Origin of the sequence: Sphingomonas sp. Leaf257 (genome assembly GCF_001422185.1) — a bacterium.
Taxonomy (GTDB): domain Bacteria; phylum Pseudomonadota; class Alphaproteobacteria; order Sphingomonadales; family Sphingomonadaceae; genus Sphingomonas; species Sphingomonas yabuuchiae.
On record NZ_LMMH01000036.1, the window covers coordinates 1 to 211207 of the forward strand.

The window sequence follows — 211207 nt, forward strand, 5'->3', positions numbered from 1 at the left end:
CGTAAGCGTCCGGTCTTCTCCGCCTTGCCGACGAGGTGATGCGCAAGCCACAGGTGCGGCACTGTGGCAGACACCGGTGCGGCATCATGGCGACGCGAATTATCGAGATGGTTGGGCCTGAACCGCGCCGGCGGTTCAGCGAAGATGACAAGGCACGGATCGTGTCGGAGGCGATGATGCCGGGTGCCAGCGTGTTGGAGGTGGCGCGGCGACACCGGGTGTGCACGTCGCTGGTGTATCGCTGGCGACGCACGCTGCTGCGCGATGGGGTGGCGAGCGAAGCATTGCCGTTGCCGGGGCCGGCATTCATTCCGGTCGAGGTGGCGGGCGCGCCCATGGTGCCGCATTCGGAGCCGCTCGGACCGGGTGTGGTGGAAGTGGTCGGCCCGGCCGGGCAACGCATCCGCCTGGCACCTCCCATCGACGCGCGGGTGCTCAAGACCGTGCTGGCGGGGTTTGCTTGATCGGGCCGCCGGGCGGTGTCCGGGTGTATCTGGCGGCCGGGGTCACGGACATGCGCAAGGGCTTCGACGGGCTGGCCGCGCTGGTACAGCAGCGGCTGCGCCAGGATCCGTTTGGCGGTGCGGTGTACGCCTTCCGGGGCAAGCGTGGCGATCTGGTCAAGCTGCTGTGGTGGGATGGTCAGGGTCTCGTGCTCCATGCCAAGCGCCTGGAGCGGGGCCGGTTCACCTGGCCGGCGACCGCGGACGGCGTCGCGGTGCTGACCCCGGCGCAGCTGTCGATGCTGCTCGAAGGGGTGGACTGGCGGCATCCGATCCGGTCCTCGCAGCCGACCTTGGCCTGGTAAAAAGTACGGTTTCCTGCGGCTTTCGCGTGTATCGGCACGGGGGTTCTGGTATAAGCGGGCGTGTCGCCCGATGCCGCCTCGCTGCCCGACGATATCGCCCTTCTGAAGGCCATGCTCATTGCTGCCGGCGCCGAGCTGGAGCAGTTGCGGATGCAGGTCGCGCGGCTGCGGCGCATGGCCTTCGGCCGTTCGTCGGAGAAGCTGACGCACCAGGCTGACCAGCTGGAACTCGGGCTGGAAGAGCGCGAGGCGGAAGCCGCCACTGCGGCGATGCCGGTGGTCACCCGGACACGGGAGACCGCCAGGCCGTATCGACAGCCGCTGCCCGACCATCTGCCCCGCACCGAGGTCGTGCATGAGGCACTGTGCGTCTGCCCCGACTGCGGTGGTGCCATGCGGCGCATGGGCGAGGACGTTACGGAACAGCTCGACTATGTGCCCGCCTCGTTCCGGGTCGTGCGCCACGTCCGGCCGCGGCTCAGCTGCCGGTCATGCGAGCGCATAGTGCAGGCGCCGTTGCCGTCCATGCCCATCGAGCGCGGTCGACCCGGTGCGGGGCTGCTCGCCCATGTGCTGGTGTCCAAATACGCCGACCATCTGCCGCTCTACCGCCAGTCGGGCATCTATGCTCGCCAGGGCGTCGACCTTGCCCGCTCCACGCTCGCCGACTGGGTCGGGCGCTCGGCCGCGCTCCTCGGCCCCTTGGTCGACGCGCTCGAGCGCCACGTCATGGGCGGCGCGACCCTCCATGCCGACGACACGCCGGTGCCGGTACTGGCCCCTGGCGCCGGTCGCACCAGGACGGGCAGGCTGTGGACCTATGTACGCGACGAGCGCGGGGCTGGCGGCGAGGCTCCGCCCGCCGTGCTGTTCCACTACGCGCCCGACCGCAAGGGCGAACGACCCGCCGGACATCTTGCCCGGTTCCGGGGCGATCTGCACGCCGATGGCTATGCCGGGTTCGACCGCCTGTATGGCGACCGCATCGCAGAGGTGGCCTGCTGGGCGCATGTCAGGCGCAAGTTCTTCGACGTCCACGCCGCAACCGGCTCCGCCACGGCCCGCGAGGCACTGGACCATATCGCCGGCCTCTATGCCGTCGAACAGGATGTGCGTGGTCGGCCCCCGGACGAGCGACGGCACGCGCGCCAGGCCAGGGCCGGACCGCTGCTCGATGCATTCCGTCAGTGGCTCGATGCAACGGGACCGAAACTGTCCCGGCGCTCCGACCTTGCGGTCGCTATCCGCTATGCGCTCACCCGCTGGACGGCGCTGACCCGCTATGCCGACGATGGTCGCCTGGAGATCGACAACAATGCCGCCGAGCGCTCGCTGCGCGGTATCGCCGTCGGGCGCAAAAACTGGCTATTCGCGGGCTCCGACCAGGGCGGGCACCGCGCCGCCAGCATCTACAGCCTGGTGGAAACCGCCAGGCTCAACGGCGTCGACCCCGAGGCCTGGCTGGCCGACACCATCAGACGCATCGCAGACCATCCGGCCCGCCGGGTCGCTGAACTGCTGCCGTGGAACTACCGGCCCGTTTGAGGTGACGCCGTCACCGGACGCTTACGCTGGCCGACACCATCAGACGCATCGCAGACCATCCGGCCCGCCGGGTCGCTGAACTGCTGCCGTGGAACTACCGGCCCGTTTGAGGTGACGCCGTCACCGGACGCTTACTGAGGAACATCATTGGTGTTGTGCCAGCGGCTTGATGCTCGGTGAGGCTTTTTGCGAATGCGCCAGGAGCGATAACATCGCCATAACTGTCGACGTTACCGAAGACAGCGCCGTAGCCACTGAACACCATCTTGCCGTCGGTGTCGCTTACGCTGTCGAATTTACATTCGAGGCGGGCGACCGCCTTCTGTTCGATAGAGTTCACTTCGTCACCTCGTTATCGTTATTGTTTTGGGAGGTTCGGCTCGGGGCCTTGTCGTCGCCTCCGAAGACGTTGGCCGCTGGTGCCAGTTGGTCAGCAGCAGGATCGTCACTGCGTGGCATGTCTTCCTTTGCGCGGACCTCATTTGCGGTCATCGCGCCAATAGTGCGCATGGTCTGGTAATACTTGGCGCGCTCTGAGTGGCTGGCGCGGAGAAGCGCATTGGCATTCAATTTTATCGTGTAGCCCGCGAGAAGTTCGTCGCGTGTGAGTAGAGCTATCTCCGCGCTTTGTTCGAAACGCTCGTACCAGGGCATGAGCGTATGCGTGAGGTGAGCAAGGAATAGCTGCTCAACCGAGTTGTAGGATGTGCTGTCCTCGCCTTCCATGACCATGATGGGCAGGACACGGAAGAAGCGACAAACCTCTTTGATGAGGAACCTGCGGCTCTCGGTCCACTGGGCCTCATCTGCAGTCGTCGTGACCGGAGTGAATTCCAGATCAAACGGCAGCATGACGGTCTTATGAGCGTTGCCGGTGCCCTGGTACTGCGCCGCCCAAAGCGTTTTTATCTCGTTACGCTGTTCCTGGGTGAGGGGTGATGTACCGGGGCGAGTAGTAAGCAGTCCGCTTGGACGGCCCACATTCTCAAAATACTTCGCGCCGAAGTTTTCTGTCGCCTGTGAAAGACCGATTGCCTTGCTCGCAAGGCGCACGGCATCCATGCCTTTCACGCCGTCCCAAGAGGGGCCGCGAATGTGCCAGATGTCGTCAGTAGGAACGTTCAGTGTCCTGCCGTCCTGGAATGTCACATCGTATGAAAGCGAGAGGTCGGAGGCCTGTCTAACTGATACGCTACCTGGCAGGAGGGCGTACAGTTCCGCGACGCGACCGCCGACCTTGTTCTTGTAAACGAAGGCGTTGTTGGTCAGCGCAAGGTGGAAACCGATCTGCTCGCGCAGTTCAAAGCTGGTCTGCCAATCATTGGGGCGGCGATTGAGCAGAAAGAAAAGGGGATGATCTTTGGCTTCGACCGGCGATCCCGCACTATCTTGGCGAAATACCTTTAGCGGAACCTGTGCCAGTCCCTCCGCGATGACGCGGGCGCAGCAGAGTACCGCACTTGTTTGGATTGCCGTTGCGACGCTGACGTCCTCACCGGCAACGCGGGCTTCGCCAATTGCGCGAAGCAGGTCGATAGTCTGAGTGATAGCCTGACCGCTCTTGCGCTCTAAGCCAAAAAATTGAAGTAGTTTCCCCATCCGTTACTTAGCACGGACGAAATCAGTCTAGGACGTCGATCCAAACTTCGATGGGGGCAGGGGCGGCTATTGACGCCAAACCAAGTGCCATCATGAGCGATACGAAGCCGTCGATCTTCGCATGGAGCATCCGGGGTGGTTTGACTGGCTTAATGAACTCGCCGTGATGCTTGGCCACGACATTGCCTGCCATCCAGCGCAGCATGGGATTTCCATTGTGCTTGAGCTGGCCGAGCGCGATCAGCTTTTCAAAGCGCGACATGGGCGGGTGCATGTTCTGCACGTTTTGAGGATAGGTGATGATCGGCACCTCGTGATGCTCGCGCAGACGTTGGCTCAGGCTTGCGGCCTGCCACTGATCGACGGCGACGCCTTGAACCTTAAACTGCCCGCACAAATCGATCAGCTTGGCCTCGACAGCGGCGAAGTCGGTTTCATCATCTGGGCTGAGGATCAGATGGCTTTTCGCTGCCCATTCGCGATATGCCGTCGCGTTCTTCGGCTCCCTCTGGATCGCCATTTCTGGGAGCATAAGGTGCGGATAGGCATGGTAGGTGGGTTCCCCGCCCTTGTGGTTGGGCACTTCCACAAGTGTGACGATCGCGGTCGTGTCCATTAGGCGGGACAAGTCGGTACCAACCCACGCACGGTAGCCACGATTGACAACCTCGTCCCATGGCAGGGCGTCGGAATTGGCGTCCCAATCCTTCATATTGACCCAAGCTGCACTGCTCGATTGCCAGACGTTCAGGTGCTTGGTCAGTAGGCCGGGCTTTTCGCTCGGCACGTTGAGCGCCTTATTGAATAGCTCGCGCAGGCGATCTTCTGTGAAGCTGACACCCACGTTGGGGTTGGCCTTCTTCCAAACCTCGAAATCCCGCCAATCATCCTCGGGATCGATGGTATAGATCGCGCTGAACCGGCGAATGTCCGTGAGTTCACCGGCAAGGACTTGCTCGCACTGCGCCTGGAGCGTGCGGCAATCGCCAGCTTCGTTGAAACCTGCGGTGGTGATGGTGACAAGGAGCGGCTGTGTACGCGCGCCCATGCCGGTGTTCATCGTCTCGCGCTGCTTCGCGAAGTTGTTGTTTTCGTGCGCCTCGTCAAGAATGGCGAGGTGTGGGTTCGATCCGTCGGGTGGATCGCCGATCATGCGTTCCAGGAAGGAGCCGTTGCGCGTCTCGATCTTCTTTTTGGTAACGCGGGCGCCCCAATGGGTGACGAAACCGGGGCCGCGCAGCGCCATGTCGCGACACGGCTGGAAGCAAAAGTCAGCCTGGTTGAGCGCGGTTGCGCCGATATAGACCTGGGCGCGCTCCTCGTAATCCGCCACTAGCATGTAGAGCGCGATTACGGCGGCGAACGTGCTTTTGCCGTTCTTCCTGGGAATCTCGATAAAGGCTTCGCGATGCTTGCGGTAGCCGTGCTTGTCGACCACGCCGAAAAGCGCAGCCAAAATCCATATCTGCCAAGGCTCCAGCTTGAGGGTGAGCTTCTTCGCTGCCAGCGGGCCTTCGAGGTATGGGAAGGTCTCGGCAAAGCGGCAGACGCGCTCCACCTTGGCCGCATTGAACGTCCATTCGTTGCCCTGAACGTTAGCGAGGAAGCCTTCGCATGACTTGGTGATCTGCCAGCAGGCCGCGATGTCGCCCGCGACGATCTGTTCCGCATAGCGGATCGCTACGTCAGCGAATGCGCCTTTGCCGACGAGCATGATTAGGCGTCTGGCAGAGCGCCGTAGGGGTTAGCTTCTGCCGATAGAGGATTGGCGTTGGTGCCGTTTGTGGTGCGACCGCGCAGGCCACCAATGCCCAGCAGCTCAGCCAGTTTGCGCTTCTCGCTTAGGAAGGCTGCGCGGGGCACTTCGCCGGTTGCGAAGATGGCACGGCAAGCGGCCTCGATTGAGCAGTAGGTTGCAAAAAGCGTGGAATGGCTGTTGTCGATGCCGTTGGCTACGACATGCTCGATTTCATCGAACCATACGTCTTTGGCCGCTGCCGTGAGGTAATCCGGCATAACGGGCTTGCTGGCGGGGCCAGTATCATGGGCTATCTTGGGTTTGGGGCCGCGTTTCACCCATTACTTAGCTGGGCGAGTAGCATTCAGCGAACAGATAACTTTATCGCGGGAGACAGAACCGGGAATTATATCCCCAAAGCGCAAGGCCAATGACAGCCGCGACTATCAGCACGATCGCGGTTAGGCGCGCCGTCACCGGCCATTTGTCCCTCCAAGTGAAATGCAGTTGTTCATCCATCCAGTCGTACTGGCTTTCAGCAAAGAGTTTATAGTGCGCGTACCAGCCACTCAAGAAAACCTGTTTACCAACAGTTACCGAATAGTAGGCTGTTTCGATGGCATCGTACTCTGTCTTTGCGGTTCCTAGGTCCATGCCAGACTGAACGCTAAGGTAGAGATTTTTTAACTTGTTGTATAGGGCGAGCTGGGCGTTAGCGGCCTTCTCGTATTCGTCCGCTCGGTAGAAGGAAAGATAGAGGCTCGCGATGCCCGCAATGACTAGTATGGCAGATGGGAGTTTGGCAGATAGAGGATCGAAGATGAGTGCGAGCACGCCTACCGCGCTGGATATAAACCCGATCCAACCCGGCCCCTTGTTTGCAATATCATACGTCGCGAACGTCTTTTTCACGCCAAAGACGACATCATATCCCTTCTGGGCGATGGCCTTAAGAAGGCGGTCCTTGTCCATCACTTCTCACTCTCGTCTACGATAGGAACGTGAATTCGATCCTTAGCGACCACCACGCCATCCTGCACTGCATAACAGTCAACAACGTGTTCACCCCGGAAGTCCGACGTTTCTCGCTTCGTTTTGTTACCGCTGTCGGGGACAATCTGACCACGGATGATATCGCGGCGGATCGCCTCTGGCCCTCGGTTCAGTACCTTCCAGTAGACGTGGTAGATGCCCTTAATGTTTTCCTTCTCGATATAAAAACGAAGCGATTTTGATTTGTAGACGTTTGGACGTCTTGCGCCCACGCCGCGCATCGCGCGGAGCAGCACTGTACGGAAGCCGCTCTGCTTGATTTCACATTCCAGGCGCAGGGAATACCGGATATCGACGGGAAACAGGTCCTCGATAAACTCTTCTGTATTATCGGCCGTGTAGCCCGCTTCAGTAAGCTGAGCCTTCTTGACCTCGGTCGCCGCTGACGCCGGATATGTGCGGCCGAACAGTTTCCGCCACCTGTTATTCGCCTTCGCATCCTCACCGGCTTCAAGCGCCTTATCCGCGAGGGCTAATCCTTTCTTGGCCTTGCTCTGGAATGCTTTGTGAACCTTGACGTGCTGACCGCTGCCCAGAGCAGCGTAGCGATCCTTTTTCGGCTCTTCCGAAAGGAACGAGAGAAAGTCACGCATCATCTGACCACACGAGTTCAACGCCGTCTTGTCGTACTCAGTTCGCGATACCAGGAAATTGTGGGCGAGAGTGTCGATGAGCAAGCCACCCATGCCGACACCATGCTTGTTTTTCCATGCGCGCGTCATCTTGGCCAACCGACGTAGGTTGCCATTTTTGTCAGTGTTGACCTGCTGGGTGGTTGCCAATTCGGGGCGCGGCTTTGTTACGCGGTAGCAGCCTTGCCCTTTAGTGTACGGATACCAAAAGCCTTCCTCATCTTCGAAAACAGGCTGAACCTCGATCTTAAAGTTCTGATACTGACAAACCACGACGAGCGTGTCCACGTAGACGGTCGTGCTGGTGTAACGAGCCTGGATTGCGTCGGCTGTGTCGCGTAGCAGCTGATAGGGCTTATCTTTATATTTCTCCCATTTTCCGCTGGGCATAATGTAAAGCATGTCCAGATCGGAAATGCCCCGGATGCCAGTCCAACGACCATAGGAGCCTACCTGCAAGCTATTGGCCGTGCGACTGTCCGTCTCACGGAACTGTAGATTGCACGCCCTCGTCACTTCGCCGTAGCGAGATGAGATCGTTGCCTCGTTATCGATTGCGATGTTCGAGAACAGCGTCTTGAAATCGTCCGCCCTGCTGATGATAGCCTCCCGTTGCTGCGCCGGTTCGGTGCCCCCACCATGGCGCTGTCATAGCAGGGGGAGATGGGTTGTGGTCATGATTTGTTCAACCCCATAACGATTGGCTAATTGTATCCATTTTGGCGGTTATTTCGCAGAGATAGCCGGGCTGCGGCGGGATAGGTGAGGTTGTCCATCTCTTGTTTACACCTGCCGTTCACAGCTGGCAGGACAATCACAGGGGCTTAAAATGAACGATATTGGACCGGCAACTTATAACGTCGCTCAGTTTTACCACTCAGAAATTCTGCTTGGCATATTCTTCCTGCTCGCTGTCAGTCAGTTCCTTGAGGCTTTAGGCCAGTGGAGAGCGGACAAGGAGAAGCGTAAGGCTAAGGCATCAATGGCTGGAACCAGCCTCACCGCTTGGGGCAAGCTGCTCAAATTGGCTGGTTTCGGAACATTGTTTCTTGCGCTCCTGAAAGCCAAGTACGGCTGACCACCCCAGGTATTTTAATTCAGGGAGGCGCCTTCCGAGGGGGCGGGTTGTCACGGAAAGCGAGGCAGCCTGAGAATTTGGGCGCCCCTATCGCGGACCTAACCTGATTGCGCCACCAAGACGCATTGCGGTAATCGTATACTGCCGCGTGTGGATCGTGCGATCAATCTTTATAGATCGCAAAGCTTTCAGAAAAATTAGATGAAATGAAAGCCGGAATATTAGCTTCCGTTTCCACAGCAACAATATGTTACAAAAAGTATAGATATAGCCGTTGCGCATTCAGGGCATTTTTGACAGCATTAAAGGTGCAGATTTAGAGGCTGGAATATGTCGTGGCTGTAGCCTCAATGTTGATCCATGGTGGCTTTGTTGTAAGACCGGATCATAGATCGGCAGATGAGGCCGAATATCGAGCAAATGCCATTGATGGCGTCTTGACGAAAGCTACTGCTATTTTGCGTGGTGGTGGCCTAGCCAAGGATGCGTGTGTCCTGGCGTTGAAGTTGCTAGAGGATGACCCCGTGTTCAATGCGGGGAGGGGGGCCTCTCTCACGCAAGACGGGTTTGTCGAGCTTGATGCGATGATTGTCGACGGTGGGACGCGGCGATTTTCATCAGTCGCTGCTGTGCGCAATTTTGCCAATCCAATACTGATAGCTGATGCCCTTTTGAATGGCCCAACGTCTTCGCTTGTCGGGGACGGGGCCGAGCGGTTTGCTCGTAGCATCGGATTGGAGCCATGTAGCGCAGAGTCCATGGTGACGGCCCGCGCGAAAGCCATTTCAAATGAATCTGCGCTTCTAGGCCCTTCCGAGGAGGGCACCATCGGCGCAGTGGCGCTCGACCAGCATGGCAACCTTGTAGCTGCATCCTCATCCGGTGGTCTTCCAAATAAACCACCGGGGAGGATATCTGATAGCTGCATGCCCGGACTTGGTGCCTTCGCAAGAAATGAAACGGCTGCTCTGACTTGTACGGGCCAAAGCGAAATCATAACGCGCTTGACGGTTTCCAGAGATGTGGTCGCCCTGATGGAGTTTCGCCAGATGCCCTTCATAAATGCTTCCGAGGCAGTTGGCGCTCGCATTAATCGCTTGGGCGGAGGTGCCGGTTATATTGGAATATCCCGTCTCGGTGAAATGGTTGTATTTGGGAGTTCCCCTAATATGTCATGGGCCGGCTGGAATGATGCGGGTTTTCATTTAGCATCATCGTATATACCCCATGTTTCTACTGGTTTTGGGGTAATGAATATATTTTCGTATTCAAGTAAGGGAGAGTAGGATGGAAGGCGGTCCAGGTTGGGATATTGTTGTCAACGGCTATACATGGAGCCAGGCAGATAAATGGGACTTTTCTGACTTTGGCGATCTAACGTCATTTCAAGAATATGTTCTGAACATGGAAGGATTAATGCAGGCAGGTACGGGAACCTTTACTGCCCAAACTGCTTATAATAAGGAGTATATGGACACAGTCGCGGACGGCGTAGAGGGATTGGATATTATTGTTAAGGGGATTGTGCAGACCCTTAAAACAATACCAGGAGTGCCGGCGCACGAGATTCGGCGATTCGAATTGCTGGATGAGACCCTCGAGAAGGGCGTCAAGCTTATCAAAGTTGGCGCGATGGATGATACTAGCGCCAAAAAGTTCGTCAAGGATGGCATGGAGCTGGCTTTTGGCGAACTTAGCGACGCGGCTCTTGCAATTGCTGTGGGCTATCTTGCAAATCATGTCACCCAGTTATTGCCGGGTTGGGGTAAGGCTGTTCCATTCGCGGCAATCATTGCCACCTATGCTGCCTCTAAAGCGACTGGCGATGTAGGCGAGGTAATCGCGGACGCTGTAACGGAAGCACTATTTGCTGGGATCGATGTTGTAAAACAATTTAATTACTTTTTTCAATCTGGCGTGACGGAGGTGCCAGAAAACCTATCAACCTTATCGGATGATTTGGTGCTTCGGCAAAATGATATGCCCTATGACTCGCGAGGATTTACACCGGCAGGTTATAGTAATGGCGAATACTTTGAATACGGCCAATTATGGTTCTGGGAGCTCGGGGATACTGGAAATCCGGCACTCGGTCGTCTAAACGCCGATTTAGATTATTATACAATCTAGAGAAAAAATATGGTAAAATCCAAACTTATCACTGCTTTTGGCATAGTAGGATGCACGATCGCGCTGCGGTTTGTTCCGTTTAGCGCAAATCCACCTAAGCCACTTATTGTTGGCGTATTGGCCGTATTGAGCGCAGTGGTATCGTTCATGGGTTATAGGTATTTCAGGCCTGAAGGCCCTGAGAAAAAAAGAGAGGATAGAAACTTCGCGATTATAATATCGCTTGTTCTATTTTTTTTACTTATGAATATATCAGTTCATATCGCAAAAATGTAAAGTGTATATAATTCCAGCATCAGTCATAATAGGCCGTGACCTGGAAAGGGTTGCGGCCTTTTTGTGGTAATATTTGTTCACATATCATGGAGGGTGCGCCATTTTGCCATAGTTTGCTATCGATTTAGTTGATTATTTGAGCGAATTGTACGCATATCGTTTCGTGTTTTAGCCTGGTGGCACCCTTTGCATAATGATTGGGTGTTGCTCCAGTTGTCCTGGCCACCGAGTGCCTTCGGAACAATATGGTCTACCTCAACTGCTGGTGTAAGTATTCCGATTTTATCGCAGTGTCTGCAGAGGGATTCCTCAGTAATCCTTTTGTCTCTTAGTTTGCGCCACTTGCTCCCGTAGCCAACCTTGAAATTTATACGTTTGACAGTGGCAACTGGGGCGGCGGAAAAGCGGGGGGTCTTTGTAGGCATGCATTAATTAGCAGAGGCCCATGGTTCGAGGCTGCATCCGTGTCATCGGAGAGAATTTTGTGTTCTGGCGTCGTCCTTCGGGTTTCCACGTTCATCGCAAGCCTAATGTCCATCGAACCGCACAACGAAGCACTTGACGTCATAGTCTATGATGTTGCCAACGTGCCGATCAGCGATCTGGCTAAGCAGATCGAGTTCAGCATCCTTGCTGACCAGGGGAACAGCCTCGCGCAGCGCATTTCCTACCAGCGCGAGCCGTACTTTATCGAATGGCTTAGTTGGTAATGTATGAACCTGCGCTGTCATACGGTATGCCCTGTGAGTTCGTTGTGCGGACGGAACTATAGCCTTGCTGCCATCCAATCTACCAAAGACACTAGTGATCTGCGGTATTCTTGTTTTTCTTGCCGTCAACATCAATAATTTGGAAAAAGCCAAAATCTCCGGCTCGCTTTCCTATCAACGTGGCAGCATACGATTGGAGTAGGGCAGTTAGGCGCTACAGAGATCGGAGTTACACAACATGGCACGTTTCGACCCCAAGCTGCTCATTCCCGCCGCGCAGGTCGCGGAGTTCAGCAAGCAGGGTAACGCCCGCACTGTCCAGCAGGTCGCGTTGGACAACATCGCGAAGATGAAGGAGCAGTATGCGGCCGGTGAGGGCGCAGAAGGCAAGCTGAACTTCAAGGTCGTCGGGGACCGGGTGGCGTTCACGATCCGGGTCAGCAACACGGCCCTCGTGCTGGAGCGCGTCAAGGTCCAGGACACCGACGTTGATGTGAAGGAAATGACTGTCCCCAAGGCCAATTTCAACGACGCGCTCGACTATTACGCGGATCGGATCAAGACCGGTGAATATGATGCGCAGCTTGCGGCGATGGGCGAGAAGAAGGCGCAGCGTAACGACAAGATGCGCAGCACCCGCGCAGCGAAGAAGGCGGCCTAAGCGCTACTCGCCTGTGAATGCTCGGCCCCTGCTACGGCGGGGGCCTTTTTCTTCGCCTCAAGCGTAGCACGCCGCTTTGCCAAGATGGCTGCCCGATAGTCGGGGTCAGCCCACTTCGCCTTGTAGGAGGCGCTACGCGCTTCACGCGCTGCCGCGTCCGACCATTGCGCTTTAGCGTTTGCACTTCGCAACTGCCGCTGCTCGGGGCGGTTGGCAGTGGCGCGGTTTCGCTCAGCATGGAGTGCGGCTTGCTCAGGATCAGCCAGCAGCGCCTTGCGTTTCTCGCTAAGCCGCTGTCTGTATTCGGGATTAGCGCCGACATTGCGCATAGTCAGTGAGCGGCGCTCGTTCGCCGTCAATGTCTTGCTGTCAATCAATTCGCCTGCGTCAGATACCATGATTTCTTCGTATTTGGGGTGGGGCTTTGTTGCCCAGACTTCCCACCACTGTAAAGCATGATCACGGAAAAAGAGCCGATGGATATAACCCCACCGGCTCAAACCGTTTGAATTACGCTTTGATGTAGCCGGTTTGTCTGCTCTCCGTCGCGTATTCACTCAGGGGCTTTGTCGCTTGCCAGTGAACGGCGCGCTCAACGCGCAATCCTGCCGGACCCCTGACCTCGCAAATTTCATCGATCGAAATGTAACCAATCTCTGGGCAACCCATGCCTAAGTCGGCAAGCCCAAATGCCAGCCCATCGTCATCGATCTCAGTGAGAAGCCATGTGCCGCTCGTCCAGGGCAGAAACAGCTTACAGACGGGATAAAAATCTCGCTCCTGTCTTGTGCCTTTAAGCGGTGCTTGTTCTGCGCCGTTTACGTGAAGCTGTTCAAGGGCCTCTGCGCCAAGCAATCCTATCAAATCCATGTGGCGTACTCCTTATTGCCACCAGAACATCAAGCGCCTTCTTGAGCGCAGGGCAACCGAAGATGTAGAAGAATAGAAGAGCGGCGAAGCGTGTCTACTTTTGGTCGCAACGCTGGATGAAGATGCCAGTGTTGAGGTACGGAAAAGGAGGCACAAAATGCCCAACATGCAGATCGACCTTGCAGCGCTCGCCAGCTTTGTTGACACAACGCTGGACTACAATGCAGACTATGAGGAGGATTGCTTCTGCTTTTCGTTCGGTGGACAGCGCGTGTACTGCGAACGGCATCGCAATTTCTTCAAGCTAGAGGTGGCTGGCAAAGCGTACCAGCTGCCCCGCTAAGCTCCGTACAGGGCCAAACAAGAAGAGGGCGCTACGCAGGCACCCTCTTCTTGTTTGGCTTTTCCTGAGGGTTCTCAGGCGGTCACTTCCTCGGGAGAAAGCGTCCATGCTCCTTCGATCATCCTTCCGTCGGCGTCAAACAGCCACCAGCTATAGTCGTCGGGTTCTATACGGAAGCAGTCTGTCTCGGTCAGCACAATGCGTTTGATGAGGCGGCGTAGCGCCATATTGGCGCGGCCGCGCGCGTAGGTCCGAATGTCGTCATCCTCGTCGATTAGATCGTCGCGCAGCTTCTGGACTAGCGCACCATCTTCAAGAGGGGAGGGGCGGGACAACTGGATCGCTAGAAATTTTTCTGATCCCTCAATGTCCCGGTCTAGCTGTTCAATCTCGCGCTCCAGCACCCTAATGCGTTCGGTGATCGCTTTGGAGCTGCCGTCAGCCAGGGCATCAATGAGGTTATCCAGCTTGTGTTGTGTTCCTGCGCGAAGGCGGTGGCTTTCTGCGACGCTCTCTCGCGCTTGCTTGATGCCCGTGTCTTCGAGCCTCTTGTCGACAAGCTGAGGAACCATCTCCTGGAGGACCGTAGCCTCGATGACGTCGTAATTTAGGATCGAGCCGTTATCACAGTTGTGCTTTCGGCGTGCTCGATCGCACCGCAACTTTCGATAGGTCTTTCGGCGATAATTCACCACCTCGCCGCTCTTCTTGATGTATTTTTGGACGGTATCTGTCGTATGGCCGAAATGCGCCCCGCCACCACACTTCTCGCAGACGACTAAGCCCTGTAGCAGGTTTCGGTTGGTGAACTTCTTTTCTGTGCTCTGATTGCCCTTCCTCATGGCGAGAGCAGCTTGCGCGCGGTTCCACTTCTCCGCCGTTATCGCCTGGGGGAAGAAGTCAGTCGAAATGGTTTTACCGTCATGCGTGACGTATTCGCCCAGGACTGCGCGCTTATTCAGTAGCCTGTAGATATAGCTGTAGAACCAGCCGTTGTTTCCCCGGCGCTGATCCTCAGGTGTCCAGCTTTCTTCCCCGCGATTGTGGAGAACCGACAAGATGCGATGAATGCCCATTCCGTCGATGTAAAGGTCGAAGATGTCGTTTAGCACCTTCATTCGATGCTCGTTCAGAACCATCTGACCGTCCACACGGTCTATCCAATTCGGTAGGTTAGGGACCATCACCGATTTGTCGCCAGCGGCTATTCGATCCAACCGGCTTGCCCAGCTCGCCGCCGTGCGCTTGCTCTTTTTGTGGCTTTCCTGGTGGGCATTTTGCGCGTGGATAATGACCTTAAAGACGTCGAGCAGATCATCGCTTTCGCCTGCGCGGTAAACGTGCTGGTCGTGATAGGTCGCAACATCAACACCATGTTCATTGAGGCCCCAAACGAGGGTGGCGGCGGCCTTCGCGCCCTGGCGGCTTAATCGGTCGATGTTCTCGACCACCAGCACCTTGCCACGATGGAGGCCATTCCGCGCTTCCAGCTCGAATTGATGAAGCGCCGCCCCCTCAAGCCGGTTTGCTCCGTGAAAGGCACTGCGCCCTTCGTCGCTTATCGTGCGCTCTACCGTCCATTCTTGTTCGGCCGCGAACTGTGCGCCTAAAGTTTGTTGACGTTCTAAGGAATATCCCTTGCCCTGCTCTGCCGATGAGAACCGGGAATAGATGATGGCAGTCTGAGGCATTGTCCGACCCTTGCATACATAGCGTTGCCGTTCAGTTTACGTGCCTCGCAAGTTGCGTGCAGCTGATCGCGGCGATGAACCCGTGCCGCTGCGGCCATCTGGGTGACGCGGCGCTGGCCTGCGCCCGCGCGCCGCGCTGTGCGGCGGATTATCAGGCCAAGATTTCCGGACCTTTGCTCGACCGAATCGATCTGTCCGTCGAGGTCCAGCCGGTTCGCGCCATCGACCTGTTCGCTCCCGCTGCCGCCGAATCATCCGCGACGGTCGCCGCGCGGGTAGCGGCGGCACGTGCGCTCCAGACCGAACGCTACCGCGATGCCGCCGTGACGATCCGGACCAATGCCGAAGCGGACGGGCAATGGCTGGAACGCTTTGCGACCCCGGACGATGCAGGCCGCGCCCTGCTGGTCGAGGCGGCCGAGCGAATGCGCCTGACCGCACGCGGCTATACCCGCGTCCTGCGCGTCGCCCGCACCATCGCCGACCTGGCGGGGGCGGAGCAGGTCGGGCGTATCCATGTCGCCGAAGCGCTAAGCTATCGCCAACGGCCGCCGGTGAACTGATGGCGGGCAAGGCCGGGCGCTGGATCGCCGCTATATTGCTGATGGCCTTCGGGCCACCGCTGACGTGGCTGGCCATCATCTGGTCCGATCCCGTAGGGTCTGGAATTGGCGCGCCTGCGCTCCTCTATGCTCTTGCGGCGTTGGCATCCGTACCTGGGCTTATCGGCCTTTGGATGCTGCCTTGGCGTACCCGAACCAAGGCCCTGATCCTACCGCTTTACCTGGCCGCGATTGTCCTGGTCCTGCTCTACACGCTCGTAGTCTTCGTATGCGTGGCGCTTCACGATTGCCCCTGATCCCGACAATCGGCGCTTGCACCGCGCATCACCCTCGTCTAGCAGCGCCTCTTCGCTGCCCCTGTGGCGAAATTGGTAGACGCATTCGACTCAAAATCGAACGCCGCAAGGCATGCTGGTTCGAGTCCGGCCAGGGGCACCATCTTACCGAGCGTAAGATGTCGATATTGCGATGAGCTTATATGTTCGACTGGCAAGCGAACCATCTTTCGATCCCTCACTGACCCAGGCCGCGTCGGAAAGCGGCGAATGACGGCGGTCGTCAGTTCGCTGACGGCCATTCGTGATTTACGGTCGCTTGATCTTTCAGGACGGCGTTAAAGAAGCATTCGGCAAGTGGACGTTGATTTGCTGCCTGATCCTGTTCGAATCGACGACCTCATGGCTCGTTGCGAAGAGCTGTTGGCGCATTCACGCGGCGAAATAGATGGGCGGGGTCAAGCAGACCCGTTGCGACCTTTGGTCCCATAGAATCTTTGCAAGCGCAGCAGTTTAATCCGAAGATAGTCGAACGGAGATGGGCTCCTTCGAGCCTTTACATGTTATCCTGAAGCGGCAACGTGGCACGTGCATAGTCGTTTGAAAACACAGCCATAATGTCAGTCCATCGGACGAACGATGGGCAACATTGACAATTCGCTATCTGTTCTATATATGTTCCGCAAAAGGGTGGGGTGATATGGCAGAGGCGTCTAAGAATAGGGAGACACGTGCTTTTTCATGGTGGCTGCGAACAGGTAGGCTGCCGCAAGCGCTGGGGCCTGACGGTCTTGAGCTCAAATTCAACCCATGGCACGATCCGGCGAACGGCCGGTTTACCTCTGCGGGGGCAGGGCGCCAGGAAGCCGCAGGTGCTGGCGATGCGATCCCCAAAGCAGGTGGCCGCCCCTTGGGCCGAACGGGACACGTGGCTCGGGGCCCTGGAAGAGAAAGCGGCAATTCGCAGCGTATAGCCCTGCCGAAGGTGGGACTGTCGCGGCAAGGATCGGCGACGGGAGAAGCCAAAAAGCCCGAACGGCTTGGTTTGTCGAGTGCGAAGACGAAACCTGTCGGAAGCGCGCGATCCGCTAAGCATCCGAATCCCGTTGCCGAGTTTGTCGGTGGCGTCGGTGAAGGGCTGTATGACGTCGGGAGGGGAGCGGTCGCGGATATCCAGGGCGTACTGACGACGAACCCCGTGGTGACCGTTCGCGACGCTGCCAGCGGCATTGCGAATAGGATCGATGCTGCGATCACTGCGGAGGATATTCCTGCTCGAATCCAGATTTCGCGGGCGGCCGCCGCTGTCTCTCATGCCTCTGCACGGGATATTGGCCGTGCCTCAGCGACGGTTGCGGGAAATGTCGCACTTGCGGTGGCGCCTGGGGCTGGGCTCTCCAAAGTTGCGGCGGTCCGCCGTCTTCGCGTGATGAGGCCGCGTCCGACATTTGAGCCTCCCCAGATCGGCTGGGTGAAAGAAACGATCAAGTCGGACAAGCCTTGGAAATCATATAATGATTCTGCCGCTGGCGCGCGATCCGGTCATGCGCCGACATTGACGCGAACCATGCCAGACGGGTCGCGGCGGCTTGTAAAATTCGATGGCGTCCAAGGCGATTACGTGATTGATCGCAAGTGGAGCGTAAGAAACATGGCGAATGCACGCGCTCAGGTCCTGCGGCAGTCCGAGGTATTGGCGCAGAATCGTCTGATCGGGCTTTGGGAGGTTCCGACGCCGGTTCAGAAGGTCAAGGCGCTCAAATTGCTCCGAAGGATGAACGTTACCAACATTCATGTAAAGGTCGTCAAGCCATGATCGCTCAACAAGTCGCGTATATCATAGCGGAATATGTCCTCTTCGTCGAACTCACTCCCGAAGACGATCTTGATCCTCATACCGGGGAGAAGATGATGGGAATGCTTGGATGGCAGCTTGAGAATATGGACAAAGGCTTTCTCCGCGAGTTGGTCGATGCATTTCCTGTCATTGCGGAAGGATATGGCGAGGAAGCGCGGCAGTTGGTGCGCGACATACCTTATGGCTTCTACCTCGAAGAGGCGCTGGCGGCGGACGATCCGGTGCGGTTGGCAGAACTCGATGCCCTGCGCGAAGCGAGGGATTGAGGCACGGTATCAGGGAATGAAATACGAGCGGCGAGGCGGGCTCGCATCTTGTACAGCCTCGGACCGTGCGAAGCCGACGACGGCAATCAATGAAGATGGTCCAGCACTCAGGGGCCCAAAGTCGTTTGGAGGACTCCAGCAATCTTCGGGGTAACCGGAGAATAGTCTTACGCTTCGGTGCGCAACTTGCGTTGATTTATGTCCGACTATAATTTGGTTATATCAGGACGCCGGGCGAGTTCATGATCCGGCCGAGGAACGGGGGTTTCGTCATGCGCCAATTGGGCCGATCGCGCAGTCTGTATCTGTTGCGGGCCATGGTGCTCGTCGGCGCGGTGGCATTGGGCAGCAAGGCGCTGATCTCGGCGCCGCGCGAAACGGCTCTGTCGGGCGATATCGTGCCGGCGCATGATCCGGTGCTGATCCGCGAGGGCGATCGTTATTACGTCTATTCGACGGGTCAGCGTGACCGGCGGCCGTTGGTGGCCCGGACTTCGCGCGACCTGCGGCACTGGGCTTCGTTGCCGTCGCCTTTGCCCGATCTGCCGGACTGGGCCAGGGCAGCGGTGCCCGGCGCGCGGGAGATGTGGGCTCCCGACATCGCGCGGGTCGGGGCGCGGGTCGGGAATGGGTATCGGCTATATTACTCGGTTTCCCGCTTCGGCACGCAGCATTCGGCGATCGGCTTGGCGACCGCCACGACGTTGGATCCGGACGCGCCCGGCTATGGCTGGCGGGACGAGGGGCTGGTCATCGCCTCGCGGGAGGGCGATCCGTATAATGCAATCGATCCGGCATTTGTGCGTGATCGCCAGGGCGGCGAATGGCTGAGCTTTGGGAGTTTCTGGGACGGAATCCAACTGGTCCGGCTCGATCCGCGGAGCGGCAAGCCTGCCGCCGGGGCCAAGCCACGAATGATCGCCCGGCGCGATTTGGGCGACAAGACCAATGCGATCGAGGCCCCCTTTATCATCGATCATGACGGCTGGTACTGGCTGATCGTGTCGTTCGACTTTTGCTGTCGCGGGACCGGAAGCAGCTACCATCTGCGCATCGGGCGCGCGCGCTCGATTGAGGGCCCCTATGTGGACCGCTCGGGCCGGGCGATGCGTGAGGGTGGCGGAACGGTGCTTCTTCAGGCCGATGCGGCAGGGCGCGATCGCTTTCGCGGGCCGGGTCATGCCGGCGTGATGCGTGACCGCGATGGGCGCCACTATCTGGTCCACCACGCCTATGACGCGGCCGCCGGGGGTGTGGCGACGTTACGGATCGCCCGGCTTCACTGGGACGAGGCGGGATGGCCGGTCGTGGAGAAGGCGGCGTCCTGACCATGCCGTCGATTCGGCGGCGGGTGCTCCAATGCCCAATTTTGATACATCGGGTTGCGCTCGTCATCGGTGGTCGAGGGTCGGCACGCGGACAAGCCTCGTGCTTCAGCCTAAAAGACGGACAAGTAAAGGCTAACGGAACGGGCGTGGGGGCTCGATCCTACTGCACTGAATTGTAATCAAAATAGCATTTTGGCAGCGCTAACATCTTCATGCCCTTGCGCCAGGGCATGTGGCCAAAAATCCACTATCTGAAGAGCGTATAAAATTTTTGTAACCTTCGGCTTGACGCGGTTCGGCGTTAGTCAGACAAATCATTCCGTCACCGGCACCGAAAATTCGGGCCAATATGAGGGGAAGTCTGATGAAGCGTCACGTCCTTTTGCTGTCCGTCACGCCATGGGCGTTGCTGGCGGCGCCCGCCATGGCCCAGACGTCGACCGACGCGCAGACGACCCAAGCCGCCGATCCGAACGCCCCGATCGAGACGCAGACCGCCGTCGGCATCCGCCAGGACGTCGCCGAAGTGCCGGACCGCAGCCCGGTCCAGGCCTCGACCACCGGCCTGTCCGAAACACCGGCCGATCCGCGCGACATCGTCGTCACCGGCTTCCGCGCCAGTCTGGGTTCGGCGCAGGCGATCAAGCGTAATTCCGACGCGATCCTCGACGCGATCGTCGCGCAGGACATCGGCAAGCTGCCCGACAATACGGCGGCCGAGTCGCTGGCGCGCGTGACCGGCATCCAGGTCAGCCGCTACAGCGACGAAGTGACCCAGGTGCTGGTCCGCGGTCTGCCCGACGTGGCGACGACCTTCAACGGCCGCGACATCTTCACCGCCGAAGGCCGGGGCGTCGCGCTTCAGGATTTCCCGGCGGGTGCGCTGGCGGGTCTCGAAGTCTACAAGTCGGGCACCGCCGATCTGCTGGAACCGGGTCTGGCAGGCCTCATCAATGTGCGTTCGCGTCGGCCGTTCGACTTCGAAAAGGGCTTTACGATCGCGGGCGGCTTTCGCGGCACCTATAACGACCAGTCGAAAAAGTTTGATCCGTTGGGCAACCTGCTCCTCAGCCAGCGTGCCGAAACCCCCATCGGTGAGATCGGCTGGCTGATCAACGCCGTCTATACCCAGGCGCAGTACCGCAACGCGGTCCGTTGGGGCGAGGGCAATACGAACAAGCCGACGGCCGGGACGACCATCCTTCCGAGCTCGGTCGGCCGCGACTTCCAGATTCCGACCGCAGTCGGCGTCTATAATGACAGCGGCAAGCGCTGGCGCCCGGCGATGAATGCCAGTGTCCAGTGGCGTCCGGCGCACAATCTCGAACTCTATTACGACTTCCTCTATCAGAGCTATCGCGGCGAAGTCGCGAACGACTGGTTCCGTGTCCCGCTGCTCGACAGCAATCCGACGCTGAGCGATGTCGTGCTGCGTCCCGGCGAGCCGCTGCAGGTGCAAAGCCTGACCAAGACCGGCGGCTATCGTCCCGAAGCGTTCCGGAGCACGGTCAAGGGTTACACGGACACGTATCAGGCGGCGGGCGGCGCCAAATGGGATATCGGTCGTGCGCATCTGTCGACCGACTTGGCCTATACCTTCTCGCAATATGGCTCGGACGAGTGGAGCTTCGACACGGCCTTCTCCAGGGCGCCGGTCGCGAACGTCAATTTCTTCGTCAACGATGGCGTGTCGTTCGACCTGCCGGGCTTCGACAACACCAACCCGGCCAACTATATCTGGCGCGGTTATTTCGAGGCGACCTACCGCGTGCAGGGCAAGGGGTGGCAGTGGCGCACCGACGTGGACTTGGAAACCGATCTGTCGCTGCTCCCGAAGCTGCAATTCGGTATCCGCTGGACCGATCGCGATGCGTCGCTGAAGCGCGGCAATCGCTATGCCTATACCGAGCAGCTGGCGATCCCGCTGGCGCAGGTGCCGGTGGGCGATCTGGCGCTGACCCAGAATGCGTTCCGCGGCAACCAGGGCTTCACCAGCTGGCTGATGCCGTCGCGTGACGGCATTGCGGGCAATGCGCCGCAGCTTCGCCAATATGCCTTTGACGCGCTGCAGCGGCTGGTCGCGGGGAACCCCGCCGATCAGGGCTATCGCGACGCGCTGAACCGTTTCTCAACGCCCGAGGTTCAGCTGGACCCGTTGGCTGCCTTCTATGCCACCGAACAGACCTATGCCTTTTATGGACAGGCGAAATACGAGTTCAACATCGGCTCGATCCGGTTCGACGGCATGATCGGCACCCGCGTCGTCAACACGGTGGGCGAATATAGCGGTATCTCGACGGTGCTGTTCGACGGCGTTCGCCGCAGCGAGGTGCGCCGCACCCGCGCCAATTATGTCGACATCCTGCCCAACATCTCGCTGCGGATTCGGCCGAGCGACAAGCTGCAGATTCGCTTCGGCGTAACAAAGACGCGGACCAAACCGCAGTTCAACCAGCTGAACCCAGCCCTGAACATCACCCAGAATACACAGCAGGTCGTTCCCGACCAGCCGCTCGACCCGCGCTTCCCGGCGGGGCTGAACACCCGGCCCAACGCCTATGGCGGCGGCGGCAATCCGGATCTGCGCCCGCTGATCTCCAACAATTATGACGCGACGGTCGAATATTATTTCTCGCCGACCGCCTCGCTGACGGCGGCCGTGTTCTACCGCGATCTCGACGGGTTCATCGACAATTACATCAACCGCACCATCGACCCCGTTTACGGCCTGATCGAAATCAGCCGTCCGGAAAATGCGGGCAAGGGTCGCATCAAGGGCATCGAAGTGGGTGGTCAGACCTTCTTCGACTTCCTGCCGGGGCTGTGGAGCGGTATCGGCGTCCAGGCGAACGTCACCTATCTGGAAGGGAAGCAGCAATACCCGGCCAATCTGTTCGCCTCGACCGGCGGCACCACCGCGCCGCCGTTCGTGCCGATCCCCGGCCTGTCGAAGTGGACCTATAATATCGCTCTGTTCTATGAGAAGGGCGATGTCTCGACCCGCCTGTCATTCAACAACCGCGATGCGTATCTGAACGGCAATTTCATCAACGGCGACGGTTTCTATAACGGTGAGGGCACGACCCGCATCCAGCGGCTTGATTTCGGTTTCAACTACAACATCACCAAGGAAATCACGGTGGCCTTCGATGTGGCCAATATTCTGGCCAAGCCGTTCAACAATTATCGCAGCTATGGCAACGGCCTGTCCTATCCGCGCGACGTGCGTGACGAGGGCCGTTATTACGGCGCGGGCCTGCGCTTCCGCTTCTGACCGGATCGGGGTGGGTTGCGGCCCACCCCGCGATATCCCCCAATGGAGCCTTACAGGGCAGGGATGGCATCACGCCGTCTCTGCCCTTTTTTATGGGCGCCGGATGACGCGCACGGAAAACCCCGCCGGTCCTGCAACCGGCGGGGTTTCCTGTTCGTCCGGCTTCGGATCAGACCAGCGCGTTGCGCCGGATCAGTTCCTTATACCACTGCGCGCTCAGCTTGGGGGTGCGCTTCTGGGTCGCATAGTCGACATGGTGCAGGCCGAAGCGCAGGCCATAGCCATCGGCCCATTCGAAATTGTCCATCAGGCTCCACAGGAAATAACCCTTGAGCGGATAGCCTTCGGCCGCCGCACGGCGGAACTGGCCCAGATAGTTGCGCAGATACATGATCCGGTCGCCGTCATCGACCAGGCCCTTGTCGTTCAGCTTGTCGTCGGCCGAGGTGCCGTTCTCCGAGATGTAGATCGCCTTCGGGTTCCACATCTCGCTGACCGCGCGCACGCCCCAATAGGCGGCCTCGGGGCCGACATAGAGCCAGGGCGAGGCCATGCGCGGCGAGTTGGGCAGATGCGGCAACGGGGTATAGCCGCGCGCATCCTCCGGGTTCGCCTTGACGAAGGTCGGCGTGTAGATGTTCAGCGCCACGAAATCGAGCGGGCTGGCGATCGCGGCCATGTCGCCCGCCTGCACCTTGGGCGCATCGGCCCCGGCGCTCTTCAGATAGGCGTCGGTATATTTGCCCTCCATCACGGCGGTCAGGAACATCGCGTTTTCTTCGCGCATCGCCTTCTTGGTCGCCTCGATATGCTCGGGCGTCTCGATGACGGGGACGAAGATGCTGGCATTGTCGGCAATGCCGACCTCCGTGCCCGCCTTGGCATTGGCGCGGATCGCCTGGACGCCCAGGCCGTGCGCCAGACAGCCATGGTGTCGGACCTGGTTCACCTGACCCTGGGGCAGCTTCAGGCCCGGCGCATGGATGCCGACCATGTGGCCGAGGTCGGTGAAGCAGCGCAGCTCGTTGACCGTCATGAAGCGGTGGACGCGATCGGACAGCTTGCCCGCCATGAAGCCCGCATAGTCGGCGAACGCCTTGGCCGTGTCGCGATTCTGCCAGCCGCCGGGCAGCGCCTGGGGCAGGTCCCAGTGGAACATGGTGACGTTGGGCTGGATGCCCGCCGCCAGCAGCGCGTCGATCACGCGGTTATAATAGTCGAGGCCCTTCTGGTTGAACTTGCCGCGACCCTCGGGGAAGATGCGCGACCAGGCGATCGACATGCGATACGCCTTCACGCCCAGGTTCTTCAGGAGCGCGATGTCCTCGTTATAGCGGTGATAGCTGTCGCAGGCGACGTCGCCCGTATCGTTGTTCGCGACCTTGCCGGGGGTGTGCGAGAACACGTCCCAGTTGGTCAGGCCGCGTCCGTCTTCCTTGACCGCACCTTCGATCTGGTAGGAGGCGGTGGCGCAACCCCAGAGGAAATCCTTGGGAAAGCTCAGGTCCGACGCCGTGGCGGCCGCCGCGCGGGTGGCGGCCAATGTGCCGCTGCCGGTGGCAAGAGCGGCACCGCCCATCGCCATGCCGGTCTTCATGAAATTACGACGGTCCATATTCTGTCCTCTTCTGCAGCTCTTTGTGACGATGTTCGGGTGAATGAAGCCTGTCGCCGCCGTCAGGGGCGGGCGGGCAGGGGTCGGGTCAGATCGGTCGCCAGCCAGACGAGCGGCGCGTTCCAGTTGATCGCGACCTCGTTGTGCGCATAGGCGCGGGCGTCGTCGATCCAGCATCGCTGGCCGATGCACTTGCCCTTCAGCGGTGCGGAGGCCGGTTCGGGAAAGACGGTGCTGTTCGCCCCGCCGCTCAGCACGCCCGGCGGCGGGCCGGGCAGCCGGGCGTCGAACTGATGCGCCCAGAAACGGTGATGCGGATTCTGCATCGGCTTCCACCCGAAACCGCTGACATAGCTCTGGTCGAGCGGATTGCGTCCCAGCACATAGTCCATCGCATCGACCGCGCCGTCGCGGTAGCGGGCTTCGCCGGTGAAACGCGCCGCCAGCGCCAAGACCTGCCCGCGCCCGAGCAGCACGCTGTTCGATCCCCAGCGATAGGCGGTCGACGCATAAGGGATGCGATAGCCCGACCGGGCTTCCTCGGTGAGGAAATGGTCGGCCAGCGCGATCAGCTTGGCGCGGGCCGCGGCGCGCTCGGCGGGCTGGACACCCGTCGCGGTCGCCAGCGTGATCGTGCCCAGCGCGGCGACGCTGCCCCAGCTCGCCTCGCCGGTCAGCGGGGCGGCGTGGAGCGGCATCTTGTGCAGCGATTCCGCCAGTTCGGGCATGCCGGTGGCGGCGTAAAGCTCGGCGGTCGCCCAATAGAGCTCGTCGGACAACTCGCCATCGCCATAGCCGCCACTGCCGTCGAACGCTTGCGCGGCATAGACATCCGGGTTGCGCAGCGCCGCCCGGTACGCCTTGCCCGCCGCCACCAGGCAGCGCCGGGCGAAGTCGTCGTCGATCCCCCGCCAGATGCGCGAACATTGCGCGGCGGTGGCCGCGAGGTTCAGCGTGGCCGCCGTGCTGGGCGGGAACAGCAGCCGTTCCTCATGATCGTCGGCGGGCGGGGTGGGAATCCTCGTCCAGTGGCGGTCGGCGATCTTGTGATGCGCCATGCCGCCCGCATCCACCGGCGTCAGCCGCAACGGGCCGCGCCCCTGCCGCCCGAGCGGCAGCTTCATCGTCTGGCCGTCGGGCACCTGCATCGCCAACAGGAAGCGCATTTCGAAGCGCGTCTCGTCGAGTAGGTCGTTAATGCCGTTCCCCGCCTCGGGCAGTGCGGCGCTGCCATCGGGGAAGGGGGGCGCGGCGGCATCCACCTCATAGAGATTTTGCAGCATCCACAACGCAACGCCGCCATTGACGACATATTTGCCCTGATCGCCCGCATCATACCAGCCGCCGGTCACGTCCAGCTTATAGGGACAGCCTGGCCAGTCGGTGCCCGCCTGATCGAGCCCCTTGAAGCAGGTGACGACCTCATGGGTGTGGCCCGCCGCGCGGGCCCATGCGGTGCCACCGGCGAACCGCGCATCGATCGCCACCCCGGCACGCTGTTGGTAGAAGAAATTGAGCGAGGCGCGTGCCAGCGGGCGATAGACATCGGCTGCGATAGTGAAGGCATGGCTGGTGCGGCCATCGACCTTCAGCCGATAGGTGCCGGGCGTGCGGAACGCGCCGAAGTCGATCTGCTGCACCGTATCGCCCGAGGCGGCGTCGGGGCCGAAGACCGTCGCCTGCCCGCGCGCGACCGTGCGGCCCTTTTCGTCGAGCAACTCCCAGGGCAGGGGTGCGCCCTCCTTCGCGACGATCGCATGCTTGGCGGTGTCGGGGCGGAAGCCGATCTGGTTGAGATGCGGCCCCGGCGCTTCTCCCGCGCCGGTCGCCGCCAGCGCCAGCAGCGGAAGGATCACGCGCGTCACAACAGCGGGCCCTTGGCCTGCACCGTGCTGCTCGTCCGTGCGAAATCGAACCCGTCCTGCCCGCCACGCACTGCCGTCATGGCGGGGGCCAGCGGGGAGGGGGCGGTCATGCGCAGGAAATCGCCATGGCTCGGCATCCGTGCGGCGGTATCGGCATAACCCGCGCGCATCTGCTCCAGCGCCTGGGCGACCAGATCCTCATCCAGCGCATCGGCGGCGGGTTCCCAGCTTTGAGGCACCAACCCCTGGCCCAGGCAGACTGCGACCCAGCTGGGGTTGCTGAACAGGTCATAGCCTTCGCGGAACAGCCGCCCCTTGCCCGACCACAGCGCCATCTTGCGCGCGAGACTCTCGGGCACCTCCATGGTGCGCACCCGGTTCCAGAAAGGCGTGTCGTCGCGCCGCGTCGCCTTGTAATGCAGGATGATGAAGTCGCGCACATCCTCATACAGGTCGTGCATCTGGCGGTTGAACTCGTCGCGCTCGGCGGGGTCGAAACGCGTGTCGGGGAACAGCGCCACCAAGCGCTGGATCGCGGCCTGGACCAGATGGATGCTGGTCGATTCCAGCGGCTCCAGGAACCCGCTCGACAGGCCCAGCGCCACGACGTTGCGATTCCAGCTCTGCCGCCGCCGCCCGGCGGTGAAGCGCAGATGGCGGTGATCGCCCAGCAACTCGCCCTCCAGGCTGCCCAGCAACTGCGCCTCGGCGGCTTCGGAGTCGAGATAGTCGCTGCAATAGACCAGGCCATTGCCCATCCGGTGCTGGAGCGGGATGCGCCATTGCCACCCGGCATCGCGCGCGGTGGCGCGGGTGAAGGGATCGGGCTCGGCCGGGTTGGGCAGCGCGCAGGGCGCCGCGACCGCGCGGTCGCAGGGCAGCCACTGAGCATAGCTCTCATAGCCGGTGCCCAGCGCCTCCTCGATCAACAGGCCGCGAAAGCCCGAACAGTCGATAAACAGGTCGCCCTCGATCCGCCGCCCATCGGCCAGCGTCACCGCCTCGACATAACCGTCCTCGGGCCGCAGGTTGACCGCGTCGATCCGCCCCTCGATCCGCGTCACCCCGCCGCGTTCGGCATAGCCGCGCAGATAGCGCGCATAGAGCGAGGCGTCGAAATGAAAGGCGTAGAACAGTTCGCGGATCGGCGAGCGGGCATCGGGCTTGGCGCGGCCGAACTTGCCCGCCTTCGCCGCGACCGCGCTCATCGACCATTCGGCAATGTCGGGCAGGGCGCGACGGCTGCGTTCGCGCAAATAGAGCTGGTGGAAATGCACGCCCTGCAGATCCTGCGCATGGCGGCCGAACGGGTGGATATAGCGTTCGCCCTTTTCGCCCCAGTCGACGAACTCGATGCCCAGCTTGAACGTGCCCGCCGTCTTGGCGAGGAAGTCGTTCTCGTCCAGGCCGAGCATCTGGTTGAAGGTGATGATCGGCGGGATCGTCGCCTCGCCGACGCCGACCGTGCCGATCTCCTCGGACTCGATCAGCGTGACATGGGTATAGCCGTTGTTCAGCAGCCGGGCGAAGGCGGCGGCGGCCATCCATCCGGCGGTGCCGCCGCCGACGATGACGACCCGGCGGATCAAATGGTCGGAATGGGGAGTCATCGGGCAAGGCGCCTCATCTGGGCCGCGCGCCACTGCGCATGGGCCGGAACATGGGGAAGGGCGGCGGCGATCGCGTCGGTCATCCGCGCCATGGCGGCATCGACTTGCGGCGCAGGGACGCCGTGGACCAGCGGGTCGATGCGACGGGGAAGATATCCTTGCCCGAGCAGGATTGCGGCCCAGCTGTCGCGGGTGAAGGTTTCTTCCTCGTAAAAGGGCAGGCGGCCGCGTTCGCCGAACTGGCCGAGCGTATGCGCCAGCGACGCAGGGAGTTCGGCCTGCGCCACCGCCTGCCACATCGGCTCGGGGCGGCGGGCGGTGCGGTAATGCACGGCCAGGAAATCGCGCACCCGCTCCGCCTCGGCCAGGGTCTGGCGGTTGAAGTCGGCGGCCTCGACCTCGGCCATGGCGGTATCGGGCAGCATGGTGACGAGCCGGTCGATCGCGCTCAGCGCCAGATGCAGATTGCACCATTCCAGCGGCTCGACCTGCGTCGCCGCGTCGCCGATCGCGATGCAGTTGCCGCGCCAGGCCCGGGCCCGCGTGCCGGAGCGGATGACGATGGGGGCGTCGGCCACCGCCCCGTCACGTGCCAGCATCGCGGCGGCCTCGGCATCGGACAGATGCGCGCTGCCATAGGCCATACCGACCTGCTCGCCGCTCGACCAGCGCCAGCCTGCGGCATGGGCAGTCGCGGGCGTCAGCACCGGCGCCCCTTCGCCCGACACCTGCGTACCCAGCAGCACGCGGTCGCAGGGCAGCCAGTCGCGCCAATCCTGCCACGCATCGTCGATGCTGCCACGCAGCAGCGCTGCGGGGCCGGTCGCATCGATATAGAGATGCGCGGTCAGAGGCGCACCATGCTGCACTGCGATAGCGGTCACATGGCCGGTCGCATCGACCTGCACCTGAGTGATCGAATCCGTGACCTCGCGGACCCCGACATGCAGGGCGAAGGCACGCATCATCGCGACCTGGCGGGGGAGGTCGAGCGTCAGGCCATAGTCATGCCCGGCAAAGGGCGTGCCCGGCGACGGCGGCACGAAGCCGCCCGCTCGCGCCAGTTGCGCCGCCGGGCAATAGGCGTCGAACGGGGCTGCGCGGCCGTCGCGCGTCGCGCGGACCCAATGGAGGTGAAACGCCGCCGGACCGATGGCGTGGCCATAGCTGCCATAGGCATGGACATAGTCGGGCAGTCCCTCCGCCCAGCCGAAAAAGCGCGTGCCCAGCCGATAGCCCGCGCCGGTGCGCGTCACCCCGTCATCCTCGCTGATGCCCAGATCGGCATGGAAACCGGGCAGCGAAGGCAGGGTGCAGGCGATCCGGTCGGCGAGTGCGTCATGGGCGGCCGGGGTGGCGAGCAGCGTGACGTCCAGGAACGGTGCGCGGCGCTTCAGCGCGGCGGCGGCGCTCCAGGCGGTCAGGCCACTGCCCGCGACCAGCACATGGCGGATCGGCGCGCTCATGCCGCCACCATCGGGCAATAGCGTTCCAGAAAGGCGCGGTGATCGGGCCGCTTGGCGACTTCGGCAGCGATCTCGCTGCGAAGCGATCGAACAGCCTGAACCAGATCGCTGGTCCGCGCCACATCGGCACGCGGGTCCCAGCCTTCGGGGACGATGCCCTGGCCCAGATACACCGCGATCCAGCTGGCATCCAGGAACACGCCCTCGCGATACTTCACCACCCGGCCGCGACGGCGCCATAGCTCCAGCTTTTCGCCCAGGCTGTCGGGGATCGCCATGGTGCGGACATAGGTCCAGAAGGGCGAACCGTCGCGCGACGTGGCGTGGTAATGCAGGATCAGGAAGTCCCGAATCCGGTCATATTCCAGATCGATGACCCGGTTGAATTCGTCGCGGTCGGACGCGTCCATCTGGCGGCCGGGGAACAGCTCGATCAGTGCGGTGATCGCCTGTTGCACCAGATAGATGCTGGTCGATTCGAGCGGTTCCAGGAAACCGCTGGCCAGCCCGATGGCGACGCAATTGCCGACCCAGCTTCGCCGCCGCCGCCCCGCCTTGAAGCGCAGCAGGCGTGGCTCGGCCAGCTTCTCGCCCTCCACCGCTTCTTCCAGCGCGCGGGCGGCATCGCTATCGCTGATAAAGTCGCTGGCATAGACATAGCCATTGCCGGTGCGGTGCTGGAGCGGGATGCGCCAGCGCCAGCCCGCAGGCATGGCGATCGCGCTGGTATAGGGGGTGACGGCCGTTTCGGTCCGGCACGGCATGGCGACGGCGCGGTCGGTCGGCAGCCATTTCGACCAGTCCTCGAACGGCTCGTCCAGCGTCTGGCCCAGCAGCAGCGAGCGGAAGCCCGAGCAGTCGATGAACAGGTCGCCCTCGACCCGCTCGCCATCGGCCAGCGTGACCGAACGGATCAGCCCGCTCTCGCCGTCGCGCTCGACATCGACGACCATGCCCTCGGTGCGCACCGCGCCCGCTTCCTCGGCCAGGCTGCGCAGATAGGGGGCGAACAACAGCGCATCGAACTGATAGGCATAGCCGAAAGTGGAAGTCAGGCCGCCCCGGCCCTGATCGGGATGCTCGAACCGCGCCTCGCGCGCCAGGGTACAGGCATAGGATAGCTGGTCCAGCGGCGGCAGATCCTGTCGCTCGCGTGCCAACCGCGACCAGTAATGGTGGAAATCGATCGCTCCTGCGCCGCGTCCGAACGTGCCGAAGGGGTGGATATAGCTGTCGCCGATCCGGCCCCAATCGCGAAACTCGATGCCCAGTTTGAAGGTGGCCCGGGTGCGCGCCATGAACTCCGCCTCGGGGATTCCCAGGCGTTCGTTGAAGGAGCGGATATGGGGCAGAGTCGCCTCGCCGACGCCGACGACACCGATCGCCTCGGACTCGATCAGGCGGACCGTGCATTGTCCCGAAAGAAGACGAGTCAGGGCCGCGCCGGCCATCCAGCCCGCCGTACCGCCGCCCACAATGACGACCCGCACCACGTCGTTTGTCACTTTCGTCATCCACCCCCGACCCGGTGATTCCCGGGCCAATTTCTCATTTCATGCCGTGCGTTGGGTCCTGCCGCAATCCACCGACAGGGGGAGCGTGGCAGGAATGTCGCACCTTGTCCCGGATCGGACATTCTTTAAGTTAAACATCTTGTCGAAATGTTGCTGGTAGCGCAATCATGAGTCTGTGAAACGTGTCGAAAGGCACGATCGCGACCGAACCAAGCGACGCCATGGGGCGCGCGACAAGGGGGGGATGACCATCATGCGCAGCGCTGCGCCGCTCACTGCCAATGCCAATCGTTTTAATCGGCTCCTGCTCGGCGCTTCGGCCGGTGCTTTGTGCATCGCCGCGCTGACCACGCCCGCCTTCGCGCAGACGACCACCGATCCCGACCAGAGCGCCAGCTCGCCGACCGGCGCGGTCGCGGGCCAGGGTACGGCCGGGTCGGCCACGCCGCGCACGAGTGCCAGCGTCGAGGCCCCCGGCGCGCAGCCGCCCGCGGGCGATGACATCGACAGCGGCAAGGAAGTCGTCGTCACCGGTATCCGCCAGAGCCTGGCGAATGCGCAGTCGATCAAGCGCAACTCCGACACCGTCGTCGACGCGATCACCGCGTCCGACATCGGCGCGCTGCCCGACCGTTCGGTCACCGAAGCGCTCCAGCGCGTGCCCGGCGTGTCGATCAGCCGCTTCGCCGCCGCCAACGATCCCGACCACTTCTCGGTCGAAGGCTCGGGCGTCGCGGTGCGCGGCCTGACCTTCGTCCGCTCCGAGTTCAACGGGCGCGACACCTTCTCGGCCGGTATCGGCGGCCAGGCGATCAACTTCTCGGACGTCCCCGCCGAACTGCTCGGCTCGGTCGAGGTGTACAAGAACGCCACCGCTGAACTGATCGAGGGCGGCCTGGCCGGTACGGTCAACCTGAACACCCGCAAGCCCTTCGACAACAAGGGCTTCCACCTGGGCTTTACCGCCGAGGGCAATTATGGCGACTTCAAGAAGAAGTGGTCGCCGACCGGCTCGCTGTTCGTCAGCGATACCTGGGACACGGGCATCGGCCGTTTCGGCTTGCTCGGCAACGTGTCGTACTCGCGCGTGCAGAGCCGCGCGGACAGCATCCGCATCACCAACATCCAGACCCGCGACAATACGCTGGCGCTGGCGGCCAACTCGACCACGGCGCAGAACTGCCGCAACCCGCTGCCCGGCACGGTCGACCAGACCACGCTGCCGGTCGGCGGCGCGACCGGCTTTGCGTGCGGCGCGGCCAGCACGGCTGGCGCGGACGGCTTCCTCGACCCTGCCTCGCTGCGTTACGCCCCGATCGGTGGCCAGTTCGCGACGCAGGAATTCGACCGCAAGCGTGACGGCGTCGCGCTGGCCGGCCAGTGGCAGAGCACCGACGAGCGCACTGTCCTGACCGCGCAGTTCCTGCGCACCCACACGGTCAACAACACCTCGGAGCGTACTTTCGAAACCGCGCCCGATCTGGCCGAATACAACACCTATCCGGTCGGCTGTCTCCAGAACAATTTGGGGCCTGCCAACTCGACGATCGCGCAGTGCCCGACCGGCTCGACGAAGAACTACAGCTATGACGCGGGTGGCCTGTTCCAGTCGGGCTACATCACCGCGCCGGGCAACGGCTATCGTGCATCGTGCAGCGGCCAGGCGACCTGCTGGGTCCCCACCGGCGGCACGCAGCAGTCGCTGGCGCGTGGCATGACGCGTGACGAGAACACCGTCACCGACTTCGGCCTGAACCTGAAGACCGAGCTGAACGACCATCTGTCGATCAACCTGGACGGCGACTATACCCGCGCCAAGAAGACCAGCACCGACTTCCGTGTGTTCGGTTCGACCTTTGCCGACTCCGAGCTCGACCTGACGGGCAACCTGCCGGTCGTGATCCCGCACAAGCCCTCGACGCTCCAGGCGAGCTGGGCGACGCCGAACCCGACGCTGAACCAGCAGAACGACGCGCAGTATTTCGCCAACCGCAACGTCCAGTTCTGGCGTGCGGCGATGGATCACCTCGAAGAGAGCGTGGGTCGTGAATATGCGTTCAAGGCGGACGCCGATTACAAGTTCGACGATGGCAGCTTCTTCACGCACGTGAAGTTCGGTGCGCGTTATGCCGACCGTTCGTCCGAAGTGCGCTACACCACCTATAACTGGGGTGCGCTGTCGGAAGTCTGGTCGGGCACGAACCCGGTGTCGTTCGCCCAGGCCCCCGGCCAGACCGAGCTCTACACCTTCCCGAACTTCTTCCGCGGCGCGACGAACGGCTCGCCCTCTGCCTATTATTATACCGGCGACTTGACCGGCAATTATCAGCAGTCGGCCGCCTATCTGCAGTCGATCGGCAATCTGTGGAAGACCGCCAACGGCTCGACCGCGACGACCTGGTCGCCGCTGGCGCAGCGTGCGGGCGTCGTTGCGGGTACGCCGTACCTGCCGTCCGAAATCCAGCTGGTGAAGCAGCAGGACAAGAACGCCTATGCGCAGCTGAACTTCGCCACGCCGGGCAATCTGTTCGGCAACGTGCGGATGAGCGGCAATGTCGGCGTGCGTTATGTCCTGACCGACGTCACCTCGGCCGGTTCGATCGGTGCGCCGACGCAGCAGCAGACGGGTACGACGGACGCCTTCGCCACCCGCTGTGCGATCACGACCACGACCCGTCCGGACGGCACGGTCGTCACGGGCCGTCCGGCTGGTATCTGTCAGCTGGGTGAGGCCGCCTACAACAACATCGCCGCCTTCTCGACCGGCGTGACCTTGCCCGATACGGCGCGCAGCCAGTATCATTACTTCCTGCCCAGCGCGAACCTGAAGTTCGGCATCGGGCGCGACGTGGTGCTGCGTCTGGCGGCGTCGAAGGTCATGACTCGTCCGGACTTTGCGAACATCCGCAACTTCCTGCAGCTGGGCTTCGACGCCAATAGCGGTCAGATCACGGCGACGGCGGGCAATCCGTACCTCAAGCCCGCGACCGCGTGGCAGTTCGACGCCACCGTCGAGTGGTATTTCGCCCGCGTCGGTCAGCTGTCGGTCGACGTCTTCTACAAGTCGGTGAAGAACTTCTTCTACCAGTCGGTCACCAATCGGAACATCACCAGCAACGGCATCACCCAGTCGGTGCTGGTCCGCGGGCCCTCCAACTTTGACGGCACCGGCAAGATCAAGGGCGTCGAGGTTGCGTATCAGCAGACCTTCGACTTCCTGCCGGGTCTGCTCAGCGGGTTCGGTGCCAGCGGCAGCTACACCTATATCGACAGCTCGGGCCTGCCCAACTCGTTCCTGAACGGTGGCGCGCCTGCCAGCACGTCGAACATCAAGCCGGGCAACATCCCGCTTGAAGGTCTGTCGAAGCACACGGTCAACGCCGCGCTGTTCTACGAAAAGGGCCCGATCTCGCTGCGTGCGGCGTATAACTGGCGTTCGAAGTATCTGCTGACCCCGGCGGACGTGATCTTCCCGTACACCTCCATCTATCAGGATGCGGGCGGGCAGCTGGACGCTTCGGCGTTCATCAACCTGAACAAGTATCTGAAGATCGGCGTGCAGGGCGTGAACCTGGCCAATCAGGTCGTCCGAACCGAGCAGGCCTATATCAGCGGCTCGACCGCCACTGCGCCGCGCTCGTACATCGTCAACGACCGCCGCTTCTCGTTCGCGCTTCGCGGCACCTTCTGATCGGGTTTGCCGGCCGGACTCTTCGGGGTTCGGCCGGGATGGCCGACCAAAAAACCGCCCGCTTCCGTTTTGGAGGCGGGCGGTTTTTTTGATCGGGAAACCCCATCATCCGTTCAGCCTGAGCGAAGTCGAAGGCCAAGGGAGCACATCCGCCAAGAGGCGCGTCCGGGACGTGCACTTCGACTTCGCTCAGTGCGAACGGAGTGAGGAGCGGGAGCGGGTGGGGACGTACGCGCGCCGCCCCGACCACCCGATCAGTTATGCGGCAGCTTCGACCGGTCGAACCCCGGCCCCAGGTCGATCAGGAACGCCGGTCCTACCTCGATCACCTGCTTGGCCCCGGCGAGCTGCACCGAGATGTTCGCCTTGCCCGCCGCATAGGCCTGGGTCGCCACGCCCGAGACATAATAACGCTTCCAGCTCGGCCCGACCTGCACCGGCTCGGTCGCGATCGGAGTATAGGGCGCCTCGGAGCCGCCCGCGCCGACGGGGATCGTCACCGGCGCGGCGTCGGTGGCACCCGGCGCGCGCAGGAAGACCATGACCAGCATCGTGTCGCCCGCCGCGATCGGCTTGATCGTGGGATAGGCCGCACCGCTGTCCCAGGGATTGGCGCCCGCCTTGCTGACCTTGATCTGCACGGCATTGCCGCCGGGAACCTCGGGGGCGGGGACCTGCCTGGCGGTCTGGTTGGGGCCATAGGGGGCCCAGCCGATGCCCGGTGCGTTGACCGCCTTGTCGAAGATACTGGGCTGAGCCGCCGCGCTGGGGGCCGCCTGGGCGCCCGCTCCCGCTGGCAGGGCCGCGATCAGCAGCGCCACACATCCGATCATGATCCTTCTCCTCCTCTTTCGGCCGTTTTGTCCGGTCCGTCCACAAAAACGATTGTATCTGATAGGTCAGGAAAAGCCCGGCCCCCCTGGGGGGAGCCGGGCCCGATCTTACTGTCCGACGATCTTGACCAGGGGGTCGAGCGACTGGCCCGTGGGCAGTCGACCGCTGGCGGTCAGGCGGCGGGCGCTATCGTCCCAGCGCAATGTCGCGCTGCGTCCGCCCGTCTTGCGCCAGGCGTTGGTCGTGCCGTCATCGTCATAGAGCGTAAAGCTGGCATCGCGGCCCGGATAGATGCGGATGCTCTCCAGGTTCTGCGCGGTCGCGGTGCTTGGCACGGACACGCCCATCGGCACGATCGAGCCTGCTCGCACGAACAGCGGAATATGGTCGATCGGGGCCGCCGCCTCGATCCACTGGCCGCCGGTGTAACGCTTGTCGGTCCACCAGTCATACCAGTCCGTGCCCGAGGGCAGATACACCCGACGCGACGTCTGGCCCTGTTCGGTGACGGGCGCGACCAGGAAGGCGGGGCCGAACATATATTCGTCGCCCAGATCCTTCACCGCCGGATCGTTGGGGAAGTCCATGAACAGCGCGCGCATGAAGGGCGCGCCGGTCTGGCTGGTCTGCCGCCCCAGTGCGTAGAGATAGGGCATCAGTGCGTAACGCAGCCGCAGGGTGTTCGCGAGAATGGGCTCGGCGGCGGTGCCATAGTCCCATAGCGCGGTGCCTGGCCGCTGGCCATGAATGCGCAGCGTGGGTGTGAAGGCGTTATACTGGAACCAGCGGACGAACAGTTCCGGATAGTCGCGGTAGGACGGCGCCATCGCGGTTGCGCCCGCCGGGTTGACTAGCACCGGGTGTTGCGCGTCCGGCCCATTGGGCCATTGCCAGCCGCCCGTATCGCTCGACCAGTATGCGATGCCGCTGGCCGTCATGCCCAGGCCTGCGGGTACCTGCCGACGCAGCGCTTCCCAGTTGGACTGCACGTCCGACGACCAGAACAGGCAGCCATTGGCCTGCGTGCCCAGATAGGCGGCGCGGCACAGGATCATGTTGCGTTTGTCCGGCCGATCACGCGCCGATCCTTCGGCGACGCTGGACGTATGGAGCAGCGGATAGACGTTGCGATACCGATCGCCCGACCCGATGGCATAGAAATGCCCCTCGGGCACCAGGTCCGGCTCGGTCTCGTCCAGCCAGGCATAGTCGAAGCCCTGGGAAAAGATGTTGTCGCGGATCTTGCCCCAGAACCAGGCGCGTGCCTCCGGATTCGTGCTGTCGATCAGCGCGCCCGCGCGGTCGGAGCGGATCGGCAGGCCGTCGACCGGATTGCCGTCCTTGTCCTTCATCAGCCAGCCCTTGGCGGCCAGCGTGTCGAACCACCGGCTCTCCCGCTCGAAACGCGGCCAGATGCTGATGATGCTCTGCATCCCCATCGACTTGAGATGCGCGTTCATGCCGCTGGGATCGGGGAAGGCGGTGCGGTCGATGTCCAACTGGCCCATCCGCGTCCAGTAGAACCAGTCGAGCACCATGATATCGAGCGGCAGGCCGCGTTTGCGATAGCCATCGGCGATCTCGGTCAGCTGGCCTTGCGTCTCGTAGCGCGCCTTGCTCTGGATCAGGCCGAAAGCGGCCTTGGGCGGCAGCGGCGTCGCGCCGGTCAGGCGGGCGTAACCGGCATACAACTCGTCGGCGGTCTTGCCCACGATCACGAAGAAGGACACCCGCTCGCCGACATTCGAGGCGAATTTGGTCGCGTTCAGTAGCCCCGGCGAGACGGTGGTCGCCGACGGATTGTCCCACAGGATCGCATAGCCCTTGTCCGTCACCATGAACGGCACGCAGACCGACTCGCCGCCGGGGCGGTCATAGTCATGGCGGCAATCGATGGTCCGGCCGCGAAGGTCGAGCACGCCGTCCTGATATTGGCCCAGGCCGTAATAATGGGTGTCGGGCGTGTCGGAAAAGCTGGCACCGACGCGGAAGGTCTTCTCGTCCGAGACGGTGTGCGGCGCCTTCTCCCAGCCGTTCATCCGGGTCAGTATCTTGCCGTCTGCACCGGCAAAGCTGATCGAGACGGGGGGCAGCGAGGGCGCGAAATAGCGCTCCATCTGGCTGGGCGGCTTGGGCCAGGGCTGGGCGGCGACGGTGACGGTCATGCCGGGCGCAGAGAAGACGTCGCCGCTGGCATCGGCGCGGTGCGACCAGCCGTTCGCATCGCTTTTGGCGACCAGGCCATAGCCGGGCTTGGCCTCTGCTTCGGCGCGGTCGGTGGCGATGGTGACGCGGACGATACCGGGGGCATAGGGCTCGACCGAGACGAGCGCGCCGTTACGCTCGACGGTGGCAATCGGATCGGCCGCCAGGGCGACAGGCGCGACGCCCGCGAGCAGCGCGGATGCGGCGCAGGCCCACCGCCAACGACCGCCGGACACCGTGGCGCGCGCTTTGCCCCGCATGTAACATCCCCCCAATAACGCAAATCATTTGTGTGATCGCTACCCTATCGCTGCACCGACTGGCGGGGAAGAGGAAATATCCCGCTCCTTGTGGGTGGAAGCTTTGGGCCGCATCGCCGATGCGATGGTGCGAAAGGCGCGCTTCTTCGGCNGAGGCCGAAGGCGGCATGGCCAAGGCGGTCGCTTTCATGCTGCCCCCAAACGAACGGGTCGTATTCTACGCGGTCAAGATATGTTCTAAGACGGTCTTCCCAATCGGGGTAACGGACGATGCAGGGGAGGGGCGGGGGGTGGGGCGTTGCCGCAAGCGTGGCGTTCGTGGCGAGGCCCCACCCCAACCCCTCCCCTGAAGGGGAGGGGCTCAGCACAATTTGATTTAATGACGTCTTGCTCGAAGGTCAGGCGCGGAACGGATCGCTGACCGTCGCACGGCCGGGGCGGTCATGGCGTCCGGCCAGCCGCAGGCGATAATGCGGGTCGCCGGCGCGGGTCAGCGTCACATCGTACCAGCCAAGATCGGCGTCGAGCGACCAGCGGTGGCGACCGGGCCTCAGCGGGCGGGGTAAGGGCGGCGCCTTGCCGGGTTCGAGGCGGAGGATCGACAGGTCGTCCAGGCCGGGCGGGACGGTCAGGATCAGGCCATCGTCGCCGATGACGTGCTGCACATCGGCGGTTTCATCACGTCCGGCAAAATGACGGTGGAAGCCGTTCGGGCCGAGCACCCACAGGTCATGGGCGGTCGGCCACACATCCTCGATCTGCGTGCCTGCGGCCAGCACATAGCGGCGCGGCACCCGGTCGAGCGCGTGCCGGTCATAGACATGGAAGACCGCCCCCGCGCCCTCCGCCCGGAAGCGCAGCCGAGCGCCCGCCGGATCGACGATCCGTCGCACCTCAAGGCGATAGGGCAGGGGACGGGCGCGGCGGATGCCGGGTTCCTGGGCAGGCGCACCGGGCGAGGCGGGGGCCTGCGGACTGACCTGCCCCTTGATCGCGGCGGCGCGGACCGCCTGCTCGCGCAGATCGGGCAGGCTGGGCGTCGCGGTATCGCTCCCGGCAAAGTCGAACGCGCTGGTCAGGTCGCCGCACACCGCGCGCCGCCAGGGCGCGATATTGGGTTCGTGAAAGCCGAAGCGTGTCTCCAAGAAACGGATAACGCTGCTGTGGTCGAACGCTTCCGAATTGACCCAGCCGCCCCGGCTCCAGGGCGAGACGACATACATGGGCACGCGCGGGCCCAGGCCATAGGGGCGGCCGCGATAGGCGGGCTTGTCGACATCCGCGTCTCCGGTCGAGGCCATGTCATGATAGGCCCCCGCCAGATCGACCGTCGACCCGCCCAGCGCTTTGCCATCGGGCCCGCGCGACGGCGGGGCGGGCGGCGGGACATGGTCGAAAAAGCCGTCATTCTCGTCGAACATCACGAACAGCGCGGTGCGCGCCCACACCTTCGGATCGGCGGTCAGCGCGTCGAGCAGTTCGGCGGTATAGGCCGCGCCCTGGGCCGGACTGGAGGGGTTGGGATGCTCCGACCCGGCGGCGGTGGCGATGACATAGGACACCTGCGGCAAGCGCCCGGCCAGCACATCGGCCTTCAACGCGTCCAGCCCGCGCGTGGTCAGCGCCCGGTCCTTCAGCGCCGGATCGCCGCGCCCGTGATACGCCTCGCGATAGGTGTGGAAGCCGACCAGCGGGTTGTCGGTGAAATTGTCGGCCATGTCCTGATAGATGCGCCAGTCGATCCCCGCCGCCTGCATCCGTTCCGGCACGGTGGTCCAGCGATAGGGATCGGCCGCACCGCCATTCTCGGCGAAGCTGTCATGCGAATTGCCGATCGCCGGGCCGCCCGCCTGGCCGCCAGGGTCGTTGGTGCCGGTCCACAGGAACAGCCGGTTGGTATTGGTCCCCGTCTGCACCGCGCAGTGATAGGCGTCGCAGAGGGTGAAGGCCTCGGCCAGCGCGAACTGGAAGGGCAGGTCGGCGCGGGCATAATGACCCATGGCGCGCTGGTGCTTGGCTTCGGGCCAGTGCGCCATGCGGCCCTCGTCCCAGGCGGCCTGCGCATCGGGCCAGGTATGCGGCGTGCCTTCCATGCGCATCAGGGCGAATTCTTTGTCGGTGTCGAGGTGGAAGGGCGAGACGAGGCGGGGGCCGCCTTCGGCCTTGCGGTCCAGTTGCTGCCAGACGCTGCGGGGTTCGCCGTCCGATGACGCCACCGGGATGGGAAAGCGGTCCCCGAACCCGCGCACGCCGCGCATTGTGCCGAAATAATGATCGAAGCCGCGATTTTCCTGCATCAGGATGACGACATGCTCGACGTCGCGGATCGTGCCGGTCCGCCGGTCGGGCGCGATGGCGGCGGCGCGGGCGATCGCCGGGGGCAGGGCGGCGGCACCGGTCAGGGCGGCACCGGCGGAGAGGAGGGAGCGGCGGGAGAAGGTGACCATGTCCCGCCATGGCCGAGATCGTTGACGTTTTGGTGACGCCGTTCTCTTCCTCCCCTGCAAGGGGAGGTGGCGCGCGCAGCGCGTCGGAGGGGTGTCCCGCTTGGTGAAGTTTCGCCACCCTCGCGACCGGTGACACCCCTCCACCAGCTTCGCTGGTCCCCCTCCCCTTGCAGGGGAGGAATGTGAGAAGTCACTATACGCCGTCTATATGCGAAACCGGGGGATCGCCCTCGAATTGCTACGCCCCTCGGGCCTAATTGCTCGGCCCTGGAGGTCGCCCACTCATCCCGGCGACCTGTCCATAGGGGCATATATGAAGACCATCACCTTTTGCGCCGCCACGGCGCTGTTCGCGCTTCCGGCCGCCGCATCGGCGCAGACCGCCGAGACCGCACCGCCGTCGCCCGTCACCGTCAGCGGATCGGCCTCGATCGTCTCCGACTATCGCCTGCGCGGCATTTCGCAGTCGGACGAGCATATGGCGGTGCAGGCGGGCATCACGGCGACCCATGAGAGCGGCGTCTATGTCGGCACCTGGGCGTCGAACCTGGCGGGGTGGGGCACGTTCGGCGGCGCGAACATGGAGCTGGACCTGATCGGCGGGTACAAGACCAAGATCAGCCCGACCGGCACGCTGGACGTCGGGTTGACCTGGTACATGTATCCGGGCGGCGCGAACAAGACCGACTATGCCGAGCCCTTCGCCAAGCTGTCGGGCACGACCGGTCCGGTCTCGCTGACCGCCGGTGTCGCCTATGCGCCCAAGCAGCAGGCGATCGGCAAATGGTACAACAACGGCGCCAGCGCGGCGGCGGGCGTCTATGACCGTCCCGGCGCGAAGAGCGACAATCTCTATGTCTGGGGCGACGGCGCGGCGGCGATCACCGGCACGCCGTTCACCGCCAAGGCGCATATCGGCCATAGCTGGGGCATGGATGGCCTCGGCCCCAACGCCACCGCCCCGACGCCGACCGGCGACTATTGGGACTGGTCGCTGGGCGCGGACACGAGCTGGCATAACCTGACGCTGGGTCTGGCCTGGGTCGACACCAGCATTTCCGATCGCAAAGCCGCCTATCTGCGGCCGAGCTTCAGCAAGGGCCAGGACGGCACCGGCAATATCGCGGGCAGCACCTTCCTCGCCACCCTCACCGCCGGTTTCTGAGGAGCATCGCACATGGACGATCTGATCTGGTTGCTGGTCATGGCGGGGCTGGTCGCGGCGACGCTCGCCTATGCCCGCCTGTGCGACCATGCGTGAGGAGGGCTGAGCCATGACCCTCGACCTATGGCTGGCGGCGCTGACCGCGCTCGGCCTTCTCGTCTATCTGGTGGCGGTGCTGATCCGCCCCGAACGCTTCTGAAGGAGGCGGCACCATGACGCTTCAAGGATGGGCCCTGATCCTGGGCTTCGTCGCGATCCTGCTCGCACTGACCAAGCCGGTCGGCGCGTGGCTGTTCGCGCTCTATGAGGGGCGGCGCACGCCCCTGCATGTCGCACTCGGTCCGGTCGAGCGCGGTTTCTACAAGATGGCGGGCATCGACCCGAACGCGCAGCAGGGCTGGCGCCGCTATGCGCTGCACATGCTGATCTTCAACGTTGCGTTGATGGTCTTCACCTATGCGGTGCTGCGCCTGCAATTCTACCTGCCCGGCAATCCGCAGGGGCTGGCCGGACTGACCCCGCATCTGGCGTTCAACACCGCGATCAGCTTCACCACCAACACCAACTGGCAAAGCTATGGCGGCGAGTCGACCATGTCGAACCTGTCCCAGATGCTCGGCCTGACCATCCACAACTTCCTGTCGGCGGCGACCGGCATCGCGCTGGCCTTTGCGTTGTTCCGGGGTTTTGCGGGGCGCGAGACGAAGCATCTCGGCAACTTCTGGGCCGATGTCACGCGCATCACCCTGTACCTGCTGCTGCCGCTTTGCGTCGTCTACACCCTGTTCCTGATCGCCAGCGGCGTGCCGCAGACCATGGCCGGTGTCGTCAATATCGACACGCTGGAGGGCGTGCGCCAGTCGATCCTGCTCGGCCCCGTCGCCAGCCAGGAAGCGATCAAGATGCTCGGCACCAATGGTGGCGGCTTCTACAATGCCAACAGCGCGCATCCGTTCGAGAACCCGACCGCGCTGGTCAATTTCGTCCAGATGCTGTCGATCTTCGTCATCGGCTTCGGCCTGACCTGGTGCTTCGGCAAGGCGGTTGGCAATACGCGGCAGGGCTGGGCGATCCTGTCGGCGATGATCCTGCTGTTCCTGGGCGGCGCGGCCGTCTGTTACTGGGCGGAAGCGGCGGGCAACCCCGTGCTGCACCAGCTGGGCGTCGCGGGCGGCAACATGGAGGGCAAGGAGGTCCGCTTCGGCGTCGCCGCCTCGGCCCTGTTCGCGGCCGTCACCACGGCGGCGTCGTGCGGCGCGGTCAATGCGATGCATGACAGCTTCACCGCGCTGGGCGGCATGATCCCGCTGTTCAACATGCAGCTGGGCGAGGTCGTCATCGGCGGCGTCGGCGCTGGCATCTACGGCTTTCTGCTGTTCGCCATCCTGGCCGTGTTCGTCGCAGGCCTGATGGTCGGTCGTACGCCGGAATATGTCGGCAAGAAGATCGAAAGCCGCGAGGTGAAACTCGCCGTCCTCGCCATCGCCGTCCTGCCGCTGTTCATCCTCGGCCTGACCGCCTTGTCGTGCGTCACGGGGCAGGGGCTGGCGGGGCCGCTCAACAAGGGGCCGCATGGTTTCGGCGAAATCCTGTACGCCTTCACCAGCGCGGTCGCGAACAACGGTTCGGCCTTTGGTGGCCTGACCGCCGCGACCCCCTGGTATGATGGCCTGTTGGGCGTCGCCATGTGGGTGGGCCGCTTCTTCATCATCGTGCCGATGCTCGCCATTGCCGGAAGCCTCGCCGCGAAGAAGCATGTCCCCGCCTCGGCCGGGTCCTTCCCGACCACGGGTGTGCTGTGGGTCGGTCTGCTCGTCGGCATCGTGCTGGTGCTGGGCGGCCTGACCTTCCTGCCGAGCCTCGCCCTTGGTCCCATCGCCGATCATCTCGCGATGATCCGCGGTCAACTCTTCTGATCGGGAGCGCCATTCATGGCCAATTCCCCTACCAAGAGCCTGTTCACCGCCGAGCTGGTGCTCCCGGCGATCAAGGCCTCGTTCGTCAAACTCAATCCGCGCGAGCTGATCCGCAACCCGGTGATGTTCGTGACCGCCGTGGTCGCCGCCCTTCTGACCGTCCTGCTCGTCGTCGGACATGACGGGCTGACCACCGGCTTCAAGCTGCAACTGGTCGTCTGGCTGTGGCTGACCGTGTTGTTCGGCACTTTTGCCGAGGCCCTGGCGGAAGGGCGCGGCAAGGCGCAGGCGGCCTCGCTTCGCGCTGCCAAGGCCGAACTCACCGCCAAGCGGTTGAAGGGCGCTGGCCATGAGTGGGAGAATGTTCCCGCCAGCGCGCTGAAGATCGGCGACGTGGTGCTGGTCGAGACCGGCGACCTGATCCCCTCGGACGGCGAAGTCGTGGCGGGTGTGGCGAGCGTCAACGAAGCTGCGATCACCGGCGAGAGCGCGCCCGTCATCCGCGAGGCGGGTGGCGACCGTTCGGCGGTGACGGCGGGCACCCGCGTCATATCGGACGAAATCCGAGTGCGCGTCACCGTCAATCCGGGCCAGGGTTTCCTCGACCGCATGATCGCCCTAGTCGAGGGGGCCGAGCGGCAGAAGACGCCGAACGAGGTGGCGCTGACCATATTGCTCGTCGGGCTGACCATCATCTTCCTGATCGCGGTCGGCACCATTCCGGGCTTCGCGTCCTTCGCGGGCGGCAGCATCCCGGTGGCGATCCTGGCGGCGCTGCTGATCACGCTGATTCCGACGACCATCGCCGCGCTGCTGTCGGCGATCGGTATCGCGGGCATGGACCGTCTGGTCCGCTTCAACGTGCTCGCCAAGTCGGGCCGTGCGGTCGAGGCGGCGGGCGACGTCGACGTGCTGCTGCTTGACAAGACGGGCACCATCACCATCGGCGACCGTCAGGCGAGCGAGTTCCGCGCCGTCGGCGGCTCGGATGTCGATGCGCTGGCCGAGGCGGCGCTGATGGCCAGCCTCGCCGACGAAACGCCCGAAGGCCGCTCGATCGTCGTCCTGGCGCGCGAGCAGTTCAAGGTGTCGGTCGCCAGCCTGCCCGCCAATGCCGAGATCATCCCCTTCACCGCCCAGACCCGCATCTCGGGCGTGAGGATCGGTGATCGGCTGATCCAGAAGGGCGCGGTCGACTCGATCCTGCGCGCCCATCCGGGCGCGGGTGAGACGGCGGCCGCGACCCAGCTGCGTCGCATCACCGACGAGATCGCGCGGGCGGGCGGCACCCCGCTGGCGGTGGCGGAAAATGGCCGGTTGCTCGGCGCCATCTTCCTGAAGGATGTGGTCAAGGCGGGCATCCGCGAGCGCTTCGGCGAACTGCGTCGCATGGGCATCCGCACGGTGATGATCACCGGCGACAACCCCCTGACCGCCGCCGCCATCGCCGCCGAGGCGGGCGTGGACGACTTCCTCGCCCAGGCGACGCCGGAGGACAAGCTGGCGCTGATCCGTCAGGAGCAGCAGGGCGGCAAGCTGGTCGCGATGTGCGGCGACGGCACCAACGATGCGCCGGCACTGGCGCAGGCGGATGTCGGCGTCGCGATGAACACCGGCACCCAGGCCGCGCGCGAGGCAGGCAACATGGTCGATCTGGACAGCGATCCGACCAAGCTGATCGAGGTCGTCGGCCTCGGCAAACAGTTGCTGATGACGCGCGGGGCGCTGACGACCTTCTCGGTCGCAAATGACGTGGCGAAGTATTTCGCGATCATCCCGGCGATGTTCGTGGCGCTCTATCCGGGGCTCGGCGTGCTGAACGTCATGGGTCTGGCGACGCCGCAATCGGCAATCCTGAGCGCGATCATCTTCAACGCGCTGATTATCCCGCTGCTCGTGCCGCTGGCGCTGAAGGGCGTCGCCTACAAGCCGATGGGGGCGGGGCCGCTGCTGGCCCGCAACCTCGCCGTCTATGGCCTGGGCGGCCTGATCGCGCCGTTCGTCGGCATCAAGATCATCGACCTTGTGGTCGGTGGCCTCGGCCTCGCGTGAATTGAGGGCAAAAGCCCCTCCCCTTCAGGGGAGGGGTTGGGGTGGGGCGTCGCCGCGAACGAAGCGCTTGTGGGAACGCCCCACCCCCTACCCCTCCCCTGAAGGGGAGGGGCTTGAGGAAGGAAATATCATGAACACGGACATTACCTCCGCATTTCGGCCCGCGATCGTCATGACGATCCTGTTCGCGATCCTGCTCGGCTTGGTCTATCCTCTGGCGATGACCGGCATCGGACAGGCGATCTTCCCGCATCAGGCGAATGGCAGTTTGGTCGAGGCGAATGGCCGGGTGATCGGCTCCGAGATCGTCGGACAGGCGTTCGTCAGCGACCGTTACTTCCAGACGCGCCCGTCGGCGGCGGGCAAGGGCTATGACGGGCTGGCCTCGTCGGGTTCCAACCTGGGGCCGACCTCGCAGGCACTGGCCGACCGGGTGAAGGCCGATGTCGCCAAGCGTCGTGCCGAGGGCGTGATGGGCGGGATACCTGCCGACCTCGTCACCACCAGCGGTTCGGGCCTCGACCCCGATCTGTCGCCCGAAGCCGCGCTGGCGCAAGTCTCGCGTGTCGCCCGCGTCCGGGGGCTGGGTGTCGAGCAGGTTCGTGCGCTGGTCGTCGCCAAGACCGAGGACTCGGTGCTGGGTGACCCGCATGTCAACGTCCTCGCCCTCAATCGCGCACTGGACGCCGCTTCCAAGCGATGACGGCAGGCGAGCCGCGCCCCGATCCCGACGCCTTGCTGCGCGCCGTCGAGCGCGAGGGGCGCGGCCGCCTGAAAATCTTCCTCGGGGCGGCACCCGGCGTCGGCAAGACGTTCGAGATGCTGTCCGAGGGCGCCGCCCGCCGCCGTGACGGCGTCGATGTCGTCGTCGCGGTGGTCGAAACCCATGGCCGGATCGAGACCGAGGCGCTGGTCCGGGGGCAGGAGGTCATGCCGCGCCGTGCCGTACCCTATGAGGGGCGGACGCTGCACGAGATGGACATCGATGCGGTCCTGGCCCGCGCGCCCCGCCTCGCGCTGGTCGACGAACTGGCGCACACCAATGCGCCGGGCAGCCGCCATCCCAAACGCTATCAGGATGTCGAGGAGCTGCTGGCGGCGGGGATCGACGTCTATTCCACCGTCAACATTCAGCACGTCGAGAGCCTGAACGACGTCGTCGCCAGCTTCACCCGTGTCCGCGTGCGCGAGACGGTGCCCGACCGCATCCTGGAGGCCGCCGAGATCGAGGTGGTCGACATCCCACCCGACGAACTGATTGAGCGGTTGAAGGCGGGCAAGGTCTATCTGCCGCAGGAAGCGACGCGCGCGCTGTCGCATTTCTTTTCCAAGTCCAACCTGTCGGCGTTGCGGGAACTGGCGCTCCGGCGGGCGGCGCAGGCGGTCGATGCGCAGATGCTCGACCATGTGCGGTCGCTGGGCGTCGGCGGACAATGGGCGGCGGGCGAGCGGCTGGTCGTCGCGGTCAGCGAACTGCCCGGTGCCGACGAACTGGTCCGCGCCGCCAAGCGCGCGGCGGATGCGCTCCGCGCGCCATGGACCGCCTTGTTTATCGACACGCCGCGCACCGCGACCCTGGGCGAGGCGCAGCATCGGCGGCTGGCCGCGACGATGACGCTGGCGACGCAGCTGGGTGCGGCGGTCGCGACCGTGCCCGCGCCCAGCGTCGTCGAGGGTATCCGCGCCTTCCTTGCCGACGCCCGCGCCACGCAGCTGGTCGTCGGCAAGGCCAAGCGCTCGCGCTGGTTCGAGCTGAGGCACGGCTCGGTTGTCGACCGGCTGGTGCGCGAGACGCCGGGCGTCACCGTCCATGTTCTGCCCGTCGGCGAAGCGCCGGTCGAGCGCGAGCGGACCCGCCGGCGCGGGCAATGGGGCTTACCCATCGGCTATGGGCTGACGCTGCTCGGTGTGGCGGCGGTGACGGCGCTGGCGAGCGCGCTGTTCCACATCCTGAACCTCGGCAATGTCGCTTTGCTCTATCTGTTGCCGGTCATGGCGGCGGCGAGCCTCTATGGCCTGCGCACGGGCTTGTTTGCGGGACTGGCGTCGAGCCTGGCCTATAACTTCTTCTTCCTGCCCCCCGTAGGCACGCTGAGCGTCAGCAATCCCGAAAACGTCATCTCGATCTTCGTCCTGTTGGGTGTCGCGGTCGCGACCAGCCAGTTGACCTCGCGCGTGCGGGCGCAGGCCGATCTCGCAGCGGCAAGTGCGCGAGACAATGCGACGCTGGCTGGCTTCCTCCACCGCCTGAGTGGTCTGGCCGACCCGGCCGAGGCGTCGCGTGTCATTTGCGAAGACATCGCCAGGCTGTTCGACGTGCAGGCGGTGTTGCTCACCCCGTCGCCCGCCGGGCTGGCGGTACAGGCGGCGACCAAACCCGATTACCGGCTGGAGACGATGGAGATGGCGGCCGCCCACTGGGCATTCGACACCGGCACGCCCGCGGGCAAGGGTTCGGCGACGCTGGCCGCGTCCGAATGGCTGTTCCAGCCGTTAAAGGCGGGCAACCGGACGCTCGCCGTGTTGGGGCTGGCGCGGGAGGCCGGGGGCGAGCCGGTGCGTGCCGACCGCCTGCCTTTGTTGACCGGATTGATCGACCAGGCCGCGCTAATCCTCGAACGGCTGCGGCTGGAGGCGGAGGTGCGCGACGTCGATGCGGTGCGTACTCGCGACCGGCTCCGGGCGGCACTGTTGTCTTCGGTCAGCCATGATCTGCGCACGCCGCTGACTGCCGTGATGGCCGCCGCCGCGCAACTGCGGCAGGGCGCGACGCCCGAGCTGATTTCGACCATCGAGGGGGAGGCGGCGCGGCTCAATCGCTTCGTCGCCAATCTGCTCGACATGGCGCGGGTCGAGGCGGGGGCGCTCAAGCTGAAGATCGAGGCGATCGACCTGAGCGATGCCGTGACCGGCGCGGCGCATGATGCCCGCCGCGCGCTGGAGGGGCATTCGGTACGCCTCGACGTGCCGCCCGACCTGCCTTTGGTCCGCGCCGATCCGCAGCTGCTGCATCATTGCCTGCTCAACCTGCTCGACAATGCCGGGCGCTATGGCGATCCGGGGACCGAGATCGTGATCGAGGGGCGGCACCGCCACGGCACCTTGCGCCTGTCAGTGCTCGACCATGGCCCCGGCCTGCCGCCCGGCCGTGAAGCGGAAGTGTTCGAGACGTTCCGGCGGCTGGAAGGCTCGGACCGGGTGGCGGGCGGCACGGGTCTCGGCCTCGCCATCGTCAAGGCCTTTGCCGAGGCCATGGGTCTGGGCGTAGAGGCGGGCAACCGCGAGGATGGCGAGGGCGCGGCCTTCGCGCTCTGTTTCCCGCGCGACCATATTATGCGCGACCTTGTCATGTGTGATGGGGTGCCGGAGGGAATGGCCTGATGCCCGCGACAATCCTGGTGGTGGACGATGAGGTCGCGATCCGTCGCCTGCTGCGCAACACGCTGGAGCAAGCAGGGCATCTGGTGGTCGAGGCGCGCGACGGACGCGATGCGCTGGCGCGCGCGGCGGCGGACCATCCCGATGCGGTGCTGCTCGACCTGGGGCTGCCCGACCGCGACGGGCTGAGCCTGATCCCGCTGTTGCGCGGGGCGGAGCGGGTGATCCTGGTCGTCTCGGCGCGCGAGGCGACTGAGGAGAAGGTCGCCGCGCTCGATCTGGGCGCGGACGATTATGTCACCAAGCCGTTCGACACGGACGAATTGCTGGCGCGGCTGCGCGTGGCGTTACGGCACCGGCGCGCGGCGGAGGCGGCGCCGAGCGTGGTGAAGACCGGCGATCTGGCGATCGACCTCGACCGGCGGGTGGTGACGCGGGGTGGTGAGGAACAGCATCTGACGCGCAAGGAATATGACGTGCTGGCGGTGCTGGCGCGCCATCCTGGCCGGGTGGTGACGCATGACAAGATCATCGATGCCGCCTGGGGCGGGGACGAGGACCCGCGTATCGATTATCTGCGCATCGTGGTGCGCAACCTGCGCCAGAAGCTGGAAGCGCCACAGCCGGTCGGGAGTGTCATCGCGAACGAGCTGGGGGTGGGGTATCGGTTGCGGGTGGAGGGGTAAGAGCGCCTTGTTCCCCGGCGAAGGCCGGGGCCCAGTCGCCACGAAAGTCGAAGCGCGCGAGACAATGCGGGGGAGGCCATAGCGAGCGCTCGGCATAGGCCTCCCACGCATCGCCCCGCGCGCCTCATGCGTCACCGAAACTGGGCCCCGGCCTTCGCCGGGGAGCGGATTCAGCCTATTTTCTCCCCCGTCCGCAGGGTCAGCACCTCGACCCCGGTCTTCGTCACCGCGACCGTATGCTCGAATTGGGCGGACAGTTTTCCGTCATCGGTCACGACCGTCCAGCCGTCATCGCTGGTCGACACCTTGCGCGTGCCCTGGTTGATCATCGGCTCGATGGTGAAGGTCATGCCCTCGCGCAGCGGCACGCCCGTGCCCGGACGCCCGAAATGCATCACGTCCGGGGCCTCGTGCATCTCGCGCCCGATGCCGTGGCCGCAATAGTCGCGGACCACCGAATAGCCGTTCGCCTTGGCATGTTTCTCGATCGCCGCGCCGACATCGCCCAGTCGCGCGCCGGGGCGCACCTGGCGGATGCCTTTCCACATCGCTTCCTGCGTCACGCGGACCAGCCGCCTCGCGCCCGGCGACACCTCGCCGACCAAATAGGTCTTGCTTGAATCCGCGATGAAGCCGTTCTTTTCCAGCGTGATGTCCAGGTTGACGATATCGCCGTCCGTGATCACGTCCTCCGCGCTCGGCACGCCGTGGCAGACGACCTGGTTGATCGAGCTGTTGAGCACATAGGCAAAGCCGTACTGCCCCTTGCTCGCGGGCCGCGCGGACAGGTCGTGGGTGATATAACGCTCGACCAGATCGTTGATCGCCAGCGTCGACATGCCGGACAGGCTTACGCCGTCGAGCATCTCGAACACCTGCGCCAGCAAGCGCCCGGAGACGCGCATCAGCGCCAGTTCCTCTGCCGTCTTCACCATGTCAGGCGACCAGCGGTTGCGGCAGGGGGAAATCGGCGGCGGCCATCTGCGCCTTTACGATCTCGTGGAAGGTCAGCGTCGGATTGGCCTCGGCCAGCATGCCCATCTTCATCCAGAATTCCGCCTGCGCGTTGATCGAGCGGCACATGACCGTGCTGGCGCGGCGAATTTCTTCGTGAAGCTGGTCGTCGATTTTTACTATACCCATATATGAAGCGTATATGGTCCGTATATTGATTGTGCAAGCGGGATCAGGCGGTCGGGCGGGTCAGGACAAAGGCTGCGCAGCCCGCCATGACGGCGGCGACCAGCAGCGCCAATGGCCAATGCGGGCGTGCCCCCAGCAGGAACAGGCCATAGCCCAGCGTCATTCCGCCGCACGCCATGGCCTTGCCCCGGCGACCGATCGCGCCGTCCTGCCGCCATGCGCGCAGGGTCGGGCCGAAGCGGGGATGGTCGAGTAACCACGCCTCCAGCCGGGGCGAAGAGCGCGCGAAACAGCCTGCCGCCAAGATCAGGAAGATCGTCGTCGGCATCAGCGGAAGGATCGCCCCGATCACGCCGAGCGCGACGAACAGGCACCCCAGGATGAGCCAGCCGAGCCGTATCATATGTGATGCGTAGCGGGGTGTGGGGGTGGGGGGAAGGGTTCTATCCTTGACCGGTATCGCTTAGGGCTATTCCCTCCCCCAGCCCAGTTTCAGGTAAACGATGCCCCGCATCGTTTAGGTCATGCCGGGGGCATGACCGACTTGAAACTCGCCTGCGGGAGGGGAGTAAGAAGAGCATTTGCTCGCCACGCGTACCTTACGAACTCCCCTCCCGCAGGCGGGAGGGGCTGGGGGAGGGCAGGCCGCAAGGGCTGAAACCTCGGAAATTACGAACCAGCCACCCCCAGCTGCGACAGCATGAACGCCTGCCACTCCGCATTCTGCCGTATCCGCTCGAACCGCCCCGACTTGCCGCCATGCCCGGCCTCCATGTTGACCCGGAACAGCAGCGGATTGGCGTCGGTCTTTTTGGCGCGCAGCCGGGCGACCCATTTGGCGGGCTCGTAATATTGCACCTGGCTGTCCCACAGGCCGGTGCCGACATAGAGCGCCGGATAGGCTTTGCCTGCGACATTGTCGTAGGGCGAGTAGCTGAGCATATAATCGTAATAGGGCTTGTTCGCGGGATTGCCCCATTCGTCATATTCGAAGGTCGTCAGCGGGATCGAGGCGTCGAGCATCGTCGTGACCACATCGACGAACGGCACCTGCGCGATGATCAGCTTGTAATCCTGCGGCGCCATGTTCGCGACACCGCCCATCAGCAGTCCGCCCGCACTGCCGCCCATCGCCGCCACTCGGCCGGGCGCGGCATATTTCTGCGCGACCAGATAGCGGGTGACGTCGATAAAGTCGGTGAAGCTATTCTTCTTGTTGAGCAGATGGCCGTCATCATACCAGCCGCGCCCCATTTCTTGCCCGCCGCGGATATGCGCAATGGCATAGACCACGCCCCGGTCGAGCAACCCGATCCGCCCCGCATCGACCGAGGGGTCGGTCGAGATGCCGTAACTGCCATAGGCATATTGGAAGAGCGGCGCGGTGCCGTCGCGCCTTACGCCCTTGCGATAGACGATCGACACCGGGATGCGCGTCCCGTCGCGGGCGGGTGCCCAGACCCGTTCGGTGACATAGAGCGCCGGGTCGTAGCCGGGGACCGGCGTCACCTTCAGCGTCCGGCGCTCGCCGGTGCGAGCGTTGATCTCATAGGTCGTGGTCGGCGTCACCAGCGAGCCATAGGTATAGCGGACCCAAAGCGTGTCCGGCTCTTCGTTGGTGGACAGGCCCATGCGATAGGCGGGCTCGTCCGCCTTAACGGGCACGGACTTGCCCGCATCGGTCAGCAGGCGGATCATCCGGTTGCCGCCCTCGCGCTGGTCGATCGCGACGAAGCCGTTGAACGGCTTGAACGCCTCGATGAACACGGCGTCGCTACCGGGCACCAGGTCGCGCCAGGCGGCGGTCCTCCTGGCCATGTCGGCATCGGCCAGCGTCACCAGCTTGTAGTTCTTTGCGCCGCGATTGGTGCGGATGATCCAGCGATGACCCAGATGGTCGGCGCTGTAACGGAACTCGCGTTCACGCGGCGCGATGACGGTGAAGGCGGTCGGCCGGGCGGCGGGGGCACAGCGTTGCTCGTCGCTGACCGTGCTCTGGACGCCGATACAGATATAGCGGTCGTCGGTCGTCCGGCCGACGCCGATGCTGAAGGTGTCGTCCTTCTCCTCGTACAGCATCCGGTCGGCGCTGACCGGCGTGCCCAACACATGTGCCATCGCACGATAGCCGCGCAGCGTCGTGGGGTCCTTGGCGATGTAGAGGATGGTGCGATTGTCCGCCGCCCAGACGATGTTCGGCTCGATATTCGTGATCGTGTCTTCGTAAATGCGCCCGGTCGCGATATCCTTGACCTTCAGCACATATTGCCGCCGCCCGACCGTGTCCTCGGCCCAGGCGACCAGCCTGTTGTCGGGGCTGACCGCCCAGTCGGACAGCGCGAAGAAATTGTGGCCCTTCGCCATGGCGGGCTGGTCGAACAACATGGTGGCGGGCGCGGTGGCGCTGCCCCGGCGGCGTTCGATCAGCGGATAGTCGGCACCGGTCGCGAAGCGCGACGAATACCAATATCCGTTCTTGCGGTACGGAACGCTGCTGTCATCCTGTTTGATATGGGCGACCGTCTCTGCATAGAGTTTCGCCTCGAGCGGTTTCAGCGCGGCCAGTTGCGCATCGGCATAGGCATTCTCGGCATTCAGATAGGCGAGCATCTCCGGGTTCTTCCGGGTATCGTCGCGCAGCCAGTAATATTCATCCTCCCGCGCGCCATGGGGCGAGGGGACCTGATAGGGTTTTTTCGCCGCGACCGGCGGCGTCATCTGTTGCGCCATCGCCGGGCTTGCCAGCGCCATCAAACCCGTTGCCGCCAGCCACCGCATCGCCGTCCCCCCCTCGTTCCGAAGTCGGCAGGATGGCGGTCCGGCTCGGCTCACGCAAGCGTCATCGGGCGGCCCGGCGCAGAAGCCCGTAACCGAGCAGCCCCGCCACCAGCGACCCCGCCAGCACACCCAGCTTGGCCTCCGCCTGGAGCAGCGGATCGCCGGGAAAGGCGAGCAGCGTGATGAAGATGCTCATCGTAAAGCCGATGCCGCAGAGGAGCGCGGTGCCCAGTATCTGGGTCGTCGTGGCATGGGCGGGGGCGTCGGCGACTCCGACGCGCACCGCCAGCATCGTCATGCCGAACACGCCGACGACCTTGCCGAGCAACAGCCCCAGCCCGACGCCCAGCGTGACCGGCGCGGCAAAGGCGCTCACCGGCAATCCCAGCACCGGCACTCCGGCATTGGCCAGCCCGAAGATCGGCACGATCAGGAAACCGACCGGCTTGTGCAGTGCATGTTCCAGCCGGTGGAGCGGACTGTCGCGCGTATCGTCCTCGCAATCGGGCCGGGCCGGGGTACGGGTCATCGGGATGGTGAAGGCCAGCAGGACACCCGCAATGGTGGCATGGATGCCCGACCGGATCATGAAGATCCACAGGACCAGCCCAATGAGCAGATAGGGCGACAGCCGCTTCACGCCCATCCGGTTGAACGCCACCAGCAACGCCAGCATCGTGGCCGCGCCGCCCAGATCGACCAGCGACAGCGACGAGGAGTAAAAGGCCGCGATCACCGCGACCGCGCCCAGATCGTCGATGATCGCCAGCGCCGCCAGAAAGACGCGCAGCGACGCCGGAACCCGGTCGCCGACCAGCCGGATGACGGCCAGCGCAAAGGCGATGTCGGTCGCCGCCGGGATCGCCCAGCCGGACGCGGTGCCACCGCGATTGAAGGCGAGATAGATCAGCGCGGGCACCACCATGCCCCCCAGCGCGGCCAGCCCCGGCAGGATCCGGCGCGGCCAGGTGGACAGCTGCCCGTCTAGCACCTCGCGCTTGATCTCCAGCCCGACCAGCAGGAAGAACACCGCCATCAGGCCGTCATTGATCCAATGCTCGACCGAAAGTGGCCCCCAATGCCGGTGAAGCAGTCCGGCATATCCGGCGGATAGCGGCGAATTGGCGAGGACCAGCGCGACGGCGGCGGCGGCCATCAGCACCATTCCGGCCGAGGTCTGGGAGTCGAGGAAACGACGGATCGCGCTGATGCGCATCGGGTGTGACATGGCCATGGCTCCGGCAGGACTGATCCTCGCTGGCGGCCCGACCAACGATCATCCTGTCCGTGACTTGTCCACGAACACCCTGGGGAGCGATGTCGCATGACGCAGGGAGTGGGGCAAGATTAATCCTCCCCGGTACGGGGAGGGGGACCAGCGAAGCTGGTGGAGGGGGCGTGCCGCTAGGGGCGGCCCATGGGGAAGCCCCCCTCCGTCAGCGCTCCGCGCTGCCACCTCGCCGTTCCGGGGAGGATTGTTCGTCCTCCCCGCGCCGTGTGCAGGCAAAGCCAATCGCCGCCGCCAACAGCCCTGCTGCCGCGACCCCGGCGGCGATCTTCCAATGGCTCTGATCCTCCTCGGTATCGACGAACAGCTCGATCAGGTGCCGCGTCACCGCCTCGGGATTCTCGCGCTGCGGGAAATGGCCGACGCTGGGCAGTTCGACCATCGTGAACGGCCCGCTGAACTTGCCCGGCACATCGCGCGCCGTGGAGGGCGGGTTCACCCCGTCAACCTCTCCGTGCAGATAGAGCGTCGGCAGCGCCAGCGTCTTCGTCGCCTTTACCCGGTCGGCCAGCCATGTTCCGCGCGGGTCGGGCTGCGCCTCGTCCCAGCGGGCTCGATAGCTGTGGATCGTCACGGCAGGCCAGTCGGGATTGTCGAAGGACTTGGCGACGCGGTTGAACGTCGCCTCGTCGAACCAGCCGGGCGGCGACCAGTTGAGCCAGTGGATATGGGCAAAGCCGCGCCGGTCGTCGCGCACTGCCTGTGCGCCGCGCCGGGTGGCCATGAACCAGTGATACCATTGCCGCTGCGCCTGATCGAAGGACGGGGTCGGCATGCCCCCCAGGCGCGGCGGCGTGCTGAGCATCGCCAGCCTGCGTACTCGTTCGGGCCAGCCCACGGCCAGCGCCTCGGCGATGTTGCTGCCCCAGTCATGGCCGGCGACCATGAACCGGTCGATGCCCAGCGCATCCATCAGCGCGATCGCATCCAATGCCAGGATCGCGCTGTCGCCGGTGCGGGGCGCGTGGTCATGGCGGAACCGCGTCGCCCCGAACCCGCGCAGGGTGGGCATGACGACGCGCAGGCCCGCTTGTGCCAGACGCGGCGCGACCCGGTCCCAGGTGGTCGCATCGTCCGGCCAGCCATGGAGCAGCAGGACGACGGGCGATTCCTCCGATCCGTACAGGTCGCAAGCGATGGAAAGATGGTCGGTGGTGATCGTCGGCATCGGCGGACAGGACCCTTTGCGTGGACCGTTTCCAAACTCGGGTGATTTGGCGCCGTTCCGTTCCTGTCCTGGCGATCGAGGCAATCCGGGCGGCGGGCGGGGCAGGTGGCGTATGAGAATGGCAGAAGGGTTCATTCCTCCCCTGCAAGGCGAGGAATGCGAAAATATTGGCCAGCATGGGCAAAACTTCGTCACGGGCCTTGATCGCAGGGGGCGCTATCGCGTTTTAGGACATTGGGGGTGCGCGATTGACGAATGGAATGACATGCGGTGGCGACGGCGTAACCTGGCTTCGATGAGTGCGGATGTGAATGATGGGCTGGCCCCCGGTGTCGAGGCGGTGACCAGCGGCGCCCCCCGTTCGGAAGAGCCGGTGCAGACCCGTGGCTACCGCGTCATCGCGCTCGTCGTCGCCTCCGCGCTGTTCATGCAGCAACTCGACGGCACCGTCCTGACCGTCGCGCTTCCCACCATGGCGCGCGATCTGGTGACCCCCGCCACCAGCCTCAGCCTGGCGCTGACCAGCTATCTGCTCGCGCTGGCGCTGTTCATTCCCGCCAGCGGGACGCTGGCCGACAAGTTCGGGTCGCGCACCATCTTCTGCTCGGCGATCGGGGTGTTCCTGCTCGGATCGATCCTGTGCGCGCAGTCGGGGTCGCTGCCCACATTGGTCGCCGCGCGTTTCCTGCAAGGCATTGGCGGCGCGATGATGGTGCCGGTCGGGCGGCTGGTCCTGCTGCGCAGCGTCGCCAAGGCGGACATGGTGCAGGCGCTGTCCTGGCTGGTCATGCCCGCGCTGATCGGGCCGATCCTGGGGCCGCCGCTGGGCGGGTTCATCGTGACGTGGCTCGACTGGCGCTGGATCTTCTATCTCAACATTCCGATCGGCATCATCGGCATGATCGGCGCGTGGATGCTGGTGCCCGAGGTGCGCGGCGATGCGCGGTTGCGGTTCGACGTGTCGGGCTTCTTCCTGTCGGGTATTTCGCTCGGCTGTCTGTTGTTCGGGTTCGAACTGGCGAGCCGACCCGGCACCGGCCTGGTCGCGATTGGCTTGTTGGTGATCGGCGTGGTCTTCGGATGGCTCTATATCCGCCATGCGCGGCATACGACCGACCCGATCCTCGACCCCACGCTGATGCGGGTGCCGACCTTTCGCCTGTCGGTGATCGGCGGTTCGCTGACCCGGATCACGCAGGGGGCGCAGCCCTTTCTGCTGCCGCTGATGTTCCAGCTCGGCTTCGGCCTCAGTGCCGCCAAGACGGGCACGATCACCATGGCGGGCGCGGTCGGTGCGCTGGCGATGAAGGCGCTCGCGCCGCGCGTCCTGCGCCGCTGGGGCTTTCGCCGCAGCCTGATCGTATCGGGTCTGGCGAGTAGTGCGGGTTATGCGACCTGTGCGTTCTTCAGCCCCGACTGGTCGATCCCGCTCATCACCTTCATCCTGGCGCTGTCGGGCTTCTTCACCTCGTTCCAGTTCACGGGCTTCAACGCGATCGCCTATGCCGATGTGGACAAGGACCGGATGAGTGCCGCGACCAGCTTCTATGCGACCTTCCAGCAACTGACCCTGTCGCTGGGCATCTGCACCGCCGCGACCGTGCTGGAGCTGGGTTCGCTGGTCGAGGGGAAGGGCGGGCCGACGCTGAACAGCTTCTCGGCGGCGTTCATCGTGGTGGCGATCATCTCGGCCTCGGCGGTCATCTGGAACCGGCGCTTCGCCCCCGATGCGGGCGCGGCGATGAGCGGACATCATGGACATGGAGATAGCGATGAATGACGGATTTTTAATGTCATTCCCGTTCAGCAACGATCCAGCATAGAAATCGTTACCGGCGTTCATCCCATATAGGAGAAGGCCGGTGGCAGCGCAGACGGTAATCGTGACGGGAGCCGAGTCCGGGATCGGCGCGGCCTGTGCCGAGGCGTTCGGCGCGACCGGAGCCAGGGTCGCGATCCTGTTCCACAGCGATCAGGGCGCCGCCGATATTTCCGCCGAGGCGGTGCGCAAGGCAGGCGGCGAGGCGATGACGGTGCAGGTCGGCGTCGATGACGAAGCCTCGGTCGACCAAGCCTTTGCCACCGTCGAGAAGGCGTGGGGCGCGGCCGACGTGCTGGTCAATTCCGCCGGGGTCAACATGGCGGGCGTTGCCGTCCGCAACATGACGCTGGCGCATTGGCAGCGGATGATCGACACCGACCTGACCGGTGCCTTCCTGACCTCGCGCCGCTTCCTGACCGGGCGGGGCGAGGCGAAGGGGGATGCGACGATCCTTCAGATTTCGTCGATCCACGCCTATGCGGTGCGCGCGGGCGGTGCGGATTATTGCGCGGCCAAGGGCGGGCTGACCACGCTGGTCGAGACGCTGGCCATCGAGGAGGCACCGCGCGGGGTCCGGGTGAACGCGATCGAGCCGGGCATGATCCTGACCCCGATGAACGCCAAGGCACAGGCCGATCCCGCCTATCGCGCCAGTCTGGAGAAGAACATCCCGATGGGCCGCGCGGGCAAGGCGTCGGAGGTCGCGGACCTGGCCGTCTTCCTCGCCTCCGACAAGGCACGCTACATCACCGGCGCGCGCATCGTCATCGACGGCGGCCTGTCGCTGATGCAGGCGCTCGGCGCATGACGGGGGCCGATGTGAACAGCTCGGTCGCCGATCCGCATCGCAAGGACCAGGTGGCCGATGCGCCGCTCGATTTGGACTTCAACGTCAAGCGGATCGAGGAGGTGACGCTCGACGGCCCGCCCGCGCTGATGGCCCGCGACCTGATGAGCCCCTATGTCTGGCGCGAGGCCGATGGCCGCTGGGGCATGATGGTCCGCGCCGTCGTGCCGCAGGGCGAGACGCTGACCGATACCGGCGTGATCTGGGCCGGGTGGAGCGAGGACGGGCGGCATTTCACGATGCTCGACACGCCGTCCATCGCGCCGGGGCCGGGCGAGCATGACGCGGGCGGGGTCGAGGACCCGACGGTCGTGCGTACCGACGATGGTTATATCGTCTATTATTCCGGCGTGTTGGCCGATCACGCGCATGGCGAGCTGTCCTATGCCGCCGGGCCGTCGATCGACCGGCTGGAGAAGAGCGGCGTCGCGCTCGCCTCCTCCAAGTCGGAGGGCAATACCAAGGAGGCGACGGTCGACCGGACGGCGGACGGGCGCTGGCGGCTGTTCTACGAATATGCCGCCGACGAGGCCTCGCGCATCGGCCTGGCCATCGGCGAGGATGTGGCGGGGCCATGGACCGAGCAGCCGACGCCCTTCATGCCGCGCGAGAAGAGCTGGGACGACTGGCATTTGTCGACCGGCCCGCTGCTGACCGACGACAAGAGCTGCCCGGTGATGTTCTACAATGGCGCGACCCGCGATGCGCGCTGGCGGATCGGCTGGGTCGCCTTCGACGAGCATTATACCCGCGTCGTCGCGCGCGGGATCGAGCCGCTGATCCTGCCGCCGCCCGCCGATGATCGCGGCGCGACCGACATCGCCTTCGCCGCCTCGGTCGTGGTCGCGGAGGATGGTATCTGGCTCTATTATTCGCTGGAGGACCGGCGACTGTCGCGAGCGCTGATCCGGCGCAGCTGAGCCGTCCCGTAAATGTCCTTGCGCAAGAAAGTCCGCTGATGCTCGGAGATACCGAAGCCCCCGCCGTCCCGAGCATCCACGCCGCGATCGCCCCGGCCCCGGCGCTGCGTCCCGACCGGCCCTATGCCCGTGACGAGCTGCTGCACGAGCTGTTCGACGCGACCTGCCGGACGCGCGGCTGGACGACCGCGCTGAAGCTGATCGGCGCGGACGAGGAGTTCGGCCGCTCGACCGAATGGACCTATGACATGCTGGCACAGCGCAGCCTGTCGCTGGCGCACCGGCTGCGGGCGCAAGGCGTGGGGAAGGGCGACCGCGTCGTCCTGTGCCTGCCGCGGGGGCTCGACCAGTATATGGCGATCCTGGGCGTGTTGCGGACGGGGGCGGCCTATGTGCCCGTAGACTGGGGTTATCCGCAGGACCGCATCGCCTTCATCATCGAGGATAGCGGCGCCGCGCTGACCATCACCACCGGCGCACGGGCGGCGGAGATACCGGGCGCGACGCTGGCGCTGGATGCCGAGCTGGGCGACCTGGCTGCCGAGCCGCCGGTGCCGATGGGGCGCGAGGTGACGGGATCGGACCGCCACGATCTGGCCTATATCATCTATACCTCGGGCACGACCGGGCGGCCCAAGGGGGTGATGATCACCCATGCCAATGCCTGTCACCTGGTCCGCTCCGAAAGCGCGATCCTGGCGCTGGAGCCCGACGACATCGTGTTCGGCGGATTCAGCCTGGCCTTCGACATGTCGGTCGAGACGATGTGGAGCGCGTTCTTCGTCGGCGCCAAGCTGCTCGTCGCGACCGAGCCGCTGGCCGCGAGCGGCCCCGACGTCGCCGTCGCGCTGGCGGCGGAAAAGACGACGATCTGGCATGTCGTTCCCTCGCTGATCGCGCTGGTCGAGCATCCGGTGCCGACGCTTCGCCTGATCAACATGGGCGGTGAGGCATGCCCCGCCGACCTGCCGCGCCGTCTGGCGCGGCCCGGCCTGCGGTTGCTCAACACCTATGGCCCGACCGAAACCTCGGTGACGGCGACCTGGACCGAGGTGCAGCCGGGCAAGCGCATCACCATCGGCAAGCCGTTGCCCGGCTATACCGCCTGGATCGTCGATGAGGCGTTGCAGCCGGTCGAGGCGGGGCAGGAGGGCGAACTGGTCATCGGCGGCCCCGGCGTCGGCGTCGGTTACGTCAACCGCCCAGACCTGACGGCCGAGAAGTTCACCATGACCCCGTTCGACACCGTGTCGGGCGGGCCGGAGCGTATCTATCGCTCCGGCGACCTGGTTCGGCTCGACGCGGCGGGCGACATCGATTTCGTCGGGCGCATCGACACCCAGGTGAAGATTCGCGGCTTCCGCGTCGAACTCTCCGAGATCGAGGCGGTGATCGGCGAGGCACCGGGCGTCGCGCAGGCGGTCGTCCATCTGTTCACCGATGCCGATGGTTCGGAGTTTCTCGCCGCCTTCCTGGTGGCGCGCAGTGGCGAGACGATCGACATCGCCGACATCAAGGCACGCGTCACCGAACGCCTGCCCAATTATATGCGGCCCGCCGCCTATCAGGTGATGGCGGCGCTGCCGACCTTGCCCGCCTCAGGCAAAGTCGATCGCAAGGCGCTGGTAAAGCCGGAAATTACCGTCGACACCGGCCGCACGCTCGAAGCGCCCGCCACACCGATGGAGGAAAAGCTCCACGCCATCTGGGCCGAAGCCTTCGCGCCGCAGCCGGTGTCCGTCACCGACGATCTGTTCGAGGATCTGGGCGGTCACTCGCTAAAGGCCGCGCGCCTCGTCTCGGCGGCGCGCAAGGTCGCGGGGCTCGAGGGGTTGTCGCTGGAGGACCTTTATGCCGCGCCGACCATCCGGGCGTTGGCGACCCGGATCGGCGGCGCGGCGGCGGTCGCGGTTCAGACCGAGGAGAGCTTCCACCGCGTGCCCGAATGGAAGCGCTGGCTGTGCGTCGCGGCACAGACGGTCGCGCTGCTGCCCGTCTATACCATTGCCGGGCTGCAATGGTTCTTCCCCTACGTGGCCTATACCCATCTGGCCGGGCGGATGCCGCGCATCGACGCGCTGATCCTGAGTGCGCTGTTCTTCACCATCGTGCCGGTCGCCTCGATGCTGTTCTCAATCGCCGCCAAGTGGCTGATCGCCGGGCGGTTCAAGGCGGGAGACTATCCGCTGTGGGGCGGCACCTATTTCCGTTGGTGGCTGGTGCGGCGGATCATCGCGGTGACGGCGACGCCCTATCTGGCGGGCACCCCAATGATCCGGGGCTATTACCGCATGCTGGGCGCGAAGATCGGCAAGCGCGCCTATATCGGCAACGGCGTCATCGACACCGCCGACCTGTTCGCCTGCGGCGACGATGCGATCGTCAGCGATCAGGCGGTGATGGCGACCAGCTCGGTCGAGCGCGGCTTGCTGCGCCTCGGCACGGTGACGTTGGGCGACCGCGCGTTCGTCGGCGGCCAGTCGGTGGTCGGCCGTAATTCGGCGCTGGAGGATGACGCGATCCTCGACGACATGGCCGCGCTTCCCGCCGAGACGGTGATCCCGGCCGGGCAACGCTGGACCGGTTCGCCCGCCGCCTTCGACCGGATGGTCGAGCCGGGCGAGGTCGTCACGATGGGCAAGCGGGCCGGGCCGTCGCTGGCGATCTTCATCGGCGCGCTGCTGCTGCCGATCATCGCCATCCTGCCGATCGCGCCGGGCCTGATCGCGTTGATCGAGCTGGATTGGGCGACGACCGGTTACGGGTATATGCTCGTCTCGCCGCTGCTGGCCGCGACCTATATCGTCATGATGTGCGTGCTGACGGTGCTCGCCAAGCGGCTGATCCTGGGCCAGGTGAAGCCGGGCGTCTATCGCCTCGATAGCTGGTTCTATGTCCGCTACTGGATGGTCCGGCAGATCAACGACCTGGCGCTGCGGCTGCTCCACCCGATCTTCGCCACGCTCTATGTCGTCCCCTGGTACCGGGCGCTGGGCGTGAAGGTCGGGCGGCGGGCGGAGATTTCGACCGCCAGCGCCATCGTTCCCGATCTGGTCGAGATCGGGCCGGAGAGCTTCATTGCGGATTCGGTCATCTTCGGCGCGGCCAAGATCGGCCATGGCACCATCGAACTGGCGCATACCAAGATCGGCCGTCGCAGCTTCATCGGCAATTCCGCGCTGCTGCCCACCGGCGCGCAGATCGGTGACGAGGTGCTGATCGGCGTCCTCTCCAAGCCGCCCGAGGACCCCAGCCTGGCGACCGAGGCGGGCAGCACCTGGTTCGGCTCGCCCGCCATCAAGCTGCCGGTGCGGCAGGTGGCGACGATGTTCGACGAGGGCGCGCGCTTCAACCCGTCGCGCGGCTTGATCGCGACACGCCTGTCGATCGAGGCGATCCGCACCACCCTGTCGCTCACCGCCTTCCTGGTGTTCTTCAGCGCGCTCTTGTCGGTGGTCGGCGATCTCGACGATCTGGAGCGCGGCGGGCTGGTCATCATCTCGGCCTTCCCGTTCCTCTATGTCGGCTTCTGCCTGGCCTGCGGTGCGTTCGTGCTGGCGCTGAAGTGGCTGGTGGTCGGGCGCTACCGGGCCCGGACCGCACCCTTGTGGAGCACCTTTGTCTGGCGCACCGAGCTGGTTACCGCGACCTATGAGAATCTCGCGGTCGCCAACCTGCTGGAGCCGTTGCGCGGCACGCCCTGGATCGGCCTCTACCTCCGGCTGATGGGCGCCAAGGTCGGCAAGCGCTGCTATATCGACACCACCGACCTGACTGAGCATGACCTCGTCACGATCGGCGACGATGTCGCGCTGAACGATTATGCCGGGCTCCAGACCCATCTGTTCGAGGACCGGGTGATGAAGGTCGGTGCGATCAAGGTCGGCGACCGTGCCACCATCGGCTCGCTGGCGATCGTGCTGTACGATGCCGAAGTGGGTGCGGATGCGCAGTTGGGCGACCTGTCGGTTGTCATGAAGGGCGAGACGCTGCCCGATGGTACCAATTGGGAGGGCAGCCCGGCCCGGATCGTCACCGAGCCATGATCCCGCTGCGCCATGACGGGCCGCTCGACCGGCTGGAGTGGGATGGCCAAGCCCCCGTCATCTGGCGCACGGCCGATCCGGGGCGGGGGAAGCGCGCGCCGCTGGTTGAAGCGTTGCTTTCTCGGCTGGCGGGCGGACCGGTCCGGCTGGCGCGGAGTGCGACCGGGCAGCCGCAGGTCGCGGCTCCGCGAGGCTGGTATATCGGCCTTGCCGGACGGGGGGAGGCCTGCCTGATCGCGGCGGCGCGACAGCCGATAGCGGTGGACCGCGAGATCATCGACGGTGCCCCGCCGCTCTGGGACATGCTGGCCCCGGCGGAAGCCCGTGCCGTGCGTGACGCGACCGATCCGTCGCGCCAATGGCTGCGCCGTTGGACGATCAAGGAGGCCTATGCCAAGCTGCTCGGCGACCCCCGGCATATCGCCGCCGAGACGATCGAGACGCGACTGATCGACGACCGGCAGGCGACCGCCCACCGGCAGGGAGAGCGAGACGCGCATTGCTGGACCCGCGATGACGGCGGCGCGATCGAGACGGTGGCGCTATGGGCATGAGGGACGTCGTCGTCCGCTCCTATGCGGAGACCGACCGCGACGACGTTCTGACGATCTTCGACGCCAACCGCGCCGACTATTTCGGGGCAGGGGACCGCGACTGGCTGATCGAGACGCTGGACGAGCCCGATGGCCCCGCCTTTGTCGTTGCGATTGACGGACGCGCGGTGGCGTTCGGCGGTTATGAGGTCTGGGCGCATTACAACAAGGCGCTGCTCTATTGGGGCATGGCGTCGCCAGCCCGGCATGGTGGCGGCCTGGGGCGGCTGTTGCTGCTGGCGCGATTGCACCATGTCTCGGTCCATGCGCGGCCGGTGACGCGCTATGTCACGGTCGACACCTCGCCTGGGGTGGCGCCCTTCTTCCTGCGCTGCGGCTTCGAGCAGACCGCCGTCTGGCCCGAAGGTTATCGCTCCGGCATGACCATGCACGAGCTGCGCTTCGACCTGGCGAAGGTGTCGGCGGACGAACTGGCGGCCCGCCGCGACGACGCGCTGGCGGCGGTTGTTCGCACCCTTTCTTCGCCCGACCGGGAAGGTGGCAGGCCTTAGGGCCGACCGAGCGCATTGCGACGAGCGATTCGCTCGCTGCGCCGTCTGCATCGATAAGGAGCAGGAGGGCCCGCAACGCCGCCGGAACCCGCCTTATCCATTCCCTTACGTTATCCGCCATTGTTGCGGAGTCGAAACAGGAAAACTTTACAAACCTTTGTAATTCATCCGTTATCGGAGTTGACAGGCCTGTGGCACCATGAAAACCGTGTAATCGATAAGTCGATGTTATTAATCGGAATTAAGGGGAATAGCGTGGGGGTGGGCGTTTCTCGTGTATCGCTGTTGGCGATCGCGTCCTTTTGCCTGGTTCAGGCGGGCTCGGCGTCAGCGCAGAGCCAATATGTGCCGCCTGCACCGACCGGCGGCTATGTGATGGCCAATGGCCAGCGAACGGCGGACTATAACGCGGCGCTGGCGTCGTGGCGGCAGGACAAGCAATTCTCGGTCGATTACACCAAGGGCTATCTGGGCCTGGAATATGCTTATGTCCTGGGCCTGTCGGGCAAGGGACAGACGATCGGGATCAATGACGCGGGCGTGGTGATGAGCCATCCGTCCTTTGCGGGATCGGGCAAGATTTCGGGGCTGCGCACGCCCGTCCCCGCGACCTATGGCAATGACGGCATGGTCAATCCGCGACGGCCCTGGGAAATCCATGGTACCCATGTCGCGGGCACGGCGGCGGGCGACCGGCTGGCGAACGGGGTGATGTTCGGCAACGCGTTCGGCGCGAACATCCTGTCGGCGACGACCAATTTCGCGGCGGGCGATTTCCTGTGGTGGCGCGACCAGATCCTCGACAACGTCATGGTCGCCACCGCGCAGGAGAATATCCCGGCGCTCGCCAATACCGGGCGGGTTCGGATCATCAACAACAGCTGGGGCTCGACCTCAACCCAGCCCTATACGCTGACCCCGTCCCAGGCACGCGGTGCGTTTCAGCAGACGCTGAACGGCCTCTATGATCCGGTCCTGAAGAATGACGTGCTGGTCGTCTTCTCGGCGGGCAATGGCGGCGGCGTCCATGCCAGTGTCGATGCGGTCACGCCACTCAATGACCTGCGGCTGCGTTCCAACTGGTTGTCGGTCACCAACTATCTGGCGAACGGCACGGCGGCGTCCAGCACCAGCCTGTGCGGCCAGACCGCGACCTGGTGCGTGTCAGGGCCGGGCAGTTCGGTCGTGTCCGCGGCGCAGACCTATCTAGTCGACGGCACCGCGATCCGCGCGAAATATACTCGCGCCATGTACCCGACCATCTATGCCGCGACGACGCTGGCCCAGTTGCAGACGGCGGCGGTCAATGCGTGGCTGGGCGTGCTGACTGACTATCTCGTCCGGCGCGACATCGCCCAGACACTCGGCCGCCCCTTCGACGAGGAGGCCGAGCGGACCAAGGCGGCACAACAGGCGGTCGGCATCTCGCTGGCTTACGGCGCGCGGTTCATGACGCCCGATCCCGATGGCTATACCAGCCGTCTGGCGCAGATCCTGACCATTCCCGGCAACGTCACTTTGCTGGGGCGGGACTTTTCCACCTCGGTGCTGACCCAGGCCAATACGCTGATCACCGCCGAACTTCAGAAATACATCAGCTTCACCGGGCCGGGCTATGCCGCGCTGACCGGCACGTCGATGGCGGCGCCCAATGTCTCGGGCTTCGCCGCGCTGCTGATGGAGTATTTCCCCGAATATAAGACCGGGTTGATCTCCGACATCCTCGTGTCCAGTTCCAGGGACCTCGACACGCCGGGCGTCGACCTGCGCTCGGGCTGGGGCGCGCCGCAGATGGCGGTGGCGCTGCGCGGGCCGACCGCACTGCGCGACACGCGCGAAGTCACGGTCGCATCGGGCACGACCGATATCTGGAGCAACCCGATCACCGACGCGCGCGACCGTTACTCGGCCGAAGTGCTGGCGGGCTTCCCCAACGATATCGGCGGCCTGGTCAAGCGCGGCGGCGGCGAGCTGATCCTGACCGCCGCCAACAGCTATAGCGGCCCGACCCGTGTCGAGCAGGGGCAGCTGACCGTGGACGGCAGCCTGACCCGATCGGCGGTGACGGCGGTGTCGGGCGGCATCGTCGCAGGCAATGGCAGTGTCGCATCGCTGAGCGCCGGGTCGGGCGGCATCGTCTCGCCGGGCAGCACCGGCGCGTTCGGGACGCTGACCGTGGCAGGCACCGCCAGCCTGGGATCGGGCAGCCAGTTCGTCGCGGATATCGGCCCCGCCGGCACCTCCGACCAGCTGGCGGCGCGCAGCATCGTGCTGGGCGGCGGCAACCTGACCCTGCGCCCCGTCAACTATGTGCCGCGCTATGGCGACAGCTATACGCTCCTCACCGCGTCGAACGGCATCACCGGCAGCTTCGGCGGCGCCACCGCCTTCAGCGCGATCCTCTATCCTGAACTCAGCTATGGCGCGGGAAGGGTGACGGCGGCGGTGGGTGCGCGGCCCTATGCCAGTGTCGTCGCGGCGACCCCGGTGCAGGCCGCCTATGCGCGTCTGCTCGACGCCAACCGCTCCGCCTATGCGGGCTTGCGCGGGACCTACGACCTGCTCGACCTGCAGGATGTCGGGACGATCCGCGGCAGCCTGGAGGCGATCGCGCCGCGCAGCCAGACGACCCGCCGGGCGATCGGCACCACCGCGACCGACAATATCGCGCGCTTCTATCGCGATCGCCTGACCGCGATGACGCCGGACGGCTTTGCGGGCGGCACGGTCGCGATGATCGGCAAGCCGCTGGAGTTCGCCGCCAACGCCATCGCCGCACCCGGTCGTCCCCAGACGGTCAGCGACACGCCGACCAGCATGGTCCGCGAAAACATGCTGCCCGACAATGTCTCGGCCTATCTGGCGGGCGGCTATATCGACGGCTCGGGCGCGGCGATGCCCGGCACGGTCGGCGGTCGCGATCCGTTCGACGGCTTCTACATCGCGGGCGGTGTCGAAGCGCGGGTGTCGGACGCAGGCGCACTGGGCTTCGGCCTGTCCTATTCGGATATCGATGGCGAGCAGCGTTTCGGCCAGTCGGCCAGGGGCGAGCTGATCCAGGGCACGCTCTACGGACGGCTCGGCGGTACGCTCGGCCCGGCGCTGGATGCGCAGTTCGGCGCGGGCGTGTACCAGTCCTCGACCCGGCGGCAGGGCAGCTTTGTCGGCACGCCCTTCGACCTGCGCTCGCGCGACAATGCGCTGGCGCTGTCGAGCGAAGTGGGGGCGAGCTATATGAAGGGCAGCGGGGCGCTGCGTTTCGGCCCGCGCGTGGCGATCCGTACCAGCAGCATCGACTTCACCCCCACGGGTGAGACGGGCAGCGGCCCGGCGCTGACCTATGGCCGCGACCGATTCCTGAGCGTGCAGGGCCGTGCGGGGCTTCAGATCGACGCGACACAAGGCGGCTTCCGCCCCTTCGCCTCGGCCTATTACGTCCATGATTTCGAGGGGCGGCCGGGCTATTTCAACGCCGGATTCGTCGGCGGCACGCGGGCGCAGGCCCGCTTCCTGACCGCACGGCAGGACCGCGACTGGGGCGAGATCAGCGCGGGGGTGGCCTATCGTTCGGGCCGTGCGACCGTCTCGCTGGCGGCGGACTCGACGGTCGGGCGCGACGATGTGCGCAACCAGTCCTATCGCGCCGGGCTGAAGTTGTCCTTCTGATGCAGCGGGCGGGGTCGTCATGGTGGTGATGGCGGCCCTGCTGGCGATGGTCGATCCGGTGCCGCTGGTCGTTTATCGCCGGCCGGGTGCGACACCGGCGCAGGTCGAAGCCGATCTCCGGCGGTGCCGCATCATCACCACCGGCCCAGCGGCGGGTGGTGAGCGCCCGGATGGGGCGGCGCTGCTCGACAATGGAACGCCGGGCCGGGTGCCCGGAGATACGATCGAGGGGTGCATGGCGGACTATGGCTGGCAGGCGCGCAGCTTGTCGAACCGCGAGCGACGCATGTTGTCCCGCCTCGATCCCGCCGCCCGTCGGAAAGCCTTGGAGCGGCTGGCAGGGCAGTCCTGGAAACCGTAAGCCGCGATCAACTTCCCCGAGAACGCGTGGTCTTTGGCGATATCTGATGAGACGAAAGATGCTTCGGTGATCTTGCGGTCCTTCAAGCCAAAGACGGCCATTTCCCGCCCCCGATGGTCGGGCTTAGGACCATCCGTAGGTGCGGTGGAAATTCCATTCAATTGGCGACATGCGTTCCCGGCGAGGGACCATCCCTGCGGGTGCGGGGGAACCGCTATATCCCCAATCTGATCAAGTACGGCCGACGGACCGTCCCCGCAGGTGCAAGGGGGGCGGCGCGAGCGGCACGGGCTGGGCAATGTCTATCCGAACCTGGTGCAGCTGGAGGCGACGCTGCGCCTCTGCTGGAACAGCGCTCCGATATCGTCATTCCGCGCGACAACCGCCAGCTGGTCGAACGCGCGCTGCACCCGCAAGCGCTGGCGGTGATCCAGCGAGAGGGCGGGGCGGCGTGGATCAATCATGGCAACATGTTGGCGGCCAGCCCCGCCACGTCCGCCTGGGCGCTGCGGCGCGACTAAAGGGGAAGGCCTATGGAAAGCGACGTGGATCGACCATAGACCAAGGCGAAACCATGGAGCCGATCTTGAATCATACCCCGTCCCTTTCCGCCCCTGGTGTGGCGGCATGATCTTCGTTGCCACTGCACTGGCGGCATCCTGCGCGACGGCCGGGGCAGGGGGGGACGTTGCGGCGGATCTGCTGAACCGCCGGATCGCCGAGCGGGTCGTGCGGTGCGGCGACGTCCGGGTGCTGGTCGCGCCATCGGGGGCGGTGGCGGCGGCGCTTCCCGTCGCGCTGCGGAGCCGGTGGCGCGCACCCGCCAAGCTGGGCCGCGAAGGCTTTGCGATCCGGCGGGTGGGGCCGGTGACGGTCGTCACCGCCGAAGACACGCGGGGACTGGTCTATGGCGCGGGCTGGGTGCTGCGCCATCTCGATGTTGCGGGCGGGACCGCACGGCTGACCGTGAGGGGACCGGTCGACGAGCGGCCTGCTTATGCCACGCGGCTGACCCAGATCGGCTATCGCCCCAAGAACAACAGCTACGATGCCTGGACCCTGCCTATGTTTCAGCGGCGGATCGAGGATTTCGCCCTCTGGGGGGCCAGCGGGGTGCAGATCATCGCGCCGGTGTCCGACGATGATGCGACCGGGCCGCTTTTCCCCGCCCCGCCGCGCGAGACGCTGGCGGGGATTTCCCGCATCACCCACCGGCTGGGACTGGATGTCGCGCTCTATTATCCCGAGCTTGGCGATTACGACAAACCCGGCGCGGTGGCGGTCGAGGTCGCGGCGTTCCGGCGGGTGCTGGCCGATCTGCCCTATGTCGATGCGCTCTATGTGCCCGGCGGCGATCCCGGGCATACGCCGCCCGCGCGGTTGTTTCCGCTCGTGGCGCAACAGGCGGCATTGCTTCGCGCGCGCCGTCCCACGGCGCCCGTCTATATCTCGTCGCAAGGATTCGACGCGGCGGGGTTCGAGGCGTTCTACCGCGAACTGGACAAACAGCCCGACTGGCTGACCGGCGTCTTCGTCGGTCCGCAGACGCGCGATCCGCTATCGGTCGAGCGGGCTCGGATACCGGCGCGCTATCCGCTGATCCTCTATCCCGACATTGCGCACACCATGCATGCGCAGTTTCCGGTGCCGCGTTGGTGGCCCGAATTCGCACTGACCGAGGGGCGCGAGCCAATCAATCCGCGCCCCGCCGCCTATGCGCATATCTTCGCCCGCTTCGCGCCCCTGACTGCGGGGTTCATCACCTATTCCGAGGGGGTGAATGACGATTTCAACCAGTTCCTCTGGTTTCGTCTGGGTTGGGACCCGAAGACCGACACGCGCGCCTTTGCGAAAGACTATGCGCGGGTGTTCATCGGCGATGACCGGGCGGCAGCACTTCCGGCGGCGCTGGAAGCCAATTGGGTCGGTGACCCTGCCACCAATACCACGATCGACGCCACGTTGCGCCTCGCCGATCAGGTCCGGCCCGCCACCTTTGCCGACTGGCGGATCGACTCGCTGCGCTATCGTGCGGTGTATGACGCGCTGGTCCGCCGCCGCACCATCGCCGCCCGTGCGCGGCGAGCGGCAGCCCTGGCCGCACCCGATCTCGAACGCGCGCGTGCCATCCTGGCGACGGGCGACGGACCCGAGGTCGCCGCATTGCTCGACCGGCTGAACGCACTGGCCGAACGGCTGTGGCAGGCGGCGCGACTGCAACTCAGCGTCAAGCGCTACGGCGCGTCGAATATCGAGCGGGGCGCCAATCTCGACCGCGCCGATGTCGACCTGACCGGCCGCGCCTGGATCGAGGCGCAGATGGCCAGGGGCTGGCCGATCCCCGACCGGAGCCGCCGGGCGGAGGGCGCACTCTATGACGATCTGGGCCGCCCGGATGCCGAGCCGCATCTGGTGCGCGGGCCCGGTTTCCAGGCCGATCCGCAATTCTTCACCACCGCCATCGACGGCATCGCCGACCGGACCCCGGCGGACGGCTGGTGGCCGGGCGAACTCGACTATGCCGAGACGCTCTACGACAGCCCGCTGCGGCTGCATTATGACGGGCTCGACCCCCGCCGGGGTTACAGCCTGACGATCACCTATGCGGGGGAGGACTATACGCTGCCGATGCGGCTGGTCGCGAACGGGACGACGGTGTTGCAGGAGCATTTCGTCCGTACCGCCAACCCCAGCCAGGTCACGGTCGCGATCCCGCGCGAGGCGACGGCGGGCGGTACGCTGGACCTCGCCTGGACCCGCCCGCCGGGCATGGGCGGCAGCGGGCGCGGCAAGCAGGTCGCTGAGACCTGGCTGATCCCCGACAAACGTTAGCGCGTCACCTGCCGGACGAAGGCAGCGACATCGGCCACCACCGGGGCCCGGCCGCGAAAGGGGCGGGCGATCGACAGAATCATCCCGACATGGCCGAGCTTGGGATAGGCGCGCAGCGTCACCGGCACGCCGCCCGCACGCAGCCGGGCGGCCAGCGCCTCGCTGTTGCGCGGCAGGACCGTCTTGTCCTCGGCGCCGACCAGTAGCAGCGAAGGCGGATCGCCCGCACCGGCCCAGTGGACCGGCTGGGTTTCCTCCGGGCGCGGCCAGGCCCCGAAGGCCGCTTGGCTGACATCCACGTCGAAGGGCGCGAAGTCATAGGGACCCGCCAGCCCGACCAGTCCGCGTACCGCCTGTCGGTCACGGCCCAGCCAGCGATCGTCGACCGCCAGCATCGCGGCGATATAGGCACCCGCCGAATGCCCCATCAGCACCAGCTTCGCGGGATCGCCGCCGAACCCGGCGATATGGCCCTTCGTCCAGCGCACCGCCGCCGCGCCGTCCTCGACAAAGGCAGGATAGCGGATGGCGGGCACCAGCCGGTAATCGGGGATCACCACGACAAAGCCCTGCGCCGCCAATGCCCGCCCGACAAAGGCATAGCCGCTGCGCGTCCCGCTGTTCCAGCTGCCGCCATAGAAGAAGACCACCACCGGTCGGTCACCCGCTCCCGCACTGCGCGGGGCGTAGATGTCGAGCCGCTGACGTGCATCGGAACCATAGGCCAGCGCCTCGGCCACCCGCCTGCCGCCGCCATCCTTGGGCACCAGATGGTCGAAGGTCGCCAGCGGCGAACAGGCCGCGACGAGCAGCGACAGGGAGGCGGGGAGCGACCGGGCGATCCGATGGAACAGCGTCATGGCCCTTCCATGCCCAAAGCCTGTGCCTGCCGCCAGAGAAGGCGCGGTCCGAAATGGGAAAAGCGATATTTCAGCCCCGCGATCCGGCCGATCCTGCGATTGTCCAGAAAAAAGTCACCGTAGTTCAAGGGCCTGAAATACGGAGATTGACGAAAGCTTAAAAAGGCGGTCAGGGCGCAAGTGGGGAAAGCGGCGGGAGCGGGGGCGCTCTGCGGGATTGGCCGTCTTGTTTCCGTCACATTAATGCGGGTTGGGGACGGGTCGGCATGAAGGCCGCGAAGCGGGTTTGGGACGTCAGGGCATGGGGCCTTTTATGGCTGCTGCTGCTGGCCGCGATGACGCCGGGTGCAGCCTCCGCCAAGGCGGTCGATCTGTATCCGACCGTCTGCAGCGCCGCGCTGCCGGACGGCACCAGCGACGCCGGGATCGTCGAGGCACCCTATCGCTGCGGCGCGGAGGCCCCGACGCGGGGGGCGGACTGGCTGTGGTTGCGGCTGGACACGTCCCGATTGGGCAGCTTGCCCCCCTATTGGGATCTGTTGATCGACCAGACCCGGTTCGACCGCCTCGGCCTGCTGGTCGTCACGCATGACGGCAGGGCGACGCGTCGGGTGCTGTCCTATGATGAATTGCGGGGCCATTGGACGCCCGGCGGCCTCCTGAAGTTCGTGGTCGGGCCACCGGGGCGCGACGTGGGCAAGCTTTATGTCGGCTTCCGGCAGATCGACGACCTGTCGCTGATGCGCAAGGTCGTCGCGCGGCCGGGCAGCAGGATGAACGGTGCGGATGTCGGCTGGCTGGTGCTGACCGGTCTGTTCGCCGGGACCCTGTTGTCGGCCTTTCTCTACAATCTGGTGATCCATGCCGGGCGGCGGCCCGCCTTTCAGCGCTGGTATCTGCTCTGGGTGGCGGTTGCGCTGGTCTATGGCCTGATCTGGACCAACACGGCGGCGCTGCTCGTGCCGTGGCTGGTCGGTCCGATCGCGGTGCGGATCTGGTTCGTGCTCGTCGGTCTGATGGTCGCGGCGTGCAACATGTTCTTCTTCTCGGTCATCGAGGACGGGGTGCTGTCCCCCGGCGTGATCCGGGCGGGACGCTGGCTGGCGATCGGGGGGGCGGTGTTCGGCGCGCTGGCCGCCGCCGATACCTGGTTTCCCCCGGTGCTCACCGACCGGCTGCTCAACTACGACATCGCCGCGACATCGGCGCTGATCGCCTGGTCCTGCGTCGTGGCAGCGCGGCGGGGCAGCCGGGTCGTCTGGTTCTACATGATCGGATGGAGCCCGGTCATCACGCTGTTCGTCCTGCGGCTGGCGCGTAATCTGGGTTTCGTGCGGCAGAATGACGCGGTGGACATGGCAACCTTCCTGGCGCTGGCGTTCGAGGCGCTGGTCCTGTCGCTCGCGATCGCCGACCGTTTCCGCCGCATCCGCCGCGAACTCGACGAGTCGCGGCAGCGGCGCGAGATCGACATGGCGGAGACCAAGACGCTGCGGCTGGCCGCGCATACCGACTTCCTGACCGGCCTGGGCAACCGCGCCGCCTTTCAGCAGCAGGCCAATGCCCTGATGAAGGCGTCCATTCCGTTCAGTCTGTTCCTGATCGACGTCGATTATCTGAAGGACGTCAACGACCGGCTGGGCCATGCCAGCGGCGACATGCTGCTCTGCCATGTCGGCACCGCGCTGGGCGGCGTCGTACGCTCGATGGCGGATGTGCGGGTGTCGCGCATCGGCGGCGACGAGTTCGCGATCCTGTGCCCCGGCTCGCTGCATGACGAGGCCGCCCTGGCCGAACGCATCGCCGGCATCCAGGGCGAGCAATGGCATGGCCGCGATCGCAGCCGGACCATGTCGCTCAGCATCGGGTCGGCACGCTACCCGGACGATGCCCAGGCGCTCGACCTGCTGTACCACAATGCCGATCTGGCGCTCTATACCGCCAAGCGGCTGGGCCGCGCGCGCTATGTCCGATATGATCCACTGCAAAGCAGCCTGCGCGAACTTCAGGTCGCCTTTGCCGGGGAGGCCGAGCAGGCGCTGGATCAGGGCGAGTTCGTCCTATACCTTCAACCCATCGTCTCGCTGGAGACCGAAACGGTGTGCGGTCATGAGGCGCTGCTACGCTGGGACCATCCGGTCCACGGGCTGATGACCCCGGACCGCTTCGCCGATGTGCTGGTCGCCGAGCGGATCGGCCTGCGCATCCAGGATCATGTCCTCGAACTGGCATTGATCGCGCTGCGCGATCGCGGCGAGGCGCTGGGCGTGGTGTGCGTCAACTTCACCTCGGCGCAGCTTGGCGGGCCGCGTTCGGCGCGCACCGTGCTGGAACGGCTGGCGCATTATGGCGTCGCGCCATCGCGGCTGTGCGTCGAGGTGACCGAGGGTGTGATGCTCGACCGCGGCGCCGACAGCATCCTGTCCAGCCTGCGCACGCTGCACGACGCGGGTGTGTGCATCGCGCTGGACGATTTCGGCACCGGCTATGCCTCGCTGGTCCATCTGCGCGACTTGCCGGTGGACCGGATCAAGATCGACCAGTCCTTCGTCGCCGGGTTCGACGAAACCGATGGCGGCACCTTCCCGATCGTCAGCGCGATCGTGGGCCTGGGGATCGGCCTGGGCAAGGTCGTGATCGCCGAAGGGATCGAGAGCGAATGGCAGGCCGAGCGTCTGCGCCAGCTCGGCTGTCGGCTGGGGCAGGGCTATCTCTATGGCCACCCCGTCGCGCTCGCGCCGATCACCGAGGGGGCGCCGGTCGTTCCCGCCGGCAATGCCCCGTTGGCGGATCGGGTGTAGAGCGGGATGATTTGAGATGGGTTCACCCCTCCCCTTCAGGGGAGGGCAGGGGGTGGGGCGCCTCCGCAAGTACGCCGCCTGTGGCGAGGCCCCACCCCAACCCAGCACCAGGTCGATCAGGCTCCCAGCCTGATCTGAACCGCGCGGGGCGCGGTTTGCCTGATGCTCCTGAAGGGGAGGGGCTCGGCTTGGTTCAACGCAATGTCATCACGGTCTAGATCCTCGCTCAGCCGCCCGTTCAGGGCTCCAGCCCCAGCGCCGCGCGGTCGGCGGTGGCGGCGGCTAGTTCGGCGCGGGCGGCCGCGATCCGGGCCTGCGCGTCGATCAGGCGGACACGCGCGTCGTTCGCGGTTTCCTCGCGCTGGTTGACCAGGAAGAAGTCGCTCGACCCCAGTTCGAACCGCCGCCGCTCGGCCGCCGCGAGCCGTTCGGCCAATTGGCGTTCCTGCTCGGCGATGGTCGCGAGCTTTTCGGCGGCATCGACGCCGATGGTAATCCCCTCGACCTCGACCGCGATCTGGTCGCGCAGGAAGCGGCTGCGCGCCGACAATGCGTCCATCTCGGCCTGTGCCTCGACCATGCGACCCTTCGCCGCGCGGTTCTGGAGCGGCATCGAGAAGCGAAAGCCGACCGCCGCCTCCAATGGCGTGCGATTGGGGCCGCCCAGGCCGATGGGACCGACATCCTTGCCCATCTCGCCGCGCAGGTCGAAGCGGGGGCGCAGGTCGTTCTGCGCCAGGGCCAGGCGCGCCGAACCCTGGTCGATCCGCGCCAGCAGCACCTGGAGATCGGGGCGGCGCTGTTCGAAATTCTGGCGCGCCGCCACCGCGACGCCGGACAGCGCCTCGGCCCCGCCGGGCAGGCGCTCTGGCCCGACCTGCACCGGATCGCCTTCGGCATCGCGGTAATAGAGCGACAGGGCATTGGCGGCGGCCTGGAAATCCCCCTCGGCCCGCACGACCAGCGCCCGGCGGCGGACGACATTCTGGTCGTTCTCCGCCAGCAGGATATCCGGACGCGCGCCCAGCTCGACCTGCCGGGCGAGGCCGCCCCGCCGGTTGAGCGAGAGGTCCAGCAGCTCGCGATAGGCCCGCAGGCGCAGGCCCGCCGCGACCCAGTTCTGATAGGCATCGACCGCACGCCGCTGCACGCCGATCGCCACGGCCTCGCGCTCGAACCTGGCGATGTCGATATCGCCCGACGCCAGGGTGCGGCGAGTGCGACGCTCGTCGACCAGCCGGTCGCGCAACAGCGAATAGAGCGCGCCGACCTTCACCTCGCCCAGACGGTTGGTGTAATTCTGGTCCTCATAGACCGGAAAAGTGCCGCGACTGACCCGGTAGCTGCCATAGACGTAACCGCCATTGTTGCTCAGCGGCCGGTTCGCGCTCGCCGAGGCGACGGTGCCGTCATAATAGCCGAGCGTGCGGGAGCGGCCCTCGGCCTCGAATACCGTGTCGAACGCGCCGTCGGCGGTGATCGCCTTGCCTTCCGCCGAGCGGATCTTGGCCAGCGCTTCGATGATCTGCGGCGCGGCGCGGGCGGAGGAGCGCAGCACCTCGTCCAGCGTCAACGGCCCCGTGCGGGACACAGGCGCGGGCGCGGGGATCGCCTCGATCCGCTGGGCCATGACGGGTGCCGACAGGACAGGGAGGGCGAGCGCAGAGATCAGCAGCAGCGAGCGCATCATTTCGGCTTGCCCGCCTTGGCCGCGATCTTCTTGTCGTCGTCCTTCGCGCCCTTGTCGTCCTGCTTGTCGTTCACCGTCTGGCCGAATTCGAGCGGGAAGTCGTTCAGCTGACGCCACAGTTCGTAACCGACCGTGACCGTCTCTCCCTGAACCCAGCCCTGCACCTTGCCGCCCAGCCGAACGAAGCGGCGCTCGGGCCAGGCGGGCTTGCCGGGCGCGGGCTCGACCAGGATGCGGAACAGCCCTTGCGCATTGGCATTGGGATCGATCGTGCGGACGCGGCCGTCGAAAAAGCCGTAGGCGACCGAGGGCCAGCCGCTGAATTGGATCGCGGGCCAGCCCTCGAATTCCAGACGCACCGGGCGACCGGGGCGGAGCAGTGGCACGTCGCGACCGTCGATCAGCAGCTCGACCGCGCGCTGCACCTCTTCCGGCGCGACCACCGCCAGCGCGGTGCCCGCCGAGACATAGGCACCGCCCGCCGCGGCGTTCAGGTTCTGGATACGGCCGTCGCGCGGGGCGCGGACCAGCTGCGCCGACTGGCGGTTCAGCTGCACGTCGATGCGGTTCAGCTTGGCACGCGACTCCGCCAGCTTGGCGCCGGAGTCCGCCACCTTGATCTGCGCCTGTTCATAATCGCGGCGGGAGGCGAGGCCTTCCGCATAGAGCTGGCGCGTGCGGCTGACGTCGATCTGGGCGACCGCCTGCGACTGGCGGACCGAGGCGATCTCGGCCTCCACCTGGGCGCGTTCGGCGGCGAGGCGGGACAGCAGATTGGGGTCGAGGTCGATGATCCGCGCGATCGGATCGCCGCGCTTCACATGCTGGCCGTCATGGACATACCAGCGCTCGACGCGGCCGGGCACCAGAGCGGTCACGTCCTGCGCGCGGTCGGTGGGATCGAGCGAGACGACTTGGCCGCGCCCTTGCGCGGTCTGCAACCACGGCACGAAGAACAGGATGAAGATGACCGCCGCGATGCCGACCGTCAGGATCCAGGCGATGGCGACCGTGACCCGTGGCGGGCGCAGCGACGAGAGGGTGCGGAAATGCGCGAGCTGATCAGGCGACATCGGCGTCCTCCCGGCGATAAGCGTTCTGGAGGTCGGCAAGCTGGTCGAAGCGACGCTGCTCGGTCAGACCGAGATAGAGATAGCCGTCGAGTTCCATGTCCTCGGGGCGGCCGGTGCACAGCAGCACGGTCGTGCCATGCGCCCGTAACAGGTGTAGCGCGGCACGCAGCCGTTCGGGCGGCAACAGGTCGTAAAGTTGCCCGAGCAGCAGCAGCTTGGGGCCGACCAGCAGCGCATTGGCGAGCTTCAGGGCCATGGTTTCGCCGACGCTCAGCGGATAGCCGGTCGAACCCAGCGGCGTGTCCAGCCCCTGCGGCAAGCTGGCCAGACGGCGTTCCAACCCGACCAGCGCCAGCGCCTCCATCGCCTTTTCGGCAAGTTCACCCGAGGCGAGGCGGAGATATTCGCGGATCGTGACCTCGACGATGGTCGAGCGGTCGAGCACCGTCACCTCCGAGCGGAGGCGATACATATCGAACGAGCCCAGATCGGCATTGCCGATCCGCACCAGGCCGCGATCGGGCAAGGCATGGCGCTTGAGCAGCATCGCCAGCGTGCGCTCGGCCCCCGGCTCGGCCACCGTCACCAGCTGTTCCCCAGCCGCCAGCGTCAGATTGTAGCGCGCATCGTTGAACGCCACGTCGGTCAGCTTGACCGACCCATCGCGCGGGCCATTGTCGCCGCGCACCATCGGCTCCTGCGGAATGGCGAAGAGCAGCGACAGCTCTTCCGAGCTGGCGACCAGATCGTAGAAGGTGTCGAGATAGGTGCCGAGCTGCGAGATGCCGTAGAACACACCCGACAGGATCAACTCGGCCGCGACCAGCTGGCCCAGCGAGAGCTGCCCGCGCAGGATCAACATGCCGCCCAGCAGCAACAGGCCCGCGCTGGCAAAGGCATAGATCAGCAGGAAGGCGATAGTCTGCGCGAATTGATAGCGGAAATAGCGGCGATGCGTGTTGACATAGTTCGCCGTCATCGCCTCCGACCGGTTCATCGCGAAGTCGAGATGACGGAGCGACTTGTAGAAGCCGTTGGACCCGCCGACGCTCTCCAGCCAGCGCGCGGCATTGTGCTTGGCATGGCTGAGCGCCACCGCGCCGCTGATCGCGCCGCGCCGCCAGAGCAGCCAGACGACCAGGATCGCCGTGACCAGCACCGCGTTGAAGGCAAGGAAGACCGGGTGGTAGAAGCTGGTGATGCTGAGCCCGATCACCGCCTGCAACACGATGGTGAAGGCGCCGATGACCAGGCTGGGCACCGATTTCTGGACGACGACCAGATCGAAATAGCGGTTGAACAGGTCGCCGCGATTGCCATCGGCGAAGAAGGGGTCCTGTGCATGGACCGCACGTATCGTGACCTCGGCGACCACGCGCGAGAACAGGCGACGCTCGAACGCGGCCATGATCCACACCCGGAGTGCGCTGAGCCCGGCGACCATCAGCAACAGCATCAGCAACACGCCCGACAGCGCCCAGAGCGGGGCGGGCATGGCGGTATTGGCGACGCTGTTGATCAGCAACTGGACCGAGATGGGCGTCGCCAGTGCCAACAGGCTGATCGCGATGGTATAGACGATGCCAAGGCGGACATAAGCCGAATCGGGGCCTATGATCTGCGACAGCCAGCCCACCGCATCCCGAAAACCCAATCGCTGTCCCGCCAAAACGCGCCCCTTTTTCCGTATCTTGGCCAAGCCGGAGCGGGCAGCCGACGGCCACCGTCACTCCGCGACACCTTCATGTTCCCCTCCATGAAAGTTACGCTTCGGCCTGATCCTAGTGAAGTCGGTGTAACGACATATCATGGTCGTGGCCAATCGGAATTGCCGTGTCCGGGGTATAGAAAGCCGCTATAGGGCCCTATGCTCACCCTGCGTCAGCTCGAATATCTGGTCACCATCGCGGACACGGGCTCCTTCGCGCTGGCGGCACGGGTCGCCAATGTCTCGCAACCGACGCTCAGCCAGCAGGTTCGTACGCTGGAGGAGCGGTTGGGCGCCAAGCTACTGGAGCGGAGCGCGACGGGCGCGATCCTGACGCCGGTCGGGCGCAGCATCGTGGCGACCGCGCGGCGCATGTTGAGCGACGCCAGCGATATCGTGGCGCTGGCAGCGGGCTCGACCGACAGCCTGACCGGCACGCTGAAGCTGGGGACCACGCCGACGCTGGGGCCGTATCTTCTCTCGCCGATCATCGCCGAACTGCACCGCATGGCCCCGCGCCTGCGTCTGCATGTGCGCGAGGGGATACCCGACGAACAGGTGCGCGAGCTGTCGCGCGGCGATATCGACGTGCTGCTCGGCCCGTTGCCCATGACCGGCGAAGACCTGACCGTCGAACCCCTGTTTCGCGAGCCGCTGCATCTGGTCGCGGCGCTCGACCACCCGATCGATGCCGCCATCGAGGCGGATCGCGAGGTGCTGAGCGGCAGTCCGCTTCTGACGCTGGACCCGCGCCATCATCTGGCGCGGCAGGCGGCCGAGGTCGCGGACCATTATGGCATGACCATCGCGCCGGATTATTACGGCACCAGCCTGGAAAGCCTGCACCAGATGGTCGCGAGCGGGCTGGGCCTGACTCTGTTGCCCAGCCTGTATCTGCGATCGGAAGTGGGCGGGGCAACGGGATTGAAGATCCTGCCGGTCCAGGGATGGCGTGCGCATCGGTCGATCGCCATCGCCTGGCGCCGCCAGTCGCCGATGAGCGCGGCGTTCAAGCTGATCGCCGATCATGTGCAGGGATGTGCACGGACCCTGCTGGCGGGGTGAGGGGGGCGAGCGCTCGGCCTGCTTGGTGATGGCTCGCCATCCCCTGCACGCCGTCCCGGCGGTAGCCGGGGTCCAGGGACGGGACGGCTCGATCGAGCTGCGAGCGCTTCCCCAAATGGATCCCGGCCTCCGCCGGGATCGCGTGCAGGATGGTGAGAGGTCCCGCGTTACAGGATATCCCTCGCCGGTCAGGCGGCGCGGCCGAAATCGGCGTCTTCGCCGTCCGGGCCGCCGGTCGACATATCCAGCGCGAAGCCGCGAATGCGGGCCTGCTGGTCGGCGACCACGTTCGTCCGGGCGGCGGGCTTGGCCTTTTTGGCGGGTGTCGTCGCCCGTGCCGGGGCCGGCGTGCGGCTTGCGCGGCCCGTACCGTTGTCGATGCGGAAGAAGGCGATATTCTCCTCCAGTTCCTCGGCCTGGCTGGCGAGTTCCTCCGAGGTGGCGGAAATCTGCTCGGAGGCAGCCGCGTTCTGCTGCGTGACCTGATCGAGCTGCTGGATCGCGGCGTTGATCTGGGTGGCGCCGATATCCTGTTCGCGGCACGCGGCGCTGATCTCGGCGACCAGCTCGGCGGTGCGGCGGATGTCGGGGACGAGCGAGCCGAGCATCTCCCCGGCCTGCTGCGCCGCCGCCACCGTGTCGGACGACATGCCGCTGATCTCACCCGCCGCAATCTGGCTCCGTTCGGCCAGCTTGCGGACCTCGGCGGCCACCACCGCAAAGCCGCGACCATGCTCGCCCGCGCGGGCCGCCTCGACCGCCGCGTTCAGCGCCAGCAGGTCGGTCTGGCGCGCGATTTCCTGCACGATGCCGATCTTCTCGGCGATGGTGCGCATCGCGCCGACGGCCTTCTGCACCGCCGCGCCGCTGATCTCGGCATCCTGCGAGGACTGGCGGGCGATCTTTTCGGTCTGGCTGGCATTGTCGGCATTCTGTTTGATGTTCGCCGCCATCTGCTCCATCGATGCGGAGGCTTCCTCGGCCGCCGCCGCCTGCTCGGTGGCGCCCTGCGACATCTGCTCCGACGACGAGGACAGCTGCTGGCTGCCCGCGGCGACATTCTTGGCGGCCAGCGTGGCGTCGCCGACGACACCGCGCAGTCGCTCGACCATCATGACCAGCGCCTGGCCCAGCGAGTCCCGGTCCGACAGCGGCCGGTGGTTGACGGTCAGGTCGCCGCCCGCAATCGTTTCGGCCAGTTCCGCCGACTTGCGCAGGTTGGTGGTCATGCGGATCAGGGCATGACCCAAAAGGTCCTTGTCCGACAGCGCCTGGTGATCGATGCTCAGGTCACCCTCGGCGATGGTATCGGCCAGCCGCGCGCTCTGGCGCAGATTGGCGGTCATGTGGTTCACCGTGTCGACCAGGTCCTTGATCTCGTCATTGGTGACGACCGACACTTCCTGTTCGATATCGCCGATCGCCACCGCCTCGATCGCGACCGAGATTTTCTTCAGCCCCTGCGACACGATCCGCGCAATCCAGACCGCACCGGCCAGAGCGATCGCCAGCGCCAGGCCCGAGATGACGAACAGCGCGTTGCGCGAACTGTCGTAGATCGCGTCGGCATTCTGCTGCGCGGCCTCCATGTCGGCCTTGGCGTTCTTCACGAGTTGCTGCGTTCCCTGGCTGATCTGCACGGCCAGTTCGCGCGACTTGGTCATCGACAATGCGCCAGCTTCCGCATTGCGATTGGCCAGTCCGAGACGGCGGACCATATCGTTGACGGGCAGCCAAGCCGTGTAACTCTCGCTGATCCCGGTCCAGATCTGGCGGCCCGCAGGCGTCGCATTCGCAAGGCCGGTTTCAACCAGCGCCTTTATGTCGGACCGAGCGTGCATCAGCTCGCCGTCAAAGACCCGCATCTGTTCGTCGTCGTTCGTCAGCGCGAGGTTCTTTTCCATGCGGATCGCGTAGCTGATGCGCTCGTTCAGCGTTTCGGCTCGGTCCAATCGGGCCACCGGGCCAGCGACGATCTAGGTCGTGACACTGTTCATTTCGCTCAATTTTGACGCGGCAAGCGCCGCCATGCCCAACAGCAATGTGAGCACTATCGCGAATGTCGCACCCAGTTTGAATTTGATCGTGGCCCGCATGATTTCCCCGTTTCCGATATTGACCTGGGTCAAGATCGGCACGGGTCACATGGAAAATTCTAACAGTATATAAACTGGAGTGACATCAATCTGTCACAATTCGACGCGTTGCATGAGAGAGGATCACGTCCGATAGATTCCGCCAGACCGATGGGTCTTGGTATCATATTGGTTACTATTTGGTCTAAATGGCGCTAACATGCTGAAAATTACGCCACGGCTCGGTATCGACCAATGATAGCGGTATCATGAAATTATAGTTAATGGCTGCGACGATAGCATCCATCAAATCTCGGGTGGCCAATCAAAAATATTTTTGCGCCTGTCGTCGGCAGACCGTTTGAAGGGAGGGGGGAGGCGTTTGCCAACCCTGTCGAGGGTCGCGACTCGCGTGGCGAATCCCTCGACGTTGCCGGGTCCAATGGCTGTTTTTATATCCTCGCTTACGGGATCAGGCGGTCGGCACGGAGCCGTTCGAACAGCGTAAAGAACGCATCGTCGGTCGGCTGATAGCCGGTAAAGCCCAGCCGTCGGCTCTTGGACATGTCAGTCACCACCTCGATCGGGCGGCCCAGATCGGCATCGGTGTGCCAGGGCGAGGCGAGGCGGTTCAGATCGGGTTCGGCCAGTCCCTCGCGCATGGCGATCTCGCGCCATAATGCGGCATCGTTCGCCATCTGCTGCTCCAGCGGCCGCACGATGCCGTCGAACGGTGCGGCCTCGACGCCGAACCAGTCGGCGATGCGACCCCACATCCATTGCCAGCGGAAGACATCGCCATTGACGACGTTGAATGCCTCGTCATGCGCCGCCTCGGTCTCCGTCGCCCAGAGGAGATGGCGGGCGAGCTGCCCCGCATCGGTCATGTCGGTCAACCCCGACCACTGCGTGGCCGAGCCGGGGAAGGTGAAGGGCCGCCCCGTCTCACGGCACAAGGTCGCATAGACCGCCAGTGTCGTGCCCATGTTCATGGCATTGCCGACCGCTAGCCCGATCACGGTAAGCGGGCGGTGCACGCTCCAGGTGAAGCCGTCGCGCTTGGCGGCGGCGAACACCTCGTCCTCCTGCGCATAATAGAAATTCTCGACGTCCAGCCGACCCTGTTCCTCGCGGAACGGCGTCTGCGGCAGGGTGCCCTTGCCATAGGCCTCGAACGGCCCGAGATAATGTTTGAGGCCGGTGACCAGGGCTACATGGCGCGGGCCGGTACCCCCGCGCAGTCCGTCGAGCAGGTTGCGCACCATCGCGGCGTTGACGCGGATATTCTCCGCCTCGCTGTCCTGCCGGGCCCAGGTGGTGATGAAGACCGCATCGGGGTTCACGTCACGCAGCGCCGCCGCCGTCGCGTCCGGGTCCTGAAGGTCGGCGGCGACCGGATGCACGCCCGCCTGCTCGGTCGGTCGGCGGGCCAGGCCATGGACGGTCCAGCCCTGTTCCACCAGGAGCGCCGTCGTCGCGCTGCCGACGATCCCGCTCGCGCCCACCACCAATGCCGTCTTCGCCATAAAAGCCTCCGTTATCAGGGATTTCAGCTAGGTATGGGTGGACAGCACTTCCAGACGGCACCATCTGGGCCCCCAGGCACCAGAAGGTAACCATATGCAGCCGGGATCACGCGACGAGGAATGGCGGGAGGACTGCGCCCCGCGCCGCGTGCTGGAATTGTTCGCGACGAAATGGACCAGCATGGTGCTGCATACGCTGCACGCCCGCCATGGCGGCGTCGCACGGACGGGCGTCCTCCAGCGCAGCCTGCCGGGCATCTCGAAGAAGATGCTGACCCAGACGCTGCGCGACATGGAGGGTAGCGGGCTGCTGACCCGCCATGTCCAGAGCATCATGCCGCCGATGGTCGAGTATCGCCTGAGCGATCTGGGGCAGCGCTTCGTCGAGCCGGTCGAGTTGCTGTATGGCTGGGGCCGCGACAATGCCGATGCGCTGGACCGGTTGGTGCCGCGCCCGCGTTCGCGCCGGGCCTGACCGCCGACTTGCCTCGGACCCGGATCGGGGGCAGCGTGCAGGGTGATGGAGAAAGCAGAGAAATCCGACGATTATGCACGCGGGCGGCGCGACGGCCTGCGGCTGGCGCTGTCGATCCTGGAGGCGGAGGAGGCCAAGTGGGAGGCGCTGCTCGGCGAGAGTTCGTCCTGGCGAACGAATGCGACCCGCTCGATCCGGCACAAGGCGTATCAGGTCGCACGCAAGCGGGTGCAGACGGCCCTCAACCGGCTGCTCCCCAAGGGCGAGACCGCGCTTCCGGTCGAACTCGCGACGATGATCGACCGGGTCGGGCTATAGGGGCAGGGCGCGCTTCAGCCCGACAGCATCTCGCCGACGCGGCGTTCCAGTTCCAATATGTTGAACGGCTTGGTCAGTACCTCCATGCCCTCATCCAGATGGCCTGCGCCGACCGCGGCATTGGCGGCATAGCCGGTGACGAACAGGATTTTGAGCGCAGGGCGAACCGCCCGGCCCGCATCGGCGACCTGACGGCCGTTCAATCCGCCGGGCAAGCCGACATCGGTGACGAGCAGGTCGATCCGTTCGGCCGATTGCAGCAGCGAGACGCCCATCGGGCCGTTGCTGGCGGTCAGCACGCGGTATCCGGCATCGCGCAGCACTTCGCCGACCAGATCGCGGATCGCGCTTTCATCCTCGACCAGAAGGACCGTCTCCCCCTCATGCGCGCGGTGCCGGTTCGCGGAGGTTTCGTGCGGGTCGGCCAGTTCATGCTCACCGGGCAGGCGGGGCAGGTATAGCCGCATCGTGGTGCCAGTGCCGACTTCCGAATAGATGCGGACCTGGCCGCCCGACTGGCGGACGAAACCATAGATCATCGACAGGCCCAGCCCGGTGCCCTCGCCGATCGGCTTGGTGGTGAAGAAGGGGTCGAAGACGCGCTCCATCACCTCGGGCGTCATGCCGGTGCCGGTGTCGGTGACGCACAGCGAGACATAATCGCCTGCGGGCAGGTCCTGCGCCGCCGCTGCGCGGGTGTCGAGCGTCTTGTTGGCGGTCTCGATGGTCAGCTTGCCGCCCTCGGGCATGGCGTCGCGTGCGTTGATGCACAGGTTCAGCAGCGCGCTTTCCAGCTGCGGCGCGTCGACCAGGATCGGCCACAGGCCCGGCGCGGAGGCGAACGTCACCTCTATGGCGGGACCGATGGTGCGGACGATGATGTCCTCCATCCCCGCGATCAGGCGGTCGACATCGGTGGGCTTGGGCGCCAGCGTCTGTCGTCGCGAAAAGGCGAGCAGCCGCTGGGTCAGCGCGGCGGCCCGATGCGCCCCGTTCTGCGCCATGGAGATGTAGCGGTCGAGCTGGTCATGCTGCCCCTTGGCGATCCGCATGGCGAGCAGTTCGAGCCCGCCCGTCACCGCCGTCAGCAGATTATTGAAATCATGCGCTAGACCGCCGGTCAGCTGGCCCACCGCCTCCATCTTCTGCGCCTGACGGAGCTGTTCCTCGGCCTGTGCCAGCGCAAGCGCCTGTTCCTTCTGTGCGGTCACGTCGCGGCCGGTGGCATAGGTCATGTCGCCGGCAGGCGCTGCGTTCCAGGAAATCCAGCGGATCGAGCCGTCCTTGTGGCGATACCGGTTCTGCACCACCGGCTTGCCGCCGTTCGCCGCCAACTCATAGGCATAGACCGTGTCGTCATGATCCTCGGACACGACGAATTCGTTGACGTGACGGCCGACCAGTTCGGCCTGATCATAGCCCAGAAGGCTGGTCCACGCCGGATTGACCCGCCGGACGACGCCGTGAAAGTCGATGACCAGCATCAGGTCGGGCGAGGTATCCCACATGCGGTCGCGCTCGGCGGTGCGTTCGGCGACCTCGTCCTCCAGCGTCTCGTTCATCCGCTGCAGCGCTTGCTCGGCCCGCTTTCGCTCGGTGATGTCGATCGACGAACCGACCAGTCCGACGACATGGCCCGCCGCATCGCGGAACGGCGCCTTGGTCGACAGCCATGTCGCGTGCGTCCCGTCCGGGAAGTCGACCTGTTCCTCCAGCACCTCGGTCCGGCCTTCGGTCATGACCCGCCGGTCATTGGCCATGACGATTTCCGCCTGCGCCCGGTCGTCCAGGAATTCCAGGTCGGTCCGCCCGATGATCGCCTCGATCGGCTTGCCGACCAGTTCGACCGTACCGCGATTGGCGGCGAGCATCCGGCCGCTGCTGTCCTTGGCATAGACGACGCCGGGCACCGCCTCCATGACGGCCGCGAGCATGGCATTGGCGTGACGCAGGGCATCCTCGGCCGCGCGCCGGTCGGCAATGTCGATGACCGAGCCGATATAGCCCAGAAACTCGCCATCCGGGCCGAAACGCGGCGAGGCGGCATCGATCGCCCAGCCATAGGACCCGTCCGCCCGGCGCAGGCGATAGTCGATGCGGAACGAGGTATGCGTCGTATTGGCCTGGCCGAAGATACGCTCCGCCTCGGCCCGGTCGTCGGGGTGGGTGGCGTTGAGCCAGCCATAGCCCAGCGCTTCGTCACATGTCTGACCGGTATATTCGTACCAGCGGCGGTTGAGATAGGTGCAGACACCGTCCGCATCGGTCATCCACATCATGACCGGCGCATGGTCCGCCATGTTGCGGAACCGGTCCTCGCTGTCGACCAGCTCGACACGCGCCCGGGCCAGTTCGGCATCCCGCGCCCGGTCCTCGGTCTCGTTCCGGCCGATCTTCAGATAGCCGATGATCCGGTCGCCGCCGTCCCTGATCGGATGGGTCGTGCCGTTGAGCAGCACGAGCGCCCCGTCCGGCTTGCGATGCCAGCGAAGGTCCGGCGCGCAACCCTCCGCGGCGGCGCGGGCCATGTGCCGGGCCGGAATGCCTTCGGCACGGTCCTGGGGCACGAAAATCTCGTCGATGGGGCGGCCGAGCGCATCCCCGTCGCGCCAGTCAAAGATCGCCTGCGCGCCCGCCGACCAGCTGGTGATCCGCCGCTGGGTATCGGTCGCGATGATCGCATAATCCCGCGCGCTGTCGAGGATCAGACGCATCCGTTCCTCACTGGCCCGCAGCGCCTCATTCTGTCGGTCGAGTTCCTCGACGGAGCGGCGCAGATCGAGTTGCGCCATCACCTGTCGCGCCAGCACGCGCAGCGTTTCCTGCTGCACATCGGTGAATGCGCGCGGGCGATAGTCGAGGACGCAGAGCGTGCCGATCGCCAATCCGTCCCCGGTCTTCAGCAAGGCGCCCGCATAGGCCCGGATATGCGGGGACCCGGTGACCAGCGGATTGCAGGCGAACCGCGCATCCTCGCGCAGGTCGGGCACGATGAGGAAATCCTCCTCCAGCAAGGCATGCGCGCAGAAGGAGCTGTGCAGCGGCGTCTCGCGCACGCCCAGGCCGACCTCCGCCTTGAAGAACTGGCGTCCTTCGCCGACCAGGTTCACGACCGCGATCGGCGTATCGCACAGCCTGGCAGTCAGCGCGGCGAGTTCGTCGAAAGTCGGCTCGCGCGGCGTGTCCATCACGCCATAGCGATCCAACGCCGCAAGCCTGCGTCTCTCGGGCGCGTCGCTGTCGTTATGGTCCATCGATGGTCCGGCCATGGCGTTGAGGTGGAACGGGGCGCAAAAATACCGACTTGTGACGCCTGCGCAACTGTAGGCACGGCGCAACCCTTCGATATCCTTCACGTCAGGCATGATCCCTTTTCGGCGGATCGTGCCCGGCGCACCGCATATGGCGGGGCAGCGGTTACCTTTGGGAAGCCTGTGAGTTACACGGCACCATGGAACAACAAGCACTCGTTTTCGCGCTGATCGGTGTTCTGGGCATCGGCGCGCAGTGGATTGCGTGGCGGACGGGGTGGCCCGCCATCGCCCTGATGCTGGCCGCCGGTGTCATCGCCGGACCGATCACCGGGCTTATCATTCCCGAACATACCTTTGGTGATCTGCTGGAACCGATGATCTCGGTGGCGGTCGCGCTGATCCTGTTCGAGGGGGGGCTAAGCCTCAATTTTCGGGAGCTTCGCAAGACCGAAGGCGCCGTCACCCGGTTGATGATGATCGGCATCCCGCTGGGCTGGGTGCTGGGGTCGCTGGCCTGTTATTATGTCGCGGGGCTGGTCTGGCCGGTGGCGATCCTGTTCGCTGGCATATTGGTGGTGACGGGGCCCACCGTCGTCATCCCCCTGCTGCGCCAGAGCAATATCGCGGCGCGCCCGCGTGCGATCCTGAAATGGGAAGCGATCGTCAACGATCCGTTCGGCGCGCTGTGCGCCGTCATCACCTATGAATATCTGCGCCGCGTCGACGAGGGGGGCACGCTGGCGTCTGTCGTTATCGCGCTGCTGGGCGCGGCGGTGGTGTCGGGGCTGATCGGCTATGGCATGGCGCGGGCCATCGCCTGGGCCTTTCCGCGCGGCCATGTGCCCGAATATCTCAAGGCCCCGGTCCTGCTGGTGGCGGTGATCGGCACCTTCGTCCTGTCCAATCTGATCCAGCAGGAAACCGGGCTGCTGGCGGTGACCGTCATGGGCATCGCGATCGCCAATATGCGGCTGGACTCGCTGCGCGACATTCATCCGTTCAAGGAGAATGTGACCGTCCTGCTCATCTCCGGCGTGTTCGTGTTGCTGTCCGCCTCGCTGGATTTCGAGGTGCTGCGCCTGTTCGAATGGCGCTTCGCCGCCTTCCTGTTCGCGCTGCTGTTCCTGGTCCGCCCGGCGACCGTGCTGATCGCACTGGCCTTCAGCAAGCTGCCCTGGAACGAGCGGTTGCTGATCGCCTGGATCGCGCCGCGCGGCGTCGTCGCGGTGGCGGTGTCGGGTCTGTTCGCGCTGCGGCTCGACCAGCTGGGCTATGGCAACGGCAATATCCTCGTCACCCTGTCCTTTGCGGTGGTGGTCGCGACGATCATCGCCCACGGTTTCAGCATCCGCCATGTCGCGCGCTGGCTGAAGGTGACGGGGGCGACGCAGAAGGGGCTGCTGGTCGTGGGCAGCACGCCCTGGAGCATTTCGCTCGCCCGCCAGATCCAGTCGCTGGGCCTGCCCGTGATGATCGTCGACACCAGCTGGCAGCGCCTGTCGGCTGCGCGTCAGGCGGGGATCGAGACCTATCATGGCGAGATCCTGGCCGAGACGACCGAGGAACGGCTCGACCTCACCCAATTCCAGGTGCTGGTCGCGACGACCGAGAACGAGGCGTATAACGCGCTGGTCTGTAGCGAGTTCGCGCACGATATCGGCCGGGACTCGGTCTATCAGCTCGGCGGCAGCGGCGACCATGAGGATCATCGCCGCCTGCCCGAAGCTCTTCGCGGCCGCGCGATGTTCACCGCCGGGCACGGCGTCGAGGACATCCTGCGGCGCGAGGCGGCGGGCTGGACCTTCCGCAAGACGCGGATCAGCGAGCAGTTCAAGTTCGACCATGCCCGGTCGATCCTGCCGGACGAGGCCGACATGCTGCTCGTGCTGCGCAAGGACGGTCTCATCCGCTTCTTTACCCATGCCGCCCGGCCAGCCCCGCAAAATGGCGACATCGTCATATCCTACGGCCCCTCGCGTCACGGCGATCCGGACGCTAATCAGGTCTTCGAAACGGGAGAGGTAGGCGCATGACGATACCGACAGGGAACATCCGGGCCGCACGCGCCGTCGCGACGGCCCTGGTCGCGCTGGGCATCACCGCCTGTCAGCCGAGCCGCGAACCGGCCGCGAACGAAGCCGCCGAAACCCCGGCCAATGTCGAGGCCGAAAGCAACATGGCCGTGTCCGGCAATGCGGTGGCGGCGGAGGAACCGGAAGAGGCCAAGAAGTCGATCATCCGCCCGGATGTCGAACCTTCGCCCACCCCGACGCCGCCCGCCGAGCCGGTCGAACTGACCGTCCCATTCCCGGCCAAGGGCGCCCAGCCTGATCCGGCGGGGATCGCCCTGCTCGACACGCTGGCCGCCGATCCCGTGCTCGCGCTGGGCGGGCCGATCACCATCTGGGGGCATAGCGATTCCTCCGGCTCGGACGCCTCCAACCTGATCGCCTCGCGCAAGCGGGCCGAGGCGGCGCGGGACTATCTGGTCAAGAGGGGCGTCGCGGCGGAGCGGATCACCGTCATCGCGCTGGGCGAGGCACGGCCGATCGCCCCCAATCGCAAGCTCGACGGCTCGGACGATCCCGAGGGGCGCGACAAGAACCGCCGGGTCGAGATCAAGGTGGACCTGCCCAAGGCCGCACCGGCGGCCGAGGGCAGTGATCCGTCCTGATCATCCGATCCTTTTGGTGTTCCGATCGATCAGTGCGGTCGCCTCGGCCGTTCCGGCCTCGCTGGTCATCTTGCCCGACCGGATGTCGTCGGCGATGGCCAGCAGGCGACCGCTGATGACCGTCCCGGTTTCCGCCTGCTCCTGAATCGCGATGCCGCCCTTCGTATCCGCCACCCGGCTCCAGGCCGCCCGCACGGTGGCCCAATAATCCTTCGTCTTTGCCCAGTAATCGTCGGCTGCCTTCCCATCAAAGCCGTCGAAGCGTTCATAAGTGTTCAGCACCGATTCCTGGACGATGGGGACGAGCTTGCCGTCCTTGAGGCCCATCTTCATATTGTCCTGCCAATGCACCCAGCCGGTCGGCGTCGGCTGGTGCCGGTTGATCGCGTAATAGCGGTCATAGACCGGATGGCGGACGGCATCGCGGCGGGCCAGCGGGCGCCAGGTCCAGTTGGATCGCCAGCGGCGGACACCGCCTTGCGTCTCGAACTGGCCCCATCCGGCATAGCGCGGGCTGTCATCGACCTGATAGACGGTCTGTGACCAGCGCCCGGCGCGCATCCGTTCGGGCACGGCTTCCCATACCCATTTGCCCTGACCGGCATAGACCAGCACGCGCGAGGGCTGGTAATCCCAGTCCTGCCGCCAATGCTTGATGACATGGGTCTCGCCGTCATGCTCGACGACCAGCAGATGCTGGAGCGCGATATGGTCGGGCCTGTCCTCGATCACGCGAACCACCTCGTTCCCGCCCGAGATCTTGCGGTCCAGCGGCGTATAGTCCGCCGCCCAGGGTGTCGTTTCCTGCATGTCGAAGCGGACCTTAAAGGTTCCGGCCATCGCCAGGATGTCGGCGCGGTCGGCGGCCTTGGCGGCTTGTGCCTCGACGGCGGTCTGCCGGAGCGGACCATCGGCCAGGGCGGGGACGGGCAGCAGCGCGAGCGCCGCGACGATCAGCATCGAACGGTTCTTCATCGAATAGACCCTTTTCAGAAACGGAGGGTGAGCGAGGCGCTGGCGTTGCGGCCCGGCTGAGTGAAGGCGATGGGCGGCACATCGGCGGCGCCCGCGGGCAGGGGGCGCGGCACACCGAGGCCGCGGACGTCGGACCACCAGGCATAGGTGGCATTGGTCAGGTTGAAGATACCCGCGCGCAGCGTCAGCGCATCCGTCACCCGGGCGAACAGCGTCGCGTCCAGGATCGTGAAGGCGGCAGGCCGGAAACATTCCGTACTGAACAGGCCGGTGGTGTCACGAGCCGCCTTGCGCGCGCTGTGCGTCATGATGACCTGGCCGCCGAAGCGCCCATGGTCCGGCTCGCGCCAGCCGATGCCCATCACCAGTTTGAGCGGATCGACGGTGGCGAGCGGCCTGCGGGCGTCGTTGGCGGCGATCTGTTCGCCCTCGGCATAGGACAGGGCAAGTTGGCCGGTGAGGCCATTGCGCGCCCGCCCCTCGAAGCGGGCCTCCGCGCCCTTTACCTTGGCGCGGTCGAGATTGACGAACTGGTACAAGGCGGGGTCGGCGGGCGTGAAGGTGCCGCCCACGACCTCCTGACTGATGAAGTCGCGATAATCGGCCCGGAAGACGCTGGCCGACAGATCGACGGCCTCGCTGTTCAGGCGCAGCCCCGCCTCGATCGCCTCGCTGGTTTCCGGGCGCAGGTTCGGGTTGGGGATCGAGGTATAGCCAAAGGCCAGGTTCGAGAAGAACTGGTTGATCTGCCCCGGCTCGGGCGCCCGGAAGCCGCGCGCATAGCTGGCGAACAGCCGCAAGGCGGGGGCGAGGTTCAGGACCGCGCCGATGCGCGGGCTCAGCCGGTCCGCCGATTGGGCGGCGCCGACAAATCGGGGCAGCAGCGGATCGCGATCGGGCGACAGACGATACCAGTCGTAGCGCAGGGCGGGATGCAGGGTCAGCGGCCCGATGCCGATCTCATCCCCGACAAAGGCCCCGGCCAGGGTGAAGTCGGTCGTCGGAAAGGCGCGCGTCGGAAAGATCTCGCCCGCAGGCGGAACCGTGCCGTCGCGCAGCCCCCGCTGGCGCAGCACGCTGATATCGGCGCCCGTCACCAGCCGGTGCGTGATCGGACCGGTCGAAAAGCCCAGCCTTATCTCGCCTGATCCGCCATAGACCCGGTTTTCCAGCGTGTTGAGCCGGGTGCGATCCGCCAGCGTCACCCGGTCCTCGGCGCTGAACTGGCGGTTGTTCGCGTCCTGGACATAGGCTGCCGCGCGCGCGAACTGGACAAGTCCGGCCCCGTCATAGGTCCAGTCGAGCCCGGCGCGCCACCGCTTGCCCGTGTCGCGCGCCTGCAACCCCGCGACATTGCGGTTGATCCCGGTCAGCACATCGGTGTCGATGCGGTTGTCGAGATACTCGCCGGTGGCGCGAAGGCGATGCCCGGGCGCGACGTCCCAGACCAACTTGCCGAGCAGCGCATTGGCCCGCCCGTCCTGCGGATTGGGTGCGGTCCGGGTGACGCCGGTGCCCTCGACATCGCCCTTGTTCTTCAGTTCGGAGAAGTCGCGCCGCGTATAGGCCAGCATCGCCGATACCGCGCCCGAGCGGCCCGCGACGACCCCCGACTGGGTGAATTCCTCGTCCGCCGAATTATACTGTGTCCGCAGCGAGCCGCCAAACGTCTTGCCGCCCAATATGTCGGCGGGGTCGCTAGTGGTGAAACTCACCGCCCCCGCCAGACCGTCGCTGCCGTACAGGGCGGAGGCTGGCCCCCGCAGAAACTCGACCGACTTGATCAGGCCCAGATCGACATAGTCGCCGCGCCCGACATCCTGCGCGCCGAAGCTGAAGCCATAGGGGACACGGACCCCGTCGACCTGAATCAGGACGCGGTTGCCGCCGATGCCGCGAACGACGAAGCCCTCATTCCCTGCGCGGCCCGTCGTGCCAAGCGCCGCGCCGAAGCGGGTGGGCGCACGCCGCACGCTGATCCCCGGTTCGAAGCGAACCAGATCCTTGATATCGGTCGCCAGTTCGTCCGCAATCTCATCGGCATTCTTGACCGAAACGGTCACCGGCGCATCCTGCGCCTGGATCGGTGCGCGGGTTGCGGTGACGACGACATCACGCTGCTCCGTCGCGTCTTCCTCGCGCACAGGCTGTCCGAGCGCTGCCATCGCGGCCAGCGTCAAAAGCATGAATCACCCCTTTAGATATTAACAATCATTCTCATTAATCAGCGCGCAATAGCGTGCGCAACCAAAATATGAGAATGAGTCGCATTACTTATTGCGGTGATTGGTGGGCTGTGCGTTTCAATGCCGGGTTGAGGCAGGCGTCGCATCGCTGCGGTTGCGTCTCGCGTGCGGCCATCCATGGATAAACCGAATGGGCCGCTCGAGCGTGTCGCGGCGCGTGCGCATGAGGGCATAGCTGACCGCAACTACGATCATTCAGAACGTGATTCATGCGAACGGCGTCGGAATGCCGCAGCGATTTAGTGGAATCCCGTCATTGAGGAGATTGGCGAGTTCGCCGCGCCTTGTCGCGCCCCCTTCGGACCGTGTCCGGATCGAAGGGGGCGCGACAATCACGCCAAGGTGAACATGCCCGCAAGCCCCTCGGCCTCGGCCGATGGGGCGACCCAGAGGCGGAAAGCGCCGGGTTCGGTGGTCGGCTTCAGGTCGCGACCGGTGAGGGACAGGTCGGCGCGGGTGAGGGTGAAGGTCACCTCCTGTGTCGCGCCCGGTGCCAGGGTGACGCGGGTAAAGGCCTTCATCACGCGCACCGGCTGGGTCACGCTGGCCACGACGTCGTGGATATAGAGCTGGACCACTTCGGTCGCCGTCATGCGACCGCTATTGGTGACGGTCGCCCGGATCGTCAGCGGGGCGTCGCCCATCGTCGGGCTGCTCAGGCGCAGGTTCGAATAGACCATCTCGCCATAGGTCAGGCCGTGCCCGAACGGGAACAAGGCACTGTTCGGATGCTCGCGGAAATGCGTCTTGTAGGGCTGGAGAGCCCCCGGCGGATTGGGGCGGCCCGTGCTGCGATGCGCATAATAATAGGGCACCTGTCCGCTGGCGCGCGGGAAGGACACGGGCAGCCGTGCCGAGGGCGACACTGCGCCGAACAGCACATCGGCGATGGCGGGGCCGTCCTGCGAGCCCAGGAACCACGTCACCAGCAGGGCAGGAGCCTTCGCCACCGCGCCGGTCAGGGCTAACGCGCGCCCGGTGCGCAGCAGCACGACATAGGGTTTGCCGGTCGCGGCGATCACCTCGGCCAGTGCCTGTTGCTCGGCGGGCACGGTGACCTCGGTGCGCGATTGCGCCTCGCCCGACATATTTTGCGTCTCGCCGATCGCGAGAACCACGATATCGGCGTCGCGCGCCGTGGCGACGGCACGCGCCACATCGCTGCCATCGTCCAGGGTCGCACCGGCGAGCGTCTCGCGCACCGCCGTGACCAGATCGATGGCCTCGCGGTCGGTGCCATAGACGTTCCATGGCCCGATCAGGTCATGCCCGCCGCCCGCAAAGGGTCCGATCAGCGCGATCTTCTTGCCCGAGCGGGGCAGGGGGAGCAGGTCGCCCTCGTTGCGGAGCATGACGATGCTGCGCGCGCCCGCCTCGCGGGCCAGGGCCAGCGTCTCGGGCGTGCGAATCCGTGCCTTTTCGCGCGCCGGGTCGATGCGGCGGAACGGATCGTCGAACAGGCCGAGCGCGACCTTGAGCGCGAGCACGCGGCGCACCGCCTCGTCCAGCCGGGCCAGCGGCACTTCGCCCTTCTCGACCAGATCGGGAAGATATTTGAGATACAGGCCGCTCTGCATCGACATGTCGACCCCGGCCAGGAAGGCCAGCCGCGCCGCATCGCGTCCGTCCTTGGCGAAACCGTGCGCGATCAGTTCCTCGTCGCCGGTATAGTCGGAGACGACCAATCCGCCGAACCCCCATTCCTTGCGCAGGACGGTATCGAGCAGCCACGGGTTGCCGGTGGCGGGTATCCCCGACAGATCGTTGAACGAGGCCATGACGGTCGGCGCTCCGGCCGCGAACGCCGCCTGGAAGGGCGGGAAATAGATGTCGCGCAGCGTCCGTTCCGACACGTCGACGCTGTTATAATCGAGCCCCGCCTCGCCCGCGCCGTAAGCTACGAAATGCTTCGCGCAGGCCGCGACTGCATCCGGTGCGGCGAGGCCGCTGCCCTGAAACCCCTCAACGCGCGCCGCCGCCATCAACCGGCCGAGCAGCACATCCTCGCCCGAACCCTCCACGCCGCGACCCCAGCGTGCATCGCGGGCGATGTCGACCATCGGCGCGAAGGTCCAGTCGATCCCCGAGGCCGCCGCCTCGGCCGCCGCCGCGCGGGCGGTCCGGCGCGCCAGATCGGGGTCGAAACTGGCCGCCTCGGCTAGCGGCACCGGAAAGACGGTGCGCAGGCCGTGGATGACGTCGGCGGCGAACAGCAGCGGGATCTTCAGCCGCGATCGGCGCACCGCCTCGGTCTGCATCCGACGCGCCATCTCCGCGCCATTGCCGTTGAACACACCGGTCAGCTCGCCCCGGCGCACCATGCGCAATTGCGTGTCGAAGCTCGACGCCGCGCCAGCCGGATTGAGCGAGGTCGCCGCACCCCCCGCCCAGGCCGCGGCGAGCAGGTTGAGCTGCCCGGCCTTTTCGGCCAGCGTCATGCGCGGGATCAGCGCCTCGACCGTCGCGGGAAGCGGTCGTTCGGCAACGAGGGAAAGCAGGGCGCGTGCCGGACTGGCCGACCATGCCAGCGCCGCACCCGCCCCGGCCAGCCATGCGCGCCGTGAAATCCGCCGATCCTGCCCGTCCATCCTGCTCCCTTTCCACGTCATTTCGATGCCGTCTACGCCGTTGCCCGGATCATATTCCAGGCCGCCGTCCGGATTTCGTTACGCCGACCAATCGACCGATTGATTGTCATGTCGGCTTCATGTAAGCGGTTTCTGTAAGCGGTTACAAGCCCGCGATACAGAGAGGATGCTTCAGCCGGCCATGTCGCCTGCCCGACCCACATCTGCCCCTGCCGCCGCTCCGGCGGCGCGCGGTGACTCTACCGCCGCTCCGTCGGCGCACAGGGCGCATGCGACGATCCATGACGTCGCGCGGGTGGCGGGCGTCTCGGTCGCGTCGGTGTCACGGGTGTTCAACGGGCGCGACCATGTCCGCGCGGAGATGCGTACACGTGTCGAGGAAGCGGCCGCGCAACTGGGCTATGTCCCCCATGCTGGCGCGCGAAGCCTGAGCATGGCACGGACCGGCGCGATCGGGGTGGTGCTGCCCGACCTGCACGGAGAATTCTTCTCCGAATTGCTGCGCGGCATGGACCGAGAGGCGAGCACGCGCCGACTGGGACTGTTGCTGACCGTGCTTCACGACGGGCGCGGTCTCGACACGCTGACGGCGCTGCGCGGGCAGGTCGACGGGCTGGTGGTGATGGCGCCGGAACTCGACCCCGATGTCCTTGCCCGGCATATGCCGCGCGGGCTGGCGGCCGTGTTCCTGGCCTGCGCGCCACAGGTCGGCAGCCCGAACCTGCGGATCGACAATCGCGCCGGAGCCGCCGCCGCCGTCACGCATCTGGCGGCGGGCGGAGCGAAGCGGCTCGTCCATATCTCCGGCCCCGCGGGCAATCTCGACGCGCAGGAGCGGCGCGCGGGCGCGGAGGCCGCCGCCGCCGAGGCGGGCGTGGCCCTGAGCGTGATCGAAGGCGACTTTCTGGAGGCCAGCGGCACCAAGGTCGGCGAACGCGTCGCGGCGGGAACGCTGGTGGCGGATGCGATCTTCGCCGCGAACGACATGATGGCGATCGGCGCGCTGATGGCGCTGAAGCGCCACGGCATCGCGGTGCCGGAACAGGTGGCGGTCGCCGGGTTCGACGACATTCCATTGGCACGGCTGGTGAGCCCGGCACTGACCAGCGTCGCGATCGATATCGCGGCGATGGGCGCGCGGGCCGTGGCGCAGCTTGCCGCGCGGATCGCGGGCACGCGCGAAGAATCTTCGGGAGACGCATCCACCGGGGTGGACGAGGTCATCGTCCCGCATCTGATGGTGCGTGAGACAACAAGAGAAACGGACAGGGGATAGGTTTATGACACGGAACGCTTTCAGGCTGGCGCTCGCCGGGGCGACGATGCTGGCGGGGCTGGGTGCCGCCACGATGTGGAGCGCGCCCGCCATGGCGCAGGCCGGGCAGGCGGCGTTGCGCGGCGTGATCCGCACCGCGCCCGACAATCCGTTGCAGGACGTGACGCTGGTCGAGGTCGACACCGGCTTTCGCCGCACGGTCGTGCCCGGCGCGGACGGCAGCTATAATTTCCCGTCGCTGCGGGCTGGCGCCTATCGGCTGGAGATCCGCCTTCAGAACGGCACGCGCAATTCGGACCAGTTCACCCTGCGCGTCGGGCAGAATGCCGGGCTCGACCTCGACCTGACCACCGCCCCGGCACCGGCCCAGCCCGCACCGGGCGACAATACCGCCGGTGAGACCGCACCCCCGCCTGCCGAAGCCCAGCAGGGCGACATCATCGTCACCGGCAGCCGCATCCGCTCGCTGTCCGGCGGGCAGGTCGGCATCAACATCACGCCGCGCCTGATCGAGCAGTTGCCGCAGAACAGCCGCAACTTCCTGGCCTTTGCCGATCTCGCACCCGGCGTGCGCTTCATCGAAAGCTCGGACGGCAGCTCGCGCATCCAGGGCGGGGCGCAAGGGAGCAACTCGGTCAACGTCTTCATCGATGGCGTCAGCCAGAAGGATTACGTACTGCGCGGCGGCCTGACCGGCCAGGACAGCTCGCCCGGCAACCCGTTCCCGCAGCTCGCGATCGGCGAGTATCAGGTGCTGTCGTCCAACTACAAGGCGGAACTGGACCAGGTCAGCTCGGTCGCGATCATCGCGGGCACCAAGTCGGGCACCAACGAATTCCATGGCGAGGGCTTTTTCGACTTCACCAATCAGAATCTGCGCGACCGTCGCCCGACCGAAATCTATCCCGCCAAGATCGCCAAGATCCCCTCGGAGGACAAGCAGTTCGGCGTCGCGCTGGGCGGCCCGATCGTCAAGGACGTCGCGCATTTCTTCGTCAGCTATGAGGGCAAGCGGCGGCAGGTGCCGATCGACATCCTGCCGACCAACGGCGTCGCGGTGTCGAGCCTGCCCGCCCAGTATCGCGACATTTTCGGGTCGTTCAACTCGAGCTTCCGGCAGGACCTGTATTTCGGCAAGATCGACCTCGAGCCGACCGACAAGGACCTGGTCGAACTGACCGGCAAATATCGCAACGAGACCGGCGTGCAGATCGGCAATGGCAATGCCGCCTTCTCCACGCGCACGCTGAGCAAGGTCAACGAGAAGCGCGGCATGCTGCGCTGGCAGCATAGCGAAGACTCGTGGATCAACGACGTGCGCGTCTCCTACGAGGATGTCGCCTGGTCGCCGCAGCCCGCCGAGAACGGCATCGGCCAGCAGTTCCGCACCACGACACGCAACGGCAGCAGCGTGTCGACCTTCGACCTGTTCCGCACCGGCGCCGGGCTGGGCTTCCAGGACAAGGGGCAGAAGGGCTGGACCGTCCAGGACGATTTCACCTGGACCGGCGTCGAGAACCACACGTTCAAGGTTGGCGCGAAGGCGAAATGGGTGACGCTCAACTCGCTCGAGCAGAACCTGATCAACCCGCTCTATCTCTATGACACCACCTTGCCGTCCGCGAGCGGTTTCAACGACCAGATCCCGTACAGCCTGCAATTCGGCGCGAATGGCAGCCTGGGCGATCCGCGCATCCGTTCGAAGAACTTTCAGCTCGGTCTGTATGCGCAGGACGACTGGGACGTGACCGACCGGCTGACGCTGAACCTCGGCCTGCGCTGGGATTATGAGCGGACCCCGGCGTTCCTGAACTATGTGACCTCCGCCGAGAACGTCAACGCGGTGTCGCCCGCCAACTATCCGAACCTGGTCAACGCGGATTACAAGATCGGCGACTATATCTCGACCGGCAGCAACCGGAAGGCGTTCAAGGGCGCATGGCAGCCGCGTGTCGGCTTCACCTATCGCCTGGATGAGCAGGGCCGGTTCGCGGTGTTCGGCGGCTATGGCCGGTCGTACGACCGCAACCAGTTCGACTTCCTGCAGCAGGAACTGGCCAATGGCCGTTTCCAGCGCCGCGAGTTCCTGTTCCAGGGTGCCGACACGATCAATCCGTGCACGCCCGGACCGAATTGCATCCCGTGGAACCCGATCTATCTGACCGACGCCGGTCGCCAGCAGCTGATCGGCAATGGCAGCCCGGGCGGGCGCGAGTTCCGCTTCATCAACAACGATCTGAAGGTCCCCTATTCGGACCAGTTCAGCTTGGGGCTACGCGGGCGGTTCAACCCGGTCGAGCTGGAGGTCGGATATACCCGGATCGTCAGCAAGGACGGCTTCGTCTATCTGCTCGGCACGCGCCGTCCCGACGGGTCGTTCTTCGCGCCGTCGCCGACCACGGGTGCGCCGCAGGGACCGAACACCAGCTTCGCGCCCAGCGGTTACGGCGCGATCATCCTGGGCGACAATGGGCTCGAGACGCGCGCGGACTCGGCCTATGCCAAGCTGACCAAGGCCTATTCCGCGGCCTCGCCGTGGAGCATCGACGCCACCTATACCTTTACCGCGGCGGTGGATAACCGGCCGAACAACGACCAGTCGTCCTACTTCCTGCTCGATTTCCCCAAGGCGTCGGATTACCCGATGCTGCGTTCGGGCGTGGTGCCGCGTCACCGCTTCGTGGTGGCGGGCAGTGTCGACACGCCGCTGGGCGTGACGATGTCGGCGAAGTTCCAGATCGAGAGCCCGACCTTCCAGCGCGCGCTGCTCGACACGTCCACGCCGTATCAGCGGACGCTGGTCGGATCGGAAGTGTTCGGACTGGGCGATCGCTGGGGCCGTCGCCAGCTCGACCTGGCGTTCACCAAATATGTGCCGTTGAAGTTCATCAGCGATGCGACGCGCATCCGCTTCCGCGTCGACATCATCAACGCGATGAACGATCGCAACTATGTCGACTATAACAACGACCCGAGCGACACGACGCGCACGCCCGGCTCGCCGAGCCTCTATCGCGAGGTGTCGACCTACAGCATCGGCGGCAATCCGCCGCGCACGGTGAAGCTGTCGGCAGGCTTCAACTTCTGATGCGTCCTCCACCGTCACCCCGGCCAGCACCGGGGTGACGGTACAGAATCGAGAATGACCGCATGACGTTCGATCGACGCGATATCCTGCGCGCCGCGGCGCTGGGCGGGGCGGGGTGGCTGGCGGGGTGCACCGCCGGGCCGCTCGCGCCGAAGCGGGCGCCGCTGCTGGCCTTCCCCGGCGCGCTGCCCAGGGTCGGCACCACCCCGGCGAGCGCCAGCGATCCGCTGATGGACGATATCCAGCGCCGGACCGTCAGCTATTTCTGGAATACCACCGATCAGGCGACCGGGCTGGCTCCCGATCGCTGGCCGACCCCCAGTTTCGCCTCGATCGCGGCGGTCGGCTTCGCGCTGACCACCTATCCGATCGCGGCGACGCGCGGCTGGATCACCCGAGCCGCCGCCGCGCAGCGCACGCTGGCCACGCTGCGCTTCTTCGCGAACGCCCCGCAAGGGCCGGACAAGGAGGGGATGACCGGTTATAAGGGGTTCTTCTACCATTTCCTCGGCGTCACCAAGGGGCATCGCTTCGCCCGGACCGAACTGTCGACGATCGACACCGCGCTGTTGCTGGGCGGCGTCCTGTTCGCCCAGACCTGGTTCGACGACGAGGCCGACCCCGCCGAGCGGGAAATCCGCTCGCTCGCCGACCAGCTTTACCGCGCAGTCGAATGGGACTGGATCACGCCGCGCAAGCCCTTCGTCTCGATGGGCTGGCATCCCGAGAGCGGGTTCATTGGCTCCGACTGGAACATCTATAACGAAAGCCTGATCCTGTACGTCCTGGCGCTGGGCTCGCCGACCCATGCGCTGCCGCCCACGACCTGGGACGCGTGGACGGCCAAGTTCGACCCGTCCTGGGACGAGAAATACGACAATCCCTTCACCGCCTTCCCGCCGCTGTTCGGGCATCAGTACAGCCAGGTCTGGATCGACTTTCGCGGCCTGATGGATACCTATTCCAAGCGGCGCGGCTTCGATTATTTCGAGAATAGCCGCCGCGCGACCTATGCGCAGCGCCGCTATGCGATCAACAATCCGGCGGGTTGGCGCGGCTATGGCGAGAATGTCTGGGGGCTCACCGCGTGCGACGGGCCGGGGGATTTCGTGCGCGAGATCAACGGGCGCAAGCGTGAGTTCTTCTCCTATTCGGCGCGCGGCCCCGGCGACCGTGACGACGGCACGATCGCACCCACCGCCGCACTGGGCTCGGTGGCCTTCGCGCCCGAGATCGTGCTGCCAGCGGCGCGGGCCATGTACTCGACCTATGGCACCGCCATCTATGACCGCTACGGCTTTCGCGACAGCTTCAACCCGACGCTGACGCTGACCGACGTCAAGCTGCAGCATGGCAAGGTGGTGCCCTATATCGGCTGGGTCGCGGACGATTTCCTCGGCATCGACCAGGGGCCGATCGCGTGCATGATCGAAAACTGGCGCAGCGGCCTGATCTGGAAGACGATGCAGAAAAACCCCTATATCCGCGCCGGGCTGGAACGTGCCGGGTTCAAGGGCGGCTGGCTTTCCCCGGCATAGCCGATGTCTTTTTAGCGACCCCGGGCCCCCGTGGAGGCATCGGCGTGCCTGGCGGGTCGGTCGGGTTGCTTTATCTCTGGCCTGGGTTGGGTTAGTCCGTTTCCCCATAGGGTGGCAGCAAGCGCATGACGGCTTTCTGATCAACAGCCGGGGGCGGACGACATATGGATTTTGGCAAGGACGAAGGCAGACCGCCCGAGCATGGCCCGATGATGATGGAGCGGGTGCGCGCCCATGACTGGGCCGCCTCGTCGGTCGGTGCCATGGCGGACTGGCCGCAGAGCCTGTGCACCGCTGTCGACATCATGCTCCATGCCGGTCAGGCGATGTGTCTGATCTGGGGGGCGGATCGGATTCAGATCTATAATGATGAATATGCACGGATTTTGGGCGACCGCCATCCTGCCGCCCTGGGGCGGCCCGCCAGCGAGACATGGCCCGAGCGATGGGACGTCCTCCACCCGTTGATCGACCGCGCCCTTTGTGGCGAGCGTGTCGCCGTCCGCGATCAGCCGGTCACCATGACCCGGGACGGCGTCGACGAGCAAAGCTGGTGGGATTTCGCCTATTCGCCGGTTCACGATGAAAGCGGGCGAATCGCGGGGCTGTTGAACATCTGTTCGGACGCCACCGAGCGGGTTCGCGCCTTGCGCGACCGAGACATGGCGTTCGAGAATCTGCGGGAACGCGAATCTTTCACCGGCAGCGTCCTTGCCAGCTCGACCGATTGCATCAAGGTCCTCGATCTGGAGGGCAGGCTGGCCTTCATGAGCGATGGCGGGCAGCGGGTGATGGAGGTCAGCGACTTCAACGCCATCGTCGGCTGTCCGTGGCCCGATTTCTGGACGGGTAACGGCAATCGGGATGCCAAGGCTGCCCTGAAGGCTGCGCGCGCGGGCCAGTCCTCCAGCTTTATTGGTCGCGCCAGCACCATGAAAGGCAACTGGAAATGGTGGCATGTTGCGGTCAGCCCCATTTTCGACGCCGATGGGCGTTGGGACCGTATCCTGTCGGTCTCGCGCGACATCACCGAATTGCGCGAGAGCGAGGAAGAGCGCGACCGCTTCGTCCGGCTGGTGGAGAACAGCACCGATTTCGTGGCGATGGCCCATCTCGACGGGCGCATATTCTACATGAACGACGCCGCCCGCGGCATCGTCGGGCTGGAGGACGTGGACTATACCACGCTCTCGATCGCCGATTTCTTCCTGCCTGACGCCCTCGAAATCGTGATGCACGAAGCGCTCCCGGCCGTGGCCGAGCGGGGAAGCTGGTCGGGCGACGTGCTCTTCCGGCATTTCGGAACCGGCGAGCTGATCCCGATGCTCTATTCGGTTTTCCCCATCACCGATGCGAGCGGCGAAATGGTCGGATACGGGACGGTCACCCGCGACATTCGCGAGCGCAAGCAGGCCGAGGAGGATATGCGGTACCTCAACGGCGAACTGGCCCATCGCCTGAAGAACGTGCTCACCGTCATCCAGTCGATCGCACAGCAGACGCTGCGCAATTCGCCCGATACCGCAACCGCCGGAAAGGCCCTGTCGGCGCGCCTCGTCGCGTTGGGCGGCGCGACGGACATCCTGACCGGCAAGTCGTGGCGATCCGCCGACCTTCGCGAACTGGCGGAGCGCACGCTGGCCCCGCATGGCGGCATCGGCGAGCGGATCATCATCGACGGTCCGCCGATCGTCCTGCAACCGGAAGCCAGCATGGCCTTTGCCCTGGCGCTGCACGAGCTGGCGACGAACGCCGCCAAATACGGGGCCTTGTCGAACGATTCGGGTATCGCCACGCTGCACTGGTCGGTGGAGGGGGTGGACCAGGACGCGCGGCTGTCCGTGCAGTGGTCAGAGCGCGGCGGCCCGCCCGTCATTCCGCCACGATGCAAAGGCTTTGGTTCGGTCCTGATCGAACGGTCGCTCCGTTCCTATTTCAGGGAATTGTCCGCGACGGATTACCGTCCCGAGGGATTGATGCTGAAGCTGAGGGGGCGCCTGGCGGACGCCGCCCTCTGAATCGAGTCGCAACTTAGGCCTGTCGCGCGAATGCCGATCCTCCCCCCAGCGCGCGGGCCAGGGCGACGGTGGCGGCCAGGCGTTGGGTCTGCAGGGACAGCGCGCTTTGCTGGTCGCGAAGCAGGTTCTCCTGGGCGGTGGCGACGTCCAGATAGGTCGCGGCGCCCTTGATATAGCGGTCCAGCGCGATCGCACTGGTGCTGGCGGCGGATCGTACCGCCTGATCCTGCGCGGCCTGGGCCTCGTCGAGGTGACGCAGCGTGGCGAGGGCGTCCTCGACATCCTGAAATGCCCCCAGGGCACGCCCCCGATAGTCGGCAGCGGCAGCGTCCCAGTCCGCTCGCGCGGCCGCGACGTCCGCGCGACGCTTGCCGCCATCGAACAGGTTCAGGACCGCGCCCGGTCCGATCGCCCAGAAGATGTTGGGGGCCGCGACCAGTCCCGCCAGCGCCGTGCTCTGAAATCCCCCCGTGCCGCCCAGCGTGATCTGGGGAAAGAAGGCCGCCTTGGCGACGCCGATCCGCGCATTGGCCGCCGCCATGCGCCGCTCCGCCGCCGCGACATCGGGGCGCTTGGCGAGCAGCGCCGAGGGAACGCCGACCGGAATGCTCGGCAGAAGGAGCGGGGCATCGCGACGCGGGATGGAGAAGATCGAGGCGGGCTGGCCGACCAGGCTGGCGATCGCATGTTCGGTCACGGCGCGATCCGCCTGCAATGCGGCATATTGGGCGCGCGCTTCGCCGAGCAGCGCACCGGCCCGGCCGACATCCATGCCCGTCGCAATGCCGCCGCGAAAGCGGTTGCGGGTCAGCGCATCGGCCCTGGCAAAGGCATCGATCGTCTGGCTAAGCAGCGCCAGTTGCTGGTCCTGCCCCCGCAAACGCACGAAGTCGGCCGCCAGCTGGCCTTGCAGGGCGAGCTTGACCGCCGCCAGATCGTCGCGGCTGGCCTCGGCGAGCGCACGACCGGAGGCGACCGAGTTGCGCACACGGCCCCACAGATCGGCCTCATAGGATATGTCGCCCCCCAGCGTCGCGGCGGTATAGAAATCCGGCTGCGAACCGCCACGCAGCGGACGCTCGTCCGACTGCCTGTTACGCAAGAGGCTGGGCGTCAGCTCGATACGGGGAAACCGCCCCGAACGCGCGCCTGCGAGCGTGGCTCTCGCCATGTCATAGCGGGCCAGCGCCCCCGCCAGCGTCGGATTGTCGCTGTCGATCCGCGCCTCCAGCCGGTCGAGCAGCGGATCGCCGAAGCCGGTCCACCAGTCGGCGGTCAGGGCGGTCAGGGCGGTGGTCGCGGTATCGACCGGCTTCCATATCGCGTCCCCGGTGGTCGGCATCTCCTTATACGCGACGGGTGCGGCCAGGACCGGCGGGCGATAGGCCGGGGCCATCGAACACCCGCCCAGCAGCGCGAGCGTTGCGCCTGCGACCCAGCGGCGGAGCGGTTTAGCCATGACGCGTCTGCCCCACCCGGACCAGCTCGCCCTGCGCCAGCGAGTCCGGCGGGTTGTCGACAATCTGTTCGCCGGGGGTGATGCCCGACAGGATCTGCACGGTCGGGCCATTGTCCTGCCCGATATGGACCTGATGCATCACGACATGGCCGCGCGGGTCGACCGTCGCGACCTGGGGTCCGCCGGCACCGAACAGGATCGCGCTGGACGGCACCTGCGCCGCACCCGGCTGTCCGGCCAGGGCGAAACGGGCCTGGGCGTAGCCGCCGGGCTTCAACAGCCCATCGGGATTGTCGGCGAACAGCTGGACACGGAAGGCGCCCGATTGCGGATCGACCGCGCTCGACAGACCCGCGACCGTTGCGGTGAATGGGCGGCCCGGACAGGCGGGGACGGTCAGCGTCGCGGTCATGCCCGGCCTGATCGTGGCCGACAGCGATTGCGGTACGCTGACATAAACACGGATGCGGTGCGTGTCGGCGACGCTGAACATCGGCGCCTGCGTGGCGGCACCGGGCCCGACGAGATCGCCGACCTCGGCATTGCGCGCGGTGACGACCCCGGCAAAGGGGGCGCGGACCACGGCGTAGCGCTTCATCGCCTCCAGCCGCGACAGGGCGGCGCGCGCCTCGGCGACCCCCGCCGTCTTGACCGCGAGATCGCCGTTCTTCTCGTCGACTTCCTGCCTGGACACCGACGAAGTGGTCAGCAGATCACTCCAGCGGGCGGCCGTACTGCGCGCCAGCTTCTCATGCGCGACGGCACTGGCCAGCGCGGCCCGCGCCTGGCCGATCTGCTGGTCGAGTTCGGGGGTATCGATCACGCCCAGGGCCTGTCCGGCCGCGACATGGGCGCCGATGTCCTGCGACCAGCTGCGCACATAGCCGCCGACACGGGGGAACAACCGTGCGGCTTCCCAGGCCTCCAGCGTGGCGGGCAGGTCGAGCGTGTCGGTCGCCGCGCCGCCCTTGACGGGGATCAGGTGGACGGTCGGAATGGCGTTGGTCGTGGACCAGCTGGCCGCCGCCGCGACGTCATGGCCTCGGGCCAGGGTTCCCACACCCACGGTGCCGATCGCCAGGACGGCGGCGGCAAGACCTGCAATCTTCAGGCCCTTGGGGCTGGGGGTGTCGGCCGACACAGCGGGGGCCGGGGCGGCGTCATGCATGGATGGCTTCTCCGATGGGCATCAGGGGGGAGGGCGCGGTCGCCTTCCGGCGGCGGTGCGCGATGGCGAAGACGACGGGAACGAAGACCAGGGTGGCGAGCGTGGCGCACAGCAGGCCGCCGATGACGGCCCGGCCGAGCGGCGCATTCTGCTCGCCGCCTTCGCCCAGACCCAGCGCCATTGGGGCCATGCCGATCATCATCGACAAGGCGGTCATCAGCACCGGTCGGAAGCGGGTGGCGCCCGCCTCCATCGCCGCCTGGATCGCATCCCCGCAGTCGGCCAGCCGTTCGCGGGCGAAGCTGACCACCAGCACGCTGTTCGCGGTCGCCACGCCCATGCACATGATGGCGCCGGTCAGGGCGGGCACGCTGAGCGGCGTGTGCGTCGCGAACAGCATCCACACGATCCCGGCGAGCGCGGCGGGCAGGGCCGAGACGATCACCAGCGGATCGATCCAGCTCTGGAAGTTCACGACGATCAGCAGATAGATCAGGATGACCGCGCCCGCGAGGCCGAGGATCAGGCCGGTGAAGGCGGTGTTCATCGTCTCCACCTGTCCGCGCATGGCGACCGTGGCGCCCTTGGGCAGCTGGCCTTTGGTCTGGGCCAGAACCCGGTTGATGTCGGCGGCGACCGCGCCCAGATCGCGACCCTGCGGCGTCGCATAGATGTCGAACACCGGCTGCACCGCATAATGCGAGACGAGCGCGGGGCTGGGTTCGCGGTGCAGCGTGCCCAGCGCCCGAAGCGTCTGGAAGCTGCCCGGCGCACTGCCGGTGATCGGCAGATTGTCGAGCTGTTCGATGGTGCTGGCGCGATATTGCGGCGACTGCACCACGATCGGATAGGACACGCCGTTCTTCGGGTTGAGCCAGAAGGTCGGCGCGACCTGCGCGCTGCCCGCCAGATTGACCGACAGGCTGCGGGTCACGTCGTTTTCGGTGATGCCCAGGCGGCTGGCCTGCGCACGGTCCACGTCGACCGCATATTCGGGATAGTTGGACGCCTGTTGCAGGCGGACATCGGCCAGCCCCGGCACCTTCGACAGCCGGGCGACGAGCATCCGGGCATAGGCTTCGTTGCCCTTGGTATCGGGCCCGGCGACCTGCACGTCGATCGGGGCGGGCGAGCCGAAGTTCAGGATCTGGCTGACGATGTCGGCGGGCAGGAAGGCGAAGGACGAGCCGGGGAAATCCCGGGGCAGCTGTTCGCGCAGCGCCTTGACGAACTCGGCGGTGGGGCGGTGGTCTTCCTTCAGCGTGACCAGAATGTCGCCGTCCTGCGGACCCACGCCTCCGGTATTGGAATAGGCGCGGTTGATGCCGCTGACCGGCAGGCCGATATTGTCGACGATGGTGTCGAGCTGGTCGGCGGGAATGACCTGGCGGATGCGGTTCTCAATATGGTCGAACAGCGCCGCCGTCTCCTCGATCCGGGTGCCGACGGGGGCGCGGACGTGGAGGCTGATCTGGCCCGCATCGACCGCGGGGAAGAAGTTGCGGCCCAGCATCGGCACCAGCGCGAACGACATCAGCACCACGATCATGAAGCCGATGACGAAGGGCCGCCGCCGGGCGAGCGCGAAGGCGAGCAGGCCGGTGTAATAGCCTCGCACCGCCTCGAACCGGCGTTCGAAGCCATGCTGGAACCGGCGCAGCGGGTTGCGGCTTTGCGGGCGTCCGGCCTGTGCATCGTGGCTGACCATCACCTCGGCAGTGTGCGCCCCGGCATGATCGCGCAGCAGGTAGTTGCCCATGGTCGGGACCAACGTGCGCGACAGGATGAACGAGGCGATCATCGCGAAGACCACGGCCATCGCCATCGGCGCGAACAGGAAACCCGCCACGCCCGGCAGGAAGAACATCGGCACGAAGGCGATACAGATGCACAGCAGCGAGACGAAGGCGGGGCCGACGATCTGCCTGGCCCCGTCCAGTATCGCGTCGCGCACCGACTTGCCTTGTTCCAGATGCCAGTTGATATTCTCGATCGTGACGGTCGCATCGTCGACCAGGATGCCGACCGCCAGCGCCAGCCCGCCCAGCGTCATGATGTTCAGCGTCTGCCCGGCCAGCGCCAGTCCGGCGATGGCGGCCAGGATGGCGAGCGGGATCGAGGCGGCGATGATGACGGTCGACCGCCACGAGCCGAGGAACAGCAGGATCATCAGGCTGGTCAGCGCGGCAGCGATCACGCCTTCGCGCATCACGCCCGACACCGCCGCCTTCACGAACACCGACTGGTCGGAGAGCGGTTTGACGCTCAATCCCGGCGGCAGCGTCGCCGCCAGCCTGGGCATCAGCGCCTTGACCTGATCGACGATGGCGATGGTCGAGGCCGACCCGCTCTTCAGCACGGTCATCAGGACCGAGCGCGCGCCATCGACGCGCACTTCATTCCGCTGCGGCGGCGAACCGTCGCGGACATGCGCCACGTCGCGCATCATGACGGTGGTCCCGCCGATCGTCTTGATCGGCAGGTCGTTAAGCGCGTCGATCGCGTCGGGGCTGTTGTTCAGGCGGAGATTATATTCGTACTGGCCGATCCTGGCGGTCCCGGCGGGCACGATCTGGTTCTGCTGCGCCAGCGCGTTCGCGACGTCGGTCGCCGACAGCCGATGCGCCTGAAGCGCGGCGGGATCGAGGTCGATCTGGATCTGCCGTTCCTTGCCGCCATAGGGGGAGGGGATCGCCGCACCCTGCACCGAGGCCAGCGCCGGGCGGATCATGTTCTGGCCCAGGTCGTAGATCTTCTGTTCGGACAGCCCCTTGCCCGACAAAGCGAGTTGCAGGATCGGCACGGTCGAGGCGTTGTAGTTGAGGATCAGGGGCGGGGTGATGCCCGGTGGCATCTGCTTCAACACGGTCTGCGAGGCGGACGTTACCTGTGCGGTGGCGGTGCGGATGTCGACGCCGGGGCGGAAGAAGATTTTCACGATGCCGACGCCGGACAGCGACTGGCTCTCGATATGGTCGATGTCGCCGACCGTCGAGGACAGCGAGCGCTCGTAATAATAGATGACGCGCCCCGACATGTCGCGCGGCGGCAGGCCGCGATAGCTCCACACCGCCGCGATCACGGGAATGCGGATGTCGGGAAAGATGTCGGTCGGTGTCTCGACCGCCGCGATCCCGCCCCCCAGCACGATCAGGATCGCGAGGACGACAAAGGTATAGGGCTTGCTGAGGGCGAGCTTGACGAGCTGAAGCATGGGCGTCCCGGTGACCGTCAGGGATGGGCGGTGTCGGCGACGGCGCGGGGATCGAGGGGGGTGGGGGGAAACCCGCTGTCCGTCGTCGACGGGGGCTCCATCGCGCCAATCGCGGGCGCAGGCGACTTAAATGAATTTCACGCCGACGCCGGAGGCAGCGACATGCGCACGCACAGGCCCGGTGCCGCATCGGACAGGCTGAGGCGGAAGCCGTGCAGGTGCAGGATGGCCACGACCAGGCTGAGGCCCAGGCCGCTGCCGGGAATGTCCTGCACGCCCTGTCCTCGGTGGAACCGGCGCAGCACCGCATCGCGTTCGCCGGTCGCAATGCCGGGGCCGTCGTCCCGAACCTCGATCGCGCGTCCTTGCGCGTCCTCGACCAGGGCGATCGCGACACGACCGCCGGGGCGACCGAACTTGATGCCATTGTCGAGCAGGTTGCTCAGCGCCTCGAACAACAGCTTGTCGTCGCCATCCACCGACCATGGCCGGGTCGCGACCGACAGGGCGATGCCGCGATCCTCGGCCAGCGGTTCGTAGAGCTCGGCCACCTGTGCGACGAGGATGCCCAGATTGATCGTGCGGAACCCGGCACGGCGTCGCCCCGCCTCCAGCTCGGAAATGCGCAGCAAGGCGGCGAACCGCTCCAGCACGAGATCGAGATCGGCGGTCGCCTGTCGGATGCCCGCCGTCACCTCGACGGCATCATGCGGCCGGTGATGCAGCGCGTTCAGGGTGGCGCGGACGCGGGTGAGGGGGGTGCGTAGATCATGGGCGATGGCGTCGGTCGCGCCCTTGACCTGGGCGACGACGCGGCCAACCTCCTCGACCGTCGCATTCACCGTCGTCGCGAACTGGTCCAGTTCGTCATGCCGCCCCGCGATCGGCATGCGGACCGAGAAGTCGCCTGCCGCAATCTCCCGGCTGGCGCGTTGCAGGGCCCGGACCCGGCGGAGCGGCGCCCGGCTGAACCAGATGGCGGCGGTGGTGACGCATAACAGGGTCAGCAGGCCGCTGACGATCAATGTTTCCAGGATCGTCCGGCGCAGGTCGCGCAGCAGGCTGATGTCGCGCCCGACCAGCAACGTCTCTCCCTCGCGGGTGCGCAGCGCGACCAGTCGCAAGGGGCCGCGCGATCCGCCCTCGACATCGACGGGCAGGCCGGGGGGCAGGGGGCGCAGCAGGCGGATATTGCCGACGACCGGCGTGCCGTCGGCGGCGATCAGCGACAGATAGTTGAAACCGGCACGGTCGCGGCGCAGCTCGTAGCGGATACGGTCGGGCAGCTGGTCGGCCGGGACCTGCAACAGGCGCTGCGCGGCGGCGTGAAGGATCCGATCGCTACGCGCGGTCAGGTCGCGGGCGGTCGCGGCATAGACGACGCCCAGCATCGCGATCAGCCCGATGACGAACACCGCCCCCAGCATGGCCGAAAGCCGGAACGTGCTGATCCGGATGACATCGCGCCAGCGCAGCGGCGCGTCAGCCTTCGAAGAGATATCCCTCTCCCTTCACCGTCAGGATCGGGGACGGTCGGTCCGGCCGGTCGATCTTCTTGCGCAGCCGGGCGATATGGACGCTGATGAGATTGGCCCCCGGATCGAAATAATAGCCCCAGACGCGTTCGAAGATGATCCGCCGGGTCATGACCTCGCCGCGATTGCGCATCAGGAATTCGAGAAGGCGGAACTCCATATGGAGCAGCCGGACCGGCTCGCCATCCACCTTGACCGTGCGGCGGACCAGGTCGCATTCGATCCCGCCTCCGCGCAGCACCACCGCCTCGGCCTGTTCGCGCCGCCGGAGCAGCACCTCGACCCGCATCGCCATTTCGGCGAAATCGAACGGCTTGGTCAGATAGTCGTCGCCGCCTGCGCGAAGCCCCGCAATCCGTTCGTCGACATCGCTCAGGGCGCTGAGCATCAGGACGGGAATGGTGACGTGCCGTTCGCGAAGCCGGGCGACCAGGGTCAGGCCGTCCAGTCCGGGCAGCATCCGGTCCAGCGTGATCGCATCGAACGCCTCACGGGTGGCCAGGTCCAGCCCGCTATCGCCATCGGCGGCCCGGCTGGCGTCGTGCCCGTGCCGATCCAGCTCCGCCATGATCGCCGCAGCGGTGGCGTCGTCGTCTTCGATGACCAAGATGGCTGCCATGGCGCATGGCATAACCCCACGGCCGTGGCGTGGCCAAGGCGCATCGGGGCAGGTGAAATTCATTTAAGTCGGCAGTCGCGACCTTCGGGACGACAGAGGCGCTCTCACGGACTCGGTTCAAAAGGGTTTCGCATGCGCCGCTCCCGCACATGGATGATCGTTATCCCGCTCGGCCTGATCGCCTCTCCTGCCATGGCCTCGCGCAACGACAGGGACATGAGCAACGACTGTTTCGACGTGGCGGCCCCCATGGCCGAGGCGACACCCTGTTTTGAACCCGGCCGTCACCCCCGCCCCCATCGCCTCCACCATGATCGAAACGCGATCGGCTCGGCTTCGAAAAGACGCGATACGGCAAGCGACGCCGTGCGGCGGAACCCGGCCGAATAGCCGTCGAGCGGGCACATGCCCCCGGCGGACGGCCGCCCGTCGAAAGCGAAATAGGGCAGTTGATAGAGGGGCTTAACGCCCCTTTCCATAAACCTGCCCTTTACGTTATGCCGATAGGGCGAACGGATGGATTGTCGGTTCCCCTGTCATGGAATGTCTCGACCACGGCGTCGCCCGTCCCGTTTTCCGGCATCCGGCCTTCTTGCCAGGATCGCCGCCGATCGGCGCGGAAACGTCATGCTGTTATGGGCGTTTTTCCTGATCCCGCTCGTGGCCCTGGTCGGATCGGCGATCGATCTCGGCACCGAATATGTGGCGCGCAAGCAGATGCAGATCGCATGCGATGCGGCGGTGCTGGCCGGTCGGCGCGCGATGACCAACGGGACCGTCGATGACGGCGTGCGGGCCGAGGCGGCCAAGTTCTTCAACTTCAATTTCCAGCAGGGCATGTTCGGATCGAAGCCGTTCACGCCCTCCATTTCCAGTGCCTCGACGGCGAAGACGACCGTCGTCCTCAATGCCGCCACCACGATCCCGACGTCGCTGATGCGGATATTCGGCTTCGTCGAACTGCCGGTAAGCGTCAGTTGCAACGCCTCCCAGGATTTTGTGAACACCGACATCGTCTTCGTGCTGGATACGACCGGCTCGATGCGGGACAAGGCGACGTCCAGCGACTCCCAGACCAAGATCGAGGCGCTGCGTTCGGCCGTGCTGGCGCTGTACGATCAGCTTGCACCGGTGCAGAAGCAGTTGACGGCTTCCGGCATGCGTCTTCGCTACGGCGTCGTTCCCTATGCCAGTGCCGTGAATATCGGAAAGGCGATCCGCGCGGCCAATCCCAATTACATGCTGTCCGGCCCGTGGACCTATCAATCCCGGCAGGTCGTGACCGCGAGGATGAGTTCCAGCGATTGCGATTATTACTACGGCAGCTACAATTCATGGTCCGGAGTCTGCACCTATTTCCGGTATCTGCCCCGGACTTTCGACACGTCGCAATACGTGTCGGGAGCAAGCGTTGATGTGGCACAACTTGTCGGCACCGCCGATTACAGTGGCGATACGCCGGTCAAGACTACGCCCAAGAACGTCACTTGGGCGGGATGCGTCGAAGAGCGTCAGACCGTGCGTATGGGATCAAGCGCTGCGGCGATCCCGTCGGGCGCCACGGATCTGAATATCGATCTGATACCGAACAGCGATTCGACGAAGTGGAAACCCTATTGGCCGGAAGTGGAATATACGAGTTATATGCTGCGGTACAATAGTAATCGCTTCAAGCCGCAAGTTGCTTGCCCATCGCCAGCGGCATCTATGCAGGGATGGACGCGGGATGATCTGAATAATTATCTCAACACTCTCGTCCCGGACGGCGGCACCTATCATGATAACGGGATGATGTGGGGTGCGCGCTGGGCTTCGTCAGGGGGTATTTTCGGCAGTAATAACCCGGAAAAGTACAATATGATGCCGGTCAAGAAATACATCATATTCATGACGGACGGACTGTTCGATACCGGCTATACTGGCCTCTATTCGTCTTACGGCGTGGAGCGGCTCGATGGTCGGATCACGCCCGGTGGCGACTATTCCGACGAAGCCGATCAGCTTGCCCGCCACAAGCAGCGCTTCAACCTGCTGTGCTCGCAGGCCAAGTCCATGGGATATTCCATCTGGGTGATCGGCTTCGCCACGTCGCTTGACGCGTCGCTGACCAACTGTGCGAGCACGCCCAGCCAAGCCTCCACCTCGTCAAACCAAGCGGCGTTGATCGAGCGTTTCGTCGAAATCGGCAAGAATATCGGCGCATTGAGGCTGACCCAATGAGGGTGGGATGTGGGGGTGCGCTGCGCCGTATCGGCCGCGATCGTCGGGGCGCCTCGGTCGTCGAGTTCGCCCTGATCTCGTTGCCCGCCATCGTGATCATGTGCGGCCTGTTCGACCTGGGCTACCGCCAATATGTCGCCACGCAGGTGCAGGATGCGCTAGACCGCGCAGCCCGGCGGGTCACGATCGGGACCAGCACGACGTCCGCGCAGTTGACCGCGATGGTCTCCGACAGCGTCAAGGCGATTTCGCGAGACGCCGATGTCGTCGTCGTTCCCACCAGCTACGGCAAGTTCCAGCAGGTGGCCAAGCCCGAGCCGATCACGACCGACACGCCGCCGCTGGGGCAGTATAATGCCGGGGACTGTTTCCTCGACATCAATGGCAACGGCGTCTGGGACGCAGACGGCGCACGCGCAGGCACCGGTGGTTCGGACGATGTGGTGCTGTACACCGCGACGGTGACCTATCCCGAGATCGTGCCGATGAGCCGGTTGATCGGCTGGAGCGGGATGACCAGGCTGACCGCCACGACCATGTTGAAAAACCAGCCCTATGCCTCGCAAGCCGAGCCGGTGACCCTGTGCCGATAACGTGTCTTGCCAGGCGGCTCGGCCATGTGACCGGCAATCGGCGCGGCGTCGCGATGATCGAGTTTGCGCTTGCCGCGCCGGTGATCCTGTTCGTTGGCCTCGGCGGAATCGAGGTCGGCAATTACGTCATTGCGAACCTGCGGGTTTCGCAGATCGCGATGGCGGTCGCGGACAATGCCGGTCGGGTCCGCACCACGATCGACGAAGCCGATGTGACGGAGATCATGATCGGCGCGATGAAGATGGGGGAACCGCTCTCCCTGGCGTCCAAGGGGCGGATCATCCTGTCCGATCTGGAACAGCGGACATCGACCACCGGAACGGGCGGCAGGGGACCGGTGTCGGCCACCAACCCCAACGGATACCGTCAATGGTTCCGGTGGCAGCGTTGCGCCGGTGCGCTGGCGGCCCCGTCATCGATCGGCGGTCCGATGAACGATGCCGGGGCCCCGATCACCAATCTGGACGACAAGACGAATGACGATCATGGCGCGGTGGAAACCGCGTCGACCATCGACGGCGTCGGCAAGGCGGGGAGCCAGATCGCCGCGGCGGGCGGCACGGCCGTGATGGTGGCCGAGGTCGTCTATGATTACCAGCCCATCGCGCCGGTCAGCCTGATCACCACGGCGTTCGGCAAGCTGAGAATCAAGCGCGTCGTCGCCTTCAACGTCCGCGAAAGAACCAGCTATTCCCTGCGCAATGACGGCAATCTGGCCGGAGCCAAACGCGCGGACTGTCAGATATACGGCGCGGCGGCTCCGACGGTGTAAGCGCCGCGCCGCAACCGCCCCAGGCGTCCGGCGGGATGAACCCGATCCGCCGGACGCCCAGGCCTAACCCCTAGGCGGCGTGTTTGCTGGATCCCGGCTCGCCTACGTCTTCCTCCCGCTTCATCAGACCGGGGCGGCCCAGCAGATAACCTTGCGCTTCGTTGCATCCCTCCGCGCGAAGGAATTCGAGCTGCGAACTCGTCTCCACACCCTCGGCGAGAATGGGAATCGCCAGGCTTTCCCCCAGCGCCAGCACCGCCCGGATGATCGCGGCCGATTGCGGCGCGATATCCAGTTCGGTCATGAATGAGCGATCGAGCTTGATCTTGTCGAAGGGGAAGGAGCGCAGCGTCGATAGCGACGAATAGCCGGTGCCGAAATCGTCCATCGCGATCGACACCCCCAATGCCTTCAACTGGCGCAATACATGCGTCGTGCGCTCGGGGTCCGTGATCATCGCGGACTCAGTGATTTCCAGCTCCAGCCGAGTGGGTGCCAGGCCGGTCTCGATCAGTATCTGATGGACGAGCCGGGGCAGATCGACGTGACCGAGCTGGACGGGGGACAGGTTCACCGCGATCTTCCAGGGAAGGGGCCAGGCCGCCGCTTCCTGGCAGGCCCGTCGCAGGACCCATTCGCCGATCGGCAGGATCAGGCCCGTCTGTTCGGCAATGGTGATGAACTCGAACGGCGAAACATTCGTGCCGTCGGGTTTCGTCCAGCGCAGCAGTGCCTCGTAACCGGTGATCTCGCCCGTCTCGACCGATGCCTGCACCTGCCAATGGATGGCGAACTGGTCATGGTCCAGCGCATCACGCAGTTCGGTGGCGATACGACGACGGGCGCGGACCGTCTGGTCCATTTCCTCCTCGTAAAAGCAAAAGTCCGTCGCAATGCTCGATTTCGCCCGGTACATGGCGAGATCGGCATTGTTGATCAGCGCCGAAATCTCGTCGGCGTCCTGCGGCCACAGCGCGACACCCACACTCATGCCGCAGCTCAGCGTCGAGCGGTCATGTTCGACGGGCATGGTGATCGCGGTCCGCAGGCGATCGATCAGGTCGATCGCATCCTCGTGACTGTCGATGCCGATCAACGCGACGAATTCGTCGCCGCCCAGGCGGGCCAGGAACTCGCCGGGCCGCGCCAGTGCCTTCATCCGCGTGCCGATCGTCGCCAGCAGATGGTCGCCCGCGGCATGGCCATGCGTGTCGTTGACTTCCTTGAACCGGTCGAGATCGATCGACAGCAAGGCCAGCGGACGCCCCGGTCCGTCTGGGGCCGCCTGGCGATGCGACCATTCCAGAAAGGATGCGCGATTGGGCAAGCCGGTCAGCCCGTCATTGCGCGCCAGATGCGCGATGCGCCGCTCCTGCGCCAATCGCTGACGCACGTCGCGAAGGGCGTAGATCATGAAGGATTTCGTCTCGCTCGTATCGACGCGAAGGGCGATCTCGACGGGGATGGGGGAGCCGTCGGCGGCTTGCAGGGTCCGCTGCGCCAGGGAACCGGGCTCGACCGAGCCGATGTCCGAAACCCAGCGGTGCAGGGATTGGCCCAGGACATCGTCGTTGGTGCCCAGAAGCTCGGTGAAGGCACCGTTCGCGGCGACGATCACGCCGCCGCTTTCCACGATCATGGCATCGACGCTGCCCTCCATCACCTGGGCCAGGCGACGCTGCCAGGCGATATGGGCCGACGTATCGAGGACAGAGGTGGCAAAACCCGTGCCGAGCACCAACAGCCCGACCGCCGCCACCGCAAACGCCATGACCATCGTGGCGCTCTGGTTGTCCACCTGGCCCGGCTCCGGGGCGACGGGAATAACCGTCAGGGCCGCCATGCCCGTGAAATGGAGCAGGACGATGCACGTCACCATGAGGGCGGTGGCAGGCCATGGATTGCCCTGCTTACCGCGCGACAAGGCGCGGCGGAACGCCATCGCCCCGAAGACAAGGGAGAACAGGATCGACGCGGTCACATAGGCGGGCGACCATTCCACCAGTCCCCTGGCCGCGAAAGCCATCATGCCGGTATAGTGCATCGCGGTGACCGCCAGACCGAACAGCATGCCTCCCGCCGCCGGGGCAAATGGCTGGCGACGGGCCGCGACGGCCAGCGCGATCGAACTGCCGAAGATCGCGATAACCAGCGAAAGGGCGGTGAGCAGCGGGTCATAGGCGACCGCCACACCCGGCTGGTATGCCATCATCGCGATGAAATGCGTGCACCAGATGGTCGCGCCGGTCGATACGCCGCCCATGAACACCCAGGCCAGAAGGGTGCCGGGATCGGCGGAGCGCAGCCGCTGGAGCAGTCTGATCGTGATCGCGGACCCCATCAGGCATAATATCGCGGCGAGCAATACCAGACGCAGATCATGGTCATAGGCGAGGCAGGTTAGAAAGCGCATCGGTCCTCCAGACCGGCGGCGATAGAAACATAAGTTAAATCAGTGGCTAAAATGGACAGTTAAGGGAAATGGTAAATTTCACCCGATGGGCGGCGACCGGTACATTCCGAACCGACGGCAAGGGCGATTTCCGGTGGAATGTCATGATGAACGGGAGGGGCATGTCGAGTCCTCCCGTGCCCCTGATCGTTAACTTGGAATATGAAGCGAGGCCGCATCGACTGGACGACCGCGCGCGACGACTCTGTCAGGTTCCGCTCCAAAGCCCGACCGGTGTCGGACCTTACACCTCCCGGATGTCGGGAAAGCTGTAGAGGGAGGGTTCGTCCTCTGCCGTTCCCGTTGCAAACACCGCCATGTCGTCGGGCTGTATCTCCAATTTCGCCCAGCGGTCCCAACCGATATGGATGAAGTCCGGCTGGCCGAAGACCCGCACCGCGCGGGCATATTCGTCGCCGCGAAAGCCCACGAAGTGCAGGGCCATGCCGGTGGCTCAGGCGCCTTCGCGCCGCGCGCCGGTGATCATGCGCCGGGCGATCTCGCGAACCGCCGCGTCGTCCTTGTCCGGCCCGTCCGAAGGATCGCCCAGGTGATCGAGGCTGGCCTCAAGAAAATCGAGCAGGCCGGGATGCCGGGCCTCGACATATTCCATCGTCTTGAACAGCAGGTGCTCGGTCGCGATCTCGCGTCGGCGGGTCTGGGCGGCTGAATCCATTATCCTGTCCTTCTTCGGCGTTTCGGAGCGGGGTGAACGCACGACCTTCGCGATCGGGCAAACGCATCGATATCGGCCATGACTGCGCCGCCGTCCGGCTCCAACGGATCGCACGCATTCAGAAGATGGGACGGGGGCGACGAGAGGGTCAGAAGAGAATGGCGCCGCCCGTGACGAGACGCAGATGGGGCGCGGCCGCGTTGAGGCCCGTTGCCGCCAAGATGTCGAACTGAAGCACTTTGGTCGGCCGCCACGCCGCCGACAGGGCGGCCAGGGCCATCGTCTCATGCTGATCGGGTTCGTCGTCGCGCTCCAGCGACATTTCGGCCGTAGCCGTAACCGCGTCGGTGAATTTGTAGCGCAGGCCGGTGATCTCGTTATAGGCCAAATGGCGCCCATGGCCGGATTGGTTCGCCGCCGCATCGGCTTCCCCCGTCACGGCGATCGCCAGCTTTTCCGTCAGCTCATATTGGACCGGGATGATGATCCCCGTCGACCAGCTTCCCGCACCGATCGGATAGCGCCCCGTCGGCGCGGTGACGAAGGCCTGTACGCCCGCCGAGAAAGGCTTTCCCTTTTGCCCGGCCAAATGCTGGCGGATGGCGAAGGTCACATCGCCGGTGCCCGTCGCGGTGTCGACCAGCGCCGTGGTCTTGTCGCGCGTCCGGTCCCGGCCATAGCCGACCCAGTCGAGTTGAAGCTCGGTGTTCTTGCCGATACCCACGCGGGTCAGGATGTCGGCGGTGACGATACGGTCTTCGCGCTGATCGGCCTGGTCGTCCCGCTGCCAGTCCAGCGCCGATATCTCGAAATGCACCCGCCCCGGCTCGGTCGTGCAACTCGATCCGCCGAGGTTCGGGCGGGTGGGGCAGAAACGGGGTTCGTCTTCGGCCAGGGCAGGAACCCCGATCGTCATCATCGCGGCACCCAGCAGCCAACCCCAAGCCTTCACCATCGCCGCCCCCTGTAACTATCTGATCCATAAGCCTTGCATCGGTTTGTCGGCGCGATGCAACGATAAAGCCGTCGCCGATTTCAAGAGAAACGCGTCGGGCGTGACCGGGGAAAAACCGCCGATCGAACGAAGGCCGGTGAGCCGAACATCCGCGCCTTGCGTATTAGCTGCCGGATACCCGACGGTTCGCTGTCGGCCTTTGATCGCGTCCGCCGCTGCGGGAACCCATGGCGGGGGGATGGCGATCATCGTCAACCAGGATCGCACCGGCGGCGAAAGGAAGTGAAGGACCCCGATGATCTCCAAGGCCCGTATCGCATGGCTGCTCCGTCGTATCGCCCGGAAAATATGGTTTCGTGCGGCCCTTATCAGCTTGGCCAGCGTGGTGGTCGCCGCGTTCGCAGGCATTGTCGCACGAGCGCTGCCTTATCATTTTACCGGCGATATCGGTCAAAACGCCGTCGGTACGGTTCTGCAGATCATCGCCTCGTCGATGCTGGCCGTGACCACCTTTTCCCTGACGGCGATGGTCAGCGCCTATTCGTCCGCGACGCAGCTGGCGACGCCGCGCGCGACGCAATTGCTGATCTCGGATCGCATGTCGCAAAATGCGCTGTCGACATTCCTGGGCGCCTTCATCTTTTCCGTCGTTGGCATCATCGGCCTTCAGACGCGGCTTTATGGCGGGCAGGGGCGTGTGCTGCTCCTGATCTCCACGGTCCTGCTCGTGGCGCTGGTGGTCGTAACCCTCTTGCGCTGGATCGCCCATCTCGCCGCCTTCGGGCGGATGTCGGACGTGATCGACCGGGTCGAGGATGCGGCGCGATCCGCGATCGTGACGTTTGCAAAAGATCCCCATCAAGGCGGGCGACCGCCTGTACCGATCCCCGCGAATGCCCGATCAGTGACCTCGCCGAGCATCGGCTATGTGACGCATGTCGATATCGGGCACCTCGCCGACCTGGCACGGGATCACGACATCATCGTGCATGTGGAGGTGATTCCCGGCACGCTGGTGCACAAGGGGCGCCCGCTCCTCCGAGCGGTCGGGGGGCACGCCGAACTCGACGACGAATTGTCACGCGCCTTCGTGATCGAGCGGCATCGCGATTTCGATCATGATCCTCGACTGGGGCAGATCGCATTGGGCGAGATCGCCGGACGGGCGCTGGCACCCGCCACCAATGATCCGGGTACCGCCATCGAGGTGTTGAATGCGCTGCTCAGAACCCTGAGCGAACTTCCAGCGCAGGCCTCGCCATCGGATGAAGAGTTACCGCCGGTCCATGTGCCGCGTCCCTCCGTGGACGAATTGATCCGGGCCGGTTTCGCGCCGATCATACGCGAGGGCGCGGGGGAAGAGGAAGTGGCCATTCGCGCCTTCAAGGTGCTCCACGCCTTGGGGGAAACGCTGCCTCACGCCCTGCCGACCACGCAGGCGCTTGGGAACGAGCTGAAGCAGAATGTCGAGCGCGTGATGTGCGACCAGGCCGCGCTGGCCAGAACGCTGGCCGTCTATCAGGACGATATGCGGGGGCGGTAGTTTCCGGTCGTCCGCCACGGGCGGCTGGACGATCCGGCAATAGTATTTGTGATTAGTACAATTGCGATGAGTGTAGGACCCGTCGTATCGCGTCGAGCAGCGAAGTAATTTTGAAAAACGCCCGATAATGCATGACGTCGCAGATGGTTCCTTGAAAACAACTGTCCGTCGAAAATATTAGTTGTTTAAATTTTCGATATATTTGAAGGCTGTATACCGGTTTTTAAGGGGCGCTTCCTATCAGGCCGCCTGTCGTGACTGTGGAAATGCCATATATGATCGGCTTGGCGTCATCGGTGTTGCAGATCCGGAGTTGCGACCTTTAGTCGGCTCATCGCCAAATGCCCGCGTATGGCAGGAGGCTAATATCATCGGAACGTGATCTTATGCGCTTTTTTGATAACCTCACGATGGTAAGAAAGCTTGCCCTGTGTTTGGGAATTATTCTGGCGCTAAGCTTGACGACGAACTTCGTCATATACACCAAAAAAAATCAGGTTCGCGAAACGACGAATATCAATGAGCATACGTACAAGGTCATCATGGCCTCCAACAAGCTCGTCGAGGCGATGATCAATCAGGAAACGGGGCTTCGCGGCTATCTATTGACGGCCAACCGGGATTTTCTGGCGCCCTATGACCAGGGCGCGTTGGATTTCGACCGCGCCATGAAGGAAGCCCGTCAATTGACCGGCGACAATCCGGGGCAGCAGCTTCGCCTGACCGATATCGGTGCGCTGGCCAATCGCTGGCGTGACGAGGTGGCGCGGCCCAATATCGCATTGATGGCCGTGCCCGCGACACAGGCTGAAGCGCGCGTCAGCGCGGCGAAGGGACTGGGCAAGGCGCTGATGGACCGGCTGCGTGCACAGACGGGGGCCGTGATCGCCACGGAAAACCGTTTGCTGGCCGAAAGGCAGGCGTCGCAAGAGGCGGCCTTCGTCATGATTTCCCGCGCCATCTTCGGGGGAATGCTGATCAGCCTGTTGCTGGCCGTCGCCATCCTCATCCTGCTGGTCCGGCAGATCGCCCGGCCGGTGAACGCCGTCACCGATGGCCTGACGGCATTGGCGAGCGGGAACATGGCCGTGACGTCGATCGATGCCGATGCCGACCGACGCGACGAGGTCGGGCAACTGGCGGCCGCGCTCGGCAATCTGCGCGGGCGCTTGCTCGCGGCGGACGAGGCCAAGAACGCGCAGGCCCGCCTCATCGTCGACAGCGTGGGGGCGGCCCTGTCCAAATTGGCGGAGGGCGATCTGCTGTCCCGGCTGGATAGCGATCTCGACGGCCCCTTCGCCGCGATCAAGCGCGACTTCAATCGGGCGGCGGACGCGCTTCAAGCCGCCATGGCCCAGGTTTCCGCCTCGACCGGGGGCATCATCGACGGCACCTCGGACATCCGGCAGGCCTCGGACGACCTGTCGCAACGGACCGAGCAACAGGCGGCCAGCCTGGAAGAAACCGCCGCCGCGATGGCCGAGATCACGACCACCGTACGCAAGACGGCCGAGCAGGCGGGGCTGGCTCGCCAGATGGTCGGCCAGGCCAAGGACGAGGTCCAGCATTCCGGTCGGATCATGGAGGATGCGGTGGCGGCGATGAACGGGATCGAGCGCGCCTCGACCGAAATCTCCGACATCATCTCGGTCATCGACGGCATCGCGTTCCAGACCAATTTGCTGGCGCTCAACGCCGGGGTCGAGGCGGCGCGTGCGGGCGATGCCGGAAAGGGCTTTGCCGTCGTCGCCTCGGAGGTTCGTGCGCTGGCGCAAAGGTCGGCCGATGCGGCCAAGGACGTGAAGGCGCGCATCTCGGTCTCCGCCGAACAGGTCGATGCGGGTGTCGGGCTGGTCAACGAAACGGGCCAGGCGCTGGCGCGTATCGTGACGCGCATCACGGAGATCAACCATCTGGTCAACGACATCGCCGTCTCTGCGGAAAACCAGAGCAGCGGGCTTCAACAGGTCAACATCGCGGTCGGCCAGATGGACATGGTGACGCAGCAAAATGCCGCCATGGTCGAACAGGCGACGGCAGCGGTCCGCAGCCTGGCGGGGGAGGCCGACGAACTCTCCCGGCAAATGGCGCGCTTCTCGATCGCCCATCACGGAGGACGAACCGCGACGAACATCGCCAGCCTGGACGACCACCGTTATCGGCGCGCCGCCATCGGATAAGATGTTCCTCCGGCGGGCAAGAGACGGACGGCCAGCGGATTCCTGCACTTAAGCGCCTCGAGCGGACGGTGATCTCCACCCGGCCCGCCCGTTCCCCGCAGCGAGGGCATCCCATCGCTGCGGGGGGCTGGCAACTGCACTGCCCGAAATGCAGGACAACTGCATGCCCACCAATACGCCACGCTGGGGCTGTTTTTCCAAGCGAGCTTCGCAGCGCCTCGCTCCGCTACCCAGCCAGCTTATCAGCTGCGCCAGCGACGCGGGGAAGCCATCATTCGTGCCCTCTGCGGCGGAGGACGGCTTCCGGTACGAAGCGGACGCACGGTAGCTGCCAAACGACGGCGGCCGCATCGGTTCGGCAAAGCTGACACCTATCAGACCTCCCATCATCACAGTCACTTACCAAGTGCGATTGACTCGCATTATCTAAGGCCAGTAGACGCCCCTCAAACCTTTCAGGAAATGCGTCGTCGGGGACGGCGGGTGTAAGGGGCGGGAGACCTATGAAGATATATTGGGGTGTCGGGCTGCTGCTGTCGTCGGCGGCTGCGCCGGTTGCGGCGCAGGATAAGAATGGCGACGCGCTGCGCGATACGGATATCGTCGTGACTGCGACGGGACAGACCCAGGCGACGTCGGGCACGAAGACCACCACCCGGCTGATCGAGGTTCCGCAATCCATCTCGGTCATCACGCGCGAGGAACTCGACGTGCGGGCAGTGCACAGCGTCACCGAGGCACTCGCCTATACCGCCGGTGTCCAAGCCGAGCAGGACGGAATCGATAGCCGCGCCGACAGCTTCTCGGTGCGGGGCTTCTCGGCGGGCAGCTTCAGCGACAATCTGTTCCTTGACGGCATCCGCCTTCCTGCCGGCGGGCAATGGACGCGAACCGCCTTCGATCCCTTTGCGCTCCAGCAGATCGAGGTGCTCAAAGGCCCATCTGCGGTGCTGTTCGGGCAGGTGGCGCCCGGCGGCATCGTCAATCTGGTGACGAAGCGCCCGACCGCGAAACCGCGTGGAGAGATCATGCTTCAGGGGGCAGGGTTCACCGACCTCGGCAAATGGCAATATCAGGGCGCGGCGGACGTGTCGGGGCCGATCACCGCCGACGGCACGATCCGAGCGCGGCTCGTCGGCCTCGCGCGCTATGGCGATGCCCAGATCGATGCGATCAAGACCGGGCGCTACTACATCGCGCCCAGCCTCTCCTGGGTGCCCGATGCCGCCACCAGCATCACGCTCATGGGTCAGTATCAGCGCGACGAGGGCGGATCGACCTTCCAGTTCCTGCCCTATGTCGGATCGCAGCAACCGGGCGCAGGCGGCCGCCATATCCGCCTCGACGCGTTCCTGGGCGAGCCGCAATTCAACACCTATGACCGCAACCAGTATCTGGTCGGATACGAGTTGCGCCATGCCTTTTCCGATCGGTTCGAGCTGCGACAGAATGGCCGCTATACCCGTGTGGAGACGCTGTTCCAGGGGACCATGCTGCGCGGGGGGACGCTGGCCAATGGTCAGACGATCAACCGGCGCGCGGTGCAGGGCATCGGCCATTCCGATGGCTATGGCCTGGATACGCAGATCGAAGGCCGGCTCGAGACCGGTGCGCTGGAGCACCGCGTGCTGGTCGGCGTCGACATGCTCGATACCGAATGGCGGCACCTGCGCGACCTGTCGACCAACGTTCCGCCGATGCCCGACATCTTCAACCCCGTGTCGCAGGGCATCGGCAGGGTGCTTCAGACGCTTGCGCCGCAAGTCCATCTGAATTCACGGCTGGAGCAGGTCGGGGCCTATGGCCAGGACCAGATCACGCTGGGCCAGCTCCATGTCACGCTGGGTGCACGCTACGACTGGGCGAAGAACCATCAGGTCAACGAGCTGGCGACCGGCACCACCGATCCGGTGACGCTGACCAAGGCGGACAAACTGACGTGGCGGGCGGGCGCAACCTGGGTCTCGCCGGGCGGCATCGCGCCCTATGCGAGCTATTCCACCTCGTTCATGCCGACCACCGGCCAGTATTTCGACGGCACCCCATTCAAGCCGACGACCGGCGAGCAATATGAGGTCGGCGTCAAATATCAGCCGCGCGGCAGCAACGCGCTGCTCACCGCCGCGCTCTATCAGCTCACCCAGAACAATCTCGCCAGCCCGGACCCCGACGAAAGCCATGTCTGCGCGGGCACGACGTGCCAGGTCCAGACCGGACAGGGCCGAATCCGGGGGATCGAGCTGGAGGGCAAGGCGACGCTGATAGGCGGGCTCAGCATGATCGCGACCGGCACCTATATGGATAGCGAGATCACGCGCGGCGCGCCCGGCCAGCAGGGCAACCGGCTGGCGCAGGTGCCCGCGTGGATGGGCTCGCTGTTCGCCGATTATCGCTTTGCCGAGGACGGGCCGCTGGGCGGCGTCGGACTGGGCGGCGGGGTTCGCTATGTCGGTGTTTCGTACGGCGACACCGCCAATGCGTATCGCGTGCCCAGCTACACTTTGTATGACCTGTTCCTGCGCAAGGCCTTTGCCAGCGGCATCATCCTGTCGGTCAATGCTCGCAACCTGACCAACCATCGCTATGTCGCGCTGTGCTCGTCGCCTGCGGCCTGTTTCTATGGATCGGGACGGACGCTGAACCTGCGGCTGCAATACCGGTGGTGAGCATGGTCGCGGCGGTCATGCTCGCTTTGGCGGCGCCCGGCGCGCTGGTCACGAACGAGCCTCTCGCGGTGACGCCCTACACGCTGTCGAACAGCGTCGAGCAGATCGTCCATGCCAAGAACGGCGACGCTTATCGGGTCATGATCGCCTGGCCGGAGGGACCTCCACCGCCCGCTGGCTACCCGGTCCTGTATGTACTCGACGGCGAAGACAATTTCGCGATCGCGGCGCTCACCGCCCGTCGGCTGGCGCGCGCCGGCGCGCGGACGGGCATCTCCGAGGGCATCGTCGTCGGGATCGCGGCGGGGCCTCTGCCGCGCCGCACCCGCGACTATACGCCCGCCACGCCGGGCTGGACGATCCCCGCGAACCGGCCTGCCAGCGGCATGACGACCGGCGGGGCCGAAGCGTTTCTCGATCTCGTGGAGCGGCAGGTACAGCCGCTGGTCCGCCAGCGCTGGCGGGTCGATCGCTCGCGCGAGACGTTGCTCGGGCACAGTTTCGGCGGTTTGCTCGCTCTCCATGCGGCATTGACGAGACCGACGATGTTCGGTGGCGTCGTCGCGGTCAGCCCTTCGCTCTGGTTCGGCGATGGTCTGATCGCGCATGAGGTCGCGACGGCCAAGGGAGCGCCACCTATATTGATCGCCGAAGGCGAGGGGGCCTCCGTCGCCCCGGTCGAATTGATCCGGTTGCTCGATCGGGATGCGGACGCCGCTCGGGCGCGTTTCCTGCCACTGCCCGGCCAGTCCCATGGAACGACCATGCTGGCGGCAATGGCGCCGGCGATCCGGTTCGCCTTCTCGGAAGCGGAACGATGATCGTGGCGTAGTGCGCGGCGTTTGCGACGATCGGCGGGGCATTGAGTGTCTATGCCAGCACCCCGCATCAGGCGCTGGTCCGTCCCGGTGCCGACAGCCGCCCGTATCGGATGGCCGGAGCGCTACTCCTGCTGACCGCGCTGGTCCTGCTGCTGACCATAGAGGGACCGGCGACCGCCGTCTTCACTTGGGCGACGGGCGCAATGCTGGTGTGGAGCATTATGCCCGCCATCGTCCGCTGGTGGCGGTTCCGGCAGGGGGTGGCGCGATGAGCCGCCCGCCGCTCACCAGTCGCGACTGGTTCGGCAAGGCCGCCGCCGCAACCATCCTCGGCTTCACCCTGACCATGGCGCTGACCTGCACCTTCGCGGCCCTGAGCGCGACCGACGATGATGTCTTCAGCGCGCAGCGACAGCTTGCGATGTGGCTGGCGTCGCCGATCTGGTGCGCGATCCTTGGCCTCTGTTTCCTGTTCCGCAGCAGCGCGCGGGCATGGGCCTGGCTCACGCTCGCCAATCTGCTGGCCTGGGCCAGGGGGCGTGGTTCGCGGCGGTTACATCCTTCTTCACGCTGCATTTCGGCAGCTTTGGTGGTGCGCCCGTGCGCTGGTCCTATTTTCTGCTCGGTCTTGCCGGCGCCTTCCTGTTCTACTCGGGCAATCTGCTCTGGATCGAAAGCCGTCGCCGCAAAGAGCGCATGTCCGGCGCGGTGGCACAGACCCGCGCCACCCGCATCCTCGGGAGCCTAACGGTAGGCGTGCCGCTCGGCTGTATCGCCGGCATCTCGCTGACGATCGCTGCCACCAAATGGCTTCCCGCCAACGAGGGTAATCTAGCCGCATGGCATAGCCGCATCTACTATCTGTCGTTCGTCGCAGCCGTCATCTGGGCGCTGGTCCACGGCGCGGCGCGCAGCGGATCGGAATTGCTGTGGCTTGCTGCCGCGGCGACTGCGGCCATCCCGCTCACTACATTATTGTCGCCTTTGCTGGCCCAAGGCTGGAGCCATGCCGGTGCGAGCCGGCTGGTCGACCTGGTCGCAATCCTCGGCACGAGCGGTTTCGCCATCATGGCGCGCGCCGCCCGGCGACGATCCGTGGCGGGGCCGCGTGACAGCGTCTGGGCCGCACCCGAGCCCGCAATAATATAGGAGACTGGCACGAATCTTTGTGCGCTCCGCGGCCGGGATCGCCGGCATTCTTGGTGCGATCTGCAGGCTCGTCATCTGCTGGAAGCGAAGCACCGGCCGCTCTCGTCGTTGGAACGGCAAACAGCCATTTTCGACATCGTTGTTCGCGCAGCGTGCGGTTCCGATCTAGATTTCAGTCGGGCACCCAAAGTGGCGGCCTTCGTCAGGTCCTCGGAACGGCTCCCTGATCGAGCGGACCAGCGCGGATGCCCCGCGTACAGCGCACCGACGTACAGTACCCGCTTCAAGAACGAGACGTGTCGGTCCACGGTCCCAGATTTGACGGCGGCGCAGACGGCCGAGTCATTCCCGTCAGGATCGAATATCGGAAAAGAAAAAGGGTTCTCAGAACCCCATACTGCCGAGAACGAAGCCTTCAGCCCAACCATAGCGGCTATGCGCCGCGAGAACCGCTTGAGAGGCTGCTCATGAACATCGTTCGGTCTTGCTCCACGCCGCGGCGGTGACGGCAGCGTCGCATCCAACCCGAGCCTCTGCATCCGTGGGCTCGGACGCGTTGACTGCGGACAGGGTTCCGGTGACGCCGGGGTAAACCGCCGGTGCGGTGGAGCACTGACGCAGCCTTTCGGCAGATGCACGACAAGCACGCAAGCGATTGCATTAAAGATATCCTATTGATAACGGATATCAGTATCAAATAGCGCCCCGTAGGGGGGTAACCTCAGGGAGCACCTCATGATCCGCTGGCTCGCCGGCGTGGCATCGCCATGTCTGCTTGTTTCCTCGCCCGTGCTGGCCAGCACGGTCGAACCCGAACGAGAGCGAAAGGACATCGTCGTCACCGGTGAACGATCGGCCTACACCGATGACGAGACCGATGCGGCCACGCGCACCGCCACGCCGGTCAGGGACATACCGCAATCGATCCAGATCGTGACGCGCAGCGTGATCGAGGATCAGAACAGCATCCGCCTCACCGACGTATTGAGCAACGTCTCCAGCGTGCAGCCGACCACCACGGCGGGCAACCGCGGTGAGATCTTCCAGGTGCGGGGCTTTGCGACGCCGCGATACGCGATCGACGGCGTGCTGCTCAACCGCGTGTCGGATCGGTCGGAAGTGTTTCTCGATCTCGCCAATGTGCAGTCGGTCGAGGTCCTGAAAGGCCCCGCCTCGGTCATGTACGGCCAAGGCGATCCCGGCGGCGTCATCAACATCTCGACCCGGCGACCGACCGATCGCCCTACCGCCGAAATGGAGATCCAGGGCGGCAGCTTCGACTTCGCACGGGTATCGGCGACGGCGAGCGGGCCGGTTGCCGACACGCTGGCGGTGCGGTTCACTGGCGCGGCGCAGACGCTGGAAGGATTTCGCGGGGCCGAAACGGTGGACTCGACCCGCCAGTTCATCGCGGCTTCCACTCGTTGGTCGCCAGCGAGGGCGACCATCATCAACCTTGACCTCGACCATGCCAGCCAGCGCGGGCCGTTCGAGCGTGGCCTGGTCGTGGGTGCGGACAATCGCATCACGTTGCCAAGAGACCGGTTCTTGGCCGAACCCTGGTCGCGCACGGCGGCGCATCGCTCGCGCGCGTCGCTCGACATCGCGCATGACGCGGCCGAGTGGCTGACGCTGCGGCTCAATGCGCGTTACGTCGAGGCGACCGTAGACGACGATTACGCGATCGACAATCGCGCGCTCGCCAGCAACGGACGCACGCTGACCCGGCGCGCGACGGTACGTACCGAGCAACTGGATACCACCGATATCCGCGGCGAGGCACTGGCGCGCTTCGCCACCGCCGGCATCGGCCACACGGTGCTGGCCGGGGTCAACTATAGCCGCGCTACGCTCGACTTCGTCAACGACCGGGCGAACATCGCTGCGATCGACATCCTCGCGCCTCTCTATACGGCCACGCCGCCCCGCGTATCGCCCAATGCCAGCTTCCTGCGCCGCTCCGATCTTTACGGCGCCTATGTGCAGGATCAGGTGACGGTGACGAACTGGCTCAAGCTGCTCGGCAGCGTCCGCCACGACGAGGTTCGCGATCGCCAAACCGATCGGCACGCATCGGCGCGCGCCGATCGCGACAGCGGCGCGACGACGTTCCGCACCGGCATCGTGCTTCAGCCTGTCGCCGCGGTGTCGCTGTTCGGCGGGTTCGGGCAGAGCTTCCAGCCGCAGACCGGTCAGCGGGTGGACGGCAGCTACCTCGATCCCGAACGGGGTCGGCAATGGGAGGCCGGGGTCAAGTTCGATCCCGCCGGTGACCGGCTGACCGCCACCGTCAGTGTCTTCGACATCCGCAAGCGCAATGTCGCGACCGCCGACCCCGGCAATCCCGGCTTTTCCATCCAGACCGGTGAGCAGCATGTCCGCGGGGCCGAACTCGACATCGCAGGCCATTTAACGCGGCGGTGGCAGGTGATCGCCAACGCCAGCCACCTCGACGCGACGATCAGCAAGGATGAGACCTTCGCGGTGGGCAATCGACTCACCAACGTTCCACGCTGGTCGGCGCGGCTATGGAGCAGCTACGTCCTTGGCGGAGCCGTAGAAGGACTGACGATGGCGGGTGGCGTGACGCGCGTCGGACGGCGCAGCGGTGATCTCGACAACAGCTTCTTCGTCGACGGCTACACGACGTTCGACGCGACGGTCAGCTATACGATCCCGCGCACCGGGCTGGAACTGTCGGTCACCGGCCGCAACCTGACCGACCGTTACTTCATCGAGTCCGCGGTGCAACGCCTCGAAAACTATCCCGGCGCGCCGCGAACAGTGATCGGCTCCGTGCGTGCTCGCTTCTGAAGCCCCGCGCACGAGCGTGTCCAGGCGGTCGGATATCGGACTGGACGCAGCCTTCCGAAAAATCTCTACGGTGTCGGTCGCTCGGCTTCGTCATCGTCGTGCTCGCACCGTCATGTGGTGACCGGGCCATGCAAGGCGGCGGGCATATTTGGAGCCTGATGACATCCGCTGACGCGGATCCGGCATCGCCGATATAGTTGCGCCACTCGTCGGGGGAGAAGCTATCGAGAAGCAATCCGTCGCGGCGCCATGTTGTCTCATGGGATCGTTCTGCGGCATTTCGCATCGGCTGCTTCAGGTTGGCGAAGACCTGTACGATCGCGTGCAGGTCAGGCGATTATGGCGGCAGGAGGCAGTGCTCGACATAGTTGCTGAAGCCCTGGGCGTTGATCCGTTGGTCGAGCACGCAGGGCGGATCGATCCGGTCGCGACGCAGCTCGCCGACGCTCAGCCCGCCATACACCTTCTTCCAGCGATAGATGGTCTGCTCCGATACGCCCATAGGGCGGATGACCTCCGCCACCGGCGTGCCCGTCTCCGCCTGCTTCAGCGCAAAGGCGATCTGCTCTTCCGTGTACCTCGACTTCTTCATGTCCCAGCTCCTTGCCCGCAGGCTTCACAGGGCCGGAAAACTCTCATTCAGCGTGGATGAAAAAACAGGGAAGACGTCAGGTCATCAAGGTAAATGCTGTCGACTCGCAATAGCATGTTCTGTATGGGCGTCGTTATGATGGGGCAGGAGATCGATCAGGCTGCGGCGATTATGATTGAGCGGACTGCGAAGAACGATCGGGGCGTCTCATGCCGGTCTCAGCCCACCCTCCGGAGGTGTGCATCGCCATACGCCGAAACAGATGGATTTCCGTCCTTGAAGCTGGATGTGCTGATCGCAGATCGTGACATCAGCGCGGTTCGTGCCGCACCGATGATCCATATGCGGCGCGGATGATGGACCGACCCGGGCGTATTCTGGCGCTGTTCACCGGTCAGCGTCGTCGACTGATCGCTGAGGCGGTGCGGCTGACCGGCGATACGGCATTGGCGGAAGATATCGTGCAGGAGGCTTGGATTCGCCTGTCGCAGGGAGCCGCAGGAACGAGCATCGACGCCCCCGTCGGCTATGTCAGCCGGGTTGTACGTAACCTGGCGTTGGACGAATATCGACAAAGGCGGCGGCGCGAGCAAGTGACAACGCCGGCCCACGACGACGATCCCGATATGCCGGACGGCGAGGCCGTGGGTGTCGAGCGGGTGCTGATAGCGCGGCAGGAGCTGGCGCTGGTGACGGCCGCATTGGCCCAGATGCCATCCCGCATGCGTCGCGCGGTCGAGCTTCATCGGGTATCCGGCGCTCCGCTGCGGGAGATTGCCGCCGAGTTGGGCGTGTCGGTCACCACCGCTCATGGGCTGGTGACACAAGGTGTGGAGCGGTGCCGCAAATGCCTGGAGCCGAAGCGGCATTGACCGACGAACCGAAAAAGGGGCCGCGTCGTTCGTCATGTCTCCATGAGCGCCGAGGTGGGGACAGTATGATCGCGGACGAGCATTGTCGGCGCGAGGCGTTGGACTGGATGATCCTGTTGCAGGATCGTCCCGACGATGCCGACGTGCGCGCACGCTTCTGGCAGTGGCGGCAGGCGGCGGCGTGCGACGCGGCCTGGCGCGATCTGGATCATGTCGCCGATGTGCTCCGTCAGGCATATGAGGCCGCCCCCGCGTCATCCCCCGATGCGCCGAGCCGGTGGAGAAGGACACTAACGGTCGCGATGGCGGCCTGCGTCGCGGTGATCTTCGCGGGGCAGGTCATGCTGCCGATCGTGCAGGCCGATCTCTCGACGGGGACCGGCGAGGTACGGAGCATCCGTCTGGCCGATGGCAGTCGCATGACGCTGGCCCCCGACAGTGCGATCGTGCTCGATGGCGCGCGGCAGGTCAGGGTTTTGCGTGGCACCGGCTTTTTCCAAGTCCGGCACGATGCCGCTCATCCGTTCCAGGTTCGGGTGGGCGATGCGGTGGTGACCGACCTGGGCACCGCCTTCGAGGTTCGACGCGATGACGGTGGCGCGCACATTGCGGTGCGGGAAGGACGAGTGCGGGCGTCTTGCGAGCATGGTTCGATCGACCCGATCGACATGCAACCGGGCGACGTAGCGAATCTGGACTGCACGACCAACCGTGTCTGGAAATCGTCCGCTCGACCATCGGCAATAGCGAGTTGGACCCAAGGCCAACTCGTCGTGGCGAAGCGCCCCTTGGGCGAGGTGGTGGCGGCGCTGCGTCCGTGGCATCGCGGGTTGCTCCTGGCGCGGGGGAGCGGCATGGCGCGCCGTGTCACGGGCGTTTACGACCTCCGTCGGTCCGACCGGGCTTTGGTGGCCATCCGCCGGGCGCATGGCGCGACGGTAAGACATATCACGCCCTGGATCACCATCGTCACCGCCGATTGAGCGGCCTTTCCCCCATTCGAGAAAAAAGCCGAAAAATCCTGTGAAACGTTCGTCTACTCATTGAATGAGAATGATGCGCAATAGCGATTATCATGTTCTTACCAATGGGGGACGACGTGACGAACGGGTATCCAAAATTTCGGGGGCACAAAAACCGGTGCAAACGCATGGGGTTGGCGATATCGCTGGCGGCTTCGTCACTGGCGGCGCTGATGGCGCCGCTAGCGGCACAGGCCCAGCAGGCAAGTGTCAGCGTCAGCATCGCGGCGCAGCCGCTGGGCGACGCGCTGGTGCAATTCGCGCAGCAGGCCCATCTCCAACTGGGCGTCGACGCGACGCTGTTGGCGGGAAAGCGCTCACCCGGGGTGACGGGGCGGATGGACCGGGCGCGGGCGCTCGACCGGTTGCTAGCGGGGAGCGGCCTCGACTGGCGCATTGCGGACGGCGTACTGACGGTACAGCAGGCGCCCGTGCACGCGGCAGGCGGAGCACGGCAGGAACCGCTTGTCACCGACGCCTTGCAGGTGGAAGGCGATGCCGCCCCGCGCAACGTGGCCGAGACACGCGCCCAGCGTGGCTATGACACGGTCTTCGACGCCGATTATTCCAGCGGATACAAGGACCGTGCGGAGATCGAACGCTACAAGGGCGTCACGACGTCGGACCTGTTGACCGGCATGGTCAACGTCCTGAGCGGCGATGCGCGCAACAGCGGCGCGCTCGATCCCAGCATTCGCGGCATTCAGGGACCGGGGCGCGTGCCCGTGATGATCGACGGCACCGAACAGGCGCTGACCGTCTGGCGCGGATATAATGGCGCCAGCAACCGGGCCTATGTCGACCCCAATCTGATCTCGGGCCTCCAGGTGCTGCGCGGGCCGACCGACAAGGGCAATATCCGCAGTTCGACCGGCGGCACGGTCGTCATCAACACGCTGGACGCCGACGACGTGCTGCAGCCCGGGCGCATCTTCGGCCTCGACCTGCGGCTGGAGGGTGGCAACAACTCGACGGATCCGCGCCTGCCGACGCTGTTGACGGGGCGCGACTATCGCACCGTGCCCGGCTTTCCCCGGACGTCGCCCAGCTTCGCGCTGAACGATCCCTATCTGCGGGTCGTGCCGCGGACCGGATCGGATAATCATTTCCTGTCGTTCGGCGACCGCGCCGTGCGCGTGGCCGGCGCGGTGCGGATCGAGGGGCTGGACCTCTTCGCGGCCTATGCCTTTCGCGAGCGGGGCAATTATTTCGCCGGCACGACCGGGGCGGACTATTACGAGCAGTCGAGCCTGCCGTCCCGGAACCTCAACCGTATCCGCCGGATGGCGCTGGGCTTCGCGCCCGGCAACGAAGTGCCCAACACCTCCAGCGATCTGGAGTCGGTGCTGCTGAAAGCCACCTGGCACATCGCCGACGACCAGTATCTGCTGGTCAGTCTGCGCGACAGCGTCACCCGCTATGGCGAGATCATGCCGTCGCGCATCCCGATCGACACGGGCAATGTCCAATGGCCGCTGAGCAAGGTCCATGCCCGCGCCTATAATGCCGAATATAAGTGGCAGCCGGACAGCCGCTGGATCGACCTGAAGGCCAATCTCTGGGCCACCGACACAAGGAGCGATACCTATAATTCCGGTGGGATGCCCAATTTCGCGACTTTCGCCGATCCGATCATCATCGACAATGCTCGCGCCAATGCGATGAACGATCGCTATGGCTTCAACGCCAGCAACACCCTGCGTCTCGGCACGAAGCTCGACCTGACGCTGAGCGGCAACTGGCAGCATGAAAAGCTGGCGTCGCAGGACATCTACGACTCCGCGAGGTTCCAGGGCTGGCGGCAATTCCCGCGCGCCGGGCGGCGTGAGGAGTTCCTGGTCCGGCTGGACGGCGAGTGGCGGCCCGCCAGCTTCCTGAAGCTGAACGCCGGCCTGAGCTATGCCGGATATTGGGCGGTGGATGATTTCACCCGCAGCCAGATCGCCAAGGGCAATGCGAACCTGAAGACGACCCTTTACAAGGGCTATACGTCCTCATTCCAGGTCAGGGGCATTGGGGAGGCGTTCTTCAGGCGATTCTATACGCAGAGCTTGTTCGCAGGCTTGCCCACTGCGGACGTCGAGGAATTTATCGCAATGGATTTGCCGGACTATCTGGCAAATCCTTACTCGATCTCGTTCGATCAAGCTGGTCCGGCCTGGGTCCCTGATGCCCAGGGGCGTTACCGGCGGGCGGACAATCCCTGCGTGAACGGGACGATCAATACGATTCCGGGCAATACCGGCTCCTGCGTCCTGCAAAGTATCACGGATACCGTACCCGTGACCGCGCCGCGTCGTTCCGCCCATCACTGGGCCCCGAGCCTGTCGGCCACCGTCTATGCCGACGAACATACTCGCGCCTATGCCCGCTATATCGAGACGTGGCGCTTCCCAAGCATGTTCGAAAGCACGCTGGGTTTTTCGGCGTCGTTCAACCCAGCGGCGCCACTGCGGCCCGAACACGCCAAGCTCTACGAGGTCGGGCTGGTCCGCGATTTGCACAGTTTGTTGCGGCTGAACCGCGAGGACCAGCGCGCCGACGTCAAGCTGACCTTCTATCGCAGCCACATCACCGATGTGGTCGAGCGGTCCACCCAACTGCAATTCAGCAATATCCAGGAACAGACGATCGCCGGGATCGAGGCGGAGGCGCGGATCGATACCGGCGGCTTCTATACCCAGCTCGGTGCGGCCTTCATGACGACAAACCGGGTCTGTGACGAAAGTGCTGCCGCGCTGGCCGACCGCAAGAACGGCAGCATTCCCGAATGCGTCAAATATGGCTTCCCGGACGGCTTCCTGCTGACCCAGGCGACGCCCGAAGAGACGGTCAACTGGACGATCGGCGGGCGCTTCTTCGACAAGCGGCTCGAGGTCGGCGGACGGCTGACCTATTACAGCCGCTACGACAATCCGCTGTTCCAGAAGATCGCCGACCTCCCGCGCGAGCAGCAGCTCGACGTCTATTCGCTCAACGTGCCGTTCAGTTGGGGCGAGATCATCACGGCCGACGCCTATGTCCGATACCGGCTGAACGACCGCTTTTCGGCCGAGCTGGTCGGGACCAACCTCAACGATCGTTATTATGCGGACCCGTTGACCCGTTCGATGATGCCCGCCCCGGGGCGCACCGTCCGGCTGAGCCTGACGGGCCGCTTCTGACGATCCCGCTATTCGACCCCGCCGCGCATGTCCTTCCTGAAAACCGGACAGTCACGGCGGGGCCGGATCGATGCGCCCGACGCGATCGGGCGCACAACCGCAGGAGTAATATCATGACCTCCATCATAATGAAGACCATTGTTCTCGCCGGCCTCGCCACGGTCCTGACCGCCGGTACGGCGCAGGCCCAGTTCGCCGGTGGTTCCAGTGACACCAGCAAGGTGACCGTGGGCGAGAGTGACGTGCAGGGCGGCCCCCACGTGGCGGGGCGGGCCGGGATCGCCGTGCCGGGGACCAACGGACGCCGCGTCGATTTCCAAGGGCTCAGCCTTTACGCCGCGCCCGACCTGAATGGGGTGCGCCATCTGAACATGGCGACCAGCGATACCGCTGATCACAGTAGCTATGGTGACTTCCGCTTCGCCCGCGTCGGGTCTGCGGATCTGTGGTTCGGCGAATGGTCGCAGACGGGCAACGCCACGGCGGGCGATCACACCGTCTATTATGTCGGAAACACCAGCGGCACGACCGTTCCGACCAGCGGCACCGCGACCTATTCGGTCAAGGGCATCAGCGACTATGCCAACAAGGGCGTATTGACCGGCACGCTGACCGCCAATTTTGCGTCCGGATCGACGGGGACGCTGCGTGGCAGCCTGTCCAACGCCTCGACCGGGGCGGGCGTCAATATCGGCACGGCACGGATCAACGGGGCCGCATTCGCGGGCGGTAATGCCGTCGCCACCCAGTCGGGTGCCACCGTCGCGTCGGGCGGCGCGGTGAGCGGTCGCTTCTTCGGCGCCAGTGCCGCGGCGCTGGCCGGGACCGTCAAGTTCGACGGTGCGCGTCAGCACGACACCGCCTTCGGCGGCACGAAGAACTGACGCGAAGGGCTGGGGCTCCTGTCTCTCCCTTGCGGGAGCCCCGGCTTCGTGCCGATCCGATGCGCCACGCTGTCTCCACCTGTCTCCTGACGCTAGCCATGCTGTGGATGGCCGCGCCCGCTTCCGGCCAGAGTGCGCGTAGCGAGGATAACCGCCTGCGCCTCGACCCCGGTATCGATCGCCGGACCACGCTTTCGGAACGCGAGGCGATCGAGGGGCCTGAGCCGCCGGATCGTATCACCATCGACGGACAGGTCTATTCAGTCGGCCATAACCCGGACGATCTGGGCCGGGCGCTGTACCTTTCGGTGGCGCGCAAGAACTGGGCGGATGTCCGTCGCTTTCTACCACCATATCTGGCGCTGGCTCGCCATGATCCGATGCTGGTCGCCTGGGCACGCGGCGGCCTCGCGCGCAGCGACGGGCGGCTGGCCGAGGCCGAACGGCAGTACCGCGCCCTGCTGGCGATCCAGCCCGACTTCCTGCCGGGGCAGCTGGAACTCGGCCGCGTGCTGTTCGAGAACCGCAAGGACCGGGAGGCCCACCACCTGTTCCGCGCGATCCGCGACCAATTGGCAGGGCAGGGCGAGCAGGCCGCCGGGGTCCGCCGGACGGTCGACACCTTCCTCGACGCGCTCGACAGACGGGGTGGCTGGCAGGGCATGATCGCGGCGGGGCCGGGATATAGCAGTAACCTCAACCAGACCTCCGCCAGCCAGACCTGCCTGCTGGTCGGCGTGGATGGCACCTGCCTGATCGACCGCACCTTGCCACCGGCGATCGCCTCCGTCGGCCTCAATGTCGAGGGGAGCATCAGCCGCCGGATCGCCCTGAAGGGGCAGGGCGGGCTGTTGGCCCGGGCCTTCGTCTATGGCGACACCTGGCCGGCGCATGGCGATTACAACCAGGCCACACTCAGCGCGCAGATCGGTTACGACCATCAAACCGCGCGGCGCAGCCTGACCCTGTCGCCGACCTTCGATCTGTCCAGCTTCGGCAACCGGGTGCTGTCCACTGCACCGGGCTTGCGTGCCGAGGCAATGCTGACCCCGTCACCCAGCACCGCGTTGCGTCTGGATGTAGTGCGCCGGGTCTTCAATTATCGGCGGAGCTTCGACGATCTCGACGGTGCGCTGACCGAGGCGTCCCTGACCGGCTGGTGGTCACGCCCACGCGGCTGGACGCTGTTCGCCGGTGTCGAGGCGGGCGACAAGCAGGCTGAGAAACGCGCCAATGCCTATCGCCATGTCGGGGCGCGACTGGGGGTGGTGCACGGCTTTGCCGACTGGGCCGAACTCACGCTGATCGGCTCGGTGCGGCAGCGCGATTACGCGGCCTATAGCGAATTGCTGGACGCCGTCCGCCACGACCGCGAGGCGAACCTGACCGCCGTCCTCCGCCTGCCGACGCTGCGTCTCGCCGGGCTGACGCCTAACATCCTTCTCCAGCACAATCGGGTGAAGAGCAATGTCGACTGGCTCTATTCCTTTCATCGCACCGCCGCGAGCATCAGGTTGGAACATGCCTTCTGAGGTCGGGCCCACCGGCTATCGCCAGCCGGTGCAGGCGCGGGCGTTCGGAACCGGGGCGATGGTGGCGACCGGACTGCTGGGGATCATGTTGCTCAGCATCCGGGTGATCGCGCCGCCGACCCAGGTAGCCGACGCCGAGCCGATGGCGGTGTTCGTCGCGGAGGCGATCCCGCTCAATCAGCCTGCGCTCGATCGAGCGGCGCCTCCGCCTGCGCCGCCGCTTCCCGTTTACAGGCCATCCCTTCCGGCGGCGGCACCGACATCCCCCACGGTTCCCACGGTGCCCGTGATCGCCGACCCGTCATCGGTCGGACAGCCCTCCGCCGCGCCGCTGGCTCAGCCGGCGGATGCGGTTGCGTTCCCTCCCTTGCCGCAATCCGGCACGAAGCCGATCGAAAGCCCTGGGACGACCGCCCCGGCCGCTTCGGCGAAGGCCGCAGCAGCGGCGGACTGGCGTGCACGGCTGCTCGGCCATCTCAAACGCTATCGTCGCTATCCGCGCCAGGCAGAGGCCGCGCGGCAACAGGGCGTCGTTCGTATCGCCATCACCCTGCACCGCTCGGGCGAGGTGATCGCCGTCGAACTGGTCCATGGAAGCGGCTACCCGCTGCTCGACATGGAAGCGCGGACCACGGTGCGCCGTGCCGCGCCCTTGCCCGCGGTCGAGGACGCCGTTCCCGGCGATCCGGTCACCGTCGAGGTGCCGATCGAATTCGCCCTGCACCGCTGACCCTTTCCCCTTCTTCCAGGAGTATCGCCATGACCCCGATCGCATCCCAATCCCAGCCGAGCGCCCCGATGGCCGCGCTCGCCCGGCCGATATCCCGTTCACAGCGGCTGATGCAGGCCACGCGGAACGCGCATGACGGGCTGGACAACCGCATCATCTCGGCCGAGCCCTTTCGGGACCGCGATCATTATGTGCGCCTTTTGGAGATGCAGTATCGCTTTCATCGGGCCATCGAGGGGCTCTACTCACGGTCACTGCCGCTCCCGGCGACGCTGGACCTGCCCGCTCGGCGGCGTCTGGACCGCGTGCGGCAGGATCTGGAGGATCTGGGTCGATCGCCACCGGAGGACAATGGGTCCCGGCCGTTCCACACCACCCGGGTCGACGCCGCCATGGCGATCGGCTGGCTGTGGGTCGCAGAGGGATCGACGCTCGGTGCGGCGTCGCTGTTGAAGCGCGCGGCGGCCCTGGGGCTCGACGAGACGTTCGGAGCGCGTCACCTGGCCGGGCACCCGGACGGACGCGCCAGATCGTGGAAACATTTCACGGCGGCGGTCGATGCGCTCGACCTGGACCAGGTGGGTGACGCGCTGATGCTCAACGGGGCGCGCGACGCCTTCCTCTATGTACGGAGACTGGCCGATGACAGCTTTGCGTGATGGGGGCCGGGTGAGTCGGGCAATCCGGTTCGGCTGGCTGGCACTGGGGGTATTCTGCGTCGGACTGGGCATCGTCGGCGCGTTGCTGCCGCTGATGCCGACCACGATCTTCCTGATCCTGGCGGCGGGTTGTTTTGCCCGTTCTTCGCCCCGGCTGGAGGCGTGGCTGCTGGACCATCCGCGTTTCGGCCCGACCTTGCGCGCGTGGCGGCGGGACGGCGCCATGAGCCGTCGAGCCAAGGCGATGGCTGTCGGCGGTATGGCGACGGGCTATGCAATCTTTCTCGCGGTCGCGGATCCCCCCGTCAGCGTGCTTTGCGTCGTAGCGCTAATCATGTCGGGCTGCGCCGCTTACATTTGTGCCCGGCCGGCCATGTCGTCTTGATAAAGCGGACCATATCTTCGCGCCTCTGGGCGCGATCAGGAGGTGATAAAATACGCGAACCGGCTGTAGCGCGAAACCGAGACACTGGCCCGGCGCGCTGTGCTTGGCAGGTATCGTCTCGGCGTTCATTGGATCAGCCACCTTGGAGGCAAGGCTGTTCAAGTCGCAGCACGAGATCAAGCCATCATGGCCGTGAGTTGAAAGCCCGGTCACCATCGAGACGCTGATGACGATGAAGCGTCCGACTGAAGGAATCTGTGAGATCAGATCAATATTCGTCGTGCCGACATGCTCGCACGGTGCCGTTTAGCCGATCGCGCAAATGTCAGGTCTTGTCAGAAGTCGATACTCTGGCGATGCGACGGGAATGACGGCTTCGGCCCAATCCAAGCCGTTCCAATTGCCACTGCTGAGATATGAACGGACGGCGGAAGTCGGGGAGCGATAGCTGCGGCGTAAACATCCACTTGTGGGTCGGGGCGTTCTGCGTAGCGCATTCAACGTCAGTATCGCCACGATCAGTTTTTGCTAAGGTGGAGACCCAATCAAAGCCAGAAGGTCAGCGCGTGGCGAGGGCTACGCCTGAGAGAAAGTTGGCGGCGAGCTTGTCATAGCGGGTGCGACGCGACGGAAATCCTTGAGGCGGCAGAAGGCGTTCTCGATGAGGTGCCGGCCGCGGTATCGGTCGTTATCATAGCGCGAACCGGGTCAGAGTCGGTTAGGCCGTGGGCGTGCTGGAAAGCACCAAATTCGAGCGACGCCATCCTCCGGGCCATGCCCTGCAGTTGTCGTTCGTCTACGCCGTCAAAATAGGCGTCGACCATGGATCGCGCCGATCGAGGCTGCTGACTGGCAAGTCTGCGCCGCGCTGCCGCAAGCTTCTGGACGTAAACGACGGCATGCGGATGGTAGCGCTGACGGGCTTCGTTGGGATCGCGGGTCTCGAGGGTGCGCTTATACTCGCTCGACGCGCCATCGAAGAACGGTCGCAGCGGCGGGGGCGGCACGTTGGAAGAAGAAACAGCCGGTGCGACGATTTTTGGAAAGGAGCGGCCATACGGATAACTTCGTACGCATCCTCCGCGCACAAAGATGGGTAAAGCGTCCATGAAGACCGCCAAAACCGCGCAAACCCGCCATTCTGGCGGGCGCTGGTGACCCCTACGGGAATCGAACCCGTGTTTCAGCCGTGAAAGGGCCGCGTCCTAACCGCTAGACGAAGGGGCCGCCGGGTGGCGTGGAGGGGCCTCTAAGGGAGGGTGTGGAAACCGTCAAGCGCTTTTTTCAGTCGGCCCATGCGGCATCCTCGACATGGAGTTCGGCGACGTCGCGGCCGGACCAGTCGTCGACCTTGGCGCGGCCGACCAGCCACAGGCGGCGGGTGCTGCCTGCACCGAGCAACGCCTGGCCCAGCGCGGTGTCGGCCTGGCGGAAGGCCATGGCTTTCAGGCTGCGGCCATCGGCGCCCGCGACGATGGCGCGGACGTGATTCGTGCCGACCAGATCGGCGCGGATCACGCGGAACGGTCCGGCGGCGATGCGTGGGGCGGGCCAGCCCATGCCATAGGGGCCACCGGCCTCCATCGCGCCGACCAGGCCGGGATTGACGCCGCCGGGCGCCAGTACGGCATCGACGAGCAGCGCGCGGCCTGCGCTGGCCCGCACGACGGCGTCGGCAAGGCGTTCCTCCAGAAACTCGGCCAATTCGGCGATCCGGTGCGCCTCGACCGTCAGGCCCGCCGCCATGGCGTGGCCGCCGCCCGCGATCAGCAGGCCATGCTCCTTGGCCGCCAGAATCGCCGCCCCCAGGTCGACGCCCGAGATCGAGCGCCCCGAGCCCTTGCCCATCCCATGCTCGTCCACCGCGATGACGATGGCCGGACGGTCGAGCTTTTCCTTCAGCCGTCCCGCGACGATGCCGATGACGCCGGGATGCCAGCCTTCGCCCGAAACGAGCGCGACATGCCGGTTGCGGTCGACGGTGGTTTCGGCGATGGCCTGTACACCCGCCTCGATCGCGCGGCGTTCGTCGTTGAAATGGTTGAGCTCCTCGGCGATCGCGCGCGCTTCGGCGGGATCGTCGGTGGTCAGCAGTCGCACGCCCAGATCGGCGCGACCGACGCGACCGCCCGCATTGATGCGCGGCCCCAGCGCAAAGCCCAGATCGGAGCAGGTCGGCGCGCGGGTCAGCCGGGCCGCGTCTGTCAATGCGGCCAGACCGATATTGCGCCGCTGCGCCATGACTTTCAGGCCCTGCGCCACGAACGCCCGATTCAATCCCCGTAACGGCGCGACATCGGCAACCGTGCCCAGCGCCACCAGATCGAGCAGGTCGAGCAGGCGCGGCTCGGTCCGGTCGGCGAAGAAGCCACGGGCGCGCAAGGTACGGATCAGCGCGGCGCCCAGCAGGAAGCATACGCCGACCGCCGCCAGATGGCCGTGCGCGGCCCCCTCGGTCTCGTCCAGGCGGTTGGGGTTCACCACCGCATGGGCGCGAGGCAGTTCGGTCGCGCATTTGTGGTGGTCGACGACCAGTATCTCGATCCCGGCGTCTTGCGCGGCGGCCAACGGCTCGAACGCCTGCGCGCCGCAATCGACCGTGACGATCAGGTTCGCGCCCTCCGCCTGAAGGCGCAGCAGCGCCGCTTCGGTCGGGCCATAGCCCTCGGTCATCCGGTCGGGAATATAGGCGCGCGGGGACAGGCCCAGGTCACGGAGCAGGCGCACGAGCACGGCGGCCGAGGTCGCGCCGTCGACATCGTAATCGCCGAAGATCGCGATCGGTTCGCGCGCGATCACCGCATCGGCGAGGCGGGTGGCGGCGCGGTCCATGTCGCGGAAGATCGACGGATCGGGCATGAAGCCCCGGATCGAGGGGGTGCGATGCGCCTCGATCTCGTCGGGCGGGCACCCTCGGGCGAGCAGCAGCTGGGAGACCAGATCGTCATGGCCCAGGCCGTCGCGGGCATCGGCGGCCAGCGCACGCCAGCGCCAGGGCTGGCCCAGGATCGACTGGGCGATGCCGAGAACGTCGGTCATCGGCGGACTTTCAAATCGGGGAAATTCACGCGGATGCCATGCCACGGAGCGCAGCGTCGCGACAAGAGCGGCGGGAAGTCAGCTGACCCAGTTGCCCTCGCGAAACCATTTAGTGATGACATATTTCGTGCCCTCGACCACGGGCATCCCCTCGTGCAGCGTCATCTCGTTGGGGCTGCCGTCCGGCTTCATGTTGTTCCACGCCAAGAGCAGGCCCTGGCGCGGTGCGACGCGGATGCCCGCCTGGGGGAACCAAGTCGCGCCGCCTTCGGCCACGTCGTTGAGGTAGATCATCGCGGTCCAGGTCCGCTGCCCGCCATGGACGCGCACCTTTTCCCAATAGCTTTCGCTTTCGTGGAAATAGTCGTGATGGGCGCGGAACTGCTGGCCGGGGGCGTAGCGCTGCCCCTGCATCGTCTCGCCCTGTTCGGGCGCGATGCCGAGCAGTGCGGCGATCGATTCGTCGATCGGCTGAACATCCGGCGACCAGCGCGCCATGTCGCAGCTTTCCGACGTGCGGAACCCGTAATCGGGGCGGTCGGACAACAGGGTGGAGGGCCGCCGATTGGCGTCGATCATCGCCATCAGCGTGGCGCACTGGGCGGGCGTTAGGAAGTCGGGATAATAATAGATTTGCGCCGTGTCGGTCGCCACGCGCGTCACCGCCGGGTTCGCATCGAGATGCTCGGCGACCGTCACCGCGAAACGAGCGCGCAAGGGCGAGGCGGCGGGGTGGCCCTTCGGCTTCCTCTGGAAGAACGACATGGTCGCGGATGTGCGACGATGCGGGGCCAAAGACAAGAGGGGAGGGACGCATCGCACGTCCCTCCCGCCCCGCTCACCAGAAGATGTCGTACACCACGTCGACGACCATCCCGCTGCGCAGATCGACCAGCACCGCGTCATTGTAATAGCGCACCCAGCGATACGAGCCGTAGGCGGGTGGCAGGCGATAGGCATAGGGATCGTCCAGCCAGTAATTCTCGCCGAAGAACATCGGCTCCAGGATCACCCCGCTGGAGAAACGCTGATAGCCATAGCCGCCGTTCGGCCCGTAATAACGCGGCAGGTGATAGGCGCCCCGGTTCATCGAGCGCCAGCCCATCCAGTCGTAACGCCGGTCGCCGCGCCAGCCGCGATTCCACTGGTTCGCCCAGGCACGACGTTCGCCGAAGCCATAGGCCTGGTCGTTCTGGTCGCGCCAGTCGCCGAAGCTGCGCCGCCAGCGGTCGCGATCGTCACGCTGGCGCCGCTCGTCGTCGCGCCAGCGCCGATCCTGTTCACGCGCCCGATCTTGCCACTGCCGCTGGTCCTGCCACTGGCCCCGGCGGTCGTCGCGCCATGAGCCGGGGCCGCGATCCTGCCGGTCGACCCGTATGCCGCTGGGGCCCGGATCGGGTTGCGGCCTTGGATCGGGCCGCGACTGATCGCGCCAGTTGCCGCGATTGCCACCCCAGGAGCGCTCTTCGCCCGGCACCGGCGCGGGCGAGGGCTCGGGCCGCCAGCGGTCGCCACGTCCGCCGCCATCGCGCTGCTCGAACCGGGGAGCGGGCTGGGGCGCGCGGGGTGCCTCGGGATGGTCCGGGCGGAAGGCCGGGCGGTTTTCGGGGAAGGCTTCGCGATTGTTAAAGATGGGGCGTCCTTCGCTCCGCTCGACTCGACCGGCAGGGCCACTACCGGGGCCACCGGGGCCACCACGCGGCGGGCCGCCTTCGGGGCGACCTTGCGGGCCGCGATCCATCATCATCGCCTGCGCGCTCGCCATGCTTGGCATCGCCCCCGCCACCATCGCGGTCGCCGCCAGCAGAGCCGCCATCCAATGCCTGTTCATGTCCCTACGTCCCATGCGTCGGCGCACGAGCCGACCCTGATCATGAAGGGTTTATGGCATGACGGCGTTGAGCGATTGCTGAACTGGCCTGTCAGCAACGGGAAAGAATCGGCCCGATGCGGTTTCACTCGTCCCGCATCGCGCCGGGCGCCAGCGCAGGTACGGCGCGGGCGGCATCGCCGGGATCGGTGCCCGGCATGGGGGCGGCCGGGATGGTCTCCTCACCCCGTGCCGCGCGGGCGGCGCGCTGGATCGCCTCGACCAGACGCGGATAAACGCCGCAGCGGCAGAGATTGGTGATCTGCGCGCGGATCAGTTCTTCGGACGGATCGGGATTCTTCCGGATCAGCGCGGCGGCGGCCATCACCATGCCGGGAATGCAATATCCGCATTGGCTGACATTGACAGCCAGGAACGCCTGTTGAACGGGGTGCGAGCGGTCGCGCGACAGCCCCTCGATAGTGGTGACGACGCTGCCCTCGATCCGGCCGATCGGCACCTGACAGCTGCGCACCGCGCGGCCGTCTATGTCCACCGTGCACGCGCCGCAATCACCCGTGCCGCAGCCATATTTGGTGCCGGTCAGGTTCGACGCATCGCGCAGCGCCCAGAGCAGCGGCGTATCGGGCGGCAGGCGATAGCGGACGGGCTGGTTGTTGACGGTAAAGCTGGACATCGCGGAAGCGGGCTTAGCCGATGCCGGGGCAGGGGGCTACCGATCCAGCATCGGCGCGGCGCGGTCGAGCGCGAGGTCCGCGTCGGAAAAGCGGATCGGGCTGCGTATGCCCGGCACGGTCGATCCGTCGGGCCGTTCGGGCTGGATGGCCAGACCGCGCGCCACGACCTGCGGGTCGGCAAAGGCCTGTTCGACCGTGTTGATCGGCCCCGCCGGCACGCCTGCCGCCTCCAGGGCCGCAAGAAGTGCGTCACGCGGCCAGCGGGCGGTGGCGGCTTCGATGATCGGCGTCAGCGTGGCGCGATGTTCGCAGCGCAGGGCGTTGGTCGCATAAAGCGGATCGTCGCCATCGATCCCGACGACCTGCGCGAAACGGCGGAACTGCGCGTCGTTGCCGACCGCCAGGATAAACCAGCCGTCGCTTGCCGGGAACGCCGCATAGGGCACGATGTTGGGATGCGCATTGCCCAGCCGGGTCGGCGTCTTTCCCGAGGCAAGATAGTTCATCGCCTGGTTCGCCAGCACGCCGGTCATCGTATCGAGCAGCGCCATGTCGATCTGCTGCCCGCGCCCCGTTCGCTCGCGCATATGAAGCGCGGCCTGGATCGCGATGACGGCATAAAGCCCCGTCATGATGTCGGCGAGCGCCACGCCGATCTTCTGCGGTGCCCCGCCGGGCTCGCCGGTCAGGTCCATGATGCCGCTCATGCCCTGCACGATGAAGTCGTATCCGGCGCGCGGCGCATAGGGGCCGTCCTGGCCGAAGCCGGTGATCGAGCAATAGATCAGGCGCGGATTGACCGCCGACAGGCTCTCATAGTCCAGGCCATAGCGGGCGAGGCCGCCGAGCTTGAAATTCTCGATGATGATATCGGCGTCGGCGATCAGCGCGCGGACCTTGGCCTGTCCCTGGGGCGTGGCGAAGTCGGCGACGACCGAGGTCTTGCCGCGATTGGCGGCGTGGAAATAGGCGGCGTCCTGCGTCCCGTCGGGATTGGGGATGAAGGGCGGCCCCCAGCGGCGCGTATCGTCCCCCTCGGGGCTTTCGACCTTGACCACCTCCGCGCCGAGATCGGCCAGCACCTGCCCCGCCCAGGGACCGGCGAGGATGCGGGCCAGCTCGACGACCCTCAGGCCAGCGAGGGGGGCGGGTTTCGACACTCAATCCTCCCCATCGCGAGATGGGGAGGGGAACCGCGCCCGCAGGGCGTGGTGGAGGGGCAGGGGCATAAGCCCCTCCACCATCCTTCGGATGGTCCCCCTCCCCAAGCACAGCTTGGGGAGGAATGGGGTGGCGATCAAAACGCCGCGATCCCGGTGATGGCGCGGCCCAGGATCAGCGCGTGGACGTCGTGTGCGCCTTCATAGGTGTTGACCGTCTCCAGGTTCATCAGGTGGCGCATCACCTGATATTCGCCCGAAATGCCGTTGCCGCCATGCATGTCGCGGGCGACGCGGGCGATATCCAGCGCCTTGCCGACATTGTTGCGCTTCACGATCGAGATCATCTCGGGCGCGAACCGGCCGTCGTCCATCAGCCGCCCGACGCGAAGCGACGCCTGCAAGCCCAGCGCGATCTCGGTTTCCATATCGGCCAGCTTCTTCTGGTAGAGCTGCGTCGCGGCCAGCGGTCGTCCGAACTGCTTGCGGTCCAGGCCATATTGCCGCGCGGCGTGGAAACAGAATTCCGCCGCCCCCAGCGCCCCCCAGCTGATCCCGTAGCGCGCGCGGTTGAGGCAGCCGAACGGCCCCTTCAGCCCCTCGACATGCGGCAGCAGCGCGTCCTCGCCGACCGCCACCTCGTCCATCATCACCATGCCCGTGATCGAGGCGCGCAGGGACAGCTTGTTCTCGATCTTCGGCGCGGACAGGCCCTTCATGCCCTTTTCCAGCACGAAGCCCCGGATCGCGCCGCCATGCGCCTCCGACTTGGCCCAGATGACAAAGACATCGGCGATAGGCGAGTTGGAGATCCAGGTCTTGGCGCCCGATAGCACATAGCCGCCCTCGACTTGTCTGGCGGTGGTGCGCATGCCCCCGGGGTCGGAACCGGCATCAGGTTCGGTCAGGCCGAAACAGCCGATCCACTCGCCGCTCGCCAGCCTGGGCAGATAACGGCTCTTCTGTTCGTCCGAGCCGTAGGCATGGATCGGATACATGACGAGGCTGGACTGCACACTCATCATCGAGCGGTAGCCGCTGTCGATCCGCTCCACCTCGCGCGCGATCAGGCCATAGGCGACATAGGAGGCGCCGACGCCGCCGAACTCCTCCGGGATGGTGGGGCCGAGCAGGCCCAGCTCGCCCATCTCGCGAAAGATGTCGGGATCGGTATGTTCGTTGGCAAAGGCGTCGATGATGCGCGGGGCCAGCCGGTCGTCGGCATAGGCGCGCGCGGTGTCGCGGATCATCCGCTCGTCATCGGTCAGCTGGTCGTCGAGCAGGAACGGATCCGCCCAGTCGAACTTGCCCATCGGGGACATTGTTTTCTCTCCTTATGTCTCCGCTTCTCGGGAAGGCCGGGAGTTTTGTCCACCCCCGGTGCCTATTCCTCCCCTGCAAGGGGAGGGGGACCATGCGCAGCATGGTGGAGGGGTGTCACCCGTCGTGAGGGTAGGAAACCTCGCCAGCCGGGACACCCCTCCGACAGGCCTTCGGCCTGCCACCTCCCCTGCAAGGGGAGGAAAGGCTGGCTTACAGCTTAAAGCTGAGCGTCGCGCGCAGGTCGCGTCCGGCGAGGGGGGCGAAGTCCTTCAGCACGCTGGCGTGGCGACGCGCATCGACGTCGAAGATGTTGTTGGCCGACAGGGTCAGCGTCGTCGGATTGACCGCGCCCCACGGCTTCAACTGGACCGAGGCGTTGACCAGGGTGAAGCCGTCGGTCGGCGTTTCCAGACCCAACACACGGGTCTGCTTGAAGCTGCGCTCCACCTCGACGCGTGCGTTCACGCTGTCGGAATGCGCTTCCAGCCCGCCGAGCAGGCGCAGCGGCGGGATGCGCGGGGCCGGGCCGGTGCCGATGATCTGGGCATGGACATAATCGCCCAGCAGGTCGGCATTGATCGCATAGCCGCCGATCGTGGCCAGCCGCAGCGAGCCCTCCGCCTCGATGCCGTAATAGCGGGCATCGGCCTGGGCATAGGTGAAGCAGGGCAAGTCGACCTTGCGACCCGAGGGCGCAGCGGCGGCTTCGCACGGACCCTGCTGGACCAGCGCGTCATAGATATAGTTGGAGAAGCGGTTGTAATAGGCCGAGGCGTCGAAGCTGTAGCCTTCGCCATGGCCGTGGACGGTCGCCTCGATGCCCCAGCTCGACTCCTTCTTGAAGTCCGGATTGCCCAGCTCATAGGCTTCGGTCCCGGCGTGCGGGCCGTTGGCGAACAGCTCCTCGGCAGAGGGCGCGCGTTCGGTGCGCGACAGGTTCAGGCCCGCCCGCCAGTCGGGCGCGAAGCCGTAGCTGGCGCCGATCGAGCCCGAAAAGGCGTCGAAGCTGCGCTGGCCCCGGAAGAACCGGTCGTCGCTGGCGGCCGTGCGTGCGGTCAGCGAGGTGTGCTCATAGCGCGCCCCGGCCTCCATCTTGAAGGCGCCGCGATCCAGCTGTTGCAGCGTGAACAGGCCCACCTGCGCGGTGTTGTTGCGCGGCAGGAACGCCTCCTCGCCGCGCACGTCGAAGTCGCGGTTGAAGAATTGCACGCCCGACGCGCCCTGCCAGCCATTGCGCTTGGTCTGGACCAGTTCCAGGCGGCTTTCGATGCCCTTGTTGTAAAAGGCGGTGCCGACCTCGCCGCTCTCCTCCAGCTCGAAATGGCGATATTCGGCAGCACCGGCGCGCAGGCGAATGCGGTCGAGGAAGCCGCCGCCCGTTTCGATCTCGCCGCGCAGGTCGAGGCGGTTCTGGACCAGGCTGAGACGCGGGGCTTCGGGTTCCTCGCTGCCCGGCGTCAGGGCGTAGCGGACCGGCACGCCGTACAGGCTGTCATAATGGCTGTACGCGATGCCCAGCGAGCCGGTGTCGGTGATCAGTGACCCGCCGACTCCCGCCGTCCAGGTTTCGCTGGCGGTGTTGGGCAGGCGGCCGCGCAGGTTGGCGACACCCGCAAAGTTGAGCGGGTCATTGGGGGCCTTCGCCGCCGAGGCCTGCGCTTCGGCACGGGCACGCGGCGACAGGACATAGCCGCCGATCTTCAGATCGTCGGTCTTCAGATACGAGCCATCGGCGTGCAGCACGAACTGCTTGCCGACCGCGACATCCGCCGCGCTCGCGACCGAACGTTCGGTCGCGGCCGAGCCATAGGTCGCCATGCCCGACAGGCGATAGCCCTTTTCCGGCACGACACGCGGAATGCGCGTGTCGATGACGTTGACCACGCCGCCCACCGCCGATGATCCGAACAGCAGCGCGGAGGGACCGCGCAGCACCTCGACCCGCTCGGCGAGCAGCGGGTTGATGACGACAGCATGGTCGACGCTGGTGTTCGACACGTCGATCGAGCCGATCCCGTCGGTCAGCACGCGGATACGCTCGCCCTGGAAGCCGCGCAGCACGGGGCGCGAGGCATTGGGGCCGAACGACGTCGCCGACACGCCCGGCTGCCGCGCCAGCGTCTCGCCGATGGTCGGTCGGATCGAGCGTTCCAGCTCCGCGCCGGTGACGATCGAGGTGCCCGACAGCACATCGGCCTCCGACTGCTGGACCGGCGCGGTCACGACGATCTCGCGGCCGCGATTGGTAGTCGTGGCATTGGTGGTCTGCGCGGTGGCGGGAGCGGCCAGCAGGCTGGCAAGCGCGGTGGCGGACAGGCCGGACAGGAGGACGGGCTTGAACAAGGGACGGCTCCGATTTGTGATGCCATGCCGACTACAGTCTTGTTACAACATATCAAGGAAAAATTCATGCGCTTGTCATCCGTTCGCCGCGTCCTGGCAGAGCAGGACGCGCAACCGGCATGGCTCCGCCTCCACCGCGATGTCGGCGATCAGGTCGCGGCCGAGCGGAATGTCCGCCTCGGGAAGCGCGGCCAGCCAGCGGGTCAGGGCGGGGCCGGGCATGGCGTCGAGTGTCAGGGCGATCACCGATCCGCTGAACGTCGCGGAGCACCAGGGTTCGACCATGGCGACGGTCAACCGCACCACGCATCCGGCGTGCGCTGCATGGGCGACCAGCGTGCGTGCCAGCCGTTCGCCACGATCGGCGGGGCGGCGGCAGGGGGTGGTGCGCGGCGGCATGGCGCGCTCGATCCGGGCATGGACGGTCATGCGGTCTGTCCCTTGATGAAGGCGGTGACACGCGCGATCATCTCAGGCCCCGGCTCGCGCCCCTTGCGCAGGTCGCTGACCAGCCGGGGATCATTGACCGCCAGCCGCCCGAACTTCGTCTCAGGCATGAGGCTGGCTTTCAGATAGCGGTCGATCATGCGCAGCAATTCCATGGACATTCTCCCAAAGTCCGATTCCTGTTCCGTTGTTCATGATCTGTTCCAATTTCCAACTTGTCTAGGAAAAATCCTATGCCTATATTCGGTCCTATGGCGGAGGCGGATATCAGGGCGACATTACAGGCGCTTGCGGCAGACGCCCGGGTGAGCCTGGCGGCATTGTCGCGGATGATCGGGCGCAACGACGCCTATCTCCAGCAATTCGTGCAGCGCGGCACGCCGCGCGTGCTGGCGGAAGGCGACCGGCGGCAGCTGGCTGAGTTTTTCGGCGTGGCCGAGACGCGGCTAGGGGCGTTTCCCGCCACTGGGCCGATGCTGGTGCCCCGGCTGGCCGTCGCGGCGTCGGCGGGGCCGGGGGCGACGGTCGATGACGAGGTGATGATCGGTGTCGAGGCGATCGATCGCGGGCTGGCCCGGCGGCTGGGCCTGAGCGACGGGGCGGCCTCGGTGATCCGCGTACGGGGGGATTCGATGGCGCCGGGGCTGCTCGACGGCGATCATCTGGTGGTCGACCAGCGCGATGTCCGGCCCAATGCGCGCGGAGGGCTTTACGTGATCCGGGGCGGCGATGTGCTGATGGTCAAGCGGGTAAGGCTGGGAGCAGGGGGACTGGTCGCCACCAGCGACAACCCCGCCGCGCCGCCGGTACCGGACGGTCCGATCGCGGTGATCGGGCGCGTCGTCTGGCAGATGCGCATGCCTTCCTGATCCTCCCCGCCCGCGGGGAGGGGGACCGTCGCGTCAGCGACGGTGGAGGGGGATTGCGACGAGGGACGACCTTTGTGGACGCCCCCCTCCGTCAGGGCTTCGCCCTGCCACCTCCCCTTCTAGGGGAGGAGTGTTTTTACCGTCCCCGCCACCAGATCAGCAGCGCCACGACGATCCCGATCGCCAGACCGATCAATACCCCCATGGTGACCTCGCCGGTCGCCAGCCCCGCGACGATCCCGCCGACCACGCCCAGGGCGATGAAGATGCCCCCGGCATGAGCGGAAGACTGGGGAGGGCGCGGTATTTGCGGGTCGGTCATGGTGCCATTCCTGCCATGCGCGGGGGCGCGAAACCAGCCATCCATGGTCGAAATCGGGTTAACCATTTCAGGGGGTGGTTAAATTCATAACCCGCGCCTAGGGGTGCCCTCCGAAGTTTCACAGCGCGGTTCCGGGGGGAGATTCCATGCGCGATTTTCGCGACGCCTATGTCGCGCCATTCCTGACCGATCGAGACGTGGCGGACGCCGCCGAGATGATGGAAACCTTTGGCCTGGCGGCGAGCGGCGAAGCCGCCGCGCGCGCCGATCGCAGTCGCGATCAGGGCAATCACATCCATTTCTGCCGCTGGCGCCAGATCGAGCGGCTGATCGACCTGTTGTCCAGCGAAGAGGCGATCGGCACCGTTCACTAGGTGGACCGTCCGGCGGACCCGAAGCGCTTCGCGACGACCGGATCGGCAAATCTGTCCAGATGATGGTGCTTTGGGGTGTCGCTGTCGCATCCGCGCGGCTAGGGATTGGCGCATGATGGTCCGCGTCGGGCGGCCGCGCCGCTCGGCCGCCATCATATGCTTGGCAATGGGTCTTGGCGGCGCGGGCTGGCCCGCCGTTGCGGCTGCGCAGGTCGCAAGCTCCGCTACCCCGCCGACGTCCACGACGCCTATGGGGCAGACGATACCGGGCAGCGACCTGCCCGACGATCCGACCATGCTCGACCCCTCGGCCCCGCTGGCGCCCCTACCGGAGATCGGCGTCGCCTGGCCCGACCTGGCGACCGCGCCGGGCGATCCGATGGCCACCATGGCCGCCACCGTCGATGCCGCGGCCGAGCGGCGCTATCGCTGGCGGGTCGATGGGATCGACGGCGCGGGCGAGCTGGTCCGCCAGCGTTTCGAGCAGCTTTCCACCCTCGACGCCAATGACGGCGAGCCCGCCAATGCCGCGCAGCTCGACCGGCGTGCGCGCGAGGATGCCCAGTTGCTGATCAATTTGCTGCGCGGGGCGGGCTATTACGATGCGCAGGTAACGACCCGGATCGAGCCGGGCAACGAGCCGACCGTCCTGCTGGAGGCGGTGCCGGGCAATCTCTATCGCTTCGCGGGCGTTACGCTGGATGGGGTGACGGCGGCGGGCGACAAGGCCGCGCCGCTGGAAAAGGCGTTCGGGATCAAACCGGGCGATCCGGTGAATGCCGATACCATCGTCGCGGGCGAGGCGCGGTTGAAGACCGTGGTGGGCGAGGAGGGCTTCCCCTTCGCCAAGGTCGGCGATCCGCAGATCGTGGTCGACCGCGCCGCGCGCACCGCGACGCTGGACCTGACGGTCGATCCGGGTTTGCCCCGCCGCTATGGCCGGATCGTCATGGCGAACGACAAGCTGTTCGACGCCAAACATGTCCAAGAGATCGCCCGCTTCTCGCCCGGCCAGCCTTACGACTCCGCCGGACTGGACGATCTGCGCCGCGCGCTGGTGCAGACGGGCCTCGTGTCGTCGGTCGAGGTGAAGCCCGTGCCCGGCGACACGCCCGAGACGGTGAACATCGCCGTCGGGCTGGAGCCTGCGCCGCCGCACACCATCGCGGGCGAGCTGGGGTATGGCACCGGCGAAGGCGCAAGCGCGACGGTGAACTGGACCGACCGCAACCTCTTCCCGCCCGAAGGCGCACTGACCCTGCGCAGCGTGCTCGGCACCCGCGAGCAGCTGGGCGCGATCGTGTTCCGCCGCAACAATTTCCAGGGCCGCGACCGGGTGCTAACCGCGCAATTCTCGGCCGCGCACATCCTGCGCGACGCCTATGAGGCCAAGACGCTGTCGCTGTCGGCCGGGCTGGAGCGCCAGACGAACATCTTCTTCCAGAAGACCTGGACCTGGTCGCTGGGGGGCGAGCTGCTGACCTCGGACGAGCGCGACGTGATCGAGAGCACGGGGCAGCCGCGCAGGCGAACCTTCTTCATCGGCGCACTGCCGACCAGCCTGAATTACGACGGCTCGGACGACCTGCTGAACCCGACGCGTGGCTTCCGGCTGGGCGGGCGGATCAGCCCGGAGGTGTCGCTACAGGGCAGCGTGTTCGGCTATACCCGGACCCAGATCGATGCGAGCCTCTACCACCCGTTCGGCGACCGGGTGGTGTTGGCGGCGCGGACCCGGCTGGGTACGATATTGGGGGCGCCCCGCGACCAGATCGCGCCGTCGCGGCGCTTCTATGCGGGCGGCGGCGCCTCGGTGCGCGGCTATGGTTTCCAGGCGATCGGGCCGCGCGACGCGAACAACGACCCGATCGGCGGGCGCAGCCTGGCCGAATTCTCGATCGAGGCGCGGGTGCGCACCTTCGGGAATTTCGGCGTGGTGCCCTTTCTGGATGCGGGTAACATCTCCACCTCGCCGCTGCCGCGCCTGACGGGCCTGCGCTTCGGCACCGGGCTGGGCGTGCGATATTATTCCAATTTCGGGCCGATCCGCCTCGATGTCGGCACCCCGCTCAATCCGCAAAAGGGCGATAGCCGGGTCGCGGTCTATGTCTCGCTGGGACAGGCCTTTTGACCGACGACGTGGAGCCCGCACCCGACGCGCGGCGGGGCTTCCGCTGGGGCCGTGCTGTCGCGATCGCGGTGGCGGCGTTGGTCGGTATCGTGCTGGCGGCGCTGGGCATCGTCGATACCTCGATCGGGCATCGCTGGGTTGCGGACCGGATTGCGACCATCCGCACGCCGACGGGGCTCCGGTTCTCCGTGGGGCGGATCGACGGGTCGCTTTATGCCGACATGCGGCTGGTCGACCTGCGCGTCTATGATCTGGACGGGCTGCTGGTGCAGGTGCCGCAGGCACGACTCGACTGGAAGCCCCTGAACTGGGCGCGGGGCACGCTCGATATCCGCCGGGTCGAGGCCGCGACGGCGACGCTGTTCCATGTGCCGCATACCCGGAGCACGGGGCGGCAGACCCCGATCCTGCCCGATTTCGACATCCGCATCGACCGGCTGCGGCTCGACCGGCTGGTCCTCGCGCCGCGCGTGCTGGGCCGCGAGCGGGTGGCGAAGGTCGAGGGGCGGGCGGACATTCGCGATGGCCGTGCAGTCGTCACGCTGAACGGCGTGGTGGCGGGCAGCGACCGGCTACGCCTGCATCTCGACGCGCGGCCCGATTACAACCGTTTCGATCTGGCGGTCGAGGCCCGGGGCGCGAAGGACGGCGTGCTGGCCAGGGCGGCGGGCGTCCGCGCGCCCGTCTCGCTCGACGTTGCCGGGGCGGGTCGCTGGATGCGCTGGGACGGCATGGCGAAAGGCCGGATCGGCGGACAGCGCGCGGTCGATCTGCGCCTGTCGGCCCAGGCGGGCCGCTATGCCCTGTCGGGACAGATCGCGCCGTCGCTCGTGCTGCATGGGAGGCTCCAGCGGCTGACCGCGCCGCGCGTCATCGTCGCCGGACAGGCCGATTTTGCCGACCGCCAGTTGAACGGCGCACTGGTCCTGCGTTCGCCCGCATTGCGTGTGAAGGCGCGGGGCGTCGTTGATCTGGGCGCGAACCGGTTTGAGGGGCTGCGCGTCGACGCCAGGCTGGTCCGGCCCGAGGCACTGTTCCGCAACATGAGCGGACAGGCGATCGCCATGACCCTGCGGCTGGACGGGGCGTTCGATCAGGCGGCATTCGACTATCGGCTGGCGGCGACGCGCTTCGCCTTCGACCAGACCGGGTTCGAGCAGGCCGTCGCGACGGGCAAGGGCCGGTTGCAGGGCCGCTGGCCCTTGACCCTGCCGGTGCGCTTCACCGCGACGCGGGTGACCGGCGTGGGCGAGGCGGCGGGGGGCATCCTTCACCGGCTGTCGGCGGCGGGCGACCTGCGTATCACCCCGCGTGAGATCATGGGGCAGGGGCTGGCGCTCCGCTCGGACAAGTTGGCGGGGCGGCTGAACCTGCGCATCGACCTGACCAACGGACGCTATGACGTCGGGCTGGACGGCGCGCTTCAGCGTTACCTCATCCCCGGCCTCGGCATCGTCGATGTGAAGTCTCGCCTGTCTGCCGTGCCCGGCCCGGACGGCCATGGCACGCGTGTCGTCGGGCGTGGCGAAGCCCAGGTCCGGCGGCTCGACAACGCCTTTCTCCGATCGCTGGCGGGCGGGCTGCCGCTCCTGACCACCGATCTGGAGCGCGGCACCGACGGTATCTTCCATTTCCGCCGCCTGGTGCTGACCGGACCCGACATCCGCCTGACCGGCGAGGCGATCCGGCGGCGCGACGGTACCTTCCACTTTGTCGGCGGCGGGCGGCAGCGGAGCTATGGCCCGGTCCAGATGGTGCTCGACGGGCGGATCGACCGGCCGACACTCGACCTGCTGCTCGCCTCGCCCAATGCGGCGATGGGCCTGCGCGACGTGCGGCTGCATCTCGACCCCAATGATCAGGGCTTTGCCTTCCGCGCTGCAGGCGGCTCGCGGTTGGGGCCGTTCCAGGCGGGCGGGGCGATCCTGCTCCCGCGCGGGCAGAATGCGGTGATCCAGATTCAGCCATTGCTGGTCGCGGGGGCGCGGGCGACGGGCGCACTCACCGTCGTGCCGGGCGGTTTCGCCGGTCGTATGGATATCGGCAGCGGCGGCCTGTCGGGTGAACTGCTGTTCCGCCCGGTCGGCGAGGTCCAGCGGATCGAGGCGCATCTGGCCGCACGCCAGGCGCAGATTTCAGGCGTGACCGTCCGACAGGGCCGCGTCGACCTGATCGCGCTGCTCGATCCCGCCGGAGCCTCGGTCGAGGGCACGGCCAATGCGCAAGGGCTGCGGCGCGGCGCGTTCAATATCGCGCAACTGACCGGCACCGCCCGGATGCGCGGCGGCAACGGCGAAGTGCGGGTCGGCATTTCGGGATCGCGCGGCCGTGCCTTTTCGATCCAGACCGTGACGCAGGTTGCGCCCGACCGTTTCTCGACCACGGCGCAGGGGACGCTCGACCGGCGGCCGTTGCAACTGCTGTCGCCCGCCGTCGTCACCCGTGACGGCGACGGCTGGGCGCTTGCGCCGACGCGGTTGAGCTTTGCGGGCGGCGAAGCGACGCTGGCGGGCCGGTTCGACCGGGACTCGACCGCGATCCAGGCCAGCCTGACGCGAATGCCGCTCGCCGTGCTCGATATCGGCTATCCGGGACTGGGGCTGGGCGGCACCGCGACCGGCACGCTGACCGTCCGCCAGGTGACGGGCGCGCCGACCGGCAAGGCGGACCTGACCATCCGGGGGCTGACCCGGGCGGGCCTCGTCCTGACCTCTCGCCCGATCGATATGGGTGTGGCGGGGGTGCTGTCCGCCGACCGGCTGGGGGTGCGCGCGGTCATGGCCTCGGGCGGCAAGATCATCGGGCGCGGCCAGGCTTTGATCGTACCTGGGATCATGCCCGGCGGCGCAGGCGACTGGGCCAGCCGGATGCAGGCGGGACGGCTGATCGCGCAGCTTCGTTATGCCGGACCCGCCGATACGCTGTGGCGGCTGACCGGGGTCGAAATGTTCGACCTGTCCGGCCCGGTCGCGATCGGCGCGGACGTGACGGGATCGCTGAGCCAGCCGGTCATCCGCGGCGCGGTGAAGGCGGTGGGCGCGCGGATCGAGAGTGCGACCACCGGCACCGTGCTGACCGACGTGCAGGCCAGCGGCCGGTTCGGTGGATCGCGCCTCGTCATCGATCGCTTCGCCGCGCAGGCGGGCAAGGACGGGCGGGTCAGCGGCACCGGCCAGTTCGACTTCGCCGCCGCCAAGGGGGTCGGCCTCGACCTCTCGCTCAACGCGGCCAATGCGACGATGATCGCGCGCGACGATATCGGTGCGACCGTGACCGGGCCGCTGACCTTCCATTCCGATGGTGCGGGCGGCACGATCGCGGGCGATGTGGTGCTGAACCGCAGCCGCTATCGGCTGGGCCGCGCGACGGCGGCGACCGCCGTGCCGCAGCTCAACATCCGCGAGATCAATATCCCGGGCGGCGGCGAGGAGGACGATGTCCCGCGCAAGCCCTGGACGCTGGCGGTGAAGGCGCGCGCGCCGGGCGGGCTGATCGTGTCGGGCCTGGGGCTGAACAGCGAATGGTCGGCGGACCTGAAGATCGGCGGCACGCCCGACAATCCGGCGATCACCGGCCAGGCGACGCTGATCCGCGGCGATTATGAATTTGCGGGGCGCGAGTTCGATCTAGCGCGCGGCATCATCCGCTTCGGCGGCGAGGTGCCCGCCAACCCCGCGCTCGACATCGCGGCCAACGCCAATGTCCAGGGGCTGAGCGCGACGATCCGCGTGACCGGCACCGCGCTGAAACCCGAGATCGGCTTTTCCAGCACGCCCGCGCTGCCCAATGACGAGCTGCTCTCGCGCCTGCTCTTCGGCACCTCGATCGCTAGTCTGTCCGCGCCGGAAGCGTTGCAGCTCGCCGCCGCCGTGGCCGCGCTACAGGATGGCGGCAACGGGCTGAACCCGATCAACGCGGTGCGGCGCGCGGCGGGGCTGGACCGGCTTCGCGTGCTGCCCGCCGACGTCCAGATCGGCCGCGCCACTTCCGTGGCGGCGGGCAAATACATTACCCGGCGTTTCTATGCCGAGATCATCACCGACGGGCAGGGCTATTCGGCGACGCAGATCGAGTTCCAGGTGACGCGCTGGCTGTCGTTGCTCTCCAGCATCTCGACGCTGGGGCGGCAGAATGTGAATGTGCGGATATCCAGGGACTATTGAGACGTTGGCCCGCGCGAATGCGAACAGGAGTTTGGCCCATGGAAAAGACCGCCTTTATCGACAAGACCGGCGGGCCCGAGGTCATCCAGTGGCGTGACGAGCAACTGCCCCCGCCCGCGCCGGGCGAGGTGCGGATGCGCCACCATGCGGTTGGGTTGAACTATATCGACACCTATCACCGCAGCGGGCTGTACCCGATCGACCTGCCGGGCAAGCTGGGCTCCGAGGCGGCGGGCGTGGTCGAGGCGGTGGGCGAGGGCGTGACCGACTTCGCGGTCGGCGACCGGGTGGGCGTGTTCGGCCCGGCGCGCGGGGCCTATGCCACGGCGCGCAACGTCGCGGCCGACCTGCTGGTGCCGCTGCCCGACCATGTCGACGACCGGACGGCGGCCGCGATCCTGCTGAAGGGCGCGACGACCGCTTTCCTGATCGAGGATTGCGCCAAGGTGCAACCCGGCTGGACCGTGCTGGTCCATGCGGCGGCGGGCGGGGTCGGACATCTCGCGGTCGGTTGGTTGAAGACGATCGGCGCGACCGTGATCGCGACCGTCGGGTCCGAGGCCAAGGCGGAGAAGGCTCGCGCAGCGGGGGCCGATCATGTCATCCTCAACCGGCAGGAAGACGTCGCGGCCCGCGTGCGCGAGATCACCGGCGGCGCGGGCGTGCCCGTGGTGCTGGACGGCGTGGGCAAGGCGACCTGGGAAGCCTCGCTGAACAGCACGGCGCGGCGCGGGCTGGTGGTCAGCTTCGGCAATGCCTCGGGCGCGGTGGACGGCGTCAATCTGGGCATCCTGGCCGCGAAGGGCTCGCTGTTCGTGACCCGTCCGACCCTGTTCGACTATGCCGTCACGCCGGACGAGAAGCGCAGCCTGATCGCGCGGGTCTTCGCGATGCTGGAAAAGGGCGCGATCACGCCGGAGATCGGCCAGTCCTTCGCGCTGACCGATGCGGCCGAGGCGCACCGGGCGATCGAAGCGGGGGAGACGGTGGGAAGTACGGTTCTTATTCCGTAAGGGCGCGCGTGGGCTTCGACTTCGGGTGTTTTGGTGTGATCCGCCCAAACTCCGTTCAGGCTGAGCGAAGTCGAAGCCCAAGGGATACACCCCGCCCCAAATCCCCGCTAACCTGACGCCAGTTCCGCACCCGGAGACCCCGATGATCGCGCTCCTGCCCCTCGCATTGCTTGCCGCCCAGACCACCCCCGCGACCCCGCCAGCCCCCGCCACCACCGAGGCCCCCAAGCCCGTCATGGTCCGCGTCGCGATGCAGACCAGCCTCGGCCCCGTGGTGATCGACCTCGACCGCACCCATGCGCCGATCACCACCGCCAATTTCCTGCGCTATGTCGACCAGCATCGGCTCGACGGCGTGACCTTCTATCGCACGGTCCGCGTCGCGCCCGATTTCGGCTTCGTCCAGTTCGGCATCCAGAACGAGCCGAAGCGCATCCTGCCCCCGATCGCGCATGAGCCGACGACGAAGACCGGCATCAAGCACACGGACGGCACCATCTCGATCGCACGCCTCGCCCCCGGATCGGCGCGCGGCGACTTCACGATCATGGTCGGCGACCAGCCCTCGCTCGACGCCGATCCGTCCAAGCCCGGCGACAATCTGGGCTATGCCGCTTTCGGCCATGTGGTCGAGGGGATGGACGTGATCCATAAGATCCTCGACCGGCCCGCCGACCCTGCCAAGGGGCCGTTCAAGGGTGAGATGCTGGCCGCGCCGGTGAAGATCCTGTCGGCCAAGCGGGTGGCCACGGCAAAGTAACATGCTGCTGATCGTCGGCACCATCTGCTTGCCCCCGGACAAGCTCGACGCGGCGCGCCCGGTCATGCGGCGCATGGTAGAGGCCAGCCGCGCCGAGCCGGGATGCCTGGACTATGGCTATGCCGAGGATGTGCTCGATCCCGGCCTCATCCATGTGAAGGAGTTGTGGACCGACCAGGCGGTGCTGGATCGACACTTCGCCTCGCTGCACATCGCCGAATGGCGGGCGGCGTGGCCTTTACTGGGGATCGGTGAGCGGCGGCTGGTCGTTTACGAGATGGGCGAACCGCGCATGACCTGAATTATGGTTTTAGGCTGTTCGTTCAACGCGTCCCCCGCGCGATGCGCGCGTGCCGCTGCGTGACCTTGAGCGGTACGGCTATGGCGACGAACAAAGCCATGGCACCGAAGAGCAATGCTGCGTCGAATTGTCGTTGCAGCAGGGCGATGGCAACGGCGCAGGGGATCGCGATGATGGGCGTCAGCTTGGTGACCCACCATAATATCGGTCCCCATCCGGGCCGATCCCTGACATCTCTATCCACCAGAAGCAGCACCAGCGTGGCGATCAGCTTGGCACTGAGCATGAGAGCGACGACCCAGCTCAACAGGTCGATCGGGGCGGAAAAACCGAAGCCGAAAAGCACCTTTCCACTCCTCCCAAAAAGAAAGGGGCCTTGCGGCCCCTTTCCCCGTAGTGACATCGTGCAGGGGCTGGATCATCCGCTGTAATACATGTCGTATTCGACCGGGCTGGGGGTCATTTCCCAGCGCATCACTTCGTGCATCTTCAGCTCGATATAGCTCTCGATCTGGTCCTTGGTGAACACGTCGCCCTTCAGCAGGAAGTCGTGGTCGGCGGCCAGAGAGTCGAGCGCTTCGCGGAGCGAACCGGCGACGGTCGGGACCTGGGCCAGCTCGGCGGGCGGCAGGTCGTACAGGTTCTTGTCCATCGCCTCGCCCGGATGGATCTTGTTCTGGATACCATCCAGACCTGCCATCAGCAGCGCCGCATAGGCAAGATACGGGTTCGCCAGCGCGTCGGGGAAGCGCACTTCGACGCGCTTCGACTTCGGGCCGGTGCCGTACGGGATGCGGCACGAGGCCGAGCGGTTGCGCGCCGAGTAGGCGAGCAGCACCGGCGCTTCATAGCCCGGCACCAGGCGCTTGTAGCTGTTGGTGGTCGGGTTGGTGAAGGCGTTCAGCGCCTTGGCATGCTTGATGACGCCGCCGATGAAGTACAGGCAGGTTTCCGAGAGCCCTGCATAGCCGTTGCCGGCGAACAGCGGGGTCTTGCCTTCCCAGATCGAGAAGTGGGTGTGCATGCCCGAGCCGTTATCTTCCTTGATCGGCTTCGGCATGAAGGTCGCGGTCTTGCCATAGGCCTGCGCGACCTGATGCACGACATATTTGTAGATCTGCATGCGGTCGGCGGTCTGGGTCAGCGTGCCGAAGGTCATGCCCAGTTCGTGCTGCGCGGCGGCGACTTCGTGGTGGTGCTTGTCGCAGGGCAGGCCCATTTCGAGCATGGTCGAAACCATCTCGCCACGGATGTCGACGGCCGAGTCGACCGGCGCGACGGGGAAATAGCCGCCCTTGGCGCGCGGACGGTGGCCGAGATTGCCACCCTCATATTCGCGACCGGTGTTGGTTGGCAGCTCGATATCGTCGATCTTGAAGTAGGACGATGCATAGTTCGTGTCGAACTGCACATTGTCGAACATGAAGAATTCGGCTTCCGGACCGACATAGACGGTGTCGCCGATGCCGGTGGTCTTCACGAACGCCTCGGCGCGCTTGGCGGTCGAGCGCGGATCGCGGGCGTACAGCTCGCCGGTCGACGGCTCGACGATGTCGCAGAACACGATCAGCATCGGGGTGGCCGAGAAGGGATCGGTGTACACGGCGTCGAGGTCGGGCTTGAGGACCATGTCCGACTCGTTGATCGCCTTCCAGCCCTCGATCGACGAACCGTCGAACATCAGGCCGTCGGTCAGCTCATCCTCACCCAGGATCGAGGCGACCATGGTCAGGTGCTGCCACTTGCCCTTGGGATCGGTGAAGCGCAGGTCGACCCACTCGATCTCTTCGTCCTTGATCTGCTTCAGGATATCGCTGGCCGTATTCGCCATGTTCCGTTCTCTCTCTGCTTGGCCGCCCTCCGGCGAAAGGCCGGGGCCGGTGATACGTGTTTAGTGGGGCCGAATGTCAGCCCGGTGACGGATGAGTATGGGGTGCGTCAGATCGCCGCGTCGTCGCGTTCGCCCGTGCGGATGCGCAGTGCGGTCTCGACGGGGATCACGAAGATCTTGCCGTCGCCGATCCGGCCGGTCTGCGCGGCGGCGGCGATCGCCTCCACCACGCGTTCGGCCAGGCCGTCCTCGACCACCACTTCCAGCTTCACCTTCGGCAGGAAGTCGACGACATATTCGGCGCCGCGATAGAGCTCGGTATGGCCCTTCTGGCGGCCGAAGCCCTTCGCCTCGGTGACGGTGATGCCGGACACGCCGATTTCGTGCAGTGCCTCCTTCACCTCATCGAGCTTGAACGGCTTGATGATCGCCTCAATCTTTTTCACGAGCCTGACTGCCCCCGATGTTGTTCGAACCCTCGCCCGACCCTGCGCGTAGCAGGGATCGTGCCAACTGCCTTTCCCTCGTAAGAGGGTAAGAAATCGATCAGAATTGCGCCCGAAAAGCGGGCATGGTGCCAAGTGCTGCTCAAATTATGGGCAGCGGTCACAGGATGCCCCGCACCGCTTCGGGAGGCCGTCCGATCACGACGCCGTTGGGCGTCTCGACCAGTGGCCGCTCGATCAGGATCGGATGGGCGGCCATCGCGGCCAGCACGGTCGCGTCATCCGCGTCGGCCAGCACCTTGGCCTCGGCCTCCGCCTTGCGCAACCCGTCGCGCGGCGACAGCCCGCCCTTGGCATAGAGCCGCGCCAGTTCCTCGGCGCTCGGCGGCGTCTTCAGATATTCGATCACCGTCACATTCGCCCCGGCCTCGTTCAGCAGGGCCAGCGCCTCGCGCGACTTGGAGCAGCGCGGGTTGTGGAGGATCGTCGCCTTCATCGCCGACGCTTTTGGCATGGGTGGCGGGGAATGTGGAGGGGTAATCCCCGCTTTCGGGCATGAAAAAGCCCCCTCCCGACCGGGGAGGGGGCCAAGTTTTCCTCCCTGCAGGGGGAGGAGTAGGAGGTTACGCGCCCTGCTTGGCCAGCCATTCCTCCAGCCACTTGATCGTATAGTCGCCCTTCTGGAATTCGGGGTCGTCGAGCAGCGACTGGTGGAGTGGGATGGTCGTCTTCATCCCCTCGATCACGAACTCCTCCAGCGCGCGGCGGAGGCGGCGCAAGGCGCCTTCGCGGGTCGTGCCGTAGACGATCAGCTTGGCGATCATGCTGTCGTAATAAGGCGGGACCTTATAGCCCTGGTAGAGGCCGCTATCGACGCGGACATGCATGCCGCCCGGTGCGTGATACATCTTCACCGTGCCCGGCGAGGGGGCGAAGGTGCGCGGGTCTTCCGCGTTGATGCGGCACTCGATCGCATGGCCGCGGAACTGCACGTCCTGCTGGCGCAGGGTCAGCGGATGGCCCTCGGCGATGCGGATCTGCTCGCGGACCAGATCCAGTCCGGTGATCATCTCGGTGACGGGATGCTCGACCTGAAGGCGGGTGTTCATTTCGATGAAATAGAACTCGCCGTCTTCCCACAGGAATTCGATCGTGCCCGCCCCGCGATAGCCCATATCGGCCATCGCCTTGGCGACGACGCCGCCCATGCGGGCGCGCTCCTCGGCCGTGATGATCGGCGAGGGGGCTTCCTCCAGCACCTTCTGGTGGCGGCGCTGGAGCGAGCAGTCGCGCTCGCCCAGATGGATCGCCTGGCCGTTGCCGTCGCCGAACACCTGGAATTCGATATGCCGGGGATTGCCCAGATATTTTTCCATGTACACGGTCGAGTCGCCGAACGCGGCCTTCGCCTCCGAACCGGCCTGCTGCATCAGCGTTTCGAGCTGGTCCTCGGAGGGCACGACCTTCATGCCGCGTCCGCCGCCGCCCGATGCCGCCTTGATGATCACCGGATAGCCGATCTTGGTGGCCAGCGCCTTGGCCTCATCGAGATCCGAGATCGCGCCGTCCGAACCGGGGACGAGCGGCAGGCCGAGCGCACCGGCGGTACGCTTGGCCTCCACCTTGTCGCCCATGATCCGGATATGCTCGGGCTTCGGGCCGACGAAGATCAGGCCGTGTGCCTCGACGATCTCGGCGAACTTGGCGTTTTCCGAGAGGAAGCCGTAACCCGGATGGATCGCGTCCGCGCCCGAAATTTCGGCGGCCGAGATGATGTTCGGGATGTTGAGATAGCTGTCGGCGGCCGCGGGCGGGCCGATGCACACCGCCTGGTCGGCGAGGCGCACATGCATGGCATCGGCGTCGGCCGTGGAGTGCACGGCGACGGTCTCGATCCCCATCTCGTGACAGGCGCGGTGGATGCGAAGCGCAATCTCACCGCGATTGGCGATCAGGAGTTTCTTGATCTGCGCCAAGGCGGCTTACTCGACGACGACCAGGGGCTGGTCGAACTCGACCGGCTGGCCGTTCTCGACCAGGACGGCGGTGACGGTGCCCGCCTGGGTCGCGGTGATCGGGTTCATCACCTTCATGGCTTCCACGATCAGCAGCGTGTCACCGGCGGCGACCTTCTGGCCGACGGCGGCGAAGGGCTTGGCGCCCGGCTCGGCCGACAGATAGACGGTGCCGACCATCGGCGACTTTACGGCGTTGGCCGACGCGGCCGGAGCCGAGGCACCGACTTCCGCTGCGGCGGGTGCGGCAGCGACGGGCGCGGCCACCGGGGCGGCCACGGGCGCAGGGGCCGGCGCATAGCCCATCTGGGCGACGGCTGCGGCCTTGCGCGCGACGCGGATCTTGCGGTCGCCATGCTCGACCTCGATTTCGGTCAGGGCGGTGGCGTCGAGCAGCTCGGCGAGCTGACGGACGAGGTCGACATCGACCTTCATCGCTTGTTCGGTCTTTTCGGTCATGGGACGCGCTCCTGTCAGAACCGGGCCGCGGCTTCAAGCGCGAGCAGATAGGAATGCGCGCCAAAACCCGCGATTGTGCCTTTTGCGGCACGCCCGATGAAGCTCTCATGGCGGAATGGCTCCCGCGCATGAGGGTTGGATAGGTGAACCTCGATCACCGGGGTCGTCACCGACTTGATCGCGTCATGGATCGCGATCGACGTATGGGTGAAGCCCCCGGCATTGAGCAGCACGGCTTTCGCCTCATAAGCCTGGGCCTCGTGCAGCCAGTCGATCAGATGGCCTTCATGGTTGGACTGGCGCATGTCGATCGCCAGGTCCAGCTCGCGCGCGCGATCCTCCAGCAGCCCCGCAATATCGTCCAGCGTGTCATGGCCATAGATATGCGGCTCGCGCAGGCCGAGCAGGTTCAGGTTCGGCCCGTTGAGGACATAAACGGTCGCGGGCATCGGCACTCCCATGGTTGCGGCTCGGGATGGCCGGGCCTAGATCGAGGGCCTTCCTTAACCGCATGCCCTATCCCACGTCGAGCGGGCAGCGACTTGCATGGTAAGTGACACATATGCCCCATACCGATGGAACCGTGACGATCACCGTGAATGGCGAGCATAAGCGGGTGGCGGCGGGCCTGTCGCTGGCCGATCTGGCGAACCAGCTGGGGCTGGTGCCCGAAAAGGTGGCGGTGGAGCGCAATCTGGAGGTGGTGCCGCGCTCGACGCTGGCGCAGGTCGAGGTCGAGGATGGCGACGAGATCGAGATCGTGCACTTCGTCGGCGGCGGCGACCATGCGGTGACGGTCGCGGACGATGATTCGTGGGAAGTTGCGGGCCAGCGTTTCCGCTCGCGCCTGATCGTCGGGACCGGCAAGTACAAGGACTTCGCGCAGAATGCGGCGGCGGTCGAGGCGGCGGGGGCGGAGATCGTCACGGTCGCGGTGCGCCGGGTGAACGTGTCGGACCGCAACGCGCCGATGCTGACCGATTTTATCGACCCGAAGAAGATCACCTATCTGCCCAACACGGCGGGCTGCTTCACCGCCGAGGATGCGATCCGCACCCTGCGGCTGGCGCGCGAGGCGGGCGGCTGGGACCTGGTCAAGCTGGAGGTGTTGGGCGAGGCCAAGACGCTCTACCCCGATATGTATGAGACGCTGCGCGCGACCGAGATCCTGGCCAAGGAAGGCTTCAAGCCGATGGTCTATTGCGTCGACGATCCCATCGCCGCCAAGCGGCTGGAGGATGTCGGGGCGGTCGCGATCATGCCGCTGGGCGCGCCGATCGGCTCGGGGCTGGGCATCCAGAACAAGGTGACGATCCGCCTGATCGTGGAGGGGGCGAAGGTGCCGGTGCTGGTCGATGCGGGCGTCGGCACCGCCTCGGAAGCCGCTGTCGCCATGGAGCTGGGCTGCGACGGCGTGCTGATGAACACCGCGATCGCCGAGGCCAAGGACCCGGTGCTGATGGCCCGCGCGATGAAGGCGGGGGTCGAGGCGGGGCGCATGGCGTACCGTGCCGGGCGCATGGGCATGCGGCGCTACGCCGACCCTTCCAGCCCGCTTGCGGGCCTGATCTAACTTTAATTTCACGGAACTTGCCGCGTAACGAACCGTTGTGTTTCCGAGTGTTCAACGGGATTTGTCAATCCCCAGTAAATGGAGGCCGCAATGGGTGAGCTGACCGACAAGATCAAGGGCAACGTCAACGAGCTGGTTGGCAAGGCCAAGGAAGCCATTGGCGAGCACAACAACAACGACAAGCTCGTGGCCGAGGGCGAAGCCCAGCAGGTCAAGGGCAAGGGCGAACAGATGAAGGGTTCGGTCAAGGGCGCTCTTGGCGACAACATCTGAACCTGCTAGTCGTTTTCTGACTAAAGCAATCAGCAACGAACTCGCCGCCCCGGTTTGCGCCGGGGCGGTTTTCTTTTGTCTGGACTCTTCAAAGTTATGCAATCGATTTTATGATAGCGTTACTTTGAGTGCAGGATGAGGTCTTGGCTGGCCGAAGCTCTTGCAAGCAGAGCGAATGTCTCAACTCGGCTGCGTTCGTGGCCTTCCATCCCGAGGTCGAAGGCCCATGCGCAAGCTGGCACCTGCAACGGTGCCTCCCGCCAAAATGGGCCTATCGCTGGGCGATTCGTGACAGCGTGGTGGCGGGAGTGATGACCTCGATATCCGTTTTCAGGTGCAACAGGCGCACGCCCGTCTCCGCCATGGCGCGAGACAGGGCAGGGGCGAAGTCCTCGGTCCGCGTCACCGTCTCGCTCCAGCAGCCATAAGCACGCGCCAGCGCCGCAAAGTCCGGATTGGCGAGTGCGGTTGCCGCCACGCGGCCGGGATATTCGCGCTCCTGATGCATGCGGATCGTGCCATATCCGCCATTGTCGACGACTATCACCAACATCGAAGCACCATGCTGCACGGCGGTCGCCAGTTCCTGTCCGTTCATCAGGAAGCAGCCATCGCCCGCCAGCGCCACCACCATCCGCTCCGGATGACGCAGCGCGGCGGCGGTGGCGGCGGGCACGCCATAGCCCATCGCGCCGCAGGTCGGGGCCAGCTGACATCCCGGCTCGTAGCGCCAGTAGCGATGCCACCAGCCCGAATAATTGCCCGCGCCGTTGCAAAGGATCGAATCGGCGGGCAGGACCTCCCGCATCGCCGCGACACATTGGCCGAGATCGAGCGTCACGCCATCGCGCGGGGTCGGATCGGTCCATGCGCGATAGGCGGCATGGGCTTCCGCACCGGAGGGATGCGGCGCGGCGGCTTCCGTCGCCAGAAGTTCCAGCATCCCCAGCGCCCGGTCCACATCGCAACACAGGGCCAGATCGGTGCGATAGATGCTGTGCAACTCCTCCGGGTCGGGATGGATATGGATCAGCGTCTGACCCGGATGGTCGGGCGTGATCAGGCTATAGCCGTCGGTCGTCGCTTCCCCCAGGCGCGCGCCCAGCACGATCAGCAGGTCGGCCTGCTTCACCCGAGCGACCAGCGCGGGATTGGGGCCATAGCCCAAATTGCCGGCATAGACCGCGCAGTCGGCTGACACGGCATCCTGCCGCCGGAATGCCGCGACCAGCGGGATGCCCGCCGCTTCACCCCATTGCTCGGCCAGTGCCACCGCATCGTCATTCCAGTGCGCGCCGCCGATGATCGCGACCGGGCGCTCGGCCCTGGCGATCAGATCCTGCACGGCCATGACGTCCTCGATCCGCACATCCTGCGACGGGCGTTCGATGCGGGGGCGGGGCGTGCCTTGGATCATGTCGCACAGCATGTCCTCGGGCAGCGCGAGGACGACCGGCCCCGGCCGCCCGCTCATCGCGGTGGCATAGGCGCGGGCGACATATTCCGGGATGCGCGCGGCATCGTCGATTCGCGCCGCCCATTTGGCGAGCGGAGCGAACATCGCCTGGAAATCGACCTCCTGAAAGGCTTCGCGGTCGCGGGTGCCCCGGTCGAGATCGCCGATGAACAGGATCATCGGTTGCGAGTCCTGCCGTGCGACATGGACCCCGATCGCCGCATTGGTCGCGCCCGGCCCGCGCGTGACGAACGCCACGCCCGGTCGTCCGCTCAGCTTGCCGTCGGCGCAGGCCATGAAGGTCACGCCGCCCTCCTGCCGACAGGTCACCAGATCGATCGCGGGCGTGTCATGCAGTGCATCGAGGACCGCCAGGAAACTCTCGCCCGGCACGGTGAAGATACGGTCGCACCCCTGTTCGAGAAGCGCATCGACAAGCAGGCGTCCGCCGGTTTTTAAGGTCATGGAGGCCAGCCTAACGCCGCTTCATTGCAAAGCGCAAACGCTGGCCCGCGCAAAGCGCAAACGCTGGCTTGACCCGGCTCCGTGGCTCCGCCTAACGCTTCCTCCATCACAGGGAGGACGCCCATGCAGAAGCTCTATTCCGACGCGGCCGCCGCGCTCGACGGCCTGCTCCATGACGGCATGACGATCTGCGCCGGGGGCTTCGGCCTGTGCGGCATCCCGGAGCGGCTGATCGACGCGATCGAGGCCGCCGGGGTCAAGGACCTGACCATCGCCAGCAATAATGCCGGGATCGACGGCGTGGGGCTGGGCAAGCTGCTCCGCTCGCATCAGGTCAAGAAGATGATCTCGTCCTATGTCGGCGAGAACAAGGAGTTCGAGCGGCAATATCTCAGCGGCAAGCTGGAGGTCGAGTTCTGTCCGCAGGGCACGCTCGCCGAGCGTTGCCGGGCAGGGGGCGCTGGCATCCCCGGCTTCTACACCAAGACCGGCGTCGGCACGAAGGTCGCCGAGGGCAAGGAAGTGAAGAGCTTCGACGGCGAGGACTATATCCTCGAGCGCGGCATCCGTGCCGACCTGTCGATCATCAAGGGGTGGAAGGCCGACGAGGCCGGGAACCTGATCTTCCGCAAGACCGCGCGCAACTTCAACCAGCCGATGGCGACGGCGGGGCGCATCTGCGTCGCCGAGGTGGAGGAAGTGGTGCCGGTCGGTTCGCTCGATCCCGACCAGATCCATCTGCCGGGCATCTATGTGAAGCGGATGATCGTCGGCGCGCCGTACGAGAAGAAGATCGAATTCCGCACGGTGCGCGAGCGGGTTTGATTTTCGGGGGGCGGGGGATGCGGAGCGCGCCAGCCCTCCCCCCGACCCCCTCCCGCCTGCGGGAGGGGGAGCGCTTTTGGCGGAGGTGTGGTTCATGAAACGCATGATGATTGAGCAACACAGTCGCCAAATCACCTCTCCCCTCCCGCAAGCGGGAGGGGTTGGGAGAGGTCTACCCGGTCTGAGGCTAGGCGCCGCACTCGCCGCCGCCCTTGCCCTATCCGGCTGCGTCGTCGCCGTCGGCAACAACAGCGCCGCACCCCCACCACTCGCAACCAACCCCAAACTCGCAGGGATGCAATATCTCTACGGCTCGGCCGAAGCCGATGCGATCTCGCGTCAGGCGTGGAACGCCCTCGTCACCTATGCCGCCGACCGCATCCGCCGCCCGCAGGCCGACAGCGTCGTGCTGGCGCAGGGCGCGAGCCTCGAAAACCCGCGCTTCGTGCCATGCGCGGGCAAGCGACCCGCCGCCGTCTTCGATGTGGACGAGACGGTCCTGCAAAATCTCGGCTTCGAATATGACGATTTGAACGGCCGTTCGGGTCGCGATTTCAACACCCGCTGGCGCGCCTGGGAGCAGAGCGATGGCCATGCCGTCCTGCCCACGCCCGGCGCGGCGGCGGCGATCGCCGATCTGCGGACCATGGGCGTAACCGTGATCTTCAACACCAACCGCGACGATCCGGCGGGTGCGGCGCGCGTGATCGACGCGGCGGGGCTTGGCCCGGCGGTGCATGGCGACACGCTGTTCGTGCGCCCCGACACGGGCAGCGGGGACAACAAGGACCCGCGTCGCTGGCAGATTGCACAGCGTTACTGCGTGATCGCCATGGGCGGCGATCAGCTGGGCGATTTCAGCGAGTTGTTCAACGCATCTGCCCCGGTGGCGGAGCGGCGTGTCCGGGCCGATGGCTCGCGCGTCGCGGCCCTTTGGGGGCGCGGCTGGTTCGTCTTCCCGAACCCCGTTTACGGCAAGGCGCTGAAGGGCAGCGCGGACGACATCTTCCCCGCCGACCGGCGGTGGCACCCGACAGGAGAGCAGTGATGGCCTGGACCCGCGACGAAATGGCCGCCCGTGCGGCCAAGGAACTGAAGGACGGTTTCTACGTCAATCTCGGCATCGGCATCCCGACGCTGGTGGCCAACCATATCCCGCAAGGGGTCGAGGTCACGCTGCAATCCGAAAACGGGATGCTGGGCATCGGGCCGTTCCCTTATGACGACGAGGTCGATCCCGACCTGATCAATGCGGGCAAGCAGACGATCAGCGAACTGCCGCACTCGGTCTATTTCTCGTCGGCCGACAGCTTCGCGATGATCCGGGGCGGGCATATCGACTTGACCGTGCTGGGCGCGATGGAGGTGTCCGAGGGCGGCGACATCGCCAACTGGATGATTCCCGGCAAGATGATCAAGGGCATGGGCGGTGCGATGGATCTGGTCGCGGGCGTCAAGAAGATCATCGTCGTCATGGAGCATAACGCCAAGGACGGCAGCCCCAAATTTATCCCCGAATGCACCCTGCCGCTGACCGGGCGCAACGTCGTCGACATGATCGTCACCGATCTGGCGGTGTTCCAGCGCCCCGATCACGACAGCGCCTTCCGCCTGATCGAATGCGCGCCGGGTGTCACCGCCGATGAGGTGGCGGCGAAGACCACGGCGAAGTTCGACCGCTAATGGCCTATACCCTCGTCACCGCGAACCGGAATTATTCCAGCTGGTCGCTGCGCCCCTGGTTGCTGATGAAGGCGTTGGGGATCGGCTTTGCCGACCGGATCGAGCCGTTTGCGGCGACGGAGAATTACGAGGCGTTCCGCGCCTTTTCGCCGACGGGGCAGGTGCCGGTGCTGATCGATGGCGAGCGGACCGTTTGGGATTCGTTGGGCATCACGCTGTATCTGGCCGAACGGCATCCGGGTGTCTGGCCCGAGGACGAAGCGGCGCGGGTCTGGGCGATGTGCGCGGTGGCGGAAATGCATGGCGGCTTCGGCGCGCTGCGGGCCGAGCGGACGATGAATATCGGGGTGCGGGTGGACGCCAAGCCAGCGTCACCCCGGCTGGAGCGCGATGTCGCACGGCTGGCGGAATTATGGGGCGAGGGGCTGTCGCAATTCGGTGGGCCTTGGCTGGCGGGCGATCGGTTCTCGGCGGTCGATGCCTTCTACGCACCGGTCGCGTTCCGGGTGCGGACCTACGGCATCGATGTCGGTGCGGTGGCGGCAGCCTGGGTCGAGACGGTACTGGCTCATCCGGCGGTGCTGGACTGGGAAGCGCAGGCCTTGGCCGAGACGTGGCGGGACCCGGATCATGAGGTCGAGCTGGCCGAATGTGGCGGCGTAACGGCGGATTTTCGCGCCCAGAGGTGATGGGAGGGGCGTGGCCTTCGCTGCATGACAAATTCGCCATCCTAAAGAAATAACATTGCGCCACACCTTTGCGTTGCGCATCTTTTCGGATAACAGCGCCCGCATCATGGCCCAACGACCCCAGACTCTGTACGAGAAGATCTGGGCCGCGCACGTTGTCGAACGGCGGCCCGATGGCACCTGCCTCATCTATATCGACCGTCACCTCGTGCACGAGGTGACGAGCCCGCAGGCGTTCGAGGGGCTACGCGCCGCCGGGCGCAAGGTGCGCCGTCCCGAACTGACGCTGGCGGTGCCCGATCACAACCTGCCGACGACGCCGCGCAAGGACGCGAACGGCAACCTCCTGCCCATCGCCGACCCGGAAAGCGCGCAGCAGTTGGACGCGCTTCGCCGCAACACCGCCGAGTTCGGCGTCGACTATATCGACGCGACGGCGGCGGCGCAGGGCATCGTCCATGTCGTCGGGCCGGAACAGGGCTTTACGCTGCCGGGCACGACGCTGGTCTGCGGCGACAGCCATACCTCGGCGCATGGCGCGCTGGGCGCGCTGGCCTTCGGCATCGGCACGTCGGAGGTGGAGCATGTGCTGGCGACCCAGACTTTGCTGCTTTCGCCGTCCAAGACTATGGAAGTGCGCGTCGACGGCGTGCTGGGTCACGGCGTGTCGGCCAAGGACGTGGTGCTGGCGATCATCGGCAAGATCGGTGCGGCGGGCGGGACAGGCCACGTCATCGAATTCACCGGCAGCGTCATCCGCAACCTGTCGATCGAAGGTCGCCTGACCATCGCCAACATGTCGATCGAGGGCGGCGCACGCGCCGGCCTGATCGCGCCGGACGAGACGACCTTCGCCTATCTGAAGGGGCGTCCGATGGCCCCCAAGGGCGCGGATTGGGACAAGGCGGTTGCCTGGTGGCGGACGCTGCCGACCGATCCGGGCGCGGTCTACGACAAGGTCGTGACTCTCGACGCCGCCGACATCGCACCGAATCTGACCTGGGGCACCAGCCCCGAGGACGTGGTGCCGATCACCGGCGTCGTGCCCGATCCCGACAGCTTCGCCGATCCGTCGAAGCGCGAAGCGGCGCGCAAGTCTCTGGACTATATGGGGCTGACCCCGGGCACCGCGATGCAGGACGTGCCCATCCAGCATGTCTTTATCGGCAGCTGCACCAACAGCCGTATCGAGGACCTGCGCGCCGCCGCCGCCGTGGCGCGCGACCGCAAGGTGGCGGACGGCGTCCGTGCGCTGGTCGTTCCGGGCTCGGGGCTGGTCAAGCGTCAGGCCGAAGAAGAGGGGCTGGACCGCATCTTCGTGCAGGCGGGCTTTGAATGGCGCGAGCCGGGCTGTTCGATGTGCCTGGCGATGAACCCGGATAAGGTGCCCGCGGGCGAACGCTGTGCCTCGACCTCGAACCGCAATTTCGTCGGTCGCCAGGGCCCCGGTGCGCGCACCCATCTGCTGTCCCCCGCCATGGCCGCCGCCGCTGCGGTGACCGGGCGCCTTTTCGATGTTAGAGAGTTGAAGAGCCACGATTTCGATCGTGAAGGCATCTGACAGGGACGATAGGGGATACGCATCATGAAGCACGTATTGGTCATGCTCGTCACCGGCGCCGTTCTCTGCGGCGCGGCGGCCTATGCCGCAGGCATCGCGTCACGCCCCGCCGTGGCCGAGCAGCGTCCGCAGCGCGCGGGCTGAACGCGCGGGTTTCGAATACAGGGATGATGGAATGAACCCGGTTACGACCGTCTCCGGCACTGCCTATCCATGGGGCGCCAAGAATATCGATACGGATGTCATCATCCCGGCACACTGGCTGAAGACGATCACCCGCGCCGGGCTGGGGCGCGGCGCGTTCGAGACGGTGCGCGCGCAACCGGACAATATCTTCGATGATCCGCGCTATGCGGGCGCGCCGATCCTGATCGCTGGCGACAATTTCGGTTGTGGGTCGAGCCGCGAGCATGCGGCCTGGGCCTTGGCGGACATGGGCATCCAGGCGGTGATCGCGCCGAGCTTTTCCGATATCTTTTCGGGCAACGCCTTCAAGAACGGGATCGTCCCGGTCGTCCTGCCGCAGGACGCCGTGGACCGGTTGGTCGAGGTGGCGAAGGACCAGCCGATCACGGTCGATCTGGAGACGATGACCGTCACCACCCCGTTCCAGGACCGCTTTGCGTTCGAACTCGATCCGTTTCGCCGTGAATGCCTGATGAAGGGGCTCGACGAAGTCGGCCTGACGCTGGCGCGCGACGAAGCGATCGGCAGCTTTGAAGGGCAGATGGCCGAGGGGCGCCCCTGGATCGCGGGTCGTCAGCGCCTGGACGCCGCCACCGTGGGAACCGCCTGACGAAGCCTGGTGCTGGCGTCCTGACAAAACCGTCAGGACGCGGCGACGATGACCCCGGCGATCAGCGCCCATAGGGCAAGCGAACCGATCAAGCCGTTGATGATGCCCAGCATCGGATTGTCGCGGCGGTCGGGTGGCATGACGTGGGAATGGGTCACGATGCTCTCCTAAGTTGCCGGTGATATCCCCGTTTTCCGGGGGTTTATCCCGTTTCGTTATAATTACACTACGCATCGTCCAAGACCTGGTTCCCATTGTTTCCCCTGCGCAACGATCCTTCGGCGCGCCGTGCAACACCTGATCGGCGCATCGGTTGCACGCGGACGCGACGCCCCCTATCTCGGACGTTATGTTTGGATGGCCCACAGGGCTGGGGGATGGCGAACCGATGGACAGTTTCGACGATCGCAGGAAGGGCTTCGAGGCCAAGTTCGTGGCCGATCAGGACATGATGTTCCGCATCACGGCGCGGCGCAACCGGCTGGTCGCGCAATGGGCGGCCGAGCGGATGAAGCTGACTCCCGCCGAAACCGATGCCTATGCCAAGGCGGTCGTACAGGCCGATTTCGAGGAAGCGGGCGATGAGGACGTCATCCGCAAGCTGCTGGGCGACCTGACCGCCGCCGGAATCGACGTCGACGAGGTCGAGGTCCGCCGCGCGCTGGACGAGCAGCTGGTCGAGGCGCGTCGCCAGCTGATGGAGAGCCGCTGACCATGCCGATGGCCGCCGATGACATCGCCACGATGATCCGTACCGCCATTCCCGATGCCGAGGTCCAGATCACCGACCTTGCCGGGGACGGCGACCATTATGCCGCGCATGTCGTAGCCGCCAGCTTTGCGGGCATGAGCCGGGTCGCACGCACCCGCGCCGTCTATGCCGCGCTGGGCGGACGCATGGGGGGCGAACTCCATGCGCTGCAACTGACCACGGCGGTTCCGGCCGCCTGATCCCATTCCCTCAAGGATGAATGATATGACCGACGATACGAATGCGCGGATCGATGCGCTGGTGAAGGACAATGCCGTCCTGCTGTTCATGAAGGGCACGCCGCTCTTTCCGCAATGCGGCTTCTCCAGCCGTGCGGTGGCGATCCTGAACCATCTGGACGTGCCGTTCGAGAGCGTCGACGTGCTCCAGGACCAGGGCATCCGCCAGGGCATCAAGGCCTATTCGGACTGGCCCACCATTCCGCAGCTTTATGTGAAGGGCGAATTCGTCGGCGGTTCGGACATCATGATGGAGATGTACGAAAGCGGCGAACTGGCCGAGCTCGTCCAGGACGTGAAGACCGCGTGATAGGTCGACGATCGTAAGATCGGAAAGGGGGCTGGATTACGATCCGGCCCCCTTTTTATTCCTCCCCTGCAAGGGAAGGGGGACCACCGCGAAGCGGTGGTGGAGGGGTGTCCCCGCTGGCCGTGATACCTCTCCGTCAGTCCTGCGGATTGCCAGCTCCCCTTGCAGGGGAGGAATGGATCGACCCTATTGACTACGCCTGTAATCGGAATAGGATTACGCTTGTAGTCAATAAGAGGGCGAGTCGATGGCCGAGCGTATCAGCGATGCCGAACATGCCGTGATGGAGGTCCTGTGGGAGGAGGCTCCGCTGACCGCGCAGGATGTCGCGGAGCGGGTCGACCCCGAACGCGGCTGGAGCACCAACACCGTCAAGACGCTGCTCGGCCGCCTGCTTGCCAAGAGCGCCATCGCGCATGAGGAGCAGGGGCGGCGCTATCTGTATCGCCCGCTGGTCGCGCGCGACGATTATGTCGTGGGTGAATCCCGCCGCCTGATCGACCGGCTGTTCGGCGGTCGCCTGACCCCGCTGGTCGCGCATCTGGCAGAGCGGGACGAGCTGACCGCACAGGACATTTCCGAGATCGAGGCGCTGCTCAAGGACCTGAAGGCATGAGCGGCGCGCAACTCGGCTGGGCGGTGGAGGCGATGATCGCATCCACTCTCCTGATGGCGCTGGTCCTGCTGGCCCGCCGCCATGTCCGCCAGGCCTTCGGGCCGCAGATCGCCTATGCGCTCTGGGTCTTGCCGCTGCTTCGCCTGCTCCTGCCGCCGCTGCCGCGCGGACTGTCCGAGCAGGCGACCCCGCCGCTGGCCGCCGCGAGCGAGCGCTTCGCGACCTTTGTCGTGCTGCCCATGACCGCGCAGATTCCCGCCACGGTGGATGCGCCCGGCATATGGCAGAGGGTGGAGCAGGGTGTTGCACTGTTCTGGATCATCGGGGCGGCGGGTTTCCTGGGCTTCCAGCTCTTTCGCCACTGGCGCTTCCGCGCGCGGTTGCTGGCCGATGCCGAGCCGCTGGAGGCTGTGGAGGGCGTGCGTGTGGTCGCCAGCGACGGCGCACCGGGCCCGCTCGCCTTCGGCATTTGGCACCGCTACGTCGCTTTCCCGCGCGATTTCGCCGAGCGTTACGACGCCGATGAGCGCGATCTGGCGCTGGCGCACGAGCTGGGCCACCATGCCCGCGGCGACCTGATCGCCAACTGGGTCGCGCTCGCCGTGCTGGCGCTCCACTGGTTCAACCCGCTGGCGTGGCGGGCCTTCCACGCTTTTCGTGCCGATCAGGAGCTGGCCAACGACGCTCGCGTCCTGAAGGGGCGCAGCCGTGCCGACCGGCATGTCTATGCCTGCGCCATCGTGAAGGCCGCGCATGGCCGCGCACTGTCGGGCGCCTGTCACCTCCACACCATCGATGACCTGAAAGGGAGGCTGAAGATGTTGACCACTTCTCCGAAATCGCGTCGCCAGCTGGCGATGGGCGGGGCCACCGTGTCGCTGCTGGTCCTGGCCGGGCTGGGGGCGACTGCCTCGGGCACGCCGGCGGCGGCGGCGCTGACCAAGAAGGTCGAGCGGACGCTGGGCGTCGACCTGACCAGCACGGTCGCGGTCCTGCCCGCCGTCGTCCAGACCACGCCGGAGGCGCCCGAAGCGCCTGCCGCGCCGTCCGTACCTGTGGCTCCGGCTGTCCCTGCAAAACCCGTGGTCGCGATCGCTGCGACGGTTCCGGAGGTGCCCGCCGTTCCCGCTGCACCTGCGACTCCCCAGGCCGCCAAGGTTCCCGCCGCGCCGCAGGAACCCGCCGCGCCCCGTGTCCGCGTCGTGACGCTGCGCAACGGGCATAAGGTCAAGTTCGTCGGCGACAATGGCATGGTCCCGATGGTGCCCATGCCCCCGATCCCCATGGTTCAGGCGCGTGCCTGTGGTACCGGCAACAGCGATACCCGCACCAGCTATATGACGGTCGACGGCAAGACCCGGCGGCAGGTGACGATCATCTGCACCGACCGGATCGAGCGGGATGCTCGTCAGGCCTCGCTCGCCGCCGTCCATGCCCAGCGCACGGCGCAGGTGAGCATGCAGATCGCGCTCGCCAGCATCGAGAGTGCCCGCGCCTCGATCATCCGCGACCGCAACCTGTCCGAGGACGCCCGGCGCGACGCACTGAACGGCCTGAACGAGGCAACGGCCGAGTTGAAGGCCGACATGGCGAACCGCGATCGCGACTGACCGGACCACGACTTTACCCCAACTCGACCTCTGTGCCCGTCCGACGGGGACAGGGGTTGCCCTTTGTCCGCCGCTTGCCCACATGGTCGGGAATGGCTGAGCACCCGACCGGCATTCCGATCCTGCTTGAGCCGCTGGTCACCCGCGTGCTCGCCCCCAATCCGTCGCCCTTCACCTATACGGGCACGCAAAGTCATGTCGTGGGCGACCGCGACGTGGCGGTCATCGATCCGGGGCCGGACGATCCCGCGCATCTGGACGCACTGACCCACGCGATCGCCGGGCGGCCGGTGGTGGCGATCCTGATCACCCATCATCATCGCGACCACAGCCCGGCCAGCCGCGCGCTTGCCCACCTGACCGGCGCCCCGATCGTCGGGGCGGCCCCGTTCGCCGCCGACTATCAGGGTGGCCAGTCCGACGCCGCGTTCGACCGCGACTATGCGCCGGACCGGGTCCTGGCGGAGGGCGAGGGGGTGTGCGGCGACGGCTGGACGCTGAACGCCATCGCGACGCCGGGCCACACCTCCAACCATCTCGCCTTTGCGCTGCCCGAGACCAGGGCGCTGTTTTCGGGCGATCACGTCATGGGCTGGTCGACCAGCATCGTGTCGCCGCCCGATGGCGACATGAGCGCTTATATGGCCAGCCTGGAAAAATTGATGGAGCGCGACGACCGGGTCTATTACCCGGGGCATGGCGAGGCGGTCGAGAATCCGCAGCGGCTGGTGCGCGGGATGCTGGGCCATCGCAAGCAGCGGGAGGGGCAAATCCTGCGCCTGCTGGCGGCGGAAGAGAGGTTGCCGATCGCGGCGATGACCGCCCGCATGTATGTCGGCCTGAACCCCAAACTGATTCCGGCGGCGGAACGATCGGTGCTGGCGCATCTTTATGACCTGCGAAATCGCGGGCTGGTTCGCGAGGAAGGAGCATCATGGATCAGCGCGTGACGCCGCCTGCCGACACGCCGGAGCCGCCGTCACGGCCGCGCGGCGGGGTCGGCCTGTTCCTGACCAAGGTGGCGGGGGTAGTGCTCCTGCTGGTGCTGGCCGGACTGATCATGGTGTGGGGTGTCCAGCGTTATGTCGAGGATCGGCTTACCCCCGATCCGACCACCATCGCCCGCGCCAGCCTGGACGGCCTGCGCGAACAGAACCGGCTGTCGGCCTTCGCGGCGCGGTACGTCGCCGTCGTGACCTCGCGCCAGTCGCAGCTCGGCTTTTCGACCGAGCGGACGCTGATCATGCCGGGCATGGTCCGTTACGAGGTCGATCTGGGCAAGCTGCGCCAGCAGGATGTGCGCTGGGATGCGAATGCCCATGTCCTGTCGGTGACGCTGCCCCCCGTTGAGATCGACGGGCCGCAGGTCGATCTGTCGGCGATCCGCGAATATGGATCGGGCGGCCTGCTGACCACCTTCACCGACGCCGAGCAGCGGCTCGACGCCGCCAATCGCACGGCGGGACAGGTCGAGCTGATGCGACAGGCCCGTGCGCCGGCGCCGATGAAGCTGGCCCGCGATGCGACGCGGCGTGCGGTCGAGCGCAGCTTCGCCATGCCGCTGCGCGCGGCAGGGGTGGAGGGCAGCGTCAAGGTCCGTTTCTCCGACGAAGCGGCGGGTGACGAACGCTGGGACACGACGCGCAACCTGCAAGAGGTTCTTGGCAATAGCGGCTGACGTGGCCAATTGTCGGCGCGAGCCCATGCGCCTAGGGGGAATGCCATGACCATCCAGACGAATCTGACGGGCCTCGACCTGCGCGCCGAGATCGACCGGCTCCGCAAGGAGCGCAACGCCGTCATCCTCGCCCATTATTATCAGAAGCCCGAGATTCAGGACCTGGCCGATTTCGTCGGCGACAGCCTGGACCTCAGCCGCAAGGCGCAGGCGACCGACGCCGACGTCATCGCCTTTTGCGGCGTGCGCTTCATGGCGGAGACGGCCAAGATCCTGTCGCCCGACAAGATCGTCGTGCTGCCCGACATGGCCGCCGGGTGCAGCCTGGAGGATAGCTGCCCACCCGAACAGTTCGCCGAGTTCCGGGCGCAGCACCCGGATCACATCGCGCTGACCTATATCAACTGCTCGACCGAGGTGAAGGCGCTGTCCGACATCATCGTGACGTCCTCCTCGGCCGAACAGATCCTGGCGCAGATCGACCCCGCGCAGAAGATCATCTTTGGCCCCGACCGCAATCTGGGCGGCTATCTGGCGCGCAAGACCGGCCGCGACATGCTGCTGTGGCCGGGCGTCTGTATCGTGCACGAGGCGTTCAGCGAAACCGAACTGCTGAAGCTGCGCGCCCAGCACCCCGACGCGCCGATCGCCGCGCACCCCGAATGCCCCGCCGTGATCCTGGACCATGCCGATTATGTCGGCTCGACGCGCGGCATCCTGGAGTTCGCACAGACCGTGACCAGCGACACGCTGATCGTCGCGACAGAGCCGCACATCATCCACCAGATGCAAAAGGCGATGCCGGGCAAGACCTTCATCGGCGCGCCGGGCGCGGACGGCAACTGCAACTGCAATATCTGCCCCTACATGGCGCTCAACACCATGGAGAAGCTGTACCTTGCGCTGCGCGACCTGACCCCGCGCGTCGAGATCGAGGAAGGGCTGCGGCTTCAGGCCAAGAAGAGCCTGGACGCGATGCTGACGCTCGCCAGCGGCACGGTCGGCAAGGGCGATCTGGGCCCGCGTTCGTGACGGAAAGCGTGATCGACGGGTTCGACCTCGACAGTTTCGTCCAGGCGACACTGGCCGAGGATCTGGGGCCCGGCGGCGACATCACCTCGGCGGCGGTGATCCCGGCGGAGGCGCGGTTCATCGGCACCATGGCCAGCCGCGATGCGATTACCGTCGCCGGGTTGCCCATCGCCGAAGCGTTCTTCCGCCACCTCGACGCCGATGTCGTCATCGAGCGGCTGGTCGAGGATGGCACCAGCGTTCCGGCGGGCACCGATCTGCTCCGCCTGTCCGGCAAGGCCCGCGCGATGCTGACCGCCGAACGGTCCGCGCTGAACACCGTCCAGCATCTGTCGGGCATCGCGACGATGACGGCGGCTTATGTCGCGGCGATCCAGGGCACCGGGGCGACGCTGCTCGACACGCGCAAGACCATTCCGGGCCTTCGCCTTCTGGAGAAATACGCCACCCGTATGGGCGGCGCGCAGAATCATCGCATGGGCCTGTGGGATGCGGCGATGATCAAGGACAATCACGTCGCGGTCGCGGGCGGCATCGGACCGGCGGTCACGGCGGCGCGAAAGGCGGGGATTGCGCGGATCATCGTCGAGGTCGATGCGCTCGACCAGATCGAACCGGCGCTGACGGCGGGAGCGACCCATTTGTTGCTCGACAATATGAACCCGGCGCAGCTGGCCGAGGGCGTCGCGCTGGTCGCGGGCCGGGTGCCGACCGAGGCGTCGGGCGGCGTGCGTCTCGACACCATCCGCGCCATTGCGGAATCGGGCGTCACCTATGTCAGCGTGGGTCGCTTGACCCAATCGGCCCCGGCAGCCGATATCGGACTGGATTTCGCCGCCGCCTGAGGCGGGCTTGGAAGGGGAAGATCGTGCGACCGAAGTCGGTGATATTGGGCGAGCGGCTTTCGTTGTTTGCCATCCTGTTGCTGGTGGTGCTGGCAGTCATCGGCTGGGCCGACACGGTCGCCCAGGCCGGGGTGGCGATCGCGATCATCGCCAATGGCCTGCTGATCGGGCTGTTCCTGCTCGGCACGCTGCTGACCACTCGCATGGCCAGCCGGGTCGGGCTGGGACTGCTGGTCGTACTGACGATCCTGAACCTGCTTGGTTTTCTCTATCAGGTGTCGGTCGGTGCGCTGGCCGAGGGTGCGTTCGGCGTGCTGACGGCGGTGCAGGCGGCGACGTCGCTGGTCGCGGTCGTGATGCTGATGCGGCCCAATGCCCTGGCTTGGTATCGCGCGATGGCGGAGGTAAGCGAAGCATGAAACACGTAATCATCGGTATGGCGCTGTTGGCCGCGCCGCAGCTGCTGTCGGCGCAGACGCTGCAATGCACCGCACCGCGCGGGGCCCAATCCATCCGCCCCGACCTGCCCAGCCAGAACCAGCCGACCCGCGTGCTGCCGATCGGCGGCTACACGCTGGCCATCACCTGGAGTCCGCAATATTGCCGCGACCCCAAGGGGAATAGCAGCTTCCAGTGCGGCGGCGCCAACCGCTTCGGCTTTACCCTGCACGGGCTGTGGCCCGATGGCGTGGACAAGGACTGGCCGCAATATTGCCGCCCGACCGCGATCATCCCCCAGGCGGTCGTCCGCCGCCATATCTGCGCCACCCCCTCGGCGCAACTGATGCAGCATGAATGGGCCAAGCACGGCACCTGCATGAGCGGATATAGCCCGGCCCGCTATTTCCAGCGGTCGAACGCGCTATATTACGGGCTGCGCTTCCCGAATATGGACGGGCTGTCGCGTCGGAATAGCCTGACCGCAGGTGATCTGGCGACCGCCTTTGCCGCCGCCAATCGGGGGATGACCGCCGACATGATGCGCGTGACCGCCACGCGCGAAGGCTGGTTGGACGAAATCTGGATCTGCCTGAACAAGGCATTCCGCCCCGCCCGCTGTCCGGCGCATCAGGGCGGATTGTCGCCCAACGCGCCGCTGAAGATCTGGCGGGGCAGCCGCTGACCGCGCTTACCCCTCCAGCACCACGCTGGCGGGGTGATGCTTGTCCAGATGCTTGCGGATGATCCGCAGGTTGCGCGTGTTCGACCGGAACAACACATCGGCGGCGTCGCCGATCAGCGGCACGAAGCCCAACAGCGCGTCGAAGCCGACATTGCCCATCATCCGTGCCATCTGGAATTTGGACAGCCCCAGATTGCGCGCTTCCCAGATGATGTAGCTGCCCAGTGCCGCGGCGGCGATGTCACCGACGATCGGGACCAGACCTAGTATCACGTCGAGCCCGATCGGGCGGTTGAGGCCAGGCAGCACGACGACACGCTCCAACAGGCGCTCCATCGCCTCGATCCGCTGGCGGCTGGCGGCAATGCTCTTGTCGAGCGGCAGAGCGTCGAATGCCGTGGGGTCGATGCGGGACGTGTTGGCCATGCCGTTCAATTGGTGATGGCGCGCAATCGGTTCAATGGATGCCACGCGCGGCTGTTGGTCTGGAATTGCCGCAACCGGGGCGTGGTGAGCGACCAGCGCAGCGGGCGGGCCAAGGGGATGAAGGGCGTGTCGGCATTGATCGCCGCATCCGCCGCCGCGATCGCCGATCCGCGTTCCGCCAGCGTCGGGGCCAGCCGTGCCTGCTCGATCGCCGCCATCGCCGCCTCTCCACAGGGCGCGCAGGCGGTCGCGAGATACCAGCGCGCGCTGTCATAGGGGGCGACCGCATCGATCAGGCGGAGGTCGGCCGGATCATCGAGCGCCACCCGTTCGGGCGTGATGCCGATCGCCAGCAATGTCGCACCGATCTGGCCATAGAGCAGGTTCGCGCCCGGCCCCTGCGGCAAGGCAATGCGCAGCCGCACCGGCTGACCCCAGGCGGCGACCCGAGCCCGCGCCCCGCTGCGCCGCTCGTCCAGATTGAGTAGCGCCCAGCCGGGAATTTGCGGCGGGGCGTCCGAGTCGAGCGTGTCGGGCAGCAGGCGGTCGGCGGCTTCCCAATTGGGGGCGACCGCCGCCAGCATGGTAGCCCGGTCGAATGCGGCCGACAGCGCCTGGCGATTGGCCGGGTCCGCCAGGAAGCCGTCGCGACGGACGATACTCAGCCCGAAAAGACCGGCCGCCGGATCGACCCGGATGGCGGCCTGGTTGATCCGGACGGCGTCGAGCAGCGGCCATGTCTCGAACCGACCGCCGAGCAACAGGTCGGACCGGCCGCCCGCAAAACGCAGGATGGCGCGTGCCGGTGTCTCGGCGATCAGGCGGACATCCTCCTCCGGCGCGGGCGTGGCATCGTCCTCGGGCTCGATACGACGGGGATCGGGGATGGGGCGTAGCAGCGGGGGCGGCCCCGCCCGGATGATGCGGAAGGGCCCGGTGCCCCGACGCCCCCGGTCGACGATCGCCATTTCGGGCTGGGCGAACAGCTTCAAAAGGTCGGGGCGGGGGCGCGACAGGCGGATTTCGATGACCTGCGGCGTCATCACCACGATCTCGTCGATCGCCGTCAGGAAGGGGGCCAGCGGGTTGCCTGAATGGGGCGAGACCAGGCGCCGCAGGATCGGCACGACCTGCTCGGCGGTGACGGGTGAGCCGTCATTCCACTTGGCCTCGCGCAGGCGGAAGATGAAGCTGCCGCCCTCGTCGATGACGATCCAGCGTTCGGCCAGCCCCGGCTCGATCTGGCCATTGGCGTCGAAACGCACCAACCCCTGCGCCAGCGCATCGCGCAGCACGCGGCGCGACGTGTCGTCATCGGCGGGGAGCAGTCCTCCGCCGGACCGGGCGGAAGGGTTGGTGGATTGGACGGTGCTGACGACCACCGCCCCATGATCGGCATGGCGCTCGCAGGCGGTCGTCGCCATCAGCGCGGCCGCCAACCCGATGGTGCGGACGGCGGGACTCGAACCCGCACTCCATAGGAAGCCGATTTTAAGTCGATGCCGGGCACATGCCCTTAAGTGCCCTTTTCGACCTAGATACATGCTCTTAGCGCTCTTCTGTGGTGAATGGGGGGGGCCGGGAATACCCGCTTTTACCCCCATTTTCCCGGATCGATTACACCAAAATTACACACGGCCTGACGGCAAACGGCAGGAAGTCGATATAGAACGGATATGGCAAACTAGGACGTCCCACCCTTCCAAAGGTTTGGCACCCACCTCTTCCGCCAGCGCCGTGGTACGACATGTTGCTTTTTCATGCTATTTTGGCATGCCCCGATCCCCCAACCCACATAGCAGCCAACATACTGACTGATTGCGTTTTCTCGCATTCCCTTGATAATCGATTCCGTGACTTAGGAGCGATGGCACGGGATGCTAGACCAAACATTCTCTTCAACGAATTTTCGTAGAATATATGACGAAGAGAACCGCCGGGGCAGAAATCTGGATCAGCGGTACTTTCCCACTCTTACCGATGCGAGCGCCAGGATAACTGCTGCGACCGCGCGAATTCGAGATTGCCGTCGCAACCATCAACACGTCAGCGATGAAGAGCTACAGCGAGTGCTACAACCGCTCTATGACGACCTTCGGGATGCAAGAGAGACCCGCGAGACACGGTTAGCATTTGAAATTGAACAGATTGCCGCCTTGGCAACGTCGAGAGGATTTCGGGTTTCTCTAGAAACGGCAACCGGCCCAAATGAGATGCCTCTTTTTCCAATAGCGGATGAGTCCGCCACATATTTCATAAGCAAGCAGTTGCAGAGAAATCTATCCCGACTTTACCATCTTAAACCAGGTGACCGTCGTGCCATTGTGAGGCAGGTTAAAGACGTCTTATCGACCGACTTTAATCTATACGTTGTTCGCACAGATATCACTTCTTTTTATGAAAGCATTGATAGGCAAGAGCTTATATTTGATATTGATAAAGACCAGTTACTAAGCCTCACCTCAAAGCATCATATAAAATCGATATTAAAGTGCTACGGCGAACTCTCGGGTAATAGGAAAGGGATTCCTCGGGGTGTAGGAATAAGCGCCTATCTATCAGAACTGTACATGCGAGGCGTCGACAGCCGTATAAAACAGATTGAGGGCCTTACGTTCTACGCGCGCTACGTTGACGACATATTGGCCATTTTCTCACCGACAGCGATGACCGACAATTCGACTTATCTTTCCCTTATGAAATCGGAAATTGAGGCTCGCGGGTTATCGATAAATGAACAAAAGACAAAATGCGGACCTGCACCACAATCGTCGTCATTCCATTTTGAATATCTTGGATATGAATTCACCTGGGCAGGCGGCTGCTGCGAATTGGAAATGTCTAATAAAAAAATGGACCGTTATCGGATGCGGATAGATCGATGTTTTCAATCATACAGTAGAACTACGCCTATAAACCAGCGTAAGGCAGAACGCCTGCTGGTTGCGAGAATTAAATACCTCACTGGCAACACGAGACTGGTCAACAACAAAGGGTTCGCGTTTACAGGAATATACTATAATAACTCCGAACTAACAAAACTTGGAAAACTGAATGGATTAGACGCCTATCTCCGTCATAAGGTCCAATCAATATGTAGCGCCAGCCTGCAAGACCGCATACTAGCCTACTCCTTTCGCAGAGGCTTTGAGCAAAAGCCGTTTTATCGATACAATACAATGGAATTCTCTAATATTGTAAAGGCGTGGCGCTATGAGTCGTAAGGGGAAACGCCTTTCCAATAGGGTTCAGCGGCCGATCTTGTCAGATACACTGCCTTTTGAAGTTCCAGCATCCTTTAGCAACCGTCATTTATGCAAACTACTTATAAAGTATGACGTTAGGCTTGATTCTGGCGTCATAAGATGGACTTCACCCGATGATAGCCTCGATATTTTCATCAGAATGTTGACTGGCGTTGCTGAAACAGAACGTATTTCTATTAGCAGCCACAACGAGTTCGGCAAGCAAAAGCAAATACGCTCGTTGAGAATGGAAACCCACATGGTAACCATTCCTTTCCAGTTTGAGATTTGTCATAAAGAAAAGGAATCTAGAAGACTTACAGTACCTCATCCATTAAATCAGTTAGCAGTCGCGGAGTTCTACAACGAACACTCCTCCATCATAACGTATTATGCCAATCGAAGCCCATACTCTATTCGAAAACCTACGGCCGTGGCTCGATATTCGAACTTTAAAGACAGGATGCACGACCGCCTACTTGCGGCTCAAAATGGGCAAGTAGAAGAACGCAACAAGGAGTATGACCAGTTAGGTTCATACTTTTGCTATGAAACTTATAGTAACATATTCAAGTTTTTTGAATCTTTTCAGTATCACCGCGCTGAAAAGCGTTACGATGCCATGGCCAAATCTGATATAAGCAAGTGTTTTGATAGTATATACACCCACTCTTTGGCTTGGGCTATCCATGGCAATCAGGCGGTCAAAGACGGCATCACCACCTCTAATTCTACATTTAGCGGTAGATTTGACGCGCTTATGCGCTCGCTAAATCAAAATGAGACCAATGGTATTGTTATAGGTCCCGAGTTCTCACGCATATTTGCCGAACTTATCCTGCAATCCGTAGACCAAAAATTAGAAATAGTTCTTAGAAAGAAAAATATTTATCATCGAGTAGATTATGAAATATATAGATATGTGGATGACTACTATATTTTTTACAACAAATCCGCAGATTTGGATATAATTGTTGAGCAGCTTCGTCATTTGCTTGTTGACGTCAAACTTGCAATCAATCCAGACAAGACGAAGATTTACAATAAGCCAATTATAACCGAGATAACAGTCGCTAAAAATTCAATATCCGACTTATTTAATAGCTCTATTGTTGTGACACCCGGCTCACAAAATCGCAATTTCGATGCTACAGTACGAAGCGACGACGGCCCCGCTATTGAGAATTTTACATGCAGAGTTGATAGCAAGTCACTCATAACTGCATACAAGACGATTTTGAAAATATCGAATGTGACTTATATTGAAGTAGGAAACTACACCTTTGCTTTGATAGAAAAGAAGATAGACAAAATACTTACCGCCTATGTCGCGTCTAGTGCAGACAACAGGTCGGAATTGGCTTTAACTCGCGCCCTGATCGAAATGATTGAATTTGCATTTTTTGTTTATGCCTCCGCGCCGAGAGTCAATATCTCCATTAGGGTTGCGCGCATTGTATCTATCATTACAAAGTCTATGAGAAATATTCCTGTATCTATTGAGCACAGGCACAGGTTTTTTAAGTACGTTCATGAAAACGCAGTTCACCAACTAAAGAAAAATCAGGTTCTTGATTTTAAGGAAATAGAAAATCTATATCTTCTAGTTGCACTTGGCGAAATTGGCAAAGAGTATTGTCTTGATGAAAATTCCTTACTTTCGCATTTGAAAATAAAGAAGTCGGAAGATGGTATCTATAAATCTGAGTATCGCATAGGATATTTTACTATTACCGTGCTTCTTTTGTACCTAAAAAACAAGGTAAGATACAACGGCTTGCGAAACTTTTTAATTGAAGAGGCTGTGTCACATATCGAAGCACGTAAACATTATAGGCATCGTGACGCAGAGGTCTTTATGATGTCCCTAGACATTATTTCATGCCCGTTTGTCGACGACATCGCCAAAAAGCGTATCGCGGCCGTATACGGTTTAAGCGATGATCAATTTGGCTCTCTTACGTCTCTCACAACATATTGGTTTACGACGTGGTCAGGGGGTAAAATTGCTGACGAGCTTGATGCGAAGCGGCGACGTGAGGTATACTAGACTTGGCGCACCGTTCGATACCATGACTGTTAGGCAGTTCACACACCAGCGCCGAATCCAGCTACCCGTTGAAAGCAGGTAGTCGGGCGAAACCGGTAGGGACGGGCCGGTTTCAACACGCATCACAGAAAATCTTCACGACGATAACGATGACTTTGGAGTCGCGTTGATCGAGTTGAGTAAATTCAACACTCCGAATTACTAAGTGAAAACGTTGCGATACTCACCTAAGGTAGTAATCACATCAGCACCTAGCTTCTCTATCGTTGCAATCCCAGCCTGCGGATGAAGCTTCATCATTTCATCAGAGCAAGCTGCCAACACTTGCGTCGCTAGTAGCAGTCCGTAGCCCATGTAGGCCCGATCATATGGATTTTCGTTGCCGTTACCCCGTTTATGTTCGGCCATTCGGAACACAGATACAGGACCAGTATGGACGAATGAACTCATGTGGCGGTATGTCATGCGAAAGGCCGCACGATTGACACTAAGACTTTCTAAAACATCATCCTGTATAAACGGAAGCTTATCGCCGCGCGATAGTTCAGCTTTCCTTTTTTCGGAAAGATTATTGAATATTGAACTATTATTGAGTTCGGCGATTATCTCACTTTGGCGGTTTGCGAACTCCGCATCGTTAGGGTCACCACCACCGTCGGTCACTAACCTATATCTTGCGCGGTTATCCATTAGCCAAAACAGACGAATACGGAAAAACCATTCGTCATCGTCACCTGTCTCAACGCAAAGCCAATGGAAGAAAAGCCAAAGCTCTACATTGCTTCTTACGATGCCCGAAACAGACGCAAGGTCCCAATGGGCCTTAGGCTTGGGGAAGGGGCATATGCTGTGAAGGGTGATTGAGGATACGACCAGCTTGGTAAAAAGCACTGACGACCAATACTGGCGACCAGTTTCCGAAGGGCGACCTCCGGCATTGAACGATATAGCTGTCGCAATCCGCAGCATGGCCTTTAGCGCCGCTCGGTGAGCGATGTATTCAGAGCGCGGCATCATGTCATCGCTTGGGCCTGTGTAGGCGTGTTCGTCTTTTTCCATGCCCGTGCTCCTGAAATGCTGCGCACTTCGTTGCTGTCGATCGGTAAAAGTCAACCGCGCAAGGTATAGCCCGCCGCTCCACACCGCCAACCGCCCTTTTTTTTTTACTGTCGCGTTTCCAAGTTTGACCAATCAACCGACAATCAGGTTCAGGAGATTGAAGGCGCGGGCTTCAAGGTCGAACCCCGCCGGATCGTGGTTGAAACTGTGTCAGGCTCTGTCCCCGCTATGGAGCGCAAGGGCTTCTCCAAGCTGCTCGACCGAATAGAAGCGGGGGACGTGTTGCTCGTCACAAAGCTGGACCGTCTAGGCAGAAATGCCATGGATGTTCGAGCGACCGTTGACCGCTTGGCGGGCGAAGGCATCCGTGTTCATTGCCTTGCCCTTGGCGGTGTTGACCTAACGTCCCCCGCCGGTCGCATGACAATGCAGGTGATTGCCGCTGTCGCCGAGTTCGAGCGCGATCTACTCATTGAGCGAACACAGGCGGGGCTTAGTCGAGCAAAAGCCCAAGGTAAGACCCTTGGAAGGCCGCAGAGTCTCACCGCCGCCGAACAGGCTGATATCCTAGCTGAACGCAAGAGCGGGGCTTCCTTGGGCGTGTTGGCGACCAAATACGGTGTTTCCCGTGCCGCTATCCAGCGGGTGGAAAAGCGAGCGGCATAGTAGCTGCTAGACACCCGTAGCGACTGCGCATACGAAGCATATGCCAGTCCGATCTTAGCCGTGAGGACCGGCCCGCATCCGTGCGGCGAACGTAGGCACTCGACCAGACAGGTCGGGCGGCCTGCTGAATAAAACACCTTCGGGGAATACGCAGGGCGCGTGTTCCTACGTTCGCGCGCGGCTAACCGTCCCGACTGTCGGGCCGGAGCGGTCGAACGTGGGATAACCATATGCGGAAGTCTGTCGTGGCTATCGTAGCCGCGTGCCTGTCAGTGCCCGGCACGGCACAAATCACTAATCCTGGCGACAATCCAAGTCTGAATCAGTTTTTCGACGGTGCCAATCAGTGCCTTTCCGATTTCGACACGAAGGCAAAAGCCAAGAAGCTATCTGTAGATAGTTACAAGGCTGCGATTGATGGTGCGTGTGTTGATAAAATCAAAACCCTTCGAGCCTTGTATATGCTTAGCATGGAGAGGAATCCCAATCAGGATTATCACATCGAACGGTTCGATGCCAATGTGAAGGACGCAAAGGCTAAGATGGTGTCTGACTACGCCATGCGCTGATAATGTTTTTGGGGGACGGGCTATGCGTGCCTTGGGTATTATCATGTGGCTTGGAGGGGCGTTGCTGGTCGCCTATGCCACCTTTGTATTTGATACCTCCGTATCGGGAGGAGTGTTCGGGGGCAGGGTCGTCAACCTCGCCTTGCAGCAGCAGCAATTGACGATGGTTATATGCGGTGCTGCACTTTTTCTCTCCGGTGTAGTGCTTCACGCTTTCGATGTAGTCCGCACGGGGCAAGGTGGCCAGTCGGGTTCGGATCGGCGGTCCGTATGGCAAGCTTATCGTGACGAAGTAGATCGTATCGATGCCGAAGCTAGCGAAGATGGGCAGCCTGACCCGCGTGCCGATCATAGCGAGGTGGATACCATTAGCGTACAGGGCGTCGATGATCGGCAGGATCGACGCTACCATATGCGTTGACTTGGAATGATAGGGGCGGGTCACTCCCGCCCCATTTTCGTTATTCCCCCGATGTACCCAGATGCGCTTGGGCAGCAGCCTTAGCATCCGATATTGGCTTGCCCTTACGAGCGGGCTTCGCGTCTGCCTTAGCGGATTGCGCTGCCTTCGGACTCTGACCGGGCTTACGACCAAGACCAATCTTCTTCGCCATGGCGCGGCGGCTTTCCGAATAGGTTTCGGACACCATCGGATAATCAGCTTTGAGGCCATAGCGATCCCGATATTCCTCCGGCGTCAGGCCGTTGGTCGCTAGGTGTCGGCGTAGCGTCTTGTAGGGCTTGCCGTCGATCATCGAAATGATGTGATCTTTGGACGCCAGCGACTTTCGAACCGATACGGCCGGGGTATATTCGGTAGGAGCCACTTGTTCGGTGGCTTGGGTGCCGCCGCCGCCGAGCAATGCTGAAACCGTTTCGTGCATCTTGCCCAGGAAAGCCGGAACCTCATCGGCAGGGGTACGGGTGTTCGGGTTGCCCAACCACGCGATAGTCAGGTCCGTTGCCAACTCTACGGCATTCACGTTTACGGCTTCGTCCGCCATGATCGCTCCTTCGCTATGACCTTGTAATCATATTGTTAGCGTAAGGTTGCGACCACGTTGATTTCGAGCGCCCCCTTTATCGGCTGTTTGACGCTCGATCTCGCTACCCCGTTGCGAATCGTTCCCCATTTGTTCTATTCTGTTTGGAACAACGGAGCATTGGTCATGCAGCACGATACCCAGCTAAGGGCAGCCGCAGAGGCGATTTACAACGAAGTTTACCCTTCGGACGAATGGAGTCCGCTGCCGTTCGAGGATGCCGAGCGGTACGGCACGATCCACTATCGACAGGCGGTAGGGGCGGCACAGCGGGCAAGGGCGGTATTGTCCGATGCCGGGGTGCAGTTGCAGCTAACCGCCGTCCTGTAAGCTGGTGTGCTGAACGACGACGAATACGACCACCTAAACCGGAAACTTCGGAACCTAGAGCATTGCGCCCTTCATCGGCGGACGATTGAGGTTACGTGTTTGCGGTGTAACCGAGTCAAACGGTTCGATGCCGTTGCCCTGTGGTGGCTTTTTGAGAAGCGCCGCTGGGATGATGGTTAACGGATGCCGCCAAACGCTTTCGATGCTCTAGCTGCCCTAAAACGGCAAATAGAGGGGCAATACGCTGGCGGATAACCCGTGACCGTCCAGGCGATGACCAGCCGCCTTATCCTGATGAATCAACATGGAAGCGGTTGGTGTCGCGGTATCGGTCATAATGCTCCATTGGAAATCCAAACCACGTCCTAATCAGAGAAAACTAATATGGTGACTTTGGTGGAGGTGGAGGGGGTAGCGGAATGGAGGAGCACCTTGGTGGCCAACATGGCCCTGACGTGACTACAGTATCCGAATTCGATACCCTTATTTGAATGCTAATGACGTTCAAGTCGTGCTGATGGGATTGTGCGAACGATCTTTCTAACCTGATGTCATGGCTGATTTTCATCGCCAAACTAGACATTAAAGGATTGATCGGCGATGTGTGGGTTTGGCAACGGAATAGGCTTCCATCCTGCTTTACCCCCCTACATTCCAAATCAATCATCTGGTAAGAGCCGTTGATCTTCGGGATAAGCCTTAACGTATTCGCGCTCACGCTACGGTCTATGGGTGCGTCAATCCAAGGTTCGTCGTTGTCATTAATCCAAGCTCGATTGTACACGATGCTAGCTTGGGCACTTTGAGTAGCTGGGTTTGGATCGCTTTGCGCTAGGAGCAATAAGGCAAGGCTGGCTCCGATCACGTTGATTTCCAATCATGCAAGTTGGCCACCCAAAATCACGTTTTACCCAATTGAGGTGACCGGGCGTAGACTTTGAACATTGGCTGTCCCGGCACGCCATGGCAAGCTAACCCGATGTGCAACCTCTACAATCTTAAAGCCTCTGCCCGCGACATTGGAGCGGTCTTTGATGCCATAGATGCCTCTGGCGGGGCCTTAGAGAAGGATTACGTGTCGCCGGGTCGTCCTGGGCTGGTCGTGACGCAGTCGGCGGCGACAAGGCGGCTACGGACAATGCGTTGGGGGTTTCCGCCGCCGCCGGGGGTGCGCAATGCCGTAGTTAACGTCCGCAACTATCACAGCGCCTTTTGGCGGTCAGCATTGGCTAACCCCGAACGCCGTTGCCTTGTCCCCGTGACCAGCTTTCAGGAATGGAGCGTCGAGCCTGACCCGATAACGGGCAAGAAGAAGCCCCATTGGTTTAGCATACCGTCCCGCCCCATCTTTGCTTTTGCTGGCATATGGCGACCAGTGGGCGACGATGCTGCCTATGCCTTCCTAACCGCCAGCTATGATGGTGATCCCGCTACCCATGTTGTTGGGGCCGTCCACCCCAAGGCCATGCCCGTTATAGTCGATGATAATGACTATGAGCGCTGGCTAACCGCACCTGTTGAGGATGCCTTGGGGCTGGCTGTGCCGTTTCCATCGCAGCTTATGGCAGTCGACTAGCCCGAAGATTGCATGGCAGAGCGCACTTCTTGATGAAGATGCTAGTAGGAATACTGTTATAGTTATTATGGGGCTATGTCTAACTAGATTCTGGAATGCCTCTTACCCAAGCCTATCGATTGTTTATAACGTAGAATCTTAACCTCACACTTAGTTTTCTACGCATTGTTAACGCGGAAATTATTGTAATCCCACTTAATGCCACGCAATTTAAAGGCATTCATGACGCTGGGTTTATTCAGCATCCCCGAAAGCGATCTGGGGTTAATGCCCACGGCTCTACAGGCTTGCCCCTTTTTGATGAAGCTTGCTGATTTTAAATGATTGGCGACATATTCCAGCAGAAGTTTCGCTTCCTCCGAAAGGTTGTTGATCCGCTCTTTCCATTTGGTGATTTGCGCACCTGGAAACGTCTTGCGGAAAGCTTCTGCGGATATGACCGGCGAGGCAATGACATAGACCGTGCACTCGCCGCATACGCCACTTACCGCATTGCGTGCATTGGAACGCATAATCCCCTGCAATAGGTTATGCTGCGCTTCGCTGACCTTCAAATATGCTCGTTCCTCATCTTCCACCGATGAAGGATCGCCTCCCTTAGCTGCAATTGCCAAGGCATCATAATCTGCATTGCTATACAGATGCGAACCCAAGACGATGACGTTACGAATATGAGAATATTCGTTGGTTGCAGCATGAATGCCCCAATGAATGTAGTGAAGCTTACAGGTTCGCCCGATCGGTAGCGATTCTTTGACCTCATGAAAAACGTCTAGTCCGTTAGGCTTCGCCTTATCACCGATAATGAGCCACTCGTCATCCGGCTTAGTTTCTATCGCTTCCGCAATGGCCTTAAAAATGGGGCGGCTCGCATGAGGATCACGGATCGTATCCTTTCCGCAACTGGTCCACCAAACGCGCAAATCCATGTTGCGATAGCTAAATGCCGGTGAAGGTAGGCGAATGAGGTTGCCCTTCGCTTTCTCCATGAGTTCATAGGTGCCCCGAACGCTTCCAGAGGCATCGAAAATGATAGCCGGAGCGAAATCATCGGGAAGGGGTCTGCTAGCCCCTACGAGCGTCAGCCCGCCACCAAGCCCGCCATAGCTACCCAAGAGCAGCGAGCGGCCTCCACCGGTAGCTAGCGCCTCCAAAGTCCGAACATATCGCATTGCAAGTCCCGGCTGCCCTCGGCTTTGATTGGCTTGGTTAATGGCAAGCATGTGCTTGGCATACCTTCCCAAATCTAGCGGAAGCGTGACAAATTTACCAACCATGTCGTTCATAAGTCCGCTAGAAAATGCAGTAAGGGCTTCTGAAAAACTGCGATCTAACAGCACCACCTTATCCGCAAGCGAGTATAGAGAGGTAATCTCTAACCTTACCGGTTGAGCAAGTGCGAATGTCTCATCCCACAACCGCAATGAACGTGGTTTTCCTAGGTAATAAAAATCAGAAGCTGCGGTAAAAGTGCGATCCTTCAACCGGCTTCCAATCATTTGCTGGGTGGTTATCAAAACCGGAACGATATCAATTTTGTTAGACCCGGAACCAAGATCGTTTAGGATATCGTCCTTGGTTAAAACTGAAAAGTCAGATTCATCTAACTCTAAGCGCTTTACTAGTGATGCAATCTGATCCTTTGATTGAAGGCAAATCAGAATGCCTCCTTCCGGTTTAAACCCATTCGATTTCCATGCCTTGATAAAACCAGAAATGGATTCGGTCTTTCCTGAACCCGGAGGAAGAGAAGATAGGTAATATGATGGCTTAAGATCGCCATTAAGGCCTGAATGAAGAAGCTCTGCAATAATGTTCAATGATTCATATTGCTCTAAAGATAGCTTAATTCCATAACCATTAAGCTTACTGACGGTGTTACCAATAGCATCACCGGTTAGTCGATTGGTCTCATTGATGACAGAAGACATATTTAGCCTTGTGTTTTCATCATAGAGATAATGTACATCGATTCCCCAATATAAATTAGAGGGATTGCTGTACATTTCTCAGTTTTGCCTCCACGCGACGCCAATTGGCGTGCCATCGGGGCACGCATCAACCCCTTGACCCGGATTTGTTTAAGTAAATTTAGCCATGTTTAGGGGAATGAGATAAAACGATCTTAATTTCTCTTAGATCTAGTTAAGCTATCTCTAAATTTAAACTTACTAAAATTAGGTGGCTGTGCCGATTAGGGTTGTGGGAGACATTTTGGGTTGGTTGGAAAGGGTGTTGGCGTGGGATCGCGGTTAAAAACCGCGAACCTCACAAGTCCAAGAGCTAAGCCAATACTGGCTTGTCACAAGCCTGCCAGCTTCGGCTCTAAATCTTGACCGTCTATGAAGGCTTGAAGTTCTTTAAGCCAATAGAATCGCTTGCCACCCACACGGAATGAGTGCGGCGGCAGTCCTCTGCCGTTCCGGTTCGCAAGCGTTTTCACAGATAGGCCAAGAAATGCAGCGGCGTCGTGTCGGGTGAGCCGTCCGTCCGGTGTGATCTTCACTTTGACCATTTCCATTCTGAAAATCCAGTATTAGTCAATGTCGTGCGAGTCGATTCGCGAATCGACGGATAGCCGGTCAGTCTAGAGTCGCAAACCCTTAGTAATAATGATGCTTACGCAGATATTACAGGGATTACGAGTTTGTTGATCGAGCGGAATATTTGAAGAACGTCTATCGGCGATACTGATTGAATGGGGAGGTATTTTATGGCGCTCACGTTTTCAGTTTTGAATCGTGCTGCAATCCGAGTTTTACAGGCAGGTAATAAGCTGTCCGAGCATGGGGTGATTGTAGAGCGTCTTTCGAACGGCGATTTGCGTTGGAAGGTCAACGTCATGGTCGACGGACAGCGTATCCATCGTACCATCGGCCGCGAGAGCGAGGGCGTCACCCGTGAGCAAGCAGTGCGCGCTATTGAAGCGTTCCGCACGAAGGCGAGGGAAGGGCGGTTGGATTTGCCGACGGGTAGAAAAAGCCACGCTACTTTCGCCGAACTAGCGCCAGAGTACGTCAAACGGCTGGACGAAATCGGTGGCAAAAACATGAAGGCCAAGCGTCAGCATGTCGCCAAGCAATTGGTTCCGTTCTTCGGTTCGTATCGTGCCGACCGAATTACAGCGGCATTGGTACAAGATTATACGCGTAGCCGCTTGGCTACAGGGTTGAAGCAAGCAACCGTCAACCGGGAGCTAGCGACCCTCTCTCACCTCCTGCGGCGTATGGCTAAATGGGGGTGGATTAAGCCCGAGAACATCCCTGACATTGAAAAGGGGCAGGAGCCTAGAAAGCCGATTGTTATCCTTTCCGAGCAGGACGCCCAAGCCCTAATGAAGGCTGCTATTGCGGACCGGGATGATCGACTTTGGCTGTTTGTCGCATTCGGGCTGAACACCGCTATGCGACACAGCGAAATCCTGTCGGTGCGCTACGATCATATCGATTTTGAAGCCCGTCGTATTTTCATACCAAAGGCTAAAGCGGGTGAACGCGAGCAGCCTATTACCCCTGCCTTGGTTGCCATGATAAAGCGGCAGCAAGACACTGATGGTAAGGATGCGACTTGGCTATTCCCTAGTCATAGTGCGCGTGCCAAGCAGCCCCACAGGGCCAATATGGCAAAAGCATTCTTGCGGGCGGTGATCCGTGCTGGCCTGTCGCCCGAGAAGGTTACTCCACACGTTATGCGGCATACCGCCATAACCCGGCTTGTTAAGGCTGGCGTGGATATACCGACAATCCAACGGATCAGCGGGCACAAGACGTTAGCGATGGTGCTGCGCTACGTTCACATTCATGGAACGCATATCGACGCCGCCATGTCGGCTATCGACAATTCCTTTGAGGGCGCAATTACACCAGAATTACACCAGCTTCCGAGCAGCGTCTCCGCCTTGGAATCGCTGTCCGCCTAAAAAGGCAGCAATACCAAGGCGGTAGGCGATGGTGCGGACGGCGGGACTCGAACCCGCACTCCATAGGAAGCCGATTTTAAGTCGGCAGCGTCTACCGGTTTCGCCACGTCCGCGCACAGGCCAACGAAGATACCAGGATGCCGCGAAGGTCAAGGGCGCAGCTGTCGTAAAGTCGGAATAGCCGCGCCCCCGTCACCTCAAGACCGGAATGCGATCACTCCGCGTCGACGTTCAGACGCGCGCGCATTTCCTTGCCGGGTTTGAAATAAGGAACGCGCTTGGCGCAGACATCGACGGTTTCGCCGGTACGGGGATTGCGGCCGGTACGAGCACCGCGCGCACGGGTCGAAAAGGCGCCAAAGCCGCGCAGTTCGACGCGACCGTCATCCGACAGCCGCTTGGTAATCTCATCAAAGAAAATCGTGACGATCAGTTCAACTTCACGCGGGTTCAGTCCCGGATTACGCTGACCGATTTTTTGCACCAGTTCCGAACGGATCATCGTCTAGTCCCAAGCTTAAGACGGATCGTTCTTAACCTGTGTTTCTCGCTGCTGAAAGTAGTTTTATTATACGATTAAAAGGCACGCGAGTGTCTTTTGGCCGAAGCCGGGACATGTTTCCGAAAAAACATGCCCCGGTCCAGTGACTTACTTCTGGGTGCGCGCCTTCAGCGCTTCGCCCAGAATGTCGCCCAGCGATGCGCCCGAGTCGGACGAACCATACTGAGCCACCGCCTGCTTCTCTTCGGCGATCTGCATCGCCTTGACCGAGAAGGTCGGCTTCTTCGAACGATCGAAGCCGGTGACCATCGCGTCGAACTTCTGGCCGACCTGGAAGCGCTCGGGGCGCTGCTCGTCACGGTCGCGACCCAGATCGGTGCGCTTGATGAAGCCGGTCGCACCATCGTCGCCCGCCTGGACTTCGAGGCCCGCGTCGCGGACTTCGAGGACGGTCACGGTGACGACCTGGTTCTTGTTCAGGCGATCGCCAGCCGCAGCCACGCCGCCGGCGACGGGGCCGCCGCGCTCGAGCTGCTTCATGCCGAGCGAGATACGCTCCTTCTCGGGGTCGATGTCCAGAACCACGGCCTGAACGACTTCGCCCTTGCGGTGCAGGTTGAGGGCATCCTCACCCGACACGCCCCAGGCGATGTCCGACATGTGGACCATGCCGTCGACATCGTTGTCCAGGCCGATGAACAGGCCGAACTCGGTCGCGTTCTTGACTTCGCCCTCGACGGTCGAGCCGATCGGATGGGCAGCGGCGAAGGCTTCCCACGGATTGGCCTGAGCCTGCTTGAGGCCGAGCGAGATGCGACGCTTTTCCTGATCGACCTCGAGGACGACCACATCGACTTCCTGCGAGGTCGACACGATCTTGCCCGGATGGACGTTCTTCTTGGTCCAGGACATTTCCGACACGTGGACCAGGCCTTCGATGCCCGGCTCCAGCTCGACGAACGCACCATACTCGGTGATGTTCGTGACGCGGCCCGACAGCTTCGCGCCGACCGGGTACTTGGCGCCGGCGCCATCCCACGGATCGCTCTCGAGCTGCTTCATGCCGAGCGAGATGCGCTGCGTGTCCTTGTTGATGCGGATGATCTGCACCTTCACGGTGTCGCCGATCGCGATCATCTCCGACGGATGATTGACGCGCTTGTACGACAGGTCGGTGACGTGCAGCAGGCCGTCGATGCCACCCAAGTCGACGAACGCACCGTAATCGGTGATGTTCTTGACGACGCCGTCGATGATCTGACCCTCGGCCAGGCTCTGGATCAGGCCCGAACGCTGCTCGGCGCGGGTTTCTTCCAGGACCGCGCGACGCGAGACGACGATGTTGCCGCGCTTGCGGTCCATCTTCAGGATCTGGAACGGCTGCGGGATGTCCATCAGCGGGGTGACGTCGCGGACGGGGCGGATGTCGACCTGCGAGCCGGGCAGGAACGCCACGGCGCCGTTCAGGTCGACGGTGAAGCCACCCTTCACGCGGCCGAAGATCACGCCTTCGACGCGGGCCGACTTCGAGAATTCGAGCTCCAGCTTGTCCCAGGCGGCCTCGCGGCGCGCGCGGTCGCGGCTGAGCATCGCTTCGCCGTGCATGTTCTCGACGCGGTCGACATAGACCTCGACTTCGTCACCGACCTTCAGGTCGGCCTTCTGGCCGGGGGCAGCGAATTCGCGGAGGGGCACACGGCCTTCCGACTTCAGACCGACGTCGATGACGGCCATGTCGTTTTCGATCGCGGTGACGGTGCCATGCACGACGCGACCCTCGAAGCTGTCGGCACCGCCGAACATGTCATCGAGCATCGCCGCGAAATCGTCGCGCGTGGGCTGGGGGTTGGTTGCCATAAAAGGGTTAGGTTCCTGAGAGTTTTTCGCCTCCGGTCGGGGATTCGGCCCCGGCCTTCGACGATGGCCGCGCCGACCCCATGTCGACGCCACCAGGCCCGAAGATGATGCTGAAACACGGAAAAGCGGCGGTCCGCGACAAATGCGGAAAGGACGCTGGGGCAAGGCCCGCGTCAGCCTCTCCGCGGAACAGGGTCCGCGAGCGGGGGCGCCTTAGCGGAAAACGGGGTTTTGCGCAAGGTGGAGGGGGCGTGCCGCTAGGGGCGTCCAATGGGGCAGGCCCCCTCCGTCAGTGCTGGCGCGCTGCCACCTCCCCAAATTGGGGAGGATTGGGTCAGCGCGCCTTGGCCGCCACCTGGGCGTCGACGAACTGGATCGCGCGGGCGACCGCCGCTTCGATCGTCAGGCTGGAGGTGTCTAGCGCCGCCGCATCGGCCGCCTGGGTGAGGGGGGCGGTCGCTCGGCCGCTGTCGCGTTCGTCGCGGGCGCGGATATCGGCCAGTACCTGCTCGAACGACGCGTCCGAGCCGTTCGCCGCCAATTCATTATGCCGCCGCCGTGCCCGGACCTGGGAACTGGCCTTCACGAACAGCTTGGCGTCCGCATCGGGCGCGATGACCGTGCCGATGTCGCGCCCGTCGAGAATCGCGCCGCCCGGCTGGTTGGCGAAGCGCTTCTGCCGCTGGAGCAGCGCCGCGCGGACCAGGGGATGCACCGACACGACCGAGGCGAGCTTGCCCGTCTCGTCATCACGCAGGGCGGGATCGGCGAGCAGGCTGTCGTCGAAGCTGCACGCCGCGACGGCATCGGCCTCACGGGTCGGGTCGAGGTGCATCGCGTGCACCGTCGCCGCCACCGCGCGGTAGAGCAGGCCGGTGTCGAGATGCGGCAGTCCGTAATGCCTGGCCAATGCGCGGGCGATGGTGCCCTTGCCGCTGGCGGCGGGGCCGTCGACGGCGATGATCATGCCATCGCTCCCAGCTTTTCCAGCGTGTCGAAGAACACGGGGTAGCTGGTCGCGACCGGTGCCGCATCATCCAGCGTGATGGGATCGCGGGCGTTCAAGGCCGCGATGGTCATGCTCATCGCGATCCGGTGGTCGAGCAAGGTCTCCACGGTCGCGCCGCCGGGGATCGGATCGCCGCCGGTGCCGGTGACGGCCATGCCGTCCTCGAACTCCTCGCAGGTCACGCCGCATGCCCCGAGCGCGTTCGCCATGGCGGAGATGCGGTCCGATTCCTTGACGCGCAGTTCCTCCGCGCCGCGCGCGATGGTCGTGCCGGTCGCGAAGGCGGCCGCGACGAACAGCACCGGATATTCATCGATCATGCTCGGCGTCAGCTCGGGCGGAACCTCGATCGCCGACAGGGCTGCGTGACGGACGCGCAGATCCGCCACCGGCTCGCCGCCGACGATGCGCGCGTCCAGCTCGGTGATGTCGGCGCCCATCATCTTCAGCGCTTCGATGATGCCGGTGCGGGTCGGGTTCATGCCGACATTGGTGATCGTCACGTCCGCACCCGGCACGATCGATCCCGCGACCAGCCAGAAGGCGGCCGAGGACGGGTCGCCCGGCACGACGATATTCTGCGGCTTCAACTCCGCCTGCCCCCGAATCGTGATGACCCGGCCCTCGGGCGAAGGGGTGACGGTCAGCTCGGCACCGAAGCCCGCCAGCATCCGCTCGCTATGGTCGCGGGTCGCGATCGGCTCGATCACGGTCGTCTCGCCCGGCGTGTTCAGACCCGCCAGCAGGATCGCCGACTTCACCTGCGCCGAGGCGACGGGCAGGGTGTAGCGGATCGGCACGGCCGGGTTGATGCCCCGGACCATCAGGGGCAGGCGGCCGCCCGGCGTATCCTGAAACTGCGCGCCCATCTGCGACAGCGGCTCGATGACGCGGCCCATCGGGCGCTTGGACAGCGAGGCGTCACCGATGAAGGTCGCGGTGATCGGATGGCTGGCCACCAGACCCATCAAAAGCCTTGTCGAGGTGCCCGAATTGCCCATGTCGAGCGCGGTCTCGGGTTGGAGCAGCCCGCCGACGCCGACGCCGTGGGTCACCCACACCCCGTCGTCCTGCCGGACGATGTCCGCACCCATCGCACGCATCGCGGCGGCGGTGGCGAGCACGTCCTCGCCCTCCAGCAGGCCCTCGACGCGGCTTTCACCGACCGCGAGCGCGGAGAGCATCAGCGAGCGGTGGCTAATCGATTTGTCGCCCGGAACGGCGATGGTGCCGCGAAGGGCGGCGGCGGCTCGCACGGTGCGAGGCTGGGGAAGGGGATGCGCCATGATGGCGCGGGCTTTTGACAGGGGCCTTGCGCTGTGGCAAGGCGCGCCCACTTTTCGCTCCGGCGGAAAACCCAATTCCGAAAGGTATGAACGGCATGATCAAGCCGGAATGGGGCACGAAGCGTACGTGCCCGAAATGCGCGACGCGTTTCTACGACCTCGAAAAGGACGACCCCGTCACCTGCATCAATTGCGGGACGCAGTGGGAGCCCGAGCCCATCCTGAAGTCGAAGCAGCCCCTGCCGTTCGAGCAGGTCAAGCCCGAGAACAAGGAAGCCGACAGCGATCTGGCGGGCGGCGACGACGAGGATCTGGACATCACCGGTGAGGACGAAGAGCCCTCGCCCGACGATGAAGTCGATCTGGGCGGCGACGACGATCTGGGCGTGGAAACGTCCAGCGAAGACGACGAACACTGAGTTGTCCGAACCGGCTCGGCGGGTGCTTGAAAAAAGTGCTTGCCGAGCCACGGCGGCCCCGCTAGTGGGCTGCCTCCACAGCGGAACGGGGCCGTAGCTCAGCTGGGAGAGCGCTGCAATGGCATTGCAGAGGTCAGGGGTTCGATCCCCCTCGGCTCCACCATTCCGCCGGAACAGCCGCATGGTGCCATGCGCTGCCAGGCCAGCCCGCATCCCGCCGGGCGCGCGCCGAAATCGATGGGGCCGTAGCTCAGCTGGGAGAGCGCTGCAATGGCATTGCAGAGGTCAGGGGTTCGATCCCCCTCGGCTCCACCATTTCCTCGACATCGCTGATTTTTGACCGCCCCTGATTCTCAGTGGGTGGTTTTCGGCGTCTTGGGCTGGTCAGGCGCTTTTCATTCCTCTCCTGCAAGGGGAGGGGGTGTGGGGATTTTGCCTTGCCCCCGGCAAGCCGAGATTGTGCCGGGGGCACAATTTCGTCCCCACACCGCGAAGCGGTGGTGAGGGGTGTCCCCACCGGCGGTGACACCCCTCCGTCAGTCCTGCGGACTGCCACCTCCCTTTGCGGGGGAGCAATTGGCGTCCAGTGAAACACCTGACACCCCGACAAAAAAGGCCCCGACTTGCGTCGGAGCCCAGGGTGTCCTCGGGGGGATGAGGATCAGACGGCGGCGAGGCGTCGCTGCATCTGGTGGACCGGGTTGCGTGGGTCGCCCGTGATGTCGGCCAGACGGAAGCGGGCGACTTCGCGGGCCAGCGTCTCGGCTTCCTGAGCCAGAGTGCGGGCGGCGTCGGTGGCCTGTTCGACCATGGCGGCATTGCGCTGGGTCACGCCGTCCATCTCGGCGACGGCGGTGTTGACCTGTTGCAGGCCGATCGACTGCTGGGTGGCCGAGGCGGCGATCTGCGACACCAGGTCGCTGATCTCGCCGATCCGGCCGATTATCCGTTGCAGCGCCTCACCCGCCTCGTTGACCAGTTCGACGCCCGCGCCGACCTGGTCGGAGGAGGCGAGGATGCGTGTCTTCACATCCTTGGCCGCTTCGGCCGAGCGCTGCGCCAGGGCGCGCACTTCGCTGGCGACGACCGCGAAGCCCTTGCCCGCTTCACCCGCCCGGGCGGCCTCGACGCCCGCATTCAGCGCGAGCAGGTTGGTCTGGAACGAGATGCCGTCGATGACGCTGATGATCTCGCTGATCTCGGATGAGGAACGCTCGATGCCGCCCATCGCCTCGACCGCGCGGCGGACGATCTGGCCCGATTCCTCGGCCTCGGTCCGGGCCTCGCCGACGATCCGGTTGGCGCGCGAGGCGCCGTCGGCGGTCTGGCGGACGGTCGAGGTGATCTGCTGCATGGCGGCGGCGGTTTCCTCCAGCGAGGCGGCCTGCTGCTTGGTGCGGTCGGACAGGTCGTCCGACGCCTGGCGAATGTCGCCCGAGCCGACGCGGATATGCTCGCCCGACTGGGTGACGACGCCCAGCGTCGCGCACATCTGGGCGCGCATCGCTTCGAAACTGTCGGCCAGCGCCTGATATTCGGACGGCAGCCCGTCGAGCGAGGCGGTCAGGTCGCCCTTGGCCATCCGGTCGAACACCGCGCCGCAGCGTTCGATCACCGCACGACGACCCGCCTGCTCGGCCTCGAAATAGGAGGCCAGCGCGATGTCCATGTCGATCAGCGAGGCCTTGACCAGCGCGGTCGCCGCCCGTGCCCGGCGCCGTGCGCCGAACGGCCAGAACAGTCGCCCCAGAATCAGCTTGGGCAGGACATATTCCAGCATCCGGGCATAGCCGCTGATATACCAGGTCGGCGCCAGCCCGATCCGCGCATGGACCTGTCCGATATGGGTCGAAGCGGCGGCATAATCGCGATCGAGCGGGCGGGAGAACAGCTTGCGCCAATGCTCCATCTGCTTGTCGCGGGCATGGTCCATCCGCGCCTGCGATGCGAACAGCCCCCGGATCTGCGAGGTATCGGCGATGTGCCGGTAAAGCGCGGTCAGGGCGGCGGGTGCATGCCGTTCGATTGCGCGCTTGATTGTCGGGAAGGTCGCGTAGCTCCCGGCGCCATAGTCGAACGCCGCCAGTCGCTGTTCAAAATCAATATGGTCCGATCCGCTCACGACACTTCCTCCCTGCCGTCCCAGCTTGGGCGAGGATGGTTAAGAAGCTGTGGAGAGACGAATTTTTCTGTTTAATTCAGATTACATTACGGCGCGACACCGGTGCCGCAGGTCACGGCCCCAGTGTCGTCTTCAGGCCGCCAGCCCGTGATGGCGCGGCGGTGCATATAGCGAATTGCCACAGCATCTCTCTGGGTCAACGGTCGTTTATCGTCTGACTGCTATTTGCAGTCTCTACATTGAAGAATATTAGGAAGCGAATTCTAACGCGATCTACGAGGCGTTCCGCTCGGAAAGCGGGTGTCAACTCGCTCTCCATTCTCAGATAAGCTAACTTGAAATCCCGAAAATTCTTTGAAATCAAATGGATATTTTTCTATTATTTGCTTTAATTTTTGGTTGTCGCTCTCCGCTTGCAGCGCTGATATTAGCAGAGATTTTCGTTCATCTGAATACGACAAAGCTTTTGGAAATAAGAAACTGCATAGTCTGTTGATGTCGTTTACGTCTTCTGATCTGTAATTTGCTCTTCCGTGCGCAATATTTACGTCGGAGACATAATATTCATTGTAGCTTACAAATAATTCTTCCATTATAAATGGCCACTCTTCCTTTTCAGGGCCGTAGCCAAAGTGGCCTATCCCAAAATTACGAAGTCGAATAATTCTAGCGTGCTTTGATTTCAAGTCTTCTGTGAGCCATTTATCAACCGGAAATCTGTTGCGGGCTTCAGAAGAGGCATGTGTGGCTCTAGCATAAATGACCACTGCATATGCAGCTGCGGCGCCTGCAGTAAGGGACCTATCTGTCGTGTCTATGCCTTTGGTTGGTAAATCTCGGTCTACTGTCGCTACATAATTTATGAGTCTATTTATATGTTGAAAATCTAAAATTGCGGACTGCGTACTATAATATTGTTCGATGAGCTTTGAGATGCGAATGCCCCAAGGGTGCAGTGCAATTTCTTTAGACGCAGCGGTCAAGCTATAACGACTTTCTTGCATTGCGAAGCGCCTTGTTGACTTTGATTGGGAAGGTGAAAGATGCTTTGTTTGCTATCAGGCCGCCAGCCCGTGATGACGCAGCAACGCATCCGGCTCCGGCGCGCGGCCCCGGAAAGCGCGGAAATTGTCGGCCGCCGGGCGGCTCGCGCCGCGCGCCAGCACCTCGCGACGGAATCGATCGCCTGCCGCCTGGCCTTCCTCGGCAAAGGCGGCAAAGGCATCGGCCGACAGCAGCTCGGCCCAGAGATAGCTATAATAGCCCGCCGCATAACCGCCCGCGAAGATATGGCTGAAGCTGTGCGGGAAGCGATTCCATGCGGGCGGACGAATCACCGACACTTCGTCGCGAACGCCGTTCAGCACCTCCATGACGCGGCCGCCCAGCGCCGGATCGTAATCGCGGTGCAGCCGCAGGTCGAAGGTCGCGAACTCGACCTGACGGAGCAGGAACAGCCCCGCCTGGAAACGCCGCGCCGCCAGCATCTTGGCGAACAGCTCGTCGGGCAGCGGTTCGCCCGTCTCGACATGCGCCGACAGCGCGGTCAGCGTGTCGCGGTCCCACGCGAAATTCTCCATGAACTGACTGGGCAGTTCGACCGCATCCCACTCGACACCCGAAATGCCGCCGATCGAGGGCAGGTCGACCTCGGTCAGCAGATGGTGCAGCACATGGCCGAACTCATGGAGCAGCGTGACGACATCGCCATGCGCCAGCAAGGCAGGGGTATCGCCGGTCGCGGGCGGGAAGTTGCAGGTCAGATAGGCGATGGGCCGGTGGAAACGGTCGGCATCGCGGAAGCGCGGACGGCACACGTCCATCCAGGCCCCACCGCGCTTGCCCGCCCGCGCATGGAAGTCGCAATAGACGCCCGCGACGATCTCGCCGCTCTGGTCCCGCACATCATAATAGCGGACATCGGCATTCCATACCGACACGTCCCGCCGCTCGACCAGGCGGATGCCGTATAGCCGTTCGATCAGCGCGACGGTGCCCTCCATGACGCGGGGCAGGGGGAAATAGGCGCGGATCGCCTCGCGATCGACGCCGAAGCGTTCGCGGCGCATATGCTCGGCGACATATCCCGTATCCCAGGGCTCCAGCTTGGCGATCCCGAACTTCTCGGCGGCATAGGCGCTCGCCTCAACCAGTTCGCGCTCCGCCAGTGGTCGGGCACGGGCCGCGAGATCGGCCAGGAAGGCCAGCGCCTCGTCCGCCGACTGCGCCATCTTGGTCTCGACCGAGCGGGCGGCGGCGTTGTCGAAGCCGAGCAATCGGGCTGCTTCGTGGCGCAGTTCCAGGATCCGGTCGATGCGGGCGCTATTGTCATGAGTAGGATCGGCCGCCTGGTCCGAGGCGCGGGTGGCATAGGCCTTGGCGACCCGCGCGCGCAGGTCACGATTGTCCGCCTGGGTCAGGATCGCCTGCACGCTGGGTTCGCGCAGCGTGACCAGCCAGCCGTCCAGTTGCTTCTCTGCGGCATAAGAGGCCAGGATCGCCTTGGCATTGTCGGTCAGGCCGGACAGCAGGGTCTCGTCGGTGACATGCTCGCTCCAGGCTTCGGTCGAATCGAGCACGGCATTGCCGAATTCGGTGCTCAGCCGGTTCAGTTCGACGCCGATCTCGCGGAACCGGGCCTTGGCCGCGTCGTCCAGGCCGACGCCCGACAGGGTAAAATCCCGCCGCGCCAACACGACCGCACGCGACTCGGCCTCAGTCAGCGGCGCCAGGTCAACCCGATTGAAGGCGGCGAACAGGCGCGGGTCTTGGCCCGCCTCCATGCCATATTCGGCCAGCATCGCCTGCGCCTCGGCATAGGCGGCGCGCAGCTCGGGGGTGTCGGCGACCGAATGGAGATGCCCGGCAGGCGACCAGCCCCGCGCGATCGCGAAGCCCGCCCGCTCGCTCGCCAGCACGACATCGCCAAAGTCGCTGGCGTTCGATCCGCCGATCCGGTCGGCGGCGGCGCGTGCGTCGCCGATCATCTGCTCGACCGCAGGCATCAGATGCTCGGGGCGGATCGCGGCGAAGTCGGGCAGGTCGGTATCGGCGAGCAGGGGATTGGTGGTCATTCGGCATCCTTGCGCTTTATCGTAGGGATCATCTCGGCAGCCGCACCGCGTTCGGCAAGACCCTTGCGGTCCATCGGACCGATCCGTGCGGTCGCTATGATGGGCATAGGAGGGGAGCCGGGCAATCCAAGTCACTGTTACCGCTCTCAATTGCATTTCCTGCAACTATCATTGCCGAGGTTGCAATTGCGAACATGGGTGCTGCGGTGCACAAGGATCGGGCCTTTCAGGCATCCTCTCCTAAAAACTTTCCGGCCGGTCGCAAGACCGGCCTTTTTTTTGGCCGCGATTTCCCCTACGGAACGCTCGTATCGTCGGCCAACACACGAACAGAATCATAAATCGGGAGCGGAAGCCGCCGGAAAGACCGGCACCGGCTGGACGATCGGAGTGGGGGTTGAGCGATTCGGGTAGGCTCCCCCCATTTTCCCTTCCCTCCTGAATCCATAAAGGCCCCTGAATCCGCAAAGGGTAGCGTCGCTGTCCTGATCGGCCTATCTGGCGGCTTTAACGGCGTTTCGGTGAAGCCTGACGGGGTGAGGAGCGCGTCCAGCCGGGGAGCGCCCATGATCCAGCGCCTGTTTTCCGTCTTCGAGCCCTTCATCCTCAGCCTGCTGGCAACGGTCGCCATCGCCACCATCCTGCCTGCGCGGGGGGCATTCGCGACATTTGCCGGCTATCTGGCCGATGCGGGTATCGTGCTGCTCTTCTTCCTGCACGGCGCGAAGCTGTCGCGCGACGCCATCTGGACGGGTCTGCGCAATTGGCCGCTCCATCTGGCGGTGCTGGCATCGACCTTCCTTCTGTTCCCGCTGCTGGGCCTCGGCATGATCCGGTTGCCGGGTATCGATCCCTCGCTGGCCATGGGTCTATTGTTCTTGACCCTGCTGCCCTCGACGGTGCAGTCCTCCATCGCCTTCACTGCAATCGCCCGCGGCAATGTCGCGGCGGCGATTTGCAGCGCGTCCTTCTCCAACCTGCTCGGCATCCTCGTAACCCCGGCCCTGGTCGCCCTCCTGATGAAGGTCGAGGGCGGGGCAGGGGTGTCGCTTGCTTCGATAGAAGGGATCCTGCTGCAACTGCTTGCGCCATTCGTGGCGGGGCATCTGCTGCGACCATGGATCGGCGGCTTTGTCAGTCGGCATAAAAGCCTGCTGACCCTGGTCGATCGCGGCTCGATCCTGCTGGTCGTCTATACGGCATTTGGCACGGCGGTGGTCGAAGGGCTGTGGACGCGCGTGTCGCCGGGCGATCTGGGGCGGCTGTTCCTGCTCTGCCTGTTGCTGCTCGGGCTGATCCTCGCGGCGACCTATCTGATCGCGCGGGTCATGCGCCTGTCGCCGGAGGACGCGATCGTCCTGCAATTCTGCGGCTCGAAGAAGAGCCTGGCATCGGGCGTTCCGATGGCAGGCGTCCTGTTCCCAGCGGCGCAGGTCGGCGTGATCCTGTTGCCGGTGATGCTGTTCCACCAGATCCAGCTCATCGCCTGCGCCATGCTGGCCCGGCACTATGGCGAACAGGCAGAGGCGCGCGGCGAGGGGGAAGAGGGGTAACGACCGGATGTTACGTTGCGGCGCAAGAAAAACGACATTGATGTGAAAAATGTTGTTGACCGTCAGGAGTGACCGGCCTAGAGGGGTTTCACCGCAGCGGTGGTCGCAACGACTGACCGGTGCAGCTACGACAGATCGGCGCACTTGAGGCCCTGGGAACGGGGTTGAGT

At 64.6% G+C, this 211207-nt stretch carries 171 protein-coding genes, 5 tRNA genes and 4 pseudogenes; 101 read left to right on the forward strand and 79 right to left on the reverse strand.

The genetic code is table 11. The annotated features are described in order from the left end of the window. The first annotated feature begins 86 nt into the window (after window positions 1-86). The 3 genes from tnpA to tnpC all read left to right on the forward strand — a co-directional run bounded on the left by tnpA (window position 87) and on the right by tnpC (window position 2353). On the forward strand, window positions 87-464 hold the full coding sequence (tnpA, locus tag ASF14_RS19040; RefSeq protein WP_056439051.1) for an IS66-like element accessory protein TnpA: 378 nt from the start codon (window positions 87-89) through the stop codon (window positions 462-464). After that, window positions 461-808, forward strand: a complete 348-nt coding sequence (gene tnpB / locus ASF14_RS19045; RefSeq protein ID WP_076711207.1) for an IS66 family insertion sequence element accessory protein TnpB — start codon at window positions 461-463, stop codon at window positions 806-808. The genes tnpA and tnpB overlap by 4 nt, the downstream gene beginning before the upstream one ends. A 111-nt stretch (window positions 809-919) precedes the next feature. After that, the gene (gene tnpC, locus ASF14_RS19050) at window positions 920-2353 is read left to right on the forward strand and encodes an IS66 family transposase (protein WP_056439428.1); all 1434 of its coding nucleotides are present in this window, start codon (window positions 920-922) and stop codon (window positions 2351-2353) included. Between the two features lie 94 nt (window positions 2354-2447). On the opposite strand, the gene ASF14_RS21030 is transcribed toward tnpC, so the two are convergent. From ASF14_RS21030 to ASF14_RS19075, 6 genes are all read right to left on the reverse strand, one after another. Then, window positions 2448-2693, reverse strand: a complete 246-nt coding sequence (locus tag ASF14_RS21030; RefSeq protein WP_236697151.1) for an HK97 family phage prohead protease — start codon at window positions 2691-2693, stop codon at window positions 2448-2450. Then, the gene (locus tag ASF14_RS19055; protein WP_056439058.1) at window positions 2690-3952 is read right to left on the reverse strand and encodes a phage portal protein; all 1263 of its coding nucleotides are present in this window, start codon (window positions 3950-3952) and stop codon (window positions 2690-2692) included. Before ASF14_RS19055 ends, ASF14_RS21030 begins: the two co-directional genes overlap by 4 nt. A gap of 22 nt (window positions 3953-3974) precedes the next feature. Continuing rightward, complete coding sequence (locus tag ASF14_RS19060) at window positions 3975-5666, reverse strand: terminase large subunit (protein WP_056439061.1); 1692 nt, start codon at window positions 5664-5666, stop codon at window positions 3975-3977. A 2-nt stretch (window positions 5667-5668) separates the two neighbouring features. Beyond that, window positions 5669-5968 (reverse strand): hypothetical protein, encoded by a 300-nt coding sequence (locus ASF14_RS19065; RefSeq protein ID WP_056439065.1) that lies wholly within the window; start codon window positions 5966-5968, stop codon window positions 5669-5671. Window positions 5969-6071: 103 nt separating this feature from the next. Next, on the reverse strand, window positions 6072-6662 hold the full coding sequence (locus ASF14_RS19070) for an SLATT domain-containing protein (RefSeq protein WP_056439067.1): 591 nt from the start codon (window positions 6660-6662) through the stop codon (window positions 6072-6074). Then, entirely contained in the window at window positions 6662-7978 is a 1317-nt protein-coding gene (locus tag ASF14_RS19075; protein ID WP_330218804.1) for a nucleotide-binding domain-containing protein, read from the reverse strand. The genes ASF14_RS19070 and ASF14_RS19075 overlap by 1 nt, the downstream gene beginning before the upstream one ends. A gap of 226 nt (window positions 7979-8204) precedes the next feature. On the opposite strand from ASF14_RS19075, the gene ASF14_RS19080 reads away from it, so the two are divergent. The 3 genes from ASF14_RS19080 to ASF14_RS19085 all read left to right on the forward strand — a co-directional run bounded on the left by ASF14_RS19080 (window position 8205) and on the right by ASF14_RS19085 (window position 10583). Beyond that, window positions 8205-8453 (forward strand): hypothetical protein, encoded by a 249-nt coding sequence (locus tag ASF14_RS19080; protein WP_056439072.1) that lies wholly within the window; start codon window positions 8205-8207, stop codon window positions 8451-8453. 335 nt (window positions 8454-8788) lie between these two features. Continuing rightward, a complete protein-coding gene (locus ASF14_RS21035; RefSeq protein ID WP_168371570.1) occupies window positions 8789-9739 on the forward strand; it encodes an isoaspartyl peptidase/L-asparaginase family protein in 951 nt (316 codons plus the stop codon). Between the two features lies 1 nt (window position 9740). Further along, window positions 9741-10583 carry a hypothetical protein gene (locus tag ASF14_RS19085; RefSeq protein WP_156361317.1) on the forward strand — a complete coding sequence of 281 codons (843 nt, stop codon included), beginning with the start codon at window positions 9741-9743 and terminating at the stop codon, window positions 10581-10583. A 392-nt stretch (window positions 10584-10975) separates the two neighbouring features. On the opposite strand, the gene ASF14_RS22625 is transcribed toward ASF14_RS19085, so the two are convergent. Next, complete coding sequence (locus tag ASF14_RS22625) at window positions 10976-11284, reverse strand: HNH endonuclease signature motif containing protein (RefSeq protein ID WP_082442349.1); 309 nt, start codon at window positions 11282-11284, stop codon at window positions 10976-10978. A 105-nt stretch (window positions 11285-11389) separates the two neighbouring features. Between ASF14_RS22625 and ASF14_RS19090 the strand changes: the two genes are divergently transcribed. Together ASF14_RS19090 and ASF14_RS19095 are read left to right on the forward strand one after the other, a co-directional pair. Then, the gene (locus ASF14_RS19090) at window positions 11390-11569 is read left to right on the forward strand and encodes a hypothetical protein (RefSeq protein WP_056439079.1); all 180 of its coding nucleotides are present in this window, start codon (window positions 11390-11392) and stop codon (window positions 11567-11569) included. 238 nt (window positions 11570-11807) lie between these two features. Next, on the forward strand, window positions 11808-12230 hold the full coding sequence (locus ASF14_RS19095) for a hypothetical protein (protein WP_056439081.1): 423 nt from the start codon (window positions 11808-11810) through the stop codon (window positions 12228-12230). On the opposite strand, the gene ASF14_RS21710 is transcribed toward ASF14_RS19095, so the two are convergent. Continuing rightward, entirely contained in the window at window positions 12227-12628 is a 402-nt protein-coding gene (locus ASF14_RS21710; protein WP_168371571.1) for a hypothetical protein, read from the reverse strand. The genes ASF14_RS19095 and ASF14_RS21710 overlap by 4 nt on opposite strands. Window positions 12629-12740: 112 nt before the next feature. After that, a complete protein-coding gene (locus tag ASF14_RS19100; protein WP_056439082.1) occupies window positions 12741-13100 on the reverse strand; it encodes a DUF2958 domain-containing protein in 360 nt (119 codons plus the stop codon). 157 nt (window positions 13101-13257) lie between these two features. Here ASF14_RS19100 and ASF14_RS19105 point away from each other — a divergent pair, with 157 nt between their 5' ends. Next, window positions 13258-13443 (forward strand): hypothetical protein, encoded by a 186-nt coding sequence (locus ASF14_RS19105; protein WP_056439085.1) that lies wholly within the window; start codon window positions 13258-13260, stop codon window positions 13441-13443. A gap of 74 nt (window positions 13444-13517) precedes the next feature. Here ASF14_RS19105 and ASF14_RS19110 read toward each other — a convergent pair whose 3' ends face one another. Then, window positions 13518-15134 carry a recombinase family protein gene (locus tag ASF14_RS19110; protein WP_056439089.1) on the reverse strand — a complete coding sequence of 539 codons (1617 nt, stop codon included), beginning with the start codon at window positions 15132-15134 and terminating at the stop codon, window positions 13518-13520. A 56-nt stretch (window positions 15135-15190) separates the two neighbouring features. Between ASF14_RS19110 and ASF14_RS19115 the strand changes: the two are divergent. From ASF14_RS19115 to ASF14_RS19140, 7 genes and pseudogenes are all read left to right on the forward strand, one after another. Next, window positions 15191-15697 (forward strand): annotated as a pseudogene (locus ASF14_RS19115) (ATP-binding protein); the annotation flags it as partial. Beyond that, entirely contained in the window at window positions 15697-15993 is a 297-nt protein-coding gene (locus ASF14_RS19120) for a hypothetical protein (RefSeq protein ID WP_056439095.1), read from the forward strand. The pseudogene ASF14_RS19115 and the gene ASF14_RS19120, both read left to right, overlap by 1 nt. A 57-nt stretch (window positions 15994-16050) precedes the next feature. Then, window positions 16051-16135, forward strand: a tRNA-Leu gene (locus ASF14_RS19125). Window positions 16136-17017: 882 nt separating this feature from the next. After that, a complete protein-coding gene (locus tag ASF14_RS21715) occupies window positions 17018-17788 on the forward strand; it encodes a hypothetical protein (RefSeq protein WP_168371572.1) in 771 nt (256 codons plus the stop codon). After that, the gene (locus ASF14_RS19130; protein WP_056439098.1) at window positions 17785-18096 is read left to right on the forward strand and encodes a hypothetical protein; all 312 of its coding nucleotides are present in this window, start codon (window positions 17785-17787) and stop codon (window positions 18094-18096) included. The genes ASF14_RS21715 and ASF14_RS19130 overlap by 4 nt, the downstream gene beginning before the upstream one ends. A gap of 272 nt (window positions 18097-18368) precedes the next feature. Further along, on the forward strand, window positions 18369-19424 hold the full coding sequence (locus ASF14_RS19135; RefSeq protein ID WP_236697152.1) for an arabinan endo-1,5-alpha-L-arabinosidase: 1056 nt from the start codon (window positions 18369-18371) through the stop codon (window positions 19422-19424). Between the two features lie 364 nt (window positions 19425-19788). After that, window positions 19789-22698 (forward strand): TonB-dependent receptor, encoded by a 2910-nt coding sequence (locus ASF14_RS19140; RefSeq protein ID WP_056439101.1) that lies wholly within the window; start codon window positions 19789-19791, stop codon window positions 22696-22698. Window positions 22699-22867: 169 nt separating this feature from the next. Here ASF14_RS19140 and ASF14_RS19145 read toward each other — a convergent pair whose 3' ends face one another. The 5 genes from ASF14_RS19145 to ASF14_RS19165 form a co-directional block, all read right to left on the reverse strand. Next, window positions 22868-24313, reverse strand: a complete 1446-nt coding sequence (locus ASF14_RS19145; RefSeq protein WP_056439105.1) for a GH1 family beta-glucosidase — start codon at window positions 24311-24313, stop codon at window positions 22868-22870. Between the two features lie 62 nt (window positions 24314-24375). After that, window positions 24376-26178 carry a glycoside hydrolase family 9 protein gene (locus ASF14_RS19150; RefSeq protein WP_056439108.1) on the reverse strand — a complete coding sequence of 601 codons (1803 nt, stop codon included), beginning with the start codon at window positions 26176-26178 and terminating at the stop codon, window positions 24376-24378. Then, window positions 26175-27788: a tryptophan halogenase family protein gene (locus tag ASF14_RS19155; protein WP_056439111.1), complete on the reverse strand. Its 1614-nt coding sequence runs from the start codon at window positions 27786-27788 to the stop codon at window positions 26175-26177. The genes ASF14_RS19150 and ASF14_RS19155 overlap by 4 nt, the downstream gene beginning before the upstream one ends. Then, window positions 27785-29254, reverse strand: a complete 1470-nt coding sequence (locus ASF14_RS19160; RefSeq protein ID WP_056439113.1) for a tryptophan halogenase family protein — start codon at window positions 29252-29254, stop codon at window positions 27785-27787. Before ASF14_RS19160 ends, ASF14_RS19155 begins: the two co-directional genes overlap by 4 nt. Further along, complete coding sequence (locus ASF14_RS19165; RefSeq protein WP_056439117.1) at window positions 29251-30768, reverse strand: tryptophan halogenase family protein; 1518 nt, start codon at window positions 30766-30768, stop codon at window positions 29251-29253. The genes ASF14_RS19160 and ASF14_RS19165 overlap by 4 nt, the downstream gene beginning before the upstream one ends. A 244-nt stretch (window positions 30769-31012) precedes the next feature. Between ASF14_RS19165 and ASF14_RS19170 the strand changes: the two genes are divergently transcribed. Then, window positions 31013-34459 (forward strand): TonB-dependent receptor, encoded by a 3447-nt coding sequence (locus ASF14_RS19170; protein ID WP_330218803.1) that lies wholly within the window; start codon window positions 31013-31015, stop codon window positions 34457-34459. A gap of 254 nt (window positions 34460-34713) precedes the next feature. Here the strand turns inward: ASF14_RS19170 and ASF14_RS19175 are convergent, their stop codons facing one another. The 3 genes from ASF14_RS19175 to ASF14_RS19185 all read right to left on the reverse strand — a co-directional run bounded on the left by ASF14_RS19175 (window position 34714) and on the right by ASF14_RS19185 (window position 40205). Then, entirely contained in the window at window positions 34714-35292 is a 579-nt protein-coding gene (locus ASF14_RS19175; protein ID WP_056439120.1) for a hypothetical protein, read from the reverse strand. Window positions 35293-35400: 108 nt separating this feature from the next. Beyond that, window positions 35401-37758: a glycoside hydrolase family 31 protein gene (locus ASF14_RS19180; RefSeq protein ID WP_082442350.1), complete on the reverse strand. Its 2358-nt coding sequence runs from the start codon at window positions 37756-37758 to the stop codon at window positions 35401-35403. Window positions 37759-38156: 398 nt separating this feature from the next. Next, the gene (locus tag ASF14_RS19185) at window positions 38157-40205 is read right to left on the reverse strand and encodes a phosphocholine-specific phospholipase C (protein WP_056439124.1); all 2049 of its coding nucleotides are present in this window, start codon (window positions 40203-40205) and stop codon (window positions 38157-38159) included. Window positions 40206-40518: 313 nt separating this feature from the next. Between ASF14_RS19185 and ASF14_RS19190 the strand changes: the two genes are divergently transcribed. The 7 genes from ASF14_RS19190 (at window position 40519) to ASF14_RS19220 (ending at window position 49402) form a co-directional block, all read left to right on the forward strand. Then, window positions 40519-41370, forward strand: a complete 852-nt coding sequence (locus ASF14_RS19190) for a TorF family putative porin (RefSeq protein ID WP_056439127.1) — start codon at window positions 40519-40521, stop codon at window positions 41368-41370. A 109-nt stretch (window positions 41371-41479) separates the two neighbouring features. Beyond that, window positions 41480-41569, forward strand: a complete 90-nt coding sequence (gene kdpF, locus ASF14_RS19195; protein WP_037531783.1) for a K(+)-transporting ATPase subunit F — start codon at window positions 41480-41482, stop codon at window positions 41567-41569. Between the two features lie 13 nt (window positions 41570-41582). Beyond that, window positions 41583-43286, forward strand: a complete 1704-nt coding sequence (gene kdpA, locus ASF14_RS19200; RefSeq protein WP_056439129.1) for a potassium-transporting ATPase subunit KdpA — start codon at window positions 41583-41585, stop codon at window positions 43284-43286. A gap of 15 nt (window positions 43287-43301) precedes the next feature. Next, window positions 43302-45338: a potassium-transporting ATPase subunit KdpB gene (gene kdpB / locus ASF14_RS19205; protein ID WP_056439132.1), complete on the forward strand. Its 2037-nt coding sequence runs from the start codon at window positions 43302-43304 to the stop codon at window positions 45336-45338. Window positions 45339-45468: 130 nt separating this feature from the next. Then, window positions 45469-46041: a potassium-transporting ATPase subunit KdpC gene (gene kdpC / locus ASF14_RS19210; protein ID WP_056439135.1), complete on the forward strand. Its 573-nt coding sequence runs from the start codon at window positions 45469-45471 to the stop codon at window positions 46039-46041. Then, window positions 46038-48719: a sensor histidine kinase gene (locus ASF14_RS19215; protein WP_056439138.1), complete on the forward strand. Its 2682-nt coding sequence runs from the start codon at window positions 46038-46040 to the stop codon at window positions 48717-48719. The genes kdpC and ASF14_RS19215 overlap by 4 nt, the downstream gene beginning before the upstream one ends. Beyond that, entirely contained in the window at window positions 48719-49402 is a 684-nt protein-coding gene (locus ASF14_RS19220; RefSeq protein ID WP_056439141.1) for a response regulator transcription factor, read from the forward strand. The genes ASF14_RS19215 and ASF14_RS19220 overlap by 1 nt, the downstream gene beginning before the upstream one ends. Before the next feature lie 170 nt (window positions 49403-49572). Here the strand turns inward: ASF14_RS19220 and map are convergent, their stop codons facing one another. The 6 genes from map to ASF14_RS19250 all read right to left on the reverse strand — a co-directional run bounded on the left by map (window position 49573) and on the right by ASF14_RS19250 (window position 55779). Continuing rightward, window positions 49573-50337, reverse strand: a complete 765-nt coding sequence (gene map / locus ASF14_RS19225; protein WP_056439144.1) for a type I methionyl aminopeptidase — start codon at window positions 50335-50337, stop codon at window positions 49573-49575. A gap of 1 nt (window position 50338) precedes the next feature. Continuing rightward, entirely contained in the window at window positions 50339-50545 is a 207-nt protein-coding gene (locus tag ASF14_RS19230) for a ParD-like family protein (RefSeq protein ID WP_056439147.1), read from the reverse strand. Window positions 50546-50588: 43 nt separating this feature from the next. Then, complete coding sequence (locus tag ASF14_RS19235; protein ID WP_056439150.1) at window positions 50589-50948, reverse strand: YbaN family protein; 360 nt, start codon at window positions 50946-50948, stop codon at window positions 50589-50591. Window positions 50949-51214: 266 nt separating this feature from the next. After that, window positions 51215-53323 carry a S9 family peptidase gene (locus tag ASF14_RS19240; protein WP_056439153.1) on the reverse strand — a complete coding sequence of 703 codons (2109 nt, stop codon included), beginning with the start codon at window positions 53321-53323 and terminating at the stop codon, window positions 51215-51217. A 61-nt stretch (window positions 53324-53384) separates the two neighbouring features. Next, window positions 53385-54551: a Na+/H+ antiporter NhaA gene (gene nhaA, locus ASF14_RS19245; protein WP_056439441.1), complete on the reverse strand. Its 1167-nt coding sequence runs from the start codon at window positions 54549-54551 to the stop codon at window positions 53385-53387. Window positions 54552-54759: 208 nt separating this feature from the next. Further along, complete coding sequence (locus tag ASF14_RS19250; RefSeq protein ID WP_056439156.1) at window positions 54760-55779, reverse strand: alpha/beta fold hydrolase; 1020 nt, start codon at window positions 55777-55779, stop codon at window positions 54760-54762. Between the two features lie 265 nt (window positions 55780-56044). Here ASF14_RS19250 and ASF14_RS19255 point away from each other — a divergent pair, with 265 nt between their 5' ends. From ASF14_RS19255 to ASF14_RS19300, 10 genes are all read left to right on the forward strand, one after another. After that, a complete protein-coding gene (locus tag ASF14_RS19255) occupies window positions 56045-57559 on the forward strand; it encodes an MFS transporter (RefSeq protein WP_201780632.1) in 1515 nt (504 codons plus the stop codon). An 82-nt stretch (window positions 57560-57641) separates the two neighbouring features. After that, on the forward strand, window positions 57642-58409 hold the full coding sequence (locus ASF14_RS19260; protein ID WP_236697153.1) for an SDR family oxidoreductase: 768 nt from the start codon (window positions 57642-57644) through the stop codon (window positions 58407-58409). Next, window positions 58406-59368: a glycosidase gene (locus tag ASF14_RS19265; RefSeq protein WP_156361321.1), complete on the forward strand. Its 963-nt coding sequence runs from the start codon at window positions 58406-58408 to the stop codon at window positions 59366-59368. The genes ASF14_RS19260 and ASF14_RS19265 overlap by 4 nt, the downstream gene beginning before the upstream one ends. 38 nt (window positions 59369-59406) lie before the next feature. After that, window positions 59407-63414 (forward strand): Pls/PosA family non-ribosomal peptide synthetase, encoded by a 4008-nt coding sequence (locus ASF14_RS19270; protein ID WP_056439162.1) that lies wholly within the window; start codon window positions 59407-59409, stop codon window positions 63412-63414. Next, the gene (locus tag ASF14_RS19275) at window positions 63411-63968 is read left to right on the forward strand and encodes a 4'-phosphopantetheinyl transferase superfamily protein (RefSeq protein WP_056439165.1); all 558 of its coding nucleotides are present in this window, start codon (window positions 63411-63413) and stop codon (window positions 63966-63968) included. Before ASF14_RS19270 ends, ASF14_RS19275 begins: the two co-directional genes overlap by 4 nt. Beyond that, window positions 63965-64519, forward strand: a complete 555-nt coding sequence (locus ASF14_RS19280) for a GNAT family N-acetyltransferase (RefSeq protein WP_056439449.1) — start codon at window positions 63965-63967, stop codon at window positions 64517-64519. The genes ASF14_RS19275 and ASF14_RS19280 overlap by 4 nt, the downstream gene beginning before the upstream one ends. Window positions 64520-64780: 261 nt before the next feature. Next, window positions 64781-68185, forward strand: a complete 3405-nt coding sequence (locus ASF14_RS19285; protein WP_168371573.1) for a S8 family serine peptidase — start codon at window positions 64781-64783, stop codon at window positions 68183-68185. 19 nt (window positions 68186-68204) lie between these two features. Continuing rightward, window positions 68205-68546, forward strand: a complete 342-nt coding sequence (locus ASF14_RS19290) for a hypothetical protein (protein ID WP_056439171.1) — start codon at window positions 68205-68207, stop codon at window positions 68544-68546. Between the two features lie 200 nt (window positions 68547-68746). Next, the gene (locus ASF14_RS19295) at window positions 68747-69067 is read left to right on the forward strand and encodes a hypothetical protein (protein WP_056439174.1); all 321 of its coding nucleotides are present in this window, start codon (window positions 68747-68749) and stop codon (window positions 69065-69067) included. Between the two features lie 106 nt (window positions 69068-69173). Next, on the forward strand, window positions 69174-71378 hold the full coding sequence (locus tag ASF14_RS19300) for a hypothetical protein (RefSeq protein WP_056439178.1): 2205 nt from the start codon (window positions 69174-69176) through the stop codon (window positions 71376-71378). Here ASF14_RS19300 and ASF14_RS19305 read toward each other — a convergent pair. Next, window positions 71375-72238, reverse strand: coding sequence for an alpha/beta hydrolase (locus ASF14_RS19305; RefSeq protein ID WP_056439181.1), 864 nt, complete (start codon window positions 72236-72238; stop codon window positions 71375-71377). The genes ASF14_RS19300 and ASF14_RS19305 overlap by 4 nt on opposite strands. Before the next feature lie 266 nt (window positions 72239-72504). On the opposite strand from ASF14_RS19305, the gene ASF14_RS19310 reads away from it, so the two are divergent. Continuing rightward, a complete protein-coding gene (locus ASF14_RS19310) occupies window positions 72505-75039 on the forward strand; it encodes a putative bifunctional diguanylate cyclase/phosphodiesterase (protein ID WP_082442353.1) in 2535 nt (844 codons plus the stop codon). 238 nt (window positions 75040-75277) lie between these two features. Here the strand turns inward: ASF14_RS19310 and ASF14_RS22380 are convergent, their stop codons facing one another. The 3 genes from ASF14_RS22380 to ASF14_RS19325 are packed head-to-tail and all read right to left on the reverse strand — an operon-like array spanning window position 75278 to window position 79471. After that, window positions 75278-76729: a TolC family protein gene (locus ASF14_RS22380; RefSeq protein ID WP_156361322.1), complete on the reverse strand. Its 1452-nt coding sequence runs from the start codon at window positions 76727-76729 to the stop codon at window positions 75278-75280. Next, the gene (locus ASF14_RS19320; RefSeq protein WP_056439184.1) at window positions 76726-77802 is read right to left on the reverse strand and encodes an efflux RND transporter periplasmic adaptor subunit; all 1077 of its coding nucleotides are present in this window, start codon (window positions 77800-77802) and stop codon (window positions 76726-76728) included. Before ASF14_RS19320 ends, ASF14_RS22380 begins: the two co-directional genes overlap by 4 nt. Continuing rightward, window positions 77792-79471 (reverse strand): ATP-binding cassette domain-containing protein, encoded by a 1680-nt coding sequence (locus ASF14_RS19325; protein WP_056439187.1) that lies wholly within the window; start codon window positions 79469-79471, stop codon window positions 77792-77794. Before ASF14_RS19325 ends, ASF14_RS19320 begins: the two co-directional genes overlap by 11 nt. A gap of 198 nt (window positions 79472-79669) precedes the next feature. Here ASF14_RS19325 and ASF14_RS19330 point away from each other — a divergent pair, with 198 nt between their 5' ends. Continuing rightward, entirely contained in the window at window positions 79670-80575 is a 906-nt protein-coding gene (locus tag ASF14_RS19330; protein ID WP_056439190.1) for a hydrogen peroxide-inducible genes activator, read from the forward strand. A gap of 188 nt (window positions 80576-80763) precedes the next feature. On the opposite strand, the gene ASF14_RS19335 is transcribed toward ASF14_RS19330, so the two are convergent. Continuing rightward, window positions 80764-82527 carry a methyl-accepting chemotaxis protein gene (locus ASF14_RS19335; protein ID WP_443025847.1) on the reverse strand — a complete coding sequence of 588 codons (1764 nt, stop codon included), beginning with the start codon at window positions 82525-82527 and terminating at the stop codon, window positions 80764-80766. A gap of 587 nt (window positions 82528-83114) precedes the next feature. Continuing rightward, complete coding sequence (locus tag ASF14_RS19340) at window positions 83115-84176, reverse strand: SDR family oxidoreductase (protein WP_056439193.1); 1062 nt, start codon at window positions 84174-84176, stop codon at window positions 83115-83117. Between the two features lie 94 nt (window positions 84177-84270). On the opposite strand from ASF14_RS19340, the gene ASF14_RS19345 reads away from it, so the two are divergent. Further along, window positions 84271-84651 (forward strand): winged helix-turn-helix transcriptional regulator, encoded by a 381-nt coding sequence (locus ASF14_RS19345; protein WP_056439196.1) that lies wholly within the window; start codon window positions 84271-84273, stop codon window positions 84649-84651. A gap of 45 nt (window positions 84652-84696) precedes the next feature. Beyond that, a complete protein-coding gene (locus ASF14_RS19350; RefSeq protein ID WP_056439199.1) occupies window positions 84697-84969 on the forward strand; it encodes a hypothetical protein in 273 nt (90 codons plus the stop codon). Between the two features lie 14 nt (window positions 84970-84983). Here ASF14_RS19350 and ASF14_RS19355 read toward each other — a convergent pair whose 3' ends face one another. After that, window positions 84984-88334: a PAS domain S-box protein gene (locus ASF14_RS19355; protein WP_082442354.1), complete on the reverse strand. Its 3351-nt coding sequence runs from the start codon at window positions 88332-88334 to the stop codon at window positions 84984-84986. A gap of 86 nt (window positions 88335-88420) precedes the next feature. On the opposite strand from ASF14_RS19355, the gene ASF14_RS19360 reads away from it, so the two are divergent. Beyond that, complete coding sequence (locus ASF14_RS19360) at window positions 88421-90256, forward strand: cation:proton antiporter (protein WP_056439205.1); 1836 nt, start codon at window positions 88421-88423, stop codon at window positions 90254-90256. Further along, window positions 90253-90897, forward strand: a complete 645-nt coding sequence (locus ASF14_RS19365) for an OmpA family protein (protein WP_082442355.1) — start codon at window positions 90253-90255, stop codon at window positions 90895-90897. Before ASF14_RS19360 ends, ASF14_RS19365 begins: the two co-directional genes overlap by 4 nt. Here the strand turns inward: ASF14_RS19365 and ASF14_RS19370 are convergent, their stop codons facing one another. From ASF14_RS19370 to ASF14_RS19380, 3 genes are all read right to left on the reverse strand, one after another. Next, window positions 90898-91872, reverse strand: coding sequence for a DUF6607 family protein (locus ASF14_RS19370; RefSeq protein ID WP_056439208.1), 975 nt, complete (start codon window positions 91870-91872; stop codon window positions 90898-90900). Window positions 91873-91886: 14 nt separating this feature from the next. Continuing rightward, entirely contained in the window at window positions 91887-94058 is a 2172-nt protein-coding gene (locus tag ASF14_RS19375; protein WP_056439211.1) for a TonB-dependent hemoglobin/transferrin/lactoferrin family receptor, read from the reverse strand. Between the two features lie 392 nt (window positions 94059-94450). Beyond that, window positions 94451-96706: a glycoside hydrolase family 3 N-terminal domain-containing protein gene (locus ASF14_RS19380; protein ID WP_056439213.1), complete on the reverse strand. Its 2256-nt coding sequence runs from the start codon at window positions 96704-96706 to the stop codon at window positions 94451-94453. 166 nt (window positions 96707-96872) lie between these two features. On the opposite strand from ASF14_RS19380, the gene ASF14_RS19385 reads away from it, so the two are divergent. From ASF14_RS19385 to ASF14_RS19400, 4 genes are all read left to right on the forward strand, one after another. Further along, entirely contained in the window at window positions 96873-97982 is a 1110-nt protein-coding gene (locus tag ASF14_RS19385) for a LacI family DNA-binding transcriptional regulator (RefSeq protein WP_236697154.1), read from the forward strand. Window positions 97983-97986: 4 nt separating this feature from the next. Further along, entirely contained in the window at window positions 97987-101070 is a 3084-nt protein-coding gene (locus tag ASF14_RS19390) for a TonB-dependent receptor (RefSeq protein ID WP_236697155.1), read from the forward strand. Window positions 101071-101132: 62 nt separating this feature from the next. Further along, a complete protein-coding gene (locus ASF14_RS19395) occupies window positions 101133-102608 on the forward strand; it encodes a glucoamylase family protein (protein ID WP_056439219.1) in 1476 nt (491 codons plus the stop codon). A gap of 164 nt (window positions 102609-102772) precedes the next feature. Further along, window positions 102773-104626 carry a PAS domain-containing sensor histidine kinase gene (locus ASF14_RS19400; protein WP_056439222.1) on the forward strand — a complete coding sequence of 618 codons (1854 nt, stop codon included), beginning with the start codon at window positions 102773-102775 and terminating at the stop codon, window positions 104624-104626. Window positions 104627-104639: 13 nt separating this feature from the next. On the opposite strand, the gene ASF14_RS19405 is transcribed toward ASF14_RS19400, so the two are convergent. The 5 genes from ASF14_RS19405 to ASF14_RS19425 all read right to left on the reverse strand — a co-directional run bounded on the left by ASF14_RS19405 (window position 104640) and on the right by ASF14_RS19425 (window position 112621). After that, window positions 104640-106085, reverse strand: coding sequence for an efflux transporter outer membrane subunit (locus ASF14_RS19405; protein WP_056439225.1), 1446 nt, complete (start codon window positions 106083-106085; stop codon window positions 104640-104642). Further along, window positions 106078-107253 (reverse strand): efflux RND transporter periplasmic adaptor subunit, encoded by a 1176-nt coding sequence (locus ASF14_RS19410; RefSeq protein ID WP_056439228.1) that lies wholly within the window; start codon window positions 107251-107253, stop codon window positions 106078-106080. The genes ASF14_RS19405 and ASF14_RS19410 overlap by 8 nt, the downstream gene beginning before the upstream one ends. Beyond that, window positions 107246-110467 (reverse strand): efflux RND transporter permease subunit, encoded by a 3222-nt coding sequence (locus ASF14_RS19415; RefSeq protein WP_056439230.1) that lies wholly within the window; start codon window positions 110465-110467, stop codon window positions 107246-107248. Before ASF14_RS19415 ends, ASF14_RS19410 begins: the two co-directional genes overlap by 8 nt. A gap of 137 nt (window positions 110468-110604) precedes the next feature. Beyond that, the gene (locus ASF14_RS19420; RefSeq protein ID WP_082442356.1) at window positions 110605-111894 is read right to left on the reverse strand and encodes a HAMP domain-containing sensor histidine kinase; all 1290 of its coding nucleotides are present in this window, start codon (window positions 111892-111894) and stop codon (window positions 110605-110607) included. Between the two features lie 55 nt (window positions 111895-111949). Further along, a complete protein-coding gene (locus ASF14_RS19425) occupies window positions 111950-112621 on the reverse strand; it encodes a response regulator transcription factor (protein WP_056439238.1) in 672 nt (223 codons plus the stop codon). A 132-nt stretch (window positions 112622-112753) separates the two neighbouring features. Between ASF14_RS19425 and ASF14_RS21720 the strand changes: the two genes are divergently transcribed. The 4 genes from ASF14_RS21720 to ASF14_RS19440 all read left to right on the forward strand — a co-directional run bounded on the left by ASF14_RS21720 (window position 112754) and on the right by ASF14_RS19440 (window position 116207). Next, window positions 112754-113011, forward strand: coding sequence for a hypothetical protein (locus ASF14_RS21720; RefSeq protein WP_156361323.1), 258 nt, complete (start codon window positions 112754-112756; stop codon window positions 113009-113011). Window positions 113012-113248: 237 nt separating this feature from the next. Next, window positions 113249-114841 (forward strand): Tad domain-containing protein, encoded by a 1593-nt coding sequence (locus tag ASF14_RS19430; RefSeq protein WP_056439240.1) that lies wholly within the window; start codon window positions 113249-113251, stop codon window positions 114839-114841. Next, the gene (locus ASF14_RS19435) at window positions 114838-115434 is read left to right on the forward strand and encodes a TadE/TadG family type IV pilus assembly protein (protein WP_082442358.1); all 597 of its coding nucleotides are present in this window, start codon (window positions 114838-114840) and stop codon (window positions 115432-115434) included. Before ASF14_RS19430 ends, ASF14_RS19435 begins: the two co-directional genes overlap by 4 nt. 26 nt (window positions 115435-115460) lie before the next feature. Then, a complete protein-coding gene (locus ASF14_RS19440) occupies window positions 115461-116207 on the forward strand; it encodes a TadE/TadG family type IV pilus assembly protein (RefSeq protein WP_056439246.1) in 747 nt (248 codons plus the stop codon). A 70-nt stretch (window positions 116208-116277) separates the two neighbouring features. Here the strand turns inward: ASF14_RS19440 and ASF14_RS19445 are convergent, their stop codons facing one another. The 4 genes from ASF14_RS19445 to ASF14_RS19460 form a co-directional block, all read right to left on the reverse strand. Further along, window positions 116278-118620 carry a bifunctional diguanylate cyclase/phosphodiesterase gene (locus tag ASF14_RS19445; RefSeq protein ID WP_056439250.1) on the reverse strand — a complete coding sequence of 781 codons (2343 nt, stop codon included), beginning with the start codon at window positions 118618-118620 and terminating at the stop codon, window positions 116278-116280. A 283-nt stretch (window positions 118621-118903) separates the two neighbouring features. After that, the gene (locus ASF14_RS19450) at window positions 118904-119104 is read right to left on the reverse strand and encodes a hypothetical protein (protein WP_056439252.1); all 201 of its coding nucleotides are present in this window, start codon (window positions 119102-119104) and stop codon (window positions 118904-118906) included. Between the two features lie 9 nt (window positions 119105-119113). Beyond that, the gene (locus ASF14_RS19455) at window positions 119114-119335 is read right to left on the reverse strand and encodes a hypothetical protein (RefSeq protein ID WP_056439254.1); all 222 of its coding nucleotides are present in this window, start codon (window positions 119333-119335) and stop codon (window positions 119114-119116) included. A gap of 148 nt (window positions 119336-119483) precedes the next feature. After that, window positions 119484-120290: a transporter gene (locus ASF14_RS19460; protein ID WP_056439256.1), complete on the reverse strand. Its 807-nt coding sequence runs from the start codon at window positions 120288-120290 to the stop codon at window positions 119484-119486. A 295-nt stretch (window positions 120291-120585) separates the two neighbouring features. Here ASF14_RS19460 and ASF14_RS19465 point away from each other — a divergent pair, with 295 nt between their 5' ends. The 7 genes from ASF14_RS19465 (at window position 120586) to ASF14_RS19495 (ending at window position 131463) form a co-directional block, all read left to right on the forward strand. Beyond that, entirely contained in the window at window positions 120586-121833 is a 1248-nt protein-coding gene (locus ASF14_RS19465) for a DUF2254 domain-containing protein (protein WP_082442359.1), read from the forward strand. Window positions 121834-122243: 410 nt separating this feature from the next. Beyond that, window positions 122244-124013 (forward strand): methyl-accepting chemotaxis protein, encoded by a 1770-nt coding sequence (locus ASF14_RS19470; RefSeq protein ID WP_156361324.1) that lies wholly within the window; start codon window positions 122244-122246, stop codon window positions 124011-124013. Window positions 124014-124516: 503 nt separating this feature from the next. Next, window positions 124517-126679, forward strand: a complete 2163-nt coding sequence (locus ASF14_RS19475) for a TonB-dependent siderophore receptor (protein ID WP_056439262.1) — start codon at window positions 124517-124519, stop codon at window positions 126677-126679. Between the two features lie 2 nt (window positions 126680-126681). Next, window positions 126682-127500 carry an alpha/beta hydrolase gene (locus ASF14_RS19480; RefSeq protein ID WP_156361325.1) on the forward strand — a complete coding sequence of 273 codons (819 nt, stop codon included), beginning with the start codon at window positions 126682-126684 and terminating at the stop codon, window positions 127498-127500. Window positions 127501-127541: 41 nt separating this feature from the next. Next, entirely contained in the window at window positions 127542-127772 is a 231-nt protein-coding gene (locus ASF14_RS19485) for a hypothetical protein (RefSeq protein ID WP_056439268.1), read from the forward strand. A 151-nt stretch (window positions 127773-127923) separates the two neighbouring features. Then, window positions 127924-128649 (forward strand): PepSY domain-containing protein, encoded by a 726-nt coding sequence (locus ASF14_RS19490; RefSeq protein WP_056439271.1) that lies wholly within the window; start codon window positions 127924-127926, stop codon window positions 128647-128649. A 735-nt stretch (window positions 128650-129384) separates the two neighbouring features. Next, complete coding sequence (locus ASF14_RS19495; protein WP_082442361.1) at window positions 129385-131463, forward strand: TonB-dependent siderophore receptor; 2079 nt, start codon at window positions 129385-129387, stop codon at window positions 131461-131463. A 421-nt stretch (window positions 131464-131884) separates the two neighbouring features. On the opposite strand, the pseudogene ASF14_RS19500 reads toward ASF14_RS19495, so the two are convergent. Next, window positions 131885-132055, reverse strand: a pseudogene (locus tag ASF14_RS19500) (transposase); the annotation flags it as partial. Window positions 132056-132408: 353 nt separating this feature from the next. Here ASF14_RS19500 and ASF14_RS19510 point away from each other — a divergent pair. The 8 genes from ASF14_RS19510 (at window position 132409) to ASF14_RS19545 (ending at window position 141303) form a co-directional block, all read left to right on the forward strand. After that, window positions 132409-132927, forward strand: coding sequence for a sigma-70 family RNA polymerase sigma factor (locus tag ASF14_RS19510; RefSeq protein WP_056439281.1), 519 nt, complete (start codon window positions 132409-132411; stop codon window positions 132925-132927). Between the two features lie 65 nt (window positions 132928-132992). Beyond that, window positions 132993-133910, forward strand: a complete 918-nt coding sequence (locus ASF14_RS19515; protein ID WP_236697156.1) for a FecR family protein — start codon at window positions 132993-132995, stop codon at window positions 133908-133910. Between the two features lie 167 nt (window positions 133911-134077). After that, complete coding sequence (locus ASF14_RS19520; protein WP_056439285.1) at window positions 134078-137113, forward strand: TonB-dependent receptor; 3036 nt, start codon at window positions 134078-134080, stop codon at window positions 137111-137113. Between the two features lie 113 nt (window positions 137114-137226). Further along, window positions 137227-137997, forward strand: coding sequence for a Slam-dependent surface lipoprotein (locus ASF14_RS19525; RefSeq protein WP_236697157.1), 771 nt, complete (start codon window positions 137227-137229; stop codon window positions 137995-137997). Window positions 137998-138056: 59 nt separating this feature from the next. Beyond that, window positions 138057-139529 (forward strand): surface lipoprotein assembly modifier, encoded by a 1473-nt coding sequence (locus ASF14_RS19530; protein WP_056439291.1) that lies wholly within the window; start codon window positions 138057-138059, stop codon window positions 139527-139529. Next, complete coding sequence (locus ASF14_RS19535; protein ID WP_056439294.1) at window positions 139519-140259, forward strand: energy transducer TonB; 741 nt, start codon at window positions 139519-139521, stop codon at window positions 140257-140259. Before ASF14_RS19530 ends, ASF14_RS19535 begins: the two co-directional genes overlap by 11 nt. Window positions 140260-140288: 29 nt before the next feature. Then, on the forward strand, window positions 140289-140918 hold the full coding sequence (locus tag ASF14_RS19540; RefSeq protein WP_236697159.1) for a biliverdin-producing heme oxygenase: 630 nt from the start codon (window positions 140289-140291) through the stop codon (window positions 140916-140918). Next, window positions 140902-141303 (forward strand): YbaN family protein, encoded by a 402-nt coding sequence (locus ASF14_RS19545; RefSeq protein ID WP_082442364.1) that lies wholly within the window; start codon window positions 140902-140904, stop codon window positions 141301-141303. Before ASF14_RS19540 ends, ASF14_RS19545 begins: the two co-directional genes overlap by 17 nt. 559 nt (window positions 141304-141862) lie before the next feature. On the opposite strand, the pseudogene ASF14_RS22390 reads toward ASF14_RS19545, so the two are convergent. From ASF14_RS22390 to ASF14_RS21965, 11 genes and pseudogenes are all read right to left on the reverse strand, one after another. Then, window positions 141863-141984: pseudogene (locus tag ASF14_RS22390) on the reverse strand (IS5/IS1182 family transposase); the annotation flags it as partial. Between the two features lie 471 nt (window positions 141985-142455). Then, window positions 142456-142530: transfer RNA gene (locus tag ASF14_RS19550), tRNA-Glu, on the reverse strand. A gap of 57 nt (window positions 142531-142587) precedes the next feature. After that, window positions 142588-144342 (reverse strand): single-stranded-DNA-specific exonuclease RecJ, encoded by a 1755-nt coding sequence (recJ, locus tag ASF14_RS19555; protein WP_056439300.1) that lies wholly within the window; start codon window positions 144340-144342, stop codon window positions 142588-142590. A gap of 78 nt (window positions 144343-144420) precedes the next feature. Continuing rightward, window positions 144421-145107, reverse strand: a complete 687-nt coding sequence (locus tag ASF14_RS19560) for a prolyl hydroxylase family protein (protein ID WP_056439303.1) — start codon at window positions 145105-145107, stop codon at window positions 144421-144423. Between the two features lie 73 nt (window positions 145108-145180). Further along, window positions 145181-146173, reverse strand: coding sequence for an RcnB family protein (locus tag ASF14_RS19565; RefSeq protein WP_168371575.1), 993 nt, complete (start codon window positions 146171-146173; stop codon window positions 145181-145183). Window positions 146174-146297: 124 nt separating this feature from the next. Continuing rightward, on the reverse strand, window positions 146298-146849 hold the full coding sequence (locus tag ASF14_RS19570) for a (2Fe-2S)-binding protein (RefSeq protein WP_056439309.1): 552 nt from the start codon (window positions 146847-146849) through the stop codon (window positions 146298-146300). Window positions 146850-146885: 36 nt separating this feature from the next. Then, the gene (locus ASF14_RS19575) at window positions 146886-148010 is read right to left on the reverse strand and encodes a CaiB/BaiF CoA transferase family protein (protein WP_056439312.1); all 1125 of its coding nucleotides are present in this window, start codon (window positions 148008-148010) and stop codon (window positions 146886-146888) included. Window positions 148011-148147: 137 nt separating this feature from the next. Continuing rightward, window positions 148148-149332, reverse strand: a complete 1185-nt coding sequence (locus ASF14_RS19580; protein WP_056439315.1) for an acyl-CoA dehydrogenase — start codon at window positions 149330-149332, stop codon at window positions 148148-148150. A 211-nt stretch (window positions 149333-149543) separates the two neighbouring features. Further along, the gene (locus ASF14_RS19585; protein ID WP_056439318.1) at window positions 149544-151676 is read right to left on the reverse strand and encodes a TonB-dependent receptor; all 2133 of its coding nucleotides are present in this window, start codon (window positions 151674-151676) and stop codon (window positions 149544-149546) included. Between the two features lie 75 nt (window positions 151677-151751). After that, complete coding sequence (locus tag ASF14_RS21730; RefSeq protein WP_056439322.1) at window positions 151752-152105, reverse strand: hypothetical protein; 354 nt, start codon at window positions 152103-152105, stop codon at window positions 151752-151754. After that, window positions 152102-152278 (reverse strand): hypothetical protein, encoded by a 177-nt coding sequence (locus ASF14_RS21965; RefSeq protein WP_168371576.1) that lies wholly within the window; start codon window positions 152276-152278, stop codon window positions 152102-152104. Before ASF14_RS21965 ends, ASF14_RS21730 begins: the two co-directional genes overlap by 4 nt. Before the next feature lie 78 nt (window positions 152279-152356). On the opposite strand from ASF14_RS21965, the gene ASF14_RS19595 reads away from it, so the two are divergent. Next, window positions 152357-152992, forward strand: a complete 636-nt coding sequence (locus ASF14_RS19595; RefSeq protein WP_236697160.1) for a S24 family peptidase — start codon at window positions 152357-152359, stop codon at window positions 152990-152992. A gap of 136 nt (window positions 152993-153128) precedes the next feature. Here ASF14_RS19595 and ASF14_RS19600 read toward each other — a convergent pair whose 3' ends face one another. Beyond that, entirely contained in the window at window positions 153129-153314 is a 186-nt protein-coding gene (locus ASF14_RS19600; protein WP_156361328.1) for a hypothetical protein, read from the reverse strand. 146 nt (window positions 153315-153460) lie between these two features. On the opposite strand from ASF14_RS19600, the gene ASF14_RS19605 reads away from it, so the two are divergent. The 6 genes from ASF14_RS19605 (at window position 153461) to ASF14_RS19630 (ending at window position 162056) form a co-directional block, all read left to right on the forward strand. Beyond that, a complete protein-coding gene (locus tag ASF14_RS19605) occupies window positions 153461-153688 on the forward strand; it encodes a hypothetical protein (RefSeq protein WP_056439331.1) in 228 nt (75 codons plus the stop codon). A gap of 115 nt (window positions 153689-153803) precedes the next feature. Then, a complete protein-coding gene (locus ASF14_RS19610; protein WP_443025849.1) occupies window positions 153804-155819 on the forward strand; it encodes an autotransporter assembly complex protein TamA in 2016 nt (671 codons plus the stop codon). Then, entirely contained in the window at window positions 155816-159982 is a 4167-nt protein-coding gene (locus tag ASF14_RS19615; protein ID WP_082442366.1) for a translocation/assembly module TamB domain-containing protein, read from the forward strand. Before ASF14_RS19610 ends, ASF14_RS19615 begins: the two co-directional genes overlap by 4 nt. Before the next feature lie 38 nt (window positions 159983-160020). Next, window positions 160021-160995, forward strand: coding sequence for a quinone oxidoreductase family protein (locus tag ASF14_RS19620; protein WP_056439334.1), 975 nt, complete (start codon window positions 160021-160023; stop codon window positions 160993-160995). 142 nt (window positions 160996-161137) lie between these two features. Next, window positions 161138-161755, forward strand: coding sequence for a peptidylprolyl isomerase (locus tag ASF14_RS19625; protein WP_056439336.1), 618 nt, complete (start codon window positions 161138-161140; stop codon window positions 161753-161755). 1 nt (window position 161756) lies between these two features. Next, window positions 161757-162056, forward strand: a complete 300-nt coding sequence (locus tag ASF14_RS19630) for a putative quinol monooxygenase (RefSeq protein ID WP_056439339.1) — start codon at window positions 161757-161759, stop codon at window positions 162054-162056. A 22-nt stretch (window positions 162057-162078) separates the two neighbouring features. On the opposite strand, the gene ASF14_RS19635 is transcribed toward ASF14_RS19630, so the two are convergent. The 7 genes from ASF14_RS19635 to aroQ form a co-directional block, all read right to left on the reverse strand. Beyond that, window positions 162079-162402, reverse strand: a complete 324-nt coding sequence (locus ASF14_RS19635) for a hypothetical protein (RefSeq protein ID WP_236697161.1) — start codon at window positions 162400-162402, stop codon at window positions 162079-162081. Between the two features lie 72 nt (window positions 162403-162474). Next, window positions 162475-163887, reverse strand: coding sequence for a type I glutamate--ammonia ligase (glnA, locus tag ASF14_RS19640; RefSeq protein WP_042490094.1), 1413 nt, complete (start codon window positions 163885-163887; stop codon window positions 162475-162477). A 107-nt stretch (window positions 163888-163994) separates the two neighbouring features. Beyond that, window positions 163995-164333 (reverse strand): P-II family nitrogen regulator, encoded by a 339-nt coding sequence (locus ASF14_RS19645; protein WP_007405799.1) that lies wholly within the window; start codon window positions 164331-164333, stop codon window positions 163995-163997. Window positions 164334-164493: 160 nt separating this feature from the next. Then, window positions 164494-164829 carry an arsenate reductase (glutaredoxin) gene (arsC, locus tag ASF14_RS19650; protein ID WP_056439343.1) on the reverse strand — a complete coding sequence of 112 codons (336 nt, stop codon included), beginning with the start codon at window positions 164827-164829 and terminating at the stop codon, window positions 164494-164496. 127 nt (window positions 164830-164956) lie between these two features. Further along, window positions 164957-166309 carry an acetyl-CoA carboxylase biotin carboxylase subunit gene (gene accC / locus ASF14_RS19655; RefSeq protein WP_056439348.1) on the reverse strand — a complete coding sequence of 451 codons (1353 nt, stop codon included), beginning with the start codon at window positions 166307-166309 and terminating at the stop codon, window positions 164957-164959. Window positions 166310-166315: 6 nt separating this feature from the next. After that, window positions 166316-166807 carry an acetyl-CoA carboxylase biotin carboxyl carrier protein gene (accB, locus tag ASF14_RS19660; RefSeq protein ID WP_056439351.1) on the reverse strand — a complete coding sequence of 164 codons (492 nt, stop codon included), beginning with the start codon at window positions 166805-166807 and terminating at the stop codon, window positions 166316-166318. Between the two features lie 14 nt (window positions 166808-166821). Continuing rightward, window positions 166822-167256: a type II 3-dehydroquinate dehydratase gene (gene aroQ, locus ASF14_RS19665; protein WP_056439353.1), complete on the reverse strand. Its 435-nt coding sequence runs from the start codon at window positions 167254-167256 to the stop codon at window positions 166822-166824. A 113-nt stretch (window positions 167257-167369) separates the two neighbouring features. Between aroQ and thiS the strand changes: the two genes are divergently transcribed. Then, window positions 167370-168380 carry a sulfur carrier protein ThiS gene (thiS, locus tag ASF14_RS19670; protein WP_076715492.1) on the forward strand — a complete coding sequence of 337 codons (1011 nt, stop codon included), beginning with the start codon at window positions 167370-167372 and terminating at the stop codon, window positions 168378-168380. Window positions 168381-168470: 90 nt separating this feature from the next. Then, window positions 168471-168653 (forward strand): CsbD family protein, encoded by a 183-nt coding sequence (locus ASF14_RS19675; RefSeq protein WP_056439483.1) that lies wholly within the window; start codon window positions 168471-168473, stop codon window positions 168651-168653. A gap of 271 nt (window positions 168654-168924) precedes the next feature. Here ASF14_RS19675 and ASF14_RS19680 read toward each other — a convergent pair whose 3' ends face one another. Beyond that, entirely contained in the window at window positions 168925-170574 is a 1650-nt protein-coding gene (locus tag ASF14_RS19680) for a thiamine pyrophosphate-binding protein (protein WP_201780634.1), read from the reverse strand. A gap of 123 nt (window positions 170575-170697) precedes the next feature. On the opposite strand from ASF14_RS19680, the gene ASF14_RS19685 reads away from it, so the two are divergent. The 6 genes from ASF14_RS19685 (at window position 170698) to leuD (ending at window position 176128) form a co-directional block, all read left to right on the forward strand. Beyond that, entirely contained in the window at window positions 170698-171399 is a 702-nt protein-coding gene (locus ASF14_RS19685) for a CoA transferase subunit A (RefSeq protein WP_056439359.1), read from the forward strand. Between the two features lie 295 nt (window positions 171400-171694). Further along, entirely contained in the window at window positions 171695-172447 is a 753-nt protein-coding gene (locus ASF14_RS19690; RefSeq protein WP_236697162.1) for an HAD family acid phosphatase, read from the forward strand. Beyond that, entirely contained in the window at window positions 172447-173082 is a 636-nt protein-coding gene (locus ASF14_RS19695) for a CoA transferase subunit B (protein ID WP_056439489.1), read from the forward strand. The genes ASF14_RS19690 and ASF14_RS19695 overlap by 1 nt, the downstream gene beginning before the upstream one ends. After that, window positions 173082-173771 carry a glutathione S-transferase family protein gene (locus tag ASF14_RS19700; RefSeq protein WP_056439362.1) on the forward strand — a complete coding sequence of 230 codons (690 nt, stop codon included), beginning with the start codon at window positions 173082-173084 and terminating at the stop codon, window positions 173769-173771. Before ASF14_RS19695 ends, ASF14_RS19700 begins: the two co-directional genes overlap by 1 nt. A 106-nt stretch (window positions 173772-173877) precedes the next feature. Continuing rightward, complete coding sequence (leuC, locus tag ASF14_RS19705; protein WP_056439492.1) at window positions 173878-175332, forward strand: 3-isopropylmalate dehydratase large subunit; 1455 nt, start codon at window positions 173878-173880, stop codon at window positions 175330-175332. Between the two features lie 175 nt (window positions 175333-175507). After that, window positions 175508-176128, forward strand: a complete 621-nt coding sequence (leuD, locus tag ASF14_RS19710; RefSeq protein ID WP_056439365.1) for a 3-isopropylmalate dehydratase small subunit — start codon at window positions 175508-175510, stop codon at window positions 176126-176128. 32 nt (window positions 176129-176160) lie between these two features. On the opposite strand, the gene ASF14_RS22450 is transcribed toward leuD, so the two are convergent. Then, complete coding sequence (locus tag ASF14_RS22450; RefSeq protein ID WP_269083258.1) at window positions 176161-176286, reverse strand: hypothetical protein; 126 nt, start codon at window positions 176284-176286, stop codon at window positions 176161-176163. Between the two features lie 230 nt (window positions 176287-176516). Here ASF14_RS22450 and ASF14_RS19715 point away from each other — a divergent pair, with 230 nt between their 5' ends. From ASF14_RS19715 to ASF14_RS19765, 11 genes are all read left to right on the forward strand, one after another. Further along, entirely contained in the window at window positions 176517-176840 is a 324-nt protein-coding gene (locus ASF14_RS19715) for a DUF1476 domain-containing protein (protein ID WP_056439368.1), read from the forward strand. 2 nt (window positions 176841-176842) lie between these two features. Next, on the forward strand, window positions 176843-177079 hold the full coding sequence (locus ASF14_RS19720) for a BolA/IbaG family iron-sulfur metabolism protein (protein WP_042490079.1): 237 nt from the start codon (window positions 176843-176845) through the stop codon (window positions 177077-177079). A 25-nt stretch (window positions 177080-177104) separates the two neighbouring features. Next, window positions 177105-177428: a Grx4 family monothiol glutaredoxin gene (gene grxD, locus ASF14_RS19725; RefSeq protein ID WP_056439494.1), complete on the forward strand. Its 324-nt coding sequence runs from the start codon at window positions 177105-177107 to the stop codon at window positions 177426-177428. Between the two features lie 247 nt (window positions 177429-177675). Beyond that, a complete protein-coding gene (locus ASF14_RS19730; protein ID WP_056439369.1) occupies window positions 177676-178044 on the forward strand; it encodes a BlaI/MecI/CopY family transcriptional regulator in 369 nt (122 codons plus the stop codon). Continuing rightward, the gene (locus ASF14_RS19735; protein WP_056439371.1) at window positions 178041-179654 is read left to right on the forward strand and encodes a M56 family metallopeptidase; all 1614 of its coding nucleotides are present in this window, start codon (window positions 178041-178043) and stop codon (window positions 179652-179654) included. Before ASF14_RS19730 ends, ASF14_RS19735 begins: the two co-directional genes overlap by 4 nt. A gap of 92 nt (window positions 179655-179746) precedes the next feature. Beyond that, window positions 179747-180604 (forward strand): MBL fold metallo-hydrolase, encoded by an 858-nt coding sequence (locus ASF14_RS19740; protein WP_056439374.1) that lies wholly within the window; start codon window positions 179747-179749, stop codon window positions 180602-180604. Beyond that, on the forward strand, window positions 180589-181332 hold the full coding sequence (locus ASF14_RS19745; RefSeq protein WP_056439376.1) for a DUF4230 domain-containing protein: 744 nt from the start codon (window positions 180589-180591) through the stop codon (window positions 181330-181332). Before ASF14_RS19740 ends, ASF14_RS19745 begins: the two co-directional genes overlap by 16 nt. Window positions 181333-181377: 45 nt before the next feature. Beyond that, a complete protein-coding gene (nadA, locus tag ASF14_RS19750) occupies window positions 181378-182364 on the forward strand; it encodes a quinolinate synthase NadA (RefSeq protein ID WP_056439378.1) in 987 nt (328 codons plus the stop codon). Next, window positions 182361-183209 carry a carboxylating nicotinate-nucleotide diphosphorylase gene (gene nadC, locus ASF14_RS19755; RefSeq protein ID WP_056439380.1) on the forward strand — a complete coding sequence of 283 codons (849 nt, stop codon included), beginning with the start codon at window positions 182361-182363 and terminating at the stop codon, window positions 183207-183209. The genes nadA and nadC overlap by 4 nt, the downstream gene beginning before the upstream one ends. A gap of 23 nt (window positions 183210-183232) precedes the next feature. Continuing rightward, window positions 183233-183628, forward strand: a complete 396-nt coding sequence (locus ASF14_RS19760; RefSeq protein WP_156361329.1) for a hypothetical protein — start codon at window positions 183233-183235, stop codon at window positions 183626-183628. Further along, window positions 183625-184332: a ribonuclease T2 family protein gene (locus ASF14_RS19765; RefSeq protein ID WP_056439386.1), complete on the forward strand. Its 708-nt coding sequence runs from the start codon at window positions 183625-183627 to the stop codon at window positions 184330-184332. The genes ASF14_RS19760 and ASF14_RS19765 overlap by 4 nt, the downstream gene beginning before the upstream one ends. A 6-nt stretch (window positions 184333-184338) precedes the next feature. Here the strand turns inward: ASF14_RS19765 and ASF14_RS19770 are convergent, their stop codons facing one another. Continuing rightward, on the reverse strand, window positions 184339-184758 hold the full coding sequence (locus tag ASF14_RS19770; protein ID WP_056439389.1) for a DUF4112 domain-containing protein: 420 nt from the start codon (window positions 184756-184758) through the stop codon (window positions 184339-184341). A gap of 5 nt (window positions 184759-184763) precedes the next feature. After that, window positions 184764-186182, reverse strand: a complete 1419-nt coding sequence (locus tag ASF14_RS19775; protein ID WP_056439496.1) for an ABC transporter substrate-binding protein — start codon at window positions 186180-186182, stop codon at window positions 184764-184766. Window positions 186183-186635: 453 nt separating this feature from the next. Here ASF14_RS19775 and drt3a point away from each other — a divergent pair, with 453 nt between their 5' ends. After that, a complete protein-coding gene (gene drt3a / locus ASF14_RS21065) occupies window positions 186636-187982 on the forward strand; it encodes an antiviral reverse transcriptase Drt3a (RefSeq protein WP_082442368.1) in 1347 nt (448 codons plus the stop codon). Further along, window positions 187972-190053: an antiviral reverse transcriptase Drt3b gene (gene drt3b / locus ASF14_RS21070; RefSeq protein ID WP_082442369.1), complete on the forward strand. Its 2082-nt coding sequence runs from the start codon at window positions 187972-187974 to the stop codon at window positions 190051-190053. The genes drt3a and drt3b overlap by 11 nt, the downstream gene beginning before the upstream one ends. A gap of 201 nt (window positions 190054-190254) precedes the next feature. Here drt3b and ASF14_RS21735 read toward each other — a convergent pair whose 3' ends face one another. After that, window positions 190255-191112: a hypothetical protein gene (locus ASF14_RS21735; protein WP_156361330.1), complete on the reverse strand. Its 858-nt coding sequence runs from the start codon at window positions 191110-191112 to the stop codon at window positions 190255-190257. A 111-nt stretch (window positions 191113-191223) separates the two neighbouring features. On the opposite strand from ASF14_RS21735, the pseudogene ASF14_RS19780 reads away from it, so the two are divergent. The 3 genes and pseudogenes from ASF14_RS19780 to ASF14_RS21745 form a co-directional block, all read left to right on the forward strand. Further along, window positions 191224-191778 (forward strand): annotated as a pseudogene (locus ASF14_RS19780) (recombinase family protein); the annotation flags it as partial. A 245-nt stretch (window positions 191779-192023) separates the two neighbouring features. Beyond that, window positions 192024-192347 carry a hypothetical protein gene (locus tag ASF14_RS21740; protein ID WP_156361331.1) on the forward strand — a complete coding sequence of 108 codons (324 nt, stop codon included), beginning with the start codon at window positions 192024-192026 and terminating at the stop codon, window positions 192345-192347. 22 nt (window positions 192348-192369) lie between these two features. Then, window positions 192370-192768: a hypothetical protein gene (locus tag ASF14_RS21745; RefSeq protein ID WP_156361332.1), complete on the forward strand. Its 399-nt coding sequence runs from the start codon at window positions 192370-192372 to the stop codon at window positions 192766-192768. Window positions 192769-192808: 40 nt separating this feature from the next. On the opposite strand, the gene ASF14_RS19790 is transcribed toward ASF14_RS21745, so the two are convergent. Next, window positions 192809-193351, reverse strand: a complete 543-nt coding sequence (locus ASF14_RS19790) for a MucR family transcriptional regulator (RefSeq protein ID WP_056439394.1) — start codon at window positions 193349-193351, stop codon at window positions 192809-192811. Between the two features lie 165 nt (window positions 193352-193516). On the opposite strand from ASF14_RS19790, the gene ASF14_RS19795 reads away from it, so the two are divergent. Both ASF14_RS19795 and ASF14_RS19800 read left to right on the forward strand, forming a co-directional pair. After that, window positions 193517-193720: a hypothetical protein gene (locus tag ASF14_RS19795; RefSeq protein WP_056439398.1), complete on the forward strand. Its 204-nt coding sequence runs from the start codon at window positions 193517-193519 to the stop codon at window positions 193718-193720. Window positions 193721-194699: 979 nt separating this feature from the next. Next, entirely contained in the window at window positions 194700-195296 is a 597-nt protein-coding gene (locus tag ASF14_RS19800) for an SOS response-associated peptidase (protein WP_056439401.1), read from the forward strand. Window positions 195297-195454: 158 nt separating this feature from the next. On the opposite strand, the gene ASF14_RS21750 is transcribed toward ASF14_RS19800, so the two are convergent. Both ASF14_RS21750 and ASF14_RS21075 read right to left on the reverse strand, forming a co-directional pair. After that, entirely contained in the window at window positions 195455-197302 is a 1848-nt protein-coding gene (locus ASF14_RS21750) for a hypothetical protein (protein WP_156361333.1), read from the reverse strand. Window positions 197303-197598: 296 nt separating this feature from the next. Continuing rightward, the gene (locus ASF14_RS21075; RefSeq protein ID WP_082442370.1) at window positions 197599-197817 is read right to left on the reverse strand and encodes a helix-turn-helix transcriptional regulator; all 219 of its coding nucleotides are present in this window, start codon (window positions 197815-197817) and stop codon (window positions 197599-197601) included. 192 nt (window positions 197818-198009) lie between these two features. Here ASF14_RS21075 and ASF14_RS19805 point away from each other — a divergent pair, with 192 nt between their 5' ends. Next, entirely contained in the window at window positions 198010-199215 is a 1206-nt protein-coding gene (locus ASF14_RS19805) for a tyrosine-type recombinase/integrase (RefSeq protein WP_056439499.1), read from the forward strand. A gap of 29 nt (window positions 199216-199244) precedes the next feature. On the opposite strand, the gene ASF14_RS19810 is transcribed toward ASF14_RS19805, so the two are convergent. The 5 genes from ASF14_RS19810 to aroA all read right to left on the reverse strand — a co-directional run bounded on the left by ASF14_RS19810 (window position 199245) and on the right by aroA (window position 203869). Continuing rightward, window positions 199245-199328, reverse strand: a tRNA-Leu gene (locus tag ASF14_RS19810). 101 nt (window positions 199329-199429) lie between these two features. After that, entirely contained in the window at window positions 199430-199717 is a 288-nt protein-coding gene (locus tag ASF14_RS19815; protein WP_056439404.1) for an integration host factor subunit beta, read from the reverse strand. Window positions 199718-199864: 147 nt separating this feature from the next. Then, entirely contained in the window at window positions 199865-201574 is a 1710-nt protein-coding gene (gene rpsA, locus ASF14_RS19820) for a 30S ribosomal protein S1 (RefSeq protein ID WP_056439406.1), read from the reverse strand. Window positions 201575-201908: 334 nt separating this feature from the next. Continuing rightward, complete coding sequence (gene cmk / locus ASF14_RS19825; protein ID WP_056439409.1) at window positions 201909-202541, reverse strand: (d)CMP kinase; 633 nt, start codon at window positions 202539-202541, stop codon at window positions 201909-201911. Further along, a complete protein-coding gene (aroA, locus tag ASF14_RS19830) occupies window positions 202538-203869 on the reverse strand; it encodes a 3-phosphoshikimate 1-carboxyvinyltransferase (protein WP_056439413.1) in 1332 nt (443 codons plus the stop codon). The genes cmk and aroA overlap by 4 nt, the downstream gene beginning before the upstream one ends. Window positions 203870-203964: 95 nt before the next feature. Between aroA and ASF14_RS19835 the strand changes: the two genes are divergently transcribed. The 3 genes from ASF14_RS19835 to ASF14_RS19845 all read left to right on the forward strand — a co-directional run bounded on the left by ASF14_RS19835 (window position 203965) and on the right by ASF14_RS19845 (window position 204603). Continuing rightward, window positions 203965-204288: a TIGR02300 family protein gene (locus ASF14_RS19835; protein WP_056439502.1), complete on the forward strand. Its 324-nt coding sequence runs from the start codon at window positions 203965-203967 to the stop codon at window positions 204286-204288. Between the two features lie 87 nt (window positions 204289-204375). Beyond that, a tRNA-Ala gene (locus tag ASF14_RS19840) sits at window positions 204376-204451 on the forward strand. 76 nt (window positions 204452-204527) lie between these two features. Continuing rightward, a tRNA-Ala gene (locus ASF14_RS19845) sits at window positions 204528-204603 on the forward strand. Between the two features lie 346 nt (window positions 204604-204949). Here ASF14_RS19845 and ASF14_RS19850 read toward each other — a convergent pair. From ASF14_RS19850 to ASF14_RS19855, 3 genes are all read right to left on the reverse strand, one after another. After that, a complete protein-coding gene (locus tag ASF14_RS19850; RefSeq protein ID WP_056439416.1) occupies window positions 204950-206410 on the reverse strand; it encodes a globin-coupled sensor protein in 1461 nt (486 codons plus the stop codon). A gap of 263 nt (window positions 206411-206673) precedes the next feature. Next, window positions 206674-207414: a hypothetical protein gene (locus tag ASF14_RS21755; protein WP_168371578.1), complete on the reverse strand. Its 741-nt coding sequence runs from the start codon at window positions 207412-207414 to the stop codon at window positions 206674-206676. Between the two features lie 54 nt (window positions 207415-207468). Further along, complete coding sequence (locus ASF14_RS19855) at window positions 207469-209484, reverse strand: M3 family metallopeptidase (RefSeq protein ID WP_056439419.1); 2016 nt, start codon at window positions 209482-209484, stop codon at window positions 207469-207471. A gap of 566 nt (window positions 209485-210050) precedes the next feature. Here ASF14_RS19855 and ASF14_RS19860 point away from each other — a divergent pair. After that, a complete protein-coding gene (locus ASF14_RS19860) occupies window positions 210051-211037 on the forward strand; it encodes a bile acid:sodium symporter family protein (protein ID WP_056439422.1) in 987 nt (328 codons plus the stop codon). Window positions 211038-211207: the final 170 nt, after the last annotated feature.

Excerpts from the sequence above, each read along its gene's own strand:
- tnpA (WP_056439051.1), top strand. The coding sequence starts at position 87 with ATGGCGACGCGAATTATCGAGATGGTTGGGCCTGAACCGCGCCGGCGG.
- tnpC (WP_056439428.1), top strand. The coding sequence starts at position 920 with ATGCTCATTGCTGCCGGCGCCGAGCTGGAGCAGTTGCGGATGCAGGTC.
- ASF14_RS19055 (WP_056439058.1), bottom strand. The coding sequence starts at position 3,952 with ATGGGGAAACTACTTCAATTTTTTGGCTTAGAGCGCAAGAGCGGTCAG.
- ASF14_RS19060 (WP_056439061.1), bottom strand. The coding sequence starts at position 5,666 with ATGCTCGTCGGCAAAGGCGCATTCGCTGACGTAGCGATCCGCTATGCG.
- ASF14_RS19065 (WP_056439065.1), bottom strand. The coding sequence starts at position 5,968 with ATGCCGGATTACCTCACGGCAGCGGCCAAAGACGTATGGTTCGATGAA.
- ASF14_RS19070 (WP_056439067.1), bottom strand. The coding sequence starts at position 6,662 with ATGGACAAGGACCGCCTTCTTAAGGCCATCGCCCAGAAGGGATATGAT.
- ASF14_RS19080 (WP_056439072.1), top strand. The coding sequence starts at position 8,205 with ATGAACGATATTGGACCGGCAACTTATAACGTCGCTCAGTTTTACCAC.
- ASF14_RS19085 (WP_156361317.1), top strand. The coding sequence starts at position 9,741 with ATGGAAGGCGGTCCAGGTTGGGATATTGTTGTCAACGGCTATACATGG.
- ASF14_RS22625 (WP_082442349.1), bottom strand. The coding sequence starts at position 11,284 with ATGCCTACAAAGACCCCCCGCTTTTCCGCCGCCCCAGTTGCCACTGTC.
- ASF14_RS19090 (WP_056439079.1), top strand. The coding sequence starts at position 11,390 with ATGTCCATCGAACCGCACAACGAAGCACTTGACGTCATAGTCTATGAT.
- ASF14_RS19095 (WP_056439081.1), top strand. The coding sequence starts at position 11,808 with ATGGCACGTTTCGACCCCAAGCTGCTCATTCCCGCCGCGCAGGTCGCG.
- ASF14_RS21710 (WP_168371571.1), bottom strand. The coding sequence starts at position 12,628 with ATGGTATCTGACGCAGGCGAATTGATTGACAGCAAGACATTGACGGCG.
- ASF14_RS19100 (WP_056439082.1), bottom strand. The coding sequence starts at position 13,100 with ATGGATTTGATAGGATTGCTTGGCGCAGAGGCCCTTGAACAGCTTCAC.
- ASF14_RS19105 (WP_056439085.1), top strand. The coding sequence starts at position 13,258 with ATGCCCAACATGCAGATCGACCTTGCAGCGCTCGCCAGCTTTGTTGAC.
- ASF14_RS19110 (WP_056439089.1), bottom strand. The coding sequence starts at position 15,134 with ATGCCTCAGACTGCCATCATCTATTCCCGGTTCTCATCGGCAGAGCAG.
- ASF14_RS19120 (WP_056439095.1), top strand. The coding sequence starts at position 15,697 with ATGGCGGGCAAGGCCGGGCGCTGGATCGCCGCTATATTGCTGATGGCC.
- ASF14_RS19130 (WP_056439098.1), top strand. The coding sequence starts at position 17,785 with ATGATCGCTCAACAAGTCGCGTATATCATAGCGGAATATGTCCTCTTC.
- ASF14_RS19135 (WP_236697152.1), top strand. The coding sequence starts at position 18,369 with ATGCGCCAATTGGGCCGATCGCGCAGTCTGTATCTGTTGCGGGCCATG.
- ASF14_RS19140 (WP_056439101.1), top strand. The coding sequence starts at position 19,789 with ATGAAGCGTCACGTCCTTTTGCTGTCCGTCACGCCATGGGCGTTGCTG.
- ASF14_RS19145 (WP_056439105.1), bottom strand. The coding sequence starts at position 24,313 with ATGGACCGTCGTAATTTCATGAAGACCGGCATGGCGATGGGCGGTGCC.
- ASF14_RS19155 (WP_056439111.1), bottom strand. The coding sequence starts at position 27,788 with ATGACTCCCCATTCCGACCATTTGATCCGCCGGGTCGTCATCGTCGGC.
- ASF14_RS19160 (WP_056439113.1), bottom strand. The coding sequence starts at position 29,254 with ATGAGCGCGCCGATCCGCCATGTGCTGGTCGCGGGCAGTGGCCTGACC.
- ASF14_RS19165 (WP_056439117.1), bottom strand. The coding sequence starts at position 30,768 with ATGACGAAAGTGACAAACGACGTGGTGCGGGTCGTCATTGTGGGCGGC.
- ASF14_RS19170 (WP_330218803.1), top strand. The coding sequence starts at position 31,013 with ATGACCATCATGCGCAGCGCTGCGCCGCTCACTGCCAATGCCAATCGT.
- ASF14_RS19175 (WP_056439120.1), bottom strand. The coding sequence starts at position 35,292 with ATGATCGGATGTGTGGCGCTGCTGATCGCGGCCCTGCCAGCGGGAGCG.
- ASF14_RS19180 (WP_082442350.1), bottom strand. The coding sequence starts at position 37,758 with ATGCGGGGCAAAGCGCGCGCCACGGTGTCCGGCGGTCGTTGGCGGTGG.
- ASF14_RS19185 (WP_056439124.1), bottom strand. The coding sequence starts at position 40,205 with ATGGTCACCTTCTCCCGCCGCTCCCTCCTCTCCGCCGGTGCCGCCCTG.
- ASF14_RS19190 (WP_056439127.1), top strand. The coding sequence starts at position 40,519 with ATGAAGACCATCACCTTTTGCGCCGCCACGGCGCTGTTCGCGCTTCCG.
- kdpF (WP_037531783.1), top strand. The coding sequence starts at position 41,480 with ATGACCCTCGACCTATGGCTGGCGGCGCTGACCGCGCTCGGCCTTCTC.
- kdpA (WP_056439129.1), top strand. The coding sequence starts at position 41,583 with ATGACGCTTCAAGGATGGGCCCTGATCCTGGGCTTCGTCGCGATCCTG.
- kdpB (WP_056439132.1), top strand. The coding sequence starts at position 43,302 with ATGGCCAATTCCCCTACCAAGAGCCTGTTCACCGCCGAGCTGGTGCTC.
- kdpC (WP_056439135.1), top strand. The coding sequence starts at position 45,469 with ATGAACACGGACATTACCTCCGCATTTCGGCCCGCGATCGTCATGACG.
- ASF14_RS19215 (WP_056439138.1), top strand. The coding sequence starts at position 46,038 with ATGACGGCAGGCGAGCCGCGCCCCGATCCCGACGCCTTGCTGCGCGCC.
- ASF14_RS19220 (WP_056439141.1), top strand. The coding sequence starts at position 48,719 with ATGCCCGCGACAATCCTGGTGGTGGACGATGAGGTCGCGATCCGTCGC.
- map (WP_056439144.1), bottom strand. The coding sequence starts at position 50,337 with ATGGTGAAGACGGCAGAGGAACTGGCGCTGATGCGCGTCTCCGGGCGC.
- ASF14_RS19230 (WP_056439147.1), bottom strand. The coding sequence starts at position 50,545 with ATGGGTATAGTAAAAATCGACGACCAGCTTCACGAAGAAATTCGCCGC.
- ASF14_RS19235 (WP_056439150.1), bottom strand. The coding sequence starts at position 50,948 with ATGATACGGCTCGGCTGGCTCATCCTGGGGTGCCTGTTCGTCGCGCTC.
- ASF14_RS19240 (WP_056439153.1), bottom strand. The coding sequence starts at position 53,323 with ATGCGGTGGCTGGCGGCAACGGGTTTGATGGCGCTGGCAAGCCCGGCG.
- nhaA (WP_056439441.1), bottom strand. The coding sequence starts at position 54,551 with ATGTCACACCCGATGCGCATCAGCGCGATCCGTCGTTTCCTCGACTCC.
- ASF14_RS19250 (WP_056439156.1), bottom strand. The coding sequence starts at position 55,779 with ATGCCGACGATCACCACCGACCATCTTTCCATCGCTTGCGACCTGTAC.
- ASF14_RS19255 (WP_201780632.1), top strand. The coding sequence starts at position 56,045 with ATGCGGTGGCGACGGCGTAACCTGGCTTCGATGAGTGCGGATGTGAAT.
- ASF14_RS19265 (WP_156361321.1), top strand. The coding sequence starts at position 58,406 with ATGACGGGGGCCGATGTGAACAGCTCGGTCGCCGATCCGCATCGCAAG.
- ASF14_RS19270 (WP_056439162.1), top strand. The coding sequence starts at position 59,407 with ATGCTCGGAGATACCGAAGCCCCCGCCGTCCCGAGCATCCACGCCGCG.
- ASF14_RS19275 (WP_056439165.1), top strand. The coding sequence starts at position 63,411 with ATGATCCCGCTGCGCCATGACGGGCCGCTCGACCGGCTGGAGTGGGAT.
- ASF14_RS19280 (WP_056439449.1), top strand. The coding sequence starts at position 63,965 with ATGAGGGACGTCGTCGTCCGCTCCTATGCGGAGACCGACCGCGACGAC.
- ASF14_RS19290 (WP_056439171.1), top strand. The coding sequence starts at position 68,205 with ATGGTGGTGATGGCGGCCCTGCTGGCGATGGTCGATCCGGTGCCGCTG.
- ASF14_RS19300 (WP_056439178.1), top strand. The coding sequence starts at position 69,174 with ATGATCTTCGTTGCCACTGCACTGGCGGCATCCTGCGCGACGGCCGGG.
- ASF14_RS19305 (WP_056439181.1), bottom strand. The coding sequence starts at position 72,238 with ATGACGCTGTTCCATCGGATCGCCCGGTCGCTCCCCGCCTCCCTGTCG.
- ASF14_RS19310 (WP_082442353.1), top strand. The coding sequence starts at position 72,505 with ATGAAGGCCGCGAAGCGGGTTTGGGACGTCAGGGCATGGGGCCTTTTA.
- ASF14_RS22380 (WP_156361322.1), bottom strand. The coding sequence starts at position 76,729 with ATGATGCGCTCGCTGCTGCTGATCTCTGCGCTCGCCCTCCCTGTCCTG.
- ASF14_RS19320 (WP_056439184.1), bottom strand. The coding sequence starts at position 77,802 with ATGTCGCCTGATCAGCTCGCGCATTTCCGCACCCTCTCGTCGCTGCGC.
- ASF14_RS19330 (WP_056439190.1), top strand. The coding sequence starts at position 79,670 with ATGCTCACCCTGCGTCAGCTCGAATATCTGGTCACCATCGCGGACACG.
- ASF14_RS19340 (WP_056439193.1), bottom strand. The coding sequence starts at position 84,176 with ATGGCGAAGACGGCATTGGTGGTGGGCGCGAGCGGGATCGTCGGCAGC.
- ASF14_RS19345 (WP_056439196.1), top strand. The coding sequence starts at position 84,271 with ATGCAGCCGGGATCACGCGACGAGGAATGGCGGGAGGACTGCGCCCCG.
- ASF14_RS19350 (WP_056439199.1), top strand. The coding sequence starts at position 84,697 with ATGGAGAAAGCAGAGAAATCCGACGATTATGCACGCGGGCGGCGCGAC.
- ASF14_RS19355 (WP_082442354.1), bottom strand. The coding sequence starts at position 88,334 with ATGCCTGACGTGAAGGATATCGAAGGGTTGCGCCGTGCCTACAGTTGC.
- ASF14_RS19360 (WP_056439205.1), top strand. The coding sequence starts at position 88,421 with ATGGAACAACAAGCACTCGTTTTCGCGCTGATCGGTGTTCTGGGCATC.
- ASF14_RS19365 (WP_082442355.1), top strand. The coding sequence starts at position 90,253 with ATGACGATACCGACAGGGAACATCCGGGCCGCACGCGCCGTCGCGACG.
- ASF14_RS19370 (WP_056439208.1), bottom strand. The coding sequence starts at position 91,872 with ATGAAGAACCGTTCGATGCTGATCGTCGCGGCGCTCGCGCTGCTGCCC.
- ASF14_RS19375 (WP_056439211.1), bottom strand. The coding sequence starts at position 94,058 with ATGCTTTTGACGCTGGCCGCGATGGCAGCGCTCGGACAGCCTGTGCGC.
- ASF14_RS19380 (WP_056439213.1), bottom strand. The coding sequence starts at position 96,706 with ATGGACGGGCAGGATCGGCGGATTTCACGGCGCGCATGGCTGGCCGGG.
- ASF14_RS19385 (WP_236697154.1), top strand. The coding sequence starts at position 96,873 with ATGCTTCAGCCGGCCATGTCGCCTGCCCGACCCACATCTGCCCCTGCC.
- ASF14_RS19390 (WP_236697155.1), top strand. The coding sequence starts at position 97,987 with ATGACACGGAACGCTTTCAGGCTGGCGCTCGCCGGGGCGACGATGCTG.
- ASF14_RS19395 (WP_056439219.1), top strand. The coding sequence starts at position 101,133 with ATGACGTTCGATCGACGCGATATCCTGCGCGCCGCGGCGCTGGGCGGG.
- ASF14_RS19400 (WP_056439222.1), top strand. The coding sequence starts at position 102,773 with ATGGATTTTGGCAAGGACGAAGGCAGACCGCCCGAGCATGGCCCGATG.
- ASF14_RS19405 (WP_056439225.1), bottom strand. The coding sequence starts at position 106,085 with ATGGCTAAACCGCTCCGCCGCTGGGTCGCAGGCGCAACGCTCGCGCTG.
- ASF14_RS19410 (WP_056439228.1), bottom strand. The coding sequence starts at position 107,253 with ATGCATGACGCCGCCCCGGCCCCCGCTGTGTCGGCCGACACCCCCAGC.
- ASF14_RS19415 (WP_056439230.1), bottom strand. The coding sequence starts at position 110,467 with ATGCTTCAGCTCGTCAAGCTCGCCCTCAGCAAGCCCTATACCTTTGTC.
- ASF14_RS19420 (WP_082442356.1), bottom strand. The coding sequence starts at position 111,894 with ATGCTGGGGGCGGTGTTCGTCATCGGGCTGATCGCGATGCTGGGCGTC.
- ASF14_RS19425 (WP_056439238.1), bottom strand. The coding sequence starts at position 112,621 with ATGGCAGCCATCTTGGTCATCGAAGACGACGACGCCACCGCTGCGGCG.
- ASF14_RS21720 (WP_156361323.1), top strand. The coding sequence starts at position 112,754 with ATGCGCCGCTCCCGCACATGGATGATCGTTATCCCGCTCGGCCTGATC.
- ASF14_RS19430 (WP_056439240.1), top strand. The coding sequence starts at position 113,249 with ATGCTGTTATGGGCGTTTTTCCTGATCCCGCTCGTGGCCCTGGTCGGA.
- ASF14_RS19435 (WP_082442358.1), top strand. The coding sequence starts at position 114,838 with ATGAGGGTGGGATGTGGGGGTGCGCTGCGCCGTATCGGCCGCGATCGT.
- ASF14_RS19445 (WP_056439250.1), bottom strand. The coding sequence starts at position 118,620 with ATGCGCTTTCTAACCTGCCTCGCCTATGACCATGATCTGCGTCTGGTA.
- ASF14_RS19450 (WP_056439252.1), bottom strand. The coding sequence starts at position 119,104 with ATGGCCCTGCACTTCGTGGGCTTTCGCGGCGACGAATATGCCCGCGCG.
- ASF14_RS19455 (WP_056439254.1), bottom strand. The coding sequence starts at position 119,335 with ATGGATTCAGCCGCCCAGACCCGCCGACGCGAGATCGCGACCGAGCAC.
- ASF14_RS19460 (WP_056439256.1), bottom strand. The coding sequence starts at position 120,290 with ATGGTGAAGGCTTGGGGTTGGCTGCTGGGTGCCGCGATGATGACGATC.
- ASF14_RS19465 (WP_082442359.1), top strand. The coding sequence starts at position 120,586 with ATGATCTCCAAGGCCCGTATCGCATGGCTGCTCCGTCGTATCGCCCGG.
- ASF14_RS19470 (WP_156361324.1), top strand. The coding sequence starts at position 122,244 with ATGGTAAGAAAGCTTGCCCTGTGTTTGGGAATTATTCTGGCGCTAAGC.
- ASF14_RS19475 (WP_056439262.1), top strand. The coding sequence starts at position 124,517 with ATGAAGATATATTGGGGTGTCGGGCTGCTGCTGTCGTCGGCGGCTGCG.
- ASF14_RS19480 (WP_156361325.1), top strand. The coding sequence starts at position 126,682 with ATGGTCGCGGCGGTCATGCTCGCTTTGGCGGCGCCCGGCGCGCTGGTC.
- ASF14_RS19495 (WP_082442361.1), top strand. The coding sequence starts at position 129,385 with ATGATCCGCTGGCTCGCCGGCGTGGCATCGCCATGTCTGCTTGTTTCC.
- ASF14_RS19510 (WP_056439281.1), top strand. The coding sequence starts at position 132,409 with ATGATGGACCGACCCGGGCGTATTCTGGCGCTGTTCACCGGTCAGCGT.
- ASF14_RS19515 (WP_236697156.1), top strand. The coding sequence starts at position 132,993 with ATGATCGCGGACGAGCATTGTCGGCGCGAGGCGTTGGACTGGATGATC.
- ASF14_RS19520 (WP_056439285.1), top strand. The coding sequence starts at position 134,078 with ATGGGGTTGGCGATATCGCTGGCGGCTTCGTCACTGGCGGCGCTGATG.
- ASF14_RS19525 (WP_236697157.1), top strand. The coding sequence starts at position 137,227 with ATGACCTCCATCATAATGAAGACCATTGTTCTCGCCGGCCTCGCCACG.
- ASF14_RS19530 (WP_056439291.1), top strand. The coding sequence starts at position 138,057 with ATGCGCCACGCTGTCTCCACCTGTCTCCTGACGCTAGCCATGCTGTGG.
- ASF14_RS19535 (WP_056439294.1), top strand. The coding sequence starts at position 139,519 with ATGCCTTCTGAGGTCGGGCCCACCGGCTATCGCCAGCCGGTGCAGGCG.
- ASF14_RS19540 (WP_236697159.1), top strand. The coding sequence starts at position 140,289 with ATGACCCCGATCGCATCCCAATCCCAGCCGAGCGCCCCGATGGCCGCG.
- ASF14_RS19545 (WP_082442364.1), top strand. The coding sequence starts at position 140,902 with ATGACAGCTTTGCGTGATGGGGGCCGGGTGAGTCGGGCAATCCGGTTC.
- recJ (WP_056439300.1), bottom strand. The coding sequence starts at position 144,342 with ATGACCGACGTTCTCGGCATCGCCCAGTCGATCCTGGGCCAGCCCTGG.
- ASF14_RS19560 (WP_056439303.1), bottom strand. The coding sequence starts at position 145,107 with ATGTCGTTCTTCCAGAGGAAGCCGAAGGGCCACCCCGCCGCCTCGCCC.
- ASF14_RS19565 (WP_168371575.1), bottom strand. The coding sequence starts at position 146,173 with ATGAACAGGCATTGGATGGCGGCTCTGCTGGCGGCGACCGCGATGGTG.
- ASF14_RS19570 (WP_056439309.1), bottom strand. The coding sequence starts at position 146,849 with ATGTCCAGCTTTACCGTCAACAACCAGCCCGTCCGCTATCGCCTGCCG.
- ASF14_RS19580 (WP_056439315.1), bottom strand. The coding sequence starts at position 149,332 with ATGTCCCCGATGGGCAAGTTCGACTGGGCGGATCCGTTCCTGCTCGAC.
- ASF14_RS21730 (WP_056439322.1), bottom strand. The coding sequence starts at position 152,105 with ATGACCGTCCATGCCCGGATCGAGCGCGCCATGCCGCCGCGCACCACC.
- ASF14_RS21965 (WP_168371576.1), bottom strand. The coding sequence starts at position 152,278 with ATGGAATTGCTGCGCATGATCGACCGCTATCTGAAAGCCAGCCTCATG.
- ASF14_RS19595 (WP_236697160.1), top strand. The coding sequence starts at position 152,357 with ATGCCTATATTCGGTCCTATGGCGGAGGCGGATATCAGGGCGACATTA.
- ASF14_RS19600 (WP_156361328.1), bottom strand. The coding sequence starts at position 153,314 with ATGACCGACCCGCAAATACCGCGCCCTCCCCAGTCTTCCGCTCATGCC.
- ASF14_RS19605 (WP_056439331.1), top strand. The coding sequence starts at position 153,461 with ATGCGCGATTTTCGCGACGCCTATGTCGCGCCATTCCTGACCGATCGA.
- ASF14_RS19610 (WP_443025849.1), top strand. The coding sequence starts at position 153,804 with ATGGTCCGCGTCGGGCGGCCGCGCCGCTCGGCCGCCATCATATGCTTG.
- ASF14_RS19620 (WP_056439334.1), top strand. The coding sequence starts at position 160,021 with ATGGAAAAGACCGCCTTTATCGACAAGACCGGCGGGCCCGAGGTCATC.
- ASF14_RS19625 (WP_056439336.1), top strand. The coding sequence starts at position 161,138 with ATGATCGCGCTCCTGCCCCTCGCATTGCTTGCCGCCCAGACCACCCCC.
- ASF14_RS19630 (WP_056439339.1), top strand. The coding sequence starts at position 161,757 with ATGCTGCTGATCGTCGGCACCATCTGCTTGCCCCCGGACAAGCTCGAC.
- glnA (WP_042490094.1), bottom strand. The coding sequence starts at position 163,887 with ATGGCGAATACGGCCAGCGATATCCTGAAGCAGATCAAGGACGAAGAG.
- arsC (WP_056439343.1), bottom strand. The coding sequence starts at position 164,829 with ATGAAGGCGACGATCCTCCACAACCCGCGCTGCTCCAAGTCGCGCGAG.
- accB (WP_056439351.1), bottom strand. The coding sequence starts at position 166,807 with ATGACCGAAAAGACCGAACAAGCGATGAAGGTCGATGTCGACCTCGTC.
- aroQ (WP_056439353.1), bottom strand. The coding sequence starts at position 167,256 with ATGCCCGCGACCGTTTATGTCCTCAACGGGCCGAACCTGAACCTGCTC.
- thiS (WP_076715492.1), top strand. The coding sequence starts at position 167,370 with ATGCCCCATACCGATGGAACCGTGACGATCACCGTGAATGGCGAGCAT.
- ASF14_RS19675 (WP_056439483.1), top strand. The coding sequence starts at position 168,471 with ATGGGTGAGCTGACCGACAAGATCAAGGGCAACGTCAACGAGCTGGTT.
- ASF14_RS19680 (WP_201780634.1), bottom strand. The coding sequence starts at position 170,574 with ATGACCTTAAAAACCGGCGGACGCCTGCTTGTCGATGCGCTTCTCGAA.
- ASF14_RS19685 (WP_056439359.1), top strand. The coding sequence starts at position 170,698 with ATGCAGAAGCTCTATTCCGACGCGGCCGCCGCGCTCGACGGCCTGCTC.
- ASF14_RS19690 (WP_236697162.1), top strand. The coding sequence starts at position 171,695 with ATGCAATATCTCTACGGCTCGGCCGAAGCCGATGCGATCTCGCGTCAG.
- ASF14_RS19695 (WP_056439489.1), top strand. The coding sequence starts at position 172,447 with ATGGCCTGGACCCGCGACGAAATGGCCGCCCGTGCGGCCAAGGAACTG.
- ASF14_RS19700 (WP_056439362.1), top strand. The coding sequence starts at position 173,082 with ATGGCCTATACCCTCGTCACCGCGAACCGGAATTATTCCAGCTGGTCG.
- leuC (WP_056439492.1), top strand. The coding sequence starts at position 173,878 with ATGGCCCAACGACCCCAGACTCTGTACGAGAAGATCTGGGCCGCGCAC.
- leuD (WP_056439365.1), top strand. The coding sequence starts at position 175,508 with ATGAACCCGGTTACGACCGTCTCCGGCACTGCCTATCCATGGGGCGCC.
- ASF14_RS19715 (WP_056439368.1), top strand. The coding sequence starts at position 176,517 with ATGGACAGTTTCGACGATCGCAGGAAGGGCTTCGAGGCCAAGTTCGTG.
- ASF14_RS19720 (WP_042490079.1), top strand. The coding sequence starts at position 176,843 with ATGCCGATGGCCGCCGATGACATCGCCACGATGATCCGTACCGCCATT.
- grxD (WP_056439494.1), top strand. The coding sequence starts at position 177,105 with ATGACCGACGATACGAATGCGCGGATCGATGCGCTGGTGAAGGACAAT.
- ASF14_RS19730 (WP_056439369.1), top strand. The coding sequence starts at position 177,676 with ATGGCCGAGCGTATCAGCGATGCCGAACATGCCGTGATGGAGGTCCTG.
- ASF14_RS19735 (WP_056439371.1), top strand. The coding sequence starts at position 178,041 with ATGAGCGGCGCGCAACTCGGCTGGGCGGTGGAGGCGATGATCGCATCC.
- ASF14_RS19740 (WP_056439374.1), top strand. The coding sequence starts at position 179,747 with ATGGCTGAGCACCCGACCGGCATTCCGATCCTGCTTGAGCCGCTGGTC.
- ASF14_RS19745 (WP_056439376.1), top strand. The coding sequence starts at position 180,589 with ATGGATCAGCGCGTGACGCCGCCTGCCGACACGCCGGAGCCGCCGTCA.
- nadA (WP_056439378.1), top strand. The coding sequence starts at position 181,378 with ATGACCATCCAGACGAATCTGACGGGCCTCGACCTGCGCGCCGAGATC.
- ASF14_RS19765 (WP_056439386.1), top strand. The coding sequence starts at position 183,625 with ATGAAACACGTAATCATCGGTATGGCGCTGTTGGCCGCGCCGCAGCTG.
- ASF14_RS19770 (WP_056439389.1), bottom strand. The coding sequence starts at position 184,758 with ATGGCCAACACGTCCCGCATCGACCCCACGGCATTCGACGCTCTGCCG.
- ASF14_RS19775 (WP_056439496.1), bottom strand. The coding sequence starts at position 186,182 with ATGGCGACGACCGCCTGCGAGCGCCATGCCGATCATGGGGCGGTGGTC.
- drt3a (WP_082442368.1), top strand. The coding sequence starts at position 186,636 with ATGCTAGACCAAACATTCTCTTCAACGAATTTTCGTAGAATATATGAC.
- drt3b (WP_082442369.1), top strand. The coding sequence starts at position 187,972 with ATGAGTCGTAAGGGGAAACGCCTTTCCAATAGGGTTCAGCGGCCGATC.
- ASF14_RS21735 (WP_156361330.1), bottom strand. The coding sequence starts at position 191,112 with ATGGAAAAAGACGAACACGCCTACACAGGCCCAAGCGATGACATGATG.
- ASF14_RS21745 (WP_156361332.1), top strand. The coding sequence starts at position 192,370 with ATGCGTGCCTTGGGTATTATCATGTGGCTTGGAGGGGCGTTGCTGGTC.
- ASF14_RS19790 (WP_056439394.1), bottom strand. The coding sequence starts at position 193,351 with ATGGCGGACGAAGCCGTAAACGTGAATGCCGTAGAGTTGGCAACGGAC.
- ASF14_RS19795 (WP_056439398.1), top strand. The coding sequence starts at position 193,517 with ATGCAGCACGATACCCAGCTAAGGGCAGCCGCAGAGGCGATTTACAAC.
- ASF14_RS19800 (WP_056439401.1), top strand. The coding sequence starts at position 194,700 with ATGTGCAACCTCTACAATCTTAAAGCCTCTGCCCGCGACATTGGAGCG.
- ASF14_RS21750 (WP_156361333.1), bottom strand. The coding sequence starts at position 197,302 with ATGTACAGCAATCCCTCTAATTTATATTGGGGAATCGATGTACATTAT.
- ASF14_RS21075 (WP_082442370.1), bottom strand. The coding sequence starts at position 197,817 with ATGGAAATGGTCAAAGTGAAGATCACACCGGACGGACGGCTCACCCGA.
- ASF14_RS19805 (WP_056439499.1), top strand. The coding sequence starts at position 198,010 with ATGGCGCTCACGTTTTCAGTTTTGAATCGTGCTGCAATCCGAGTTTTA.
- ASF14_RS19815 (WP_056439404.1), bottom strand. The coding sequence starts at position 199,717 with ATGATCCGTTCGGAACTGGTGCAAAAAATCGGTCAGCGTAATCCGGGA.
- rpsA (WP_056439406.1), bottom strand. The coding sequence starts at position 201,574 with ATGGCAACCAACCCCCAGCCCACGCGCGACGATTTCGCGGCGATGCTC.
- cmk (WP_056439409.1), bottom strand. The coding sequence starts at position 202,541 with ATGATCATCGCCGTCGACGGCCCCGCCGCCAGCGGCAAGGGCACCATC.
- aroA (WP_056439413.1), bottom strand. The coding sequence starts at position 203,869 with ATGGCGCATCCCCTTCCCCAGCCTCGCACCGTGCGAGCCGCCGCCGCC.
- ASF14_RS19835 (WP_056439502.1), top strand. The coding sequence starts at position 203,965 with ATGATCAAGCCGGAATGGGGCACGAAGCGTACGTGCCCGAAATGCGCG.
- ASF14_RS21755 (WP_168371578.1), bottom strand. The coding sequence starts at position 207,414 with ATGCAAGAAAGTCGTTATAGCTTGACCGCTGCGTCTAAAGAAATTGCA.
- ASF14_RS19855 (WP_056439419.1), bottom strand. The coding sequence starts at position 209,484 with ATGACCACCAATCCCCTGCTCGCCGATACCGACCTGCCCGACTTCGCC.
- ASF14_RS19860 (WP_056439422.1), top strand. The coding sequence starts at position 210,051 with ATGATCCAGCGCCTGTTTTCCGTCTTCGAGCCCTTCATCCTCAGCCTG.